This window comes from Mycobacterium sp. TY814, assembly GCF_030755175.1.
In the GTDB taxonomy this organism is placed as follows: domain Bacteria; phylum Actinomycetota; class Actinomycetes; order Mycobacteriales; family Mycobacteriaceae; genus Mycobacterium.
On the sequence record NZ_JAUFRY010000002.1, the window covers coordinates 1093663 to 1324348 of the forward strand.

General features: G+C 67.6%; 201 protein-coding genes, 1 tRNA gene, 1 other RNA gene, 5 pseudogenes and 1 riboswitch (1 of these 209 cut by a window edge). Of the genes and pseudogenes, 119 read left to right on the plus strand and 89 right to left on the minus strand.

The window, feature by feature from the left end; all coding sequences use genetic code 11:
- Positions 1-33 carry the 5' end (the start) of an HAD-IA family hydrolase gene (locus QXH22_RS18445; protein WP_371934256.1) on the minus strand. 645 nt of this gene lie to the left of the window's left edge, so only the first 33 of its 678 coding nucleotides appear in the window; it begins with the start codon at positions 31-33; the stop codon falls past the left edge of the window.
- Positions 34-166: 133 nt separating this feature from the next.
- On the opposite strand from QXH22_RS18445, the gene QXH22_RS18450 reads away from it, so the two are divergent.
- From QXH22_RS18450 to QXH22_RS18470, 5 genes are read left to right on the plus strand one after another with little or no spacing between them, the layout of a single operon-like run.
- Positions 167-1180 (plus strand): PE-PPE domain-containing protein, encoded by a 1014-nt coding sequence (locus QXH22_RS18450; protein ID WP_306276920.1) that lies wholly within the window; start codon positions 167-169, stop codon positions 1178-1180.
- Between the two features lie 54 nt (positions 1181-1234).
- Positions 1235-2305 carry an Rv2231c family pyridoxal phosphate-dependent protein CobC gene (gene cobC, locus QXH22_RS18455; protein ID WP_306239958.1) on the plus strand — a complete coding sequence of 357 codons (1071 nt, stop codon included), beginning with the start codon at positions 1235-1237 and terminating at the stop codon, positions 2303-2305.
- On the plus strand, positions 2302-3423 hold the full coding sequence (locus QXH22_RS18460) for a Nif3-like dinuclear metal center hexameric protein (RefSeq protein WP_306239960.1): 1122 nt from the start codon (positions 2302-2304) through the stop codon (positions 3421-3423). Before cobC ends, QXH22_RS18460 begins: the two co-directional genes overlap by 4 nt.
- A gap of 22 nt (positions 3424-3445) precedes the next feature.
- Positions 3446-4183 (plus strand): zinc ribbon domain-containing protein, encoded by a 738-nt coding sequence (locus QXH22_RS18465; RefSeq protein ID WP_306276571.1) that lies wholly within the window; start codon positions 3446-3448, stop codon positions 4181-4183.
- A complete protein-coding gene (locus QXH22_RS18470) occupies positions 4180-5310 on the plus strand; it encodes a bifunctional RNase H/acid phosphatase (protein ID WP_306239962.1) in 1131 nt (376 codons plus the stop codon). Before QXH22_RS18465 ends, QXH22_RS18470 begins: the two co-directional genes overlap by 4 nt.
- Here the strand turns inward: QXH22_RS18470 and QXH22_RS18475 are convergent.
- The gene (locus tag QXH22_RS18475; RefSeq protein ID WP_306239963.1) at positions 5307-5723 is read right to left on the minus strand and encodes a DUF1398 family protein; all 417 of its coding nucleotides are present in this window, start codon (positions 5721-5723) and stop codon (positions 5307-5309) included. The two genes, QXH22_RS18470 and QXH22_RS18475, sit on opposite strands and share 4 nt — an antisense overlap.
- A 66-nt stretch (positions 5724-5789) precedes the next feature.
- Between QXH22_RS18475 and QXH22_RS18480 the strand changes: the two genes are divergently transcribed.
- Positions 5790-6215: a MarR family winged helix-turn-helix transcriptional regulator gene (locus QXH22_RS18480; RefSeq protein WP_306239964.1), complete on the plus strand. Its 426-nt coding sequence runs from the start codon at positions 5790-5792 to the stop codon at positions 6213-6215.
- A gap of 4 nt (positions 6216-6219) precedes the next feature.
- Here QXH22_RS18480 and QXH22_RS18485 read toward each other — a convergent pair whose 3' ends face one another.
- A complete protein-coding gene (locus QXH22_RS18485; RefSeq protein WP_306239965.1) occupies positions 6220-6930 on the minus strand; it encodes a 2OG-Fe(II) oxygenase in 711 nt (236 codons plus the stop codon).
- A gap of 104 nt (positions 6931-7034) precedes the next feature.
- Between QXH22_RS18485 and rnpB the strand changes: the two genes are divergently transcribed.
- An RNA gene (gene rnpB, locus QXH22_RS18490) (RNase P RNA component class A) lies at positions 7035-7453 on the plus strand.
- 27 nt (positions 7454-7480) lie between these two features.
- On the opposite strand, the gene QXH22_RS18495 is transcribed toward rnpB, so the two are convergent.
- Positions 7481-9016 (minus strand): CYTH and CHAD domain-containing protein, encoded by a 1536-nt coding sequence (locus QXH22_RS18495; protein WP_306276572.1) that lies wholly within the window; start codon positions 9014-9016, stop codon positions 7481-7483.
- Between the two features lie 196 nt (positions 9017-9212).
- Between QXH22_RS18495 and QXH22_RS18500 the strand changes: the two genes are divergently transcribed.
- Complete coding sequence (locus QXH22_RS18500; protein ID WP_306239968.1) at positions 9213-9572, plus strand: heme-binding protein; 360 nt, start codon at positions 9213-9215, stop codon at positions 9570-9572.
- A 166-nt stretch (positions 9573-9738) separates the two neighbouring features.
- Here the strand turns inward: QXH22_RS18500 and panB are convergent, their stop codons facing one another.
- The gene (gene panB / locus QXH22_RS18505) at positions 9739-10587 is read right to left on the minus strand and encodes a 3-methyl-2-oxobutanoate hydroxymethyltransferase (protein WP_371934257.1); all 849 of its coding nucleotides are present in this window, start codon (positions 10585-10587) and stop codon (positions 9739-9741) included.
- Positions 10588-11419: 832 nt separating this feature from the next.
- Here panB and QXH22_RS18510 point away from each other — a divergent pair.
- The 8 genes from QXH22_RS18510 (at position 11420) to QXH22_RS18545 (ending at position 23283) form a co-directional block, all read left to right on the plus strand.
- Complete coding sequence (locus tag QXH22_RS18510) at positions 11420-13609, plus strand: PE family protein (RefSeq protein WP_306276574.1); 2190 nt, start codon at positions 11420-11422, stop codon at positions 13607-13609.
- Positions 13610-13722: 113 nt separating this feature from the next.
- Positions 13723-15282 (plus strand): alpha/beta hydrolase, encoded by a 1560-nt coding sequence (locus tag QXH22_RS18515; protein ID WP_306239973.1) that lies wholly within the window; start codon positions 13723-13725, stop codon positions 15280-15282.
- Positions 15283-15478: 196 nt separating this feature from the next.
- Positions 15479-17044, plus strand: coding sequence for an alpha/beta hydrolase (locus QXH22_RS18520; RefSeq protein ID WP_306244108.1), 1566 nt, complete (start codon positions 15479-15481; stop codon positions 17042-17044).
- 67 nt (positions 17045-17111) lie between these two features.
- Positions 17112-18452 carry a glutamine synthetase family protein gene (locus QXH22_RS18525; RefSeq protein WP_306239974.1) on the plus strand — a complete coding sequence of 447 codons (1341 nt, stop codon included), beginning with the start codon at positions 17112-17114 and terminating at the stop codon, positions 18450-18452.
- 155 nt (positions 18453-18607) lie between these two features.
- The gene (locus tag QXH22_RS18530) at positions 18608-21532 is read left to right on the plus strand and encodes a bifunctional [glutamine synthetase] adenylyltransferase/[glutamine synthetase]-adenylyl-L-tyrosine phosphorylase (protein WP_371934282.1); all 2925 of its coding nucleotides are present in this window, start codon (positions 18608-18610) and stop codon (positions 21530-21532) included.
- A complete protein-coding gene (locus QXH22_RS18535; RefSeq protein WP_306276576.1) occupies positions 21529-22182 on the plus strand; it encodes a PaaI family thioesterase in 654 nt (217 codons plus the stop codon). Before QXH22_RS18530 ends, QXH22_RS18535 begins: the two co-directional genes overlap by 4 nt.
- Positions 22179-23039 (plus strand): TIGR03619 family F420-dependent LLM class oxidoreductase, encoded by an 861-nt coding sequence (locus tag QXH22_RS18540; RefSeq protein WP_306239978.1) that lies wholly within the window; start codon positions 22179-22181, stop codon positions 23037-23039. The genes QXH22_RS18535 and QXH22_RS18540 overlap by 4 nt, the downstream gene beginning before the upstream one ends.
- A 22-nt stretch (positions 23040-23061) precedes the next feature.
- Positions 23062-23283, plus strand: a complete 222-nt coding sequence (locus QXH22_RS18545; RefSeq protein ID WP_306239979.1) for a hypothetical protein — start codon at positions 23062-23064, stop codon at positions 23281-23283.
- Between the two features lie 11 nt (positions 23284-23294).
- Here the strand turns inward: QXH22_RS18545 and QXH22_RS18550 are convergent, their stop codons facing one another.
- Positions 23295-24188 (minus strand): SAM-dependent methyltransferase, encoded by an 894-nt coding sequence (locus tag QXH22_RS18550; RefSeq protein ID WP_306276578.1) that lies wholly within the window; start codon positions 24186-24188, stop codon positions 23295-23297.
- Between the two features lie 47 nt (positions 24189-24235).
- On the opposite strand from QXH22_RS18550, the gene QXH22_RS18555 reads away from it, so the two are divergent.
- Positions 24236-25645, plus strand: coding sequence for a PLP-dependent aminotransferase family protein (locus QXH22_RS18555; protein ID WP_306276579.1), 1410 nt, complete (start codon positions 24236-24238; stop codon positions 25643-25645).
- Here QXH22_RS18555 and QXH22_RS18560 read toward each other — a convergent pair.
- Positions 25629-26123, minus strand: a complete 495-nt coding sequence (locus QXH22_RS18560; RefSeq protein WP_306276580.1) for a DUF2231 domain-containing protein — start codon at positions 26121-26123, stop codon at positions 25629-25631. The genes QXH22_RS18555 and QXH22_RS18560 overlap by 17 nt on opposite strands.
- Before the next feature lie 161 nt (positions 26124-26284).
- Here QXH22_RS18560 and QXH22_RS18565 point away from each other — a divergent pair, with 161 nt between their 5' ends.
- Positions 26285-26542 (plus strand): hypothetical protein, encoded by a 258-nt coding sequence (locus QXH22_RS18565; protein WP_306239983.1) that lies wholly within the window; start codon positions 26285-26287, stop codon positions 26540-26542.
- 31 nt (positions 26543-26573) lie between these two features.
- Here QXH22_RS18565 and QXH22_RS18570 read toward each other — a convergent pair whose 3' ends face one another.
- The 4 genes and pseudogenes from QXH22_RS18570 to glnA all read right to left on the minus strand — a co-directional run bounded on the left by QXH22_RS18570 (position 26574) and on the right by glnA (position 29978).
- Positions 26574-27119, minus strand: a complete 546-nt coding sequence (locus tag QXH22_RS18570) for a hypothetical protein (RefSeq protein ID WP_306276581.1) — start codon at positions 27117-27119, stop codon at positions 26574-26576.
- Positions 27026-27475 carry an alpha/beta hydrolase gene (locus QXH22_RS18575; protein WP_306276582.1) on the minus strand — a complete coding sequence of 150 codons (450 nt, stop codon included), beginning with the start codon at positions 27473-27475 and terminating at the stop codon, positions 27026-27028. The genes QXH22_RS18570 and QXH22_RS18575 overlap by 94 nt, the downstream gene beginning before the upstream one ends.
- Positions 27476-27769: 294 nt before the next feature.
- Positions 27770-28330: pseudogene (locus QXH22_RS18580) on the minus strand (adenylate/guanylate cyclase domain-containing protein); the annotation flags it as partial.
- A 211-nt stretch (positions 28331-28541) separates the two neighbouring features.
- Positions 28542-29978, minus strand: a complete 1437-nt coding sequence (gene glnA / locus QXH22_RS18585; protein ID WP_306276583.1) for a type I glutamate--ammonia ligase — start codon at positions 29976-29978, stop codon at positions 28542-28544.
- Between the two features lie 228 nt (positions 29979-30206).
- Between glnA and QXH22_RS18590 the strand changes: the two genes are divergently transcribed.
- Positions 30207-30629 (plus strand): RDD family protein, encoded by a 423-nt coding sequence (locus QXH22_RS18590; protein ID WP_306276921.1) that lies wholly within the window; start codon positions 30207-30209, stop codon positions 30627-30629.
- A gap of 3 nt (positions 30630-30632) precedes the next feature.
- On the opposite strand, the gene QXH22_RS18595 is transcribed toward QXH22_RS18590, so the two are convergent.
- The 4 genes from QXH22_RS18595 to lipB form a co-directional block, all read right to left on the minus strand.
- The gene (locus QXH22_RS18595; RefSeq protein ID WP_306276584.1) at positions 30633-32972 is read right to left on the minus strand and encodes a PE family protein; all 2340 of its coding nucleotides are present in this window, start codon (positions 32970-32972) and stop codon (positions 30633-30635) included.
- Between the two features lie 382 nt (positions 32973-33354).
- Entirely contained in the window at positions 33355-34107 is a 753-nt protein-coding gene (locus QXH22_RS18600) for a DUF4191 domain-containing protein (RefSeq protein WP_306276585.1), read from the minus strand.
- 26 nt (positions 34108-34133) lie between these two features.
- A complete protein-coding gene (lipA, locus tag QXH22_RS18605) occupies positions 34134-35069 on the minus strand; it encodes a lipoyl synthase (RefSeq protein WP_306276586.1) in 936 nt (311 codons plus the stop codon).
- Entirely contained in the window at positions 35066-35755 is a 690-nt protein-coding gene (gene lipB / locus QXH22_RS18610) for a lipoyl(octanoyl) transferase LipB (protein WP_306276588.1), read from the minus strand. Before lipB ends, lipA begins: the two co-directional genes overlap by 4 nt.
- 59 nt (positions 35756-35814) lie before the next feature.
- Here lipB and QXH22_RS18615 point away from each other — a divergent pair, with 59 nt between their 5' ends.
- Positions 35815-36171: a DUF1622 domain-containing protein gene (locus QXH22_RS18615; RefSeq protein ID WP_306276589.1), complete on the plus strand. Its 357-nt coding sequence runs from the start codon at positions 35815-35817 to the stop codon at positions 36169-36171.
- Positions 36172-36173: 2 nt separating this feature from the next.
- Here QXH22_RS18615 and QXH22_RS18620 read toward each other — a convergent pair whose 3' ends face one another.
- From QXH22_RS18620 to sucB, 6 genes are all read right to left on the minus strand, one after another.
- A complete protein-coding gene (locus QXH22_RS18620; RefSeq protein ID WP_306276590.1) occupies positions 36174-37838 on the minus strand; it encodes an acetolactate synthase large subunit in 1665 nt (554 codons plus the stop codon).
- On the minus strand, positions 37835-38494 hold the full coding sequence (locus QXH22_RS18625; RefSeq protein ID WP_306276591.1) for an RraA family protein: 660 nt from the start codon (positions 38492-38494) through the stop codon (positions 37835-37837). The genes QXH22_RS18620 and QXH22_RS18625 overlap by 4 nt, the downstream gene beginning before the upstream one ends.
- A 16-nt stretch (positions 38495-38510) precedes the next feature.
- Complete coding sequence (locus QXH22_RS18630; RefSeq protein ID WP_306276592.1) at positions 38511-39362, minus strand: hypothetical protein; 852 nt, start codon at positions 39360-39362, stop codon at positions 38511-38513.
- A 25-nt stretch (positions 39363-39387) separates the two neighbouring features.
- Positions 39388-40140 (minus strand): flavodoxin family protein, encoded by a 753-nt coding sequence (locus tag QXH22_RS18635; RefSeq protein WP_306239994.1) that lies wholly within the window; start codon positions 40138-40140, stop codon positions 39388-39390.
- 90 nt (positions 40141-40230) lie between these two features.
- Complete coding sequence (locus tag QXH22_RS18640) at positions 40231-41142, minus strand: TIGR01777 family oxidoreductase (protein WP_306239995.1); 912 nt, start codon at positions 41140-41142, stop codon at positions 40231-40233.
- A gap of 15 nt (positions 41143-41157) precedes the next feature.
- Entirely contained in the window at positions 41158-42987 is a 1830-nt protein-coding gene (gene sucB, locus QXH22_RS18645; RefSeq protein ID WP_306276593.1) for a 2-oxoglutarate dehydrogenase, E2 component, dihydrolipoamide succinyltransferase, read from the minus strand.
- Positions 42988-43226: 239 nt separating this feature from the next.
- On the opposite strand from sucB, the gene QXH22_RS18650 reads away from it, so the two are divergent.
- Positions 43227-45008 carry an SDR family oxidoreductase gene (locus QXH22_RS18650; RefSeq protein WP_306276595.1) on the plus strand — a complete coding sequence of 594 codons (1782 nt, stop codon included), beginning with the start codon at positions 43227-43229 and terminating at the stop codon, positions 45006-45008.
- Here the strand turns inward: QXH22_RS18650 and QXH22_RS18655 are convergent.
- The gene (locus tag QXH22_RS18655) at positions 45005-45349 is read right to left on the minus strand and encodes an aminopeptidase (RefSeq protein ID WP_306276596.1); all 345 of its coding nucleotides are present in this window, start codon (positions 45347-45349) and stop codon (positions 45005-45007) included. The two genes, QXH22_RS18650 and QXH22_RS18655, sit on opposite strands and share 4 nt — an antisense overlap.
- A gap of 152 nt (positions 45350-45501) precedes the next feature.
- Here QXH22_RS18655 and QXH22_RS18660 point away from each other — a divergent pair, with 152 nt between their 5' ends.
- Positions 45502-45966 (plus strand): SRPBCC family protein, encoded by a 465-nt coding sequence (locus tag QXH22_RS18660; RefSeq protein WP_306276597.1) that lies wholly within the window; start codon positions 45502-45504, stop codon positions 45964-45966.
- A 57-nt stretch (positions 45967-46023) separates the two neighbouring features.
- Here the strand turns inward: QXH22_RS18660 and QXH22_RS18665 are convergent, their stop codons facing one another.
- The 5 genes from QXH22_RS18665 to QXH22_RS18685 all read right to left on the minus strand — a co-directional run bounded on the left by QXH22_RS18665 (position 46024) and on the right by QXH22_RS18685 (position 56648).
- Positions 46024-47574, minus strand: a complete 1551-nt coding sequence (locus QXH22_RS18665; RefSeq protein ID WP_306276599.1) for a leucyl aminopeptidase — start codon at positions 47572-47574, stop codon at positions 46024-46026.
- A 173-nt stretch (positions 47575-47747) separates the two neighbouring features.
- Positions 47748-48857, minus strand: a complete 1110-nt coding sequence (locus QXH22_RS18670) for an adenylate/guanylate cyclase domain-containing protein (RefSeq protein WP_306276922.1) — start codon at positions 48855-48857, stop codon at positions 47748-47750.
- Between the two features lie 119 nt (positions 48858-48976).
- Entirely contained in the window at positions 48977-49225 is a 249-nt protein-coding gene (locus QXH22_RS18675) for a PE family protein (RefSeq protein ID WP_306276923.1), read from the minus strand.
- A gap of 93 nt (positions 49226-49318) precedes the next feature.
- Positions 49319-54793, minus strand: coding sequence for a PE family protein (locus tag QXH22_RS18680; protein ID WP_306276600.1), 5475 nt, complete (start codon positions 54791-54793; stop codon positions 49319-49321).
- Between the two features lie 553 nt (positions 54794-55346).
- The gene (locus QXH22_RS18685) at positions 55347-56648 is read right to left on the minus strand and encodes a PAS domain S-box protein (protein WP_306276601.1); all 1302 of its coding nucleotides are present in this window, start codon (positions 56646-56648) and stop codon (positions 55347-55349) included.
- A 260-nt stretch (positions 56649-56908) separates the two neighbouring features.
- Here QXH22_RS18685 and gcvT point away from each other — a divergent pair, with 260 nt between their 5' ends.
- Together gcvT and QXH22_RS18695 are read left to right on the plus strand one after the other, a co-directional pair.
- Positions 56909-58012: a glycine cleavage system aminomethyltransferase GcvT gene (gene gcvT / locus QXH22_RS18690; RefSeq protein WP_306240002.1), complete on the plus strand. Its 1104-nt coding sequence runs from the start codon at positions 56909-56911 to the stop codon at positions 58010-58012.
- A 54-nt stretch (positions 58013-58066) separates the two neighbouring features.
- Positions 58067-59173, plus strand: a complete 1107-nt coding sequence (locus tag QXH22_RS18695) for a branched-chain amino acid aminotransferase (RefSeq protein WP_306276602.1) — start codon at positions 58067-58069, stop codon at positions 59171-59173.
- 51 nt (positions 59174-59224) lie between these two features.
- Here the strand turns inward: QXH22_RS18695 and QXH22_RS18700 are convergent, their stop codons facing one another.
- The 4 genes from QXH22_RS18700 to QXH22_RS18715 are packed head-to-tail and all read right to left on the minus strand — an operon-like array spanning position 59225 to position 62251.
- Entirely contained in the window at positions 59225-59965 is a 741-nt protein-coding gene (locus QXH22_RS18700; protein ID WP_306276603.1) for an adenosylcobinamide-GDP ribazoletransferase, read from the minus strand.
- Positions 59962-61032, minus strand: coding sequence for a nicotinate-nucleotide--dimethylbenzimidazole phosphoribosyltransferase (cobT, locus tag QXH22_RS18705; protein ID WP_306276604.1), 1071 nt, complete (start codon positions 61030-61032; stop codon positions 59962-59964). Before cobT ends, QXH22_RS18700 begins: the two co-directional genes overlap by 4 nt.
- Positions 61029-61562 carry a bifunctional adenosylcobinamide kinase/adenosylcobinamide-phosphate guanylyltransferase gene (locus QXH22_RS18710; protein WP_306240007.1) on the minus strand — a complete coding sequence of 178 codons (534 nt, stop codon included), beginning with the start codon at positions 61560-61562 and terminating at the stop codon, positions 61029-61031. The genes cobT and QXH22_RS18710 overlap by 4 nt, the downstream gene beginning before the upstream one ends.
- 14 nt (positions 61563-61576) lie before the next feature.
- Complete coding sequence (locus QXH22_RS18715) at positions 61577-62251, minus strand: DUF3043 domain-containing protein (protein ID WP_306240008.1); 675 nt, start codon at positions 62249-62251, stop codon at positions 61577-61579.
- A gap of 158 nt (positions 62252-62409) precedes the next feature.
- Here QXH22_RS18715 and QXH22_RS18720 point away from each other — a divergent pair, with 158 nt between their 5' ends.
- A complete protein-coding gene (locus QXH22_RS18720) occupies positions 62410-63486 on the plus strand; it encodes a glycerate kinase (protein ID WP_306244114.1) in 1077 nt (358 codons plus the stop codon).
- Between the two features lie 89 nt (positions 63487-63575).
- Positions 63576-63932, plus strand: a complete 357-nt coding sequence (locus QXH22_RS18725) for an iron-sulfur cluster assembly accessory protein (RefSeq protein WP_065133487.1) — start codon at positions 63576-63578, stop codon at positions 63930-63932.
- On the opposite strand, the gene QXH22_RS18730 is transcribed toward QXH22_RS18725, so the two are convergent.
- On the minus strand, positions 63929-64600 hold the full coding sequence (locus QXH22_RS18730; protein ID WP_306276605.1) for a hypothetical protein: 672 nt from the start codon (positions 64598-64600) through the stop codon (positions 63929-63931). The genes QXH22_RS18725 and QXH22_RS18730 overlap by 4 nt on opposite strands.
- Positions 64601-64789: 189 nt before the next feature.
- Between QXH22_RS18730 and QXH22_RS18735 the strand changes: the two genes are divergently transcribed.
- A complete protein-coding gene (locus QXH22_RS18735; RefSeq protein WP_306276606.1) occupies positions 64790-65764 on the plus strand; it encodes a carbohydrate kinase family protein in 975 nt (324 codons plus the stop codon).
- Between the two features lie 22 nt (positions 65765-65786).
- On the opposite strand, the gene asnB is transcribed toward QXH22_RS18735, so the two are convergent.
- Entirely contained in the window at positions 65787-67772 is a 1986-nt protein-coding gene (gene asnB / locus QXH22_RS18740; RefSeq protein WP_306276607.1) for an asparagine synthase (glutamine-hydrolyzing), read from the minus strand.
- Between the two features lie 283 nt (positions 67773-68055).
- Between asnB and QXH22_RS18745 the strand changes: the two genes are divergently transcribed.
- From QXH22_RS18745 to QXH22_RS18760, 4 genes are all read left to right on the plus strand, one after another.
- Entirely contained in the window at positions 68056-69051 is a 996-nt protein-coding gene (locus QXH22_RS18745; RefSeq protein WP_306240014.1) for a cytochrome c oxidase subunit II, read from the plus strand.
- Positions 69052-69059: 8 nt separating this feature from the next.
- On the plus strand, positions 69060-69479 hold the full coding sequence (locus QXH22_RS18750) for a cytochrome c oxidase subunit 4 (RefSeq protein ID WP_306240015.1): 420 nt from the start codon (positions 69060-69062) through the stop codon (positions 69477-69479).
- 172 nt (positions 69480-69651) lie between these two features.
- A complete protein-coding gene (locus tag QXH22_RS18755) occupies positions 69652-70602 on the plus strand; it encodes an MmpS family transport accessory protein (protein ID WP_306240016.1) in 951 nt (316 codons plus the stop codon).
- Positions 70602-71243, plus strand: coding sequence for a DUF2561 family protein (locus QXH22_RS18760; RefSeq protein WP_306276608.1), 642 nt, complete (start codon positions 70602-70604; stop codon positions 71241-71243). Before QXH22_RS18755 ends, QXH22_RS18760 begins: the two co-directional genes overlap by 1 nt.
- A 276-nt stretch (positions 71244-71519) precedes the next feature.
- On the opposite strand, the pseudogene QXH22_RS18765 reads toward QXH22_RS18760, so the two are convergent.
- The 4 genes and pseudogenes from QXH22_RS18765 to QXH22_RS18780 all read right to left on the minus strand — a co-directional run bounded on the left by QXH22_RS18765 (position 71520) and on the right by QXH22_RS18780 (position 75929).
- Positions 71520-73215, minus strand: a pseudogene (locus tag QXH22_RS18765) (cytochrome bc complex cytochrome b subunit).
- Positions 73212-74438: a ubiquinol-cytochrome c reductase iron-sulfur subunit gene (locus tag QXH22_RS18770; RefSeq protein WP_306240019.1), complete on the minus strand. Its 1227-nt coding sequence runs from the start codon at positions 74436-74438 to the stop codon at positions 73212-73214. Before QXH22_RS18770 ends, QXH22_RS18765 begins: the two are co-directional and overlap by 4 nt.
- Entirely contained in the window at positions 74435-75277 is an 843-nt protein-coding gene (locus tag QXH22_RS18775) for a c-type cytochrome (RefSeq protein ID WP_306240020.1), read from the minus strand. Before QXH22_RS18775 ends, QXH22_RS18770 begins: the two co-directional genes overlap by 4 nt.
- A gap of 40 nt (positions 75278-75317) precedes the next feature.
- Positions 75318-75929 carry a heme-copper oxidase subunit III gene (locus tag QXH22_RS18780; RefSeq protein WP_306240021.1) on the minus strand — a complete coding sequence of 204 codons (612 nt, stop codon included), beginning with the start codon at positions 75927-75929 and terminating at the stop codon, positions 75318-75320.
- A 129-nt stretch (positions 75930-76058) separates the two neighbouring features.
- Between QXH22_RS18780 and trpD the strand changes: the two genes are divergently transcribed.
- Complete coding sequence (gene trpD / locus QXH22_RS18785; RefSeq protein WP_306276924.1) at positions 76059-77144, plus strand: anthranilate phosphoribosyltransferase; 1086 nt, start codon at positions 76059-76061, stop codon at positions 77142-77144.
- Here the strand turns inward: trpD and QXH22_RS18790 are convergent.
- Positions 77082-78968 (minus strand): annotated as a pseudogene (locus QXH22_RS18790) (DEDD exonuclease domain-containing protein); the annotation flags it as partial. The gene trpD and the pseudogene QXH22_RS18790 sit on opposite strands and share 63 nt — an antisense overlap.
- 110 nt (positions 78969-79078) lie before the next feature.
- Here QXH22_RS18790 and QXH22_RS18795 point away from each other — a divergent pair.
- The 4 genes from QXH22_RS18795 (at position 79079) to pimB (ending at position 82954) form a co-directional block, all read left to right on the plus strand.
- On the plus strand, positions 79079-79342 hold the full coding sequence (locus tag QXH22_RS18795) for a hypothetical protein (protein WP_306240022.1): 264 nt from the start codon (positions 79079-79081) through the stop codon (positions 79340-79342).
- A gap of 174 nt (positions 79343-79516) precedes the next feature.
- The gene (gene ripC, locus QXH22_RS18800; protein WP_306276609.1) at positions 79517-80671 is read left to right on the plus strand and encodes a peptidoglycan hydrolase RipC; all 1155 of its coding nucleotides are present in this window, start codon (positions 79517-79519) and stop codon (positions 80669-80671) included.
- A 134-nt stretch (positions 80672-80805) separates the two neighbouring features.
- The gene (locus QXH22_RS18805; RefSeq protein ID WP_306276610.1) at positions 80806-81528 is read left to right on the plus strand and encodes a hypothetical protein; all 723 of its coding nucleotides are present in this window, start codon (positions 80806-80808) and stop codon (positions 81526-81528) included.
- 280 nt (positions 81529-81808) lie between these two features.
- On the plus strand, positions 81809-82954 hold the full coding sequence (gene pimB / locus QXH22_RS18810) for a GDP-mannose-dependent alpha-(1-6)-phosphatidylinositol monomannoside mannosyltransferase (RefSeq protein ID WP_306240025.1): 1146 nt from the start codon (positions 81809-81811) through the stop codon (positions 82952-82954).
- 23 nt (positions 82955-82977) lie between these two features.
- Here pimB and QXH22_RS18815 read toward each other — a convergent pair whose 3' ends face one another.
- Entirely contained in the window at positions 82978-84780 is a 1803-nt protein-coding gene (locus QXH22_RS18815; RefSeq protein WP_306276611.1) for a long-chain fatty acid--CoA ligase, read from the minus strand.
- A 172-nt stretch (positions 84781-84952) separates the two neighbouring features.
- Here QXH22_RS18815 and QXH22_RS18820 point away from each other — a divergent pair, with 172 nt between their 5' ends.
- From QXH22_RS18820 to QXH22_RS18840, 5 genes are all read left to right on the plus strand, one after another.
- On the plus strand, positions 84953-85342 hold the full coding sequence (locus tag QXH22_RS18820; protein WP_306240028.1) for a polyketide cyclase / dehydrase and lipid transport: 390 nt from the start codon (positions 84953-84955) through the stop codon (positions 85340-85342).
- A 109-nt stretch (positions 85343-85451) separates the two neighbouring features.
- Positions 85452-85886, plus strand: a complete 435-nt coding sequence (locus QXH22_RS18825; RefSeq protein ID WP_306240029.1) for an SRPBCC family protein — start codon at positions 85452-85454, stop codon at positions 85884-85886.
- The gene (locus QXH22_RS18830) at positions 85883-87145 is read left to right on the plus strand and encodes an ArsA family ATPase (RefSeq protein ID WP_306244119.1); all 1263 of its coding nucleotides are present in this window, start codon (positions 85883-85885) and stop codon (positions 87143-87145) included. The genes QXH22_RS18825 and QXH22_RS18830 overlap by 4 nt, the downstream gene beginning before the upstream one ends.
- Complete coding sequence (locus QXH22_RS18835) at positions 87142-87522, plus strand: hypothetical protein (RefSeq protein WP_306276612.1); 381 nt, start codon at positions 87142-87144, stop codon at positions 87520-87522. The genes QXH22_RS18830 and QXH22_RS18835 overlap by 4 nt, the downstream gene beginning before the upstream one ends.
- Before the next feature lie 96 nt (positions 87523-87618).
- Positions 87619-88368, plus strand: a complete 750-nt coding sequence (locus QXH22_RS18840) for a 1-acyl-sn-glycerol-3-phosphate acyltransferase (protein WP_306240031.1) — start codon at positions 87619-87621, stop codon at positions 88366-88368.
- Between the two features lie 12 nt (positions 88369-88380).
- On the opposite strand, the gene QXH22_RS18845 is transcribed toward QXH22_RS18840, so the two are convergent.
- Positions 88381-89658, minus strand: a complete 1278-nt coding sequence (locus QXH22_RS18845) for a glycosyltransferase 87 family protein (RefSeq protein ID WP_306276613.1) — start codon at positions 89656-89658, stop codon at positions 88381-88383.
- A 92-nt stretch (positions 89659-89750) separates the two neighbouring features.
- On the opposite strand from QXH22_RS18845, the gene QXH22_RS18850 reads away from it, so the two are divergent.
- The 3 genes from QXH22_RS18850 (at position 89751) to QXH22_RS18860 (ending at position 92641) form a co-directional block, all read left to right on the plus strand.
- Positions 89751-90614 carry a hypothetical protein gene (locus QXH22_RS18850; RefSeq protein ID WP_306240033.1) on the plus strand — a complete coding sequence of 288 codons (864 nt, stop codon included), beginning with the start codon at positions 89751-89753 and terminating at the stop codon, positions 90612-90614.
- Between the two features lie 98 nt (positions 90615-90712).
- Entirely contained in the window at positions 90713-91219 is a 507-nt protein-coding gene (locus tag QXH22_RS18855; RefSeq protein WP_306240034.1) for a polyadenylate-specific 3'-exoribonuclease AS, read from the plus strand.
- Positions 91220-91252: 33 nt separating this feature from the next.
- Positions 91253-92641 (plus strand): class II 3-deoxy-7-phosphoheptulonate synthase, encoded by a 1389-nt coding sequence (locus QXH22_RS18860; protein ID WP_306240035.1) that lies wholly within the window; start codon positions 91253-91255, stop codon positions 92639-92641.
- Between the two features lie 11 nt (positions 92642-92652).
- Here the strand turns inward: QXH22_RS18860 and QXH22_RS18865 are convergent, their stop codons facing one another.
- On the minus strand, positions 92653-93861 hold the full coding sequence (locus QXH22_RS18865; protein ID WP_306240036.1) for a protein kinase: 1209 nt from the start codon (positions 93859-93861) through the stop codon (positions 92653-92655).
- 80 nt (positions 93862-93941) lie between these two features.
- Between QXH22_RS18865 and QXH22_RS18870 the strand changes: the two genes are divergently transcribed.
- Positions 93942-94346 (plus strand): Rv2175c family DNA-binding protein, encoded by a 405-nt coding sequence (locus QXH22_RS18870; RefSeq protein WP_306240037.1) that lies wholly within the window; start codon positions 93942-93944, stop codon positions 94344-94346.
- Between the two features lie 20 nt (positions 94347-94366).
- On the opposite strand, the gene QXH22_RS18875 is transcribed toward QXH22_RS18870, so the two are convergent.
- The gene (locus QXH22_RS18875) at positions 94367-95890 is read right to left on the minus strand and encodes an alpha-(1->6)-mannopyranosyltransferase A (protein WP_306276614.1); all 1524 of its coding nucleotides are present in this window, start codon (positions 95888-95890) and stop codon (positions 94367-94369) included.
- 3 nt (positions 95891-95893) lie between these two features.
- Positions 95894-96955, minus strand: a complete 1062-nt coding sequence (gene idsA2, locus QXH22_RS18880; protein ID WP_306276925.1) for a bifunctional (2E,6E)-farnesyl/geranyl diphosphate synthase — start codon at positions 96953-96955, stop codon at positions 95894-95896.
- Positions 96956-97157: 202 nt separating this feature from the next.
- Between idsA2 and QXH22_RS18885 the strand changes: the two genes are divergently transcribed.
- Complete coding sequence (locus tag QXH22_RS18885) at positions 97158-98051, plus strand: mycobacterial-type methylenetetrahydrofolate reductase (protein ID WP_306276615.1); 894 nt, start codon at positions 97158-97160, stop codon at positions 98049-98051.
- Between the two features lie 205 nt (positions 98052-98256).
- Here the strand turns inward: QXH22_RS18885 and QXH22_RS18890 are convergent, their stop codons facing one another.
- Together QXH22_RS18890 and QXH22_RS18895 are read right to left on the minus strand one after the other, a co-directional pair.
- The gene (locus QXH22_RS18890) at positions 98257-98943 is read right to left on the minus strand and encodes a DUF3153 domain-containing protein (protein ID WP_306244123.1); all 687 of its coding nucleotides are present in this window, start codon (positions 98941-98943) and stop codon (positions 98257-98259) included.
- A gap of 83 nt (positions 98944-99026) precedes the next feature.
- Positions 99027-99626 (minus strand): N-acetyltransferase, encoded by a 600-nt coding sequence (locus QXH22_RS18895; protein WP_306240040.1) that lies wholly within the window; start codon positions 99624-99626, stop codon positions 99027-99029.
- 282 nt (positions 99627-99908) lie between these two features.
- Here QXH22_RS18895 and QXH22_RS18900 point away from each other — a divergent pair, with 282 nt between their 5' ends.
- The 6 genes from QXH22_RS18900 to QXH22_RS18925 all read left to right on the plus strand — a co-directional run bounded on the left by QXH22_RS18900 (position 99909) and on the right by QXH22_RS18925 (position 107294).
- Complete coding sequence (locus tag QXH22_RS18900; protein WP_306240041.1) at positions 99909-100313, plus strand: DUF3040 domain-containing protein; 405 nt, start codon at positions 99909-99911, stop codon at positions 100311-100313.
- A 462-nt stretch (positions 100314-100775) separates the two neighbouring features.
- Entirely contained in the window at positions 100776-101207 is a 432-nt protein-coding gene (mraZ, locus tag QXH22_RS18905; protein ID WP_306276616.1) for a division/cell wall cluster transcriptional repressor MraZ, read from the plus strand.
- Between the two features lies 1 nt (position 101208).
- Positions 101209-102354, plus strand: coding sequence for a 16S rRNA (cytosine(1402)-N(4))-methyltransferase RsmH (gene rsmH, locus QXH22_RS18910; protein ID WP_306276926.1), 1146 nt, complete (start codon positions 101209-101211; stop codon positions 102352-102354).
- Positions 102351-103664, plus strand: a complete 1314-nt coding sequence (locus tag QXH22_RS18915; RefSeq protein WP_306240043.1) for a hypothetical protein — start codon at positions 102351-102353, stop codon at positions 103662-103664. Before rsmH ends, QXH22_RS18915 begins: the two co-directional genes overlap by 4 nt.
- Positions 103661-105682, plus strand: a complete 2022-nt coding sequence (locus QXH22_RS18920; RefSeq protein ID WP_306240044.1) for a penicillin-binding protein 2 — start codon at positions 103661-103663, stop codon at positions 105680-105682. Before QXH22_RS18915 ends, QXH22_RS18920 begins: the two co-directional genes overlap by 4 nt.
- Before the next feature lie 565 nt (positions 105683-106247).
- The gene (locus tag QXH22_RS18925; RefSeq protein ID WP_371934258.1) at positions 106248-107294 is read left to right on the plus strand and encodes an IS256 family transposase; all 1047 of its coding nucleotides are present in this window, start codon (positions 106248-106250) and stop codon (positions 107292-107294) included.
- A 240-nt stretch (positions 107295-107534) separates the two neighbouring features.
- On the opposite strand, the gene QXH22_RS18930 is transcribed toward QXH22_RS18925, so the two are convergent.
- Positions 107535-111230: a PPE family protein gene (locus tag QXH22_RS18930; protein ID WP_306276617.1), complete on the minus strand. Its 3696-nt coding sequence runs from the start codon at positions 111228-111230 to the stop codon at positions 107535-107537.
- Positions 111231-111476: 246 nt separating this feature from the next.
- On the opposite strand from QXH22_RS18930, the gene QXH22_RS18935 reads away from it, so the two are divergent.
- The 17 genes from QXH22_RS18935 to QXH22_RS19015 all read left to right on the plus strand — a co-directional run bounded on the left by QXH22_RS18935 (position 111477) and on the right by QXH22_RS19015 (position 130136).
- The gene (locus tag QXH22_RS18935) at positions 111477-111821 is read left to right on the plus strand and encodes a PE family protein (protein WP_306276927.1); all 345 of its coding nucleotides are present in this window, start codon (positions 111477-111479) and stop codon (positions 111819-111821) included.
- Between the two features lie 18 nt (positions 111822-111839).
- Positions 111840-113507, plus strand: coding sequence for a PE family protein (locus QXH22_RS18940; RefSeq protein WP_306240047.1), 1668 nt, complete (start codon positions 111840-111842; stop codon positions 113505-113507).
- A 187-nt stretch (positions 113508-113694) separates the two neighbouring features.
- Positions 113695-115260, plus strand: coding sequence for a UDP-N-acetylmuramoyl-L-alanyl-D-glutamate--2,6-diaminopimelate ligase (locus QXH22_RS18945; RefSeq protein ID WP_306276928.1), 1566 nt, complete (start codon positions 113695-113697; stop codon positions 115258-115260).
- The gene (murF, locus tag QXH22_RS18950) at positions 115257-116768 is read left to right on the plus strand and encodes a UDP-N-acetylmuramoyl-tripeptide--D-alanyl-D-alanine ligase (protein ID WP_306276618.1); all 1512 of its coding nucleotides are present in this window, start codon (positions 115257-115259) and stop codon (positions 116766-116768) included. Before QXH22_RS18945 ends, murF begins: the two co-directional genes overlap by 4 nt.
- Positions 116765-117844 (plus strand): phospho-N-acetylmuramoyl-pentapeptide-transferase, encoded by a 1080-nt coding sequence (gene mraY, locus QXH22_RS18955; RefSeq protein WP_065047798.1) that lies wholly within the window; start codon positions 116765-116767, stop codon positions 117842-117844. Before murF ends, mraY begins: the two co-directional genes overlap by 4 nt.
- Complete coding sequence (murD, locus tag QXH22_RS18960; RefSeq protein ID WP_306276619.1) at positions 117837-119294, plus strand: UDP-N-acetylmuramoyl-L-alanine--D-glutamate ligase; 1458 nt, start codon at positions 117837-117839, stop codon at positions 119292-119294. The genes mraY and murD overlap by 8 nt, the downstream gene beginning before the upstream one ends.
- 5 nt (positions 119295-119299) lie before the next feature.
- Positions 119300-120868: a putative lipid II flippase FtsW gene (gene ftsW / locus QXH22_RS18965; RefSeq protein WP_306240052.1), complete on the plus strand. Its 1569-nt coding sequence runs from the start codon at positions 119300-119302 to the stop codon at positions 120866-120868.
- Positions 120865-122043, plus strand: coding sequence for an undecaprenyldiphospho-muramoylpentapeptide beta-N-acetylglucosaminyltransferase (gene murG / locus QXH22_RS18970; RefSeq protein ID WP_371934259.1), 1179 nt, complete (start codon positions 120865-120867; stop codon positions 122041-122043). Before ftsW ends, murG begins: the two co-directional genes overlap by 4 nt.
- Positions 122040-123494 carry a UDP-N-acetylmuramate--L-alanine ligase gene (gene murC, locus QXH22_RS18975; protein ID WP_306276620.1) on the plus strand — a complete coding sequence of 485 codons (1455 nt, stop codon included), beginning with the start codon at positions 122040-122042 and terminating at the stop codon, positions 123492-123494. The genes murG and murC overlap by 4 nt, the downstream gene beginning before the upstream one ends.
- 41 nt (positions 123495-123535) lie before the next feature.
- Positions 123536-124456, plus strand: coding sequence for a cell division protein FtsQ/DivIB (locus tag QXH22_RS18980; protein ID WP_306244132.1), 921 nt, complete (start codon positions 123536-123538; stop codon positions 124454-124456).
- A gap of 277 nt (positions 124457-124733) precedes the next feature.
- The gene (ftsZ, locus tag QXH22_RS18985) at positions 124734-125873 is read left to right on the plus strand and encodes a cell division protein FtsZ (RefSeq protein ID WP_065135863.1); all 1140 of its coding nucleotides are present in this window, start codon (positions 124734-124736) and stop codon (positions 125871-125873) included.
- A 100-nt stretch (positions 125874-125973) separates the two neighbouring features.
- Entirely contained in the window at positions 125974-126690 is a 717-nt protein-coding gene (pgeF, locus tag QXH22_RS18990; protein WP_306276621.1) for a peptidoglycan editing factor PgeF, read from the plus strand.
- A complete protein-coding gene (locus QXH22_RS18995; RefSeq protein ID WP_306276929.1) occupies positions 126687-127457 on the plus strand; it encodes a YggS family pyridoxal phosphate-dependent enzyme in 771 nt (256 codons plus the stop codon). Before pgeF ends, QXH22_RS18995 begins: the two co-directional genes overlap by 4 nt.
- 64 nt (positions 127458-127521) lie before the next feature.
- On the plus strand, positions 127522-128190 hold the full coding sequence (locus tag QXH22_RS19000) for a cell division protein SepF (protein WP_306276623.1): 669 nt from the start codon (positions 127522-127524) through the stop codon (positions 128188-128190).
- Between the two features lie 170 nt (positions 128191-128360).
- Positions 128361-128651, plus strand: coding sequence for a YggT family protein (locus tag QXH22_RS19005; protein ID WP_306240057.1), 291 nt, complete (start codon positions 128361-128363; stop codon positions 128649-128651).
- A 258-nt stretch (positions 128652-128909) separates the two neighbouring features.
- On the plus strand, positions 128910-129710 hold the full coding sequence (locus QXH22_RS19010) for a DivIVA domain-containing protein (protein WP_306240058.1): 801 nt from the start codon (positions 128910-128912) through the stop codon (positions 129708-129710).
- A gap of 96 nt (positions 129711-129806) precedes the next feature.
- On the plus strand, positions 129807-130136 hold the full coding sequence (locus QXH22_RS19015; RefSeq protein WP_306276624.1) for a hypothetical protein: 330 nt from the start codon (positions 129807-129809) through the stop codon (positions 130134-130136).
- 7 nt (positions 130137-130143) lie between these two features.
- On the opposite strand, the gene QXH22_RS19020 is transcribed toward QXH22_RS19015, so the two are convergent.
- The 4 genes from QXH22_RS19020 to QXH22_RS19035 form a co-directional block, all read right to left on the minus strand.
- Entirely contained in the window at positions 130144-130806 is a 663-nt protein-coding gene (locus tag QXH22_RS19020; RefSeq protein WP_306276625.1) for a phosphoribosyltransferase, read from the minus strand.
- Positions 130807-131046: 240 nt separating this feature from the next.
- The gene (locus QXH22_RS19025) at positions 131047-132441 is read right to left on the minus strand and encodes an L-serine ammonia-lyase (RefSeq protein WP_306276626.1); all 1395 of its coding nucleotides are present in this window, start codon (positions 132439-132441) and stop codon (positions 131047-131049) included.
- A gap of 84 nt (positions 132442-132525) precedes the next feature.
- Entirely contained in the window at positions 132526-132921 is a 396-nt protein-coding gene (gene gcvH, locus QXH22_RS19030; RefSeq protein WP_306276627.1) for a glycine cleavage system protein GcvH, read from the minus strand.
- A 114-nt stretch (positions 132922-133035) separates the two neighbouring features.
- Positions 133036-133272, minus strand: coding sequence for a hypothetical protein (locus tag QXH22_RS19035; protein WP_306276628.1), 237 nt, complete (start codon positions 133270-133272; stop codon positions 133036-133038).
- Positions 133273-133418: 146 nt separating this feature from the next.
- Positions 133419-133510: riboswitch (glycine riboswitch) on the minus strand.
- Between the two features lie 158 nt (positions 133511-133668).
- Here QXH22_RS19035 and QXH22_RS19040 point away from each other — a divergent pair.
- The 4 genes from QXH22_RS19040 to QXH22_RS19055 all read left to right on the plus strand — a co-directional run bounded on the left by QXH22_RS19040 (position 133669) and on the right by QXH22_RS19055 (position 137469).
- Complete coding sequence (locus QXH22_RS19040) at positions 133669-133896, plus strand: hypothetical protein (protein ID WP_306276629.1); 228 nt, start codon at positions 133669-133671, stop codon at positions 133894-133896.
- A 403-nt stretch (positions 133897-134299) separates the two neighbouring features.
- On the plus strand, positions 134300-134497 hold the full coding sequence (locus tag QXH22_RS19045) for a hypothetical protein (protein ID WP_306276630.1): 198 nt from the start codon (positions 134300-134302) through the stop codon (positions 134495-134497).
- A gap of 111 nt (positions 134498-134608) precedes the next feature.
- Positions 134609-136387 carry an Eco57I restriction-modification methylase domain-containing protein gene (locus QXH22_RS19050; protein ID WP_306276632.1) on the plus strand — a complete coding sequence of 593 codons (1779 nt, stop codon included), beginning with the start codon at positions 134609-134611 and terminating at the stop codon, positions 136385-136387.
- Entirely contained in the window at positions 136384-137469 is a 1086-nt protein-coding gene (locus QXH22_RS19055) for a BsuBI/PstI family type II restriction endonuclease (RefSeq protein ID WP_306276633.1), read from the plus strand. Before QXH22_RS19050 ends, QXH22_RS19055 begins: the two co-directional genes overlap by 4 nt.
- 21 nt (positions 137470-137490) lie before the next feature.
- Here the strand turns inward: QXH22_RS19055 and QXH22_RS19060 are convergent, their stop codons facing one another.
- The 11 genes from QXH22_RS19060 to QXH22_RS19110 form a co-directional block, all read right to left on the minus strand.
- Positions 137491-138006, minus strand: a complete 516-nt coding sequence (locus QXH22_RS19060) for a hypothetical protein (RefSeq protein ID WP_074359974.1) — start codon at positions 138004-138006, stop codon at positions 137491-137493.
- Between the two features lie 690 nt (positions 138007-138696).
- Positions 138697-139479, minus strand: coding sequence for an aldehyde dehydrogenase (locus QXH22_RS19065; protein WP_306276634.1), 783 nt, complete (start codon positions 139477-139479; stop codon positions 138697-138699).
- 34 nt (positions 139480-139513) lie between these two features.
- Positions 139514-139807 (minus strand): RNA polymerase subunit sigma, encoded by a 294-nt coding sequence (locus QXH22_RS19070; RefSeq protein WP_306276635.1) that lies wholly within the window; start codon positions 139805-139807, stop codon positions 139514-139516.
- On the minus strand, positions 139804-140199 hold the full coding sequence (locus QXH22_RS19075) for a hypothetical protein (protein WP_306276636.1): 396 nt from the start codon (positions 140197-140199) through the stop codon (positions 139804-139806). Before QXH22_RS19075 ends, QXH22_RS19070 begins: the two co-directional genes overlap by 4 nt.
- A complete protein-coding gene (locus QXH22_RS19080) occupies positions 140196-140516 on the minus strand; it encodes a hypothetical protein (protein ID WP_306276637.1) in 321 nt (106 codons plus the stop codon). The genes QXH22_RS19075 and QXH22_RS19080 overlap by 4 nt, the downstream gene beginning before the upstream one ends.
- Positions 140513-141313 (minus strand): hypothetical protein, encoded by an 801-nt coding sequence (locus QXH22_RS19085; RefSeq protein ID WP_306276638.1) that lies wholly within the window; start codon positions 141311-141313, stop codon positions 140513-140515. The genes QXH22_RS19080 and QXH22_RS19085 overlap by 4 nt, the downstream gene beginning before the upstream one ends.
- 2 nt (positions 141314-141315) lie before the next feature.
- Entirely contained in the window at positions 141316-141555 is a 240-nt protein-coding gene (locus QXH22_RS19090; protein WP_306276639.1) for a hypothetical protein, read from the minus strand.
- Positions 141552-142229 (minus strand): hypothetical protein, encoded by a 678-nt coding sequence (locus QXH22_RS19095; RefSeq protein WP_306276641.1) that lies wholly within the window; start codon positions 142227-142229, stop codon positions 141552-141554. Before QXH22_RS19095 ends, QXH22_RS19090 begins: the two co-directional genes overlap by 4 nt.
- A complete protein-coding gene (locus QXH22_RS19100; protein WP_306276642.1) occupies positions 142226-142687 on the minus strand; it encodes a hypothetical protein in 462 nt (153 codons plus the stop codon). Before QXH22_RS19100 ends, QXH22_RS19095 begins: the two co-directional genes overlap by 4 nt.
- A gap of 54 nt (positions 142688-142741) precedes the next feature.
- The gene (locus QXH22_RS19105) at positions 142742-142957 is read right to left on the minus strand and encodes a hypothetical protein (protein ID WP_306276643.1); all 216 of its coding nucleotides are present in this window, start codon (positions 142955-142957) and stop codon (positions 142742-142744) included.
- A complete protein-coding gene (locus QXH22_RS19110; RefSeq protein ID WP_079673340.1) occupies positions 142954-143160 on the minus strand; it encodes an AlpA family transcriptional regulator in 207 nt (68 codons plus the stop codon). The genes QXH22_RS19105 and QXH22_RS19110 overlap by 4 nt, the downstream gene beginning before the upstream one ends.
- Before the next feature lie 120 nt (positions 143161-143280).
- Here QXH22_RS19110 and QXH22_RS19115 point away from each other — a divergent pair, with 120 nt between their 5' ends.
- Together QXH22_RS19115 and QXH22_RS19120 are read left to right on the plus strand one after the other, a co-directional pair.
- The gene (locus QXH22_RS19115; protein WP_306276644.1) at positions 143281-143904 is read left to right on the plus strand and encodes a hypothetical protein; all 624 of its coding nucleotides are present in this window, start codon (positions 143281-143283) and stop codon (positions 143902-143904) included.
- Positions 143891-145039, plus strand: a complete 1149-nt coding sequence (locus QXH22_RS19120; RefSeq protein ID WP_306276646.1) for a site-specific integrase — start codon at positions 143891-143893, stop codon at positions 145037-145039. The genes QXH22_RS19115 and QXH22_RS19120 overlap by 14 nt, the downstream gene beginning before the upstream one ends.
- Positions 145040-145065: 26 nt before the next feature.
- Here QXH22_RS19120 and QXH22_RS19125 read toward each other — a convergent pair.
- Positions 145066-145151: transfer RNA gene (locus tag QXH22_RS19125), tRNA-Leu, on the minus strand.
- 156 nt (positions 145152-145307) lie between these two features.
- On the opposite strand from QXH22_RS19125, the gene QXH22_RS19130 reads away from it, so the two are divergent.
- The 4 genes from QXH22_RS19130 to QXH22_RS19145 all read left to right on the plus strand — a co-directional run bounded on the left by QXH22_RS19130 (position 145308) and on the right by QXH22_RS19145 (position 148686).
- Positions 145308-146675, plus strand: a complete 1368-nt coding sequence (locus tag QXH22_RS19130; RefSeq protein ID WP_306276647.1) for a M20/M25/M40 family metallo-hydrolase — start codon at positions 145308-145310, stop codon at positions 146673-146675.
- 19 nt (positions 146676-146694) lie between these two features.
- Positions 146695-147222, plus strand: coding sequence for a YbhB/YbcL family Raf kinase inhibitor-like protein (locus tag QXH22_RS19135; protein WP_306240063.1), 528 nt, complete (start codon positions 146695-146697; stop codon positions 147220-147222).
- Between the two features lie 11 nt (positions 147223-147233).
- Positions 147234-147815: an alpha/beta fold hydrolase gene (locus tag QXH22_RS19140; RefSeq protein ID WP_306240064.1), complete on the plus strand. Its 582-nt coding sequence runs from the start codon at positions 147234-147236 to the stop codon at positions 147813-147815.
- Positions 147816-148041: 226 nt separating this feature from the next.
- A complete protein-coding gene (locus QXH22_RS19145) occupies positions 148042-148686 on the plus strand; it encodes a response regulator transcription factor (RefSeq protein WP_306276649.1) in 645 nt (214 codons plus the stop codon).
- Between the two features lie 17 nt (positions 148687-148703).
- On the opposite strand, the gene QXH22_RS19150 is transcribed toward QXH22_RS19145, so the two are convergent.
- Together QXH22_RS19150 and QXH22_RS30530 are read right to left on the minus strand one after the other, a co-directional pair.
- The gene (locus tag QXH22_RS19150; protein ID WP_306240066.1) at positions 148704-149915 is read right to left on the minus strand and encodes a sensor histidine kinase; all 1212 of its coding nucleotides are present in this window, start codon (positions 149913-149915) and stop codon (positions 148704-148706) included.
- A 99-nt stretch (positions 149916-150014) separates the two neighbouring features.
- Positions 150015-158552 (minus strand): PPE family protein, encoded by an 8538-nt coding sequence (locus tag QXH22_RS30530; RefSeq protein ID WP_371934260.1) that lies wholly within the window; start codon positions 158550-158552, stop codon positions 150015-150017.
- Positions 158553-158990: 438 nt separating this feature from the next.
- Here QXH22_RS30530 and QXH22_RS19170 point away from each other — a divergent pair, with 438 nt between their 5' ends.
- Entirely contained in the window at positions 158991-162392 is a 3402-nt protein-coding gene (locus QXH22_RS19170; protein ID WP_371934261.1) for a PE family protein, read from the plus strand.
- Here QXH22_RS19170 and QXH22_RS19175 read toward each other — a convergent pair.
- Genes QXH22_RS19175 through QXH22_RS19185 form a run of 3 tightly spaced genes read right to left on the minus strand, consistent with a single transcriptional unit; the run spans position 162389 to position 164807 of the window.
- Positions 162389-163474: a quinone-dependent dihydroorotate dehydrogenase gene (locus tag QXH22_RS19175; protein WP_306244136.1), complete on the minus strand. Its 1086-nt coding sequence runs from the start codon at positions 163472-163474 to the stop codon at positions 162389-162391. The two genes, QXH22_RS19170 and QXH22_RS19175, sit on opposite strands and share 4 nt — an antisense overlap.
- Before the next feature lie 38 nt (positions 163475-163512).
- Positions 163513-163719 carry a DUF5703 family protein gene (locus QXH22_RS19180; protein ID WP_306244137.1) on the minus strand — a complete coding sequence of 69 codons (207 nt, stop codon included), beginning with the start codon at positions 163717-163719 and terminating at the stop codon, positions 163513-163515.
- 53 nt (positions 163720-163772) lie between these two features.
- Complete coding sequence (locus QXH22_RS19185) at positions 163773-164807, minus strand: YncE family protein (RefSeq protein ID WP_371934262.1); 1035 nt, start codon at positions 164805-164807, stop codon at positions 163773-163775.
- Between the two features lie 110 nt (positions 164808-164917).
- Between QXH22_RS19185 and QXH22_RS19190 the strand changes: the two genes are divergently transcribed.
- From QXH22_RS19190 to QXH22_RS19235, 10 genes are all read left to right on the plus strand, one after another.
- Positions 164918-165220: a hypothetical protein gene (locus QXH22_RS19190; RefSeq protein ID WP_306240071.1), complete on the plus strand. Its 303-nt coding sequence runs from the start codon at positions 164918-164920 to the stop codon at positions 165218-165220.
- A gap of 70 nt (positions 165221-165290) precedes the next feature.
- Positions 165291-166121, plus strand: coding sequence for an undecaprenyl-diphosphate phosphatase (locus tag QXH22_RS19195; protein ID WP_306244139.1), 831 nt, complete (start codon positions 165291-165293; stop codon positions 166119-166121).
- Complete coding sequence (locus tag QXH22_RS19200; RefSeq protein ID WP_306240072.1) at positions 166118-166813, plus strand: histidine phosphatase family protein; 696 nt, start codon at positions 166118-166120, stop codon at positions 166811-166813. The genes QXH22_RS19195 and QXH22_RS19200 overlap by 4 nt, the downstream gene beginning before the upstream one ends.
- A gap of 77 nt (positions 166814-166890) precedes the next feature.
- Positions 166891-167478, plus strand: coding sequence for a DUF3090 domain-containing protein (locus QXH22_RS19205; protein ID WP_306240073.1), 588 nt, complete (start codon positions 166891-166893; stop codon positions 167476-167478).
- On the plus strand, positions 167462-168277 hold the full coding sequence (locus QXH22_RS19210; protein ID WP_371934263.1) for an SCO1664 family protein: 816 nt from the start codon (positions 167462-167464) through the stop codon (positions 168275-168277). The genes QXH22_RS19205 and QXH22_RS19210 overlap by 17 nt, the downstream gene beginning before the upstream one ends.
- 31 nt (positions 168278-168308) lie before the next feature.
- Positions 168309-169121: a 3'(2'),5'-bisphosphate nucleotidase CysQ gene (locus tag QXH22_RS19215; RefSeq protein WP_306276652.1), complete on the plus strand. Its 813-nt coding sequence runs from the start codon at positions 168309-168311 to the stop codon at positions 169119-169121.
- Positions 169122-169365: 244 nt separating this feature from the next.
- A complete protein-coding gene (gene mshC, locus QXH22_RS19220) occupies positions 169366-170601 on the plus strand; it encodes a cysteine--1-D-myo-inosityl 2-amino-2-deoxy-alpha-D-glucopyranoside ligase (RefSeq protein ID WP_306240075.1) in 1236 nt (411 codons plus the stop codon).
- 24 nt (positions 170602-170625) lie between these two features.
- A complete protein-coding gene (locus QXH22_RS19225; protein WP_306240077.1) occupies positions 170626-171504 on the plus strand; it encodes an SDR family oxidoreductase in 879 nt (292 codons plus the stop codon).
- A gap of 9 nt (positions 171505-171513) precedes the next feature.
- Positions 171514-172728, plus strand: coding sequence for an FAD-dependent monooxygenase (locus QXH22_RS19230; protein ID WP_306276653.1), 1215 nt, complete (start codon positions 171514-171516; stop codon positions 172726-172728).
- 71 nt (positions 172729-172799) lie between these two features.
- On the plus strand, positions 172800-172946 hold the full coding sequence (locus tag QXH22_RS19235; RefSeq protein ID WP_306276655.1) for a hypothetical protein: 147 nt from the start codon (positions 172800-172802) through the stop codon (positions 172944-172946).
- A 5-nt stretch (positions 172947-172951) separates the two neighbouring features.
- On the opposite strand, the gene QXH22_RS19240 is transcribed toward QXH22_RS19235, so the two are convergent.
- Positions 172952-173833: a PAC2 family protein gene (locus QXH22_RS19240; protein ID WP_306244143.1), complete on the minus strand. Its 882-nt coding sequence runs from the start codon at positions 173831-173833 to the stop codon at positions 172952-172954.
- A 435-nt stretch (positions 173834-174268) separates the two neighbouring features.
- On the opposite strand from QXH22_RS19240, the gene metH reads away from it, so the two are divergent.
- The 5 genes from metH (at position 174269) to QXH22_RS19265 (ending at position 181178) form a co-directional block, all read left to right on the plus strand.
- A complete protein-coding gene (gene metH, locus QXH22_RS19245; RefSeq protein WP_306276657.1) occupies positions 174269-178030 on the plus strand; it encodes a methionine synthase in 3762 nt (1253 codons plus the stop codon).
- A 51-nt stretch (positions 178031-178081) separates the two neighbouring features.
- Positions 178082-178363 carry a phosphoribosyl-ATP diphosphatase gene (locus tag QXH22_RS19250; RefSeq protein ID WP_065132862.1) on the plus strand — a complete coding sequence of 94 codons (282 nt, stop codon included), beginning with the start codon at positions 178082-178084 and terminating at the stop codon, positions 178361-178363.
- A gap of 2 nt (positions 178364-178365) precedes the next feature.
- Positions 178366-179211 carry an ATP phosphoribosyltransferase gene (gene hisG / locus QXH22_RS19255; RefSeq protein ID WP_306240082.1) on the plus strand — a complete coding sequence of 282 codons (846 nt, stop codon included), beginning with the start codon at positions 178366-178368 and terminating at the stop codon, positions 179209-179211.
- Between the two features lie 111 nt (positions 179212-179322).
- Positions 179323-179805, plus strand: coding sequence for a DUF4126 domain-containing protein (locus QXH22_RS19260; protein ID WP_306276659.1), 483 nt, complete (start codon positions 179323-179325; stop codon positions 179803-179805).
- Positions 179802-181178: an FAD-containing oxidoreductase gene (locus QXH22_RS19265; RefSeq protein WP_306276660.1), complete on the plus strand. Its 1377-nt coding sequence runs from the start codon at positions 179802-179804 to the stop codon at positions 181176-181178. The genes QXH22_RS19260 and QXH22_RS19265 overlap by 4 nt, the downstream gene beginning before the upstream one ends.
- Positions 181179-181400: 222 nt before the next feature.
- Here the strand turns inward: QXH22_RS19265 and QXH22_RS19270 are convergent, their stop codons facing one another.
- Positions 181401-182276, minus strand: a complete 876-nt coding sequence (locus tag QXH22_RS19270) for a RecB family exonuclease (protein ID WP_306276661.1) — start codon at positions 182274-182276, stop codon at positions 181401-181403.
- A gap of 84 nt (positions 182277-182360) precedes the next feature.
- Here QXH22_RS19270 and trmI point away from each other — a divergent pair, with 84 nt between their 5' ends.
- Complete coding sequence (trmI, locus tag QXH22_RS19275) at positions 182361-183203, plus strand: tRNA (adenine(58)-N(1))-methyltransferase TrmI (RefSeq protein WP_306276662.1); 843 nt, start codon at positions 182361-182363, stop codon at positions 183201-183203.
- A gap of 6 nt (positions 183204-183209) precedes the next feature.
- On the opposite strand, the gene QXH22_RS19280 is transcribed toward trmI, so the two are convergent.
- A complete protein-coding gene (locus tag QXH22_RS19280) occupies positions 183210-183503 on the minus strand; it encodes a DUF503 domain-containing protein (RefSeq protein ID WP_306240087.1) in 294 nt (97 codons plus the stop codon).
- A 4-nt stretch (positions 183504-183507) separates the two neighbouring features.
- Positions 183508-184119, minus strand: coding sequence for a hypothetical protein (locus QXH22_RS19285; RefSeq protein ID WP_306240088.1), 612 nt, complete (start codon positions 184117-184119; stop codon positions 183508-183510).
- Positions 184120-184393: 274 nt separating this feature from the next.
- On the opposite strand from QXH22_RS19285, the gene arc reads away from it, so the two are divergent.
- Together arc and QXH22_RS19295 are read left to right on the plus strand one after the other, a co-directional pair.
- Entirely contained in the window at positions 184394-186223 is a 1830-nt protein-coding gene (gene arc, locus QXH22_RS19290; protein ID WP_306240089.1) for a proteasome ATPase, read from the plus strand.
- A 44-nt stretch (positions 186224-186267) separates the two neighbouring features.
- The gene (locus QXH22_RS19295; protein WP_306240090.1) at positions 186268-188049 is read left to right on the plus strand and encodes a hypothetical protein; all 1782 of its coding nucleotides are present in this window, start codon (positions 186268-186270) and stop codon (positions 188047-188049) included.
- Here the strand turns inward: QXH22_RS19295 and QXH22_RS19300 are convergent.
- Complete coding sequence (locus QXH22_RS19300) at positions 188046-188687, minus strand: hypothetical protein (protein ID WP_306244147.1); 642 nt, start codon at positions 188685-188687, stop codon at positions 188046-188048. The genes QXH22_RS19295 and QXH22_RS19300 overlap by 4 nt on opposite strands.
- A gap of 10 nt (positions 188688-188697) precedes the next feature.
- Positions 188698-189891, minus strand: coding sequence for a hypothetical protein (locus QXH22_RS19305; protein WP_306276663.1), 1194 nt, complete (start codon positions 189889-189891; stop codon positions 188698-188700).
- Between the two features lie 116 nt (positions 189892-190007).
- Between QXH22_RS19305 and dop the strand changes: the two genes are divergently transcribed.
- The 4 genes from dop (at position 190008) to prcA (ending at position 193586) form a co-directional block, all read left to right on the plus strand.
- The gene (gene dop / locus QXH22_RS19310) at positions 190008-191504 is read left to right on the plus strand and encodes a pup deamidase/depupylase (protein WP_306240092.1); all 1497 of its coding nucleotides are present in this window, start codon (positions 190008-190010) and stop codon (positions 191502-191504) included.
- 191 nt (positions 191505-191695) lie between these two features.
- The gene (locus QXH22_RS19315; protein ID WP_065049939.1) at positions 191696-191890 is read left to right on the plus strand and encodes a ubiquitin-like protein Pup; all 195 of its coding nucleotides are present in this window, start codon (positions 191696-191698) and stop codon (positions 191888-191890) included.
- Positions 191887-192747 carry a proteasome subunit beta gene (gene prcB, locus QXH22_RS19320; RefSeq protein ID WP_306240093.1) on the plus strand — a complete coding sequence of 287 codons (861 nt, stop codon included), beginning with the start codon at positions 191887-191889 and terminating at the stop codon, positions 192745-192747. The genes QXH22_RS19315 and prcB overlap by 4 nt, the downstream gene beginning before the upstream one ends.
- Positions 192744-193586: a proteasome subunit alpha gene (gene prcA, locus QXH22_RS19325; RefSeq protein WP_306276664.1), complete on the plus strand. Its 843-nt coding sequence runs from the start codon at positions 192744-192746 to the stop codon at positions 193584-193586. Before prcB ends, prcA begins: the two co-directional genes overlap by 4 nt.
- An 8-nt stretch (positions 193587-193594) precedes the next feature.
- On the opposite strand, the gene QXH22_RS19330 is transcribed toward prcA, so the two are convergent.
- Entirely contained in the window at positions 193595-195217 is a 1623-nt protein-coding gene (locus QXH22_RS19330) for a PPE family protein (RefSeq protein ID WP_306276666.1), read from the minus strand.
- Between the two features lie 88 nt (positions 195218-195305).
- Entirely contained in the window at positions 195306-196655 is a 1350-nt protein-coding gene (locus QXH22_RS19335) for a GAF domain-containing SpoIIE family protein phosphatase (protein ID WP_306276932.1), read from the minus strand.
- 247 nt (positions 196656-196902) lie between these two features.
- On the opposite strand from QXH22_RS19335, the gene pafA reads away from it, so the two are divergent.
- The 7 genes from pafA (at position 196903) to QXH22_RS19370 (ending at position 205218) form a co-directional block, all read left to right on the plus strand.
- A complete protein-coding gene (gene pafA, locus QXH22_RS19340) occupies positions 196903-198261 on the plus strand; it encodes a Pup--protein ligase (protein ID WP_306240096.1) in 1359 nt (452 codons plus the stop codon).
- A gap of 17 nt (positions 198262-198278) precedes the next feature.
- Positions 198279-199277 carry a YafY family protein gene (locus QXH22_RS19345; protein WP_306276667.1) on the plus strand — a complete coding sequence of 333 codons (999 nt, stop codon included), beginning with the start codon at positions 198279-198281 and terminating at the stop codon, positions 199275-199277.
- Between the two features lie 58 nt (positions 199278-199335).
- A complete protein-coding gene (locus QXH22_RS19350) occupies positions 199336-200316 on the plus strand; it encodes a YafY family protein (protein ID WP_306276668.1) in 981 nt (326 codons plus the stop codon).
- 100 nt (positions 200317-200416) lie between these two features.
- Positions 200417-200680 carry a Sec-independent protein translocase subunit TatA gene (gene tatA, locus QXH22_RS19355; RefSeq protein WP_306240099.1) on the plus strand — a complete coding sequence of 88 codons (264 nt, stop codon included), beginning with the start codon at positions 200417-200419 and terminating at the stop codon, positions 200678-200680.
- A 26-nt stretch (positions 200681-200706) separates the two neighbouring features.
- Positions 200707-201666 carry a twin-arginine translocase subunit TatC gene (tatC, locus tag QXH22_RS19360; RefSeq protein ID WP_306240100.1) on the plus strand — a complete coding sequence of 320 codons (960 nt, stop codon included), beginning with the start codon at positions 200707-200709 and terminating at the stop codon, positions 201664-201666.
- The gene (locus QXH22_RS19365) at positions 201650-204409 is read left to right on the plus strand and encodes an RNA helicase (RefSeq protein WP_306276669.1); all 2760 of its coding nucleotides are present in this window, start codon (positions 201650-201652) and stop codon (positions 204407-204409) included. Before tatC ends, QXH22_RS19365 begins: the two co-directional genes overlap by 17 nt.
- 89 nt (positions 204410-204498) lie before the next feature.
- Positions 204499-205218, plus strand: coding sequence for a DUF4333 domain-containing protein (locus QXH22_RS19370; RefSeq protein ID WP_306240102.1), 720 nt, complete (start codon positions 204499-204501; stop codon positions 205216-205218).
- 1 nt (position 205219) lies between these two features.
- Here the strand turns inward: QXH22_RS19370 and QXH22_RS19375 are convergent, their stop codons facing one another.
- A complete protein-coding gene (locus QXH22_RS19375) occupies positions 205220-206170 on the minus strand; it encodes a 5'-3' exonuclease (protein WP_306276670.1) in 951 nt (316 codons plus the stop codon).
- Between the two features lie 40 nt (positions 206171-206210).
- On the opposite strand from QXH22_RS19375, the gene QXH22_RS19380 reads away from it, so the two are divergent.
- Complete coding sequence (locus QXH22_RS19380) at positions 206211-207326, plus strand: Xaa-Pro peptidase family protein (RefSeq protein WP_306276671.1); 1116 nt, start codon at positions 206211-206213, stop codon at positions 207324-207326.
- A gap of 49 nt (positions 207327-207375) precedes the next feature.
- Here QXH22_RS19380 and QXH22_RS19385 read toward each other — a convergent pair whose 3' ends face one another.
- From QXH22_RS19385 to QXH22_RS19405, 5 genes are all read right to left on the minus strand, one after another.
- A complete protein-coding gene (locus QXH22_RS19385) occupies positions 207376-208008 on the minus strand; it encodes a DUF5631 domain-containing protein (RefSeq protein WP_306276672.1) in 633 nt (210 codons plus the stop codon).
- Positions 208009-209540: 1532 nt separating this feature from the next.
- Positions 209541-209987 (minus strand): hypothetical protein, encoded by a 447-nt coding sequence (locus QXH22_RS19390; RefSeq protein WP_306276674.1) that lies wholly within the window; start codon positions 209985-209987, stop codon positions 209541-209543.
- Positions 209988-210190: 203 nt separating this feature from the next.
- Positions 210191-211135 carry a hypothetical protein gene (locus tag QXH22_RS19395; RefSeq protein ID WP_306276675.1) on the minus strand — a complete coding sequence of 315 codons (945 nt, stop codon included), beginning with the start codon at positions 211133-211135 and terminating at the stop codon, positions 210191-210193.
- 119 nt (positions 211136-211254) lie between these two features.
- Positions 211255-213648, minus strand: coding sequence for a hypothetical protein (locus tag QXH22_RS19400; protein WP_306276677.1), 2394 nt, complete (start codon positions 213646-213648; stop codon positions 211255-211257).
- Positions 213630-213944 carry a DUF2563 family protein gene (locus QXH22_RS19405; RefSeq protein WP_306240112.1) on the minus strand — a complete coding sequence of 105 codons (315 nt, stop codon included), beginning with the start codon at positions 213942-213944 and terminating at the stop codon, positions 213630-213632. Before QXH22_RS19405 ends, QXH22_RS19400 begins: the two co-directional genes overlap by 19 nt.
- Positions 213945-214193: 249 nt before the next feature.
- Here QXH22_RS19405 and QXH22_RS19410 point away from each other — a divergent pair, with 249 nt between their 5' ends.
- Entirely contained in the window at positions 214194-215654 is a 1461-nt protein-coding gene (locus tag QXH22_RS19410; protein ID WP_306240113.1) for a hypothetical protein, read from the plus strand.
- A 7-nt stretch (positions 215655-215661) separates the two neighbouring features.
- Here the strand turns inward: QXH22_RS19410 and QXH22_RS19415 are convergent, their stop codons facing one another.
- Positions 215662-216072, minus strand: a complete 411-nt coding sequence (locus QXH22_RS19415; protein ID WP_306240114.1) for a F420-dependent biliverdin reductase — start codon at positions 216070-216072, stop codon at positions 215662-215664.
- Between the two features lie 35 nt (positions 216073-216107).
- Between QXH22_RS19415 and QXH22_RS19420 the strand changes: the two genes are divergently transcribed.
- The 4 genes from QXH22_RS19420 to QXH22_RS19435 are packed head-to-tail and all read left to right on the plus strand — an operon-like array spanning position 216108 to position 219503.
- A complete protein-coding gene (locus tag QXH22_RS19420; RefSeq protein WP_306276678.1) occupies positions 216108-216857 on the plus strand; it encodes an SDR family NAD(P)-dependent oxidoreductase in 750 nt (249 codons plus the stop codon).
- Entirely contained in the window at positions 216854-218026 is a 1173-nt protein-coding gene (cbiE, locus tag QXH22_RS19425; RefSeq protein ID WP_306276679.1) for a precorrin-6y C5,15-methyltransferase (decarboxylating) subunit CbiE, read from the plus strand. The genes QXH22_RS19420 and cbiE overlap by 4 nt, the downstream gene beginning before the upstream one ends.
- On the plus strand, positions 218023-218778 hold the full coding sequence (cobM, locus tag QXH22_RS19430; protein ID WP_306276680.1) for a precorrin-4 C(11)-methyltransferase: 756 nt from the start codon (positions 218023-218025) through the stop codon (positions 218776-218778). The genes cbiE and cobM overlap by 4 nt, the downstream gene beginning before the upstream one ends.
- Positions 218778-219503 (plus strand): cobalt-precorrin-6A reductase, encoded by a 726-nt coding sequence (locus tag QXH22_RS19435; protein WP_306276681.1) that lies wholly within the window; start codon positions 218778-218780, stop codon positions 219501-219503. The genes cobM and QXH22_RS19435 overlap by 1 nt, the downstream gene beginning before the upstream one ends.
- Here QXH22_RS19435 and QXH22_RS19440 read toward each other — a convergent pair.
- A pseudogene (locus QXH22_RS19440) lies at positions 219500-219580 on the minus strand (RNA polymerase subunit sigma); the annotation flags it as partial. The gene QXH22_RS19435 and the pseudogene QXH22_RS19440 overlap by 4 nt on opposite strands.
- Before the next feature lie 163 nt (positions 219581-219743).
- On the opposite strand from QXH22_RS19440, the gene bla reads away from it, so the two are divergent.
- Positions 219744-220661 (plus strand): class A beta-lactamase, encoded by a 918-nt coding sequence (gene bla / locus QXH22_RS19445; protein WP_306276682.1) that lies wholly within the window; start codon positions 219744-219746, stop codon positions 220659-220661.
- On the opposite strand, the gene QXH22_RS19450 is transcribed toward bla, so the two are convergent.
- The 3 genes from QXH22_RS19450 to cobG are packed head-to-tail and all read right to left on the minus strand — an operon-like array spanning position 220658 to position 223848.
- Positions 220658-222124: a precorrin-2 C(20)-methyltransferase gene (locus QXH22_RS19450; RefSeq protein WP_306240122.1), complete on the minus strand. Its 1467-nt coding sequence runs from the start codon at positions 222122-222124 to the stop codon at positions 220658-220660. The genes bla and QXH22_RS19450 overlap by 4 nt on opposite strands.
- A complete protein-coding gene (locus QXH22_RS19455; protein ID WP_306240123.1) occupies positions 222121-222747 on the minus strand; it encodes a precorrin-8X methylmutase in 627 nt (208 codons plus the stop codon). Before QXH22_RS19455 ends, QXH22_RS19450 begins: the two co-directional genes overlap by 4 nt.
- Before the next feature lie 9 nt (positions 222748-222756).
- Positions 222757-223848 (minus strand): precorrin-3B synthase, encoded by a 1092-nt coding sequence (gene cobG, locus QXH22_RS19460; protein WP_306276683.1) that lies wholly within the window; start codon positions 223846-223848, stop codon positions 222757-222759.
- A gap of 96 nt (positions 223849-223944) precedes the next feature.
- Between cobG and QXH22_RS19465 the strand changes: the two genes are divergently transcribed.
- The 3 genes from QXH22_RS19465 to QXH22_RS19475 all read left to right on the plus strand — a co-directional run bounded on the left by QXH22_RS19465 (position 223945) and on the right by QXH22_RS19475 (position 227596).
- Positions 223945-224619 (plus strand): alpha/beta hydrolase, encoded by a 675-nt coding sequence (locus tag QXH22_RS19465; RefSeq protein ID WP_306240125.1) that lies wholly within the window; start codon positions 223945-223947, stop codon positions 224617-224619.
- A gap of 74 nt (positions 224620-224693) precedes the next feature.
- On the plus strand, positions 224694-226109 hold the full coding sequence (locus QXH22_RS19470) for an NAD(P)/FAD-dependent oxidoreductase (RefSeq protein WP_306276684.1): 1416 nt from the start codon (positions 224694-224696) through the stop codon (positions 226107-226109).
- 32 nt (positions 226110-226141) lie between these two features.
- Positions 226142-227596, plus strand: coding sequence for an NAD(P)/FAD-dependent oxidoreductase (locus QXH22_RS19475; protein ID WP_306276685.1), 1455 nt, complete (start codon positions 226142-226144; stop codon positions 227594-227596).
- 56 nt (positions 227597-227652) lie between these two features.
- On the opposite strand, the gene QXH22_RS19480 is transcribed toward QXH22_RS19475, so the two are convergent.
- The 3 genes and pseudogenes from QXH22_RS19480 to QXH22_RS19490 form a co-directional block, all read right to left on the minus strand.
- A complete protein-coding gene (locus tag QXH22_RS19480; RefSeq protein ID WP_306276686.1) occupies positions 227653-228546 on the minus strand; it encodes an oxygenase MpaB family protein in 894 nt (297 codons plus the stop codon).
- A complete protein-coding gene (locus QXH22_RS19485; RefSeq protein ID WP_306276687.1) occupies positions 228543-229370 on the minus strand; it encodes an SDR family oxidoreductase in 828 nt (275 codons plus the stop codon). Before QXH22_RS19485 ends, QXH22_RS19480 begins: the two co-directional genes overlap by 4 nt.
- A gap of 294 nt (positions 229371-229664) precedes the next feature.
- Positions 229665-230534: pseudogene (locus QXH22_RS19490) on the minus strand (PE family protein); the annotation flags it as partial.
- Positions 230535-230686: the final 152 nt, after the last annotated feature.

The following is a 230686-nucleotide window of genomic DNA, read 5'->3' on the forward strand; positions in this document are numbered from 1 at the left end:
CTGGCCTGCGATCGAGCGTGTCACGGTGTCCATTGTCGTTGATCGCGGGCGGGCGCCGCCCGGGAGGCGACTCGGCGCGAAAACCGGGCGCGCGGGCTGACCGTTTGTCAGAATTGTGTCGCAACACGCGGGGGCCTGATTTCGGAGGTGCCCCCAGAGCGCGGAGATCGCCTCGCTCGAAATGCGACAACTCGTGGCACTGGGCGCCGGCGCACCGAGCCCCGCCGACCTGGACTTCGTCCTGATCGGTGACCCGATGAATCCCAACGGCGGCCTGCTGCAACGCTTCGTCGGCCTCACCCTGCCGTCGCTGGGCGTGAGCATGGTCGGGGCGACCCCGGACAATGTCTACACCACCACCATCTACACCCGCGAATACGACGGTTTGGCCGACTTCCCCCGGTATCCCCTCAATATCGTCTCGGACCTCAACGCCTTCTTCGGTATCGGCGCGGTGCACTTCGGCTACCCGCACCTGACCCAGGCTCAGGTCGACACCGCCGTCACACTCGGCACGCAGGGCCCGACGATGACCACCTACAAGATGATTCCGACGCCCAACCTGCCGCTGCTGGATCCGCTGCGCGCCCTGCCTTTCATCGGCACACCGTTGGCCGACCTGTTGCAGCCTGACCTGCGGGTCATCGTCAATCTCGGTTATGGCGACCCGGCCTACGGCTGGTCCACGACCGCGGCCAACGTGCCCACACCGTTTGGTCTTTTTCCGTCGGTGAATCCGGCCACCGTGCTGAATGCTCTGGCGCTCGGTACCCAACAGGGTGTGCACGACTTCCTGGTGGATCTGTCCACCGTCTTCACAGCGCCGCCGTCTGCTCAACCCTTGTGGCCCGATCTGCTGCCCGCGCTGCTGGGTCCGGCGCCGGGTGCACTGGCGCCGACGCCGGCCAACGTCGTCAATACGGTCGCGTCGATCATCTCAACGGACTACGCCGTCCTGCTGCCGACGGCCGACATCCTCACCGCCGCCGCACTGAGCCTTCCTGTTTACGACGCCGGCCTGTTCTTCAGCGGAATCGAGCAAGGCAGCCTGATTCACGCGATCGGTGACCCGATCGCGGCCAACACGGCGATCCTGACAATGGCCGGACTGTTGGAAGTGCTCTCCGTCGCCGAAGCGGGGTATCTCAACGTCGCCGATATCCAGAGCCTGCTGCGCTGATGCCAGGCGGTACTCGGCGCTTGGGCCTTCGCTGCGCGCACTAGTGTTTCTGTGATGGCAGGTCTTGACCCCGTCGCGTCGAGTCGTGTTGCCCGCGCGCGCTATCACGGCGATCAGGACGCCATGCCCGGGATGCTGGATTTCGCCGTCAACGTCCGTCGCGCCCAGCCGCCGTCATGGCTGATGCAGGAGTTGAGTGCGCGGCTGCCAGACCTGGCCCGCTACCCGAGCGCTGACGACGTGCGCAGCGCGCAGGATGCGATGGCCGCCCGGCACCGTCGGGCCCGCGACGAAGTATTGCCGCTGGCCGGCGCAGCCGAAGGTTTCGCGTTGCTGAGCAACCTGCGCCCGCGCCGTGCGGCAATCATCGCGCCGTCCTTCACCGAGCCCGAGGCGGCGCTGAGCGCGGCCGGGATTCCAGTGCACCATGTCGTCCTGCAACCCCCGTTCACCCTCGACGCGGCCTCGCTCGCCACGAAGGTGCCCGACGACGCCGACCTGGTGGTGATCGGGAACCCCACCAACCCGACGTCCGTGCTGCACTCGCGTGACCAGCTGCTCGCGCTGCGCCGGCCCGGACGGATCGTGGTGGTCGACGAGGCGTTTGCCGACTCGATTCCCGGTGAGCCGCACTCGCTGGCCGGTGACGCCCTGCCGGACGTGCTGGTGCTGCGCAGCCTGACCAAGACATGGGGGCTGGCCGGGTTGCGGGTGGGTTATGCGCTCGGGGAGCCCGGTTTGCTGGCCCGGCTGACCGCCCAGCGTGCGCATTGGCCAGTCGGCACCCTGCAACTCGCAGCCATCGCGGCCTGCTGCACCCCCCAGGCCGTCGCCGAAGCCGCCGCCGACGCCGCCCGGTCGGTGGCCGTACGCGCGGCGATGGCGACTGGCCTGCAAGCGGCGGGACTCGAGGTGGTCGACGGCTGCGCGCCCTTCGTGTTGTTCCGTAGCCCCGATGCTGGTCAGATCAGAAATCGGTTGCGGGACAAGGGAATTGCGATAAGGCGCTGCGATACTTTCGTTGGGCTGGACGAAACTTATCTGCGGGCCGCGGTGCGTCCGGAGTGGCCGGAGCTGGTCGAGTCGATCGCTCCCGCAGCTGTGCGCAGCGGTGGCTGCCGATGAGCGTGCGACTGGCCGACCTCATCGAGGTGCTGGACGCGGCGTACCCCCCGCGTCTGGCTGAGTCGTGGGATTCGGTGGGCCTGGTGTGCGGAGACCCCGCAGACGAGGTGCAATCGGTGACCGTCGCGATCGACGCGACGGCCGAAGTGGTCGACGAGGTGCCCGACAACGGACTGCTGCTGGCCCATCACCCGCTGCTGTTGCGCGGTGTCGACACGGTTGCCGCCAGCACGCCCAAGGGCGCGCTGATCCACCGGCTGATCAGGACCGGGCGTTCGTTGTTCACCGCCCACACCAACGCGGACTCGGCCGCGCCCGGGGTGTCCGACGCGCTGGCGGACGCGCTGGGCCTGACCGTCGAGGGAATTCTCGACACCTCACCCGGCGTTTCCAATTTGGACAAATGGGTCATCTACGTCCCGGTGGACAACGCAGAAGGGGTGCGCGAAGCGGTGTTTGCCGCGGGCGCCGGACACATTGGCGATTACTCCCACTGCAGCTGGACCGTCACCGGCACCGGCCAGTTCCTGCCCCACGAGGGCGCCGCTCCGGCGATCGGCAGCGTCGGTGCCGTCGAGCACGTCGTCGAGGATCGGGTCGAGGTGATTGCGCCGGCCCGGGCACGCGGGGCAGTGCTGGCGGCAATGCGCGCCGCGCACCCCTACGAAGAGCCGGCATTCGACATCCTCGCGCTGGAGCCACCGCCGGCCGGGACCGGACTGGGCCGCATCGGCTCGCTGTCGCGGCCCGAGCCGTTGCGTGACTTCGTCACGCGCGTCAACGCCGCCCTGCCACAGACGTCGTGGGGGGTGCGCGCGGCCGGCGACCCGGATCTCCCGGTATCGCGAGTGGCGGTCTGCGGGGGCGCCGGCGATTCGTTCCTGGGTGCGGTAGCCAAGGCGGACGTGCAGGCTTACGTCACATCCGACCTACGGCACCATCCTGCCGACGAGCATCGCCGGGCCTCAGCGGTGGCCTTGATCGATGTCGCGCACTGGGCCAGTGAATTCCCGTGGTGCGCCCAGGCGGCCGAAGTGCTGCGATCCAGATTCGGATCGTTGCCGGTGCGGGTATCCACCGTCCGCACCGACCCGTGGAACGTGATAACTGAGTGCTGAGAAAGAGACGTGGAGATCAGTGATGAAGGCCGATGTAGCACAGCAGCGTTCGCTACTGGAACTGGCGAAGCTCGACGCTGAGCTGTCCCGGCTTGCGCACCGCAGCACTCATCTGGCCGAGCGCGCCGCCTATGAGCGGGTGCGCGGCGAACACACCGCGGCCAGCGACCGGCTCGGTGCCGTCCGAATCGCGTTGGAGGACTTGGACGCTCAGATAGCACGTCTCGAGGCCGAGGTCGACGCGGTACGCAAGCGGGAAGACCGGGACCGCTCGTTGCTCAGCTCGGGTGCCACCGACGCCAAGCATCAGGCCGACCTGCAGCATGAGCTGGAATCCCTGCAACGTCGTCAGGCCACCCTGGAAGACTCGCTCTTGGAGCTGATGGAGCGCCGTGAGGAGTTGCAGGCGCAGCAGGACGCCGAGACCGGGACCACCGATCTGCTGCAGTCCGAATTGGCCACCGCCCAGCAGGCTCTCGACGGCGCACTCGCCGAACTGGAAGCGACCCGCGCCGAGCACGGGTCGCGCCGAGACGCCCTGAGCGCCGGCCTGAACTCCGACCTCTCGGCGTTGTACGAGCGGTTGCGTGCCGGAGGAGGGCCGGGAGCCGGGCAGTTGCAGGGTCACCGGTGCGGCGCGTGCCGGATCGAGATCGGTCGCGGCGAGTTGGCCCGCATCACCGCGGCCGCCGAGGACGAGGTGCAGCGGTGCCCGGAGTGTGGCGCGATCTTATTGCGCATCAAGGGTTTTGAACAATGAAAGTGGTACTCGAGGCGGACGGCGGGTCGCGGGGTAATCCCGGGCCGGCCGGGTACGGAGCGGTGGTGTGGAGCGCCGATCGCCGGACCGTGCTGGCCGAGACCAAACAGGCGATCGGACGCGCCACCAACAACGTCGCTGAATACCGGGGCCTGATCGCCGGCCTGGACGACGCCCTGAACCTGGGTGCCGTCGAGGTTCAGGTGCTGATGGACTCCAAGCTGGTGGTCGAGCAGATGTCAGGGCGGTGGCGGGTCAAGCACCCGGATCTGGTGGAGTTGCACGGCCAGGCGCGCACCCTCGCGACACAGTTTCGCCGGATCAGTTTCTCCTGGGTCCCGCGCGAGCAGAACGCCTATGCAGACCGGCTCGCGAACGAGGCGATGGACGCGGCGGCGCTGACTGATCGCCGGGTGGACAAGGTGGCCGTGCCGGTCACCGAAGCGGCGCGGCAGGCCGCGGCGGAGGAGGTCCCGTCCGACGCGAACAAGGGCCCGGGTTGGACCGGCGCGCTCGGCAACCCCACCCGGTTGCTGTTGTTACGGCACGGGCAGACCGAGTTTTCGGCGCAGCGCCGCTATTCCGGGCGCGGCAATCCGCCGTTGAACGAAATCGGTTGGCGGCAAGCTGGTTTGGCCGCGCGCTACCTTACCCAGCGGCGCGGGATCGCGGCGGTGATCTCGTCGCCGTTGCAGCGGGCCTACGACACCGCGACGACGGCGGCCAGGGCGCTCGGCCTGGAAGTCACCGTCGATGAGGACCTGATCGAGACCGACTTCGGAGCGTGGGAAGGCCTCACTTTTACCGAGGCCGCCGCGCGCGACCCGGAATTGCACCGGCGATGGTTGTACGACACCGGTGCGTTGCCGCCGGGTGGTGAGAGCTTCGACGACGTGCTGCGGCGGGTCCGGCGTGGCCGCGACCGGATCATCGCCAACCACCCGGGCGCCAATGTGCTGGTGGTCTCCCACGTCACGCCGATCAAGTCGATGCTGCGCATGGCGCTGGACGCCGGGTCGGGCATCTTGTACCGGCTGCATCTGGATCTGGCCTCGTTGAGTATCGCCGAGTTCTATCCCGACGGCGCTTCGTCGGTGCGCCTGGTGAACCAGACGGGATATCTCTAACCGACCTCGACGCGCGGGTAGGACTCGACATACTGCTCGCCCGCCACGCCCGTGTAGGTACAGGTGCGCCCCAGCAAGTCGACGTCGTAGTGCACCACGCCGGCCTCCCAGCATGATTGGGCGAACTGCGGGTAGGTGCTGTCGCCGGCCTGATCGGTGCGGATCGCGGTGACCACCGCATCCCGGTTCCAGGGCGCCACGTCGGCGATGCCCGCGACGACCGGGTCTCCTTGCATCACGACCGGTCCGTCGTCGGTGAGGTAGAGGGTGGAGCCCGACGGGATCGAGTGGTGGTATCGCTTCACCCCAGCCTGGCGCAGCACCTCGGCCAGGTAGGGAAACCCGTGTGATCGCGGCCGCAGTGCCGCCGCCCGCTCGTGTGCGTTCTGAAGATTAATGATTGCGCTGCTCACGTTTCTGCTCCAATCTGGCAGTGACACCATATTGCTAAATTGACAACATATTGTCAAAGGAGTGCGATGGCCGACGATATCGCCCTGCTGGTCGCCGACATCTACGAGGCGGCGGGTGCGCTGCGCAAGTCCGGCGAGGCTGTCGCCAAAACAGCAGGCCAGACGCAGGCTCGCTGGCAGCTACTCAGCGCGATCTCCGATGATGCGACGCCGGTGCCCCGTGCCGCCCGCCGGCTCGGCGTCTCACGGCAGGGAGTGCAACGCATCGCCAACAACCTGGTCGACGACGGGCTGGCGCAGTGGGCGCCCAACCCCGACCACCGCTCGTCGCCGCTGCTGATGCTGACCCCCGACGGTCGACGGACATTGGCGGCCATCACGGACCGGTCGTGGGCGGCGCACCGGGCACTCACCTCCGACATCGCGGAAGCTGATATCGCGGTTGCCCGGAATGTGTTGCAGCGCTTGGCTGCTGCGGTCCGCCAGATCTAATGAGCTAGGTGGCGTCGTGAAAGATCAAGCCGAGTGCAAAACGTTCACCGGAACGAACCGTCGAAATGCCGTGGCGCACGGGTGCGGCCGACCAGCCGCGGCTGGAGCGCACCGGCCGGTCGCGAGTGGTGAAGACGTACCCGTGCCCCTGAGGCAACTGCGTTGCGGTGCCTCGGGATTGCGCCCGGAATCGCTGTTCGACGAGCAGGAATTCCCCACCGGTGTAATCGACAGCGGGTTCACTGAGATTGATCACCACCTGGAGTGGAAAAACCAAGTCCCCATAGAGATCTTGATGTAGTGCGTTCCAGTCGTCGGCGCCGTAGCGCAACATCAGGGCCGTCGATCGCGTCTGGCCGGCGTGGTGGCAAGCCGTCAGCCAATCGTCGAGGCTGTCCGGCCACGGGGTGGCACGGGCCAACTTGGTCCACCAGTCGCGGGCAATCGGCAACAGCCGGGGATAGAGGGCATGCTTGAGCGCTTCGATCGGTTCGGGGTACGGAGCGCTGAAGTAGCGGTACTGTCCGGCGCCGTACCGTTTCGGCGCCATGTCGATCGTCTTGCGGAACAGGCTGTCGTCGGCGTAGAGGGCACGCAGAGTGTTCGCCTCGCCGGCCGTTACCAGTCGCGGCAACAGCGCGCCGCCGTATTCGTCGAGTTCCGTTCTGATCGCGCCCCAGTCCGCGGAGTCGACACGGGTGTCCCACCGGGTCATTGGGCCGCCTCCCGTCGTCGCGTGCGTGGTCGAACCGCGCTGTCCACGATAGGAGACCGGACCTGGCCTGTGCCCTGTTCAAGGGGTACCGTGTTCGTCGCGGACGAGTTGGCTGGACGGCCGCGGCTCGAGTCGGTCCGAGAGGTGCCGATACGAGTCGAGGAAAGTCCGGACTTCACAGAGCAGGGTGATTGCTAACAGCAATCCGAGGTGACTCGCGGGACAGTGCCACAGAAAACAAACCGCCACCGCTGCGGTGGTAAGGGTGAAACGGTGCGGTAAGAGCGCACCAGCATCCCGGGTGACCGGGGTGGCTAGGCAAACCCCACCCGAAGCAAGGCCAAGAAGGCCGCACCAAAAGTGCGGCCGCGCAGACGTTCGAGGGCTGCTCGCCCGAGTCTGCGGGTAGGCCGCTCGAGGCACCCGGCAACGGTGTGTCCAGATGGATGGTCGTCGCCGTGCCGCCGTGGATTAAAGCCGCGGCGGTGGGGAACAGAATCCGGCTTACAGGCCAACTCGTCCGCCTTCTGCGCTCGATGCCGGCTGTCTCTCAATGCCGGCTCTTGCGCACCGCCTTGTCCAGCTTGTGCAGTGCCGAACCCAGCTGTTCGCGACTGACTTCGGCGATCTCGCTCTCCTGCCGGTAGAGCAGGCCGTAGGTGAAGGTGTCTTCGCCCGCGAGGTGCGCCGCGTGGGCCTGGGACAGCAGGTGTTCGCGGCTGACCACGCTGTCCTGGTGATCGCCGAGTACGGTCTGAATCGCCTTGGCTTGCTGCGCAACCTGACTCGCACCGGTGGCGGAAGCGGTGTAGCGCAGGCGCTTGGCCCGCTTGCGGATCACGTGCAGCGTCTCATCGGCGTCTTCGGCGTGTGCGGCTTCGGCGGCCTTGAAGGCTTTGGTGGCCTTGCGGACGCGCTTGTAGGCCGCATCGATGGTCACCGGACGCGGTTCCTGACCGAACGCGGTGGCCGGAGGCTCGGCCACCATCGCGTCGAGTGCGTCCAGCAGGCGGAAGTACCGCTTGGAGCGCATCGCGGCCAGCGAGCGCCGAAGACCGAGCTGGTAACGGCGCTGGGCTCCGTTGACGAGCCGCTCGGCCACCGGTCCGCGAACCAGTTCGGGCGCCAACTGACTCAGCTGGCGCTCGTAACGCTCGGCGAGTACTTCGGCGTCGCGCGCCACACCCAGGATCCCGGCCAGCTCGCGCAGTTCGTCGAGAACCCATGCGCCGTCGGCCAGTCCGAACGAGTCCTGGGAATCCTTGAGCAGGCTGCGGATCTTGCGGATGGTGACCCGCATCTGGTGGACGGAGTCGTGCGCGTCCGCGCGCACGGCACGGTCCCACTTCAGCAGCTCCTCTACCTGCTCGGCCACCGCGCGGTGCACCGGATCGGATGGGGGAGCGGGCGTCTGCTTGGCCGGACCATCCGAGTCCAGCACCCGGCTCAGCTTCGAGCCGTGTCCGGCGGGGGAGGCGCCGGCGTCCAGCAACCGATTGCTCAGCCGATTCAGCAGCTCATGGCCGGCCGAGCGCTTCTTGTCGGAGTCGGCATCGAGGACCTCGACTTCCCATTCGCGCCACTGCTGCTCGGCGGGGCCGGTGTCGGAGTCGCTGGAGGCTGACCATGCGGTGACGTGGTCGTCGGAGAACTCCGCCAGCGCGTTGCCCTTGTCGTCGTAGAGGACCTGGCTTTCGCGCCGGGTGGTGATGCGTGCGACGGGTGCGACCGGGTGGTCGCGCACGATGGCGAGCACCACGTCAAGCAACTCGGCCGGCACCGTGTCTTTGACGTCGGATGCGTCGATCGGGGCGTGCACCTCGGTGCGCGCGTCCGCTCCCGCAGGCAACTTCAGGTGCCAGCCGGCGTCGTGTCCACCGGTGCGCCGGCGCAGGGTGATGCGGTTGCGCGCCAGGTCCTGCGTCGCGGTGTCGAAATAGACCGCGTCCAGTTCATGGGTGGGGGATTTGTCCACGCGGGACACCGCTGCGATGCCCTCGAACGAGGGGGAGACCGTCGACTCGACCACGTCGAACTTTCGCTCGACCTCCAAATGTCGCGCCGTCTTTGGCGCTTTAGCAGGCATTTCTTCTCCGTGAGAACACGTTGCGGCCGAGCAGAGTGGCTTGTCGGCGCCGAACGATAGGCCCCCATAGCCTGCCACACGGAGGTTGCCGCGCCGCCTACGGCATGTTCGTATCGACGTGCCGGACGTACCACCTATCGTGTGCGATGTGGTACCGGTCGTCGGGACGCCGGTCGCGAGTGTGAAGGAGCTTTCCATGTTGATGACCCGCGTGGTCGCCGGCGGAATCGCTGCCGGCGCGGTAAGTGCCGCAATGCTTTTCGGTGCCGCAGGATCGGCAGGAGCGGACCCGGAGCCGGCGCCGCCGAACTGTACTGCGGCCGACCTCGCCGGAATATCGGCCGGTGTGGCCGCGTCCACCTCGGCCTACCTGTTCGCGCATCCGGACGTCAACGACTTCTTCACCAGTCTGAAGGGTCTCACCCGCGAAGAGATGCGCGACCGGCTGCAGCAGTACATGGATGCCAATCCGGATGTGCACGCCGACCTGCAGGGCATTCGGCAGCCGGTGACGGACTTCCGGGCCCGGTGCGGGGCGCCGGCGCCCACGTCCTAGGTACTGATGGCGGCGACCCGCGGCGCGCGGCCGGGGCCGCGCTTGCGATCGCCGCGGGATCGATGGCGGCGACCCGCGGCGCGCGGCCGGGGCCGCGCTTGCGATCGCCGCGGGATCGATGGCGGCGACCCGCGGCGCGCGGCCGGGGCCGCGCTTGCGATCGCCGCTAGAAGCAGTGCTCTTCGGCCGGGAACGCGCCGGTGGCCACTTCCTCGGCGTATTGCCTTGCGGCGCGGCCTAATTCGGCACCCACGTCGGCGAACCGCTTGACGAAGCGGGCAGGCTTGCCGCCGCTCATCCCGGCCATGTCCTGCCACACCAGAACCTGGCCGTCGCAGTTGGGCCCGGCGCCGATCCCGATCGTGGGGATGGTGAGCTTGCCGGTGATCTGAGTGGCCAGTTCGGCGGGCACCATCTCCATGACCACGGCGAATGCGCCGGCTTCGGCGACGGCGATGGCGTCGGCGATGGTCTGTTCAGCGGCGTCGCCGCGGCCCTGGACCTTAAATCCGCCGAGGGTGTTGACGCTCTGCGGGGTGAAACCGATGTGGGCCATGACCGGGATGCCGGCCGCGCTCAGGCAGGCGATCTGCTCGGCGACCCGCTCGCCTCCTTCGAGCTTGACGGCGTGGGCGCCGCCTTCCTTCATGAACCGGGTGGCGGCCGCCAGCGCGGCCGCGGGCCCCGCCTCGTAGCTGCCGAACGGCAGGTCAGCGACAACCAGCGCGTGTGGGGCACCCCGCACCACGCCGCGGACCAGTGGGATGAGTTCGTCGATCGAGATCGGCACCGTGGTGTCGTAGCCGTAAACGACGTTGGCCGCCGAGTCGCCGACCAGCAGCACCGGAATGCCTGCCTCGTCGAAAACCCGCGCGGTCGAGTAGTCGTACGCCGTCAGCATGCCCCAGCGGTGACCTTCGGCTTTCCACTTCTGCAGATGGTGGGTGCGAATCTTGGGCCGGGGCGCTTGAGGGGCTGAAGCGGGGCCGGAGCCGTAAACGTTTTCAGACATCATTGTCCTCAGGTGATGGTCGGGTCGATCCTCGTGGCCCTTGGCTGGGTCCCCGGGTTCGTCTGACGTCCCCAGTCTGCCATCTTGTCAAGATCGATGCATCGTGTGGTGCGCCACGGGTCTTGATCGCAGCCGACCGGACGCAGCCGATGGAGCCAATCCTCGGCCTCGGTTGGTCTTCGGAGGAGCGGGAATTCGGTTCGAATTGCCGGCCGTTCTCGTTGTCGACCCGTCGCAACGGGTGATATAAGAGAATCGCACCAGCAGCCCGCATGGCCGGGTGCAGAATGGAGAGTCGCTACCGCGCTGCTTTGAATACATGACGTCTGAGTATCTGCTGGTCGGTTCTCACGCCGCCGCTCAGGGGGAAACGTCTTGCTCCGGCCTGTGTCTATGTCCGGACTGGGCGTTGAAAGCGAAATTGCGCGAAGTTACCTGCCGGGAGCCTTTTCGGTACGACCGCACCAATCGGTCGCAGAGTCTGTCGCCTGGCTTGCTGCTATGTCGAGGCAAAAGCCGCCGGTCAGAATCGCATGATGGCGGGTCAACAGGGTCCTTTCGGATTGGCCACCTGCCGTTATCGATGCCAGTCGAATCTGAATATGTGGTGTACAGACTGGGCTGGGTAAATTGACCCATTGTGATGTATTCATGGGCATCAAAGCGCAGGTTGGAGTACCTATCTTCGATTCTTGAACGCAAACGAAGAGGCCGTCCGAGTTGAACAAAATAAAATGAATTTTTCTCGCATCATTTCCCAGTTCATCGAGTAAAGTGCCGACTCGATTGAGAATGTGCTCAGCTTTGAGCTGAGCCTGGCGAAGGGAAACTCCCGATGACCTCTTTCGTGTTGGCCTTACCCGCAGACATCAGCGCGGCATCTGCTGATCTGACCCGCGTCATGACGACGATCGGGCAGGCCAAAGCGGCGGCGGCCAGCTCGACAACGCAGATCGCCGCTGCCGCACAAGATGAGGTGTCGGCGGCGGTCGCGAACCTGTTCGGCGAATTCGGTCAGGAGTTCCAGGCTCTCAGTGCGCAGGCGACGTTGTTTCACGAGCGATTCGCGGCAGCGGTGAGCTCTGCGGGGCTGGCCTACGCGGGCGCCGAGGCCGCCGCGGCATCGCCGCTGCAGACGTTCGAAGACGTTATTTTGGGTGTGATCAACGCGCCGACCAACGCTTTGTTGGGGCGTCCGCTCATCGGCAAGGGCGCAAATGGTGCGCCGGGTCAGCCCGGTGGCGCCGGGGGCCTGCTGTACGGAGACGGCGGCAATGGAGGTTCCGGTGCCGCGCCGGGGCAGGCTGGCGGGGCCGGCGGGGCTGCGGGCCTGTTCGGTAACGGTGGTGCCGGTGGGGCCGGTGGTACCGGCGCCAGCGGGGGAGCAGGCGGCTCCGCGCTGCTCTTCGGCAATGGTGGTGCAGGTGGTGCCGGTGGCGTCGGGCCGGGTGGCGGCTCCGGCGGGGTCGGCGGCAGCGGGGGCGCCGGCGGGTACCTGGGCGGTTTCGGTGGAGCCGGTGGTGTCGGCGGCGCTGGCGGCGCAGGCACCGGCCCTACGGGTGCCGGGGGTACCGGCGGAGTGGGCGGCGCTGGTGGTGCCGGCCGGACACTGATCGGTTGGGGCGGCGGTGCGGGCGGCGCGGGTGGCGTAGGCGGCGGGGGCGCGTTGGGCAATGCAACGACCGGCTTGGCCGGTGGCGTCGGTGGTGCGGGGGGTCAGGGTGGCGCCGGTGGCAGTGAATTCGGATTGTTCAGCACCGCCGGCGCGGGCGGCGCGGGCGGCAACGGTGGTCTGGGCGGCGACGGCCTTGCCGGAGTCAACGGTGCCGCATTCGGAATACCGGGCGGCGTTGGTGGCAACGGCGGAGCCGGTGGTGACGCCGGCCTGGGTGGTGCGGGCGGGTCCGCCGTTCTGGGATCCGCTGGGGCGGCAGGCTTGGCGGGTGTCGGTGGGAACGGGGGTCATGGCGGCGGCGGTGGCGCCGGCGGTACGACCGCCACGGGTGTCGCGCTGGATGGCGGTAGAGGTGGTGACGGCGGTGCGGGCGGTGCGGGCCGGATCGGCGGTACCGGCGGCGACGCCGGTGACGGTGGTGCCGGGGCGGCCGGCCAGAACAGCGGTGTGAAACCTTTCGGTGGCACCGGTGGCGACGGCGGAGTCGGTGGCAAGGGGGGCAACGCATTTGCAGGCGGAACAGGCGGTACGGGCGGTCACGGCGGCGCCGGTGGCCAGGGCGGGGCCGGCGGTGACGCGAGCCCGGCCATCGTTACCACGTTCAGCGGCGACGGCGGTGATGGCGGTAACGGCGGGGCCGGAGGTGCCGGCGGCGGCACACCTAACGGCGGGACAAACGGCACTGGCGGCATCGGCGGGAGTGGCGGTAACGGCGGCAGGGGTGGCGACAATTACGACCCGACGATCTCCATCGTCGCCGGGGGCGGTGGTGGCGGAGGTGCTGGGGGCATAGGCGGTAGTGCCGGCACGGGTACCGGTGGTGGCGGCAGCAGCGGTCTGGGCGGTGGCGGCGGCACCGGCGGCACCGGCGGTTCAGCGCTTGTCAGCCTCCTCGGCAATACGAGCTTTGCCGCCGGCGGCGCCGGAGGCACCGGCGGTAGCGGAACCCTGACATCTGCCGGGACCGGTGGCGGCGGTGGCGGTGGTGGTGTGACTCAAGGCACCGGGAGTATGACGGCCGGTGGTGGCGGCGGTGGCGGCACTGGCGGCATCGCCGGCAATGGCGGAGAAGGCGGCAATGTTCAAACGGCAACCAAGACGTATGTCGGCGGCGTCGGCGGAACTGGCGGAAACGGCGTTGGTGGCGGTGGCGGGAGCGGTGCGTACTCCTCCACGTTCAACAGCAATGGTGGCCTTCCGGGCAAGGATGGATCGGTCGGCGGGGCAGGCGGCCTCCCCGCTGGCCCACCCCAAAACCCCGGCGGCAACGGCGCCACAGCCGGTAACGGAGGTAGCGGCGGCGGAACGGTTTCCGCCCTCGGGGGCAAAGGACACGATGGACGATCGTGATCAAAGTCTGTCGATTTTCCGCGGCAAACGGTGCGCCGTATCTGATGCTGCTCGGCGCCCGGTAATCGGCCGCTAACCTGCGTCTTGTGTCGGCTCTGGCAGCATATGGTGCCATGTGCCCAACTCGCCGCGACAAGTTCGCGCGCACGCTGCTGATCTGGACCGCGCTGGCCTCCGTGGTGCTGGTCCTGACGGGTTGTGTGCGCGTCGTCGCCGGCAAGGCGCACATGTCCGAGCCGCGGCTGGGCCAGCCCGTGGTGTGGACGCCGTGCCGCAGCTCGAATCCGAACGCGAAGATTCCCGGCCACGCCATGTGCGGCAAGCTCGCCGTACCCGTCGATTACGACCACCCCGACGGTGACGTGGCGTCGCTGGCGTTGATCCGGTTTCCGGCCAGCGGCGAGAAGATCGGCTCGCTGGTCATCAACCCCGGCGGTCCCGGCGAATCCGGAATCGAGGCCGCGCTGGGCGTCTTCCAGAGCCTGCCCAAGCGGGTGCACGAACGGTTCGACCTGGTCGGCTTCGACCCGCGCGGCGTGTCCAGCTCGCGCCCGGCGATCTGGTGCAACTCCGACGCCGACAACGACCGGTTGCGGGCCGAACCCCAGGTCGACTACAGCCAGGCCGGGGTGGCCCGCATGGAAAACGAGACCAAGCAGTTCGTGCAGCGCTGCGTCGACAAGATGGGCAAGAACTTTCTGGCCAATGTGGGAACCGTCAACGTCGCCAAGGACCTCGACGCCATCCGCAAGGCGCTGGGCGACGCGAAACTGAGCTACCTCGGTTACTCGTACGGGACCCGCATCGGGTCGGCCTACGCCGAGGCCTTCCCGCAGAACGTGCGGTCCATGATCCTCGACGGTGCGGTCGACCCCAACGCCGACCCGATCGAAGCAGACCTGCGGCAGGCCAAGGGATTTCAGGACGCGTTCAACGACTATGCCGCCGACTGCGCCAAAGACTCGAGCTGCCCGCTGGGCAACGACCCGAACAAGGCCGTCGAGGTCTACCACAACCTGGTCGACCCGCTGGTCGACCCGGACAACCTGGCGGTGAGCCGCCCGGCGAAGACCAAGGATCCGCGCGGACTGAGCTACAGCGATGCCATCGTCGGCACCATCATGGCGCTGTACTCGCCGAACCTGTGGCATCACCTCACCGACGGTCTTAAGGAGCTGGCCGACGAACAACGCGGCGACACGATGCTCGCGCTGGCCGACATGTACATGCGCCGCGATTCCAAGGGGCACTACAACAACTCCACCGATGCCCGCGTGGCGATCAACTGCGTTGACCAGCCACCGATCACCGATCGCGCCAAGGTCATCGACGAAGACCGCCGGTCCCGGGAGCTGGCACCGTTCATGAGCTACGGCAAGTTCACCGGCGACGCGCCGCTGGGCACCTGCGCGTTCTGGCCGGTGCCGCCGACCAGTCGGCCGCACGCCGTCTCCGCACCCGGCCTGGCTCCGACGATCGTCGTATCGACCACCCACGACCCCGCCACGCCGTACCAGGCCGGCGTCGACCTGGCCTCCCAGTTGAAGGGTTCGCTGTTGACCTACAACGGAACCCAGCACACGGTGGTGTTCCAGGGCGAGAACTGCGTCGACGACTACATCACGTCCTATCTGATCAACGGCACCACACCACCCAGTGGCGCGACCTGCTGACCTGTCCACTGTGACGTCTGCGACGACCCGTCGGCGTGTCCGGTCGCGAAATTCACAGTCAGCGCAAGGCGCTGGGAGATCGACACCCGGCCAGACGCGCCGTCCCCTGCGACACCCGGCGCGACGCGCCGTCCGTATCGATTAGTGACCAAGGCGTAATTGTTCCGCGTCCAACCGGCCTATTTGAAGTGAGACGATTTCCGCCATGTTGCGCCTGAGACTGGTGAGCTCGGCGCTGTTGTCGTCCGGACTGGTTCTTCTGCAGTCGTCGGCACTCCCGCTCGCCGCAGCGACCCCCGAACCCGACACCGGCACCGGTCAGGCCCAGGTCCCCGCGGCCGCCACGACCCCGCAACAGAGTTGGGGTCCCTGCAACGCATTCGTCGGCGACACCGCAGACATCCCCACCGCGCGCTGCACGACAGTGTCGGTTCCCGTCGATTACGACAAACCCACTGGGGCACAGGCGAAGTTGGCCGTGATCCGCGTCCCGGCGACCGGTCAGCGGATCGGCTCCCTGTTGGTCAACCCCGGCGGACCCGGAGCCTCGGCCGTCGACATGGTGGTGGGCATGGCGCCCGATCTCAAGAACTCCGAGATCAGCCAGCACTTCGACCTGGTGGGATTCGACCCACGCGGAGTGGGTCATTCGACACCGGCATTGCGCTGCCGCTCGGACGTGGAGTTCGACGCCTACCGGCGCGACCCGATGGTCGACTACAGCCCGACCGGGGTGGCCCACATCGAGCAGGTGTACCGCGAGCTGGCCCAGCACTGTGCCGAACGGATGGGACTGCCGTTCCTGGCCAACACCGGCACCGCGTCGGCCGCGCGCGACATGGACATGGTGCGGCAGGCGCTCGGCGACGAGCAGATCAACTACCTCGGCTACAGCTACGGCACTGAGCTGGGAACCGCCTATATCGAGCGGTTCGCGCCCCATGTGCGGGCCATGGTGCTCGACGGTGCCATCGACCCGACGATCAACCCCATCGACGAGACGGTCAACCAGATGGCCGGATTCCAAACGGCTTTCAACGATTACGCGGCCGACTGCGCCAAATCGACGGCCTGCCCGCTGGGCACGGATCCGGCTCAGTGGGTCACCCGCTACCACGCCCTGATCGATCCGCTGGCGACCCGGCTGGGCAAGACGTCCGATCCGCGCGGCCTGAGCTACGCAGACGCCACCACCGGCACCATCAACGCGCTCTACACGCCCCAGCACTGGAAGTACCTGACCAGCGGCCTTTTGGGACTGCAGCGCGGAACCGACGCGGGTGACCTGCTGTTGCTGGCCGACGACTACAACGGCCGTGACAAACAGGGTCACTACGACAACGGTCAGGATGCGTTCAACGCGATTCGATGTGTCGACGCGCCGACGCCGACAGATCCCGCGTCCTGGGTTTCAGCGGATCAACGCATCCGTCAGGTGGCTCCCTTCCTGAGCTATGGCCAATTCACCGGCGCCGCCCCGCGTGACATCTGCGCGCTGTGGCCGGTGCCGGCGACCTCGGCCCCGCATGCCGCGTCGCCGGCCCCGCCCGGCAAGGTCGTCGTGGTCTCCACCACCCACGATCCGGCCACTCCCTACCAGGCGGGCGTGGATCTGGCCCGGCAGCTGGGCGGCTCGCTGATCTCTTTCGACGGGACCCAGCACACCGTGGTCTTTGACGGCAACCAGTGTGTGGACAGCGTGATCGTGCGTTACTTCCTGGATTTGACGCTGCCGCCGCCGAACCTTCGCTGTCAGGCCTGAGTATCCGCAACGTGTCTGGCGTGGCATCGGTAACACGGATTTAACAGAGCGTGCCTAGTGTGCGGGTATGGATCGGCAGAAGGAATTCGTCCTGCGCACACTGGAAGAGCGCGACATCCGTTTCGTGCGGCTGTGGTTCACGGATGTGCTCGGATTCCTCAAGTCGGTCGCGATAGCGCCGGCTGAACTCGAGGGCGCATTCGAGGAAGGCATCGGCTTCGACGGGTCCTCCATCGAGGGCTTCGCACGCGTCTCGGAGTCCGACACCGTCGCGCACCCGGATCCCTCCACGTTCCAGGTGCTGCCCTGGGCCACCCGGACCGGCCACCATCACTCCGCGCGGATGTTCTGCGACATCACCATGCCCGACGGGTCGCCGTCGTGGGCCGACCCGCGCCACGTGCTGCGCCGTCAACTGCAGAAGGCCAACGACCTCGGCTTCTCCTGCTACGTGCACCCCGAAATCGAGTTCTTCTTGCTCAAGCCGGGCGCCGAGGACGGCACCGAACCCGTTCCGATCGACAACGCCGGGTATTTCGACCAGGCCGTGCACGAGTCGGCATCCAAGTTCCGTCGCCATGCGATCGAGGCGCTGGAATTCATGGGCATCTCGGTGGAGTTCAGTCACCACGAGGGCGCGCCCGGTCAGCAGGAGATCGACCTGCGGTTCGCGGACGCGCTGTCGATGGCCGACAACGTGATGACCTTCCGGTACATCATGAAAGAGGTTGCGCTGGAAGAAGGTGTGCGGGCCACGTTCATGCCCAAACCGTTCGGCCAGCACGCGGGTTCTGCGATGCACACCCACATGAGCCTTTTCGAAGGCGACGTCAACGCTTTCCACAGTGACGACGATCCGCTGCAGTTGTCGGAGGTCGGCAAGTCGTTCATCGCCGGGATCCTCGAGCACGCCTCGGAGATCAGTGCCGTGACCAACCAGTGGGTGAACTCCTACAAGCGGCTGGTGCACGGCGGCGAGGCCCCCACCGCTGCGTCTTGGGGCGCGGCCAACCGCTCGGCGTTGGTGCGGGTACCGATGTACACGCCGCACAAGACGTCCTCCCGGCGGATCGAGGTGCGCAGCCCCGACTCCGCGTGCAACCCCTACCTGGCCTTCGCGGTGCTGCTGGCCGCCGGCCTGCGCGGGGTGGAGAAGGGCTACGTGCTGGGCCCGCAGGCCGAGGACAACGTCTGGGACCTCACGCCCGAGGAACGCCGCACCATGGGCTACCGCGAGTTGCCGTCCAGCCTGGACAACGCGCTGCGCGCCATGGAGGCGTCCGAACTGGTCGCGGAGGCGTTGGGAGAGCACGTCTTTGACTTCTTCCTGCGCAACAAGCGCAGCGAATGGGAGAACTACCGCAGCCACGTCACGCCGTTCGAGCTGCGCTCCTACCTGTCGCTGTAACCCGGGCGGCAATCACGCCGGAGCGGTTGCGCTACCGTCAGTATCGTGGGCGCCACTCCTTCTCATCGCTTCGCGATGCATCGTCGTCGGCGGGAGTCGTGACCAAGCCCGCGACGCAGCGACCCAAGTTGCCCAGCGTCGGCCGGCTCGGCTTGATGGATCCGCCCGCGGGCGACCGGCTGGCGCAGCTGGGTTGGGACAAACACGACGACCAGGCGCACGTCGATCTGCTCTGGGCGCTCTCGCGTGCCCCCGATGCCGACGCCGCACTGCGCGCCCTGGTCCGGCTGTCCGAGAACCCTGACACCGGCTGGGACGAGCTGAGCACTGCGCTGCTCACCGAGCGCAGCCTGCGCGGTCGGCTGTTCGCCGTGCTGGGTTCCTCGCTGGCGCTGGGTGACCATGTCATTGCCAACCCGCATTCCTGGAAGTTGCTGCGCGGCAAGGTCAAACTGCCCAGCCGCGAGAAGCTGAACCAGACCTTCCTGCGCTGCGTCGAGGAATGCTCGGGTGCGCCGGGCACGATCGTGCACCGGCTGCGCTCGGTGTACCGCGACCAGCTGCTGGTGCTCGCGGCACTCGACCTGGCCGCGACGGTCGAGGACGAGCCGGTGCTGCCGTTCGTCACCGTCGCCGCGCAGCTGGCCGACACCGCTGACGCCGCGCTGGCCGCGGCACTGCGGGTGGCCGAAGAGTCGGTGTGCGGCGACCGCACCCCACCCCGGCTGGCCGTCATCGCGATGGGTAAATGCGGTGCGCGCGAACTGAACTACGTCAGCGACGTAGACGTGATCTTCGTCGGGGAGCGCGCGGACGCGATCACCACCAGGGTGGCCAGCGAGATGATGCGGCTCGCGTCGTCGGCGTTCTTCGAGGTGGACGCCGCGCTGCGCCCTGAGGGGCGCCACGGGGAATTGGTCCGGACGGTCGAGTCGCACATCGCCTACTACCAGCGCTGGGCGAAGACCTGGGAGTTTCAGGCGCTGATGAAGGCGCGAGCCGCGGTCGGTGACGCCGAACTCGGCCGGCGCTACCTCGAAGCGCTGACGCCGATGGTGTGGACGGCGTGCGAGCGTGAGGATTTCGTCTCCGAGGTGCAGGCCATGCGGCGCCGGGTGGAGCAACTGGTGCCCGCCGACATCCGCGGCCGCGAACTGAAGCTCGGCAGCGGTGGCCTTCGTGATGTCGAGTTCGCCGCCCAGCTGCTGCAGCTGGTACACGGACGCGGCGACGAATCACTACATGTCGCGTCCACGGTGGACGCGCTGGCCGCGCTGGGCGAGGGGGGCTACATCGGCCGCGAGGACGCGGCGAACATGATCGCCTCCTACGAGTTCCTGCGGCTGCTCGAGCATCGGCTGCAGCTGCAACGGCTCAAGCGCACCCACCTGCTGCCCGAGCCCGGAGACGAGGAGGCGGTGCGCTGGCTGGCGCGCGCCGCGCACATCCGGCCCGACGGCCGCCACGACGCGGCCGGGGTGCTGCGCGAGGAACTCAAACACCAGAACGTCCGGGTGTCCCGGCTGCACTCCAAGCTGTTCTACCAGCCGCTGCTGGAGTCGATCGGCCACGCCGGGCTGGAGATCGTCGGTGGCCGCATGACGTCCGAGGCGGCGGAGCGTCAGCTGGCCGCGCTCGGTTACGAGGGCCCGCAAATTGCCCTGAAGCACATGTCGGCGTTGGTGAATCAGAGTGGGCGGCGCGGCCGGGTGCAATCCGTGCTGCTGCCGCGCCTGCTGGACTGGCTGTCCTATGCCCCAGATCCGGACACCGGGCTGCTGGCGTATCGGCGGCTCAGCGAGGCGCTGTCCTCGCAGAGCTGGTACCTGGCGACGTTGCGCGACAAGCCGACGGTGGGCAAGCGCCTCATGCATGTGCTGGGCACCTCCGCCTACGTGCCGGATCTGCTGATGCGCGCACCTGAGGTGATCCAGAACTACGGCGACCGGCCCTCTGGCCCGATGCTGCTCGAGGCCGAACCCGCCGCGGTGGCGCGGGCGCTGGTTGCCTCTGCGGGACGCCACGCCGACCCGGCCCGGGCCATCGCCGCCGCCCGCACCCTGCGCCGTCGGGAGCTCGCGCGCGTCGGCTCGGCGGACCTGCTGGGCATGCTCGAGGTCACCGACGTGTGCGCCGCGCTCACCTCGATCTGGGTGGCCGTGCTGCAGGCCGCGCTGGATGCGACGATCCGGGCCAATTTGCCCGAGGACGGCCGCGCCCCCGCGGTGATCGCGGTGATCGGGATGGGTCGCCTCGGTGGTGCCGAGTTGGGCTACGGCTCGGATGCCGATGTCATGTTTGTCTGCGAAACGGCCAACGGCGCCGCGGATTCGCACGCGATGAAATGGGCCAACTCGATCGCCGAGCAGGTCCGAAAGCAGTTGGGCCAGCCCAGCGTCGACCCGCCGCTGGAGGTCGATGCCAACCTGCGACCGGAGGGTCGCAACGGTCCGCTGGTCCGCACGCTGGCGTCCTACGAGGCCTATTACGCGCAGTGGGCGCAGCCGTGGGAGATTCAGGCGCTGCTGCGGGCCCACGCCGTGGCCGGTGACCTGGAACTGGGTCAGCGCTTCCTGCTGATGGTCGACAAGACGCGCTACCCGCCCGACGGCGTGTCGGCCGAGGCGGTGCACGAGATCCGCCGCATCAAGGCGCGCATCGAGTCCGAGCGGTTGCCGCGCGGCGCCGATCCCAACACCCACACGAAGCTGGGGCGCGGGGGACTGGCCGACATCGAATGGACGGTGCAGTTGCTGCAGCTCCGGCATGCGCACGAGATCCAGGCTCTGCACAACACGTCCACGCTGCAGTCCCTGGATGTCATCGCCGAATACGGTCTGGTCGACCAGGAAGAGGTCGAACTGTTGCGCCAGGCGTGGCTCACGGCGACGCGGGCCCGCAATGCCCTGGTACTGGTCCGCGGCAAGCCCACCGACCAGTTGCCCGGGCCGGGGCGTCAGCTCAATGCCGTCGCCGTGGCGGCGGGCTGGCACAACGACGACGGCGGCGAATTTTTGGACAACTATCTTCGGGTGACAAGGCGGGCAAAAGCCGTGGTGCGCAAGGTGTTCGGAAGTTGACCCAGGATGCCGGAGCGCTGGGCGCCCTGTTCGAGGTGCTGAGTGCGCCCGAAGCCGACCGAGTGACCGCCCTGTACGCACCGCTGGCCGACGCTGTCCGCGACCTCCTCGACGCCACCGTTCGCACCGAGGTCGACGCCGACACCGTCGCCCAGGCCCAGGCCGCGATCGAGGCGGTCACCCGGTCGCTGCGGCAACGCACCCGGCCCGTCGGGGTGAGCTACCGCGTCGACGGCCGTCCGCTGCCGTTGGGCAACGCCGTCGTCGGCGCATGCAACCCGATCGCGCCCCCGTTGGTGGTACACCACGACGGCGGCGGACGATGCTGGGCCGACTTCATGCTCGGCCAGGCCTACGAGGGGCCGCCGAAGCTGGTGCACGGCGGAGTCAGCGCCCTGGTGCTCGACCACATGCTCGGTGAGGCGGCCAGCGAGGGCCTCTCCAAGGCACGGTTCACCGGAACGATCACCGTGAAGTATCTGCGCGGCACGCCCTTGGGTCCGCTGCGCTCCGAAGCCTGGATAGACCGCAGGGAGGGCGTCAAAGTGTTTGCGCGCGGGTTCATTTCAGATGCCGAGGGAATCACCGTCGAATCCGAAGGCGTCTTCATCGAACCGGCATGGGCGCGCGACGGCGGGAATGGACAGTGAGGTTCTACGTCAGCAGCGCCTTCCTGAACACGCCCGACATCATCGAGATCGCCAAGGCCGCAGACGAACTCGGCTACGACGGGTTGGGCATACCCGATCACGTCGTCAACCTGGAGACACTGCAGACGCCCTACCCGTACACCAAAGACGGGTCGCGTCGCTGGCAGCCCTTCACCGACTGGCCCGACCCGTGGGTGCTCGTCGGTGCCCTCGCGCAGGTCACGACGCGGCTGAAGTTCGTCACCACGGTCTACATCCCAGCCATGCGCAATCCGTATTCAGCGGCGAAAGCCATTGGCACCGCGGCACTTCTGGCGTCGGGCCGGATCGAACTCGGAATCGGGGTGGGCTGGTGCCGCGAGGAGTTCGAGCTGATGGGGGAGCAGTTCGCGGCGCGCGGCAAGCGGACCGAGGAAATGATCGACCTGATGCGCGAGCTGTGGTCGCCGGGCTGGACCGAGTTCGACGGCACGTTCTACCACGCGCCGCGCCTGGAGATGCAGCCGACGCCACCCCCGATTCCGGTCTACGTCGGCGGGCTCAGCGACATCGCGTTGCGCCGCGCCGCCCGCTACGACGGGTGGATCGGGGACCTGATCAACACCGAACGTGCAATCGAGGCGGTGGACAAGCTGCGGAAGCTGCGCGCCGAAAACGGTTTGTCGATGGAGGGTTTCACCATCCTGACCCCGCTGACCGACGCGTTCACCGTCGAGCACTACCGGCGCGCCGAGGAAGCGGGCATCACCGGCATCATCACCATGCCGTGGATGTTCTACGCCGGCCCGGAAGCGACCCTGTCCGAGAAGATCGACGGGCTGCGGCGCTTTCGCGAGGACCTCGCGCTCGACGGCTGAGGCCGCCCGCGATACTCCCAATATGGCTTTCACGGTCGTTTTCGCCAACGGAGAAGCCCGTGACTACAGTGCCTTCGACACCTTCGAGGTGACCGACGCGGGCGTGCTGGTCATCTCGATGAAGCGCGAGGACATCAGCCGGCACTTCGTGGCCCCGGGCGCCTGGCTGGAGGTCGTGGAGGTGGTGGACGGAACCCCGGTGCGGATGTCCCGCGGCATCATCGCGCATCGCCCCAAATTCTGAGGCTCCCGGCGTCACTGCCGATACGCCGTCGCGACGGCCAGCCAGTCATCGGTGGCCAGCCGGCTCCTGTTCGCCGGGTCGTAGCGCCTCAGCAGCCCGGCGACACCCACGTGTTCGGTCGATCGGAATCCGTGGCGAGCGAGGAGAGCATCGAGACCGTCTTCGGTGAAGTCGGAGCGATAGGGCTCGCCGCGCCGGGCCACCAACCGGGTGATGCGGTTGGCGCCCGGCCACGGTGTGCGAGCCGAGACGACACCGTCGCGGAGGTAGTCGACGATCAATCGACTGCCGGGCGCGCAGAGCTTCTGCAGGTCGCTCAAAGTCGCGTCGATGGCCTCGGAGGTGAGATACATGCTGACACCGAGCCAGACGATCAGACTGGGCCGGACGGGGTCGAAGCCGGCCTCCAGCAGCCGCCGGTGTAGCACGTCGTGCTCGAAATCGCAGGATACCCAGACGGTTTGGGCACATGGGGCGAGCCGCTCGACCACCGGCCGTTTATGCGCCTGGGTGGCGGGTGCGTCGACCTCGAACACCGTCACCGCGGCGTCGGCGAGCCGCAAGCAGGAGGTGTCGAAACCCGCGCCGAGCAGCACCAACTGGTCGACGCCCGCGTCGACCGCAGCGGAGCAGGCGTCGTCGGCATAGCGCACCCGCAGCGCGATGTGGGCGTGCAGGCCGCCCCATACCCGGTCGAACACCCGAAGTGCGGCATCCGCGGTAACCGGGTGCGCCAGTGCGGCCCGCAACGCCGGATGCTCGACGAAGTGGCGGGACTGTGGGTCCTCGATCAGCCGGCGACTGGGTGGGCGCATGGATTCCGCGGCGCGCTGAGCCGCGTTGACCTGCGCCGTCAGGCTTGCCGTCCGGTCGAGACGTCGACGTGTTGCGGTGGGTGCCGTCATGTCTGCGACCTTACGAAAGAACCAGTTCATCGATAAGGTCCAATTCGATGTCTATTTCATGGACCAGTGAGCCCGGAGGGCTTGATCTCCACCTGGACCTGCCACCCGGCCGGGGCCGCCGGGTGGCACTGGAAAAAGCGCTGCGACAAGCGATCCGGGACGGTCGTCTGGCTCCCGGACAGTGGTTGCCGTCCTCGCGGGCGTTGGCGACGCAACTCGAGATCGCCCGCGGAACCGTCGTGGAGGTGTACTCGCAACTCGCGGCCGAGGGATACCTGCGGACCCGGCCGGGCGCGGCAACCGAAGTGGCACAGGGTTCGTTGGCGCCGGCCCGTGCCAGCGCCCAACCTGCCGCGCCGCGTGTCGTAGCTGATTTCCGGTTGGGCCGTCCGGATCTGAGTATGTTCCCGCGCGAGGAATGGCTGCGTGCGCTGCGGCGCGCTCTGCACGTCACCGCACACGCCGAACTCGGCCCGGGTGACCCGCGCGGGTCCGCGCGTCTGCGTGCGGTGCTGGCGGACTATCTGGGCCGGGTTCGGGGCGTGCTCACCAGCAGCGAGCAGATCGTGATCTGCAGTGGATTCACGCAGGGCTTACGGCTGGTATGCGACGCGCTGGCCTGCGGTGGTGCCCGATCGGTTGCGCTGGAGAACCCCTGTCTTCCCGACCACCGCGCGATCGCCGAGTCGGCCGGACTCACGGTCCATCCCCTCGATGTCGACGAAAGTGGCGCGAACCCCGACGGATGGCCGGTATCGGCGGCAGCGGCGGTGCTCACCCCGGCCCACCAGGCTCCGCTGGGGATGACGCTCGACGCCCGCCGGCGCACCGCGTTCACCCGGATCGCCGCGGAGCGCGGCGCATATCTCATCGAAGACGACTACGACGGTGAGTTCCGGTATGACCGCCACCCCGTCGGCGCACTGCAGGGCCTTGCCCCCGAACAGGTCGTCTACGCCGGAAGCGCCAGCAAGAGCCTGGCGCCGGGGCTGCGGCTGGGCTGGCTGGTGGTGCCCGGCGGGCTGGTCGAGGCGGTGACCGAAGCCAAGCGGCGGGCCGACCGAGGCACAGATGTGTTGGCGCAGTTGGCGCTGGCGGAGCTGATCGAGTCTGGCGCGCTGGACCGCCACGTGCGGCGCATGCGTCGCCGATACCGCGATCGCCGCGACGCGCTGGTGGAATGCCTGGCCGGCTGCGCACCCGAGATGGCGGTGCAGGGCATTTCCGCCGGACTACACGCCGTGATCTCGCTGCCGGCGGATCGCGCCGAGACCGCTGCGTTGCAGCTCGCACGCGGGCGCAACGTCGCACTGACGGGTCTGGCCCCGTTCTGGCACGGCGCCGGATCGCGTAGCGCAGGAATCGTGGTCGGCTACGGCACCCCGCCCGAGCACGAATATGCCGGCGCGCTCGACCATCTCGGTCAATTGATGCGGGCCGTCACTTCTTGTTGGTGACCTGACGCAGATGCGCAATCTCGTTGCCCCACACCGAGCGGGCGCCGGTGTCACCGACCCGGTAGATCTGGATCATCGACGCGATGCCCACCACCACCGCGAGCACTGAGACGACAGCTTTGGCGACCCGCCGTGGCTCGTCGGATCGGCGTTCGACCACGTGCAGCACGGCCAGCGCGATGGCGACGACCAGTAGGGCCACGGCGAAATAGACCATCCAGCTGCCGCGCTCCGCGTGTTGCTCCAGGATCGGGTCGGGGTTGCGGCGCAGATCGTAGAGCCACTCACCGGCCTCGACGGTGATCGGCGTCAACACCATGACGACGATCGACAGCGCCACATTGAGCCATACGATCTGCCCGCGGCGCACGGCCGGCCACAACGCGCAGAGCATCTCGAGCACCGCGGTCAGTGGCACCAGCACGACCAGGAAATGAACGAGCAGCACGTGCGCCGGCAACCCGCTGAATACGGTCATGGGGACTCCTGCCGTCGGGGTGTGGGTGGGCCTCCGATCCTGTCAGCCGTCGCTGGGCGGAAACTGTGGGGGTCAGGTGGGGGACTAAGGACTCTTGGCGAGCCTGCCTAGCGCAGCTGACGATTGAATTCGTCTCTGACATGGTGGCGGGAGGATTGGCCATGAATCGCGAAGTCTGCAAATTCCTATCGGGCTTCTTCGGGGCATTGGGCTGGGCGCACGCGGGGTACGCGATGGCGACGTCGGCCGGCCTGGTCAGCGAGCCGACTTTTCTCGGCAGAAGATGGGGCGTCGGGTACATGTGGACCGAGGCCGCTGTTTACACCGCGATCGGTGCCGGGCTGGGATATCTCGGCTGGTTCGCTGCGGCTGAGGAGGCGCTGCCGCAGCCGGCCGATGAACTGACCCGCACCGCTTAGCTGTTCAGCGGGTAAAGGCGGATCACCGCATTCATCGGCTTAGTTGGCGGTGCAGGAATTCGGCTTGCGTGCAAGCGATCTCGTTGCGCAGAGGTTCCAGGTAGACGTCGAAGTGGCCGACCGGATAATGATGGATCTCCACGTTCGGCATGCGCGCCGCGAGCTTGGCCGCGAAGGTGGCTGAAGCCTGTAAATCCCGGTCTGCGAGACACATCAGAACCGGCATGTGCAGTCTTTCAGCAGTCCCGGTGCGGTAGCGAGGCAGGCCGAAGATCATGCGTGGCGCCAACGCGTTACGCCAGCCTACGGATTCGCCGCCGAGTTCGTCGAACACTGCCTTCGCGTCGGGTTCGGTGAATACCGCGACGTGACCGGGTTCGTCGACCACCGGCACCAGGTACGGTGCCCGTCCGGCCCGGTCGTGGACGATATCTCGCAGGGCCGCGGCAGTGAATTGTGCTGTGCGCCAAGTGATATCCCAGGTCAGCCGTTGACGTAAGCCACGGCCGCGATGCCAGCCGTCGATGACGGGAACCTGCGCGACCACCGCAGCGATAGCCGGGTCTTCGGAGGCCACCGTCGATACGTGGCCCCGCTGAGGGAGGTGCCCCACAGCGCGATCCGGGCCGGGTCGACGCCCGAAAGATCCCGCGCGAAGCGCACCGCTGCCCGATAGTCTTCGTGTTGTTCTGCGATGTTGATGACTTGTCGCGGCTCGCCGGCGCTGGCTCCGAAGTGCCTGTAATCGAACGCCAGGACGGCCAGCCCCGCTGCGGCGAACCGTTCGGCGTAGCGGGGGAGTCCGAGTCGCTTGGTGCCGCTACCCCCATGTCCCATCACTACGCACGGCGCCTTCTCCTCACCAGTGTCGGGCCGGTAAAGGTCAGCTGCGCAACGTATTCCGCCAGATTCGAAAAATGCATCCTCAGGCACTGGCTTGGTCCGTTCCGGCGCAACATAGTGGTCCGGTGTCAAGCGTAGGCGAGGTTATCTGAACTGCACCGCGCTCTGCAGTGTGATCTCGGAGATGTCGGAATGACTCCCTCAAACCGCTCGGGGCAGGGCACCTTCGACGGGCGGTCCGCGTTCTAGACGAAGTGTTCGAGTTCTGTTCGGGTCTGGTCGATTTGGTCGCAGGCGTACGTCACGGGGGCGTTGGTGGTCATCAGTTCGCCCGCCCGGGCGAGCGATTCGAAAGCCTGGTCGCCAAGGGTCTCGCGTAGGTGCGACCGCGGCGACGTCGGCTTCGCGCCCGATCAGACTCGTGCCGGTGGGCCGCAGATTTCCCGGACCCGTATCCAGCGCCCGCAACGGCGGAAACTCCGTCCGCAAGCCCGCAGCCCGGACCTGAAACAGGCCGACCGGCACGGGGAGATCCCGCAACCGTCGTGGTCCCAGATCGATGAGGTCCACGCCGCTCAGCAGACATGCGGTCGACTCGGCCAACAGGATCTGCCCGCCATGCCCGGCGGCCATGACCCGCGCCGCACGATTGAGCACCACCCCGAAATAATCGGCCTCGCGCAGTTCGGCTTCACCGGTGGCCAACCCCATTCGCACCGGCAGGTCCAGCTTCCGCTGTGCAGCCACCGCAGCTTCCACGGCGGAGCAGGGCGAGGCGAAGGCCGCACAGACACCGTCGCCGGTGTGCTTGAACACGAAGCCGCCGTGGGTCTGGATCGTGTGGTGCAATACCTCGTCATGAGCGCTCAGAGCGGCGCGCATCGCAGCGGCGTCAGCCTCCCACCGACGGGTGGAGCCCTCGATATCGGTGAAGAGGAACGTCACCACTCCCGAAGGAGCAGCGGCCGGCGGAGCAGGCACATCGGCAGAATCTCATAACCGCCGCGCTTGCACCATGGTGCTTGCCGGCGGCCGTTGGTCCCGGCGCACAAACGAAACCACCCGCGCGGCGATCGGCGAAGCGATCGCGGCGCGGGTGGCTCGTCGCTGTCCTGGCCTACTCAGGCTGTAGGACCGGCGTGGACTTCGACGTCACTTAGACGTCGTAGTACAGCGCAAACTCGTACGGGGTCGGCCGGATCTGCACCGGCAGGATCTCGTTCTCCCGCTTGAAGTTGATCCACGTCTCGATGAGGTCGGGCGTGAACACGCCGCCCTCGGTGAGGTACTCGTGGTCCTGCTCGAGCTTGTCGATCACCGCGGAGAGCTGAGTCGGTGCCTGCGGGATGTTCGCAGCCTCCTCCGGCGGCAGCTCATAGAGGTCCTTGTCGACCGGCGCCTGCGGCTCGATCTTGTTCTTGATGCCGTCCAGGCCGGCCATCAGCATCGCCGCGAACGCCAGGTACGGGTTACCCGAGGAGTCGGGGCAACGGAACTCGAGGCGCTTGGCCTTGGGATTGCTGCCGGTGATCGGGATACGCACGCACGCACTCCGGTTCCGCTGGCTGTACACCAGGTTGATCGGGGCCTCATAGCCCGGCACCAGACGCTTGTAGGAGTTCACCGTCGGGTTGGTGAACGCCAGCAGCGACGGGGCGTGGTGCAGCAGGCCACCGATGTAGTGGCGGGCGGTGTCCGACAGCCCGGCGTAACCGGTCTCGTCGTACATCAGGGGGCTGCCGTCCTTCCACAGCGACTGGTGGGTGTGCATGCCGGAGCCGTTGTCACCGAACAGCGGCTTGGGCATGAACGTCACCGTCTTGCCGTTGGCCCAGGCGGTGTTCTTGACGATGTACTTGTACAGCTGCATGTCGTCGGCCGCGTGCAGCAGCGTGTTGAACTTGTAGTTGATCTCGGCCTGGCCGCCGGTGCCCACCTCGTGGTGGCCCTTCTCCAGGCTGAAGCCGGCCGCGATCAGGTTCTGCAGCATCTTGCTGCGCAGGTCGACGTAGTGGTCGACGGGCGCCACCGGAAAGTAGCCACCCTTGGGGCGGACCTTGTACCCGCGGTTGGGGCTGCCGTCGGCCTCGTTGGCTGCACCGGTGTTCCACCAACCCGAGATGGCGTCCACCTCGTAGAACGAGCCGTTGGTGCGCGAGTCGAAGCTCACCGAGTCGAAGATGTAGAACTCGGCCTCGGCACCGAAGTACGCCGTGTCGGCGATACCGGTGCTGATCAGGTAGTTCTCGGCCTTGCGGGCGACGTTGCGCGGGTCGCGGGAGTACGGCTCGAGGGTGAACGGGTCGTGCACGAAGAAGTTCAGGTTCAGCGTCTTGGCCTGCGTGAACAGGTCGATCTGGGCCGTCTCCGGGTCCGGCAGCAGCAGCATGTCGGACTCGTGGATCGACTGGAAACCACGGATCGACGAGCCGTCGAAGGCCAGGCCGTCCTCGAACACGCTGTTGTCGAAGAACGAGATCGGAATGGTGAAGTGCTGCATGATGCCGGGCAGGTCGCAGAAACGGACGTCGACAAACTCGACGTTTTCGTCTTTGGCAAGTTTGAAGACGTCGTCGGGCGTCTTTTCCGTCACGTGAAGGCTCCTTTACTTGGTGATTCGCGGCCGACGCTAGGGAGCAGTTGTTGCCCGTCAGTCAACCCCGTGTTGCGCAGAGGTTACGTACCACAGCGGCCGCAACAGCGCCCGGTGACCGCCGGGCCCTATTGTGAAGGCCATGGCCCGCAAGATCGTAACTGGTCCGCCGTCGATGCTGAATGGGCGATGCCAACCACGGGCGGCCGACTTCGCCGGACACCGTCGATGACGCCGGAATCACCTGCCGGTTACCCCGGCGAAACGCTCGGCCTGCCGCGGACCGGCCCGGGTTCGGTGGCTCCCATGGGACGCCGCCTGTTGGCATTACTGGTCGACTGGTTGATCGCCGGCGGGCTGGCGCTGCTCGCGCTGACCTTTGGAGCAATTTCCGACGCGTTGTTGTCGACGGTGCAAGCGCTGGTGTGGCTGGTGATCGGCGCGGTGTCGGTGCGGCTGTTCGGATTCTCGCCGGGTCAGCTTGCGCTGCGGATTCAGGTGGCGGCAACGGACGGCCGGCTGCCGATCGGCATCGGCCGTGCGCTGGTCCGCGGATTGCTGATCTTCCTGGTGGTCCCGCCGCTGTTCACCGATTCCGACGGGCGGGGCTTGCAGGACCGGTTGACCAGGACCGCGGTGCTACGCCGCTGACGCTCACCCGTTGGCGCCGGCGCTGCCGCCCGTTCCTGGCAGCGCGCTGCCCTGGCCGCCGGCACCGCCGGTGCCGCCGCCGGCGCCCGCGTTGAGACCACCGCTGCCACCGTTGCCGCCGAAACCGATTCCGGAGGCGGCGCGACCGCCGCTGCCCCCGTTGCCGCCTTTGATGACGCCGTTGTCGCCGGCATAACCATCACCGCCGGCCCCGCCGTTGCCGAACCACATCCCGGCGTTGCCGCCGTTACCGCCGGCACCGCCGAGCTGGCCGCCCCCGCCGCCGTCGCCACCGTTGCCCCACAGCACGCCGCCGTTGCCACCGCTACCGCCGTGCGCGCCGCCGGTGAAGCCGAAGCCGCCCAGTCCGCCGTTGCCGCCGTTGCCGATAAGCCCCACCGCTCCGCCGCCGTTGCCGCCGGCCCCGCCGACCCCGGCTACGCCACCGCCGATGCCGCCGAGTCCGCCGTTGCCGCCGAAGCCGAAGAGCAGACCGCTGGTACCGCCACTGCCGCCGGCCCCGCCGCTGCCGAATACGCCGTAACCGCCGACCCCGCCGGCTCCGCCGTTGCCGACCAGCGCGACCGAGTTGCCGCCGGAGCCGCCGACCCCGCCGGTGCCACCGACGCTGGTCGCGGTGCCGCCGTTGCCGGCCAGTCCGCCGTTTCCGAACAGGCGCCCGCTGACACCGCCGCCGCCGCCAGTACCGCCCGTTCCGTTCGTGGTGGCCCCGCCGGCCCCGCCGGCCCCGCCGTCACCGATCAGTCCCAGCACGCTGCCGCCGCGACCGCCGGCGCCACCCGCTCCGCCGAGCGTGTTGTACCCGCCGGCGGCGCCCGCTCCGCCGTTGCCGAACAACAGACCACCGGTGCCACCGTTGCCGCCGGAGGCCGCTGCCTGTGTGATGGCGGTAGCGCTCTGTCCGCCGACGCCGCCGGCGCCGCCATCGCCGATCAGTCCGATCGCATTGCCGCCGTTGCCGCCGACCCCGCCGAACCCGGCGGCACCGAGGCCGCCGGCTCCGCCATTGCCGCCGAAGCCGATCACCAGGCCGCCGTTGCCGCCGCTGCCGCCGGCGCCACCGCTGCCCGCAACACCATTGCCGCCGAGACCGCCACCCCCGCCGTTGCCGATGACGGTGAGCGCGTTGCCGCCCGCGCCGCCGGACCCGCCGGTGCCTCCGGCGGCGGTCGCCATGCCGCCGTTCCCGCCGATTCCGCCGTTGCCCAGCAGATGCCCGCTGCCGCCGCCGGCACCTCCGGCCCCGGCAACGCCCGTCGTGGTGTACCCGCCGGCGCCACCGGCACCGCCGTCGCCGATCAGGCCGAGCACGTTGCCGCCGGCGCCGCCCGCGCCGCCCGGGCCCCCGAAGATGTTGTATCCGCCCGCGCCACCGGCGCCGCCGTTGCCGAACAGCCACCCGCCGGTACCGCCGTTGCCACCGGCCGGTGCCGCTACCGTTCCGTCGCCGGTTTGTCCGCCGACGCCGCCCGCGCCGCCGTTGCCGATGAGCCCGAAGACGTTGCCGCCGTTACCGCCGGCCCCACCGACCCCGCCGGCACCGACGCCGCCCGCGCCGCCGTTGCCGCCGACACCGAAGAGCAGGCCGCCGCTGCCGCCGCTGCCGCCGGCACCACCGACCGTGCCGAGTCCACCCGTTCCGCCGGCGCCGCCAGTTCCGATCAGGCCCATCGCGTTGCCACCGGCCCCACCGGCTCCGCCGGACCCGCCGAGCCCCAGTCCGCCGATACCGCCGGACCCGCCGTTGCCGTACAACCACCCACTGGTGCCTCCGGCGCCTCCGTTCGCGCCCCGTCCGCCGGCTCCGCCGGCCCCGCCGTTACCGAACAGGCCGGCGGCGCCACCGGTGCCGCCGTTTTGGCCGATCGCCCCCGAGCCACCGTTGCCGCCATTGCCGAACAGCAGGCCACCCGCTCCGCCGTTCTGTCCGGTACCGGGCAACCCGTTGGCGCCGTTACCGATCAGCGGTCGGCCGAGCAACGTCTGAGTGGGGGCGTTGATCGCCCCGAGCAGGTTCTGCTGGATCGTCTGCAACGAGGCGTTGACCGCGTCCGCACTGCCGTAGGCGATGCCGCCCGCGCTCAGGATGCGCACGAATTCCTCGTGAAATGCCGTCGCCTGGGCGCTGACGGAGCGGTACATCTCGCCGTGCCCGCTGAACAGCGCCGCGACGGCCGCCGACACTTCGTCGGCACCGGCGGCCAGCACCTCCGTCGTGGCCGTCGTTGCCGCAGCGTTGGCTTCGGTGATTGCGGACCCGATGCTTGCCAGATTCGAGGTGGCCGCCGCCACAGTCTCCGTCGAAACGATCACAAACGACACTGCTGTCCTCCCACCGTAGAGACCCGGCTACCGACGAGTCGCTTCGAATTTGCCCGAAATATCAGGCGCAAACGTACGGCGAGTTATGGCAAGATTCACACTAGTTTATCAAAACGTTATAAATAACTTATTACCTTCGACGTCAATGTGAAGCGGCTATACATAAATGGCTTTTCGCGGTATTTGTCGCGTATTTGTAAAACGGCTTTACAGCGCGAAGATATCCGGCGATGTGCAGAAAGCCCAGGCAGTCAGTGGGTAGAGCGGTGTCCGGAATCGGTGAAGGACGCGTACACAGCTATGAAAGCGGCGAAATTATAGGTCATTGTCGATTGAATTCAATTGGGCGGGCGGTCGAGGGGTTGAACCGCGCGGTGACGAATTACTTGCGGCGCACGGTGCGCTGCACGCCGCGCATTTTTCCGGAGTTCGGCAGCGGTCCTTTTGGCATCATCGCGGCGCCGGCCCGCGACCCGAGTGCGGCCAGTCGGGATTCCAATGTATCCATCTGCTTGACGGTGATATTGGCCGGAAGGCGGTTCAGGTGGCGCTCCAGCTTTGCCAGCGCAACCTCGCCGTCGCCGTTGCCCACGATGATGTCGTAGATCGGCACTTCGCCGACCACCCGCGCCGTACGCTTCTTCTCCTGTGCGAGCAATGGTTTGACGCGAGTCGCCGAGCCCTCGCCGACCAGGATGACGCCGGGCCGGCCGATCACCCGGTGCACCGCGTCGAAGTGTCCTGTCGCGGCCACTCCGGGCGTCACCCGCCACTTGCCCCGCAGGTTGTCCAGCACCCATGCGGCTGCGCCGGTCTGACCTTCGGCCTGCTTGAAAATGCTGCGCTGGGCCCGTCGGCCGAAGATGATGAACGCCACCAGTGCGCCGAGCAGCAGACCGATCGGGATCATCATGATCATGGTCAGTCCGCCGGCCCACACGCCGACGGCCACGCTGACGGCCACGATCAGCACGAACGCGCCGATCATGTACGGCAGCAGGCGCTTGTCCTGCTTGCGCTGCATGTTGAACGCCTGCCACAGCTGAGCTCGGCGTTGTTTGGAAGCAGCCTTGCGGGCGGCCGCCGCCTCGGCCTTGGCGGCCTTGTTCTCAGCAGCAGTTCGGGATTTCGCCATAGTTGTCAAGGATACGTATGCGCCGGTTATCCGGGCGCCGAGGTTCGCGACGCGCGGGCCTGCTCGTAGAGTCGGCCGGCCCGGTAGGAGGAGCGAACCAGCGGCCCGGCCAAGACCCCGGCGAAGCCCAGTCCTTCGGCGAATCGCGCGAACTCGACGAATTCATCCGGTGTCACCCAGCGTTCCACCGGATGGTGGCGCGCCGTCGGCCGCAGATACTGAGTGATGGTGACGATGTCGCAGCCGGCATTGTGCAGGTCGGCCAGCGCGGTGTGCACCTCGTCGGGAGTTTCACCCAGGCCGAGGATCAGGTTGCTCTTGGTGACCAGGCCGAAGTCACGCGCCGCGGTGAGCACGTCCAGACTGCGCCGGTAGGTGAAGGCCGGACGGATTCGCTTGAAGATGCGCGGCACCGTTTCGACGTTGTGCGCCAACACTTCCGGCCGGGATTCGAAGACCTCGGCCAGGCGGGTCGGTTCGCCGTTGAAGTCCGGAACCAGCAGTTCAACACCGGTTGACGGGTTGAGCTCCTTGATCGCCCGCACCGTTTCGGCGTACAACCAGGCGCCGCCGTCGGGCAGGTCGTCGCGGGCGACGCCGGTAATGGTGGCGTAGCGCAGGCCCATCGTCTGTACGCTTTCGGCCACCCGGCGCGGCTCGTCGCGGTCGAGGTCGGCGGGCTTGCCGGTGTCGATCTGGCAGAAATCGCAGCGGCGGGTGCACTGGTCGCCGCCGATCAGGAAGGTCGCCTCGCGGTCCTCCCAGCATTCGAAGATGTTGGGGCAGCCGGCCTCTTCGCACACGGTGTGCAGGCCCTCGCGCCGGACGAGGCTCTTGAGTTCGGTGTACTCCGGTCCCATCCGGGCCCGAGTCTTGATCCACGGCGGCTTGCGCTCGATCGGAGTCTGGGCATTGCGCACTTCCAGGCGCAGCAGTTTCCGACCCTCCGGAGCGACAGTCACATAGTCGATGCTACGCGGCCGGCCACGTGATCCCGTACCGGCAACAGACCATTCAGGGCGTCGCACACGGCATCGGCGACCGCGGCCCGGACGTCGTCGACGGCGACGCGGCGGCCGAGTTCGACGGATAACGTCGTGACTCCGGCGTCGGTGATCCCGCACGGCACGATCGTGGTGAATGACGCCAGGTCGCAGTCGCAGTTGAGCGCGAACCCGTGCAACGTCGTCGAGCGCGCCACCCGCACCCCGATCGCCGCTACCTTCCGGGCGGGCCGGCCGGCAACCCACACCCCGGAGCGTCCGTCCACCCGCCCGGTTTCCAGGCCGAGATCGCCACACACCTTGATCAGCGCCTCCTCGAGGACCCGCACGTAGTTCACCACGTCGAGGGGCTCGGCCAGTCCGATGATCGGGTAGCCCACCAACTGGCCGGGGCCGTGCCAGGTGATCTTGCCGCCGCGATCGGTGTCGACGACCGGGGTGCCATCCACCGGCCGTTCCTGCGATTCGGTGCGTCGGCCGGCGGTGTAGACCGCGGGGTGTTCGAGCAGCAGCAGTGTGTCGGAACCACCGGCGACCCGTGCGTCGGCAAGATCGCGTTGCAATTGCCAGGCGTCGCGGTAGTCGATCGGGCCGAGCTGCCGTACGTCGATCGGGGCGGGGCTGGACCGGATTGAACCCGTCACTCCAACGACGTTACGCGAAGCGCCCGCCCAGCGGCTCCACCACCGCTAATCTGCCTGCCATGGTTCTGCTGCAGATCGTGGACCACGTCGGCTCTGCCATCGACGTCGCAGGAGTGTCGGTGATCGTGATCGGTTGCGTGATCGCCTGTGGGCTCTTCCTCAAACGGTTTCCGCGCTCGCCGGATCAGGCCTACCGCGACCTCCGCAACAACCTGGGACGCTCGATTCTGATCGGCCTGGAATTTCTGGTGGCCGGTGACATCGTCAAGACGATCGTCGTCACCCCCAACACACAGCACGTCGCGGCACTGGCCGGCGTCGTGGCCATCCGGACCTTCCTGAGCCTTTCGCTGACCGTGGAGATGACCGGCAAATGGCCTTGGCGGGACAGTGATTCGGGGACGCAGGCCACCTGAGGCTAAACGACACCCGCACAGTCGACCGACCGCATCTCCTGCATCAGGGCGAGGTTCGCATGCGGGTCCACCGGGGCATCGATGATGTGCACGCCGCCGGCTGCGGCGGCCTTTTCGAGCAGGGCACGGAACTGGGCCGGGTCCTGCAGTCGGTGCCCGGTGGCGCCGTAACTGCGTGCCAGGGCGACGAAGTCGGGGTTGTCGAAATCGACGCCGTACCGCTGGTAACCGTCGGCAACCTGTTTCATCGCGATCATCCCCAGGCTCTTGTCGTTGAACACCACCACAATCAGATCCAGCCGCAGCCGCACCGCTGTCTCGAGATCCTGGATGTTCATCGCAAACCCGCCGTCGCCGGTGAGCACCACAACCTTGCGTGCGGGATGGACGAGCTTGGCCGCGATGGCGGCCGGCAGGCTGATCCCCATCGATCCAAGAGCGTGGTCGATCAACATGGTGTTGGGTTGGCGGGCATTGAAATTCCTTGTCGCCCACATCATGTGAATACCGTTGTCGAGTGACAGGATGTCGTCGTCGGCCATGAAGTCCCGCAATGTTGCGATGAGATGGCCCTGCTTGGCCGGAAACGACGTGTCGGTTGCCGAGTCTTGGATACTGCGCCGTGTCTGCTCGGCCAGTCGGAGGAAGCCGTCGTGATCCCAGTCGGGATCAGGGGCCAGCTGTGCGGTGAGCCGTTGCACGGCATCGGCCATCTCACCGACGATCTGAGCTTGGGGGAAGTAGCTGTTGTCGCCTCTGGCGGCAAAGGGATTGAGGTGGATGACGGTCTGGGTGCCGTCGGCCCGCATGAACAGAGTGGGCTTCTCCATGACGTCATGACCGATGTTGAGGATCAGATCGGCGGCCTGGATAGCGCAGTTCGGGTAATCGGCGGGCATGATCGAACACCCGACGTAGCGGGGGTGATCCTCGTTGGCGACGCCTTTGCCCATCATCGTCGCGACGAATGGGATCTGAGTCTTGTCGATCAGTTCCCGCACGGCCGCCGCGACCTCGGGGCGGTTGGCGCGGGTGCCGCCGCCGACCATGATCAGTGGCCGGCGTGCCTGGTGAATCAGTTGGGCCGCGGCGTCGATGCTCTCCTGGGTTGCAACCGGGATCTGGCTGTGCCGGCACGGGACTGACGGGCCGAGTTCGGAATCCCGGGCCACATCGTCGGGCAACTCGAGGTGCGCCGGACCCTGACGCCCTTCCAGTGCTGACATCATCGCCTGGCGCACCAGCGACCCGGCCATCGGACCGGATGGGATCTTGGCGGCGAACTTGGTGATCGGGCGCATCACATCGACCACGTCGACCAGCTGGTACTGGCCCATCCTGTTGTCGCGCACCGCCTTCTGCCCCGTGATCACCAGCATCGGCATAGCCGCCAAATAGGCGTGGGCCACCGGCGTCGTCAGGTTCATGGCACCGGCGCCCAGGGTCGACATGGCGACGGCGAGCTTGCCGGTGAGCCGCCCGTAGGCGGCCGCGGCGAAACCGGCGGCCTGTTCGTGGCGAAAGAGCACGAAAGTGATCCGGCCGTCTTTGCGGAGCGCCTCCATGAAATGCAGGTTTTCATCGCCCGGAATGCCGAAGACGTACTCGACGCCTTCGGCGGCCAGGGCGGCGACCAGCTGTTCGCTGGTGTTCGCCGGCGCGCTCACAGTTCGCCGCTGCCCTGACTGAGGACTGTCTCGGGGTCTTCGCGCTTGAGGCTTTCTTTGGCGGCGTCCATCTTGTGCATGATGTTGCGCGCCTTGGTCAGGATCGCTTCGGCCTCACCGCCCGGAATCACCACGGCCGTCGAACCTTTGGCGAAGATGACGTCGCCGGGTACGACGGTGACGCCACCGACGGCGATCGGGACGTCGGCCAGGTAGGGCTGGACTTCGTTCCCGCCGGCCCGCACCGTCTCGCCGCGGCTGTAGGTGGCGAACCGGTAGGTGTTCAGCTCTTCGTAGTCGCGGAGCTTGCCATCGGCGAGAATGCCTGCCATGCCGAGGTTTTCCACCCGGCTGAGCTTGGTGCCCCCGCCCAGCGACGTGTGTTGATAGCCGTTGGAGGCCATCACGAGCACCGCCCCAGCGGGATCATGTTCGGCGACGGCCCGGTAGATGGCCGGTCCGAGGCTGTGCCGCTCCGGATCCATCAGATCCTTCCGCACCGGCAGATAGGAAATCGTCACCGCCGGGCCGACGAGGACCCGGCTGGGATCGGGGCTGTCGAGCTCGATGATGTGAGCACGGTGCGCATGCGTCATCGTCATCGCGTCGACCACGTCGGCCACTCCGAGACCCGCAACCAATTCGGTCAACTCCATGCTTTCACCTCTCCAATCAGCGGATTTTTTCTTGGGGACCAGCTGGCAGCATCCGCAGCAGCAGACTCACCACCGGAATCATGCGGCCCATCGCATGAGGTATCAGCTGCTCCAGCGAAGCCCGCACGGCGGCCGTCGTAGCGGGCTCGGGAAGGCCGGTACGGCCCAGGGCTCCGCTGACTGTGACACCGCGGCGCCTGGCGTCGTCAACCACACAGTCGACGGCGGTGAGCAGTGACCCGCTGTCGTGCAGCGGCTGCAGGGCCGCGTAGTAGAGCACCAACATGCTGGGCCAACGGGCCAGATTTCTGGGCAGGCTGACCTGCAGGGTTTGTTCCTGCCCGCGCGCTCCGATCAGGTTGACGCTGCGCACCAATTCCGCAACATGGGTCGGCATCTGGTCGAAATTCAGTGGCGGAGGCACAGGTAGCGCCGAAGGTGCACGGGACGGTGGGCGCACCGGTGGGCACGGCGATGGTGTGGATCCGTTCAGGCGGGCCAGCACTGCGCAAAATGCCACCGTGTTCAGCGGGTTACCCCTGTCGTAGCCGGAAAGGGTTGCTCTGATCGCCATTTCTTGATCGGCGTCAATTCCGACCGCACGGAGCGCCGCGGTGGAGAACCGGGGCACCGGCGGCAGATCCGGTGCGGCGCGCAGCGCGTCGGCCTCCGAGTACACGGTGCCGTTGGCGAACAGCGGCTTCATCGTCGCCCAGGTCCACTCCAGGCCGTCTGGAATGGACGCCAGGTGACGCCACACCAGGTTGACGAAAGACATCCCCAGGGTCTTGCGGATGTCGTCGTAGAGATCGGCGACGCGCCCGGTCGCGTCGGCCTCGCTGATACTCGGGAGCGGATCACCCTGCATTGCCGCGTCGCTGCTCGACGAGTGCTCAGTCCGGCATGTTCTCGCGCAGGTAGCTGATCGCAAGCTTCATCGCGGCGGCCTTGACTTCGTTGCGCTGCATCATGATCGCGTTGTGCCGGGCGATGTTGACGGTGTACGGGTTGTCCCGCAGCAGCTTCGCGCCGAAGAGCAGGTTGAGCGCGGTCAGTTCGGCGTTGCGCCGCACATACGGCGACAGTTCGCCGCCCGCCTCGATATAGCTGGCTCCCGGCCCGGCATCGCCGACCCAGTAGAGATCGGTGTTGGGCGGCACGGTCACTCCGAAGTGCAACAGGTTTGCGAAGGTGTTCGCGACGCAGTCGTGGCTGCCGTCCTCGTTGCCGGTGACCACACAGCCCGCGACCGTTCCGTACAACGGGAACTGGCCGGTGCGCTCACACATCACCGTCTTGGTGGTGCCGTCCAGACGCTCGATCACGCGCTGCATCACCGACGACCGCACGCCCATCCAGATCGGCATGGCGGGCACAATGATGTTGCAGCGCTTGACTTTTTCCAGAATCATTGGCCATTCGTCGCCGTCGCCTTCGTCGTTTCCGATACCGGGCTTGACGTTGTAGTCCACGACGCGGACGATCTCGGTTTCGATGTCCGGTTCGTGGGCTCGTAGTCGTTCGATGAGCAGATTGCACAGCGCCTCGGTATTGGAAACCTCCGGCCCCTTCTTCAGGGTGCAGTTGAGGAAGAGTGCATACAGCGGCCCCTCCTTTTTCACGTCATGAAAAACCGAGGCAGTCACGCTTCTCCACCTGTCCGTCGTGTCGGCTAATCACGCCGGAAGCAAGATACCGCAGAAACCGCTGGTCGGGAATGGGTTCAGCGGAGGTATCTAGTCCTGTTCACGACGGGCCGTGGCGTAATCGAGTGCCTCGCCAATTGTGTTGTGGTGGAACTGAAAACCCGCTTGTTCCAAGGCTGTCGGAATGGCGCGCTGACCGGTGAGCAGACCCTCGTCGGCAAATTCTCCGAGTGCGGCGCGGACCGCGAACCCCGGCACGGCCATCGGCGTCGGGCGGTTGACCGCCCGGCCGAAGGCGGTGGTGAACTCTGCGTTGGTCACCGGCGCCGGTCCGGTCAGGTTGACCGGACCGGACAACGTTGGATTGGAGATGGCGAACAGCAGTGCCCGGACCTCGTCTTCAAGGCTGATCCACGACATGTACTGACGGCCGCTACCCAGTCGAGCGCCCAGGCCCACCGAGAACACCGGCCGCATCATCCGCAGGGCGCCGCCCGAGGGGGCCAGCACGACACCCGTCCGGGCCAGCACTACCCGGGCGCCTTCGTACTGCGCGGGCAACGTGGCCGCCTCCCAGTCGACGCACAACTGGGCGAGAAAGCCCCGCCCGGCGGCATCGTTCTCGTCGACCACGCGGTCTCTGGTGTCGCCGTAATAGCCGACCGCGCTCGCGTTGATCAGCGTGCCGACCCCTGCGTCGGCGACGGCCGCGGCCAGTACCTCTGTCGGCGCGAGCCGGCTGTCGCGCAGGCTCTGTTTGAACGCACCTGACCACCGGCGCTGGCCGACGTTGACGCCACACAGGTTAACCACCACGTCGACGTCTGCGAGCGCGTCCGGGTCGAATTCGCCGCTCTCCGGATTCCAGTGCAGCTCTTCGGAATTCGCCGGCGTACGACGGACGATGCGCAGCACGTCATGGTCGGACGCGCGCAGCGCAGCGGTCAGCGCCGAACCGATCAAGCCAGACGAACCCGCTATCGCGATTACCGCTTTGGCCACGGCTCGGGAATCCTTCTACAGCCCTAGATCGGCCTCGAAGGCTCCTTCTTCGAGCCGGTGCTTGATCGTGGTCAGGAAACGCCCGGCGTCCGCGCCGTCGATCAGCCGGTGGTCGTAGGTCAGCGGCAGGTAGCTGATCGACCGGACACCGATGGACTCGTTGCCGAATTCGTCGACGATCACCCGGGGACGTTTGACGATGGCCCCGGTGCCCAGCATGGCGGCCTGCGGCGGCACCAGAATCGGGGTGTCGAACAACGCGCCCTGGCTACCGATGTTGGTGATGGTGAAAGTGCCGCCGGACAGCTCGTCGGGCTTGAGGTTGCCCGTCCGTGCGCGGTTGGCGATGTCGGCGATGGCCCGCGCCAATCCGGCCAGCGACAGGTCGCCGGCGTTGTGGATGACGGGGGAGAGGAGGCCCTGCTCGGTGTCGACGGCGAACCCGAGGTGCTCGGCGTCGTAGTAGGTGATTTCCTTGGTTTCTTCGTTGTAGCTGGCGTTGACGTTGGGGTGGATTTTGAGGGCGTCGATGACGGCCCGCGCGATGAACGGCAGGAACGTCAGGTTCACCCCTTCGCGCTCGGCGAACGCTGCCTTGGCCCGGTTGCGCAGCGCCACGATCTTGGTCATGTCGACCTCGTGGGTCTGGGTGAGCTGCGCGGTGGCCTGCAGAGATTCGCGCGTCTTGGCGGCGGTGATCTGACGAATCCGGCTGGCCTTCTGCTTGGTTCCGCGCAAGTGGGCTAGTGACGGCGCCGACGCGGCCGCGGCAGCCGGCTTCGCCGCCGGGGCAGAGGGCTGAGCGGCGGGCTTGGCTTCTTCCTTGGGTTGCTGCTTCTTCTCCGCGGCCGCCAGCACGTCCTGCTTGCGAATCCGCCCGCCCACGCCGGTGCCGGTCACTTCGGCCAGGTCGACCTTGTGCTCGGCGGCGAGTTTGCGTACCAGCGGCGTCACATAGGGGCCGCCGTCGGACGAGGGCTCGGCTTGTGGCTCCGGCTTGGCTTCTTGCTTGGGCTCTTCTTTGGGTTCGGGCTTGGGTTCTTCCTTGGGCTCCGGCTTGGGTTCGGGTTCCTTCTTGGCTTCGGGCTCAGGCTCTGGCTCTGGCTCTGGCTCTGGCTCTGGCTCGGGCTTTGGCTCGGCCTCCGCCTTCTCCTCGCTGGGCTCGGGTTTCGGCGCGGGAGCCGAGGCCGCGCCCGAATCGGAACTACCGACCTTGGCCAGCTCGCCGCCGACCTGCACCACGTCGTCTTCCTCGGCGGTGATGCTGACCAGGACACCCGCCACCGGTGACGGGATCTCGGTGTCGACCTTGTCGGTCGACACCTCCACGAGCGGCTCGTCCACCTGGACCGAGTCGCCGACCTTCTTCAGCCATCGCGTGACCGTGCCCTCGGTCACCGACTCGCCCAGTTCGGGCATCACGACCGGCGTCGCGTCGCCGCTGCCACCGCTGGACTTCGCTGGCTCGGGCTCCGGCTCACTTTCGGGTTCGGCCTGCTCCGGTTCCTCGGATGACGAGGATTCCTGAGCCTCCTCCTTTGGTTCCTCCTGGGCGGGCTCCGAGGCGGCTTCGCCGCCTGCGTCGCCTCCGTCACCGGCGTCGTCGGCCGAGTCGCCGATGACGGCCAGGTCGCCACCGACCTCTACCGTGTCGTCTTCCTGGGCGATGATCTTGGTGAGCACGCCCGCGGCCGGCGACGGGATCTCGGTGTCAACCTTGTCGGTCGAGACCTCGACGAGCGGCTCGTCGACTTCGACCGTGTCGCCTTCCTGTTTGAGCCAGCGGGTGACCGTTCCCTCGGTGACGCTTTCACCAAGTGCCGGCATCTGGACGGAGAAGGCCATCTGAGTTGACTCCTCGAACGGTCGTCGGATCGGCGCAGGTAGACCTCTGGCTTACCACACCGTCAGAATCCGGGTGGGCAACCGTGTCGAGGTCAAAACCTATCCTTTCACTCTGCCACCAGCCACCCACATTCAGGGCGCGGCGACTTGGGGTGCGTGTCGTGACAGTCGGCCTTGCTACCGTGTGGCCACTGGTTCCCGAATCGATCCCAATTACGCGTGGCAGGTGCGGAGGTTTGATGCCGGCAACACAACATGCACCCCAACAGTTCGTCGACAGCGCGGACGGTGTCCGGATTGCGGTCTACGAAGAGGGCAATCGCGAAGGGCCAACCGTGGTGCTGGTGCACGGCTGGCCGGACTCACATGTGTTGTGGGACGGCGTCGTGCCGTTGCTGGCACAACGGTTCCGGATCCTGCGGTTCGACAACCGCGGGGTCGGCCTGTCGTCGGCGCCCAAACCGGTATCGGCTTACAGCACCGCCCGGATGGCCGACGACTTCGCCGCGGTGATCAGCGAGTTGAGCCCCGGACAGCCGGTGCACGTGCTGGCCCACGACTGGGGCTCGGTGGCGGTCTGGGACTACCTGGGCCGGCCCGGCGCAGCAGACCGGGTGGCATCCTTCACCTCGGTGTCAGGCCCGGCGCAGGACCAGCTGGTCAGCTTCATCTTCGGTGCTCTGCGCCAGCCCTGGCGGGTCCGCAAGCTCACTCAGGCGATCAGCCAGGTGCTGCGGCTGACCTACATGGCCTTCTTCTCGGTACCGGTACTGGCGCCGCTGCTGCTGCGGCTGGCGCTGTCGAGGGCGGCGGTGCGGCGCAACATCGTCGACAACATCCCCGTCGAGCAGATTCACCACTCCGAGAAGCTGCCCAGCGACGCGGCGACCTCGGTGAAAACCTATCCCGCGAACTACTGGCGTTCGTTTTCCGGCACATTCCGCCGCCAGGGCGTGCGCGTCATCGACACGCCGGTGCAGCTCATCGTCAACACCAGGGACAAGTACGTCCGGCCGCACGGATACGACGAGACCGCGCGCTGGGTGCCGCGGCTGTGGCGGCGCGACATCCGGGCGGGCCATTTCTCGCCGATGTCGCATCCGCAGGTGATGGCGGCGGCGGTGCACGACTTCGCCGATCTGATCGAGGGCAAGCAGCCCAGCCGGGCGATGCTGAGGGCGCAGGTGGGCCGCCCGCGGGGCTACTTCGGCGACACGTTGGTGTCGGTCACCGGCGCGGGAAGCGGCATCGGTCGCGAAACAGCGATCGCATTCTCGCGCGAGGGCGCCGAAGTCGTGATCAGCGATATCGACGAGGCCACCGTCAAGGAGACCGCCGCCCAGATCACCGCGCGAGGCGGTGTCGCGCACGCCTATGTGCTCGACGTCTCCGACGCCGATGCCGTCGAGTCGTTCGCCGAGCGGGTATGCGCGGAGCACGGCCTGCCCGACATCGTGGTCAACAACGCCGGCATCGGCCAGGCGGGCGGCTTCCTGGACACCCCGGCCGAGCAGTTCGACCGCGTGCTGGACGTCAACCTCGGTGGGGTGGTGAACGGTTGCCGGGCATTCGGCAAGCGCCTGGTCGAGCGTGGCACCGGTGGGCACATCGTGAACGTGTCGTCGATGGCGGCCTACGCACCCCTGCAGTCCCTCAGCGCGTACTGCACGTCGAAGGCGGCGACGTTCATGTTCTCCGACTGCCTGCGCGCCGAACTCGATGCCGCCGACGTGGGTCCGACCACGATCTGCCCCGGTGTCATCGACACAAACATCATCGCGACGACCCAATTCCACGCCGGCACACCGGACGACGAGAAGGTCGACGGTCGGCGGGGTCAGCTGGACAAGATGTTCGATCTGCGCAGCTACGGACCGGACAAGGTCGCCAACGCGATCGTGTCCGCGGTCAAGAAGAACAAGCCGATCCGGCCGGTTACCTTCGAGGCCTACGCGCTGTATGGCGTATCCCGGGTGCTGCCCCAGGCATTGCGCAGCACCGCGCGGATGAAAGTGATCTAGATGTCGACCGGCGCGCCTCTGGTGCGCCGCACGAGCAGCGCCCCCGCTACGCCGAGGATGCCGATCACCGTCAGCGGGATCGTCCACATCCGCCGGCCCGACACCGCGGACTCGCACTGAGCCACGAAGTCGGTGTGCGGGATGATCTCGTTGAGGATCGGGATATTCGCTCCATTGCGGTCATTGGCGGCCCGGGCTCCGGAGAGGTCCGTGGCGAATCCGTTCCCGCATGACACCGTTCCGCCGTTGCTGTTGGATACCTGAACCGGCACCAGCAAGCCGATCACGCCGGCCACCAAGAGCACGGCACTCACCGCGATGATCAACCGTCGTACAGTCACTTTTCGGCCTTTCCCGAGGAGTTTCCTGCTGACGGGGTAATAGCCGCACCGATTTGAGTTAAACCCGCAAAATGTTTGCCAGGACCCGGTTGCGGTACTTTCCGGCGGCCGGGGTACTCCGCGGTGGAGATTCCGACGCGGAAGGACCTGTGATGACTTTGACGAAGGAATTGACCACGATCCGAGACGTGACGGCGTCGCGGCAGGCGGTGTGGGACGTCATCGCCAACGGCTGGACGTACACCCAATGGGTGGTGGGCAACAGTCGGACTCGTGCCGTCGACGCAAACTGGCCGGAGCCCGGTTCGGCGATCAAGCACTCGGTGGGGGTGTGGCCATTGGTGATCAACGACAAGACCGAGGTCGAGAGCTGCACGCCCGGTGCGGAACTGGTGCTCAACGCCCGGTTGGGACTATTCGGCGCGGCTCGAATCACGCTGCGGCTCAGCGATGTTCCGGACGGATGCCGGATCGAGATGATCGAGGTGCCGGTCAGCGGACCGGCACGCCTGCTGCCCGACCAGATGGCGCTGGCGGCGGTGTACCCGCGCAACCGTGAGTGCCTGTGGCGCCTCGGCGCTTTGGCCGAACGTCTCAATCCCAGCCAGGTCAAGTAGCCATGGGCGTCGCCGATCCGGTAGACGAACTGACGCGGGGCCCATGGCGCTAGCCCCTTACCCGTTGCTGACGATGTCCTCGAGCACGGCGAACATCGTCCGCGTCGGAACACCGGTTGCCCCCTTGGGTGTGCATCCCCATGGGCTGCCGGTGTTGTAGGCAGGTCCGGCCACATCGATGTGCGCCCACTGCACCGACTCGGCGACGAACTCACGCAGGAACACTCCGGCCACCAACATGCCGGCGAAACGCTGTCCGCTGACGTTGGACAGGTCTGCCACTGTCGACTTCAGGTCGTCCTTGAGTTCGTCGGGAAGTGGCATCGGCCAGCCGTTTTCGCCCACCCGCTGAGAGATCCCCGCGACCCGGTCGCGGAACTCTTCGCTGCCCATCACCCCGGGGATACGGGCACCGAGGGCCACCGTCTGCGCGCCGGTGAGCGTGGATGTCTCGATCAGGTAGTCCGGTTTGTCCTCACACGCCCGCACAATGGCGTCGGCCAGGATGAGCCGGCCCTCGGCGTCGGTGTTCTGTACCTCGACGGTGATGCCGCCGTACTGGGTCAGCACGTCGCCGGGCCGTTGTGCCGTGCCGGACGGCATGTTCTCGGCCATCGGCACCGTGGCGATCACGTCGATCGGCAGTTGCAGCTGGGCGGCCAGCGCCACCGTCGCGATCACCGCGGCCGCCCCGCCCATGTCGGAGGTCATGTAGTGCATCGACGCGGCGGGTTTGATCGAGATTCCGCCGGTGTCGAAGGTGACGCCCTTGCCGACCAGGGCGACCGTCTTGGCCCGCTTCGGGTTCTTCGCCAGTCGCGACCCGCGATGGATCAGCCGCACCAGCCTGGGCGGCCGGGAAGAACCCTGACCCACCCCGATCAGGCCGCCGAAGCCCGCCTTCTTCAGCGCCTTCTCGTCGAGCACCTCTACCTCGAGGCCCGCTGATTCTCCCAAAGCCTTTGCGCGGGCAGCGAATTCGCCCGGGAAAAGGTGACTTGGCGGAGTGTTCACGAAATCGCGGGCGGTGGCCACGGCGGCGGCGACTGCCGCGCCGTGCGTGCTGCGCTTCTTGGCATCCCGGGCGGTCGATAGCACCGTGATCTTGCGTAGCCCGGCGTCTTTGGGAGCGGTCTTGGCGCTGCGGAACGCGCTGAACCGGTAGCTGCCCAGGATGAGGCCCTCGACGGCGGCCTCGCAGCTTCCGTCGCCGGGCAGCTCGGCCAGCGTGGTGATCACGGCTTCCGCGGTGCCGAGCGATCGAGCCGCGGCCCCCGCTGCCCGACGGACCAGGTCAGCCGGCCACTCGTCGCGCTTCTTGCCCAGGCCGATGGTGGCCACACTGGCCACCGGCAGCGACGGCACCACCAGTCGGTGCACCTGCTCGGACCCGCCGGTGGCGCCCAGCGCCTTCAGGCCGGCCTCGATCTCGGCCACCGCCTCGGCGGGCAACAGTGCGGTGCCGGCGGCGACGGTGGCTCCCGGCTCGTCCTTGTCGCCGGTCGAGACGACCGGTACCAGCAGGACTGAGGAACCCACACCGCGTTTAGGCAGGGATGTCGCAACGTTGACGGTGGGGGCCGCGTAGCCCGAAGCAGAGGTGGTCACCGGCTTAACTTAGTCGGGCGACGATGCCGGGCGCGTGGGCGGCCGGATAAGGAGTCCGACAAATGGAGTCGAGTCGGGCGACGATGCCGGGCGCGTGGGCGGCCGGATTAGGGGTAGCTTCCGCTTGGCAGGGGAGAGTCGGACAGTCGGGATGCGACCCGTGACGTTCGTGGCTACGCACCGCAAGGGGTACGTACGTCGCCGGCGTCCTCACCGCCGTTGGCGGCGCGTAACTCGAAAGCCGCCACCGGGACGTCAAAACCCTTCAGAGTCAACGGGCCGTGCGGTTTCGCGGGCCAATCTGGCAGCTGCTCGTGCAGCGCCGCGTCGGTCAGGATCTGGCCCGGCGCCGCCGCGGCCACCAGGCGCGCGGCCAGATTGACTGCGTTGCCGAAATAGTCGCCGTTGATCGCCAGGACCGTGCCGAAGGCAAGGCCGGCGCGGACCTGCAGGCCCTCGGCGCGTGCCTGAGGATGCTCGACGAGATCAACGGCGGCGTTGGCGAGCTGCTCCGGCGACGCGCTCACCCACATCACCTCGTCGCCGATGAACTTCACGACCCGACCGCCGTCGGCGTGGACCACGTCCGACACCGCGCCGGCGAACTCGTTGAGCAACTCCGACAACTGGGCGGGGGTGAGCGCCTGGGTGAGGGCAGTGAAACCCGACAGGTCGGCAAAACCGATGCCGCACACCACACTCGACGACGTGTCGCGGATAACGCCCTCGAAGTGGGTGCGCGCGCTGGTCAGGTGGTGGCGGTGCACGATGTCGATCAGCGCCCCGATCCGCGGAACGAACTCGGCAACCGATCGGTAGGCCTGCGCCGTAGCGAACTCGTCGTTGGTGTGCGTCATCTGGATGTCCGGGGTGCCGGCGCGGATCAGCGTGGACTCCGCCTCGGCGAGCCGGGCCATCGCGGCGCCGAGGACCCGCAGCAGGCCCAGCGCCCCGTCCTCGCCCACGACCGCCTTCAACCCCACCCAGGTCGCCAGGGCGTCAACGTCGGCCTGACTGAACACCGGCACGTCGGGGCCGGCGAAGGTCAGACCCAACAACCCCCAGGCGTGCGCGACCTGTCCGGCGGTCAATCCGAGTTGGTCGGCCGCTGCTGCCACGGTGTATATCGGGGCGCCGGACCACTGCAGCACGTCGCCAGCCAGCCCGAACAACCGGCCCCGGCGTTCGGCCTCCACCATCTCGTCGAGCGTGAATCCGAGGTCGTCGAGGTACTTGATGAGATCGGCGCGCTCCCGCGGGTTGGCGATTCCGGCGGCTTCCATCGCATCCCAATCGAACACCGCCCAAGTGTGCCAGCTGCTACGGGTTTGAGTGAGGTTGTGCGTCTCCATACGCGGGCCTCTTGGCGGGCCTTTCGATAGCCCCCTGGTTCGGCGCCTGCTTAGGCCTCTGCCGCGACGTTGGCGCTTTGTACGAATTGCTGGTGCAGGCCGCCCAGTTCGCGACTCAGTACCTGGTACTGGCTGGCGTGATCGTCGAACAACGCCGCAATCAAGGCCGAGACCTCGTCCGCGGCGGCCGGCGCCAGTGCGGTGGTAGCCGGTGCTGCCGTCATATCGGCTAGGCGGACGGCAGATCCAAGCCGCGCCAAAAGCGAAGCTGCTAGTGCCACGAGATCCGACGATGCGATGACGAACGACCTTGATGTACTTCTCTCTTGTTTTCACCACCAGCCCGAAGAGTCCGAGCAGTTGGACTCGGGGTCTTGCCTCCCGCAGCCGGCTTAGCCCGGGTTGCCGTTTTGCCCACCGTTGTTGATGCCGGTTCCGGTGCCGCCGGCGCCGCCGGTGCCGCCGGTGCCGTTGGGTTGTCCGCCGGTGCCGGTGCCTCCGGTTCCGCCGTGGCCGCCATTGCCGCCGATGCCGCCGGTCTGTCCTGGTGGTTGGGTGCCGCCGTCGCCGCCATCTCCGCCGTTGCCGCCCTTACCGCCGCCGGCGCCGGGACCTGCGCCGCTGGCGGTGCCGGCGTCGCCTCCGGTGCCGCCTTGACCGCCGGCGCCGCCGCTGCCGCCAGGCCCGTAGTTGCCGCCAAAATTCCCGGCGCCGCCATGACCGCCGTTGCCGCCGTCACCGGCCGTTCCGCCGGCCCCGGCTGCTCCGCCTGCCACCCCGGCCGCGCCCTGGCCACCGCCACCGCCGGCGCCGCCCTTTCCGCCATGACCCCCGGCGTTTGCGCCGTCGGATCCGGAGACGCCGCCCTGGCCGCCCTGACCCCCGGCCGCCCCGAAGCCACCGGCGCCGCCGGCGGCGGCTGTTCCGGCACCAGCGCCTGCTTGGCCACCGGCTCCGCCGGTGCCACCGATCCCGCCCTGGCCGCCGTCGCCGCCATTGCGTCCGCTGAAGTCGGCTTGGGGGCCGGGCGCCCCGTTGCCGCCGGAACCGGCCGCCCCGCCGCCCCCACCGGTTCCACCGGCGCCGTTGGTGCTGCCGACTCCTGCGGCGCCACCGCTGCCGCCGGTACCGCCGGCACCGCCGTCACCGCCGGAACCACCGTCGAAGCCTCCGCTGAAGAACGACCAATTCGAGGAGTCCGCGCCCGAACCGCCGGTGCCGCCCGTGCCGCCGTTGCCGCCGGCCCCGCCGCCGGCTCCTTGGCCGATGGCGCCGGTTGCCCCGCCGTTGCCGCCGGCCCCGCCCGCTCCGGCTTTGCCGCCTGCGCCGCCACCGGTACCGGTGTCGGCGGTGCCGGAGCCGCCATTGCCGCCGTTGCCGCCCTGTCCGCCGGCACCCCCGCTGCCGTTGACCCCGGTCGCGCTACCGGCGCTGCCGCCGCCGCCGCCGGCTCCACCCCGCCCCCCGGCACCTCCGGCGTGCCCGGTGGCCGCCGCTGCGTTCGCGCCGGTACCGCCCTGGCCGCCCTGGCCGCCCTGGCCGCCCTGGCCCACGCCACCGGCGGCGCCGACGCCGCTGCCCGCCGCGCCGCCGTTTCCGCCGCTACCCGCGGCGCCTCCGTCGCCGCCGCTGCCTGCGCCCAGTCCGCCGTCGGCACCACCGTGGCCGCCGTTAGCGCCCCTACCCCCGGCACCCCCGGCACCGCCGCTGCCGTTAACGCCCCCGGCGCCAGCGCTGCCGCCGGCGCCGCCGTTGCCGCCCTTGCCGCCGGCGCTGCCGCTACCGCCATCGCCTCCGACCAGCGTGGCGGTGCCGGCCACCCCGGCCTGGCCGCTCATGCCGTTGCCGCCCTTACCGCCGGCCCCGCCAGCGCCGCCGATCCCGGCGTTGCCCACCGTGGCGCCGGAGCCACCGGCACCGGCGTCACCGCCGACGCCCCCGGAGCCTCCGTCACCGCCGGCGATGCCCGCAGTGCTGCTGATGCGACCGTCAGCGCCCGCACCCCCGGCTCCACCATTGCCACCGGCGCCACCGGCGCCCTCGCTGCCCGCAGATCCTGCGCCGTCGCCGGCCGCGCCACCGGCCCCACCAGCCCCACCGGCCGCGCCGTTGCCGCCATTGCCGGCACCGGCACCGCCGTCGCTACCGCCTTGACCGCCACTGCCGCCGGCGCCACCTTGCCCGCCGGCACCACCCTTGCCGTTGACACCACCGGCGGCCGCGCTGCCACCGGCGCCGCCTTGGCCGCCATTGCCACCAGCAGTGCCGTTGCCGCCGTTGCCGGCCACCGACGTCGAGGTGCCCGGGATGCCGGTGCCGCCGGCCAGACCGGCCCCGCCTTTACCGCCCGTCCCGCCGGTGCCGCCAGTACCCGTATGCCCATCGGTTCCGCCGGTACCAACGGTGCCAGCCGCGCCGCCGAGACCCGCCGCACCGCCATTGCCTCCGCGGCCTCCGGTACCGGTCACCGCGGCATCGCCACCGACACCACCCACGCCGCCGTCACCGCCGACACCACCGCTGCCATTGACCCCGCCAGCCCCACCAGCGTCACCGCCAAGACCACCGTTCCCACCGGCACCGCCCTGGCCACCTGGATTGCCGGGACTGCCAAGAACGCCGCCGCTACCGACAGAGTCGCCCACGGCACCAGCTCCACCAGTACCACCGGCACCGCCCTTGCCGCCGCTGCCTGCGATGCCCGCGCCGCCTGCGCCGCTGCCCGCCGCGCCGCCAGTGCCGCCCTGACCGCCACCGCCGCCGGCACCGCCGGTGCCGCCTCCGGTGCCGGCGTCAGCCTTGCCGAGGGCCCCGGTGCCGCCGACGCCGCCTTGTCCGCCGTTTCCGCCGGCTCCGTTGGTGCCGCCTATGCCGCCGGAGTTGCCGCCGGTGCCGCCCGCGCCGCCGCGTCCGCCCTCTCCGGCCGCATCGCCGGTGCCCGGTGTTCCATTGCCGCCCGCGCCACCGGTGCCACCGCTACCGCCGGCGCCACCACTGCCGGCGGCGCCACCAGCGCCGACCGCGCCCACCGCACCACCGTCACCGCCGCGTCCGCCGGTACCGCCGGTGGCCCCGGTGCCGACCGAGCCCAACACGTTGTTGACGCCGTTGGAGCCGGCACCGCCCGCGCCGCCTAGGCCGCCCTTACCCCCGCTGCCACTGACCCCGCCAGGCCCACCGGCGTTGCCGCCCTGACCGCCGTCCCCGGCGTTACCACCAGCGCCTCCCTCGTTTCCGGACGAGCTGAGGGCGGTGGCTCCGTCACCACCGTTGCCGCCTGCGCCGCCCTGACCGCCGGCGCCTACCGCGCCCGCTGTTCCAGGTCCGCTGCCGGCCGCTCCGCCGACCCCGCCGGCGCCACCGCCACCGCCGGCGCCGCCGGTACCGGCGCCGAGTCCGAGGTCGGGGCCGCCTGTGCCGCCGTTGCCGCCGTTGCCGCCCTGGCCCCCGGTTCCGCCGGCGCCGTTGGTGCCGGTGGTCCCACCGGCGGCACCGCCTTGGCCTCCGGTCCCGCCACCGCCGCCCTGGCCGCCGACCCCGCCGGTGGCGCCGGCGGAACTGCCGGCGCTGCCGTTGAGCCCGGCACCGCCCGTGCCGCCAGTTCCGCCCTGGCCACCGTCGCCGGCTTTGCCCGCGATACCGGAGCCGGCGCCTGCGGCGCCGCCGGTTCCGCCCTGGCCGCCGTTACCTCCCAGACCGCCGGTGAACCCCTTGGCGCCGTTGCCGCCGATGCCGCCTTGGCCGCCGGTACCGCCGTCACCGTTTGCGCCGTTGACCCCGCCCGATGCACCCCCGCTACCGCCGGCACCACCGCGTCCGCCGACGCCGCCGGACTGACCGGAGCCCGTCACGGCGTCGCCGCCGGCACCGCCGGTGCCGCCGGAGCCACCGGTTCCACCGCTGCCGGCAATCCCGCCGGTGCCGATCACGCCTGCCGCGCCACCAGCGCCGGCCGCACCGCCGGCACCGCCGGTTCCGCCGGGGCCGACGACACCGCCGACCACGTTGAAGTCGGTGGCGCCGGCACCGCCGAGGCCACCCCGGCCACCGGTGCCGCCGTTGCCGCTGGTCCCGCCGGCACCGCCGGCATCACCACCCTGACCTCCGGCACCACCTGTCCCGCCGGCACCGCCGTCTGTGCTGCTACTGCTGATTCCGCCGGTACCCGGACCGCCGCCACTCGAACCGCCGCCACTCGAACCGCCGGCACCCGAACCGCCGCCACCCGTCCCGCCGCCACCCGTCCCGCCGCCGCCGCCTGTGCTGCCACTGCTGATTCCGGCGGCACCCGAACCGCCGGCCCCGCCCGTGCCGCCCTGACCGCCGCCGCCGACACTGCCCGCTGCACCCGGACCGCTGCCGGCGGCGCCGCCGGTGCCGCCCTTGCCGCCAGCCCCGGCGTCGCCACCTCTTCCGGCGCCAAGCCCGAGTTCAGGGATGCCCTGACCGCCGTCGCCGCCGTCGCCGCCGGTGCCGCCGCGGCCGCCCGTTCCGCCGCTGCCGTTGACGCCGCTGGCATCCCCAGCACTGCCACCCACACCGCCACGCCCGCCGGCTCCGCCGCTCAATCCGGTCCCACCGGTGGCCCCGCCGCTTTTGCCGGCGCTGCCGGCGTCGCCGGCACCGCCCACACCACCGGTTCCGCCCTGGCCACCGGTGCCCGCATGCCCGGCAAGCCCGCCGCTGCCCAGCAACCCACCGGTTCCGCCGGCCCCGCCAATCCCGGAGCTACCGCCGGCACCTCCCTCGCCGCCGGTGCCCCCGGCAAATCCGTAGCCGACACCACTAGCACCGGCACCGCCGGTACCGCCGGCCCCACCGGCCCCACCGACCCCACCGACACCACCGGACCCCAGTAAGCCACCCGCACCGAACAATCCGGCGTTGGCGCCGCCCGCCCCACCGCTACCACCGTTACCGCCGGCACCACCGATATCGCCGATTGCGCCCGCAGTCTGCCCGTCAGCACCCGCCAAACCCGCCCCGCCGGCCCCGCCGGCCCCGCCGGCGCCCCCGGTAAAGCCCACCACCGACCGGTTGTCACCCCCAGCACCGCCGTTGCCACCCAGGCCGCCGAGCACCCCCGACCCCCCAGCACCACCCGCGCCGCCCGCACCGCCGTTTCCGGCCAGCCAGCCCCCAGCACCACCCGCACCACCATTACCCCCGCCGCCAGCCCCAGCCCCGGCGCCACCGGCACCACCCGCACCACCAGAGCCCCACAACAGCGCCGACCCGCCAGCACCCCCGGCGAACCCCGCAGCCCCGACACCACCACTGCCGCCATTGCCGAACAACCAGCCGCCGTTGCCGCCCGCCCCGCCGATTGCACCGGCCCCGCCGGCACCACCGACCCCGCCGTTGCCGATCAACCCGGCAGCCCCGCCCGCGCCGCCGGCCTGACCGGCCGCCCCAGACCCACCGTTACCACCATTGCCCCATAACAACCCCCCAGCGCCGCCAGCCTGCCCAGAACCCGCGGCGCCACTGGCACCATCACCGATCAACGGCCGCCCGAGTAGAGCGTTGGTCGGTGCGTTGACCACACCCAGCACGCTCTGCTCGATGGCCTGCAACGGTGACGCGGCCGCAGCCTCTGCCCTCGCGTAGGAACTCGCGTTGGCCGCCAGGGTCTGTGTCAGCTGCTCACGAAAAGCCAGAGCCTGCGCGGCGACCTTGCCGTAGTCCACCGCATGCGCAGAGAACAGCGCCGCGATCGCCGTCGACACCTCATCGGCCGCCGCACTGATGACACCGGCGGTCGGCCCCGCCGCGACCACCTGAGCCCGCGCCAGCGCAGCCCCGATGCTCTCGACATCAGCAGCCGCCGAGCTGAGCAGTTCCGGTGAAACAAACACAAACGACATTGGAACCCCACATAGAGGAAAGAGTCTCAAACTGAGACATAAGCCGAATCGGATCAGAGCTTAAACCGAAACGATAGACAAATACGAACGTTTTCCTCGAGTCAAATATTTCTCCACAACATTCTCGTCGCTGGGACGTGACGCGGAGCGAGTAAGCCTGTGCCCGAGGGTTTTTGGATTTATTTTGAGCGGCGAGTCGATCCGACTCGCCGGCGCGGGGTGGATGACAAATCAACCTCGCTACACGCTTGTCGGGGCTTGCCAAACAGTTGAGGATATCGAAATCTATTATTCATCGATATGTGCAAAGTGCATACAATTCGGCCGGCAGTGAAGGCACTATGAACATTCGCGCGGGTCGTACCCGCACCGACGCGAGCCGGGATCGACACTGCCCGCAGGCCGGTGGAGCCGGTGATAAGCAGGATCACGGTGCACCGGCGACGCTATGGACCGCGAGGATGAAGCCCGCGCGGCGGACGGGGCGGGAGCGGTCACACCGGCACAGTCGTCAGTTCGGGTCGCAGCAGTCGAAAAGAGAACATGGCTGGCGTCAGGGCTCGCAAGCGTATCCGCCGCCGTGTTGCTTCGCCCGATAGAGGGCTTGGTCCGCACGTTGCAGAGCGTCGCTGCCCGGTTGCCCAGCAGCCATCACGCTCACGCCGATGGTGACACTTCCAGGGGAGTGGGTCCGTACCCGCTCAACCAGCGTGTGGGCTAGCTCCTGAGCCTTCTCGGCGGACGTATGCGGTAGTAGTGCGGCGAACTCATCCCCGCCAATGCGGGCAAATACATCAGACAGGCGCAGTTGGCGGCTGATGATCTGGGCCACGCTCTTGATGTAGCTGTCTCCCGCGGCATGGCCGTACTGGTCGTTGATTCGCTTGAGGCCGTCGAGGTCGATCATGAACACCGCCGCCTCGTCCTCGTGGCCATCTCGACTGAGTAGCGCTCCATAGCGGGCCAGTTCCTCGGTGAATCGCGCGCGATTGAGAACTCCGGTCAGAGGATCGCGAGTTGCCTGCTGCCTGAGCAGTTCTTCGTCGCGTTTGCGTGCGGAGATGTCCTCAACGAGGGCGATGAAGTGCAGAGGCTGACCATCCGCGTCACGCACCATCGAACCCGAGAGATGGATCCAGATGAGGTGTCCATCCTTGGCGTAATAGCGCTTGTCCATTTGATAACTGCTGATCTCACCGTGCAGGAGCCGGGTGGCTTCATGGACGTCAGAGTCGAGATCGTCGGGGAACGTGATGTCTTGGAACGTCAGCTGGGTCAGTTCCCGCTCGTCGTATCCGGTGATCCGGCACAGCTGCTGGTTGACCCACCGGAAGCTGCCGTCGAGGCCGACAACGGCAATACCAATGGGAGCGCTATCGAACACGGCCTTGAAGATGGCCTCGGTATCGCCCTGACGGGTTCGAGTCTCCGAAACCGCGGTCATGTCCCGAATGAGGGCATGCAGCCTCACGTCCGGGCCGGAACGGACCGCGGTGACGAACACTTCTACCGGTAGGTTGCTGCCGTCTTTTGCTTGCACGACGTGCGCAACGACGTTGCCGACCACCGGTGCCTGATCGGTGTGCACATAGTCCAGCAGTTCCTGCAACGCCCAATCGCTGTGCTCGCCATCGCAGACTCCCACGATCTCGGTCAGTTGCCGGCCCACCGCTTCCTCTGGCGTCCAGCCCAACATCGCGACCGCGGCGCCATTCCACTCCAGCACCCGCCCGTTCGAATCCAGGCCGACGCAGGCCTCCACCATCTGGCGCGGCAAGTGATCTGGCCTCCGCGCATCGTCGGCGTCAGACAAAGCGGTGATGGCTGGTTGATTGTTCAGAACCGGCGAGTCCATGCACTCCCTCCTGCGGCCGTCGGACTGCGAGATGGAGGATCCGGTGGGGCCTTTGCCACGGTCCTGTGAGTGAGTATGGCGCGGGAACAGCAGATCTGGCGCTGAACGAGACAAACGAAGCTTTTCGGCAATGTCCGAGGTGGCGTCGTCGTTGCGCCTCACACCTTTGCCGGCCCGCATCGTCGCACGACTGCGGCGATGGTCGTGCTCCTCAACGGGCCTTTGGCGGCCCGCATCGTCGCCCGACTAGGGTGACGGCCGTGACCGATGCGCCGGAGTTGCTCAAGGGACCGCTGGAAGACCGTCATCGCGAGCTCGGTGCGAGTTTCGCCGAGTTCGGTGGCTGGCTGATGCCGGTGTCGTACGCCGGAACCGTCGGCGAGCACAACGCCACCCGCAACGCCGTCGGTCTGTTCGATGTGAGCCACCTGGGCAAGGCGCTGGTCCGAGGCCCGGGTGCGGCGCAGTTCGTGAACTCCGCACTCACCAACGACTTGCGCCGCATCGGCCCGGGCAAGGCGCAGTACACGTTGTGCTGCAACGAATCCGGGGGTGTCATCGACGACCTGATCGCCTACTACGTCGACGACGACGAGATCTTCCTGGTGCCCAATGCCGCCAACACCGCCGCGGTGGTGGCGGCGCTGCAGGCCGCGGCACCGGCCGACCTCGCCATCACCGACCTGCACCGCGACTATGCGGTGCTCGCCGTGCAGGGGCCCCGGTCCACTGAGGTCCTTGCCGCGCTCGGGCTGCCGACCGAAATGGACTACATGGGCTACGCGGATGCGACCTATTCGAATGTGCCGGTGCGGGTTTGCCGCACGGGTTACACCGGCGAGCACGGCTACGAGCTGCTGCCGCCGTGGGATTCGGCGGGGGTCGTGTTCGACGCGCTGGTAGCGGCGGTCGCTGACGCCGGGGGTCAACCTGCGGGTCTGGGTGCGCGCGACACCCTGCGCACCGAGATGGGCTACCCGCTGCACGGACATGAACTGTCGCTGGACATCTCGCCGCTGCAGGCTCGCTGCGGCTGGGCGATCGGCTGGAAGAAGGACGCGTTCTTCGGCCGTGACGCGTTGCTCGCCGAGAAGGAAGCCGGGCCGCGCAGGCTGCTGCGCGGTCTGCGTACCACCGGCCGCGGGGTGTTGCGGCCGGGACTGACGGTGCTCGACGGCGACAAGCCCGTGGGCACCACCACGTCCGGCACTTTCTCGCCGACGCTGCAGCTGGGGATCGCGCTGGCGCTGATCGACTCCGACGCTGGAGTGCAGGACGGCCAGCAAATCACCGTCGATGTCCGGGGCCGCGCGGTCGAGTGTGAAGTGGTACGTCCGCCGTTCGTCGAGCTGAAAACGCGGTAGGCCGCCGATGCGCGTGGCAAAAACCCGTTCGCGCACGGTTATAGAATCACCCCCATGACCAGCGGCCCCCTCGAGTTCACGGTTTCGCGCGCGGCAAATCCCGCCACCGAGGCCGAGCGGGTAGCGATCCTCGCAGACCCCGGCTTCGGCAAATTCCACACCGACCACATGGTCTCGATCGACTATGTCGAGGGACGGGGATGGCACAACGCCCGCGTCCTCGGATACGGCCCGATTGAGCTGGATCCGTCAGCCATCGTGCTGCACTACGCGCAGGAGGTTTTCGAAGGCCTGAAGGCGTACCGGTGGGCCGACGGTTCCGTCGTCGCGTTCCGGGCCGACGCCAACGCCGCCCGAATGCGTGCGTCGGCGCGCCGGCTCGCGATGCCGGAGCTGCCCGACGAGCTGTTCCTCGAGTCGTTGCGCCAGCTGATCGCCGTCGACAACCAGTGGGTGCCCAAGGCCGGCGGCGAAGAGGCGCTCTACCTACGGCCCTTCATGATCGCCACCGAGCCCGGCCTGGGCGTGCGGCCGGCGAAAGAATACCGGTACCTGTTGATCGGATCACCGGCCGGCGCGTACTTCAAGGGTGGCATCAGTCCCGTCACCGTCTGGGTGTCGACCGAGTACGTGCGCGCCAGCCCGGGCGGCACCGGTGCGGCCAAGTTCGGCGGGAACTACGCCGCGTCGCTGCTGGCCCAGGCGCAAGCCGCCGAGCACGGCTGCGATCAGGTGGTGTGGCTGGACGGCGTGGAACGGCGCTATGTCGAAGAGATGGGCGGGATGAACCTGTTCTTCGTGCTCGGCAGCGGCGGCTCCGCACGGTTGGTCACTCCCGAGTTGTCCGGTTCGCTGCTGCCCGGGATCACCCGAGACTCGTTGTTGCAGTTGGCGCTTGATGCCGGCTTCACCGTCGAAGAGCGCAAGATCGATATCGAGGAGTGGGAGAAGAAGGCGGCCTCCGGCGAGATCACCGAGGTATTCGCCTGCGGCACCGCGGCTGTTATCACCCCGGTCTCGCGGGTGAAGTACGGCGACGGCGAGTTCACCATCGCCGATGGCGAATCCGGCGAGGTCACGATGGCGTTGCGGGACACCTTGACGGGGATCCAGCGCGGCACGTTCGCCGACACCCACGGCTGGATGTCGCGACTGGGCTAGTCGGCCTCGCTCGGCGCCGTGAACGGCACGCTCGGCGCCGTGACGGCGCCGTTAGAAGCGCACCAGCCCGGCCAGCGTCACCGCGCACACCGTCGTCGTCAGCTCGATCGCGGCCCCCAGCACGTCGCCGGTGATGCCGCCGAACCGGCGCACGCAGTGCCTGACCAGAACCGCCCCGCAACACACGGCAACGACCACCGCTACCGGCCCCTGCCACGGCCGCGGACCTGCCACCACCGAGCCGGCAAGCAACGCGACCAGCCATGCCACCACCACCCACCCCGGTTGGCTTTCCGCGACCTGAACGCCCAGTGTGCTGCCCTCGGCCGCCGGAACCGACCGGTGACCGGCGAGTACCGCGCTCACCCGGCCGGCGCACACCGCCAGAACGATCGCCGGTGCACTCAGCGCCGTGAAGGCGGCACTTTGCAGGGCGATCACCAGGACGACGGCCGCGACCCCGAACGGTCCGGACGTGCCGTCGCGCATCACCGACAAGGCCCGCTGCGGGGGTCCGTAGCAGCCCAGCCCGTCCGTCGTGTCCGCCACGCCGTCGATGTGCAGACCGCGGGTGGCCAGCAGCAACGACGCCACGGCGAGTAACCCCGGAAGTGTGCTGGAATGCCCGAACGCTGCCGCGGCGCCCCACGCCACCGCCGCGGCCAGCGCGCCGAGTGCGGCGCCCACCACCGGCAGTGCCGTCAGTGCGCCGCGACCCATCGGGCCGGTTGCCGATCCCGGAACTGGCAGCACCGTGCCGAACGCGAAAGCGGTTGCCAGCGAACGGATCACGCGGGGTCCGGCGGAGTGATCGCGCCCGACACTCCGGCCTCGGTGAACGTCGACATCGCGGACAAGGTGGCCACTGCCGCCCGGAGCACCGGCAACGCCACCGCAGCACCGGTGCCCTCGCCCAGGCGCATCCGCAGGTCGACGATGGGCTCCAATTCGAGAGCCGCCAACGCCAGCGTGTGACCGGGCTCGGTGGAGTGGTGACCGGCCTGCCACCACTGCCGGGCGCCCGGTGCCAACCGTTCGGCGACCAGCGCCGCGGCCGTCACCGCCATGCCGTCGAGCAGCACCGGGGTGCGCCGGATCGCCGCCTGCGCGCAGAAGCCGGCCATCGCCGCGAAGTCCGCGCCACCGCAGCAGCGCAGTAGGGCCACCGGGTCGTCGGCGATCGACCTGGCCCGGAAGAGGGCATCGCGGACCGCTGCCGTTTTGCGCGACCAGGCGGCATCGTCGATCCCGGACCCGAAACCGATCACCGCCACCGGTTCGGTGTTCGTCAGTGCCGCCACCAGAACCGCGGCCGGGGTGGTGTTGCCGATGCCCATGTCGCCGGCGATGAGCAGATCGGCGCCGGCGTCCACCTCGTCGTCGGCGATCTGTTGACCCGCCACGATGGCCCGCGCCGTCTCTTCGTCGGACAGCGCGTCTTCGACGGCGATGTCGCCGCTGCCGCGACGGATCTTGTCGCTGAACTTGTCCGACTCCCCGATCAGATGCTCATCGACGTCGACGGCCAGATCGACGACCCGCACCGTCACGCCGGCGATGTCGGCCAGCGCGTTGATCGCCGCTCCGCCGGCGGCGATGTTCGCGACCATCTGCGCGGTCACCTCGGCCGGGTAAGCCGACACGCCGGACCGGGTGACGCCGTGGTCGCCGGCGAAGACCACCACCCGCGCCCGGTCGAATTGCCTTGGCGGGCATTGGGATTGGCACGCGGCGACCCAGACCGACAGGTCTTCCAGCCGGCCCAGCGCGCCCCGCGGCTTGGTGAGAGTGTCCTGCCGGGCACGGGCGGCGGTCGCGGCGTCGGCGTCGGGCGGCGACACCGGTGCGAACCCGATCATGTCGGCGTCTTGATCGTCAGCGGCTGTCCGGCGACCACCAGCACCACCCGGTCGCACAGCGCTGCGACCCGTTGGTTGAGACTGCCCAACTCATCGGCGAAGCGCCGTCCCGATGCGCTAGCGGGCACGACGGTCAGCCCTACCTCCGGACTGACCAGCACCAGCGTCGACTCGAAGGCGCCGACCGCGCGCAGTAGTTGCTCGACCGGTTCGTCCACCGAGCCGCCGTCCCACCCCTGGTGGTCGTCCAGGGTGCCGGTGAGCCAGGTGCCCAGATCGTCGACCAGGGTCGGAACCGCGGGCGGCTGCTGCAGAACGCGGGTGACGTCGCCGGTTTCCTCTGTCGTCCAGTGTCCGGGGCGGCGGGCGCGATGCTTGGCGATGCGCGCCAGCCAGTCCGGGTCGACCCGGACCGACGCGCCGGCGGCCAGATAGCGGACCGGCTGATCCGGGGCCAGCGCGTTCGCGATCGCGTCTTCCGCCCACCGGGACTTGCCCGACCTGATGCCGCCGAGTACCAGCGTGCGCACGTCAGGTCAGCTGGTCATTCGACATGGGCACCGCGTTCGACCTGCGGCCTGGGAGCGCGCATCCGACGCATCTGCGAGGCGCGACCCGCGGCGTAAATGCCCAATTTCCAATGACTTTCGGTGTTCTTGGGGAACTTCGCGTCTACCAGCCTGCCCACCTTGCGGCTCAGGATGATCCCGTCGATCGTCATCAGTGCCATCAACAACAGCATGATCGGGGACATGTAGTACTGCAGCTGTGGCAACGCGAACATGAACGCCAGCAGTGCCAGGGCCGACGGCATGAACAAGCCGAGCACATTGCGCCGCGCGTCCACCACATCGCGGACATAGCGCCGCACCGGCCCCTGGTCGCGCGGCAGCAGGTAGCCCTCCTCGCCGGCCATCATCCGATCCCGGCGCTCGGACATCTTGGCCCGGCTGGCCAGGCGATCGGCACGGCGCTCTTCGCGGCTGAGCTTCGGTCCGGACATGGACTTGCGGCGGGCCCGCGCCTCGGACGCCGTCATCGGCGCCGGTGCCACCGGGCCCTTCCTGCCCCGAGCCTGGTTGCGCTTGGGTGTGGGACGACCTTTGGGGCCGGTTCGCGCCCCGCGAGCCACCGTCTCCGCTGTCACAGAACCCTGCTCCGGCGCGGCCGAAGCGTCGTCGTCCTCGTCATGATCCTTGTTGCGGCCCAGCAGCTTCACAGTCGTCAGGTTACTTCGCCGATGTGAGCCTGCTTAATTGCGGCTGTATTGCGTACGGTGAACTGCGTGTACACCTACGCTGGCCTGTGATGAACGGGGCGCAGGCGGGGGGTGGGAATGCCGGTGGCTTCGGGCCCGGCAGGCTACAGCTGCCCGCGATGCGGGTGCTGGTCGCTCCGGACTGCTATGGCGACAGCCTGTCCGCGGTAGAGGCCGCCGCCGCGATCGCCACGGGCTGGACCCGTTCCCGCCCCGGTGACTCCTTCATCGTCGCGCCGCAATCCGACGGCGGCCCCGGGTTCGTCGAGGTGTTGGCCAGCCGGATCGGCGGGTTACGACGGCTGCGCGTGTCCGGGCCGCTGGACGCCGAGGTCAACGCCCGCTGGGTGTTCGACGAGCGGTCCCGCACGGCCTATCTGGAATGCGCCCAGGCCTGCGGTCTGGCCTTGCTGGACGGGCCGCCGACGCCGGAGACCGCGCTGGCCGCCCACAGCAGGGGAGTGGGCCAGCTCATCGCCGCAGCGCTCAAGGCGGGCGCGGTGCGGATCGTGGTCGGGTTGGGCGGCAGCGCCTGTACCGACGGGGGCCAGGGGATGGTCGACGAGCTGGGCGGCCTGGACACCGCCCGCCAATGGTTGTCCGGTATCGACGTGATTGCCGCCTCAGACGTGGAATATCCGCTGCTGGGTCCGTGGGGCGCGGCCCGGGTGTTCGCGCCGCAGAAGGGTGCCGACGCCGCGACGGTCGCCAAGCTGGAAAGCCGGCTGGAGGCATGGGCACTGGTGCTGGACACCGTCGCGGGCCGGGACGTGAGCGCGGAGCCGGGTGCGGGTGCCGCCGGCGGGCTCGGGGCCGGGCTGCTCGCGCTGGGCGGCCGGTGTGAATCGGGCGCGGCGATCTTCGCCGAACTGACCAATTTCGCCGATGACCTCGACGATGCGGACATGATCGTCACCGGTGAGGGCCATTTCGACGAGCAGTCGCTGCACGGAAAGGTGGTCGGCGAGATCGCGGCCGCCGCCCGTCCCCTCGGCATCCCGGTGATCGTGCTGGCCGGTCAGGTGTCGGTGGACAAGTCGACCACCCGCGTATCGGGCATCATGTCCGCGCTGGCCATGAGCGAATACGCCGGTTCGGTGCGGCTGGCGCTGGCTGACGCCGCCAATCAGCTGATGGGGCTGGCCTCGGAGACGGCCGCGCGACTCGGGAATAGCGGCCCGCCGGGGTACCGTTGACGTAGTGGGTTCTCGTGAGCAGGCCCCAGACTCATACCTGGCTTAAAGCTGGATAGGCCCCACCCGACGATGAGCATGTAGGAGAAGCAATGACGGTGCAGAACGAGCCGACCGCCGCGACCCACGGCGTGATCCTGACCGAGGCCGCTGCTGCGAAGGCGAAGTCCCTGCTGGACCAGGAGGGACGTGACGACCTGGCGCTGCGCATCGCGGTGCAGCCGGGCGGATGCGCCGGCCTGAGGTACAACCTGTTCTTCGACGACCGCACCCTCGACGGCGACCTGACCGTGGAATTCGGCGGCGTGACGCTGACGGTGGACCGGATGAGCGCCCCGTACGTCGAAGGCGCATCGATCGACTTCGTCGACACCATCGAGAAGCAGGGCTTCACGATCGACAACCCCAACGCCACCGGTTCGTGCGCGTGTGGGGACTCGTTCAACTAATACTGACCGGCGGTGCGCAGCACATAGGAACACACCAGGATCTGTCCACGCTGGAATAACAGCTGGGCGATGCCCTGGACCGGCCCGCGTGACGGTCCGCCGGCGGCGGGCGTCACCTGCATGCTGAACAGCACCTGAGCCTGGTACTGCGACAGGTAGACGATCTTGTCGATCGCCGTCACCTCGACCTCGGAGAACTGCTTCCGGAACGCATCGCTGCTGAGTTTGGCCAGAGCCTGGTCGGAGCGCTTGTCCTTGACGGCTTCGTACAGGCCGCACAGCGTGTTGCGTTCGATCGCGTCGATGTCCTTGTGCGCCAGAGCGTTGAGATAGCTCTGGATCGCGGTCTTGGCCGAGGCTTCCGACACCGCACTGCCGGCGTTGGCGCCGTTGGTGCGCACCCCGTACACGATCGCGGTAGTCAGTCCGGCCACCAGCGCGACCGCCAGCAACAACCCGATGAGCAGCCGTTTGGGCCGTCGCTTCTGATACGGCGGCGGACCGGCATAACCGGCCGGGGGACCCCCTGCATTGCCGGGCCCGAACTGCGGTTCGTTGTGCGGAAATTCCACGGTGCCGGACGGGTTTGGTCCGGTCTCGGGATATGGCTGCGGCTGTTGCGCTCCGTCGGCACCCACAGCGGGGTTCGGTGGGTGCGGACCGGCCATCGTTGTTCTCCTACGCTGGGGGACGAGGCGACAAGCGGGTTGCCGTCCGAATGTCCAGCCGCGGCAACCGAGTGAGTCTCTAGGCAGGCTAGCGCAAGGGCTGCGGGCCGCCTCGGACGTCGGCAGCGTTCGTCGCCGCATGACGTTCGTGAGAGGCTAGACGACTGACTAACGAAGGGTGGATTTTTCGTGACCATCGCGGTGACCGGTTCGATTGCGACAGACCATTTGATGCGCTTCCCCGGCAAGTTTTCCGAGCAGCTGCTGCCCGAGCACCTGCACAAGGTGTCGCTGAGCTTCCTGGTCGACGACCTGGTGGTGCACCGCGGCGGAGTGGCCGGCAACATGGCGTTCGCCATCGGTGTGCTCGGTGGTGACGTCGCGCTGATCGGCGCCGCCGGTGGCGACTTCGCCGACTACCGGGACTGGCTGAAGTCCCACGGCGTCAACTGCGACCACGTCCTGCTCTCGGAGACCGCGCACACGGCGCGCTTCACCTGCACCACCGACGTCGACATGGCTCAGATCGCGTCGTTCTACCCCGGCGCCATGTCCGAGGCGCGTGACATCAAGCTGGCCGACGTGGTTTCGGCGATCGGTACGCCGGAGCTGGTGATCGTCGGGGCTAACGACCCCGAGGCGATGTTCCTGCACACCGAGGAGTGCCGCAAACTCGGGCTGGCCTTCGCCGCCGACCCCTCCCAGCAGCTGGCCCGCCTGTCGGGTGAGGAGATCAAGCAGCTCATCGATGGCGCCGCCATCCTGTTCACCAATGACTACGAATGGGACCTGCTGCTGTCCAAGACCGGCTGGACGGAGGCCGACGTGATGGCCCAGGTGGATCTGCGGGTTACCACACTCGGCGCTGACGGTGTCGACATCTTCGAGCGTGACGGCGCCAAGGTGCACGTCGGCGTGGTGCCGGAAACCAGCCAGACCGACCCCACCGGCGTCGGCGACGCATTCCGCGCCGGCTTCCTGACCGGACGCAGCGCGGGCCTGAGCCTGGAGCGCTCGGCTCAGCTCGGGTCGCTGGTCGCGGTGCTGGTGCTGGAGTCCACCGGGACCCAGAACTGGGAGTGGGACCGTGCGAGCGCGACCGCCCGGCTGGCCGGCGCCTACGGTGACGACGCGGCGGCCGAGATCTCCGCGGTGCTCGCCTGAGCCCGGGGGCTTGGGCGCGGCCTTACAGCTCGACGGGATAGACAGGCTCGCTGATCTGCGGCACCACGCTGTGCTCGATGAAGATCGCGTGCCACAGCATGAAGATCAGCATCGTCCACAGCCGGCGGCTGTGATCGCTGCTGCCCACCCGGTGTTCGTCGAGCATCCGGCGGACCGCGGCCAGGTCCACCAGGTGGCCGGCCTGCGACGTGTCGACCATCTCGTAGGCCCACTCCAGCAGCTCGCCGGCGCGCAGCCAATGCCTGATCGGAACCGGGAACCCGAGTTTGGGCCGGTTGAGCACATGTGCGGGCACGATGGGCGCCAGCGCGCGCCGCAGCGCGTACTTGGTGGTGGTGCGGGTGATCTTGGCCTGGTACGGCAGTCGCGAGGCCACAGCGAACACCTCGGGGTCCAGGAACGGCACCCGCAGCTCCAATGAGTTCGCCATGGTCATCTTGTCGGCCTTGACCAGGATGTCGCCGCGCAGCCAGGTGAACAGGTCGATGTGCTGCATCCGCGCGACCGGGTCCCAACCCGCCGACTCGGCATACACCGGGGCCGTGACGTCGGTGTGGGTCCAGTCCTCCCGGAAGCGGGGCAGCACATCGCGTAGCTGCGCGTCGGAGAAACTGCGGGCATTGCCGTAGTAGCGCTCTTCGAGCGTCAGCGATCCCCGGTGCAGCAGGCTCTTGCCGCGCATTCCTTCCGGCAGCGGCTTGGACACCCTGCCCATCGACCGTCGCAGCGGCCGGGGCAGGTAGTCGAAGGGTTTGAGCGAGAGCGGCTCCCGGTAGATCGTGTAGCCGCCGAACAGTTCGTCGGCGCCTTCACCCGACAGCACCACTTTGACGTGCTTGCGCGCCTCGCGGGCGACGAAGAACAACGGCACCAGCGCGGGGTCGGCGACCGGCTCGTCGAGGTACCACACGATCTCGGGCAGCGCGCCCACGAACTCCTCGGCACTGACCACCTTGGCGATGTGCCGCGCTCCGATTGCCTCGGCCGATGCCACCGCGACGTCGAGCTCAGAGAAGCCCTCACGCTCGAATCCGGTGGTGAAGGTGATGAGCCGGGGGTTGTGCCGGATCGCGAGCGCCGCGATGGCCGTGGAGTCGATGCCGCCGGACAGAAACGACCCGACGGTGACATCGGCACGCATGTGCTTGGCCACCGAATCCTCGAGAACCGCGGTGATCTCGTCGTAGCGGGCCTGTTCGGTGCCCGAGGTGATCGGGACCGCGGTGAACCGTGGCACGAAGTAGCGGGTGACCACCGGGGCCGAACCCGGACGGATCCGGGCGTAACAGCCCGATTCGAGCCGACGTACGCCACGGTGCAGGGTTTCGGGTTCGGGCACGTACTGCAGGACGGTGTAGTGCTGCACCGCGCGTTCGTCGATCCCGGAGTCCCCGGCGTCGAAGCCGACCAGGTCGGCCAGGTCGAGCAGGCACTTCTTTTCGCTTGCCACCGCGGTGCCCCCGGCGCCGGTCGCCATGAACAGCGGCTTGATGCCGAACGGATCGCGGGCGCAGAACAACTCCCGGGTGACGGTGTCCCACAGGGCGAACGCGAACATCCCGCGCAACCGGTTAAGCACGGCGGTGCCCCAGTGATGGAAACCGGCGACAATGGCCTCCCCGTCGCCGTCGGTGGCGAAGACCACGCCGTGCTGCGTGCGCAATTCCTCGCGCAACTCCAGGTAGTTGTAGATCTCGCCGTTGAACACCAGGACGTAGCGCTCGGGGGACTCCGGTGGTCCCCAGCGCAGCGGCTGGTGCGAATGGGCGATGTCGATGATGGACAGCCGGTTGAACCCGAACACCACCGAACCGTCCGCGTCAGGGTCGGCCCAGGTGCCCGGTTCGTCGGGTCCACGATGGCGCATCAGGTGCGATGCGCGGGCGATCGCACCATCAGCCTCGGCGGCATGAGCTGCGGCAGCATCGGCTCCGGCGGGGCCGTCCTGACCCGGGGGAGCAGCGACGAAGGCCAACAATCCACACACGGCGCCCCAGTATGCCGCAGTCCCCGGCACCTTGTCGGGTCGCCGTGCGTGCCGCGCCCGGCGGGTCGTGGTGACCAGGCAGTCGCCCGGGGGAGCGGCGTGGTCTACGCTGCGTAGTATTCGACATCCGAGTTAGCCGAACGCAGTCGGCACAGCTTGCGATACAGGAGGCGTCAACGTGACACGTCGCGGGCAAGACAGTTCGCAGAGCTTGTCGCAGAGCAGGTCTGGGCATCGTTCCGGAAAGGCGCGGGGCCTGTCCCGTCGTCTCCGCCCGATCGCGATGGTCGTGACGCTGGGCGTGCTGGCCGTCACCCTCAGCGGATGCTCGTGGGAGGACGCGCTGGCACTGGGCTGGCCGAAGGGCATCACCCACGAAGGCCACCTCAACCGGCAGTTGTGGATCGGCGCGGTCATCGCCTCGCTGGTCGTCGGCGTCATCGTGTGGGCCCTGATCTTCTGGGCCTGCACCTTCCACCGGAAGAAGAAGGGCGACGACGAGTTCCCGCGGCAGTTCGGCTACAACATGCCGCTCGAGCTGGTGCTGACCGTCACTCCGTTCCTGATCATCTCGGTGCTGTTCTACTTCACGGTCGTGGTGCAGGAGAAGATGACGCACCTGGCCAAGGATCCCGAAGTTGTCATCGACATCACGTCGTTCCAGTGGAACTGGAAGTTCGGCTACCAGCGGGTGGCCTTCAAGGACAACACGTTCAACTACGAGGGCGCCGACGAGGCCAAGAAGAAGGCGATGACCTCCAAGCCGGAGGGCAAGGACCGCCACGGTGAGGAACTCGTCGGACCCGTCCGCGGACTCAACACCGAGGACCGGACCTACCTCAACTTCGACAAGGTCGAGATTCTGGGCACCAGCACCGAGATCCCGGTCCTGGTGTTGCCCGCTCACAAGCGCATCGAGTTCCAGATGGCCTCGGCCGACGTGATCCACGACTGGTGGGTGCCGGAGTTCCTGTTCAAGCGTGACGTGATACCGAACCCCGAGGCGAACCACTCGGAGAACCGCTTCCAGGTCGAAGAGATCACCCAGACCGGCGCATTCGTCGGCCACTGCGCCGAGCTGTGCGGCACCTACCACGCGATGATGAACTTCGAAGTGCGGGTCGTGGAGCCCAACGACTTCGTGGCCTTCCTGCAACAGCGCATCGCCGGCAAGACCAATGCCGAAGCGCTGCAGGCGATCAACCAGCCCCCGCTGGCGGTCACCACCCATCCGTTCGACACCCGCCGCGGCGAATTGGCCCCGAGCCCAAGAGGTTAGGACAACTCATGCACATCGAAGCCAGGTTGTTCGAGTTCATCGCCGCGTTCTTCGTCTTGGTGACCGTGTTGTACGCGGTGCTCACCGCGATCTTCGCGAACGGCGGTGTCGAGTGGGCCGGCACCACGGCCCTGGCGCTGACCGGGGGATTGGCGCTGATCGTGGCCACCTTCTTCCGGTTCGTGGCACGCCGTCTCGACACCCGGCCCGAGGACTACGAAGGCGCCGAAATCAGCGACGGGGCAGGCGAATTGGGGTTCTTCAGCCCGCACAGCTGGTGGCCCATCATGGTCGCGCTGTCCGGCTCGGTGGCCGCAGTCGGTATCGCTCTGTGGCTGCCGTGGCTGATCGTCGCGGGCGTCGTTTTCATCTTGTCGTCGGCGGCCGGGCTGGTCTTCGAGTACTACGTGGGACCCGAAAAACACTGATTCCATCCGCAAAGGTCACAATCTGGTCACCAGTTGACCGGTGGGTAGTTTGGCGTGCGACCTGTGCACCGGCCCGTTCGGTAGGGTTTGCCGGGGCACGATTTCACGGAGTGCACCGACGCAGCCGCGGAGCCCCGCGCGCTGGCTGGGCAGTTGGACAGGGTAGGCAGACATGAGCGGGCCGAATCCGCCGGGACGGGATCCTGACGAACCCGACGTTGCCGGCGAGCCTGCCGAACCCGACGTTCCTGGCGAGTCAGCCGACGCGGATGCCGATGTCGATGCGTTCGGCCATGGCGACGTACTGGGGCCGCTCGACGGCGGGGAGGTGGAGCCCGCAGGGGAGACCGATGCCTACTCCCGGGCCTACTCAGCGCCCGAGTCCGAATTGTTCAGCAGCTCTTACATGCCCGGCGACCTGGCGTTGTACGACTACGACAGCTACGACGAGGCCGACCGGGACGACGATCGATCCCCGCGCTGGCCGTGGGTGGTCGGGGTGGCGGCGATTCTGGCGGCAATATCGCTGGTGGTCGCGGTGTCGCTGTTGGTGACCCGCACCGGCACCAGCCAATTGGCCAACCCGGCGACCACCACCTCCTCGGCGCCCCCGGTGCAGGACCAGATCACCACCACCAAGCCGCCGCCCTCGTCCGAGCCTCCACCGCCCCCGTCCTCTGAGCCCCCACCGCCACCGCCACCGCCGGAAACCCCCACTGCAACGGAGACGCAGACAGTAACCGTGACGCCCCCGCCGCCACCACCACCGCCGCCGTCAACCACCGCCGCGCCGCCGCCCGCGAGCAGCACCACTGCGGCGGCCCCGCCCCCGGCGACCACGACGCCGGCGGGTCCGCGGCAGGTCACCTACTCGGTGACCGGCACCAAAGCCCCCGGTGACATCATCTCCGTCACCTATGTCGACGCCTCAGGGCGGCGGCGGACGCAGCACAACGTGTATATCCCGTGGTCGATGACTGTGACTCCGATCTCGCAGTCGGACGTGGGTTCGGTGGAGGCGTCCAGCCTCTTCCGCGTCAGCAGACTCAACTGCTCGATCATCACCAGTGACGGAACGGTGTTGTCCTCCAACACCAACGACTCACCGCAGACGAGCTGCTGATGGTCGGCAGGTATTCGGCGTACCGGCGGGGGCCGGACCCGGTCGTCAATCCCAGCATCATCGACCGCGTCATGATCGGCGCTTGCGCCGCGATCTGGCTGGTGCTGGTAGGCGTCAGCGTCGCGGCCGCCGTTGCTTTGGCGGACCTGGGCCGGGGTTTTCATAAAATGGCGCGCACCCCACACACCACCTGGGTGCTGTATGCCGTGATCGTCGTCTCGGCCCTGATCATCGCCGGTGCGATCCCGGTGTTGTTGCGGGCCCGCCGGATGACGCAGGCCGAACCGGTGGTGCGCTCCCGTGCCCTGCAGGGCGGTGCCATCAGATCGTCCAAACAGGCGGGACGTTCAGGGGCTCGCATCCCGATCGAGCCGGCGCGCCGTGAGCCCGTCAAAGCCTATGGCGCCGTTGACCATTGGTCCGGCGAGGTGGTGGACCGCATCTGGCTCCGCGGCACGCTGGCGCTGACCACCGCGATCGGGACATCGCTGGTTGCCGTCGCTGTGGCGACCTATCTGATGGCTGCCGGGCATGACGGCGCAGCCTGGGTCTGCTACGGATTCGCGGGCGTGATCGCGGCGGGTCTGCCGGCGATCGAGATCCTCTACGTGCGCCAACTCCGTCGCCAGGTCGCGCACTGAGTTTCGCTCCTCGTTTCTGTCCGTCTGTTCTATCGGTTCTGTTAGTCGGTTCTGTCGGCCTTTGGTGCGTCCTCGATGCGCCGGCGCCGACCACCGTTGTTCGAGTGTGCATCGACTGCTTTGGGTGTGCACTGAAGGCGGGATTGTCACACCGGAAGGCCGCGCTACGCGCACACCGGAAGCGCCGAATGCCCAGAGAGACAAGAACAGAGAGATAAAAGCGAGCCGCCGCCCCCGGTAGTCGGGGACGGCGGCTCATTGCCTTGCTGGGGGCCCTTAGTGGTGGCCTCCATTGGTGGAACCGTTGGAACCGTTGGAGGCGCCGTTAGAGCCGTTGGAGGACCCGTTCGGGCCTTCCTGGTGCTCGCGCAGCGCGGTGAGGGCACGGACCTCGGCGGTGTGGCCCGCCTCGCGCAGTGCTGCATCCTCCGAGGCCGGGTCCGCGAACAGGAAGCTGCCGCTACCCGGTGAGCCGGCCGAGCCCAACTTGTTCATCTTCTTGGGCAGGGCGGCGCCCTGGTATTCCAGCGGAAGCGGGTGGCCGTGGTCGTCGACCGGACCCAGCGGCTGGTGCAGCTCGATGTAGGCACCGTGCGGCAGGCGCTTGATGATGCCCGTCTCGACACCGTGCTCGAGCACCGAACGGTCGCTGCGCTGCAGCCCCACCGCCCACCGGTAGGCGATGAAGTAGACCAGCGGCGGCAGGATCACCATGCCGATGCGGCCGATCCACGTCGTCGCATTCAGCGAGATGTGGAACTTGAACGCGATGATGTCGTTCATCGCGCACAGCGTCAGCACCATGTAGAAGGCGATCGCCATGGAGCCGATTGCGGTGCGCACCGGTGCGTCCCGCGGCCGCACCAGCAGGTTGTGGTGTGCGTAGTCCTTGGTGAACCGCTTCTCTAGGAACGGGTAGATGACCAGCAGGCCGAACACCAGGCCCATGATGATCGCGACCCACACGACAGCCGGGATGGTGTGGTGCCAGAAGTAGAACTCCCATGGCGGCCAGATACGGGCCAGGCCTTCCGTCCACATCATGTAGAAGTCCGGCTGCGAGCCTGCGGAGACCTGAGATGGCTTGTACGGGCCCAGATTCCAGATGGGGTTGATCTGCAGCAGCCCGCCCATCAGGCCCAGCACGCCGACGATGCAGGCGAAGAACGCGCCGGACTTCACCGCGAAGGTCGGCATCACGCGCACGCCGACCACGTTGTGCTCGGTGCGGCCCGGTCCGGGGAACTGGGTGTGCTTCTGGAACCACACCAACGCCATGTGTGCGCCGATCAGAGCCAGGATGATGCCCGGGATCAGCAGAATGTGCAGCGCGTAGAGTCGCGGGATCAGGATGGTGCCCGGGAAGTCGCCGCCGAACAGCGCCCAGTGCAGCCAGGTTGCCGATGATCGGCATGCCCAGCGTGATCGAGGACAGCGCCGCGCGCAGGCCGATGCCGGAGAGCAGGTCGTCAGGCAGGGAGTAGCCGAAGTAGCCCTCGAACATCGACAGGATCAGCAGCAGCGACCCGATCACCCAGTTGGCCTCGCGGGGCCGCCGGAACGCGCCAGTGAAGAAGATGCGTGCCAGGTGCACCATGATCGACGCCGAGAACATCAGCGCCGCCCAGTGGTGGATCTGCCGGACGAACAGACCGCCCCGGACTTCGAAGGAGATGTTCAGCGCCGTCTCGTAGGCCCGCGACATCTCGACGCCGCGCAGCGGCTGGTACACGCCGTTGTAGGTGACTTCGGCCATCGACGGGTCGAAGAACAACGTCAGGTACACGCCGGTGATCAGCAGCACGATGAAGCTGTACAGCGCGATCTCACCCAGCAGGAACGACCAGTGGGTTGGGAACACCTTGTTCAGCTGACGGCGCACCGCCGCAGACGGGTGGTAACGGGAGTCGATGTCGTTGCCCTGGCGGGCCAGGACGTCGCCGATTTTCGGGGGACTCAATTTTGGACTCATGTTGTTGTGCGCTCCCAGAATGCCGGTCCCACGGGTTCGATGAAGTCACCGTTGGCGACGAAATACCCGTCGGAGTCGATTGTGATGGGCAGCTGAGCCAACGCACGGGCCGCCGGGCCGAAGATCGGCTTGGCGAAGTGCAATGCGTCGAACTGCGACTGGTGACACGGGCACAGAATTCGGTAGGACTGCTGCTCGTACAGCGATGCAGGGCAGCCCAGGTGCGAGCACACCTTGGTGTAGGCGAAGAACTCACCGAAGTTGAAGCTCTCCTGCCCCTGACGCTTGACCACGCGGTCGACGTCGGTGGGCTTGATGCGGATGAGCATGACGGGATTGCGGACGCCCAGCGAGATCGCGGATAACTTCTCGTGTGACTCGACAGTGGTGCCGTCGCCGTCGGACTCCCGCCACGGGAAGACCGTCTCCATGCCGCCGGCGTCCATGTCCTCGGGGCGCATCTTCACGTAGGGAGGTCCGTCGTGGGCGCCGGTGGCACGAGCGAGGTAGATCGTCTCGCCCTTGTAGCGGGGAGTCCACCCCGACGTCCACAGCACCGCCTTCATGCCCTCAGCGGTGGGAACGACCGGCTTCCACGGGTTCTTGATCAGGCCACCGGCAAACGCGACCAGGGTGCCCAGGCCGAACGCGCCCAGGCCGATTCCCAGGGACGCGCCGATCAGCTTGCGGCGTCCGACCGTGGAACCCTCGTAGGCGTCGGTCAGGTTGGCCACCACGGTCTTGCGGTCGATCTCACGGGAGGCGCCGTCGTGGCGGTCCTGGATCGTGATCTCTTCGGGGATAAAGCGTTTCTGCAGCAGCACCGCGCCGATGGCGATCGAGAGGATCGACATCCCGAACGTGAAGCCGTACAGCGGCGTGGCCAGCGAGTACAGGAAGTTGCCCGAACTGCCGGTGGGCTTGTACTCCCACGGCCAGAACAGGAAGACCAGCAGCAGAGCCAACCCGAACACGCCGCCCAGCAACAGCCAGGTGGCGACTCCGCGCGCGGCGCGCTTCTCGGCCTTGGTGCCCTCGACCGGCCAGCGAGGCTCCTTGTAGACGATCTGGACGCCGTCCATCTCGCTGCCGAGCGCCAGCAGTTCGTCGTTGGACATGCGGGCCAGCGCTGCGTCGTCGGGCTCCGTGCGGCCCGCGTGTGTGCTGGTGTCGGTGTCCGAACCGGTCTTCGCTGTCTGTGTCACCTCAGACTCGTCGCTCATGAGCGCGCCCCAATCCACAGTGCCAGCCCGATGGCGGAGACCATGCCGATGATCCATGCCGCCATGCCCTCGGGCGCAGGTCCGAATCCACCCAGTCCGTAGCCGCCCGGAGAGCGTTCCTCGGCGGCGGTCCGCACGTAGGCGATGATGTCCTTCTTCGACTCGAAGGACAGCTGGCGGTCGGAGAACTTCGGCATGTTCTGCGGACCGGTCAGCATCGCCGTGAGAATCTGCTGCTCGTTGGCCTCACCCAGGTCGGGCGCGTACTTGCCTGACGACAGCGCCCCGCCCTTACCGGTGAAGTTGTGGCACGAGGCGCAGTTCAGCCGGAACAGGTCGCCGCCGCGGCCCAGGTCGGTGCCGCGCAGCGACTGCATGGCAAGGCTTCCGTCGGGGTTGCGCACCACGGTGGGGCCGCCTCCATTGGCCTGCACGTAGGCGCCGAGGGCGTCGATCTGCGCCTCGTCGTAAATCGGTTCCTTGCGTGGTGCCTGGGCCTCGCCGCGCATGGCGGGCATCCGGCCGCTAGACACCTGGAAGTACACGGCCGCCTCGCCGACGCCGATCAGGCTGGGCCCGTGGTCGGGCACACCCTGCAGGTTGGCACCGTGGCAGGACACGCACGAGGTGTCAAAGAGCTGCTTGCCGGTCCGCAGCAAGGCCGAACCCGACTCGTCGGCGACCGCGACCTGCGGCGTCGGTGTCAGGACGGCTGCCAATCCACCGGCGATGGTGAGCGCAATCAGCAGCAACAGCCCGCCGGTGAGCCGACGGTGCAGACGCCGCCGGGACCGGCCGCTGAGGCCGGTGCCGGACCGGGTGAACCGCATTTTCTTCAACCGAGCACTCCTGTTCATTGGTGTATTCGGAGCCGCGGGCTCATCGGATGAAATAGATCACGGCGAACAACGCGATCCACACGATGTCGACGAAGTGCCAGTAGTACGAGACGACGATGCTGGCGGTGGCCTGTGCCGGGGTGAACTTGCTCATCGTGGTGCGGATCAGCAGGAAGATGAAGGCAATCAGACCGCCGGTGACGTGCAGGCCGTGGAATCCGGTGGCGAGATAGAACACGCTGCCGTAGGCGCTGCTGGGGATGGTCGTCCCGTGCGTCACCAGGTGGACGTACTCGTACGCCTGGCCGCAGATGAAGAACAGCCCCATCAGGAAGGTGATCACATACCAGCGGCGCAGGCCGAAAACGTCGCCGCGTTCGGCCGCGAACACGCCCATCTGGCAGGTGAACGACGACGCGATCAGCACCAGCGTCACCGGTACGGCCTGATACAGATTCAGCTCGGTCGGCGGCGGCGGCCAGTTCCCGCCGGCCTGCGCTCGCGCCGTGAAGTAGAACGCGAACAGGCCAGCAAAGAACATTAGTTCGCTGGAAAGCCACACTATGGTGCCAACACTGACCATGTTGGGCCGGTTCAGCGAATGGACTCGCGACGTAATCGCAGTACCCGAGGTCCCTACAGCACTCGTCACATCCGCAAGTATGACGCTTTGTAGTTGTCGAAGACTACCCGGGTCACAAATTTCTGAGATTTCGTGTCGCGCGGGCGGTCTGGCGGTCCCGGGGCGCCCTGTTGGGAGCGGTGGAATTCTCGTGGGACCATCGGCGACGTGGCTGCGTCGTCTGAGGCTTGTTCGTCCGCCGCGCCGTCGTGGCCGCGGGTGCTCGGGCGCCTGACGGACCGGCAGAACCTGCTGCGGGGTCAGGCCGGTTGGGCGATGGATCAGATCATGAGTGGCGCCGCCCAGCCGGCACAGATCGCGGCGTTCGCCGTGGCGATGAAGATGAAGGGCCCCACGTCCGATGAGGTCAGCGAACTGGCCGGTGTGATGCTCGACCATGCCCGTCCCATGCCGGCCGGAGCCATCCCTGACGACGCGGTCGACGTCGTCGGTACCGGCGGCGACGGCGTGAATACGGTCAATCTGTCCACCATGGCGTCGATCGTGGTGGCGGCGGCCGGTGTGCCGGTGGTCAAGCACGGCAACCGGGCGGCATCATCGTTGTCGGGCGGCGCCGACACGCTCGAGGCGCTCGGGGTCCGCATCGATTTGGGGCCCGAAGAGGTCGCGCGCAGCCTCGCCGAATTGGGTATCGGGTTTTGCTTCGCGCCGCAGTTCCATCCGTCCTACCGGCATACGTCCACGGTGCGCCGGGAGATCGGGGTGCCCACGGTGTTCAATCTGCTTGGGCCGCTGACGAATCCGGCGAAACCGCGGGCCGGCTTGATCGGTTGCGCGTTCGCGGAGCTCGCCGAGGTCATGGCCGGGGTGTTTGCTGCTCGCCGGTCCAGCGTGTTGGTGGTGCACGGCGACGACGGCCTCGACGAACTCACCACCACGACGACGAGCACCATCTGGCGGGTCCAGGCCGGCACCGTGGACAAGCTCAAATTCGACCCCGCGGGCTTCGGGTTCGCCCGTGCCGAGCTCGAGGAGTTGCGCGGCGGCGACGCTCAGGCCAATGCCGCCGAAGTGCGCGCCGTGCTGGCCGGCGCCCGGGGGCCGGTGCGCGACGCGGTGGTGCTCAACGCCGCGGGTGCACTTGTCGCGCATGCGGGGCTATCCAGCCGCGCTGAATGGTTGCCTGCGTGGGAGGACGGGCTGGGCCGGGCCGCGGCCGCGATCGACAGCGGGGCGGCCGAAGAGCTGCTCGCGCGATGGGTGCGGTTCAGCCAGCAGCTCTGAGTCGGCTTGCGCTCCGCGACGACGCCCGTCGGGGCCGAAGGGCGGCTCCATCGAACCCGGTGCCTGGCGATCCGCCAGCCGCGCCGAGCGCGCGGTGGCGGCCCAGGCGGACCATGCGCCCGCCGCGCCCAGCGGCGAGGCCCAACCCGCGTCGCCGGCGCCGGTCACCCGCACAAGGCGCACCCCCGGAGCCGCCAACCACCGCGCGATGAGCGCCGTCTCCTCGACCAGCGCGCCGCCCAGCGGGGTCTGTGTCGGCAGGATCGTCTGAGCGCCGGCCCGAATGGCGTCCACCACCGGCATCGGCGGAACTCCTCTCGCGGCGCTGCCCGCGGCCGCGAGTTGGCCGTGACGGACCACGGCGAACTGATAGCCGCCCGCGCCGTCGGGCGCCGCGGCAATCAACTCGGGCAGCGCCGCCAGCGCCCGCAGGCGCTGCCCGCGCCACAACGCCTCGACGGCGGTGGCGATGTGGTCGCGCAGCCGGGCCGCGCTCTCATAGTGGTGACGCCTGGCCAGCACCGCCACCTGGTCGACGGCAGCGGACAGCGCAGAGTTGTCCGATCCGTCGATCAACGCCTGGGCGCGCCGCGTCGCCTCGGAGTACTGCTCGGCCGCGACGTCGCGGGCGGCAGGGCAGGGTGCGAGCTCGACCTCCGGACACACCGGACCGTGCAGCGCGGCACGTCCCAGCCGTTTCGTGCACGTGCGCACGCCGGTGAACCTGGCCAGCAGCGCGGCGGTGTCCGCCGCGTCGGTGCGCGACCGGAACGGCCCGATCGCGCGCTCGTGGCGCGGATTGCGGATGACCGAGAAGCGGGGGAACGCCTCGTCCGTGAGCACCACCCACCACCAGCGGTGCGGGAACTTCGAGCGACGGTTGTACGGCGGGGCATGGGCTGCCAGCAGGCGTAGTTCACGCACGCCCGCTTCCAGCGCGTGGGCGCATTCCACATGGTCCACCCCGCCGGCGAGGGCGACCATCTCCTTCATCCGCCCACGCGGGTCGCTGCCGTTGAAGTACTGACTGACCCGGCGCCGCAGGTCGACTGCCGTACCGACATAGAGCACCTCGCCGGCCGGGCCGCGGAACAGGTAGACGCCCGGCCGGCGCGGCAGGCCGTCGGCGAGGACACGCTTGCGGCGCTGGGCGGCAGTGACATCCGGCAGGTACGAGCGCAGGTCGGCGTAGGTGTGGATGCCCTGATTACCCACTCGCTCGATGAGGGCGTGCAGCACGTCGACGGTGGCCCGCGCGTCGTCGAGGGCACGGTGGGTGGGCTGGGTCGCCACCGCGAAGATGCGCGCCAGCTCGGCTAATCGCACGCTGGGAGCCTCTTCCCGGCTCAGCACCCGGCGCGCCAGCCGGACCGTGCACAGGACCTTGGGTCGCGGCCAGCGCAGCTCGCATCGCTCGGTCGCGGCACGCAGGAAGCCGACGTCGAAACCGGCATTGTGGGCCACCAGCACCGAGTCGCCGGCGAACTCGAGGAACATCGGCAGGACGGTCTCGATGGTGGGGGCGTCACACACCATTGCCGTGGTGATGCCGGTCAGGCGGACGATTTGTGGGGGGATGCTGCGCTGCGGGTCCACCAGGGTGGCGAATTCACCCAGGACCGCGCCACCACACACCTTGACCGCGCCGATCTCGGTGATCGCATCAGGGGTGGCACCGTCCCGGCCGTTGGCGCGTCCGCCCGTGGTTTCGAGGTCGACGACGACGAACGTGGTCTCGCGCAGCGGCATTTCGTCGGGGGTGACCAGCCCGGTGAAGCTGAGTTGAGTTCCGCCGGTCGCACCCATGGCGGTGACGTTAGGCATCCCCACCGACACCCGCTGATTCCCACGCCGGGCGATGTTGTCGGTGCCCGCCGTTACGGTGCGGTGCAGTTGGAATGAGGAGCTTAAGCACTAGCGAGAGGACCGCCCAGATGGCACACAGCAGCGGGACCGAATGGACCGGTGGCGCCGCGGCCAGGCCGGGGGAGCCGGTGGTCATCGATTGTGACGACTGTGCGGTGCGAGGCCCCGGATGTCGTGAGTGTGTGGTGAGCGTTCTGCTCGGGGTACCTGAAACCCTTTCGTACGACGAACAAGTCGCGCTAGAGACGCTGGCCGAGGCCGGGTTGGCGCCGCGGTTGCGCTTGGTTCCGATCCGCCGCGACCGCGCTGTGTCGCCTAAAGGAGTGGCGTGACCGATCGTGTAGGGTCGGCGACGACCAGAAACCCTGTCTCACATAGAAATGACATAAATCTTCCCAATTTCTTAACTCCCCCCTTTGGACAAACGTCGATATCGTTTCGTAACCTGTTTGAGACCTAAACCAGCTCGGCGAATTTACGCCGATGGCAGTTTAAGGAAGCAAATCTTGAGGCTCGACTGTAGGCATTCGATCGCGCGTGTAATCAAGCGGTTCGCCATCGGTTCGTTCGCGAGCTTCATCGTGTTCTCGGGCATCACGGCCGCCGGCGCGCTGGCCGATCCCGCCGATGACGCGTTGGCGAAACTCAACGAGCTGTCCCGTCAGGCTGAGCAGACCACCGAGGCTATGCACAGCGCTCAGCTCGATCTGAACGAAAAGCTCGCCGCCCAGCAGGCAGCGGAGCGCAAGCTGACCGACGACCAGGCCAAGTTGGAAGCCGCGAGAGCGCGCCTGGCCAACTTCCAGGGAGCCGTCAACAAGGCGGCCGCCGCCACGTACATGGGTGGCCGCACCGACGGTCTGGACGCCATCCTGACCGCCGGGTCGCCGCAGTCGCTGATCGACGGCCTGACCATCCAGCGCGTGATGGCGGGTCAAATGTCTTCGCAGATGGCCAGTTTCAAGGCCGCCGGCGAAGAGGCCGTGAAAGCGGAGCAGGCGTCCGCCAAGTCCGCTGCCGACGCGAAGGCCGCGGCAGAGCAGGCCGCGGCGGTGCGGGCGAACTTGCAGCACAAGCAGAGTCAGCTGCAGGTGCAGATTGCTGTCGTCAAATCGCAGTACCAGGCGTTGACCCCGGACCAGCGCACTGCGCTGGCCAACCCCGGGCCGGCCCCCGATCGAGTGCCGGACCGCGGGCCCGGTGCGCCCGCTCCCGACGCCCTGCCGCCGGGCGCGCCGCCCGAAGGCGTCCCCGGTGAGACACCCGCTCCGGGTGGGGCGTCCAACGTGCCCTTCACGGGTGGCGGTGGCAGCGGAGACCGTGCCGTGGTCGTGCAGGCAGCGTTGACTCAGATCGGCAGCCCCTACGTGTGGGGTGGTGCGGCTCCTGGCGGATTCGACTGCTCGGGCCTGGTGATGTGGGCGTTCCAGCAGGCGGGCATCTCGCTGCCGCACTCCAGTCAGGCCCTGGCGCACGGTGGTCAGCCGGTGTCGCTGTCTGACCTGCAGCCCGGCGACGTGCTGACCTTCTACTCCGACGCCTCACACGCCGGCATCTACGTGGGTGACGGCATGATGGTCCACTCGTCCACCTTTGGCCAGCCGGTTCGGGTGGTGCCGATGGACTCCTCCGGCCCCATCTACGACGCACGCCGCTACTGACGGTCCCACCCGGGCGGCGTTGGCTCCAACTGCTCCTGGCGAGTGTCTTCACCGCCGAGCTGATCGCTGCGGTCCTACTGCCGGCACGCCAGAGTCCACCGGCGCGTGCGGTTGCGCACCCGACACCCGCCCCGATGACATCACTGGTCCGCGATCGCGTGGTGCGACTGGTCAGCCCGGGTGACGTGGAGTCCGACCGGCTGCTGTCCCGCGTCGCAGCCGATCTCGGCGGTGCCGTCGATGCGGTCGTCGGGTTCTGGGGGCCGGACTGGACCCGCGACATCGTGGTGGTGGCCACTGGGGCAGACGAGCGGTTTCAGCAGGCCGCAGGCGGCGGGCCGGCCTCGCAGTGGGCAGATATCGCAGCGGTGACGGTTGTCGACCAGGTGAACCCGGTGGCCCGGACAATGGTCGGCGCCCGGATCCTGCTGGCTCCCGGTGCGTCGCAGATGAGTGCCGGAGCGCTCCGAATAGTGCTGAGCCACGAACTTTTTCACTACGCGGCCCGAGTGGACACGGCTCTGGACGCACCACGTTGGCTCACCGAGGGCGTGGCCGATTACGTTGCCCGGCCGCAGACGCCGCCTCCCGCTGAGGCCGCGGCCACGATGCCGGCATTGCCGACGGACGACGACCTGGACATCCCCGGGCCGCAACGCTCGCTGGCCTACGACCGGGCATGGTGGTTCACTCGGTTCGTCGCCGATACGTACGGTCCGGCGAAGCTGCGCGAACTCTACGTGGACGCGTGTGGTGTGGGGCATTCCGACCTGGCTGGTGCCGTCCATCGGGCGCTGGGCATCGACGTCGCCGGTCTGCTGCCGGGCTGGCAGCGGTGGATGAGCAACCACGCCTGACGCGCCGCTACCCGCGGCGCGCCTCGTCGCCCGCTGGGTCTGTTGACGCGGCTCCTCACCGCGCCGCTACCCGCGGCGCGCCTTGTCACCCGCTGGGTCTGTTGACGCGGCTCCTGACGCGCCGCTACCCGCGGCGCGCCTCGTCGCCCGCTGGGTCTGTTGACGCGGCTCCTCACCGCGCCGCTACCCGCGGCGCGCCTCGTCGCCCGCTGGGTCTGTTGACGCGGCTCCTGACGCGCCGCTACCCGCGGCGCGCCTCGTCGCCCGCTAACCTCACCGTGTGAGCCGGGTCCTGCTGGTAACCAACGACTTTCCTCCGCGGCGCGGAGGCATCCAGTCCTACCTCGGCGAGTTTGTCGACCGGCTGGTCGACTCCGGATCGCACAGCATCACGGTATACGCACCAAAGTGGAAGGGCGCCGAGGCTTTTGACGATGCCGCGGCCTCAGCCGGCTACCACGTGGTGCGCCATCCCACCACGCTGATGCTGCCGGTCCCGACCGTCGATACCCGGATGCGCCGGTTGATCGCGGAGAATCACATCGACACCGTCTGGTTCGGCGCGGCCGCCCCACTGGCCTTGCTGGCTCCCCGCGCCCGGCAGGCCGGCGCCACACGAGTGCTGGCCAGCACCCACGGCCACGAAGTCGGGTGGTCGATGCTGCCGGTCGCACGGTCGGTGCTACGCAGCATCGGCGATCACACCGACGTCGTCACCTTCGTCAGCCGCTACACCCGGTCGAGGTTCGCGCCGGCGTTCGGGCCCAAAGCCGCCCTGGAATACCTGCCCCCTGGCGTGGACAGCGACCGCTTCCGCCCTGATCCGGCCGCCCGCGCCGAACTGCGTCAGCGCTACCGCCTCGGCGAGCGGCCCACGGTGGTCTGTCTCTCCCGTCTGGTACCCCGCAAAGGCCAGGACATGCTGATCAAAGCCCTGCCGGCGATTCGCCGGCGCGTTGACGGCGCAGCGCTGGTCATCGTCGGCGGCGGCCCCTACCTCGAGACGTTGCGCACCCTGGCGCGCGACTGCGAGGTCGAAGACCACGTCACCTTCACCGGCGGCGTACCCGGTGACGAACTACCCGCCCACCACGCCATGGCCGACGTCTTCGCCATGCCGTGCCGCACTCGTGGCGCCGGCATGGACGTCGAGGGTCTGGGCATCGTCTTCCTGGAAGCCTCGGCGACGGGAGTCCCGGTGGTGGCCGGTGATTCGGGTGGGGCTCCGGAAGCCGTGCAGCACAACAAAACCGGGCTGGTGATCGACGGCCACTCCCTCGACGAGATCGGCGAGGCCGTCACCGAACTGCTGACCGATCGCGATCGCGCGGCCGCGATGGGCGCCGCCGGCCGCGAGTGGGTGCGAACGCAGTGGCGCTGGGACACGCTGGCCACCCGGCTGGAGACGCTGCTGGAGGGTGGCTAACCGGAGGCCGGCGTGACGACAGGTCAGTCCTTCGAGTAGATGGCCTCGATGTCGGAGGCGAACTTCTCGGCGACCACGTTGCGCTTGACCTTCATCGTCGGCGTCAGTTCACCGGTGTCCTCGGTGAAGTCGACGGGCAGGATGCGGAACTTGCGGATCGACTCGGCGTGGGAGACCTGCTGATTGGCCTGCTTGACCGCCGCATCCACCTCGGCGACCAGATCCGGGTCGGTGGCCAGATCGCCGACGCTCGCCGCCGCGGCCTTGTGGTGATGGTGCTTCCAGCCTTCGAACGCCTCGGGGTCGATGGTGATCAGCGCGCCGATGAACGGTTTGGCATCCCCGACGACCATCGCCTGGCTGATCAGCGGGTGGGCCCGCAGCTGATCTTCGAGCACCGCCGGGGCGACGTTCTTGCCACCGGCGGTGACGATCAGCTCCTTTTTGCGGCCGGTGATACTGACGAATCCGTCTTCGTCGACGGCGCCGAGATCGCCGGTGCGGAACCAGCCGTCGGTGAACGCTTCGGCGGTGGCCTGCTCGTTGCGCCAGTAGCCGGTGAACACCACGCCGCCGCGCACCAGCAGTTCCTTGTCTTCGGCGATGCGCAGGCTGTTCCCCGGCACCAGTTTGCCCACGGTGCCGATCTTGAGGGCGTTGATCTGGTTCACGGTGATCGCCGCACTGGTCTCGGTGAGCCCATACCCCTCGTAGATCGTCACCCCCACGCCGCGGTAGAAGTGTCCCAGCCGCGCGCCCAGCGGTGCCCCACCGGAGACCGCGGAGTGGCATTCACCGCCCAGCGCCGCGCGCAATTTTCCGTAGACCAGCCGGTCGAACAGTGCGTGCTTGGCGCGCAACACTATTCCGGGCTTGCCGCTGTCCTGCGCGCGGCTCCAGTCAACCGCCGTCTGCGCGGCTGCCTTGAAGATCGGGCCTTTGCCGTCATTGGCGGCGTTCTGCTCGGCGGTGTTGTAGACCTTCTCAAACACTCGCGGAACAGACACCACCACCGTCGGCTTGAACTCGGCCAGCAACGGCAGCAGGTTCTTGATGTCGCTGGTGAATCCGACCGTCACTTTGCTGGTGAAGGCCGCCAAGGTCAGCGCCCGGGCCAGCACGTGGGCCAGCGGCAGGAAAACCAGCAGTCGTTGGCCCTCGCACAACAGCGTCGGCAGACACTCACCGGTGCCGCGGATCTCGTGGAGCAGATTCGAATGGGTCAACTGGCAGCCCTTGGGACGTCCCGTGGTGCCCGAGGTGTAGATGAGCGTCGCCGGGTCGTCGGCCTGCAGAGCCTGCTGCCGCGCTGTCAGTTCGGCCGCGTCGACCGTGGCGCCAGCCTCCACCAACTGGTCCAGCGCCTTGGGGCCCGAACCGTTGATGTGCAGCACCCGGCGCAAGGCCGGCAGTTCGCCGGTGAGCTCGGTGACGATCGCCGCGTGCGCATCAGTCTCGGCGAACGCCAGCACCGCTTCGGAGTCCTGCAGCACCCAGCGCACCTGCTCGGCCGACGACGTCTCGTAGATCGGCACGGTCACCGCACCCACCGACAGAATCGCCAGATCCAGGATCGCCCATTCGTAGCAGGTGGCGGAGAAAATCGAGACGCGGTCGCCGGCTTCCACGCCCATCGAGATCAAACCCAGTGCCGCCGAACGGATTTGTTCAGCGGCCTCGGCGCAGGTGACGTCCGTCCAGGCCCCGTCCACCTGGCGCCGGTAGATCACGTAGTCGGGATCGTTGCGCTCGTGCTCGTACACCACGGCCGCGACGTTGTCGTGGTCGTAGACGGAAAAGCGGGCGGGGACACTGTACTGACGCACTCTCATTACCTCGCTTGACCTCGGGGGGCGCTGGTCGCCGGCGACTTGCTGATGCCCAGCCTATCGGGGACATTCGCGCAGGATGGCGACGGCCGGTAGGCGTTCGGAGCGATTGCCGGAAGGTCCCGGGGCTGCGCCGGTCCCGCTCGGGCGGGTATGTGAAGCTGAGGCGATGAACAGCATCCAGATCGCCGACGAAACGTACGTCGCCGCAGCCGGCGCACTGGTCGGGGCCGCGATTGCGGATCGGTCCAAGTGGAGCCGGTGGTGGCCCGACCTGAAGCTGCAGGTCACCGAGGACCGCGCCGAGAAGGGCATCCGGTGGGCGGTGAGCGGCCCGCTCACCGGCACGATGGAAGTCTGGCTGGAGCCGTCGATGGACGGGGTGATACTGCATTACTTCCTGCATGCGGAACCGACCGGCGTATCTCCGTCGGAGCTGGCCAAGCTCAATCTGGCCAAGATGACCCATCGCAGACGCGTGGCGGGCAAGAACATGGCGTTCGAGGTGAAAACGACCCTGGAACAGTCACGTCCCGTGGGGAGTTCTCCGGTAGTTTAACCGGGTCAGATCGGCATCAAGATTGCCGAGAGAGAGTACCGTTTCTGCCGGGAGATTCGGGGGCACTCCCGCAATTGACCGGGGCCGACCGGGAAAGGGAAGCAGCCAAGTGGCGGACAAGACCAACCAGACGATCTACATCGACGCGGACCCAGCCGAGGTGATGAAGGCGATCGCCGAAATCGAGTCCTACCCGGACTGGATCAACGAATATAAGGAAGTCGAAGTCCTCGAGGCCACCGACGACGGCTACCCCAAGAAGGCCCGCATGTTGATGGACGCGGGGATCTTCAAAGACACCCTGATCATGAACTACCAGTGGCCCGACGACCGTAAGTCGCTGAGCTGGACCCTGGAATCCAGCTCGTTGCTGAAGTCACTTGAAGGCTCCTACATCCTGAATCCCAAGGGTTCCGGCACCGACGTCACGTACGAACTGGCGGTAGACCTCGCAGTTCCAATGATCGGGATGCTCAAGCGCAAGGCCGAACGCAGGCTGATCGACGGCGCATTGAAGGATCTGAAGAAAAGAGTCGAGGGCTGAGTGATTCCGTCCCGCCTACTCCGGCCCGGATCAGCCTGTTCGTCGGTAAGGGCGGGGTAGGGAAGTCCACCCTGGCGTCCGCGACCGCGGTTGGTGATGCCAGCGGTGGACTGCGCGTGCTATTGGTGTCCACCGACCAGGCCCATTCCCTGGGCGACGTTCTGGGCATTCCGGTTCCGCCGACCGGTCAAGGCGAACCCGTCCGGGTGCACGCCGACGACTCCGACGCCGGCGGTGGCCTCATCGACGCCCTGGCGCTGGACACCTTGGCCCTGCTCGAGGACCGCTGGCGCGAAGTAGTAGGCGCGCTGGACGCGCGGTTCTCCGAGTCTGAACTGAATCGCATTGCACCCGAGGAACTTTCGGCGTTGCCCGGCATTCAGGAGGTCCTCGGGCTGCACGCCGTTGGTGAGCTTGCGATGTCGGGCCGATGGGATCGCATCATCGTCGACTGTGCCTCGACAGCGGACGCGTTGCGGATGTTGACCCTGCCGGCCACTTTCGGGCTGTATGTGGAACGCGCCTGGCCGCGGCACCGGCGGCTCAGTTTCGGCGCCGACGACCCCCGCTCGGCCGCGTTGGTGAATCTGCTGGAACGCACCAGCGCCGGGGTGGAACGGCTCAGCACCCTGCTCACCGACGGCGACCTGGTCAGGGCTCATCTGGTGCTCACCCCGGAACGGGTGGTGGCCGCCGAAGCGGCGCGCACGCTCGGGTCGTTGGCGCTGATGGGAGTGCGTGTCGAGGAGCTGCTGGTCAACCAGGTCCTGGTGCGAGATGAAACCTACGAGTACAGCAGCCTGCCCGACCATCCGGCGTTCTACTGGTATGCCGAACGGATCGCCGAGCAACGCGCGGTGCTGGAAGAACTCGACGCCACGATCGGCGATGTCGCACTGGTGCTGGTGCCGCACCAGGCGGGGGAGCCGATCGGGCCGAAGGCACTGGGCGGGCTGCTCGACAGCGCACGCCGGCGCCGCGGTGCGGACCCGCCCGGGCCGCTGCATCCGGTCGTCGACCTGGAATCCGGAACCGGTCTGGAATCGGTGTACCGGATGCGGTTGTCGTTGCCCCAACTTGACGCCCGATCGCTGGCCCTGGGCAGGTCCGATGACGACCTGATCATCAGCGCCGGCGGTGTGCGCCGCCGGGTTCGGTTAGCCTCTGTGCTGCGCAGGTGTACGGTGCTGGACGCGCATCTGCGGGGCACCGAATTGACCGTTCGTTTTCAACCCGATCCGGAGGTATGGCCGAAGTGAGTGGGGCTCATACCGACCTCGGTCCCGAGCTGCGCAAGCTTGCCCAGGCGATCCTGGACGGGATCGATCCGGCCGTGCGCGCGGCGGCCGCCCTGACCTCGGGCGGCGCCCCCGGCAAGTGTCAGCAGGTGTGGTGCCCGGTGTGTGCGCTGGCCGCGGCGGTCAGCGGCGAGCAGCACCCGTTGGTGACGGTCATCGCCGATCACAGTGTCGCCCTGCTGGAAGTGATCCAGGCCATTGTCGACGACATCGACCGCTCGGCGGTACCGGCACAGGCCGAGGCACCCGAAGCCGGGTCGGCCGCCGAGCGCCCGACCAACGGCGAGGGCACCAAGAAGACGGGCTACCAGCCGATCCCGGTTACGCTTCAGGAGTGAGCGGGCACCCGGCCCGGGCTCGCGAGGTGGTCGCAACCACCGCGGGTGAGTACAGTTGGCCCAGACACCAACGGGTGTGGGCGAGAGGGAGGGCCAATGTGGTACTACCTGTTTAAGTACGTCCTCCTGGGTCCGTTGCTGTCCTTGATCGGCCGCCCGAAAGTGGAAGGGCTGCACCACGTTCCGAGCTCCGGTCCGGCGATTCTGGCGAGCAACCACTTGGCGGTGATGGACAGTTTCTTCCTGCCACTGGTCGTGCGGCGCCGGATCACCTTCCTGGCCAAGTCCGAGTACTTCACCGGCACCGGGATCAAAGGTTGGTTCAACCGCTGGTTCTACACCGCCGTCGGCCAGGTGCCGATCGACCGAACCGACTCCGAAGCCGCACAGGCCGCTCTGCAGACCGCCGAGCAGGTGCTGGGTCAGGGCAAATTACTCGGCATGTATCCCGAAGGCACCCGCTCGCCGGACGGACGGCTCTACAAGGGCAAGACAGGCCTGGCGCGACTCGCCCTGCAGACGGGCGTTCCGGTGATCCCGGTGGCGATGATCGGCACTGATGTGGTGAACCCACCCGGCACGACACGACTGCGGTTCGGCCGGGTCACGGTCCGCTTCGGCAAGCCGATGGACTTCTCCCGCTTCGACGGCCTGGCCGGGAACCACTTCATCGAACGCGCCGTCATCGATGAGGTCATGTACGAGCTGATGGGCTTATCCGGCCAGGAATACGTCGACATCTACGCCGCCAGCGTCAAGGACGGCACCGCCGCGGACGGCGACACCGAGGCTGCCAAACCGGAGTCGTCGGTTGCGTCGCGGATTCCCGAGACCGCGGTCGGCTGAAGGACTGAAGCGCTAAGCCGCCGCAACCGGGGTTCGGTCCCGGGGCGCCGAGCGCGTGGGCGCAATGGCCGCGGTGACCGTGAGGCCGGCGACGACGATGACGGCCAGGGCCCACCAGACGTAGGACATCCCCACTAGCTGGCGCCACCAGTTGGCCGTCGTCTCGTGGTGCTTGGGCAGCAGGTCGATTGGCGACCAGTGCATCAATGCCAGCCCCGCGACGGTGACGACGCCCAGCGCGATGTTGCGGCGACGCCAGGCCAGGACCCCGGTCACCAGTACCGCGGGCAGCATCCAGACCCAGTGATGCGACCACGACACCGGGGAAACCACCAGCCCGAACAGCGCGACGCAGATGACGGCCAGCGTCGGTTCGCCGGCTTTGAGCACGCGGCGCATCGCCCAGACCGTCGCAGCCAGCACCAGCAGGCAGGCCAGCACCCAGAGCGGAAAACGCTCGTGTTGATCGAGCCCCAGCCGGGCCAGCGAGCCCGCGATGTTCTGGTCGGTGTTCAGCGCCGCCTCGCCGATGCGGTCGGTGTGCTGCAGCGTTTCCGTCCAGTACTCGCACGAGTCTCGCCAGGCGAGCGCGAAGCCCAGCACCGTCGCGCCCGCGAACGTCGCCAGCGACGTCAGCGCGGCCCGGTTGTCCCGCCGCAGCAGGAAATACAGCAGGAACACCGCCGGGGTCAGCTTGAGCGCGATACCCAAACCGAGCAGCAGGCCGCGTGGCCAGGGGGTCCGGCGGGGGAAGCAGTCGGCGATCACCAATGTCATCAGCACGGCGTTGATCTGGCCGAAGGCGAAATTCGATGCGATCGGTTCCAGCCAGATCGACGCCGGAGCGACGATCACGACCGCCAGCCAGGCGCGGCGCAGCCATGCGGGCCCGGGCAGGAGGGCCGATTCGGCCCACACGTCGAGGCGGGTCAGCACGATCGTGGTCGACACCAACAGCACCACCAGCGTCAGCGCGGTGATCACCACGCTGGCGACGGGCATCCCCATCCAGGCGAACGGGCTGAACGCGATGGCGGCCAGCGGGGGATAGGTGAACGGGAGGTCCACGATGGGTGTGTGGAACATCACGTTGCCGTGGTAGAGCGGCCGGCCGTCCAGCCAGGCCTGGCCGCCCATCTGATACACGTCGATATCGATGCGGTAAGGAATGTGGCCGAATAACTGCCAGCACGTGTACGTCAATGCAAGGCCGGCAAGCAGCCAGAGCAGGCACCATAGCGAAACCCGCCCGAGTCGACTGCCCACCCCGGGCGACCGCCATTTACTCATGTCGAAGACAGCCTAACGGGTATTTCGGCTTGTCTGGCCCGTGCAGCGCGGCTTGCCGGAACCACGCTCGGGTCCGGCGTAGCTTTTTTGAGGTGCACCACTGGCTGCAGCACGACATCATCGACCGCGGTCGGCTCCCGCTCCTGTGTTGTCTGGTCGCCTTCATTCTCACCTTCTTCGTCACGCGGTCCTGCGTCCGCTTCATCCGCCATCGGGCCGACCGCGACCGGCCGGCCCGATGGTGGCAGCCGCGCAATATCCATGTCGGAACCGTGCACATCCACCACGTGGCGTTCGGTGTGGTGCTGGTCATGCTGTCCGGCCTCACCCTGGTGACGCTGGCGGTCAATGGCCAAGAACCCCAACTGACCCTGGCGGCAATACTTTTCGGTGTGGGCGCGGCGCTGGTGCTGGACGAGTACGCGCTGATCCTGCACCTGTCCGATGTGTACTGGGAAGAAGACGGCCGCAGCTCGGTGGATGCCGTGTTCGCCGCGGTCGCGGTGGCCGGGCTGTTGATGCTGGGTTTGCATCCGCTGATGTTCGTGCTGCCCATCCGCTACGACGGCGACTGGCTGACACTGCAGAGCACGCTTGCCGCGGCGCTGGTGTTCACCCTGCCGCTGGCGGTGATCGTGCTCCTCAAGGGCAAGGTGTGGACCGGGCTACTCGGCATGTTCATTGTGGTGTTGCTCATCATCGGGGCGGTCCGGCTGTCGCGCCCGCACGCCCCGTGGGCGCGGTGGCGCTACACCGCCCGGCCGGCGAAGATGCGGCGCGCGCTGCAGCGCGAACGCCGGTGGCGACGGCCGGTGGTGCAGGCGAAGCTCTGGCTACAGGGCGCGATCGCCGGAACTCCGCGGCTGCCCGACGAGCGCACCGTCGACGCGCAACTGGACCTCGAGGTGCACCCCGCACCGCCGCCCGACACCGGGCCCATCCTGATCGGTGGGTAACTGCCGCAACCGCGAGCAGACGCGAACTCGCACTGCGGCGCGCCGCAGCGTGCGAGTTCGCGTCTGCTCGCGCAGCTGAGGCGAACTAAGCTGCGGCGGTGCGGTACTTCTACGACACCGAGTTCATTGAGGACGGCCGCACCATCGAGCTGATCTCGATAGGGGTGGTCGCCGAAGACGGCCGGGAGTATTACGCCGTTTCCTCGGAATTCGATCCCGGACGAGCGGGCACCTGGGTGCGGTCCCACGTGCTGCCGAAGCTTCCGTCACCGTCGTCCCAGCTGTGGCGCTCGCGCCGGCGGATCCGCGCTGACCTGGAGCAATTCCTGGGTGTCAACGGCTCTGAGCCCATCGAACTGTGGGCCTGGCTGGGGGCCTACGACCACGTGGTCCTGTGTCAGCTGTGGGGCACGATGCCCAATCTGCCCAGGGCGATCCCGCGGTTCACCCGGGAGCTGCGCCAACTGTGGGAGGACCGGGGATCCCCGCGGCTGCCGCCCAGATCTGCGGACGCACACGACGCGCTGGTCGACGCGCGGGATCAGCTGCGCCGCTTCCAGATTATCGCCGCCAGCGACGATGTGGGCCAGCGGCGTTCGCCCTGATCAGCCACGAACGGCCACAGCTACCATGGACCGATGAACTGGACCGTCGACATTCCGATCGACCAGCTGCCGCCGCTGCCTCCGCTGCCTGCCGACCTGCGGGCGCAGCTGGACGCGGCGCTGGCCAAGCCGGCCGCCCAGCAGCCGAGTTGGGACCCCGATCAAGCGGCGGCGATGCGCAAGGTGCTGGAAAGCGTGCCGCCGGTGACGGTGCCGTCGGAGATCGTCCGGCTGCAGGAACAGCTCGCGCAGGTGGCCCGGGGAGAGGCATTTCTGCTGCAGGGCGGTGACTGCGCGGAGACGTTCACCGACAACACCGAACCCCACATCCGCGGCAACATCCGGACGCTGCTGCAGATGGCCGTGGTGCTCACCTACGGCGCCAGCATGCCGGTGGTCAAGGTGGCCCGTATCGCCGGCCAGTACGCCAAGCCACGGTCGGCCGACATCGACGCGCTAGGCCTGAAGTCCTACCGCGGCGACATGATCAACGGCTTCGCTCCCGACGCCGCGGTTCGTGCGCACGACCCGTCACGACTGGTGCGGGCCTACGCCAACGCCAGCGCCGCCATGAACCTGGTGCGGGCGCTGACCTCGTCGGGTTTCTCCTCACTGCACCTGGCGCACGACTGGAACCGCGAGTTCGTGCGCACGTCACCGGCCGGTGCGCGGTACGAGGCGCTGGCCTCCGAAATAGACCGTGCGCTGCGCTTCATGAGCGCCTGCGGGGTGGCCGACCGCAACCTGCAGACCGCCGAGATCTACGCCAGCCACGAGGCGCTGGTGCTCGACTACGAGCGCTCCATGCTGCGGCTTTCAGACGTGCAGGACGGCGAACCGCAGCTCTACGACCTCTCGGCACACACCGTGTGGATCGGCGAGCGGACCCGCCAGCTCGACGGCGCTCACCTGGCGTTCGCCGAGGTGATCGCCAACCCGATCGGCGTCAAGATCGGACCGACCATGACCCCCGAGCTGGCCGTCGAATACGTCGAGCGCCTGGACCCGCACAACAAGCCGGGCCGGCTGACCCTGGTGAGCCGGCTGGGGAACAACAAGGTGCGCGACGTGCTGCCGCCGATCATCGAGAAGGTCCAGGCCACCGGCCACCAGGTGATCTGGCAGTGCGACCCCATGCACGGCAACACCCACGAGTCCTCGACGGGCTACAAGACCCGCCACTTCGACCGCATTGTCGACGAGGTGCAGGGCTTCTTCGAGGTGCACCGCGCGCTGGGCACCCACCCGGGCGGCATCCACGTCGAGATCACCGGCGAGAACGTCACGGAATGCCTTGGTGGGGCACAGGACATCTCGGACAACGATCTGGCGGGGCGTTACGAGACCGCGTGCGACCCGCGGCTGAACACCCAGCAGTCACTGGAGCTGGCCTTCCTGGTCGCGGAGATGCTGCGCGACTAGCCCGACCAGAACTAGAGCAGCGTGCTCAGGTGGACGCCGATCGTCCAGGCGGCGGTCGCCACCAATCCGGTCAGCGTCAACACCACGGCCACCCAGATCAGCACCATGCGGCGGCCGTGCTGGCGCGCCCAGACGAATTCGTCCATCGGGATGCCGGCGAATTCCCCTGCGTCAGGACCAAATTCGGCCTCGTCCAGCTCGTCGAAGTCGTAGTCGTCGGGCAGCGCCGGGGCAGCGGGAGCGGCCTCCCCGGGTTCTCGGGTGAACTGACGGGTCGGGTGGGGAGCCGGAGACGGGGCCGGGCGCTGCGTCATGCGGCTGTGCTCCAGCGCGCGGTGCTGTGCTGAGTTGCGGGGCGCTGGAACCCGGAAGTCGGGCAACCCCAGCTCCTCGACGATCGATTCCAGATCGGCCGCCATCTCGATCGCGTCGGCGTACCGCTGCGCCGGGTCACGAGCGGTCGCGCAGGCCACGAATTCGTCGAATTGTCTTGGCACGCCATCAATTACCGCGCTCGGTGGCGGTACATCGTTGTCCAGGCGCTGATAGGCGACCGACAGCGCGGTATCGCCGCTGAATGGTGTCTGCCCGGTCAGCAGTTCGTAGGTGAGAATCCCGGCTGAGTAGACGTCGCTACGTGGACCGGCGTTGCCGTCGCGGACCTGCTCGGGCGACAGGTAGGCCGCGGTGCCCAGAATGACGCTGCTGGATGTGATTCCGGCGGCCGCCACGGCGCGCACCAGGCCGAAGTCGGCGATCTTGACCTCGCAGTCATCGGAGATCAGCACGTTCTCCGGCTTGACGTCGCGGTGGACCAGCCCGGCCCGGTGCGCGGCGGCCAGCCCGCCCAGTACCGGGCGCAGCACCGCCGCGACCGCGTGCGGCGGCATCGGACCCCGCTCGGTCAACAGCTCGCGCAGGGTGCCGCCCTCCACCAGCTCCATCACCAGAAACGGGTGCCGGCCGTCCTGTCCCTGGTCGTAGACCGCGACCAGGCCCGGGTTCTTCAGCCGCGCGACGGTGCGCGCCTCGAGCTGGAAGCGGTGCAGGAACTGCTGATCACCGGCGTAACGGGAGTCCATCACTTTCAGTGCCACAGGGCGGTCAAGGCGCGTGTCCAATCCCCGATAGACCGTCGAGGTGCCACCGCTGCCGATCTTCGCCTGCACCAGATACCGGCCATCCAGTAAGGCGTTGTCCAACGGGTCCCCTCCAACCACGTGGGCCATCGTAGGTGGACGGCGCAATTCGACAGCACAACGCGCACACTTGACCGCCCGGCAAGTTCTAGACTGACGTCGTGGGCAGTATCCCGGCCGGCGATGATGTTCTGGATCCCGACGAGCCAACCTACGACCTGTCCCGGGTCGCCGAACTGCTCGGCATACCGGTGAGCAAGGTCCTGCAGCAACTGCGCGAAGGCCACCTGGTCGCAGTTCGGCGGGCCGGCGGCGTGGTGGTTCCGCAGGTGTTCTTCACCAATACCGGGCAGGTGGTCAAGAGCCTGCCGGGCTTGTTGACGATCCTGCATGACGGCGGCTATCACGACACCGAGATCGTGCGGTGGCTGTTCACCCCAGATCCGTCGTTGACCGTCACCCGTGACGGCTCGCGCGACGCGCTGAATAACGCCCGCCCGGTTGACGCGCTGCATGCCCACCAGGCCCGCGAGGTGGTACGGCGCGCCCAGGCGATGGCGTACTGATCAGGGCGCACCGATCCTGATCAGGGGGTGCTGACCGGGACCTGTTCCTGGCTCGGCTCCGGCTCGCGGTACAGCGAGTACCAGGCCAGCACCGCGAACGCGGTCGCGAGCCCCACGTGCAGCCAGGAGTACATCCCGTGGGACCCGTCCGGCTTGAAGATCACCATGATCCACGTCGAGAATCCCGCGATCGCCGCCATCGCCCGACGCGACTGGGCCAGTGGGGCCACCACCGCCAGCGGCCAGGAGTAGTACCACGGCAACGCCGCAGGCACGAACAACACGACTACCAGCATCACGCCGAAGATGCCCAGCAGCGCGTCCCGGTCGTCGCGGCGGAAGCGCCACCAGAGCAACGGCAGCGACACCAGGATGACCAGGATCCCGATCAGCCGGGCGATCCGCAGCAGGGTGTAGAACTGCACGGCGAAGAAGCCGCTGCTGAAGGCGTGGATGAGGTTCGCCGCGGCCGTCGGGATGGTCAGCCAGTTGATGATTTTCACCGAGCCGGCCAGCGCGGTCAGCCAGCCGAGTCCCACCCCGGCCACCAGCGACAGCACCGCGAACCCGACGATACAGATCGCCAGCGAGGCCAGCACCGCTGTCAGGAACGCCCGCACGGGCCGCCAGCCGCGATCCTCACGCAGGTGGCGCATCCATACCCAGCACAGGAACGGCAGCGCCAGCCCCGCGGTGGCTTTCACCGCAATCGCGATGGTGAGCAGCGTGATCCCCGCGACATGGTGGCGTTGCAGAGTCAGCGCGATGCCGGCGGCCATCAGACCGACCATCAACATCTCGTTGTGCACCCCGCCCATCAGATGGATGAGCACCAGCGGGTTGAGCACGCAGATCCACAGTGCTTTGGCGCCGTCGGTACCCACGTGATGCGCCAGTCGGGGAGCGGCCCAGATCAACAGCGCCAACCCGGGCAGCATGCACAGCCGCAGCAGCATCGTGCCGGCCACGACGTTGTTGCCGACGATGATCGTGACCAGTTTGGCTATCAGGATGAAGGCCGGCCCGTAGGGCGCGGTGGTGATGGTCCAGATGGGGGAGACGTCGTCCAGCAGCGAATTGTTGTTGCCCACCGGGCCGACCGCATACGGGTCCAGGCCGTCCCGCAGCAGTGCGCCCTGCGCCAGGTAGGAGTAGGTGTCGCGACTGAACACCGGCACCGACAGCAGCAGGGGCAATAGCCAGAACGCGGTGGTGGCCCGCATGGTGAATTCGGTGGTCGCACCGGCCAGGCACCGCCGGCCCAGCCGCAGCCAGGCGATCAGCATCAGGCCGACCCCGATCCACAGCAGGATGGAGGACAACACCAGGCCGTGCCCAAAACGCATCCAGGACAGGTGAATCGACTCCAGCAAGGGATCGTGCTGACGAGTGCTGCCGGCGCCCAGGCCGCCGGTGGTGATGAGCACCGACCCCAGAAAACCCAGTCGGGCCGGCGCGCCCTCGGCGGCGGTTGCGAACACGCGCAGCCGGGAGAGGCGTTGCGGATAGGTCTGTTTCGCCGTGGCTGAGGTCGGGGCTGCCATGGGTCAGGCGGTCCGCTCGGTGGCCAGGCGGGCCAGTTCGGACAGTCCGGCCTTGGCGGTCGCGCTGATCGGCGCCGCCGCCAGCGTCGCCAACGCCCGCTGGGTGAGATCGGTGATCCTGTTCTCCGCGGCGGCCAGAGCGCCCAGATCCTCGATGACCGTGCGCAGTTCGCGCACCTGGGCATCGGTCAGTTCGGTACCCACCGAGGTGCGCAACAGGTTGGCCGCCACCGGGTCTGACTCGTCGGCCAGTTGAGTGGCCTCGGCTAGCAGCACGGTGCGCTTGCCGGAGCGCAGGTCGTCGCCGGACGGCTTGCCCGTCACCGCGGGGTCGCCGAACACGCCCAGCACGTCGTCGCGGAGCTGGAATGCCACCCCGAGGTCGGTGCCGAATTGCTGGAAGGCCGCCATCACGTCGGGCCGGTCGGCCGCGGCGGCAGCTCCCAGTTGCAGGGGTCGCGACACCGTGTAGGAGGCGGTCTTGTAGGTGGCGACGGTCATTGCCGCCGCGACCGACTCGGCGGCCGACGCCGGGGTCGAAGCCTCGGCGACGATGTCGAGGAACTGGCCGCCGAGCACCTCGGTCCGGATATCGGACCAGACGCGCTCGACCCGTTGCCGGGCCGGCGGGCACAGACTCGCCCGCACAATCACGTCGTTCGCCCAGGCGTGCGCGATGTCGCCGAGCAGGATGGCCGCCGACACACCGAACTGCTCTGGGGCGCCGCGCCACTCGCGGTCGCGATGCAGGGCCGCGAAATGCATGTGAGCGGTCGGCTTGCCGCGTCGCGTCGCGGAGGCGTCGATGACGTCGTCGTGGATCAGCGCGAAGGCGTGCAGCAGCTCCAGTGCGGCGAACAGCAGGAGCGCGTCCTCGTCGGGCTCCTCGTTGCTCACCGCGTCCCAGCCCCAGTAGGCGAAGACCGGTCGCATCCGCTTGCCGCCGCTGAGCACGAAGTCCTCGAGCCAGGCGGTCAATGCCTCATAATCGGCGCCGAGAAAGGCGGATTCGACGCGGCGTTCGTGCACGTACCGGCGCAGCTGATCGGTGATGGCTCCGGCCACCTGGACGGCCGCCGATGCTTCCAGGCTCACCGGAGGTGCCCCTTTCTGCTCGGCGTGCTTCTGGCCCGACAGTGTATGCCGCCCGCCAGTCGGTGGCCCGTCGGCAGCCCCCAGCGCTGCGGTCGCCGCACCGGCCGCCCCTATGCTGTCGTGGTGGCCCGACACGGGGGGTCGGAGTTCTCACACAAGGAAGAGGAGCCGAGTGACGCTCAACACCATCGCGCTGGAGCTGGTGCCGCCGAACGTGGACGGGGGTCAGGAGAAGGCGGCAGAAGACGCGCAGAAAGTGGTGCGGTACTCGGCTGAATCGGGGCTCGACGGCCGCATCCGGCACGTCATGATCCCCGGCATGATCGCCGAGGACGACGATCGTCCGGTGCCGATGAAGCCCAAGCTGGACGTCCTGGACTTCTGGTCGATCATCAGGCCGCAGCTACCCGGCATGCGGGGACTGTGCACCCAGGTCACCGCGTTCATGGACGAGGCATCCCTCGGCCGGCGCCTTCACGAGCTGACCGACGCCGGCATGGAGGGCGTGGTGTTCGTCGGGGTGCCGCGCACGATGAACGACGGTGAGGGCTCCGGTGTCGCACCGACCGACGCGCTGTCGATCTACCGCGACGCGGTGGCCAACCGCGGGGTGATCGTGATCCCCACCCGGGAAGGCGAGCACGGCCGGTTCAACTTCAAATGCAACCAGGGCGCCACCTACGGCATGACCCAGCTGCTGTATTCCGACGCGATCGTCGATTTTCTGGCCGAGTTCGCCAAGGAGACCGATCACCGGCCGGAGATTTTGTTGTCCTTCGGTTTCGTGCCCAAGATGGAGAGCCGCGTCGGCCTGATCAACTGGCTGATTCAGGACCCCGGAAACGAAGCGGTGGCCGGAGAGCAGGAGTTCGTCAAGCAGTTGGCCGGCAGCGAACCCGAGCAGAAGCGCCGGATGCTGGTGGACCTGTACAAACGGGTGGTCGACGGGGTGGCCGAACTCGGTTTTCCGCTCAGCATCCACTTCGAGGCCACCTACGGCGTTTCCGGTCCCGCGTTCGAGACGTTCGCCGAAATGCTCTCCTACTGGGCGCCCGACCGGGCTTAGCCAATGTCGCGACCCGCAGCGACCGGCTACGCCGCTCTTGCGATCGATTAACCGATTGTCGCGACCCGCAGCGACCGGCTACGCCGCTCTTGCGATCGATTAACCGATTGTCGCGACCCGCAGCGACCGGCTACGCCGCTCTTGCGATCGATTAACCGATTGTCGCGACCCGCAGCGACCGGCTACGCCGCTCTTGCGATCGCGATTAACCGGACGTCGTCTTGTCGCCCGAAGCCGTGAAACGCGGTGATCGGTCCCGGCTGACCCAGGCCAGCAACGCCACCACACCGGCGGCGGCGAACGACGCGATGCCCAGCCAGATCCCCGCCCCCGTGAACGAACGGGTGTTGGGGTCGGTGTAGCGGGCCTGCGCGGTCATCGTGCTGACCACGCCCGGTTTGAGCTTCCACTGGACCACTTCGGGCTCGATCCGGTCGCCGTTCGTCGAGGTCACCGTGCCGGGAAAGGCGACGGTCAGCTCCACGTCGGCATCCGGATCGGTCAGCGAGGTCAGGTCGGCCCGGCCCTCCAGGATCACCAGGTTCCCGTTGCGGCGAAGTGACAGGTTGACACCCGCGGCGTCGGGATTCATATGGGCCAGTTGTGGCAACTCGGCGAAGGTCAGGTCGGAGAAGACGGCCTGGGAACCCACATAGCCGTCGCTGTCGTAGTTGGACACGGCGACCTTCTGGCTGAAGGGCAGGTTGGTGTCGAGCTGCGGCCCGGTGTCCTTGTTGTTCTTGGGTTTTGCCGCGGCGATGATCTCTCCGGACACCTTGTCGTCGGGCGAGATCGTCAGTGACGCGCGCACGCGCAGGCAGCCGGTGGCCAGCGGCACCAGCATCAGCAGCATCAGAATGGCCAGCACGCGGCGCCGCCGTGCAGTGAACAATCCGCGGGCTGGAAGCGGGGGTGAGCTGGCTCGCACCAGGTCATCGTGCCAGACCCGGTGCAACGCCCGGGCGAGCCGTCCGGTTAGAGCGGCAGTGCGCGGCCCAGAATCGCGAAGGCCCGCGGATCGCCGGTGAAGTAGTAGCTGCGGATGACGTCGGTGAAACCGAGCCGCCGGTACAGTCGCCAGGCCCGGTTGGCCTCGCCGTTGTTCTCCGGAGTGGAGAGCAGGACGTTGTTCTCGTCACGCCCGGCAAGCAGACGGCGGGCCAGCGCCTCGCCGAGGCCCCGCCCCTGGGCGCGCGGGTGGATGTGCAACTCGGTCAGCTCGAAATAGCTGTTCATCAGCCGGTCAATGGCGTGCGGTGGAAAGCCGCTGCGCTGCAGCCCCAGGACGACCTGCTGTTGCCACCACTGGCCGGGTGCGCCGGGGTAGCCGTAGGCGATGCCGACGAGCGGCGCGGAGCGCAGCTCGGCCTCCGAGCCGGGGCCGGCGGCGTCATCGGCGACTTCGACGGCGGCGACCGCCTTCCAGCCGCGCCGCCGGGTGTGCTCCAGCCACATGCCGGCGCGCTGATTCTCCGTGCCCCTCGGGTAACGCATGGCGTCGACATAGACCCGCAAAGCGTCGCCGAGGCGCCGCTCCATTTCTTTGGCCGGCAAATCGATGAGGAATGTCGCCAACTTGCGGTGTCCTTTTCATCGTCTGCGGATGAGCTCCGGGTGGTTCCAGTATCGGACGCTGCGTTCAGGAAGCCACGACTGGGCGCAGGACGCCTGTGTGACGGGTTGCACCATCATCTGATTGCGGCCGATCACGTCGCACTCTCGCTGCCGGGATAGAATCGCCTGCGAACCAGTGGTACGGCGCAGATTGACCTCGTATCATTGTGGTTAATTGCCCTAACAAGGGCAGGGCGCGTGCTACCGGTGGTTACGTGACAGTGTGTCGGCAAGGAGGGACGAATGCCACTCTCCGATCATGAGCAGCGAATGCTCGATCAGATCGAGAGCGCTCTCTATGCCGAGGATCCCAAGTTCGCGTCCAGTGTGCGCGGCGGCGGTTTCCGGGCGCCGACCGCGCGTCGTCGCCTGCAGGGCACGGCGTTGTTCGCCGTCGGTCTGGGCATGCTGGTTTCCGGCGTGGCATTCAAAGCCACGATGATCGGAAGTTTCCCGATTCTGAGCGTGCTCGGTTTCGTCGTGATGTTCGGCGGCGTCGTGTACGCGGTCACCGGCAAGCGGCTGTCCGGCAGGCCGGACCACGGCGGCCCGGCTGCCGGCTCATCGCGGCAGCGTCGCTCCAAGGGTGCGGGCGGCTCCTTCACCAGTCGCATGGAGGACCGCTTCCGTCGGCGCTTCGACGAGTAGGTCGACCGCAATAGCTTCATGACGGGGTAGCCCCACCGGGCTGCCCCGTTTTTGTATGCGCGCTGGTATGCGCGCGCCCCCTGGCCGTGGGGGAGTGAACGCGCCTGCACCGGGGTTGGGCGGACCGTCTGTGCGAGGTCCATGCAACCGTCGCAGACCGGGCCGCCGCGACACGCCATCCACGCCGCCTGAAGCCATCTCGTGCCCCACTTGTAGCGCAGTTGTGTCCAATCCGCCCCACTGCGCCCCACCACCACCCCGATTCGCCAAAAATGGCCTGCGACATGGAATTTCGCCTATATCACCCGGTGGCCGACGGGCCTCAACATGGCAGGCGGGTGAGCATGGTGTGGGAAAACGCCACTCCGTGACGCGCGCAGGGGGCATTTATGGGGCGAAGTGGGGGGTTGTGGGGTATGGTGGCCGAAGTGTTTGGGTGAGAAGCAAGTTGGAGGTGCCGCAGTGTTTCTCGGCACCTACACGCCCAAGCTCGACGACAAGGGGCGGCTCACGCTGCCGGCCAAGTTTCGCGACGCACTGGCGGGAGGGTTGATGGTCACCAAGAGCCAAGACCACAGCCTCGCTGTGTACCCGCGGGCGGAGTTCGAACTGCTGGCACGGCGGGCGAGCAAGGCGCCGCGCAGCAACCCGGAGGCGCGGGCATTCCTGCGCAACCTCGCCGCCGGCACCGACGAGCAGCATCCCGACGCGCAAGGGCGGATCACGCTGTCGGCCGACCACCGCCGCTATGCGGGTCTGTCCAAGGATTGCGTGGTGATCGGCGCGGTCGATTACCTCGAGATCTGGGATGCGCAGGCCTGGAACAACTATCAGCAAATTCATGAAGAGAACTTCTCCGCGGCCAGCGATGAAGCACTCGGCGACATCTTCTGAGGTGCATGCCTGTGCACCGTGGTCTCTGCCCGAACCGACCCTGGCGTACTTCCCCAACGCCAGGTGCGTCTCGGACAGGGGCCTCGGTGCGCCGGCGCCACGGCGTGTAGGCCTGACCCGGGGAGGTGTCGCAGTGGGTGACTCCAGTTCCGGCGCAGGAGATTTCGGGCATGTCCCGGTCATGGCCCAGCGTTGCGTCGAGCTGCTCGCTCCGGCGCTGACCCGCCATCACTCCGACGGATCGGAGGCCGTGCTCGTCGACGCCACGCTCGGCGCGGGCGGACACGCGGAGCGCTTTCTCACCGACCTGCCGGGCCTGCGGCTGATCGGACTCGACCGCGACCCGAACGCCTTGGACATCGCCCGCGAACGGCTGGCGCCGTTTGGCGATCGGGTCACCCTGGTGCACACGCGGTACGACGGCATCGCCGCCGCGCTCGACGAATGCGGTTACGGCACAGTGGAATCGGTCGACGGAATCCTGTTCGACCTCGGAGTGTCGTCGATGCAACTCGACCGCGCCGAGCGCGGCTTCGCTTACGCCAAAGACGCGCCACTGGACATGCGGATGGACCCGTCCTCGCCGCTGACGGCGGCAGACATCGTCAACACCTACAGCGAGGCGGAGCTGGCCGACATTCTGCACCGCTACGGCGAGGAGCGGTTCGCGCGGCGCATCGCCGCGCAGATCGTCCGCCGCCGCGCCCGCAACCCGTTCACCTCCACCGCCGAGCTGGTGGCCCTGCTCTACGAAGCGATCCCGGCGCCGGCCCGGCGCACCGGTGGGCACCCGGCCAAGCGAACGTTCCAAGCGCTTCGTGTAGCCGTCAACGACGAACTGGAGTCGCTGCGCACGGCCCTCCCCGCCGCGCTGGACGCCCTCGTCGTAGCCGGTCGCATCGTGGTGATGGCCTACCAGTCCCTGGAGGACCGGATCGTCAAGCGTCTGTTCGCCGACGCGACCGCATCCCGCACGCCGCCGGGCCTGCCGGTCGAACTTCCCGGCCACGGACCGCTGTTCCGGTCGTTGACTCACGGAGCGGAAAAAGCCGACGCGGCCGAGGTGGACCGCAACCCGCGCAGTGCCCCGGTGCGAGTGCGGGCCCTGCAACGAATCGAGCACGCGAGGGGGAACGCACAGGCATGAGCACAAAGCGTGAGGCGACGAAACGCCGCGAGAGCGAGCGTCGCGGCCGGCGCGGCGGTGCCGCTCGTCCGGGCACGGTGGACTCATCTGCGCGCCGGGGTCGCGGACGCTCCGGAAAACCGCAGGCACCCAGTCGTGAGGCGCGCGTGCCGCGTTCGGGTCCGCAGACCAGCCCGATGGCCCGGCCCGTCGACCGGCCGGCCCGCCCGAAGAACACCAGTCAGGCCAAGGCGCGCGCGAAGGCCCGGAAAGCCAAGGCCCCCAAAGTTATCCGGCCCAAGCTTACGGAGCGGCTGGCAACCAGGCTGAGCGAGATCGACCTCCGGCCGCACACGCTGTTGAGCCGGGTGCCGTTTGTCGTGCTGGTCATCGGTGCGCTCGGCGTCGGTTTGGGTTTGACGCTGTGGTTGTCCACCGATGCCGCCGAGCGTTCCTACAAGCTGAGCGACGCACGCGAGCGGACCCGCATGCTGCAACAGCAGAAAGAGGCGCTCGAACGCGATGTGCGGGAGGCGGAGTCGGCGCCAGCCCTGGCGGAGGCCGCCCGCAAGCAGGGCATGATCCCCACCCGGGACACCGCCCACCTGGTCCAGGCTCCCGACGGCAACTGGGTGGTGGTTGGGACGCCCAAGCCGGCCGACGGGGTTCAGCCGCCCCCGCTGAACGCCAAACTGCCCGACGACGGGCCACCGGCGCCGCCGAAGCCGGCGGTGACCCCGCCGGAGGTGGCGGTGCGGGTGCTGCCGGCTCCCGGCGACCCTGCGCAGCCTGGTCGGCCCGGCCCGGAGGTGTTGTTGCGGGGGCCCGACGGTTCGTCGACATTGCCAGGTCAGGTACCCGCCGTGCCGGGTCAGCTGCCCACGATGCCGGGTCAGCTGCCGACGCCCGCCGGTCAGGTCCCTGCGGTGCCGGGTCAGCTGCCGACGCCTGCCGGTCAGGTCCCGACGGTGCCGGGTCAGGTCCCGACGCCCGCCGGTCAGGTCCCGACGGTGCCGGGTCAGCTGCCGATGGTGCCGGGGCAGGTGCCGACGGTGCCGGGTCAGCTCCCCACCATGCCGGGCCAGGCCGCGACCGTGCCCGGTCAGGTGCCGACCGCGCCCGGCCAGCTGGACGTGCATGGGCCGCTGTTGTCCTTCCCCGATCAGGTGCCGGCGCAGCTACCTCCGCCCCTGCCACCGGCGGCGGTGCCCAATCCCTTACGCAATGCACCCCCGGCTCCGGGCGTATCGCCGCCCCCGCCCGCTAACACCGAGCAATCCGTTCCCGTCGCGCCGCCCGCGGCGCCCGCGGTCCCGGGAACACCGAGATGAGTCGCGGCGAGCCGAGGCGCGATCGCGGTCCCCGTCGGCCGCGTGAAGACCAGGGGCCGGCCAAGCGCCGCAGCAACCGTTCGGCCACCGAGGTTCCGGGATCCAAGCGAATCCGGAAACCTAAGGAGACCAACAAGTCCCGTGCCACCGCGCGACCGGAGACGGGACACCCGGCGACACAGCGGCGCACCCGGCAGGCGGTGGAAGTAGCCAGCCGCGGTGCGTCGTTCGTCTTCCGGCACCGGGCGGGTAATGCGGTCATCCTCGTGCTGATGCTGGTGGCCGTGACGCAGCTGTTTTACCTCCAGGTGTCCAACGCCGCCCAACTCAACGCACAGGCGGCCGGCCAGCTCAAGGTCACCGACGTCGAACGTGCCATTCGCGGCGCCATCATCGACCGCCACAACGACCGCCTCGCGTTCACCATCGAGGCGCGCGCACTGACCTTCCAGCCCAAGCGGATTCGCCAGCAGCTCGAGGACGCCAGGAAGAAGATCCCGAGCGCTCCCGACCCGGACCAGCGGCTCAAGGACATGGCCAAGGATGTCGCGGGCAAGCTGAACAACAAGCCCGACGCCGCCACCCTGCTCAAGAAGCTGCAGAGCAACGAATCGTTCGTATACCTGGCCCGTAATGTCGAACCGGCTGTCGCCCATGCAATTTCGGCGAAATACCCCGAGGTCGGCTCCGAACGTCAGGACCTGCGGCAGTACCCTGGCGGTTCACTGGCGGCCAACATCGTCGGCGGCATCGACTGGGACGGCCACGGGTTGCTGGGCCTCGAAGATTCCCTGGACGCCATGCTGGCCGGCACCGACGGTTCGGTCACCTACGACCGCGGCTCGGACGGCGTCGTGATACCCGGCAGCTACCGCAACCGGCACAAGGCCGTGCATGGTTCCACGATTCAGCTCACCCTCGACGACGACATCCAGTTCTACGTCCAGCAGCAGGTGCAGCAGGCCAAGAACGTGTCGGGAGCTCACACCGTTTCAGCGGTGGTGCTCGACGCCAAGACCGGCGAAGTGCTGGCCATGGCCAACGACAACACCTTCGACCCGTCGCAGGACATCGGGCGGCAAGGCGACCGGCAACTGGGCAACCTGCCGGTGTCCTCACCGTTCGAGCCGGGATCGGTCAACAAGATCATCACCGCGTCGTCGGTCATCGAATACAACCTGTCCAACCCTGACGAGGTGTTGCAGGTACCCGGCACCATCTCGATGGGCGGTGTCACCGTGCACGACGCGTGGGAGCACGGCGTGATGCCGTACACCACCACCGGGGTGTTCGGGAAGTCCTCGAATGTCGGCACCCTGATGCTGGCGCAGCGAGTGGGCCCGGAGCGCTTCTACGACATGGTCCGCAAGTTCGGGCTGGGCCAGCGCACCGGCGTCGGCCTGCCCGGTGAAAGCGCCGGCCTGGTGCCGCCGATCGACCAGTGGTCGGGCAGCACCTTCTCCAACCTCCCTATCGGACAGGGCGTTTCGATGACGCTGCTGCAGATGGCGGGCATGTACCAGGCCATCGCCAATGACGGGGTGCGGATTCCGCCGCGAATCCTCAAGGCCACCATCGCCGCCGACGGTTCGCGCACCGAGGAGCCGCGTCCGGAAGGCGTCCGGGTGGTGTCGGCGCAGACCGCCCAGACGGTGCGTCAGATGCTGCGTGCGGTCGTGCAGCAGGATCCGATGGGTTACCAGCAGGGCACCGGTCCCGCGGCCGCCGTGCCGGGTTACCAGATGGCCGGCAAAACCGGTACCGCGCAACAGATCAACCCCGGCTGTGGCTGCTACTTCGACGACGTCTACTGGATCACCTTCGCCGGCATGGCCACCGTCGACAATCCGCGCTATGTCATCGGCATCATGATGGACAACCCGCAACGCAACGCCGACGGCACTCCGGGTCACTCGGCGGCGCCGCTGTTCCACAACATCGCGGGCTGGCTGATGCAGCGCGAGAACGTGCCGCTGTCACCGGATCCGGGACCGCCGCTGACGCTGCAGGCGATGTAAGGCGTCTGCCCTTTCGCCATCGACAGGTGGATGAGGCGGGAGCCGGCCCACAACCGGCGGCGCCCGCCCGCACCGATTATTGCGCGATGCAGTGCGTGATGCTTCCAGCCGCGCGGCGTGCATCAGCCGAAACCCGGACCTGCGCGCGGCCACTGGGCACCGCGTAGCTCGCCCAGAGAAAATCTACGCCGCCGTCGCGGGCAATCTACGCGGTATGGCCGATGCGCTCAGCTCCGCAAGGTCACATACTCAATTCAGCGTTGATTGACACGAATACTACGGTCGGCGGTCCCCGAAGCGGGCGCCTTCCCGGTACTCACGGTTTGCGCGCGTCCTGCGCCAAGCCAGATTGACACGCGCGTCGGGCCGGCGCGGGGCCCACGAGCGTTCAGACATGCGGCGCAGCCGCTGCCACCCCGGTGCATGGTCACAGCGAAGTGGCTGTGCGCCGCGGGTCCCTTTGTGAATCACCAAGCGAGCTTTGCTCATTCGCCGTGCATTCGTGCGTCAGAGCGGATGACCCATTGGTCCGACGACAGCGAGCCGAGCCGAGGAGGTCTAGTCGATGAAAAGCCGCCGCCCGATCGACGGCATGCAGTTGGTGACCGACCAGGTCGCCTCGGCAAGCCCTGGGTTGATACGTGAGCTGCTGTCGACGTTCATTCACACCTTGCTGAGCGCGGACGCCGACGCGGTGTGCAGCGCCGACTACCGTCAACGCAGTCGAGGCCGGGCCAATAGCCGCAACGGCTATCGGCGCCGCAATCTGGCAACTCGCGCCGGCAAGATCGAGCTCGCCATCCCCAAATTGCGCTTCGGCAGCTACTTTCCGTATTGGCTCCTGGGGCCGCGCGAGCGCGCTGAGGGCGTGCTCACCAATATGGCGATCACCTGTTATCTGTTGGGCGTGTCCAGGCATCGGGTGGCGACGCTGGTCGAATCGCTCGGCATCACCGGCCTGTCTGCATCGCAGGTATCGGCAATGGCCGATCGACTGGAGCAGTCCGTGGACGCCCTTCGCAACAAGGCCCTGGACGGCGGCCCGCACCGGTTTGTCGCCGTCGATGCCTTGACGCTGAGCGTGCAGCGGCACGGCCGAATCTGCCACGTGCAGTTGCTGATCGCCACCGGTCTGAATGCGAACGGCTGCAGCGAGATCCTCGGGGCTTACATGTGCTCCGCCGACGACACCGAACGCTGGCTGACTTTCTTTCGGAACCTCTGTGCCCGCGGCTTGTCCGGAGTCGCTCTGGTTACCGGTCACTACGATGCCGACCTGATCACCGCGATCGAGGCCATGCTGCCGGGAGCGACCTGGCAGCGCTGCACTACGCACTACATCACCGAGCTGATGGCGGTCACTCCTACCAGCTGCTGGTCAAAGGTCCGCAAGCTGGTGAAGTCGATCCTCGACCAGCCGGACGCCGACTCCGTTGCGGCCCAATATGATCGAGTCTTCGAGATCTTGAGCGAGGCGCTGCCCGAAGCGGCCAGGCACTTCGAGGCGGCCCGTGACGAGCTGCTGGGCTACACCGCATTTCCCGATCAGCTCTGGCGTCAAATCTGGCTGAACAACCCTTGCGCTTTGCGGCGCTGCAACACCCATTTGTGACGCCGCGGGCACGCCCTTGACCCTGGTCGGGAACCTGCGCGGCCGGAGAACTACCGAACTGGCGCGGTGCCGTCCCGGCTAGAGGCGGATGGTGCAGATGTGCATGCGCGGTGCCGCCCCCGCGCACGCGTCACAGCGGTCGCACCTGTGTCGGGAAACGGTGACGAGTTCGCTGCTCGCCGTTGTGCGACAACAGTATTGAGCAGCACTACCGATCTTGCGCAACGGGTGCGCCGCAGATCAGTTCTGCAGTACCACGCCGGACAGCCGGGACCCGATGCTGGCGAAGCCGGCGACAACGCTGTCGAGGTTGAAGGACAGCAGGCCGGTGTTCGCGATACCGGATATTCCGCTGCCCAGGTTGGAGAAGCCGGAGACGTTGCCGCCGTAGTTCTGGTAACCCGACCCGAAGAGGAGGCCGCCCAACGGGTTTGTGTTGGACCATCCCGAGAGGGCCGAGCCGTTGTTGCCGAACCCTGAGTTTCCTCCTGCGCCGGCGTTGAAGAAGCCCGAGGAGGGCGTACTCGTCGAGTTGAAGTAGCCGGGACCCGGTGGGATGTCGAAAGCCGTGATGGTGGTGGAGGGCAGGGTGATGCTCGGAACGGTCAGGGGTGGAGTGGTGAATGCGCCCACGCCGATGGGCGGAATGGTCAGCGGGGGGGTCGTGATCGGCGGAATCGAAATCTGCGGCAGCGCAAAGCCTCCCACTCCGATCGGCGGGATGGTGAGGGCTGGGGTGGTGATGGCCGGGGTGGTGATCTCGGGCAGCAGGAATCTTCCGACACCGATCGGGGGGATGGTGAGGGCTGGGGTGCTGATGGCCGGGGTGGTGATCTCGGGCAGCAGGAATCCTCCGACACCGATCGGCGGAATGGTGAGTTCCGGGGTTGCGATAGCTGGGGTGGTGATCTGCGGGAGGAAGAACCGGTTGACGCCGATCGGCGGAATGGTGAGTTCCGGGGTTGCGATGGCTGGGGTGGTGATCTGCGGGAGGAAGAACCGGTCGATGCCGATCGCCGGAATGGTGAGTTCCGGGGTTGCGATGGCTGGGGTGGTGATCTGCGGGAGGAAGAACCGGTCGATGCCGATCGGCGGAATGGTGAGTTCCGGGGTTGCGATGGCTGGGGTGGTGATTTCCGGGAGGAAGAACCGGTCGATGCCGATCGGTGGGATGGTCAGTGCTGGGGTTGCGATGGCGGGGGTGGTGATTTTCGGGAGGAAGAACCGGTCGATGCCGATCGACGGGATGGTCAGCTCCGGCGTTTCGATGGCGGGGGTGGTGATTTCCGGGAGGAAGAACCGCTCGACGCCGATTGCGGGGATGGTCAGCGCTGGCGTTTTGAATTCGGGTATCTCGATCTGCGGCAGCGTAAAACCTGCAACCTGGGTCGCGGGGATCGTGAATGATGGGAGATCGAATTCGTCTATCAGCAAGCTCGGTATGATGTAGCTTCCGCCACTGGGATTGCTGATGGTGACGAAGGGTAGTTCGAATTCCGAAATTATCGGGCCAGGAATAGTGAACGTTCCGATTGATCCTTGAATGGGTATGCCGAAGTAGAATGGTGACAACGAAATGGGCGGTACGTAAAAGTTGAGGTCGCCGATTGCGCCACCGTTAACGTCAATTGTCAGGATGAGAGCCCCGTTGTCATTAGGTCCTTGAGTGCCGCCTGGGAAAAACACGCTCGGCGTGTTAAAGGTAGGGAGTCTCCACCCCGGAAGTGTCACCGACGGTAGCGAAAACTCGCTAACGGACACTAGTGGCGTGGTGATCGGCGGAATGACAATTTCGGGCAGGCCAATGGCTGGTACACGTATCACGGGCGTCTGTATTTCGGGCAAGCTGAAGGCGCCGACGGTGATATCTGCAGGTGTTTCCCAGGCCGGAATGGTCACCGGCGGGATGGTGAGTTCGGGGAGGGCGAAGCCGTCGACGGCGATGTTGCCGAGGGTGACGGGTGGGATGAGCAGGGGCGGGATGGTGAGTTCGGGTAGGGCGAAGCCGTCGACGGCGATGTTGCCGAGGGTGACGGGTGGGATGAGCAGGGAGGGGATGGTGAGTTCGGGTAGGGCGAAGCCGTCGACGGCGATGTTGCCGAGGGTGACGGGTGGGATGAGCAGGGAGGGGATGGTGAGTTCGGGTAGGGCGAAGCCGTCGACGGCGATGTTGCCGAGGGTGACGGGTGGGATGAGCAGGGAGGGGATGGTGAGTTCGGGTAGGGCGAAGCCGTCGACGGCGATGTTGCCGAGGGTGACGGGTGGGATGAGCAGGGAGGGGATGGTGAGTTCGGGGAGGGCGAAGCCGTCGACGGCGATGTTGCCGAGGGTGACCGGTGGGATGGTCAGCGACGGGATGGTGAGTTCGGGGAGGGCGAAGCCGTCGACGGCGATGTTGCCGAGGCTGACCGGTGGGATGGTCAGCGACGGAACAGTGAGCTCCGGGAGTCCGAATGCGCCGACGTAGATGTCGTCCGGCGTCTGGAATGCCGGTATCGACAGGGAGGGCAGCGTTATCGCCGGCAAATTGAAACCGGGGACCGCGATGGCTGGGATGCCGATTGGCGGCAGAGTTATATCGGGTGTCGTGATGACAAAATGGAGTCTGCCCTGGTTCTGCCCGGCGTAGAACGCGCCGTTGTTCATGTCGCCGGTATTGAAAGCCCCGGTGTTGATGCTGCCCGCATTCGCGAAACCAGTGTTGGAGCTGCCGGTGTTGAAGCTGCCCGTGTTGGACACGCCGGGGTTGAAGTCGCCTGTGTTGTAGTTCCCGGCGTTGAGGTTGCCCGTGTTTGCGTTGCCCGCGTTCAGAATGCCGGTATTGAAGGCACCGGCATTGAAGATGCCGGTGCTCGCGGTCCCGGTGTTGAAGAGCCCGGCGTTGTAGCTGCCGGAGTTGCCGATGCCGAAGTTGCCGGTGCCGGAGTTGAAGAACCCCACATTCCCGGTACCCGAATTGAACAGCCCGAGGTTACCTGCTCCGGAATTAAGCAGACCGGTGCTGAACTGTACGATGTTCGAATTCTCCAGGCGGACGTAGGTGTCGCCGAAGCCGATGAGATTGTTGCCGGTCAACCCAAGGCCGACGTTGTTGTTTCCGGTGTTCGCCAGACCGATGTTGAAGGCGCCGGCGTTTCCGAAGCCGAAGTTGCCGCCGCCGATATTTCCGAGGCCGACGTTGCCCGCACCAAGATTTCCGAAGCCGGCATTGGAAATGCCATAGTTTCCAGAACCGACGTTGAGATCGCCGAGATTTCCGCCACCGAAGTTCCCGACGCCGACGTTTGCGTTGCCGAAGTTGCCGATGCCGACGTTGGCCAGGCCCAGACTGAGCCCGAGCGCGCGCACTGAGGAAGTTGCGGCCGCCAGGCCAGGTGTTGTCGGGCTGAACCCCGCCGCTTCGATCCCCGCCAGATCCTGCAGCGGCTGCACGAACGGCGGCAGAGCGGAGACAATCGCCGAAGCCTCTGCGTGGTAGGCGGACATCGTGGACACAGCTTCGGTCCACATTTGTTCGTAGTGCGCCTCGGCAGCGGCAATGGCCGGGCTGTTCTGCCCGAAAATGTTCGATATCACCAGCGACACGAACTGAGAACGGTTGGCCGCGACCAGTTCCGGCAGCACCATCGTGGTGCGGGCCGACTCGAAAACCGCCGCTGCGGCGCGCGCCTGGGCGGCCGCCTGATCGGCCTGAGCCGCCATCGTGGACAGCCAGCGTGCAAAGGGAGCAGCCGCGGCGCTCATCGCCGTCGCCGACGGTCCCTGCCACACCTCGTGGGTAAGCCCTGCGGTGATCGATCCGAAAGAAGCTGCTGCCGAGCTCAATTCAGCCGCCAGACCATCCCACGCGGTCGCCGCCGCAGCCATCGGCGCAGATCCTGCGCCGGCGAAAAGGCGCGCCGCATTGATCTCGGGTGGCAGCACAAAGAAGTTCACCGTCTCACACCTTCCCGCGCCCGGGCCCGTCGTCGCTGGGGCGCACAGGTGGGGAAGCTACGTAAGGACAACAAGTCTCGTCCACGAAAGTGGTGTATGGCGCAGCGGAAAGCGCCGTCCCCTCAGATGCCGGCGTGCAGCGCCTGTGCGCCGGGCAATCCCGTTATCGGCAGGGGCATTTCATTGCGCGTTCAGCACATGCCGAGCGTGGATCACGCGGCCCGCAGGAGCCTTCGCCGATTGGAAGTGCTGGGGACGGCGACGCCACAATTGGCGCGGCTTGGTACCGCGCTGCACAGCGCCAATGCCGCTGCCTCGGCCTCGACCACCGAGATCCCGTCGGCCGGGGCCGACGAGATATCGGCGGCGGTCAGCTGGCACCGCGGGCGCAGCTCACTTGCCGACCGCTTCGCCGTGGGCGCACTGCTTTCTCGACGGCCCAGTCGCGATGAGGAGAATCTGTGCCGCAGCGCGGGTAGAACTTGCATTGAAAATGTTGAGATATTCGCGGAATATTCGCCCCATTGCGCCGTGACCGTTGCATACTGGCTCGTCATTCGTGGCCAGATGAAAGCATTCGGGCTGGCCTAACGCGCTAGGAGGGCTTTGATGTCTTTTGTAGTGGCTGTTCCGGAACTGCTGGGCACGGCGGCGCAGCATGTGGCGGGTATCGGCACGGCATTAGGCACCGCGAACGCAGCGGCGTCGGCGTCCACCACAGGGGTGTTGTCGGCCGGCGCGGACGAGATCTCCGCTGCGATCAGCGCGTTGTTCAGTAATCACGCTCTGCAGTACCAGTCATTGAGTGCGCAAGCGGCAGAGTTCCATCAGAATTTCCTGGCGACCCTGAACGCGGCCGGTAGTGCTTACTCGGCAGCGGAAGCGGCGAATGCTTCGCCCTTGCAAGCGGCGGCAAATAGCATCCTCGACGTGGTGAATGCGCCCACGCAGGCGCTCCTGGGGCGTCCGCTGATCGGCAACGGAGCTAATGGAACAGCTGCCAGCCCCAATGGCGGCGCGGGCGGAATCCTGATCGGCAACGGGGGCGATGGCTACGGCTATAACGAAGTCGGTTTCTTCACTCCGACGAACGGCGGCAATGGTGGCGCCGCGGGCCTGATCGGCAACGGCGGCGCGGGCGGCGCCGGCAAAGCCGGCGGGAACGGGGGCGCCGGGGGAAGCGGGGGGTGGCTGATCGGTAACGGCGGTGCCGGCGGTGCCGGAGGAACCGGCCTCACCGCTAGCGGCGGCGCGGGCGGCGCCGGCGGCAGCGCCTCACTCATCGGCTGGGGTGGCCACGGCGGTGCTGGTGGCGACTCCAACTTCACTTTTGGCGGGGTTGGTGGCAGTGGTGGTGCCGGTGGACGACTCGTGGCGATCGGGGGTGACGGGGGAGCGGGCGGTTACGGCTTCACCGGCGGGGGCGCCGGTGGTGCAGGCGGTGCCGGCAGCGGTGTGCTTATCGGTAGCGGCGGCGCGGGTGGCGCCGGTGGGACGGGCTTTGCCGGTCTGGGCGGTGGTGCCGGAGGTGCCGGCGGCGCTGCGGGCGGCAATTTCTTCAGTCTCGGCGGGGCTGGGGGCGCCGGCGGTGCGGTTATTGACACCACCACCGGCGTTGGTGGGGCCGGGGGTGCGGGTGGTATCGCGGGGGGATTGTTCGGGTACGCACAGGGAGGTGCCGGAGGTTTGGGTGGCTTCGCCCAGGCCGGCGGGGGTGCGGGCGGTCTCGGTGGTACAGCGGCGGCGGTCTTCGGCGTGGGTGCCGGCGGCAGTGGCGGCATGGGCGGCGCCGCCGGCAACGTCGGGGCAATCAGCGGTGCAGGAGGTGGGGGCGGCATCGGCGCCGCGGTGTTCGGCGCCGGTTTCGGCGGCGTTGGTGGTGCCGGTGGGACGAGCCTGGGTGGGCCCGGCGGCGCCGGCGGCACCGGCGGCCAGGGCGTCTTAGTCGCCGGCCTGGGCGTCGGCGGTGCAGGCGGTAACGGTGGCGCCAGCATTACTGCAGCTAGCGGCGATGGCGGAGACGGCGGCAGCGCCGGCGGCCTGCTGACCCTCGGTATCGGCGGCAACGGAGGCAACGCCGGACCCAGCAACAACAACGTTCCGACTGCCGCCGGCGGCGATGGCGGCGATATCGGGGCGTCCACCAACGGCTCCTTCGTTCGGACGTTCTTCGGCTTCGGCGGTAACGGCGGCAATGGCTTCAACGGTGGACCCGCCGGCACCGGCGGCACCGGCGGCCTGCTGCTCGGTGCGAACGGAGACAACGGCGTGTCATAACCGGGGTGGGCGGATCTGCCCGCGCGGATTGAGTCCGGCGACATCGCCGGCGCAGATGGCGCTGCGCTAGCAGCCGCCCCCGCGGGGCGGTACCGATCGGTGACCGCCGCCGCCGTGTGCGGGCGCGGCTCTGCGTGGCGACCGGTTGCCTCTGGGTAGGGTGTCAAGGCCGAGCGATCTCTGGAACATCCGCGGCCGGACGGAGGTGGTGCCCGTGGCGGAGTCGACGCCCACCGGGCTACGCCCCCGCACCGTCGTCGGCGTACCGCTGGCCACGCTGGCCGCGCAGATCGGAGCGGCACCCCCTACCGGCGCCGACGTGCTGGTGACCGGCGTGACGCTACGCGCTCAGGACGTCCAGCCGGGGGACCTGTTCGCCGCGCTGCCCGGTGCGACCACACACGGCGCCCGGCATGCCGGTGACGCCCTCGAGCGCGGCGCGGTGGCAGTGCTCACCGACGCCGACGGGGTGGCGGCAATGGGCGCTCACGCGGCGGCCGTGCCGGTTGTGGTGCACCCCGCACCGCGCAGCGTGCTCGGCGGACTGGCGGCGAGCGTGTACGAGCGGCCCTCCGACCGGGTCACCGTCGTCGGCATCACCGGCACATCGGGCAAGACCACCACGACGTACCTAGTGGAAGCGGGATTGCGGGCCGGCGGCCGCGTCGCCGGTCTGGTCGGCACCATCGGCATCCGCATCGACGGCGTCGACATCCCCAGTGCGCTCACCACCCCCGAGGCTCCGGCACTGCAGGCGCTGTTCGCCGCGATGGCCGAGCAGGGTGTCGACACCGTCGTGATGGAAGTGTCCAGTCACGCGCTGGCCCTGGGCCGCGTCGACGGCACCGAGTTCGCCGTCAGCGGCTTCACCAACCTGTCGCGCGACCACCTGGATTTCCACCCCACCATGGCCGACTACTTCGAGGCCAAAGCGCTGTTGTTCGACCCCGCCTCGGCGTTGCACGCCCGCACCGCCGTGGTGTGTGTTGACGACGAGGCCGGCCGCGCGATGGCGGCCCGGGCCGCTGAGCCGGTCACCGTCAGCGTCACCGGCCAACCCGCCCAGTGGCGCGCCGTCGACGTCGAGACCACCGGACCGGCGAGCCAGGAATTCACCGCCATCGATCCCACCGGCGCCGAACACCGCATCGGCATCAGCCTGCCAGGCCACTACAACATCGCCAATTGCCTTGTTGCGCTGGCGATTCTGGATGCAGTCGGGGTTTCGCCGGCGCAGGCGGCGCCGGGTCTGCGGCATACCCGGGTACCGGGGCGCCTTGAACAGATAGACCATGGCCAGGATTTCCTCGCGCTGGTCGACTATGCGCACAAACCTGGCGCGCTGCGCGCGGTGCTCAGCACCCTGGCCCAGCCCGGCCGCCGCCTGGCGGTGGTGTTCGGCGCCGGCGGCGACCGTGACCCGGGCAAGCGCGCGCCGATGGGCGCGGTGGCCGCCGAACTCGCCGACCTCGTCGTCGTCACCGACGACAACCCGCGCAGCGAGAATCCCGCCACTATCCGAAGTGAAATCCTCTCCGGCGCAAAAGAAGCCGGCACAACAGCCGAACTGGTCGAGATCGCCGACCGGCGCGAGGCGATCCGGCACGCGGTCGCCTGGGCGGGTCAAGGCGACGTGGTGCTCATCGCCGGCAAAGGCCATGAGACCGGTCAGCGCAGCGCCGACGAGGTGCGGCCATTCGACGACCGGTTCGAACTCGCGGCCGCCCTCGACGCCGTGAAAGGCCGAGCGTGATCGACCTGACCGTGGCCCAGATCGCCGACATCGTCGGCGGCACGTTGGCCGACATCACCCCGGAGCGTGCCGCGGCCACCCGCGTCACCGGAACGGTGGAATTCGACTCACGCGCCGTCGGCTCGGGCGGACTGTTTCTCGCCCTGCCCGGCGCGCGCGCCGACGGGCACGACCACGCCGTATCGGCCGTGGCCGCCGGCGCGGTGGCGGTGCTCGCCGCCCGGCCGGTGGGGGTGCCGGCGATCGTGGTGCAGCCGCAGGCGGCGGCCGACGACCGCGCCTCGGTGCTCGAGCACGACGCAGATGGCTCGGGCGCCGCGGTGCTGGCCGCGCTGGGCAAACTGGCCAAGGCGGTGGCCGCCGACCTGGTGGCCGGTGGGCTGAGGATCATCGGGATCACCGGCTCGTCGGGCAAGACGTCCACCAAGGACCTGGTGGCCGCCGTGCTGCGGCCGCTGGGTGAGGTGGTCGCGCCGCCCGGGTCGTTCAACAACGAGCTGGGTCACCCCTGGACCGTGCTGCGGGCCACCCGGGACACCGACTTTTTGATCCTGGAGATGTCGGCGCGCCACCCCGGCAACATCGCCGCGCTGGCCGATATCGCGACCCCGTCTATCGGCGTGGTGCTCAACGTCGGTACCGCGCACCTGGGTGAGTTCGGCTCCCGCGAGATCATTGCCCAAACTAAATCCGAACTGCCACAATCTGTTTCGCCGTCCGGCGTGGTCATCTTGAACGCCGACGACCCGATGGTGGCCGCGATGGCCGACGTGACCGCTGCCCGGGTGGTCCGGGTGAGCCGCAATTCCGGGCCCAATACCGGGCACGTGTGGGCCGGGCCGGTGTCGCTCGACGAGTTGGCCAGGCCGCAGTTCACCCTGCACGCGGGGGCCGAAGAAGCCGACGTTCGCCTCGGCGTCTTCGGCGACCATCAGGTCAGCAACGCGCTGTGCGCGGCCGCCGTCGCGCTGGAGTGTGGCGGGACCGTCGAACAGATCGCGGCAGCGCTCGCGGCGGCGGGTCCGGTGTCGCGCCACCGCATGCACGTGACCACCCGTGCGGACGGCGTCACCGTGATCGACGATGCCTACAACGCCAACCCCGACTCGATGCGGGCCGGTCTGCAGGCTCTTGCCTGGATCGCGCACGGCGAGGATCATCCGCGGCGCAGCTGGGCGGTGCTGGGTGAGATGGCCGAACTCGGCGAGGATGCAATAACCGAGCACGACCGCATCGGCCGGCTCGCGGTGCGATTAGATGTGTCTCGACTCGTTGTCGTGGGAACCGGGAGGTCGATGAGCGCCATGCACCAGGGTGCGGTGATGGAGGGCTCGTGGGGGGAGGAGGTCGTCAACGTGGACGACGCGGCCGCCGCCCTGTCCCTGTTGCGCGCTGAGCTGCGACCCGGAGATGTGGTTCTGGTGAAGGCATCCAACTCGGCCGGATTGGGAGCGCTGGCCGACGCGCTGGTCGACGACACAGCCGGCAAGGGAGCGACGCGCCCGTGAGGCAGATTCTGATCGCCGTAGCCATCGCGGTGACCGTGTCCATCCTGCTGACTCCGGCGCTGATCCGGCTGTTCACCCGGCAGGGGTTCGGTCACCAGATCCGCGAGGACGGCCCGCCCAGCCACCACACCAAGCGGGGTACGCCCTCGATGGGTGGGGTGGCGATCCTGGCCGGCATCTGGGCCGGCTACCTGGGCACCCACCTGTTCGGGCTGGCGTTCGACGGCGAAGGGATCTCGGCGTCGGGTCTGTGCGTGCTCGGACTGGCCACCGCCCTGGGCGGAGTCGGGTTCATCGACGACCTGATCAAGATCCGCCGGTCGCGCAACCTGGGCCTGAACAAAACGGCCAAGACGGTCGGGCAGATCACCGCCGCGGTGCTGTTCGCCGTGCTGGTGCTGCAGTTCCGCAACAACGCCGGCCTGACACCGGGCAGTGCGGACCTGTCCTACGTGCGCGAGATCGCCACGGTCACCTTCGCCCCGGGGTTGTTCGTGCTGTTCTGCGTGGTGGTGGTCAGCGCCTGGTCGAACGCGGTGAACTTCACCGACGGGCTGGACGGCCTGGCCGCCGGTTGCATGGCGATGGTGACCGGTGCCTACGTCCTGATCACCTTCTGGCAGTACCGCAACGCGTGCGTCACCGCGCCCGGCCTGGGTTGTTACAACGTGCGCGACCCGCTGGACCTGGCGCTGATCGCCGCCGCCACCGCCGGCGCCTGCATCGGGTTCCTGTGGTGGAACGCCGCGCCGGCCAAGATCTTCATGGGTGACACCGGCTCGCTGGCTCTGGGCGGCATCATCGCTGGACTGTCGGTGACCAGCCGCACCGAGATCCTGGCCGTAGTGCTGGGGGCGCTGTTCGTCGCCGAGGTCACCTCGGTGGTGCTGCAGATCCTGGCCTTCCGCACCACCGGGCGCCGGGTTTTCCGGATGGCCCCCTTCCATCACCATTTCGAGCTGGGGGGCTGGGCGGAAACCACGGTGATCATCCGGTTCTGGCTGCTCACCGCGATCAGCTGCGGCCTGGGCGTCGCCCTGTTCTACGGCGAGTGGCTGTCCACGATCGGTGCCTGACATAGACCCGTTGGCGCCGGGTGCGCCCGTCCTGATCGCCGGCGCCCGGGTGACCGGCCGCGCGGTGCTGGCGGCGCTCACCCGGTTCGGGGCCGTGCCGACGCTGTGCGACGACGACCCCGCGATGCTGGCCCCGCACGCCGCGGCCGGCGTCGCGACCGCCGACCCGGCGACTGCCATTGCGCAGATCGACCGGTACGCGCTGGTGATTACCAGTCCCGGATTCCAGCCGGACACCCCCGTGCTGGCCGCCGCCGCCGCGGCCGGGGTGCCGATCTGGGGCGATGTGGAGCTGGCCTGGAGGCTCGATGCAGCCGGTCATTTCGGGCCGCCGCGCCGGTGGCTGGTGGTGACCGGTACCAACGGCAAGACCACCACCACGTCGATGCTGCACGACATGCTGATCGCCGGGGGACTGCGCAGCAAGCTGTGCGGGAACATCGGCGACCCGGTGCTCGATGTGCTGGACCAGCCGGCCGACGTGTTGGCGGTGGAGCTGTCCAGCTTCCAGCTGTACTGGGCCCCGTCGCTGCGGCCGGAGGCGGGCGTGGTGCTCAACATCGCCGAGGATCACCTGGACTGGCATCACACCATGGCCGCCTACACCGCCGCCAAAGCCCGGGTGCTCACCGGTCGGGTCGCTGTCGTCGGCCTGGACGACAGCCGGGCGGCGGCGCTGCGGGACACCGCCCCGGCGGCCGTTCGAGTGGGCTTCCGGCTCGGTGAACCCGCCCCGGGGGAGCTCGGCGTGCGTGACGGGCAGCTGGTCGACCGGGCGTTCGCCGAGGACCTGCCGCTGCTGCCGGTCACGTCGATTCCGGTGCCGGGCCCGGTCGGGGTGCTCAACACGCTGGCTGCCGCGGCGCTGGCGCGGGCGGTCGATGTGGCGCCCGAGGCGATCGCCACGGCCATCGCCTCGTTCCGGCTCGGCCGGCACCGCTGCGAGGAGGTGACCGTCGCGGACGGCATCACCTACGTCGACGACTCCAAGGCCACCAACCCGCACGCCGCCCAGGCCTCGGTGCTGGCCTACCCCCGGGTCGTCTGGTTGGCCGGCGGCCTGCTCAAGGGCGCATCCCTGGATGCGGAGGTCGCCCGCATCGCGTCGCACCTGGTCGGAGCGGTCCTTTTCGGGCGGGATCGCGCCGAGGTTGCCGAGGCGTTATCACGACACGCCCCCGATGTCCCCGTCGTACAGGTTGTTACAGGCGAGGATGTTGAGATGCATGCGACTGGTGTGGTTTCTGTTGCTGATGTGACACAAGTGAATAACGAGGGTGGGACCATCGGGGACCATGTGATGGTCGCGGCCGTTGCCGCGGCCCGTGAGATGGCCCAACCGGGAGACACGGTGCTGCTCGCACCGGCCGGCGCATCGTTCGACCAGTTCACCGGGTATGGCGCACGGGGTGACGCCTTCGCGGCCGCCGTACGCGCCGCGGTCCGGTAGGCGGTGTGGGTATCGCAGTGACCCGGCTGTTCCGCCGGGATAAGGGGGAGACGTCCGCCGCAACCGAGGTGGCGGACGAGGCAGAGCAGGCAGAGCCTGCTGCCGCGGGGGAGAAAAACACCGCGCCGAAAGCCGATCCGAGCGGGCCGCGCACCGCGTTCGGTGCCTGGCTGGGCCGCCCCATGACCTCGTTTCACCTGATCATCGCCGTCACCGCACTGCTGACGTCGCTGGGCCTGATCATGGTGCTGTCGGCGTCGGGCGTGCACTCCTACGACAACGACGGGTCCGCCTGGATCATCTTCGGCAAGCAGGTGCTCTGGACGATCGTCGGGCTCTTCGCCTGCTACGCCGGGTTGCGGATGTCGGTGCGCTTCATCCGGCGCGTCGCGTTCACCAGCTACGCGGTCACCATCATCTTGCTGGTCCTGGTGCTCATCCCGGGCATCGGTAACCTGGCCAACGGCTCCCGCAAGTGGTTCGTCATCGCCGGTTTCTCCATGCAGCCCTCCGAACTGACCAAGATCGCGTTCGCGATCTGGGGCGCGCACCTGCTGGCCGCCCGGCGCCTGGAGCGGGCGTCGCTGCGCGAGATGCTGGTCCCCTTGGTCCCGGCCGCGCTGATCGCCCTGGGGCTGATTGTCGCCCAGCCTGACCTCGGTCAGACCGTGTCGCTGGGCATCATTCTGCTGGGCCTACTGTGGTACGCCGGACTGCCGTTGCGGGTGTTCGTCAGCTCGCTGGGCGCGGTGTTCGCCGCCGGCGCGGTGCTGGCCATGTCCGCCGGCTACCGCTCCGACCGGGTGCGATCCTGGCTGGACCCGGAAGACGACCCGATGGACACCGGTTACCAGGCGCGCCAGGCCAAGTACGCCCTCGCGCACGGCGGCATCTTCGGCGATGGCCTGGGGCAGGGTGTGGCCAAGTGGAACTATCTGCCCAACGCGCACAACGACTTCATCTTCGCGATCATCGGCGAGGAGCTGGGCCTGATCGGGGCGGTGGGCCTGCTGGGGCTGTTCGGGCTGTTCGCCTACACCGGCATGCGCATCGCGCGCCGCTCCGCAGACCCGTTCCTGCGACTGCTCACGGCGACCACCACGTTGTGGGTGCTGGGCCAGGCGTTCATCAACATCGGGTATGTGATCGGCCTGCTGCCCGTCACCGGCCTGCAGCTGCCGCTCATCTCGGCCGGTGGAACGTCAACCGCTGCAACACTGTTCATGATCGGCATCATGGCCAACGCGGCCCGGCACGAACCCGAAGCCGTCGCGGCGCTGCGTGCCGGGCGAGACGACAAGGTAAACCGGCTGCTTCGGCTGCCGGTGCCGGAGCCGTACGTGCCCAGCCGGATCGAGTCCTTCCGTGATCGCAAGCGCCCGTCGCCCGCGCCGCCCAAAGCGCCGCGGCCCCGGCGGGCCGCCGGGCCACCGCCGAAGGCGCAGCCGCGCACCAGTCGGCGGTCTGCGGGAAGCGGCCACGGGCGGGAAAGGCATCATAGATCTGGCCAGCAGTACGCCGGCCGGCGCCAAACAGGGCGCGTAGGTGCATTGGAAGGTCAGCGTTACGGGTGAACGACAAGGTCACGGAGTCGGCCGGCGGGTCAGGGGACAGTCCCCTGCCCGCCGGTGGTGCGTTCTCGGTCGTGCTGGCCGGCGGTGGTACCGCCGGCCATGTGGAGCCCGCGATGGCAGTGGCCGACGCGCTGACCGCCCTGGACCCCCGGATCAGGATCACCGCGCTAGGCACGGCCCGCGGGTTGGAGACCCGGCTGGTGCCTGAGCGCGGCTACCGACTGGAGCTGATCACCCCGGTGCCGCTGCCGCGCAAACCCAGCGGTGACCTGGCGCGGCTGCCACCACGGGTCTGGCGCGCCGTACGGGAGACCCGCGCGGTGCTCGACAGTGTCGCCGCCGACGTCGTCATCGGTTTCGGCGGCTACGTGGCGTTGCCGGCCTATCTGGCTTCTCGCGGCAGGCCGGGACGCCGCCGCATCCCCGTGGTGATTCACGAGGCCAACGCCCGGGCGGGCCTGGCCAACCGGGTGGGCGCGAGGACCGCCGACCGGATTCTGTCCGCGGTGCCCGATTCGGGGCTGCGGCGCGCCGAGGTGGTCGGAGTGCCAGTGCGGGCGGCGATCACCACGCTGGACCGCACGGGCCTGCGTGCGCAGGCGCGGGCCCACTTCGGCTTCGCCGACGACGCGCGCGTGCTGCTGGTGTTCGGTGGCTCCCAGGGTGCGGTGTCGCTGAACCGGGCCGTCTCCGCGGCGGCCGCCGACCTGGCCGCCGCCGGGGTGTCTGTGCTGCATGCGCACGGACCCAAGAACACGCTCGAACTCCGCACACCCGAGCCCGGCGATCCGCCGTATGTGGCGGTGCCCTATCTGGACCGGATGGACCTGGCCTACTCCGCCGCCGACATGGTGATCTGCCGGTCCGGCGCAATGACGGTGGCCGAGGTCTCGGCCGTCGGCCTGCCCGCCATCTATGTGCCACTGCCGATCGGCAACGGTGAGCAGCGGCTCAACGCGCTGCCGGTGGTCAATGCCGGGGGCGGCATGATCGTCGCCGACGCGGCGCTGACCCCGGAGCTGGTGGCGCGTGAGGTGTCCGGCCTGCTCAACGATGCACCCCGGCTGGCGGCGATGACGGCGGCGGCGACCCTGGTCGGGCACCGCGACGCCGCGCAGCAGGTGGCCCGGGCGGCGCTGGACGTTGCCGGGCGGATCCCGGGAGCGCGCCGATGAGCGCCGAACAGCTGCCGCCGGAACTGCAGCGTGTGCACATGGTCGGCATCGGCGGCGCCGGCATGTCGGGCATCGCCCGCATTCTGCTGGATCGCGGCGGGATGGTGTCGGGCTCGGACGCCAAGGAGTCGCGCGGCGTGCATGCGCTGCGGGCGCGCGGCGCGCTGATCCGCATCGGTCATGACGCGTCGTCGCTGGATCTGCTGCCCGGCGGCGTCACCGCGGTCATCACCACGCACGCCGCCATCCCCAAAACCAACCCGGAGCTGGTCGAGGCCCGGCGCCGCGGCATTCCGGTGGTGCTGCGGCCCGTGGTGCTGGCCAAGCTGATGGCCGGGCGCACCACCTTGATGGTCACCGGCACGCACGGTAAGACCACGACGACGTCGATGCTGATCGTCGCCCTGCAGCACTGTGGTCGCGACCCGTCGTTCGCGGTCGGGGGTGAGCTCGGCGAGGCCGGCACCAATGCCCATCACGGCAGCGGCGATATCTTTGTCGCCGAAGCCGACGAGAGCGACGGCACGCTGCTGGAATACACGCCCAACGTCGCGGTGGTCACCAATATCGAGTCCGACCACCTCGATTTCTACGGCAGCACCGAGGCGTACGTCGGGGTGTTCGACTCCTTCGTGGAGCGGCTCGCGCCCGGTGGCGCACTGGTGGTGTGCACCGACGACCCGGGTGCGGCGGCGCTGGCCCGGCGCACAGCGGAGCTGGGAATTCGGGTGCTCTGCTACGGGTCGGGGGACGGGCCGCTCGCGGCGCGCCTGTTGTCGTGGGAACAACGCGGCACCGAGGCGGTCGCCCACATCCAATTGGCGGACGAGCCGCACCAGCGGGTGATGCGGCTGTCGGTGCCGGGACGGCACATGGCGCTCAACGCCTTGGCGGCGCTGCTGGCCGCGATCGAGATCGGCGCGCCCGTCGACGAGGTGCTCGACGGTCTGGCCGCCTTCGAAGGAGTGCGGCGACGCTTCGAACTCGTCGGCACCGCTCATTCGGTGCGGGTATTCGACGACTACGCCCATCACCCCACCGAGGTCGCCGCCACGCTGGCGGCGGTCCGCTCCGTGGTCCAGCAGAGTGGCAGCGGTCGTTCGCTCGTCGTCTTCCAGCCCCATTTGTATTCCCGGACAAAAGCTTTCGCGCAGGAATTCGGGCACGCTCTGGACGGTGCCGACCAGGTCTTCGTACTCGACGTCTACGGTGCGCGCGAACAGCCACTGGCCGGCATCAGCGGCGCCACCGTCGCCGAACATGTCAGCGCGCCCGTGCGCTACCTGCCTGACTTCTCCGCGGTGGCCGAGGAATTGGCCGGGGCCGCCGAACCGGGCGATGTCATCGTCACGATGGGCGCGGGCGACGTGACGCTGCTCGGACCCGAAATCGTCACCGCACTGCGGATGCGGGCCAACCGCGGTGCACCCGGTCGGGAAGCACCCCAGTGAGCGAACCGGACCCCGACGCACCCGGGGCTCGGCCCACCGACCTGGCCGGCGATGCTCCCGAGGACTCTGTCACCGGCGAGGCGGCGACGGAGCCGATCTCCACCGAGGGCGGCGCCCCGCCCGAATCTGAGGAAGAGGCAGAGGATTTCGAGGGCCCGCGGCGGCGAGCCCGGCGGGAACGCGCCGAACGCCGCGCTGCCCAGGCCCGGGCAACCGCCATCGAGGAGGCCCGCCGCGAGGCCAAGCGGCGCGCGAAGGGGGCGATGCTGCCGGAGCCCAAACCGGTTGCCCGCGGGGTGGTTCGGGGCCTGAAGATGCTGCTCGCAACGGTGCTGCTGGTGGTGGTCGGGGTCGGACTCGGCCTGATCCTCTACTTCACGCCCGCGATGTCGGCCCGCAACATCGTGGTCACCGGTACCGGCGTCGTCACCCGCGAGGAAGTGCTCGACGCCGCGCAGGTGCGGGTCGGGACTCCACTGCTGCAGATCAACACCAACCAGGTCGCCGACCGGGTCGCCGCGATCCGGCGGGTGGCCAGCGCGCGGGTGCAGCGGCAGTACCCGTCGGCGCTGCGCATCACCATCGTCGAGCGAATCCCGGTGGTGGTGAAGGATTTTCCGGACGGACCCCATCTTTTCGACCGCGACGGCGTCGACTTCGCCACCGATCCGCCGCCGCCGGCGATCCCGTACATCGACGTGGAGAACCCAGGGCCCACCGATCCGGCCACGCTGGCCGCGCTGAAGGTGCTGAGCACGCTGCGTCCCGAGGTCGCCGGTGAGGTGGGCCGTATCGCGGCGCCCTCGGTGTCGTCGATCACGTTGACGCTGACCGACGGCCGGGTGGTGATCTGGGGGACCACCGATCGTGCAGCGGAAAAGGCCGAGAAGCTGGCGGCGCTGCTGACGCAGCCCGGGCGCACCTACGACGTGTCCAGCCCAGACCTGCCGACCGTCAAGTAGCCGCCAGCGACCGAGCAGCGCGAGCAGACGCGAACTCGCATTCAGAAGCGCTCAGCCATGCGATTTTCCGTCTGCTCGCGCAAAGAAAAAATCCGTGGCGCGCGTCGGCGCGCCTGCAGGGCTAGTGCCCGTCGTACCCATACGGTTCTGGTTACGCGGAACTACTTGACATAACTCTAACTCTATGGTTGAGGTTGAGGGTTTGCAAGGAGACACACCGCAGGCACACCACGCATTACCAGGGGAACTGAAAGCCCATCAGGGAGGAAGACGAATGATGACCCCCCCACACAACTACCTGGCCGTCATCAAGGTCGTGGGCATCGGTGGTGGCGGCGTCAACGCCGTCAACCGAATGATCGAGCAAGGCCTCAAAGGTGTGGAGTTCATCGCCATCAACACCGACGCGCAGGCGTTGCTGATGAGTGATGCCGACGTCAAGCTCGACGTCGGTCGCGACTCGACACGAGGCCTGGGCGCCGGCGCCGACCCGGAGGTCGGCAAGAAGGCCGCCGAGGACGCCAAGGAGGAGATCGAGGAGCTGCTGCGCGGCGCCGACATGGTGTTCGTCACCGCCGGGGAGGGCGGTGGCACCGGCACCGGTGGCGCGCCCGTGGTCGCCAGCATCGCGCGCAAACTCGGCGCACTGACCGTCGGCGTCGTCACCCGGCCCTTCTCGTTCGAAGGCAAGCGGCGCAGCAACCAGGCCGAGAACGGCATCTCCGCGCTGCGGGAGAGCTGCGACACCCTGATCGTGATCCCCAACGACCGGCTGCTGCAGATGGGTGACGCCGCGGTGTCGTTGATGGACGCATTCCGCAGCGCCGACGAGGTGCTGCTCAACGGTGTCCAGGGCATCACCGATCTGATCACCACCCCGGGTCTGATCAACGTCGACTTCGCCGACGTCAAGGGCATCATGTCCGGCGCCGGCACCGCGCTGATGGGCATCGGCTCGGCCCGCGGCGAGGGACGCTCGCTCAAAGCGGCCGAGATCGCCATCAACTCACCGCTGCTGGAAGCATCGATGGAAGGCGCTCAGGGCGTGCTGATGTCGATCGCCGGCGGCAGCGACCTGGGCCTGTTCGAGATCAACGAGGCCGCCTCGCTGGTGCAGGACGCCGCCCATCAGGACGCCAACATCATCTTCGGCACCGTGATCGACGACTCGCTCGGTGATGAGGTGCGCGTCACTGTGATCGCCGCAGGCTTCGACGCCGGCCCCGGCCGGAAAGCCGTCAGCGGCAACGAAACCGGTGGCGCCCACCGCATCGAGACTGCCAAGGCCGGCAAGCTCACCTCGACGCTGTTCGAACCGGTCGATGCCGTCAGCGTCCCGCTGCACACCAACGGGGCGACCCTGAGCATCGGCGGCGACGACGACGACGTCGATGTGCCGCCCTTCATGCGCCGCTGAGGTCTCGATTTGCTTGCCAGTGCGCGACAAACCGGCGTCGAAACATCATGGCCCGACGTCGATGCGGTCTGACAGGCAACGGAATCCAGATACTGGGGACGTGAGCGTTCGTATCCGCCGGGTGACCACCACTCGGGCGGGCGGCGTGTCCAAGCCGCCGTTCGACACCTTCAACCTGGGCGACCATGTCGGGGACGATCCGGCTGCCGTGCGGGCCAACCGGTCGCGCCTGGCCAAAGCCGTCGGCCTGCCCGGCGACCGGGTGTTGTGGATGAACCAGGTGCACGGCACCCACGTCGAGGTGGTCGACGGCCCGCAGTCCTCGGCGCTGCCCGACACCGATGGAATGGTCACGGCGACAACGCGATTGGCGTTGGCTGTGGTGACAGCCGATTGTGTGCCGGTGTTGCTCGCCGACGCGCGGGCCGGTGTCGTCGGCGCGGTGCACGCCGGGCGGGTGGGCGCTCAGCACGGCGTGGTGGCCCGCACGGTCGAGGCGATGCTCGAATTGGGGGCGCAGATCGGCGACATTTCGGCGCTGTTGGGCCCCGCGGTCAGCGGTCGCAACTACGAGGTGCCCGAGGCCATGGCCGCAGAGGTCGAAGCCGCGTTACCCGGCAGTCGCACCACGACGCCCGCGGGCACTGCGGGCCTGGATCTGCGCGTCGGCATCGCCGGCCAGCTTCGTCGAATGGGCGTGACGTCCATCGAGGTCGACCCGCGCTGCACCGCAGCCGACCGGGCGCTGTTCAGTCACCGGCGCGATGCGCCGACCGGACGGCTGGCGTCGCTGGTATGGATGGAACCGTCGGCATGACGGTCGAGGACGCCGCTCAGGGCGAACGCCAGTCGGAATTGACCCGATCGCTCGCCGCAGTGCGATCGCGGCTGGCTGCGGCGGCCGAAGCGGCCGGCCGCAATGTCGGCGAGATCGAACTGCTGCCAATCACCAAGTTCTTCCCGGCCAGCGATGTCGCGATCCTGGCCCGGCTCGGAGTGCGGGCCGTGGGCGAGTCGCGGGAACAGGAGGCGTCGGCGAAGGTGGCCGAGGTGGCGCGGTTGCTGGGTGCATCAGGGGAATCCCGGCAGATGCAGTGGCACATGGTCGGGCAGATTCAGCGCAAGAAAGCCAAGGCGCTGGCCCGGTGGGCGCATACCGCCCACTCGGTCGACAGCCAGCAGCTGGTGGCCGCCCTGGACCGTGCGGTGGCCGGCGCTCTGGCCGAGCAGCGCCGCAGCAAGCCGCTGCGGGTCTACGTTCAGGTCAGTCTCGACGGTGACGCCTCGCGCGGCGGTATCGACATTTCCGAGCCCGGCGCGGTGGATCGGGTCTGCGAGGAAGTGGAGCAGGCGCAGGCCCTCGAACTAGTCGGTCTGATGGGTGTTCCGCCGCTGGACTGGGACCCCGAACAGGCCTTTGACCGGCTGCAATCCGAGCACTGCCGGGTGCGCAGCGCCTTCCCCAACGCGACGGGGTTGTCGGCCGGCATGTCAGCAGACCTCGAGATCGCCGTCAAACATGGATCGACGTGTGTGCGTGTCGGTACCGCGCTTATGGGCGAACGGCGGTTACGGTCACCGTGAATAGTCACTCGAGTCACACCTTCATCACAAACAACAAATATCCCAGGCTAGAAGGGGTCGCACGATGAGCACTCTGCACAAGGTCAAGGCCTACTTCGGTATGGCTCCGATGGAGGATTACGACGACGAGTATTACGACGACCGCACGCCGTCCCGGGGTTATTCGCGGCCCCGATTTGAGGACGACTACGGCCGTTATGAGGGGCGCGATCGCGAATACGACGAGCCTCGCCGGGACCCGCGCGGCGACCTGCGGGCCGAGATGCCCGCGGACTACCCGCCGCCCAGCAGCTACCGCGGCGGCTACCCGGACGAGACTCGCTTCCAGCCCCGCGAGTTCGACCGGCCCGACATGGCCCGGCCCCGGCTGGGGTCGTGGCTGCGCGGTTCGACCCGCGGCGCCCTGGCGATGGACCCGCGCCGCATGGCGATGATGTTCGAGGACGGCCACCCGCTGTCGAAGATCACCACGCTGCGGCCCAAGGACTACAGCGAGGCACGCACCATCGGCGAGCGCTTCCGCGACGGCACCCCGGTCATCATGGACCTGGTGTCCATGGACAACGCCGACGCCAAGAGGTTGGTCGACTTCGCCGCCGGCCTGGCCTTCGCACTGCGCGGTTCGTTCGACAAGGTGGCGACCAAGGTGTTCCTGCTGTCGCCGGCGGATGTCGACGTGTCGCCGGAGGAGCGTCGCCGCATCGCCGAAACCGGTTTCTACGCTTACCAATAGGCGAAAACTACGCCGCACAGCCCGGTTGGCCACACGATGGCTGACCGGGCTGTGCGCATGCCTGCGGTCCCTTGCGATGTGTGCGCCGCGGTCGGGTCGGTAGGCTTGCTGGTGCCGCTGCGGCGGCGACGGACATTCCTCTCATCGTCATCGTTAAGGTCGGGCTCCCGTTGGTGCTGTTCTTTCAGATCCTTGGTTTCGCGCTGTTCACCTTCTGGCTGCTGCTCATCGCGCGGGTCGTGATCGAGTGGATCCGCTCGTTCAGCCGGGACTGGCGGCCGACGGGTGCGACGGTGGTGATCCTGGAGATCATCATGTCGATCACCGATCCGCCGGTGAAGTTGCTGCGCCGACTGATCCCGCAGATCACCATCGGCGCGGTTCGTTTGGACCTGTCCATCCTGGTGTTGTTGCTCGTGGCATTCATCGGGATGCAGTTGGCGTTCAGCGCTGCGGCGTAGCGTCCTTCTGCCACGGACGGAATGTAGCTAGGAGACGGTTCGGCCACGATTCGGCGACAAGTGGGATGCGCGTGATTTTTCTCTTCTAAGAAATGTGATTTATTTGCCTTAGAGATTGAAATTGCTCCTTATTTATTAGTCCAATCGGCAACCGCCGAGTCTGGTGTGACAGGATGGGCGGCAGTTGCCAGACGGCTACCGCACCGTTTTAGACTCTCCAGATCGCTTGACCGTCCAGGAACTTTGAGGGGACAAAGAATGCCGCTTACACCTGCCGACGTCCACAATGTGGCGTTCAGTAAGCCGCCCATCGGCAAACGCGGGTACAACGAAGATGAGGTTGACGCCTTCCTCGACCTGGTGGAAAACGAGCTGACCCGGCTGATCGAGGAGAACTCCGATCTGCGTCAGCGCATCGCCGAGTTGGACCAGGAATTGGCCGCCGGCGGTGGTGGTGGCGCTGCCGCGCCGACCGTTGCCCAGCCCGTTCCGACGTTCGAGCCCGAGCCTGAGCCGGTGAAGCCCGCGCCGGTGGCGGCTCCGGCCGCGGCGCCGTCGTCCAGCAACGAGGAACAGGCCATGAAGGCCGCGCGGGTGCTCAGCCTGGCGCAGGACACCGCTGACCGGTTGACCAGCACGGCCAAGGCGGAATCGGACAAGATGCTGTCCGACGCCCGCGCCAACGCCGACCAGATTCTCAGTGAGGCTCGCCATACCGCCGAGACCACGGTCGCCGAGGCTCGCCAGCGGGCCGACGCGATGCTGGCCGACGCCACGTCGCGGTCGGAGACGCAGCTGCGTCAGGCGCAGGAAAAGGCCGACGCCCTGCAGGCTGACGCCGAGCGCAAGCACTCCGAGATCATGGGGACCATCAACCAGCAGCGCACGGTGCTGGAAGGCCGTCTCGAGCAGCTGCGGACGTTTGAACGCGAGTACCGCACCCGCCTCAAGACTTATCTGGAATCCCAGCTCGAAGAGCTCGGCCAGCGTGGGTCGGCGGCCCCGGTCGATTCCAGCGCCGATTCGGGCGGGTTCGACCAGTTCAATCGCGGCAACTGACGCACTGCGGGGGGCTGGACGCGCGCGGGCTGCGGCTCTGGGGCTGTCGGCCCTGGTAGGTTTGGCAGTCGCACCGCGCCGGCCGGAGGATGACCAATGCTGATCATTGCGCTCGTATTAGCCCTAATCGGGCTTGTCGCCTTGGTGTTTGCCGTGGTGACCAGCAACGAGCTGGTGGCGTGGGTGTGTATCGGCGCCAGCGTCCTGGGCGTCATTCTGCTGATCGTCGACGCGGTGCGGGAACGCCAGCAGCGCGAGGCGGGTAAGCAGGACGAGAAGGACGTTGAGGACGAGGACGACGGCGAACCCCTCGACGCCGTCGATTACCCCGACGAGGCTGACACTCCTGACGGATCAGCCGGCGACACCGCCGAGGACGACGAGCCCGCCGAGGAGCCGACGGCCGACGAGAGTTCGAAGAAGTAGCTCTTTTTCACTGCCGCGGCACATCGCGGGCCGGTGTGGCCAGCAGTGCCCGCACCTCGTCGTCGGTGATCTGATGGAAATCGGCGTAGAGCTGTCCGACGGCGTCGAAGTCGACCGGCATCGTTGCGAACACCACGTCGTTGGCTTCGGCGGCGAGTTGGCGGCGGGCTGAGCGGGGGCCCACTGGCACCGCGACCACCACCGACCGAGCTCCCGCCGCCCGCACCGCCCGCACCGCTGCCAGCATGCTCGCTCCGGTGGCGATGCCGTCGTCGACCAGCACCACGGTGCGACCGCGCGGGTCGGCTTCGGCCCGGTCGCCGCGGTAGGCGTGTTCGCGGCGGCGCAGCTCCGCCGTCTCGCTCTCGATGACCGAGCGCACCTCGTCCTCACTGATGTGCAGGCTGGACACCACGTCGTCGTTCATCACCACCCGGCCGCCGCTGGCCAGCGCGCCCATCGCGAGTTCGGGCCAGCGCGGAACGCCGAGCTTTCGAACCACAGACACGTCCAGCTCGGCGCCCAGCGCCGCGGCGACCTCCCACGCGACGGGTATGCCGCCGCGAGCGAGGCCGAGCACGAGTAGATCGGGTTTGCCGCGATAGGAGTCCAGCTCGGCCGCCAGTACGCGACCCGCTTCGCGGCGGTCGCGGTACCTGCGAGCCGGCATTCGCCGGAGAAAGCCCCTGGATGGGATCCTCGATGGGGTCATGTCACACTCCCGACTGCGCGCCTCGTTTAGCCTACGACGCCGAGTCTGAGTGCAGAACTCTGCAATCAGCTGCGCGCGCTGACTGCAGTCGTCTCGCGGGCCTCGCCGCTCCCACCCGCCGAGCTTCGGTCCGAGCCCCCTAGAAGGTGAACCCCGTCGATTGCCTCGTCGCTCAGGGAGCCATTTCCCTTGTCCAGTTCAGCATTCGATGTAGTTGACCGAGACGTTCACAGCCAGTCCGCCGGTGGCGGTCTCCTTGTATTTGTGACTCATGTCCAGACCCGTAGTGCGCATGGTGTCGATGACCTCGTCGAGGCTGACCAGATGCGTACCGTCGCCGCGCAGTGCCATCCGCGCGGCGTTGATGGCCTTACCGGCCGAGATGGCGTTGCGCTCGATGCAGGGCACCTGGACCAGTCCGGCGATGGGGTCGCAGGTCAGGCCAAGGCTGTGCTCCATCGCAATCTCCGCGGCATTCTCAACCTGTTGCGTTGTGCCGCCAAGGATTTCGGCCAGTCCGCCGGCGGCCATGGACGCGGCCGAGCCGACCTCGCCCTGGCAGCCCACCTCGGCGCCCGAGATCGACGCACGCTCCTTGTACAGCGACCCGATGGCTCCGGCGGTAAGCAGGAACCGGATCGCCGTGTCATCGGGGTCGGCCTTGCCGGCTGCGGTGTAGTGCACGGCGTAGTGCAGGACGGCGGGGATGATGCCGGCAGCGCCGTTGGTGGGGGCGGTGACGACCCGGCCCCCTGAGGCGTTCTCCTCGTTGACCGCCAACGCGACCAGATTGACCCAGTCCTCAGCGAATTGGGCGGCGCGGTTCGGATCCTCGGCGTCGAGACGTCGGTACCAGTCATGGGCGCGCCGCCGCACGTTCAGTCCGCCCGGCAGGATGCCGGTGCGACTGACGCCGTTGCGTTCACATTCGACCATCACGTCGCGGATGTGCAGCAGGCGTTGGCGCACCTCCGTCTCACTGCGGGTACCGGTCTCGTGGGCGAGCATGACCTCGCTGATCGACATGTTCTCGGTCTCGGTGAGTTTCAGTAGTTCCTCGGCGGAGGAGAACGTCAGCGCGGCGGGCGGCTCGCCTGCGCTGCCCGCCGGCGTGGCGGCCGCCTCGGTCCCGGTGAGCACGAAGCCCCCGCCGATCGAGAAGTAGGTCTCGGCGAAGATGGTGTTGCCGTCACCGTCGACCGCGTCCAGGCGCATGCCGTTGGGATGCGTCGGCAGCACTGTGAGCGGATGGAGCACCATGTCCTCTTCGCGCAGTGCGATCGGGACGCTCCCGCCGAGCAGAACTGCAGCGCCAGAACGGAACTCGGCAAGCCGTGCTTCCTTGACCTCGGTCCGAACGGTTTCCGGGAGGTGACCGTCCAGACCCAGCAGGATGGCCGGCTGAGTGCCGTGTCCGGCGCCGGTGGCCGCCAGTGACCCGTACAGGTTGACGCGGACACCGGCCACCCGGGCCAGCCGATCGGAGCCGCGCAACTCTTCGGCAAATCGCGCCGCGGCCCGCATCGGCCCGACCGTGTGCGAACTGGACGGTCCGATGCCCACCGTGAACAGATCGAACACGCTGATGGTCACCGGTCTAGGCCCTTGATTTTGAGTAGATCGGGAAGTGACGTGCCAGCTGCGCGATCCGCGCGGGCAGGCCGCTCAGGTCGGCGTTCAAGCGCTGACTCCGTTTTTCTCCGCGTACTCCGCAGCGGTCAGCAGCTCGCCGGCCGCGTCGGGCTGGACGGCGAACAACCAGCCGGCACCGTACGGTTCGGCGGTGATCACGGCGGGGTCGTCGGCGGCGGCCCGGTTCACCTCGACGACGGTGCCGCTGACGGGTGGGTAAAGCTCGGAGACGGTTTTGGTCGACTCGACCTCCCCGCACGCCTCGCCGACCGTGACAGCGGCGCCCACCTCGGGGAGGTCGACGAAAACCAGGTCACCGAGGGAGTTGGTGGCCACCGACGTGATGCCGATTCGCACGGGTGTGTCCGGTAGGCCGGCGCCGGGGGCGATCATCACCCACTCATGATCGTCGGTGTAACTGCGGTCATTCGGGATGGACACGTGCCTGACTCCTTGCAGTGGTTTCGCGGTTCAGCCGCGCCGGTAGAACGGGAAGGGGGACGTGAGACGTCGCCGTCGGACAACGCCTGTAGCGCAGCGCGCTCTACGAAGTCCTTATTCAATCGGACTGCCGTGCCCGGCCGGGCCTCGTAGGGGCAGGACCATCGGCGCGGTACTGCGGATCTGCGCAGGAACGGCCGAGTCGATCAGGTCGTCGAGGCGGTCGAAGCCCACGGTCTCGAGCATGCAGGCGACGGCGGTGGGGCCGGGGCGGATATGGCGGGTGCAGAAAACGTCCGCGTTGCGCTGCGACGAGACGTCAGGTAACACGCCAGGTGCCTCCAGGTTCACGAAGTCCGGATTTCTCCGAACTGGAATGGACACCTCCCCGCTCTGTCCTGTGAACCTGAGAGTTTGGAAGCATCGGGCCCGCGGGCCGGATGCGCTCTACACCTTCGGTAAGTCCCGGCTGGGCCGGGGCTGTTCTCCAGAGTTGCCTCGGCGCTACGGTACTGGGGCCTGAGAGATTCCCGGGGAGGAACTTGCTCCTACGGCGCCTCCGTGGCGGAGGTTCTCCCGCTGCGCTTCAACGGCGTCTTGAGTTGTGATGGTGGACGCTACCTTCCGAACCGGCCGTTGTCATCCTGAGAACTTCGTCGGGGGTGTCGCGGCCGCCCGGAATGTAGGGCTCGGCGGCCCCCCGGGGGTGTTCAATCTCTTGGACATCTAGGCGCCTCGACCTCCAAGATGCCCAGCGGTGTGCCGATGTGCTGGGCGGTGCTTGGGTTCTTCGCGTTCGTCATCTGGGCGTTCACCCAGAAGGCCGACACCCTTCACGCGCTGCAATGCACGCCGGTGTGGTTCGTCGTCTTGGCAATCGTCTGGTCGGTGGTCCGCAAGCGGCCGCACCATCTGCAGAAGGAAACCGTCTTCGAGGCTGAACTGGAGTCGGACGAGCCGATGGCATCCGCGTGATCTGACCGCGTGCGGGTTAGCGGGTCCGGACCAGACCCAGTCACTACCAGCCTGCTCGTCCGGGGAATCTGTAACCCATGACGCGACTCTTCACACTGGTGTCCGAGGGGGGACCTGAACCCCCGCAGACCTCCCAGGTCAGGGGCGCGAAGAGGGCTCTAGCTGCGGAAATACATGACTGCGGTTCACGCCAGATATCCCGCTTTCAACAGATTTTGTGTCCAAAGCGTGTCCACGCCGGCCGTTGTTCCAGCCGTGCTGGAAGAACGTCGCGCTCGAACTGAGGCGGCGCCGCCGGACGCGCGTTCTCGCTCGCGCGCCGGCCGGCCCGCCGTCGTGGTCCCGGTCCTCGCGCTCGGCGTGGGTCCGACGTTCTGGGCGTGCGCGGCTGCATCCTTGGCGGGTGTCGAAGCGAGCCGAGTACATGTTCGCGCTCTACTCGGGCTCGGTCGCCGATCCCGGCGATCCCAACCCGTACGCCGGCAGCGAGTCGCTGGTGCTGCCGAAGCTGTGGATGCGCGGCTACATGCGGATGCTGCGCGTGAGGATCGAGACGGGGCCGGCGATGGCGCGATATAGCGGAGCCGGCCAAGACGACTGACGTGGCAATTCCCGCGCGAGTCCACAAATGTCGCGGGTGCGTCGGTGTGTGGCGAGCACGTCTGACAGACCTGTTTGCGAAGATGTTGCGCATGACTGGCGGGGGAATCAGGTGACGGCGCTCCCGGAGCCCGTGCCGGCGCGGTCGACGCGTCTCAACCGCGCTGCGGCGAGTCCTGATCTTCCGCGCGCGCTCACGCCGGCGGCAGCGTCGGTGCTGGCCGGCGTCCCGGAATGGTGGGCTGCTCGCGCTCGCGCGGCCGGCCTGTCCGGGCAGTGGCTCGAAGTCGACTGGGCGATCGCCGGCGCCGCGATGCCGGACTGGATCGGCGCGACGTCGCAGCTGGACTTGGCCGGCACCGCGGCCGAGGAACTGGGCATGCTGCCGTTGAACCTGGCCGGCACGACGGCCGGCGCGACGGCCGAGGAACTGGGCATGCTTTACGTGTCCCAGCTGGACCCGCGGGAGCGCGCGCAGCACGGCCGGCACTACACGTCGAAGGTGCTCGCAGAGAACCTGTGGGCGATGACGAAGCGGGCCCTCGGGTGGAAGCGCCCGCAAGCGCTCAGCGGGCTTGTGCGTGACCCGGCGTGCGGCGCCGGCGCGCTGCTGCTGCCGATCCTGCGCGAGCACCTGGGCGCCGCCGCGCGCGTGGACGCGCAACTCGCGCTCGCCGGCCTGCCGAACGTGATCGCCGGCACCGACACCGACGAGAACGCCGTCTGGCTCGCAAACGTGCTGCTTGCCTCGGAGATGCTGCCGATCCTGGCCCGCACGCCGCGAGCGCGCCGGCGCCCGCTGCCCGCCCTGGCCGCGGTCGGTGACGGGCTCGCGCCGGCCGACGTTCCGACGCTCGCAACCGTGATGAATCCGCCGTACGGCCGCGTCCGGCTCGGGCCCGAAGAGCGGGAGCGGTTCGCCGCGTCGCTCTACGGGCACGCGAACCTGTACGGCCTGTTCATGGCGACCGGGATCGACGCGATCGCCGGCGACGGTGTTCTGTCCGCGCTCGTCCCGACGTCGTTCCTGGCCGGCCGATACTTCGAGAACCTGCGCCGGGTGCTCGGCGAACAGGCGCCGCTTCGCGAGATCGCGTTCGTCGCTGACCGCAGCGGATCGTTCGGTGGTGTCCTGCAAGAGACGTGCCTCGCGACGTTCAGCAGCAAGCGGGTCCGCCGAGTCACCATCTCGACGATCGGGCCGCAGACCAGCGAGGTCGCCACGGTGCGATCCCCGCGCGGTGTCCTGCCGTGGCTGCTGCCCCGCCACTCCGACGACGCGCCGACCGCGGCGGCGGCGATCGGCATGCGGACGAACCTCCGGTCGGTCGGCTGGCGAGTGTCGACGGGCCCGCTGGTGTGGAACCGGCGCAAGGCGGACCTCGGGCCGCGCGCGGGCGCCGGCCGGGTGCCGGTGCTGTGGGCAGCTGACATCGACGGCGGCAAGGTCCATCGCGACGCAGCGCGGGACTCGACGCGGTACCTGACGCTGCGCGGCAGCGATGAAGACGTGATGGTGCTGACCGAGCCGGCCGTGCTGGTGCAGCGCACGACGGCGCCCGAGCAGACGCGCCGGCTGGTGACCGCTCACCTGACCGCGGACGTGCTCGCCGAGTGGGGCGGTCGTGTCGTCGTCGAGAACCACGTGAACGTCATCCGCGCTGCCCGCGGCCAGTCGCAGGCGGTTCCCGCCGAACTGCTCGCCCGCCTGCTCGCGACCGTCACGACGGACCGTGTTCTTCGGTGCCTGTCCGGCAGCGTCGCAGTGAGCGCGTACGAGCTGGAAGCCCTGCCGCTGCCCGACCCCGACGTCGTGACCGGATGGGCAGACCTTGGCGACGCTGAGTTCGACGCCGCGGTCGCTCGCGCGTATCGGCCGGTGACGTCGTGACGACGCTACGCCCGGTCCTCGATCGCGAATCAGTGCGCGAACGGCTGGTGAAGGTCTTCCCTCCCGAAGCGTTCGATGCGGTGCTGTCGAGTCCGCTCGCCGCTGCCGGCGTCGCCGCGATGATCTACGTCGGCTCGGTCGTCGCCGACGAGGGCGACCCGGAACCGGAGAACGTGTGGAGCAGGCCCTCGACGGTCCTGTGGATGTCCGACACGATCTACGCGCACGCCAGCGACGACGAGCGCCTGGCCTACGCCGGCGGCGCGGCGGTCAGCAAGAAGCGGATCGAGCAGCTGGCCCAAGAGTGGGGCGACGGTCACCATCCCTGGTACGCGGACAACTCGCGCGAGACGCTGCGCGATGAAATCTGGCCGAAGTGGCGCGAGAACGCCGCGGCGCGGGTGCGAACGGGCATTGCGACGAGCAGTTCCTTGCCCCGCTGGGCGCTGGCCGCATCGTTCGCGGACCTCTTCGATCCCGCGCTCGACGGCGACGCGCTCGACGCCGCGATCGCCGACTGGCAAGACGCACACCTCAACCCCGGCGCGAAACTGAAATTGCACCACGCAGCCCAGCTGGCGAAGGCTGAGCACGAAGTCACCGTGCAGCTTCCGGGCTACGGAACTCGGGTGCTCGACCCTGGCGTGTCGTCGATGATCCTCAAGGGCGTGATCGAGCAGTGGGCGCCCGCGCGGCTCGCGCAGCCGGTCGTGCTCGCCATCAGCCAGTCCGGCGACAAGCTGTACGTCGTCGATCAGGCCGTGTTGGCTCAGATCGGCATCTCGATCAACGTCTCGTCCGTGCTGCCCGACGCGATCGTGGTCGACGTCGGCGTGACGCCGGCGACGTTCTGGATCATCGAAGCAGTCGCGACGGACGGCGAGATCAACGAGACGCGTAAGGAGAATCTGATCGCGTGGGCCGTCGAGCAGTACATCGCGCCCGAGCAGCTGCAATTCCTGTCCGCGTTCGCGAGCCGCAACGCACCAACGATCCGCCGGCGCCTGAAAGACATTGCGAGCGGGACGTATTGCTGGTTCCTCGATGAGCCCGGTAACGAACTCTCCTGGCGTGAGATTTGATGCCGGACGCTTCGTGACCCGTCAGCGCTTCGGATGCGAATTCGGGCGGGCGTCGATCCACTCAAGGTAGGCCGGGATCACATCATCGGGGTTGTCGCCGACGGGCTTGACGAGCCGGCGCAGCATGCGGGCGTCGTTGGTCGAGACCCTCAGCGCCGGCCGACGCATGAACCACGACCACGCGCGCTTGTTCGGGAACGCGTCCAATTCCTCCACAAGCGGCGGCAACTCGACTCCGACACGGAACGGTGCCAGCGTCTCGATGTCGAGATCGAAGCCGCGATCGAAGGTCCGGCCGGCGAGTTTCAGCGGCTTCTCCAACCGAGCCACGGCGGACCCGGTGCGAGCGATTCCGACTATCCGACTGCGGTCACGAGACGGATTCCCAAAGCAATTGCGCGTGGTCACGAAAAACAATTCGTCACCTTCGTCGATATCGGCCGCGCGACTTCGCGCGGGGAGCGCCATCTTTCGCTCCCGCAATATCCACGCGAGCCCGCGGGAGTCACCGATTATCAGCAGGAACGACGATGCCACTCCGAGAGAGTAGCGATCGGATGCCGAGCGGGCCGGACGGCGCCGGTTTGCTCGACTCTCTGGTCCAGTAGTCGCTTCCGCTGTCGCTCAGTCGCTCGACCCGTTCGGCGTCGCGGCGATCGTGTCCCGCGTGCCGCGGCCGTACTTCGAGCGCAAGCCGGTACCAGTGCGCTCGCGGTACGCAGCCCGGTAGGCCCGAGCCTCAGCCGCAGCCCAAGCGCGGCACCTGTCGCAGCGACAGCGCTCCCGCTCGTATCCGGTCCGGGTGCCGTGATTCCACGGCGCCGCGTCGGCCTTCACGCACGCGCCGCAGCGGCGCCGATCCGGCGGCGCACTGTCGCGGTACGTCGGCAGCAGCCGGCCACACCGGATGCAAGGAACGTCAGCCCGACGGGGCACGGCTTGCTTCTTTCCAGCGGTCTTTTTTTGTTGGAAATCCAGGGGAGGGCAGCCCGCCTATGCCGTGAGGGGCGCTGCGGTACCCCCCGATGGGCACCCCGCCCTAGGTGCCTGTGCACCGCATGGCGGGCGGGTGTCGGCGGTGTCGCGCGTCATGGTGTCGGCGCTGCGTACGTCGTGCTCGTTCACGGCCTGGTCCTCGTCGTCGTGGTGGTGGGCCCGACGGCCGGCGCGGTAGGAAGGAACCGGGGGCTTCCGTCCCGCGCCGGCCGTCAGGTGATCGTGGTTGCGCTACCGGCGGTTGAAGCCGGCGGCGTTCGCGCGTGCAGCGTGGTTCCGGGCTTCGGCTTGGGCGTCCGCCTTCATCTGCGCGGCGCGTTCCTTGAACTCGTCGAGGTTGGCGAGTCGCAGGGGTAGTCCGCAGCGCGCGAGAATCCACGCGCCGACCTCACGGGCGCGCTCGTCTCGCGCCATCTCGTACGCGGGTGCCAGGTCGGCGAGACGCGCCGGCGTGAGGACGGTCGCCGAGTCGGCGCTGTTCCTGACGCCAGCGACGGCAGCCAGCGCGTAGAAGCCGTTCGCGGCTGCGGTCCACGCCTTCACGGCGACCTGCGCGTTGTGCAGGTGGGACATGATGGCGCCGCCTCGGGCGACGGCGCCGGCGGCGTCGTTGAGGTTGACGCCGGCGTCCGCGGCGGCGGCGAGCTTCGCCGAGTGCTCGTCGAGCGCGTCGGCCCACCCGTCGAGAATGTCGCCGGCGTGGTCGCTGAGTGCGGCCAATTTCAGCTGCTCGGTGCGGCTGCGTGCGGCGGCGAGGATGTTCCCGTCGGTGAGTTGCGCATTGAGCGCCATCGCCCGAATTACCGGGTCCGAGAGGTAGTCGCGGCCCTCCTGGATGGCGTCGAGGACGGCGCGGTGCAGGGATTCTCTCCGGCAGACGGTTTGGCTGGCCGCTGCACTAAACGCTTCCGCCTCGGCGAACTGTTCGACGTATGCGGCGGGCAGCGCGACATGCAGCGTGTCAGCGGCGTTGGTGACGGCTAGGGCCCTGGTGTGAGCCGAAATTTGGAGCATGATGGTGTCCTTTCGGAGTGAGTGCGGGTGGCGGTCAGGGTGTCGTGCGGGAGACGTTTCGGCCGTTCGAGAGGCCGGCGAAGCCGTCGTTCTCGTCGTCGAGGGTGGCGAACAGATCGCGCGCCCATTGCCGCTGTTCGTCGGTGTACTCGCTGGCGTCCTGGTCGTCGTCGTCCTGGTCGCCGGCGTCGTTCGATCCGGTGAACAGGTTTTGCGCGAACCGCTTGTCGGCGTCGCGCGTGTCGGGGTCTTGAAGGCGTCCGCGAAGCTGCCGTAGCTCGTCGTCGGTCAACGAGGCGATCACGCGGGCTCGTTCCTGTCGGTTCATGGCCTTCCTTCGATGTGTTGGCGTAGGGCCGTCTCTTCGACGAACCAGCTGCCGGCGACCTTGCGGCCTCCGAGTTGGGGGGCGAGCCGGCGCGCCTGCCTGTCCGAGATGTGCAGCAGGGCAGCTGCTTCGGCGAGCGGCACGGTCGGTTGTTCGTCCACCGGCACAGGATCGCTGACGGCGCCAGCGCGGACGTCCGCGTGACCGTCTGCGGCCATCGCGGCGCGAAGTTCGCAGGCCAGAGCCTCGTACGGTTGCGTCGAGAACGGCAGGCCGGCGGTCATCTTGCGGTGCCGGACGGCGATCGCGGCGCATTCGAGCACCAGCCGCAGCGCGGACCCGGAGAGGACCACGACGGGACCGACGCGCGTCAGGCCGGACTCGTCGCTCATGGTTCCGTCTCGCTGGTGGTGCGCTTGGCCGGCGTCCCGGAGGACGTGATCACCAGGCCGGCGACGACGCCGCGTGGGCGCCGTGTGGCCGGCAGAGCCCCGAGCCACGCTCGGCACGACGCCAGTGCTGGGCACCTGTCGTTGCAGAGCCGCAGAGCCTCACAGCGGGCGTTCTCGAGTTCGGGGCTGCCGGCCTGTCGGCCCTCGATGCGTCCGCCGATGGTCCGCTCGTAGAGGTCCGCTCTGCCCTTGCAGGGGGCGCCGGGAAGCGCGGGTATGCCGGCGAGCAGCGGACGCAGGGTGTTCCAGTTGGTCATGCGACGGGCTTCCGGGTGTTGGGCCGGCCGGCGTCGAGCGTGTCGCCGCCGGGGTGGTGATCGTCGTGATCTGGATCGTCGCGATCTGCATCGGCGGGATCGTGATCGTCGCGATCGCCGCGACCTGGATCGTCCCGATCCGCATGGCGTCGCTGGCCGGCTTCGAGCGCCGTCGCGGCGTCGAGCAGCGCCGCGGCGACTCGGCGGGTGTCTTCGGCGGTCATCGCGTCGAGGTCGGGACCGTTGAGTTCAATACGCCATTCGCGAAGCGCGCCGCTTTCGGTCTGCTCGACATACAGCTCGACGGTGGGGCGGATGCCGCCTGGCCCGTCGCCGGCCGCGTCCCAGCTGCCCATCGTGAGGTAGCGCGTGTACATGCCCAGGTCGCGGTCCCAGTCCCATTCGGTTGGGTCACCGATGGCCCCTGGCGGTGCAGGGATCAGTGCGAGCCGTGCGTCGTCGGCGGCTTGGGCGGCGAGAGCGGCGTTGTCGTCGGCCAGCGTCCAGTACGGGCGCATGGTCGCCAGATCGAACGCGTCACACGCGCCGTCCTCGTCGATGGCGCACCCGGTGTCGGCGGGGCAGCGGCACACCCAGAAGGTGTCCCAGAGGCGGCAGTGCTCGGCGAGTCCCTGCGCGATCAGCTTGTCGGCTAAGGCAAGGGCACCGGGTTCGTCGAGGGGGGCATCGGTGCCGGCGAAGACGAAGCCGGGTCCGGCGCCGGCGCCGTCCGCGAAGACATGCCAGTGCGCAGGCTGGATGGTCGCGCGCTGGTCGGTGAACGGTTCGGTCTTCATGGTCACTCCTGGTCGTCGGGTTGGTAGATCGGTTCGGAAAACGAGCGGGCCGGGTGAGCCGGCGCGGCCTGGTGCTCGACGTCGGGCGGGCTCGGCGGACACCGACGGACACACGGCACCCGTCGCCGGCGCGGGCCGCGGCGGTCGTCGTCAATGAGGCAGAACTCGCCCGGTTCTGCGCCGCACGTTGGACACGCCGCGTCGATGGCGCCGCGGTACGCCGCTGGGATCGGCCGGATCACGCGGACTCCTTGGCAGCGACCCCGGCGTCCCGGCAGCGTTCGCAGTCGGCGGGCGCGACCTTGTGGTGGCCGTGGGCCCGACAGCGCGGCCCGAAGGGTCCGCGAATCCACGACGGCGGTTTGCGGTTCGCCGGTTGCCGATCCGCCGATTCCGTCGTCTTGTCCGTCGACTGGCCGCGCAGCCCTGGTGACGTACCCGGCTGAGGCGACAACCCATTGGTATTACTGGATTGGTGTTCTGGATTGGTGGGCTGCACGGTGGTGCGGGTTGAAAGCTCGTTTCGTGCGGGTAGAAACGCCGATTCGTGCGGGTTGAAATCTGTGTTTGTCGGAGTGTCAACCCGCACGGTGGCGCGGGTTGAATCGGTTTCAACCTGCACGGTGGCGCGGGTTGAAAGTAGGCAATAGCACGCTGCGAGTCCCGCTTTTGGGTTTGCTCGGGAGGTCTGATCAATGAGCTTGAGTTGCCTTCCGAGAGCCAGTGCCTCCTCAACGATTCGCGTCTTGAGGCCGCACATTTCGGTCAGATTCTTGACACCCGGTCGAGCGTTCGTCCCGGCCGGATAGTCGGCGTACGTTTCCAGCGCCAGGAGGACGAGCTTCACAGCTGGCGACAGGTCGGGGTGGCCGAATACATCGGTGCGCCAAACCCGTCGTTGCGCGGGCGTCATCATGGCGCGTCCGCATCGTTGCCCGCGACGTTGGCCTGCTGCTGTGGTGTCCAGCGCCGGTCGGGGTGGCATCCGAAGCAGCCCCAAGCGCCGGCTTGGTGGTGCATGATCTGCCCGCAGCCGTCACACCGGGGCTTGCGGTGGACCTCGCAGACATCGCCTTGGCAGGCGACCTTCATTCGGCATGGCCGGCCCGCCGTGGTCGGCGCTCCGCAGCGGGGGTCACCGTAGACGCGTCGGCGCCAAACCGCTGGCAGTGAGCCGACTTGTTCGTGCGCCTGGTCGCCGTTCCCGCACCGGGGGTGTTCGGCGCGCAACTCGGCGTCGTCGACTATCCACAAGGTGTCGCGGCCGTCGTGGGTGACTGCGACCGCGAGCGAATGGCCGGGTGCCCCGACGTCGCAGAGGCAGGCCGATCGTTCCCAGTCGACCAGGGCGAACCTGTCGAACTCGCCTGCCATCACGCACCCTTCGCTTCATCGTTCGTAGAAATCTGATCCCGGTGGCCGCGGCGCCTACGGGACCGCGGCGACCTGTTGAATGACGGCCCGGTATTCGCGCTTGGCTCGGCCCATGTGGTCCGTCACCACGACGGTGATCACGTCGCCGGTCACGGTGACGCGCGCGGTCGAATCCCAGTCGTCGGCCTGCTTGATCGGGAACACTTCGCTCGCTCCCGCGAGGCGTGCCGCGATCACGTTCGCTTCGGTGACAAGCGGTGTCGGAGTCACGCTCCGACACCGGTCTGAGTGGTGCTGTTCGCGTCGAGATAGGCGTTCACGTCCGACCAGCGGTACAGCACCCTCCGGGCGCCAACGCGGGTGAACTTCGGGCCAGTCCCGCGGTAACGGAGTTGGGCCAGCGCCTCTTCCGACATGTACAGGGCCGCGGCAACCTGCTTCGGAGTGGCGGTATCGGGTGGCAATTCTGACATCAGGTCTCCTCAAGCCTCGGAATTACAAGCACGGGATTCAGTCTGCGCATGGGGAATGGCTGCTGTCAAGCCTTGTTAAATCGAGTACAGTCTTGTGCCGTGACTGATGCAGACGAAGCGGTGCCGCTCCGCAACGTGATCGGCGAGAACGCGCGGCGATTGCGCGGCGACGCCACGGCTGATGACGTCGCGAAGGCTGCACGCCGGTACGGGCTGAATTGGGGGACCGGCCGAATATCCGACCTAGAGCACGGCCGAGTGTCGCCGACGCTTCCGACACTGGCGGCGCTGGCCCTGGCGCTCGGCGACGTCCGCGACGCAAGAGTCACACTCGCCGAACTCATTGCTAGCGATCAAAACATCGCTCTCACAACGGCTTTGAACCTCACCAGCGATCAGCTTAGGCGGTTCCTCGCCGGCGGCGACATGTTCGAGTTCGCGCTCGCCAGTCCGCGAGACTGGATCGCGGAACTACGCGACCAGTGGCCGGCTCGGCTGCACGAAGTACCCGCCGGCGCACTCATGCGACTGCTCGGCGACTTCGGGGAACCGGAAGAGAGGCTCGCGCGCGACCTCGGGCTGAATCGCGAACGGCTCGCTGCCGAGATGGCGGCGCTGTGGGGGCGCTCGTATCACGCTGAGCGCGATCGGCGCGCAGGTGTCGACGCGAACGCGCAGAAGAAGGGCCGGGTGGCCCGCGCACTCAAAGCCGAACTGAGGACGGTGCTCGATGGCGACGATTAAGCGCTACCCGACGGCCGCGGGCGAACGGTGGGAAGTCCGGTACCGGCAGCCGAACGGCGCCACCAGCCGCAAGCGAGGATTCACGACAAAGCGTGACGCGTCGGCGTGGGCGTCGAAGGTGGAGACGACGAAGGCCGAAGGCGCCTACGTGTCGCCGGCGCGCGGCCGGGTGACGGTCGGCGACCTGTCGGTCGGATGGCTGGCACGACAGGAACAGACGCTCTCGCCGTCGTACTACCGGACCATCGCGTACGCCTACGGCAAACACATCGAACCGAAGTGGGCCGGCGTCCCGGTCGGCAAGGTCGACACCCTGGACGTGAAGGCGTGGGCCGCGGCCATGACCCGCGACGGGTCCAGCGCGACCGTCGTCAACCGCGCGGTCGGCATCCTGGCCGGCATCCTCGACGACGCGATCGAGCACCGCGCGCTCGCGTTCAATCCGGCCCGCCGGTTCAAGCGCGGCGAGAAGCCGACGAAGGCGCCGAAGCGCCACGTCTACCTCACCGAGACGGACGTGTGCCGGCTGGCCGAGGAGTCCGGCCGCTACGCCGATCTGGTGCTGACGCTGGCGTTCACCGGCCTACGGTGGGGTGAGGCGATCGCGCTTACTGTCGCCGACGTCGAGTTCCTGAAACGCCGAATATCGGTGCACCGCAACGCTGTTCAGGTCGGACAAGAGTTCGAGGTCGGGCAGACGAAGGGCAAGGAGAACCGGATGGTGCCGGTAGCGGCGTCGGTTTTGTCCCGGCTGGCGGTCCGGTGCGAGGATCGCGGCGCCGACGATCTGCTGTTCCCTGCTCGCGGCGGCGGCTACTTGAAGCGGCCGAGCTACGACTCGACGGGATGGTTCAACCGGGCGGTCGAGCGCGCCGAAGTGCAGACGATCACACCGCACGATCTGCGGCATACGTGTGCGAGCCTGGCCGTCAGTTCCGGCGCCAACGTGCTGGCGGTGTCGCGGATGCTCGGTCACAAAGACCCGAGCGTCACGCTGCGCATCTACGCCGATCTGTTCGACAGCGACCTCGACGCCGTGGCCGTCAATCTGGACGCAAGAATCTCGGGGAGTGTCCAAACCGTGTCCAAGGAGCCCGTCGACCGTCGCCGGCCGCGGCGCATAACCGCCGTCTAGCTGCGGCGATGCGTACTGCTGTGTTGTGTCCGAGGGGGGACTTGAACCCCCACGCCCATTAGTAGGGCACTAGCACCTCAAGCTAGCGCGTCTGCCATTCCGCCACTCGGACCCGACCAACCGCATGAGTTGGCAGCTAAGGCTATCGGATGGATTCGCGTCGGCCCAATCGGCCTCGGGTCGCACCATTCAGCCCCGCGACTGTCAGCGCAACGCAGCCGTGGGGGACAGATCGCCACCACTGCGAACCGTGGTAGGAAAGGTGACTGTGACCGGTGCAACGGCGGCTGAGCCGAACGACCCGACGGGCCCTGTCGATCCGGCAGACGAGGTGGCCGAAACCGTCAGCCAACTGATCCGCTTTGACACGAGCAATACCGGCGAGCTAGAGACGACCAAGGGCGAGGCCGAGTGCGCACTATGGATCGCCGAGCAGCTCGCCGAGGTCGGTTACGAGACCGAGTATGTCGAGTCCGGCGCTCCCGGCCGGGGCAACGTCTTCGCCCGCCTCCCCGGCGCAGACCGTACCCGCGGCGCCCTGATGATCCACGGGCATCTCGACGTGGTCCCGGCAGAACCCGCCGACTGGAGCGTGCACCCGTTTTCCGGTGCGATCGAGGACGGTTACGTCTGGGGCCGCGGCGCCGTCGACATGAAAGACATGGTCGGCATGACCTTGGTGCTGGCCCGGCATTTCCGCCGAGCCGGCATCGTGCCGCCGCGGGACCTGGTGTTCGCGTTCGTCGCCGACGAGGAACACGGCGGCAAATACGGGGCGCAGTGGCTCGTCGACAACCGGCCGGATCTGTTCGACGGCGTCACCGAGGCGATCGGTGAGGTCGGTGGCTTCTCGTTGACGGTGCCACGCCACGATGGCGGAGAGCGCCGCCTGTATCTGATCGAGACTGCCGAGAAGGGCATCCAGTGGATGCGGCTGACCGCGCGGGGGCGCGCCGGACACGGGTCGATGGTGCACGACAACAATGCGGTCACCGCCGTCGCCGAGGCCGTGGCCCGTCTGGGCCGTCACCAGTTCCCGCTCGTGGTCACCGACACCGTCGCCCAGTTCCTGGCCGCCGTCAGCGAGGAGACCGGTCTGGCCTTCGACGTCGACTCACCCGACCTCGACGGGATGATCGACAAACTGGGCCCGATGGCCAGGATGCTCAAGGCAGTGCTGCACGACACCGCGAACCCGACGATGCTCAAGGCAGGCTACAAGGCCAATGTGGTGCCGGCGACCGCGGAAGCGGTGATCGACTGCCGGGTGCTGCCCGGCCGCCTGGCGGCCTTCGAAGCCGAGGTGGACGCGCTGCTCGGACCCGACGTGAGCCGGGAGTGGATCCGGAGCCTGAGCTCGTACGAGACCACTTTCGACGGTGATCTGGTGGACGCGATGAACGCTGCCGTGCTGGCCCTCGACCCGGGTGCCCGCACGGTGCCCTACATGCTGTCCGGCGGCACGGACGCGAAATCGTTCATGCGGCTGGGGATTCGTTGCTTCGGCTTCAGTCCGCTGCGGCTGCCGCCGGACCTGGACTTCACGTCGCTGTTCCACGGCGTGGACGAGCGGGTACCCATCGACGCGCTGAAATTCGGCACCCAGGTGCTGGCGCACTTTCTCACCCACTGCTGATGACACGAGAGGACTGACCATGACAGTGCCGAACCCTTACGACGCGCTGCCGGAGCTGCCGTCGTTCACCCTGACCTCGGAGTCGATCACCGACGGGCAGCCGCTGTCCAACCCGCAGGTCAGCGGCATCATGGGTGCCGGGGGTGAGGATGTCAGCCCGCAGCTGAGCTGGTCGGGCTTCCCGGCCGAGACGCGCAGCTTCGCAGTCACCGTCTATGACCCCGACGCCCCGACGGCGTCCGGGTTCTGGCACTGGGCGGTGGCCAACCTGCCCGCTGACGTCACCGAGTTGCCCGCCGGTGTCGGCGACGGCGGCGAATTGCCTGGTGGCGCCCTGACATTGGCCAACGATGCCGGTCAGCGTCGTTACATCGGCGCCGCACCGCCTCCCGGGCACGGTCCGCACCGCTACTACGTCGCCGTGCACGCCGTCGATGTCGACAAACTCGATCTGCCGGAGGACGCAACCCCGGCTTACCTGGGCTTCAACCTCTTTCAGCATGCGATCGCCCGCGCCGTCATCCACGCGACGTACGAGCAGACATAAGCAACCAACCCGTGCGCGGGTGCGTCCTGGTTCTACCGGGCGGCAGAGTGCGCAGCGAGGAGCCGTCGCGCTGGTGGCAGCCCGCCAACCTCCGGATGGTGTTCCTTGCTCGTGCTCTGCGGCGCCGGCTGGACTCGGACATCGTCGTGCGACGTGTGCAGTACCGGTTGCGTGGCTGGAACAGCCCGCAGCGGGATCCGGTGCACGACGCCGCCGAGGTGTTGCGCAGCTGCCGACTGCAATGGGCGCCGGAAAAGCTTGTGCTGGTTGGTCATTCGATGGGTGGGCGGGTCGCCGCGCAATTGGCGGCCGGGGGTGGCATTGACGCCGTGGTGGCGCTCGCGCCGTGGTGGGCCGGGGACAAGGGTGACCTGATACCGCCCGGCACGCGCCTGCTGGTCGTGCACGGCACCGCCGACACGCGGACCGATCCGGGGATCTCGTGCGTGCAGACGCAGCGCGCCAGCCGGCGGGGGCTGGATGCGCGATGGGTGGGAATCACCGGTGCGGGCCACGCCATGGTCCGGAATTGGCGTGAATGGCATAGTCACACAACTGATTTCGTTGCCCAATGCCTGGCGGGACAACGTTGAGGCCGGCGCGGCGGCCCGCGGGCCCACCCGGTCGCGGAACCCGGTCGCCCCAGCGGCCGTCCGTCGCGTAGTCCGGATTACGCCGCGCCTGCTCCGGCGCGGTCTGCGCGCCACGCAGACCTTGGGCGGCAAATCAGCGCGGCAAAGGGTCCGGGAGGCAACAATGAGAGGCGCCCCGCCTGGTGCCGGGGCCCGGACGACTTGGCCGAGAGCGCATGGAGAGCCGATGACCACCACCGACCGCGTCACCGTCGTCGTAGCCGACGATCACCCGGTAATGCGACAAGGGGTCGTGCGGGCCCTCAAGGCCAGCGGCCGGGTCGATGTCGTCGCGCAGGTCGCCGACGGGCGCGCGGCATTGGACGCCATCAGGAAATTTCAGCCCACGGTCGCACTGCTGGACTACAAGATGCCCGGCCTGGACGGCGTCGAGGTCACCCATGCCGTCGTCCGCGACGGTGTGCCCACCAGCGTGGTACTGCTGACTGCTTTCGATGACAGTCCGGTTGTGTTCAAGGCCCTGGCCGAGGGCGCCTCCGGCTTTCTGACGAAAGAATCCGACGCCGACGAGATCGTCAACGCCGTGCTCCGGTGCGCCGAGGGAGAGTCGTATCTGCCGGCCGGAGTGGCCGGCGGTCTGGCCGGTGAGGTCAGGCGGCGCGGCAGGGGAGCGACGACCTCGCTGACCGAGCGCGAGACCCAGGTGATCACCATGATGGCCGAAGGGATGTCGGTGCCGCAGATCGCCGCGCGACTTCACCTGGCGCGCAGCACGATCAAGACGCATGTGCAAACCCTCTATGAAAAACTCGGTGTCTCCGATCGGGGAGCGGCCGTCGCCGAGGCGATGCGGCGACGTCTGCTGGAATAGCGGTCAACCCGGGCGGGTCACGCGTATGCCCGCTCCGACACGACACAGGTGCGCAACGGCAGCTCCACCCGGACGTGCGCCCCGCCGGGTTCATCGATGACTGTCAGTGCGCCGCCGGCGGCCTGCACGCGCGCCCGGTGCGAGGCAAGACCGATGTGCCCCTCGGCGAAACGGCGGGCGGCGATGTCGGCGGCGATCCCCACCCCGTCGTCCACCACGTCGACGCGCGCAACGCCGTGGTGCACGGCCAGTGTCACCGTCGCCGAACTGGCCTGCGAATGGCGGGCCACATTGGAGACCAATTCGCGGATGACCCCGAACAGGATCGGATCGATCGGATTCGGGTCGGGGTAGTCGATGTCGGTCGATATCGCGATGCCGGAGCGCTCTGCGGTGACTGATACCAGTTTGTCCACCGCCGCGGCCAGGCCCACTTGCTCGAGCAGGGCCGGGTGCAGTTCGAACGTGGCTTCGCGGAGCAGTTGTGAGGCTTCCCGCAGACTGGTCAGGGCCTGTTCAAGCGGGGCGTCCGGGGAAACTTTGAGGAAGCTGGCGAGATCCCGGCGGGCCGCCAAGACGTCCTGCAGCGGTCCGTCGTGGATGAACTCTGATATCTGCCGGCGCTCGTCCTGCGAGGCGGTCATCGTCTGAGCCAGCAGCTCCTCGCGCGAGGTCGTGAGTCTGGCCATCTCGTCGACATTGCGTAACCGGAAGATGACCATCAAAAACGCTGTGGTGCAGACGAATCCGTACATCAACACGATCAGCGCCACTTCCCAGGCGCCGACCCGCGGCATGATGACCGGATCCTGTAGCAGTGACGCGGTGAACACCGCGAGGCTGGTGGCCAACACCGCTCCCGCTCGCCGCAGCGACAACTCGACCGCCACCATGCGTGGCAACAGCGCCATCACCAGGAGCGGGATGTAGCCGCCGGGTGACAGAAGCTTGAAACCGAACACGGTGGCGACGTCGGCCAGACCGAGGGTCATCAGCGCCGTGTCATCCTCGAAATGATGCGGCCCCAGAAAGGCGATGAGCAACGCGGCGACTGTCACCACGGCGTAGATGCCCAGTAACACAGCTTTCGCCGGCAGCCGGGCCGGATCGTCGGCGATCAGCATCGCGACGATCATGATGGCGAGAACGCCGACGCGAAGCAGTGATCCGCCCTGCAGTGAGCGCAACCGCTGCCGTCGCAGGACCTGTTCGATGTCTGGGCTGTTCATGAGTCACCTAACGTTGCCGCGCGCGTTGCTTCTGCGAATGTACAACGGCGTAGCCCCATTTCAGTTGAGTCAGAACACCGAATCGATCAGGCGCGCGCGTCACGGCCACGCGAAGTTGTTGAAGAATCCGGACAGGTCGGTGCCGACGTTTCCGACGCCGGAGAGGGTGGTGCCGACATTGGCCAGACCCGATTCCAGCTGACCGGTGTTCAGATAGCCCGAGTTGCCCGGCCCTCCGTCGTTGAGCAGGCCCGAGGTGTTCGCGAAGTCGTTGAATAGGCCGGACACCCCGGTGTCGCCGGCATTGAAGAAGCCCGATGCGCCCCCGCCGCCGGAGTTGAAGAACCCGGACGACGGCTCGGTCGACGAGTTGAAGAATCCCGGATTCTGCTGGTGCTCGAAGCCGAAGGTGTATGGGCCCACGGTCCCGCTGCCGGGGAAATCGACTGTCTGACCGAATGATTCGTCGATGACCGTCTCCGACAGCAAAGTGGTGGGACTGATCGTCCAGCCGCCGATGCTGTCGTTGTAGAGCGTCGTCGTCACCGTGCTACACCGGTAGTACGGGTACTCGTACCACGGATAGCAGATCGTCTGCTGCAGTTGGACTTTGATCGGGATATCGGAAATGTTGAACTCGTCCAGGGTGATCGCGTTGATGTGGCCGGTGACCGGGATCTCGATGGGCGCGTTCACGTCGTAGTGCCAAGGGATCTCGGGAACGGTCGAGGAGTACCCCACGGAGACCAGGCCCTGGTAGTCGCCCCGCCACAACAGGCCGTTGCTGTAACTGCCGGTGATGAAGGCGCCGGTGTCGACGTTGCCGGCGTTGGCCAGGCCGGTATTGGAGTTGCCGGTGTTGAGCAGTCCGGTGTTGACGCTGCCCGGGTTGAACAGGCCAGTGTTGTAACTGCCGGGGTTCAAGCTGCCGGTATTGGTGGAACCGGCGTTGTAGCTGCCGGTGTTGTAATCGCCGACGTTGGCGACGCCGGTATTGGCGGTACCGGCGTTAAACAGTCCGGTGTTGTAGTCCCCCGAGTTGGCGATGCCCCAGTTTCCGTCGCCGGAGTTGAAGAAGCCGACGTTGCCGGTGCCCGAATTGAACAGGCCGACGTTGGCGCCGCCGGAGTTCAGCGGACCGAACCCGACCTGGCCGGTGCCGGTCAGCCCGAAGCCGATGTTGCCCTGGCCGGTGTTGCCGAATCCGATGTTCGCATCGCCGATGTTGCCGCTGCCCACGTTGTGGCTGCCGAGGTTGCCGCTGCCCAGATTGTGGGCGCCGAGATTGCCGTTGCCGGCGTTGAAGTCGCCGACATTACCGCTGCCCAGGTTGTAGTCACCGACATCGGCCAGACCCAGATTGAGCTGACCGACATTGGCGAGCCCCAGGTTCAGCACCGTCCCGCTGGGTCCGTCACGGAACAGGCCGGCCAGGTCGGTACCGACATTGGCGAAACCGGAGACGCTGGTCGGCGCCGCGGTGTTGAAGACCCCCGAGACGGTGTTGCCGAAGTTCAGCAGACCCGATTGCAGCGCGCCGGCGTTGCGGTAGCCCGAGACGCCGCCAAAGGAGAGGTTGCGGAAGCCGGAGCCGTCGACGCCGGCGTTGCCGAAGCCCGAGGCAGATCCGTTGCCGGAGTTGAAGAATCCGGACGACGGGGTGATGGTCGAGTTGCCGAAGCCGGGCGCCGCCGGAGCGTTGATGAGCGGGATGCTGACAGGCCCCACCCCGCCCGACGCGTCGATACCTATCACCGTCGATTCGTCGGGGTTGCCGATATTGATCGCCACCGCGGGTTGGTCTCCGAAGCTGATCAGAATCGGGTCGCCCGTCTCGGCTCCGTAGACGCTGACGGGGCCGATGTAACCGACAACCTCTCCGCCGAGACCGTCGTCCAGCCCGCTGAACGAGATCTTGGGAATGGTGACCGGGTTGATCTGGACGTCGCCGACGCTGACGGTGATCGGGATGTTGAGCGGGATGTCGACGGTGAGGTACGCCGGAATTTCCGGCGCGGTGATCGCGTAGTAGGCGCCGAGCTGGCCTTGGTTGTCGCCGCGCCAGAAGAAGCCGTTGTTCATGCTGCCGGTGTTGTAGGCGCCGGTGTTGGTGTCGCCGCTGTTGGCGAGGCCGGTGTTGTAGTTGCCGGGGTTGGCGGGTCCGGTGTTGGTGTTGCCGGGGTTGAAGCTGCCGGTGTTGGTGTTGCCGGTGTTGGCCAGGCCGGTGTTGTAGTTGCCGGTGTTGGCTCGGCCGGTGTTGGCGGTGCCGGTGTTGAACAGGCCGGTGTTGGTGTGGCCGGGGTTGGCGAGGCCGGTGTTGAAGTCGCCGGTGTTGGCGATGCCCCAGTTGCCGTCGCCGGAGTTGAAGAAGCCGATGTTGTTGGTGCCGGTGTTGAACAGGCCGATGTTGCCGTCGCCGGAGTTCAGGGGGCCCAGGCCGAGTTGGTTGGTGCCGGTGAGTCCGAGGCCGATGTTGTTCTGGCCGGTGTTGCCGAGGCCGATGTTGTTCTGGCCGGTGTTGCCGAAGCCGAGGTTGCCGGTTCCGATGTTGCCGCTGCCGAGGTTGTGGTTGCCGAGATTGCCGCTGCCCCAGTTGGTGTCGCCGATGTTGCCGTTGCCGAGGTTGTGGTTGCCGCTGTTGCCGAAGCCCAGGTTCCAGACGCCGGTGTTGGCCAGGCCCGCGTTGAGTACACGCCCGGCGGTGCCGGCGCTGCTGTTGTAGACGCCCGAGACGGTGGTGCCGTAGTTGGCCAGACCCGATTGCAGCGCCCCGGCATTGCGGTAGCCCGAGACGGTTCCGGAGGACAGGTTGCGAAAGCCCGAGACGTCGGCGCCGCCGTTGCCGAAGCCGGACGCGGCGCCGGTGCCGGAGTTGAAGAATCCCGACGACGGGGCGGTGGTCGAATTGCCGAACCCGGGAGCGGCGGGGATGTCGAGGAAGGTGATGTCGATCGGTCCGATGCCGCTGTTGATGGCGATCGGAATCGAGGTGCCGGGCCCCCCGATCAAGGCATTGACAGCGGGCACGACTCCGGTGATCGCCGGGATGGAGATGGTGCCGAAGGTGACGCTGAGGTACGACGATCCCAGCAGACTCACCGTGATCGGTTTGATGGTGAACGAATTGACGACGATGTTGGCGATATCGACAGTGATGGGGATATTCACCGGGATGTCGAAGTCGAGGTCCACCGGCGAGAACTCGGGGATGTGGATTCCGGCGTGCAAGCCGTACAGCCCTTGGTAATCGCCCCGCCAGAAAAAGCCGTTGCTGTAGGTGCCGGCATTGAACGCCCCGGTGTTGACATCGCCGGTGTTGAGCAGGCCGGTGTTGTAATCCCCGGGGTTGACGAAACCGGTGTTGTAATCACCGGAGTTGAAGCCGCCGGTGTTGGTGCTGCCGAGGTTGTAGCTGCCCGTGTTGTAGCTGCCCGGGTTGGCCAGCCCGGTGTTGGCGACGCCTGCGTTGAAGGCGCCCGTGCTGTAGCCGCCCGAGTTGCCGACGCCGGTGTTGGCATCGCCCGGATTCCACAGTCCCGTGCTGTAGTTGCCCGCGTTCTCGATCCCGGTGTTGCCGACCCCGGCATTGCCGATACCGTGGTTTGCGTTGCCGGAGTTGCCAATTCCGATATTGCCGGTGCCGGAATTGAGCAGGCCGATGTTGCCGGTGCCGGAGTTGAACAACCCGAGATTGCCACTGCCGGAGTTCAGGGCCCCGAATCCGACCTGGCCGTTGCCGGTGAGCCCGATGCCGATGTTGCCCTCGCCGGTGTTGGCGAAGCCGATGTTGGCGTTGCCGGTGTTTCCGAACCCGAGGTTGTGTTCGCCCGCGTTGGCGAATCCGCGGTTGTGATCTCCGATGGTTCCGAAACCGAGGTTGTGATCGCCCACGTTGCCGGAGCCGACATTGTGCGCGCCGTGGTTTCCGAAGCCCAGATTGACGTTGCCGATATTCGCGCTGCCGACGTTGGTGTCGCCGATGTTTCCGCTGCCGAGATTGGCGTGGCCGACGTTCCCACTGCCCAGGTTGAGGCTGCCGTCGTTGGCGAAGCCGAGGTTCGATACCGCGAAATCGGCGAACAGGCCCGACAGGTCGCTGCCTCTGTTGGCCACCCCCGAAATGTCGGCTGCGGCGCTCAGGTCGAGCGTGCTGGCGTTGAGCACGCCCGACATGGTGTTGCCGAGGTTCGCCATACCGGAGATCAGGCTGCCGAGGTTCTTGGCGCCGGAGATTCCGGTGCCGCCGACGTTGAAGAACCCGGAGGTGTTCGCCCCGACGTTGGCCAGCCCCGAAGAACTGCCGGCACCGGTGTTGAAGAAGCCGGAGGACGGGACGCTGGTGGAGTTGCCGAAGCCCGGGGCGGCAGGAATGTCGATGACTGGGATGGCGACGGGGCCGATGTCGCCGGTGCCGGTCAGGCTGATGGCAGTGGTCGGCCCGCCGAGCGTGGTCTCGATGGCCGGTAGGGAGATCGCGATGTTGCCCAGCGTGATCGGGCCGACGCTGATGGCCTGCGTCTCGCCGGTGCTCAGGATGTTGATGTCGGCGGTGTACTTGGGGATGGTGAAGCCCTGGACGGTCAGGGTGCCCAGGGTTGCGCTGATCGGGATGTCGATCGGGACGGTGATGCCGGCATCAACCGGGATGGCGGCATCCGGGATGGAGATGGTGTAGCTGTAGCCGATCAGGCCCTGGTAATCGCCTCGCCACAACAGGCCGTTGCTGAAGTTCCCGGCGATGAACGCCCCGGTGTTCACATCGCCCGAATTGGCCAGGCCGGTGTTGTAGTGGCCGGTATTGGCCAAACCCGTGTTGTACCAACCCGGGTTGAATCCCAGGGTGTTGAAGCTGCCGGCGTCGAAGCTGCCAGAGTTGTAATCGCCCGCGTTGACGAAGCCGGTGTTGACCGCGCCGGAATTGAGGCCGCCGGTGTTGAGGGTGCCGGAGTTGAGCAGGCCCGTATTCAGGTGACCGCTGTTTCCGAGTCCCCAGTTCGCCGTGCCCGAGTTGCCGATGCCGACGTTGCCGGTACCGGAGTTGAACAATCCGGTATTGCCGGTGCCGGAGTTGAACAGCCCGATGTTCGCGCTCCCGGAATTGATTGCCCCAAAGCCGATTTCGCCGTTGCCGGTGAGGCCGATGCCGATGTTGTTGTTGCCGGAATTGCCGAAGCCGATGTTGGAGTCGCCGGTGTTGGCGATACCGCTGTTGGCATTGCCGGCATTGGCGAACCCGTGGTTGTAATCACCGATGTTGGCCCGGCCGATGTTGTGGACCCCCAGATTTGCAGACCCGAGATTGTGTGCGCCGAGGTTGCCGAAACCTCCGTTGTAGGAGCCGATTTGCCCGCCGCCGAGGTTGTAGTCACCGACATTGCCGGCGCCGAGGTTGTAGTCGCCGACGTTGCCGAGGCCCGCGTTCAACGCGCCGACATTGGCCAGACCGAGGTTGTAGGTCGTCATCCCCGTCACGCCGTCGCGGTACAGGCCGGCGAGGTTGGTGCCGAGGTTGGCGAAGCCCGAGACGTCAGCCTGTACGCCCAGGCCGGTGTTGAACAAGCCCGAGACGGTGTCGCCGAGATTCGTCATGCCCGACAACGACGCCCCCACATTGCGGAAGCCCGAGACAGTCCCCGTCGAGAGATTGCGGAAGCCGGAGCTATCGGCGCCGACGTTGGCGAAGCCGGACGCGGAGCCGGTACCGGAGTTGAAAAAGCCCGATGACGGAGTGGTCGTGGAATTCCCGAATCCCGCAGCGTTGCCGAAGTCGAGCAGGGTCAGGTCGGCAGGCCCGAGGCTGGCGAAGGCGGGGATGACGATCGCGGTGGAGCCGTCCGGGTTGCCGATCTGGATAACCGGCGTGGGACCTGATGCGTACACGGGCGGGATGGTGAGCGAGTTGACGGTGCCCTCCAAGACCGGGATGGGCCCGAGCGCGACAGTGGTGCCGAAGGGGATGTCCTTGATCGTGACGCCGTGGTACACGGTGGTCGTGAAGCTGCCGCTGACGGGGATGTCCACGGGGATGGTCCGGGTCAGATTCAATGCGATCTCCGGAACATGGATCGCGTAGTAGGCGCCGATCTGGCCTTGGTTGTCGCCGCGCCAGAGCAGGCCGTTGTTCATGGTGCCGGTGTTGTAGGCGCCGGTGTTGGTGTCGCCGCTGTTGGCGAGGCCGGTGTTGTAGTTGCCGGGGTTGGCGGGTCCGGTGTTGGTGTTGCCGGGGTTGAAGCTGCCGGTGTTGGTGTTGCCGGTGTTGGCCAGGCCGGTGTTGTAGTTGCCGGTGTTGGCTAGGCCGGTGTTGGCGGTGCCGGTGTTGAACAGGCCGGTGTTGGTGTGGCCGGGGTTGGCGAGGCCGGTGTTGAAGTCGCCGGTGTTGGCGATGCCCCAGTTGCCGTCGCCGGAGTTGAAGAAGCCGATGTTGTTGGTGCCGGTGTTGAACAGGCCGATGTTGTTGGTGCCGGAGTTCAGGGGGCCCAGGCCGAGTTGGTTGGTGCCGGTGAGTCCGAGGCCGATGTTGCCCTGGCCGGTGTTGCCGAGGCCGATGTTGTTCTGGCCGGTGTTGCCGAAGCCGAGGTTGCCGGTTCCGATGTTGCCGCTGCCGAGGTTGTGGTTGCCGAGATTGCCGCTGCCCCAGTTGGTGTCGCCGATGTTGCCGTTGCCGAGGTTGTGGTTGCCGGTGTTGCCGAAGCCCAGGTTCCAGACGCCGGCATTCGCCAGACCGGCGTTGAACGCGGTCCCGGTCGCGCTGTCGCGCAGCACGCCGGCCAGGTCCGCGCCCGAGTTGGCGAAACCGGAGAGGTAGGCGGGAGCGGCGGTGTTGACATAACCGGAGACTGCGGTGCCGTAGTTGGCCAAACCTGACTGCAGCGCACCGACATTCCGCAAGCCCGAGACGGTTCCGGAGGACAGGTTGCGAAAGCCCGAGACGTCGGCGCCGCCGTTGCCGAAGCCGGACGCGGCGCCGGTGCCGGAGTTGAAGAATCCCGACGACGGGGCGGTGGTCGAATTGCCGAACCCGGGAGCGGCGGGGATATCCAGGATCTGGATGGTTCCGCCCTGCAGGGCTCCGACCAGCGTGGCGTCGATCGACGTCGTCGGGCTGCCGATAACCACCGTCACCGTCGGGGCGGTGAGCGTCGACGGCGAGATGTAGAGCGGTCCGATATAGAAGGCGCCGTTCAGGAAATAGGTCTTGGGATAGTCGTAGCCCGGGATGTCCCAGTCCTGACCACCGACCACCAGCGTCTGATTGACCGGGTTGTTCGATGCGATGTCGACGGGAATGGTCGGGATATCAATCGCGATGTGGGCGCTGATCTGGCCCTGGTTGTCGCCGGTGACAAAAAGTCCGTTGCTGCAGTTGCCCCGGATGAACGCGCCGGTGTTGACGTTTCCGGTGTTGTAGTAGCCGGTGTTGTAGTTGCCGGAATTCAGGCCTCCGGTATTGAAACTGCCGGTGTTGTAGCTGCCGGTGTTGGCGCTACCGACGTTGAAGAAACCCGTGTTGTAGCCGCCGGTGTTGCTCGCGCCGGTGTTCGTGCTGCCGGCGTTGAGGAATCCGGTGTTGTAGCTGCCGGTGTTGGCGATGCCGGTGTTGGTGCCGCCTGCATTCCCGATGCCCCAGTTTCCGGTGCCCGAGTTGCCGATGCCGACGTTGCCGGTGCCGGAGTTCAGCAGGCCGATGTTGCCGGTGCCGGAGTTGAGGAGGCCGACATTGGCGATACCCGAATTCAGTGCGCCGAAGCCGATTTCACCGTTGCCGCTGAGACCGATGCCGATGTTGTTGCTGCCGGTGTTGGCGATGCCGGTATTGGCGTTGCCGGCGTTGGCGAGGCCGACGTTGGCATTACCGGCATTCCAGAAGCCGCGGTTGTCGCTGCCGAGGTTCCCGGGCCCGATGTTGCGATTGCCGAGGTTTCCGAAGCCGATGTTGCCGTCGCCGTGGTTGCCGAAGCCACGGTTGCCGCCGCCGATGTTTGCGCTGCCGATGTTGGCGTTGCCGACGTTCGCGGATCCGATGTTGAAGTCTCCGAGATTCGCGCGTCCGATGTTGCCGGAGCCGAGATTCGCGAAGCCCAGATTCGCAAAGGGTGGGTTGGCCGCCGCGGCACTTGCGGAACCGTTGGGGGAGAGGGGGGTCAGCGCTGAGGCGATGGTCGAAGCCTCTGCGTGGTAGGACAAGAGCGCGGATACGTCCTGCGCCCACATCTGCTCGTACTCGGCCTCAACAGCGGCGATCGCCGGTGCGTTCAGCCCGAGCAGGTTCGCGGTCACGAGGCGAATGAGTGCGCCGCGGTTCGTCGCGATGATCTGCGGGTGTACGGTTGCCGCTCGCGCGGCCTCGAAAGCGCTTGCGGCCAAACGGGCTTGGGTGGCCGCCTGCTCAGCGTCGACGGCTGCCCCAGTCAGCCACCCCGCGTAGGGTGCGGTCGCGTCCAGCATCGCCGCCGATGCCGTGCCTTGCCAGGACGACCCGGTCAGCCCGGTGGTCAGCCTGGTGAAAGCGGCTGCACACGAGCCCAATTCAGCGGCCAGACTTCGCCACCCCGCGGCAGCCGCGAGGAGGGGGCTGGGCCCAGGACCGGCAAACAACCGTCCGGAATTGAGCTCCGGCGGAAACCTCGCGAAATCCATCACATCTCTCCCTAGGCCGCAACAGATGGTCGGCGCCGCAGTGCGGGGGCGGTGAATCCCTGCGGGCAGGTGATCCCGCTCTGCCATCGCTTAGCTGCGGCGAGCGGAGATCACCGTCATTCGAAGGCAACTTTGCGGAATGCGCAAACGGCTGATTCTGCGATGGCCGGCGCTGGGCTGTGCGGTCGGCGAACGTGTTTCGGCAATCGGAAGAGATACCAAAACTGTTGCAGCACAGCGTTAGTCAGTTCTCGGCAGATCTTCTCGTTGTCACTGAGCGAGGTCGAATGCCGGGAAATCCTCCCCCAATAGGGGGAGAAAATTTCATCCATCGATTCCGCCCGCTGCCCGAGGCCCCGGCGCTCACATCCGCGCGACAGTCGTAGCTGGAGCAGTGGCCGGGCCACGCAATGCACTCATGCGAAGGGGTTCCAAGAGATGTTATTTATGTGGGCTGGTCCGGAGGCATTGTCGGCTGCAGCGGCTGACATCGCTGATATCGATGCTTCTCTGCGCTGGGCGAACGCCTCTGCTGCTGCCTCGACCACGTCCGTGCTGGCGGCGGCTGCCGATGAGGTCTCGGCCGCGGTGGCCGCGCTTTTCTCCGGACATGGCCGGGACTATCAGCTGCTCAGCGCTCAATTGACGGCCTACCACGACCAATTCGTGCGGACGCTGGATTACAGCGCCTACACATACGCCGCGGCGGAAGCCGGCAACGCGTCGCCGCTCCAAACCGTGCTCAACGTGATCAACGCGCCCACCGAGGCGCTGGTGGGGCGGCCGTTGATCGGTGACGGCGCCAGCGGCGCCAGCGGGGCGATGGGCCAGCCCGGCCAGGACGGCGGAATCTTGCTGGGCAACGGAGGCAACGGGGGCAGCAGCAGCGACGCGGGTGCTCCCGGTGGGGCCGGCGGTTCGGCCGGGCTGATCGGCAATGGCGGAAGCGGTGGTACCGGGGGCGCCGGCGCGGTCGGCGGTAGAGGCGGCAACGGCGGCTGGCTGCTCGGGTCTGGCGGTGCCGGCGGAACCGGCGGTGCCGGCGGGTACGGGGGCCAGGGCGGTTCAGCCCTACTGCTCGGCAATGGCGGACAAGGCGGCACCGGAGGTGCGGATCCCCTCGGCAGCGGTGGCCACGGTGGTAGCGGCGGCAGGGCCGGGACGTTCTTCGGTACCGGGGGTGCCGGCGGTGCCGGTGGTGTTGGCGCGATAGGGGGTGTCGGAGGAGACGGCGGCACGGCCGCGTTGGTCGGCGCCGGCGGTGCCGGCGGCACCGGTGGTGCCGGAGCTGCGGGCGTGCCCGGCATGAACGGCGGGACGGGTGGCACCGGAGGTGCGGGCGGTACCGGCGGGGTGCTCGGTTTCGGCGGCCACGGCGGGGCCGGTGGTGACGGCGGAGCCGGTGGTGTGGGCTCTGCCGGTCAGCAGGGCAGCGCCGGCGCTACCGGCGGCGCTGCGGGTGCCGGGGGAGCCGGCGGCCAGGCGTTGATCGGCATCGGCGGCCAGGGCGGAACCGGCGGGACCGGTGGCATGGGTGGGGCCGGTGGCGCTGCGGTGGGTGCTGGGGCGCAGGCCGGGCAGGGCGGCAGCGGAGGTACCGGAGGTACGGCCGGTGCGGGGGGTGCAGGACTCGTTGCGGCCGGTGGTGCTGGCCGGGGTGGCGTCGGCGGTACCGGAGGTGCCGGTGGTGTAGGCAGCAGCGGCGCAACCGGTTTAAGCAGCGCGACCGCTCCCACCGACGGTATGCAAGGCGGCCTGGGCGGCGCCGGCGGCCAGGGTGGTGCCGGCGGTGCCGGGATCAACGGTGTGGGCGGCGGTCAGGGTGGCCAGGGCGGGGCCGGCGGCCAGGGTGGTAGCGGCGGTGATGGCGGGGCCAATACCGGAACCAAAGCCGGGATGGGTGCTGCGGGAGGACAGGGCGGTACCGGTGGCGCCGCCGGAGTGGGCGGTTCCGGAACAGACGGCGGAGCGGACGGATTGAGCGGTGCCGGTGGCAAGGGTGGCACCGGGGGTACCGGTGGAGCGGGCGGTGGCGCACAGTCCGGTACCGCGGGTTCCACGCCGACGGCCGGCGCGCACGGTGGTCAGGGCGGCGCCGGCGGGCAGGGCGGCGACGGTGGTGCCGGGATCGGCGGCGTCGGCGGTGGCCAGGGTGGTCAGGGCGGCATCGGAGGCCCGGGTGGCGCCGGAGGTGACGGCGGGGCCAACACCGGTACCAACGGCGGCATCGGTGCCGCAGGAGGACAGGGCGGTACCGGCGGCACTGCCGGCGCGGCCGGTCGTGGAGTCGACGGCGGCGCGGGCGGTGTGGTCGGTACGGGCGGCAAGGGCGGGGTAGGGGGCGTCGGCGGCATCGGCGGCACCGGTCAGGCCGGGGACCCGGGCACTGCGCCCGCGTCCGGTGCGCAGGGTGGTCAAGGGGGCGCCGGCGGGCAAGGCGGTGACGGTGGTGCGGGGATCGGCGGCGTCGGCGGTGGCCAGGGCGGTCAGGGAGGCATCGGAGGCCAGGGCGGCATCGGCGGTACCGGCGGCAGCAACACTGGCACCGGAGTCACTGCGACCGGGGGCGCCGGCGGCAAAGGCGGAACCGGAGGTACCGCCGGTGCCGCCGGTCAAGGAATCGACGGCGGAGCGCAAGGCACGACCGGCAATGGCGGCAAGGGCGGACTCGGCGGCACGGGCGGAACCGGCGGCGTGGGCCAAGCCGGCATCTCGAGCTCCACGCCAAGCGCCGGTGGGCAGGGCGGCGCCGGCGGCGCTGGTGGCCAGGGCGGTGACGGCGGTGCGGGTTTCAACGGCATCGGCGGTGGCCAGGGCGGAAGAGGCGGCCAGGGCGGCCAGGGCGGCATCGGTGGCGCCGGCGGCAGCAACACCGGCACCGGGGTCAACGCCAACGGAGCCAGCGGCGGCAAAGGCGGCACCGGCAGCCTCGCCGGCGCCGCCGGGGTCGGAACCGATGGCGGCGCTGCCGGGGGCAGTGGCAGCGGAGGCAAGGGGGGTACGGGTGGCACCGGAGGCGCCGGCGGTACCGGTCAATCCGGCGTCTCGGGCGCCGCGCCTACCACCGGTGGGCAGGGCGGCGTCGGCGGCGCCGGAGGCCAGGGTGGCGACGGTGGGGCGGGCATCGGCGGGGTCGGTGGCGGGCAGGGCGGATCCGGGGGTACCGGTGGCCACGGCGGCTCAGGAGGTCTGGGCGGCAGCAGCACCATCAACAGCTCTGCTAACGGTGCTGTCGGCGGAAAAGGCGGTGCCGGCGGTGTCGCCGGTGCGGGCGGAACGGGCGGAGCCGCGGGCGGCAGCGGCGGTGTCGGCGGTCAGGGTGGGACCGGCGGCACCGGTGGAAACGGTGGCAGCGGCAGTGTCAGCGGGAGCGGGGCCAGCGGCGGAGCCGGCGGCGCTGCCGGTGCCGGCGGAGTGGGCGGGGCAGGCGCAGGCGCAGGCGCTGCCGGAAACGGCGGCATCGGCGGAACCGGTGGTGACGGCGGCAACGGCGGCAACGGCGGCGCAGGCGACGGCACCAAGAACAGCAGGGGCGCCGGAGGCCGGGGCGGCGATGCGGCCGTCGGTGGCACCGGGGGAGCCGGCGCCAACGCGGCGATAGGGACCGGCGGAACGGGTGGCACCGGAGGCAGCGGCGGCACGGGTGGCACCGGAGGCAGCGGCCAAGGTCTCGGCAGCGTCGGGACCAGCGGCAACGGCGGCAGCCCGGGAGGTCCGGCCGTCGGTAACACCGGTGGCAAGGGCGGCTCGGGCGGCAGTGCCGGCACGGGTGGGGCGGGTGCCCCGTCGGGTGCGGCGGGCCCGGGGGCCGGCGGCGGTGGCGGTGTCCCCGCCGGTTAACCCGCCGGTTTCTCCCGTCCAGCCACCGCCGACCCCACGGCATCGCTCAGCGACGCGTATCCGCCGTCGTGCAGCCGGCGGGCAATACCGTCGTGAATCTCTTTGGCCCACAGGCCCCCGCCGTAGATGAACCCGGTATAGCCCTGCAGTAGCGAGGCGCCTGCGGTGATGCGCTCCCAAGCGTCGTCGGCGGTCTCGATGCCGCCCACGCTGATCAGCACCAGTCGGTCGCCGACCCGGTCGTAGAGCCGGCGCAGAATCTCCACGGCCCGGCGCGCCACCGGTGGCCCGGAGATGCCGCCGGCACCCAGTGCGGCCACGTCGGGTGTGCGCAGGCCGTCGCGTGAAATCGTGGTGTTGGTGGCCACGATGCCGGCCAGTCCGAGCTCGACGGCCAAGTCAGCGATGTCGTCGACGTCTGAGTCGGACAGATCCGGAGCGATCTTGACCAGCACCGGGGTGTTCGACGCTTCGGCCAGGACGGCGGACAGGATGGGACGCAGCGACTCGACGGCCTGCAGGTCGCGCAGCCCGGGAGTGTTCGGTGAGCTGACGTTGACCACAAGGTAGGACGCCAGCGGCGCCAATAGCCTTGCACTCCAACGGTAATCGTTGACGGCATCTTCGGGTCGGGTCTTCTTGGTCTTGCCGATGTTGACGCCCAGGGGCACATCGGGAACGTGCTGGGCAAGCCGTGCCGCCAGCGCGCCGGCGCCGTGGTTGTTGAAACCCATGCGGTTGAGCAGCGCCCGGTCCTCCGCCAGCCGGAACAACCGCGGCGCCGGATTGCCCGGCTGCGCGTATGCGGTGACGGTACCGATCTCGGCGTACCCGAAACCCATTGCGCCCCAGGCGGATAGCCCTGTTCCGTCTTTATCGAATCCGGCGGCCAGCCCGAGCGGCCCGGGGAAGCGCACCCCGAACACCGTGCTGGCCAGCACCGGGTCGGTCGGGCCGAGCCAGTGGCTCATCCGGCGGCGCACCGCAGCCGCGGCGGTGACACCGCGCAATCCCGCGAATACCAGGGTGTGGACGCGTTCGGCGGGCACCTGGAAGAGCAGGCTTCGCAGCAGGCCGTACATCCGGTGTGAGTGCGATGGTGCCGACGTCACGATTCCAGTCACGATTCCGGCTGCTCAGACAACCGGTTTTGCATGCGAGCCTTCTTGCGCCGCAACAATACTCGCCTACTTCCGTCGGTGTAGAGCCGCACCCTGGTCAATTCCCAGCCGCGGTACTCGGCCTCGATGGACAGCCGGGTGGACGCACTGAGCCGGGTCACGTCCGGGGGGAGCCGCAACGGCACCCACTCGTACTCCTCGGACATGTCGGCCTCCCACCCGGCAGGCAACCGGCTCCACCGCGGCGCGGGTCCCGGGTTCACGGCGCGCCCCCAGCATGTTCGATGATCTGCACCCCCGCGCCCGAGCCCGACACCACGTACAAGGTGTCCGACGCCTCGTCGAAGGCCAGCGAGTTCGGTTGCTGCACGGTTGGGTAACGCACCTTTTCCACGGGTATTCCGGTGCTCAGATCGTAACCAATGACGGTGTTGGATGCCGTTTGGGACACCCAGGCCAGTTGGCGGGACCCGGCCAAGCCGTAGGGCGACTGCCGTACCGGGAAGGCCTGGCGCAGGATCAACGGATCGATCCCGTAGACCAGCAGTTGCCCGCCGCGGGTGTCGGCCACCAGCACCCTGCCCTGCGAGTCGGCGGCCAGCGTGGTGGCGCCCTCGCCGGCCCGCAGAGACTGCGCGGCACGGCCGTCGGGGCCGATCGTCGTCACCGACGTCTGGCCACGATCCAGCACCACCGTCGTGTTTGCTTGCGCGACAAGGGCATCCACCCGCGCAAAGATCTTGTTCCGATTGGCCACCGACCCGCCGGCGCCCAGGGAGTACACCGCACCGTCGGCGCTACCCAGCACCAGCCTGCCGTCGGCGCGGCGCGCGATGGCGGTGAATTCCTGGCCGCCGGCGACGGTCGTTCTGACGCCCTGCCCGGTGGCCAGGGCCACCGTGACATAGCCGTCACGTCCCGCCAGATAGACCGTGCCGTGTCCGTCGCCGGTCATGGCGGTGGCGGGCCCGGGCAGCGTGATCACGCGCGCAGCGCCCCGCGGTCCGAGCACGGCGATGCTGCCCGGTCCGCCGGGGTCATCGCCGGGGGATAAAACCACCAACTGCCGCGAGTCGCCGTCGAAGAAGGCGCTTTGTGGACGGCCGCCCAGAGACTGCACCACCCCCGCGGGGTTCGAGGCGGGTGGGGAGACGGCCGGCTGCGCGGGTTCGATGGTGGGTGGCGTGTAGCTGAGCGGGTTCGACGAGCACCCCGAACCGACCCAACCCGTTACGAGCAAACTCGCCAAAATAACAACGCGCTGTTTAAAGAGCGCTCTTCGCGTTGTCAGCAATCCAGATCTCCCGTATCTACAAGACGCATATAAAATTCTAAGGAACGTTATCGCGCTCAATTTCGCCATCTGTGACGTGTAAATCGGTGTAGCGGAGGTATTCTCAGCCCATGACCGTCACCGATGACCGGCATACCGCAGACCAGGAGTTTGCTGTCGAGGACATGACGCCTGGCATTTTCGCCAGCGGGTACGGGCAAGTCGGAGATGGGCGCAGTTTTTCCTTTCATATCGAACACCGGTCTCTCGTCGTAGAAATTTACCGGCCGCACCTGGTGGCACCGGTTCCGCAGGCCGAAGACGTCGTCGCGCGCGCCGTGCGCAGTGTGCTCGATATCGACCTGACCGACGAGCGCAGCTTAGCCGCCGCAGTGCGCGATGCGGTGGCCCGCGCGGTGCCTGTCTCGCGTTAGCCCGGCCGCGGCGCGGCCGCGCTTCTTCACCGCACCAGGTACGGTCGTCGTCGTGTCTGCGGTAGCGCCGATGTCCTGGGGGCAAGTCATCGTCTTGTCGGTGGTGCAGGGTCTGACCGAGTTTTTGCCCGTCTCCTCCTCCGGGCACCTGAACATCGTGTCGCGAATCTTCTTCAGCGGCGACGCCGGCGCATCCTTCACCGCGGTGAGCCAGCTGGGCACCGAAGCCGCGGTGCTGGTCTACTTCGCCCGCGACATCGGGCGCATCCTGCGCGCCTGGTTCAACGGACTGTTCGTCAAGTCGCAGCGCAACGCCGACTACCGGCTCGGCTGGTACGTCATTATCGGCACCATCCCGATCTGCGTGCTCGGGCTGCTCTTCAAGGAAGTCATCCGCTCCGAGGTGCGCAACCTGTGGGTGGTGGCCACGGCGATGGTGGTGTTCTCGGCGGTGATCGCACTCGCCGAATACCTCGGACGCCGCAACCGCGACATCGAGCAGCTGAACTGGCGCGACGCGATCGTCGTCGGAAGCGCCCAGTGTCTGGCGCTGGTGCCGGGGGTGTCACGCTCGGGCTCGACGATCAGCGCGGGGCTGTTTCTCGGGATGGAGCGCGAACTGGCCGCTCGCTTCGGCTTCCTGCTGGCCATCCCGGCGGTGTTCGCCTCGGGGTTGTTCTCCCTGCCCGACGCGTTTCGGCCCGTCACCGAGGGAATGAGCGCTACCGGGGCACAGCTGCTGGTGTCTATCTTGATCGCGTTCGTGATCGGCTTGGCGGCGGTGACCTGGTTCCTGCGTTTTCTGGTGCGCCACAACATGTTCTGGTTCGTCGGATATCGCGTGGTCGTCGGTAGCGCGGTGCTGATTTTGCTGGCGACGGGGACGGTCGCGGCGACATGACGGTCCTGTTGTTGCGTCACGGCCGGTCAACGTCCAACACCGCGGGTGTGTTGGCGGGCCGGTCAGAGGGTGTGGACCTCGACGACAAGGGCCGCGAGCAGGCGGCCGGCCTGATCGACCGGATCGGTGACCTGCCCATCCGGGCGGTGGTGTCCTCGCCCTTGTTGCGCTGCCGCCGCACCGTCGAACCGCTGGCCCGGGCGCTGTGCATCGAGCCGGTGATCGAAGACCAGCTCGCCGAAGTCGACTACGGCGAGTGGACCGGCCGCAAGCTGAGCGAGTTGGTCAGCGAGCCCCTCTGGCGGGTGGTTCAGGCCCATCCCAGTGCCGCGGTGTTCCCCGGCGGTGAGGGACTGGCGCAGGTGCAGGCTCGCGCGGTCGCGGTCGTTCGCGAGCATGATCGCCGGCTCAGCGAGGAGCACGGCGGCGACGTGCTGTGGGTGGCCTGCACCCACGGAGACGTCATCAAGTCATTGATCGCCGATGCCTACGGCATGCACTTGGACAGCTTCCAGCGGGTCAACGCCGACCCTGCGTCGGTGAGTGTGATCCGCTACACCCCGCTGCGTCCATTTGTGCTGCATGTCAACCACACTGGCGCGCGGTTGTCGGCCGGCCTGCGCGCCGCGCCGGCGCCGGAAGCGAAGGAAGAGCCCTCCGGCGACGCGGTTGTCGGCGGCTCCACGAACTAGGCGACACGCCCGGCGGTGTCCGGCACTGCCGGACGAAGCGCACGGTGCCAGCGTCTGCACGGTATTTTGGAGGTGCCATGGCCCGCGCAATTCACGTATTCCGTACACCCGACCGTTTCGTGGCCGGGACCGTCGGGCAGCCCGGGAACCGCACGTTCTACATCCAGGCGGTGCATGACGCCCGGGTCGTCTCGGTGGTCCTGGAGAAGCAGCAGGTTGCGGTCCTGGCCGAACGCATCGGCGCGCTGCTGCTCGAAGTCAACCGTCGTTTCGGCACTCCGGTACCTCCCGAGCCGACCGAGGTGGAAGATCTCAACCCGCTGATCATGCCGGTCGACGCCGAATTCCGGGTCGGCACAATGGGGCTCGGCTGGGACTCCGAAGCGCAGACCGTTGTCGTGGAACTGCTCGCCGTCACCGATGCGGAATTCGACGCCTCCGTGGTGCTCGACGACACCGACGAGGGCCCCGACGCGGTGCGGGTGTTCCTGACGCCGGAGTCGGCGCGGCAGTTCGCCACCCGGTCCAACCGGGTCATCTCGGCCGGCCGGCCGCCGTGCCCGTTGTGCGAGGAACCGCTGGACCCCGAGGGTCACATCTGCGCGCGCACCAACGGCTACCGGCGCGAGGCGCTCTTCGGGTCCAGTGATGACGCCGAGGAATGACCATCATGAGGTGCTGCGCGACGGCGAGCTGACTGTCCTGGGACGGATCCGGTCGGCGAGCAACGCCACCTTCCTGTGCGAGGCGTCGCTCGATTCTCGATGCGTGCACTGCGTCTACAAACCCGTCTCCGGCGAGCAGCCGTTGTGGGATTTTCCCGACGGGACGCTGGCCGGCCGCGAGCTGGCCGCCTACCTGGTGTCGACGCAGCTGGGCTGGAACATCGTGCCCCACACCATCATTCGCGACGGCCCGGCCGGTCCGGGAATGCTGCAGCTGTGGGTGCAGCAACCGGGCGACGCCGCCGACTCCGACCCGCGGCCGGGTCCCGACCTGGTCGATCTGTTCCCCACCGGCAAACCGCAACCCGGCTACCTCCCGGTACTGCGCGCCTACGACTACGCCGGCGACGAGGTGGTGCTGATGCACGCCGATGACGATCGGCTGCGCCGGATGGCGGTGTTCGACATCCTCGTCAACAACGCCGACCGCAAAGGCGGCCACATCCTCTACGGCGTCGACGGCAATGTCTACGGCGTCGATCATGGAGTGAGCCTGCACGTCCAGGACAAGCTTCGCACCGTGCTGTGGGGTTGGGCCGGCAAGCCGATCGACGATTCCACGATGGGGCCGGTGGCCGAGTTGGCCGACGCGCTGTGCGGCCCGCTGGCCGCCGAACTCAGGGGCCTGATCACCAGCGCTGAAATCGCGGCGCTGATCCGTCGCACCCAGGTGTTACTCGAGGATCCGGTGATGCCCGGACCCAACCGCAGTCGCCCTATTCCCTGGCCGGCGTTCTGAGCGGGTGCCCGCCGTCGGCGATACTGGGGCGGTGAACCCGGGCGCGCGTGACCAGAGCGATGCCGCGCTGGCCGCTGACCTCGCCGCCGAGGCGGGGGAGCTGCTGCTCAAGGTGCGTGACGAGGTCGGGTTCGACTATCCGTGGGAATTGGGTGACGCCGGCGACCGGCTGGCGAATTCGCTGATCCTGCGCCGGCTGAGGGCCGAACGTCCCGGAGATGCCGTGCTCAGTGAGGAAGCTCACGACGATCTGGTTCGGCTGAAGTCCGACCGGGTGTGGATCGTCGACCCGCTGGACGGCACCCGTGAGTTCTCCACCCGCGGGCGCGACGACTGGGCGGTGCACATCGCGCTGTGGCAGCGTTCGTCCGGGGGATCCGCGACCGGTTCCGCGAACGGAGTACGGCAGATCACCGACGCGGCGGTGTCACTGCCGGCCCGCGGCAACATCGTCTACCGCAGCGACACCGTCACCGCGAACGCCGCGCCCGTCGGCATTCCTGACGTCATCAGGATCGCGGTCAGCGCCACCCGGCCGCCGGCCATCCTTTACCGCATCCGGCAGATCCTGGACATCGAACTGGTGCCTATCGGTTCGGCGGGCGCGAAGGCCATGGCGATCATCGACGGGGTTGCCGACGCCTACCTGCACGCCGGCGGTCAGTGGGAGTGGGATTCGGCCGCTCCGGCCGGCGTCATCCAAGCCGCCGGAACGCACGTGTCGCGCCTGGACGGGTCGCCGATGATGTACAACCAGCTCGATCCCTACCTGCCCGACTTCGTGATGTGCCGCGCCGAGTTGGCGCCGATCCTGCTCGAGGCCATCCGCCAGTCGTGGTGGTAACCGGGTGTGCGGCCACGGTGCATTTCCTGCCCAATCGCATCGGTGCCCGCACAGTAGAAACGGTGGGCGCACACCCGCTCAGCGCCCCGCTGTGCGGGGCGCATCGTCACCGGGCCTAGACCGATTGCCCGGCTTCTCAGCGCCCCGCTGTGCGGGGCGCATCGTCACCGGGCCTAGACCGATTGCCCGGCTTCTCAGCGCCCCGCTGTGCGGGGCGCATCGTCACCGGGCCTAAAGTCGACGCATGCGGTCGTGGTCTCCTCCGCCGGTCCCGGCGTTGCCCGGACGCGGTCCCGAACTGAGGCTCTACGACACCGCTGACCGGCAGATCCGCCCCGTTTCGGCCGGCGGCACGGCCACCATGTACGTCTGCGGCATCACGCCCTATGACGCGACGCATCTCGGCCACGCCGCCACCTACCTGACGTTCGACCTGATTCACCGTTTGTGGCTCGACCTCGGCCACGAGGTTCGGTACGTGCAGAACGTCACCGACGTGGACGACCCGCTCTTCGAGCGCGCCGAGCGCGACGGTGTCGACTGGCGCGAGCTCGCCGACCAGGAGGTCGCGTTGTTCCGCGAGGACATGACGGCGCTGCGGGTGCTGCCGCCGCAGGAGTACGTCGGGGCGACCGAGGCGATCCCCGAGATGGTCGAGCTCGTCGAGAAGATGGTCGCCTCGGGGGCCGCGTACGTCATCGAAGGCGAGTACCCGGACGTCTATTACCGGGCCGACGCCACACTGCAGTTCGGCTACGAATCGGGTTACGACCGGGAAACCATGCTGAACCTGTTCGAACAGCGTGGCGGTGATCCGCACCGGCCCGGCAAGACCGACGGACTCGACGCGCTGCTGTGGCGGGTGAACCGGCCGGGGGAGCCCAGCTGGCCGTCCCCGTTCGGCCCGGGCCGGCCGGGCTGGCACGTCGAATGCGCCGCCATCGCTATGAGCCGGATCGGCAGCGAAATCGATATCCAGGGCGGCGGCAGCGACCTGATCTTCCCGCACCACGAGTTCACTGCCGCCCACGCCGAATGTGTCAGCGGCGAACGCCGATTCGCCCGCCATTACGTGCACGCCGGCATGATCGGCTGGGACGGCCATAAGATGTCCAAGAGCCGGGGCAACTTGGTCCTGGTGTCGCAACTGCGCGCCCAGGGTGTCGACCCGTCGGCGGTCCGACTGGGCCTGCTCGCCGGGCACTACCGCGCCGACCGCTCCTGGAGCCTGCAGGTGCTCGAAGAGGCGCGCACCCGCCTGCACCGCTGGCGCACTGCCACCTCGCTGCCGGCCGCTCCCGACGCCGTCGACGTCCTGGGCCGCGTCCGCCGCTATCTGGCCGATGACCTGGACACGCCGAAAGCACTTGCGGCACTGGATGGTTGGGTGACAGACGCGCTGGAGTACGGCGGCCACGACGAGTCGGCCCCCGCGCTGGTGGCCGCCACGGTCGACGCCCTGCTGGGAGTCGGCCTTTAAGGCTGCGGTGGTACCTTTTGCGCCATGACATCGGTGCAGGACAAGGTCATTTTCATCACTGGCGCCGGGCGCGGAATCGGTGCCGAGGTCGCCCGCCGGCTGCATAACAAGGGCGCCAAGCTCGTCTTGACCGACCTGGGCGAAGCCGAGCTCAAATCGATCGCCGCCGAACTCGGCGGCGACGGCCGGGTGCTGACAGTCGTCGCCGACGTGCGCGACCTGGCGGCCATGCAGGCCGCCGCCGACCAGGCCGTGCAGAAGTTCGGCGGCATCGACGTCGTGGTGGCCAACGCCGGGATCGCCAGCTACGGCTCGGTGCTCACCGTCGACCCGGAGGCTGCAAAGCGGGTGATCGACGTGAACCTGATGGGCGTGTTCTACACGGTGCGCGCCACGCTGCCGTCGATCATCGACAGGCGCGGCTACGTGCTGATCGTCTCGTCGCTGGCCGCCTACGCCGCGGCTCCGGGAATGGTGCCCTACGACATGTCGAAGGCCGGCGTCGAACATCTGGCCCACGCGCTGCGACTGGAGGTCGCGCATCTGGGCGTGACGGTCGGGTCGGCTCACATGTCGTGGATCGATACCGCGCTGGTCCGCGACACCAAGGGCGACCTGCCGGCGTTCAGCGAGCTGTTGTCCAAGCTGCCTCCGCCGCTGAACAGGACCACTTCGGTCAACAAGTGCGCCGCGGCCTTCGTCAAGGGCATCGAGGGCCGCAAGACTCGGGTGTATTGCCCCGGTTGGGTGGCGGCGATGCGCTGGCTCAAGCCGGTGCTGTCGACGCGCATCGGCGAATCCGCGATCCTCAAGACCGCGGCCGAAGTGATGCCGAAGATGGACGCTCAGGTCCTCGCGCTGGGCCGATCCACCAGCGCATACACCCACGAGCTGGAGAAGTAGCAGCCCAGCGTGAAAGTAGTCATCTGCGGCGCGGGCATCGCCGGGCTGGCCGCCGCAGAGCGCCTGGCCTCCCTCGGTAACGACGTGGTGGTGCTCGAACGCGCCGCCGGGCCCCGCGAACAGGGCTACATGATCGACTTCTTCGGCGCCGGCTACGACGCAGCCGAGGCGATCGGCGTGCTGCCGGCGATCCGGGCGGTCGGCTACAACTTCGACGAAGCCGGCCTGTTCGACCAGCAGGGGCGCCGCCGCGCCGCTGTCTCCTACGTCAAGATCGACCGGGCGTTGCGCGGCCGCCTGTGCAGCGTGATGCGCCCCGACCTGGAAAAGGTCCTGCGGGACAATCTGCCCGACACCGTCGAATTGCGCTACGGAGCCGACGTCACCGGCATCGAGGATCGCGAGGACGGCGTGACGGTCACGCTGGCCGGCGGGGACACACTCGACGCCGACCTGCTCGTCGGAGCCGACGGAATTCACTCGACCGTGCGCGCGCTGGTGTTCGGCGAGGAAGCGCAGTATCTGAGGTACCTCGGATTCCACACCGCCGCTTTCCTTTTCGACGCCGCCGCGATCCGTGAGGCGGCCGGCGACGACGTCGCCCTCACCGACACCATCGACCGGCAGATCGGCTTCTACGGGCTACGAAACGGCAAGGTGGCCGTGTTCGCGGTGCACCGCGCCGCGGAGCGACGACTGCCCGACGACGCCCGCGCCGCGATACGGGAAAGCTACGCCGACATGGGCTGGCTGGTGCCTGACGCACTGCAGCGGTGCCCCCCGTCGGAGCAGATCTACTACGACGAGGTCGCCCAGGTGGTCATGCCGCGCTGGCACAAGAACCGCGTGGTGCTGATCGGCGACGCCTGCGCGGCGGTCTCGTTGGTGGCCGGTCAGGGCGCCTCACTGGCCGTCGGCGCCGCCTATGTGCTGGCCGAGCAGCTTCGCCGGACGTCGACGGTGGAACGGGCGCTGGACTTTTATGAGCAGCTGTGGCGCCCGGAGATCGAGGAGAAGCAGAAAGCGGGACGGGACGCGGCCAACCGGTTCCTGCCCAGCTCGCCGTTTCAGCTGTGGACCCGGCGCACCGCGCTGCGGCTGGCCTGGCTCCCGTCCGTCAGCCGGCGTATCACCGCGGCGCTGGTCGGCCCGCCCTCTCCGGTGGTCGCGATGCTGCGCACCGGCTCGGAGTCCGACGAAGGTGGGGAAAGCGCAGCGGACTAAATCGGTGCGCGGCTAGCATGCACCTTTCCAGGCCTCACATAGTGCGTGTCCCGCAACGAAAGGTGCCGACGATGAATCGTGTGAAGGGCGTGCGGACACGGCGGCTGCTGGGTGCGGTGTTCGCCGTGATGATTGCGTCATTGACGGTGGGTTGCACGGAGCACGCTCCGACCCCGCCGGGGTTCTTCACAATCAGGAATGTGCCGCCGGCTGGTTGACCGCTCTACAGCCCGAAGCCCGGCCGGCGTCGCCGCAGATAGCGTTCAAACTCGGCGGCCAGCGCGTCGCCGTCGATCTTGCCGAGCGCCTCGTTGACGTCCACCGCGGCGTCGCCGTGCTGCTCGAGCGACTGCACGTACTCGGCCAGCTCCTCGTCGTCGGCGGCCATTTCGGTGATTTCCTGCTCCCACGCCTCGGCCTGGGTCGGCAGGTCGCCGAGTGGCACTTCGACATCGAGCACTTCCTCCACCCGCCGCAGCAGCGCTACCGTCGCCTTCGGGTTGGGCGGATGCGACACATAGTGCGGAACCGCCGCCCAGAACGTGACCGCGGGAATTCCGGCGGCCACGCAGGCGTACTGGAAAACCCCGGCGATGCCCGTCGGGCCCTCGTACCGCGTTTCTTCCAGGCCGAACAGCCGCGCCGACTCCGACGAGTAGGCCGCACCGGAGACCGGCACCGGCCGGGTGTGCGGCGTATCGGCCAGCAGCGCCCCGAGAATGACGACGGTGTCGACATTGAGCTTGTCGATGACTGCCAGCAGCTCATCGCAGAACGTGCGCCAGCGCATGTTCGGCTCGACCCCGTGCATCAAGACGACGTCGCGGTCGCTGTCTGGCGGCCGGCAGTGCGAGATGCGCATCGCCGGCCACTCCAGCTCCCTGGTGACGCCGTCGACCTGGCGGATGACCGGGCGATTGACCTGGTAGTCGTAGTACGCCTCGTCGTCGATCTCGACAATCGGCAGCGCATCCCAGATGGCGGCCAGGTGCGTCACCGCGTCACTGGCCGCGTCGCCGGCGTCGTTCCAGCCCTCGAAAGCCGCCACCACCACGGTGTTGTGCAGCTGGGGGAGCGTGTCGTCACCCGGCCCAGGATCCGGCAAAGTCACCCAGTCAGCCTACGGCGTGACCAAGCGGCGCCGGTGCGGGCGTGGCCGTGCCGCAGCCCCCGTCCTCGCCGAGAATGCCGCAGCGGTCGCGCTTCGGGCCTCGACCGCGACCGTGGTGGCAATCTCGGCGAAAACGCGGAGAACTCCGATCCATAGGTCGTCTATCCTTATCAGGAGACTGCGGACGAGGCGAAATACGCCCGGGTGCAGTCTGGTTAACCTAGGTAACCAGGACATTGCCGACAAGATCCGCGAGCTGACGCTCAACGGCGCCGCGACCGGCACACGGATCGGGTCGAGCTGGGCGTCCAGACGTCGTACTACGACGTAGACTTCTCTCGTCGAGAGGCGTTGCAACGGATCCGGGTCCGCACAGGCCGGTTTCCGCCACGCTCGGCGGAGTCAAGGACGCCTTCCGCTAAGGAAGGAATGTACGTGAACGCCTCTGAGTCGATCGCCGCGACAGAATTCGCACCCAACGTCCGCCCCGACTGCACCGAAGCGCTGACGGCAGCGCTGCGCGAGCGGATTGTGGTGATCGACGGTGCGATGGGCACGGCGATCCAGCGGGACCGGCCCGACGAGGCCGGCTACCGCGGCGAGCGCTTCAAGGACTGGCCCAGTGATCTCGTCGGTAACAACGACCTGCTGAATCTGACCCAGCCGCACATCATCGAGGGAATCCACCGGGAGTACCTGGAGGCGGGCGCCGACATCCTGGAGACCAACACGTTCAACGCGAACGCGGTCTCACTCGCCGACTACAACATGCAGGAATTGGCCTACGAGCTGAACTACACCGGCGCTGCGCTGGCCCGTCAGGCGGCCGACGAGTTCAGCACCCCCGAGAAGCCCCGCTACGTGGCCGGCGCCCTCGGGCCGACGACGCGGACCGCGTCGATCTCCCCGGACGTCAACGACCCCGGGGCGCGCAACGTCTCCTACGACCAGCTGGTCGCCGCCTACCTCGAAGCCGCCAACGGACTGGTCGACGGTGGGGCCGACATCATCATCATCGAGACGATCTTCGACTCGCTGAACGCCAAGGCGGCAGTGTTCGCCGTCGAGACCCTGTTCGAGGACCGCGGGCGTCGCTGGCCGCTCATCATCTCGGGCACCATCACCGACGCTTCCGGCCGCACGCTGTCCGGCCAGGTCACCGAGGCGTTCTGGAACTCGATCAGGCACGCGAAGCCGATCGCGGTCGGCCTCAACTGCGCGCTGGGTGCGCCGGAGATGCGGCCCTACATCGCCGAGGTGGCACGCATCGCGGACACCTTCGTCTCCTGCTACCCGAACGCCGGCCTGCCCAACGCCTTCGGTGAGTACGACGAGTCCCCGGAGCGTCAGGCCGGCTACATCGCCGATTTCGCCGGCGCCGGCCTGGTCAACCTGGTCGGTGGCTGCTGCGGAACGACGCCGGCGCACATCGCCGAGATCGCCAAGGTCGTCAAGGGCAAGCCGCCGCGTGAGGTGCCGGAGATCCCGGTGGCCACCCGGCTGTCGGGCCTGGAGCCGCTCAACATCACCGACGGCTCCCTGTTCGTGAACATCGGTGAGCGCACCAACATCACCGGTTCCGCCCGGTTCCGCAACCTGATCAAGGCCGAGGACTACGACACCGCCCTGTCGGTCGCCCTGCAGCAGGTCGAGGTCGGTGCGCAGGTCATCGACATCAACATGGACGAGGGCATGATCGACGGCGTCGCCGCGATGGACCGCTTCACGAAGCTGATCGCGGCCGAGCCCGACATCAGCCGCGTCCCGGTGATGATCGACTCCTCCAAATGGGAGGTCATCGAGGCGGGCCTGAAGAACGTGCAGGGCAAGCCCATCGTCAACTCGATCTCCATGAAGGAGGGCGAGGAGAAGTTCATCCGCGAGGCGCAGCTGTGTCGTAAGTACGGTGCCGCCGTCGTCGTGATGGCCTTCGACGAGAAGGGGCAGGCCGACAATTTGGAGCGCCGCAAGGAGATCTGCGGGCGCGCCTACCGGATCCTCACCGAAGAGGTCGGCTTCCCGCCCGAGGACATCATCTTCGACCCGAACTGCTTCGCGCTGGCGACCGGCATCGAGGAGCACGCGACCTACGGGATCGACTTCATCGAGGCCTGCGCCTGGATCAAGGAGAACCTTCCCGGGGTGCACATCTCCGGCGGTATCTCGAACGTGTCGTTCTCGTTCCGGGGCAACAACCCCGTTCGTGAGGCGATCCACGCGGTGTTCCTGTTTCACGCCATCAAGGCCGGCCTGGACATGGGCATCGTCAACGCCGGTGCGCTGGTGCCCTACGACTCGATCGACCCCGAGCTGCGTGACCGCATCGAGGACGTCGTCCTGAACCGTCGCGAAGACGCGGCCGAACGGCTGCTGGAAATCGCCGAACGGTTCAACAGCACGGAGAAATCCGAGGACCCGGCCGCTGCCGAGTGGCGCAGCCTGCCCGTGCGCGAGCGGATCACCCACGCGTTGGTCAAGGGCATCGACGCCCACGTCGACGAGGACACCGAGGAGCTGCGGGCCGAGATCGCCGCCGCGGGCGGCCGCCCGATCGAGGTGATCGAGGGCCCGCTGATGGACGGCATGAACGTCGTCGGTGACCTCTTCGGCTCCGGCAAGATGTTTCTGCCCCAGGTGGTGAAGTCGGCCCGGGTGATGAAGAAGGCTGTCGCCTATCTGCTGCCCTACATCGAGGCAGAGAAGGAAGAATCCAACGTCTCTTCCAAGGACACCAACGGCACGATCGTGATGGCGACGGTGAAGGGCGACGTGCACGACATCGGCAAGAACATCGTCGGGGTTGTCCTGCAGTGCAACAACTACGAAGTGATCGACCTCGGCGTGATGGTGCCCGCGAGCAAGATCCTGGACGCGGCTAAGGAGCACAACGCCGACATCATCGGGCTGTCCGGCCTGATCACCCCGTCTTTGGACGAGATGGTCAACTTCGCGGTCGAAATGGAGCGCGAAGGGCTGGAGATCCCGCTGCTGATCGGCGGCGCGACCACCTCGCGCGCCCACACGGCCGTGAAGGTGGCGCCGCGGCGCAAAGGTCCGGTGGTGTGGGTGAAGGACGCGTCCCGCTCGGTGCCCGTCGCGGCCGCGCTGCTGGATGACAAGCAGCGCCCGGCTCTGTTGGAGGCCACCGAAAAGGACTACGCGTCCCTTCGCGAACGGCACGCCCAGAAGAACGAGCGGCCGATGATGACGCTGGAGAAGGCGCGCGCGAACCGCACGCCGATCGAATGGGACGGCTACACGCCGCCGGTGCCCGCCCAGGGCCTGGGCGTGCGGGAGTTTAACGACTATGACCTCGCAGAGCTGCGCGAGTACATCGACTGGCAGCCCTTCTTCAACGCCTGGGAGATGAAGGGCCGCTTCCCGGACATCCTCAACAACCCGGCCACCGGCGAGGCCGCCCGCAAGCTCTACGACGACGCCCAGGAGATGCTCGACACCCTGATCAAGGAGAAGTGGCTGACTGCCAACGGCGTAATCGGGTTCTTCCCGGCCAACGCCGTCGGGGACGACATCGAGGTCTACACCGACGACACCCGCACCGAGGTGCTGACCAGGTTGCACAATCTGCGTCAGCAGGGCGAGCACCGCGAAGGCATCCCGAACCGGTCGCTGGGCGACTACGTCGCCCCCAAAGATACGGGTCTGGCCGACTACGTCGGGGCCTTCGCCGTCACCGCGGGGCTGGGCAGCCAGGACAAGATCGTGGAGTTCAAGGCCGCCCTTGACGACTACAGCGCGATCCTGCTGGAGTCGATCGCCGACCGGCTGGCAGAGGCGTTCGCCGAACGGATGCACCAACGGGTCCGCAAGGAGTTCTGGGGATTCCAGCCGGACGAGCAGCTGGACAACGAGGCCCTCATCGGTGAGAAATACCGGGGAATCCGCCCCGCCCCCGGCTACCCGGCCTGCCCGGAGCACACCGAGAAGGTGACGCTCTGGAAGTTGATGGACGTCCGGGAGCGCACCGGAATCGAGCTGACCGAGTCGATGGCGATGTGGCCGGGTGCTGCCGTCAGCGGCTGGTACTTCTCGCACCCGCAGTCGCAGTACTTCGTGGTCGGCCGGCTGGCCCAGGATCAGGTCGCCGACTACGCGAAGCGCAAGGGATGGACCCTGCAGGAAGCCGAGCGCTGGCTCGCCCCCAACCTCGGCTACAACCCGGAGGACTGAGGCTGTCGGCGTGACCCTGCTGCACCACCCCGACGCCAGGTACGTCAACGTCTGAAACAATCGCTGGTCGTGAAGACCTTCGAGGAGCTGTTCGCCCAGCTCGGTGAACGTGCCCGGACCCGACCGGCCGGTAGCGCCACCGTGGCCGCTCTGGACGCCGGAGTACACACATTGGGCAAGAAGATCCTGGAAGAGGCCGGCGAGGTGTGGTTGGCCGCCGAACACGAACCCGACGAGGCGCTGGCCGAGGAGATCAGCCAATTGCTGTATTGGACGCAGGTGTTGATGATCTCTCGCGGCCTGTCCCTCGACGACGTCTACCGGAAGCTGTGAGCATGTTGCGAGTCGCGGTGCCCAACAAGGGGGCGCTGAGCGAGCCGGCCAGCGAGATCCTCTCCGAAGCCGGCTACCGCCGCCGCACCGATCCCAAAGACCTCACCGTCATCGACCCGCTCAACAGCGTCGAGTTCTTTTTCCTTCGCCCCAAAGACATCGCCATCTATGTCGGTTCCGGCGAACTCGACTTTGGGATCACCGGTCGGGATCTTGCGCTGGATTCGGACGCGCCGGTGCGCGAACGACTGGCGCTGGGCTTCGGATCCTCCAAGTTCCGTTACGCGGGCCCCGCCGGGCGGGAGTGGACGGTGACCGACCTGGCGGGCAAGCGGATCGCCACCGCGTACCCGAATTTGGTGCGAAAAGATCTGTCCGCCAAGGGAATCGACGCTACGGTGATCAGGCTCGACGGCGCGGTGGAGATTTCGGTGCAGCTCGGCGTGGCCGACGCCATCGCCGACGTGGTCGGATCGGGCCGCACCCTGAGCCTGCACAACCTGGTGGCTTTCGGTGAGCCGCTGTGTGATTCAGAGGCGGTGTTGATCGAACGGGCCCAGGACCACTCCAGCGCGGCCCGTGATCAATTGGTGGCCCGGGTTCAGGGCGTTGTTTTCGGCCAGCAGTACCTGATGCTCGATTACGACTGCCCGCGTTCGGCGTTGGAGCAGGCCACGTCGATCACACCAGGACTCGAGTCGCCGACCATCGCTCCACTCGCCGATCCGGACTGGGTCGCGGTACGCGCGCTGGTGCCACGCCGGGGTGTCAACGCAATCATGGACGAGCTCGCCGCGATCGGAGCGAAAGCGATTCTGGCATCCGACATCAGATTCTGCCGATTCTGACCCCTCGCCAGAGCCGTTGCTGTGTTAGCGTCCCCGCTGGGACCGCCGCGTTAATCGGGGGCTTTCCCGTTATCGTCGCCAGGCTGTACGTCTGTCCCAGGAGGGATCGCTGTGACGCAGGTTCTCGTTCTTCTTCTCGCGGTGTTGATCGGTGTCGTCGCCGGATTGCGGTCGTTGACGGCACCCGCCGCGGTCTCGTGGGCAGTCTTCCTGAGCTGGCTCAATCTGCACGGAACATGGGCGTCGTGGGTGGGCAACCTGGTGACGGTGGTGATCCTGAGCCTGCTCGCGGTCGCCGAACTGGTGAACGACAAGCTGCCCAAGACCCCACCGCGCACCGCGCCACCGGTGTTCGCCGTTCGCCTCATCATGGGTGGTTTCGCCGCTGCGGTCATCGGCACGGCCTGGGGGCACAAGTGGGCCGCGCTGGGCGCCGGCATCGTCGGCGCAGTACTGGGCACGGTCGGCGGGTACCAGGCGCGCCGCGCACTGGTAGCCAAGAACGGCGGCCATGACCTGCCGATAGCGCTGCTGGAAGACGCCGTCGCCGTGCTCGGTGCGTTCGCCATTGTCGCCGCGGCCGCCGCACTGTGACGGAGGCGCAGCAGTTCGACGCTATCGTCGTCGGAGCGGGTCAGGCGGGACCGCCGCTTGCCGGGCGGCTCAGCGCGGCAGGGCAGCGGGTCGCTGTCATCGAGCGCCAGCACGTCGGCGGAACGTGCGTGAATTACGGATGTATCCCCACCAAGACTCTGGTTGCCAGTGCTCACGCCGCACATCTGGCTCGCCGGGGTGCCGACTACGGCGTCGGAACGGGGCCCGTCACCGTCGACATGGCCAGGGTCAAGGCCCGCAAAGACGAGATCATGCTCAAAGACCGCCACGGTGTCCAGAAATGGCTGGACGGCATGGACGGCACCACGTTCATTCGCGGACACGCCCGCTTCGAGGACCCACACACCATCAGGGTGGGTGATCAGCTGCTGCGGGGCGAGCGAATCTTCCTCAATGTCGGTGGCCGCGCGGTGATCCCGAATATCCCGGGACTCGCCGACGTCGACTACCTGACCAACGTGACCATCATGGATCTCGACACGGTGCCCGAGCACCTGGTCGTGGTGGGCGGCAGCTACATCGCGCTGGAATTCGCGCAGATGTACCGACGGTTCGGTGCCCCGGTCACCGTCATCGAGCGTGGGCCGCGGCTGGCTTCACGCGAGGACGAAGACGTCTCGGCCACCATCCGCGAGATTCTGGAGGGCGAGGGCATCGACGTCGTCACCGGTGCGGATGATGTGCGACTTGCCAAGACGGACAAGGGTTTTGAATTGACTCCCCATGCCGGAGCAGATCCCGTCGCGGGCAGTCATCTGCTGCTTGCGGTGGGGCGTCAGCCCAACACCGACGACCTGGGCCTGGAGGCGGCCGGTGTACAGACCGACGCCAGGGGTTACATCGTGGTCGACGATCAGCTCAAGACCAGCGTCGACCACATCTGGGCGTTGGGCGACTGCAACGGCAAGGGCGCCTTCACCCACACCTCCTACAACGACTTCGAAATCGTCGCCGCCAACCTGCTCGATGACGATCCGCGCCGGGTCAGCGACCGCATCACCACCTACGCGCTGTACATCGACCCGCCGCTGGGACGGGCCGGCATGACCGTCGAGCAGGCCCGCGCCGCCGGCCGCAAGGTGCTGGTCGGCAAGAGGCCGATGACCCGGGTCGGCCGAGCGGTCGAAAAGGGTGAAACGCAAGGGTTTATGAAGGTCGTCGTCGACGCCGAGACCGATGAGATCCTGGGCGCCGCCATCTTCGGCGTCGGTGGCGACGAGGCCGTGCACTGCGTCCTGGACGTGATGTCGGCCAAGGCGCCCTACACGACGCTCTCGCGCACCATGCACATCCACCCGACGGTCAGTGAGCTCATTCCCACGGTGCTGCAGGAGATGTCACCGCTCGACTAGCGCGCGTAGTGCTGCGCCGAGCTGCCATCGCTTGACGGATATCGCCTCGCTAAGTTCGAAGTGCTTTGTCCGGCAATAGAATTAGCTAGTAGGCGAAGCGACGTGCCCGGCCGTGCCCCCTTGAGGCACGGGCGATCACCCGCAAGCAGCAGGCGGACGGATGCCAAACTCGACCAGGCCGGGAGCACACGGTCAGAGATCAGAACCTGGCCAGGGACCGCTTCACGCCGCCGGCTCGGTCGGCTGTGAGGCCGTCTGGCGCGCGAACCCTGGCCAGCCAGGGTAGGGCGGTGGCGTCCCGCCGAACGCGGGGCAGTGCGCCTGATGGGGGCACCAGTCACACAACCGCGACGGGCTGGGCCGGAAATCGCCGGTCTGTCCGGCGGCCCGGATGGCTCGCCAGATCGCCATCAGCGTCTTCTCGAAGCGCAACAACTCGTCGTGGTCCGGCGCGTAGTCGAGCACCTGACCGTCGGCCAGATAGATCAGTCGCAACCGGGCCGGCAGGACGCCGCGTGAACGGAGCAACGCCACGGCGTAGAACTTCATCTGGAACATCGCCTTGAACTCGGCCCTGGAATCGAACCCACCCCGCGCGACCGGTGGCGCTTTGCCGGTCTTGTAGTCCACGACCCGCAGTTCCCCGGTGCCTGCGACATCGATGCGATCGATGTAGCCACGCAGTAGCGTGCCGTCGGCCAGTTCGACCTCCACGCGCTGCTCACAACACTGCGGCTCGAACCGCGTCGGGTCTTCTAGCCGGTAGTAACCCGACAGCAGGGCGCGCGCTTCGCCGAGCAACTCCGCGCGTAACTCGGGATCCAGCTCATCGGCCAGCGTCGGCTCGCCGACTATCACCCGGTCCCACGCGGCCTCCAACAGCGAGTAGGCGGTGTCCGGCACCCGCTGCGGTGCGGGCAGCCCATACAGCTGCTCGAGAGCGGCGTGCACCACCGAGCCGCGCAGTTGCGCTGTCGAGGGCGCCTCCGGCAACCGGTCGATCGCACGGAACCGGTACAGCAGCGGGCACTGCTTGAAGTCGGCGGCCCGCGACGGCGACAGCGCCGGCGGGGGGCGTGACTCCGGCTGGTCCGTCATATTCGCAGCCTAGGACTGGGGCGTGACAAATCATGGTCAACCCCGACCACGAGCTACGGCGCGTCGGCTGGCACGCTATACGCCGTGTCAGCAACCGGTCCGTTCACCGTGGGCGAGCGCGTCCAGCTCACCGACGCCAAGGGCCGTCATTACACGATCACCCTGACGCCGGGTGCCGAGTTCCACACGCATCGCGGCCGGATCGCGCACGACGCCCTGATCGGTCTCGAGCAGGGCAGCGTCGTCAAATCCAGCAACGGCGCCCTGTTCCTGGTGCTGCGGCCACTCCTGGTCGACTACGTCATGTCGATGCCGCGCGGACCGCAGGTGATCTATCCCAAGGACGCGGCGCAGATCATCCATGAGGGAGACATCTTCCCGGGCGCGCGGGTGCTTGAGGCCGGCGCCGGATCCGGTGCGCTGACTCTCTCGCTGCTGCGGGCGGTCGGGCCGCAGGGGCAGGTCGTCTCGTACGAAGCGCGTGCGGATCACGCGGAGCACGCCCGCCGCAACGTCTCGGCTTTCTACGGCCAGGCCCCGGAGAACTGGCAGCTGATCATCAGCGACCTTGCCGACGCCGAGTTGCCCGACGGTTCGTTTGACCGGGCGGTGCTGGACATGCTGGCGCCCTGGGATGTGCTCGACGCGGTGTCGAGACTGGTGGTCGCCGGTGGCGTCCTGCTGATCTACGTCGCAACCGTCACGCAGTTGTCGAAAGTGGTCGAAGCGGTGCGGGCACAGCAGTGCTGGACCGAACCGCGGTCCTGGGAGACGATGCAGCGTGGCTGGAACGTCGTCGGCCTGGCCGTGCGCCCCCAGCACACCATGCGCGGGCATACCGCTTTCCTCGTCGCCACCCGGCGGCTGGCGCCGGGCGCGGTGGCGCCTGCGCCGCTCGGCCGCAAGCGTGAGGGCAGGGACGGCTAAGGCTGGCTAATCGTCGCTGCGGTTGAGCCCGCGCCGCACCGACAGCAACTCAAACTCCGGATGCGCAGCGACGAGGCGTTCGGCCGCATCGAGGACATCCACGGCATGGGCCCGGTCTCGCGACACCATGGCCACGCCGATCCCGGCCCGCCGATGCAGATCGTGCGAATCGGTCTCAGCCGCCGAAACGCTGAACTTGCGCTGCAACTCGGCCACCACCGGGCGGATCACCGAACGCTTCTGTTTGAGCGAGCGCACATCGCCCAGCAGCACGTCGAATTCGAGCCAACCGATCCACATCGAGTCAGGGCGTCGGCGACGGCGTCGGCGAGGGTCCGGCCGCCGGGGTGGGGGCGGGGCTCGGCGACGGGCTTGGTGAAGCCGGCGAGGGCGCCGCTGTCGAGTTTCGCGAGTTCTGCAGAGCCAGCAGCATCTCCGCGGTCTTGCGGGACAGCTGCCAACCTCCCTGGGCGGGCGTGAACTCCATTGGGAAGGTGAATTCCCGACGCTCTGGATTGGCCGTGTTGACGACGACGGTGGCCAGCACGCAACCCGCGTCCGTGGCCGACCACGCGACGTTGTTCGCCGTGAACGTCATCGGCAAGTAGCCGCCGTCGCGCGCGGCGTTGGTGAACCTGTCCAGCGCCGTGGCCGCCTCCGGGGTCGACCCCTGCACGAGGTTGAGTTTGTTGCTGCCCGGCACGGCCGGGTCAGCGAGGCGGGCCAGCACATCGGTGAGAGCTTCGGGCGGTGGCAGGGGAGCGCTAGGAGGAGCCACGGATGTGATGGACGTGGGCGGTGGTCCAGGTGTCTGCGCCGAGTCCAACTGTCTCGCGGTGTTGTGCGAACAACCCGTCATCGTGATCACCACCGCAGTGGCGGCGGTGCCCAGTGTTACGCAGACGTTGCCGGACATCCGGGACAGCCTCAATTACAGGCGACGAAGCCGATTGCGTTGCACGTCACATCGCAGACCGCGGAAGGCGCGAATGGAGCGGTCAGAACGCCTGTGGCTAGGGATTTCGCGGTCACGGAAGTCCTTTCGCTCGGCCCGAATAGAAGGCGAGATTACCAGCGTGACCCAACTTGTAACTTTCAAACGGCATTTGACTGCCCACATCGATCGTGGTTGACCGGTAGCGTTGAGGGTATCCGCCACACCTATTCCTGGTGCGGGAAAGGAGCGCAACATGGGTGACTCAGAGCGTTCTGAAGCATTCAAGACATCTCGCGATATCCCCCTGTCCAGCGACGATGCTGCCGAACTCGAACAGCTGCGGCGTGAGGCCGCGGCTCTGCGCGAGCAACTCGACAACGCGGTTGCCCACCAGAGCCCGGCGCGTTCGGCGCGCGACGTGCATCAGCTCGAGGCCCGAATCGACTCCCTTGCGGCCCGCAATTCCAAATTAATGGAAACTCTTAAAGAGGCCCGTCAGCAGTTGCTGGCATTGCGGGAAGAAGTCGACCGGCTGGGGCAACCACCGAGCGGCTATGGCGTCCTGCTGGGCACCCATGACGACGAGACCGTCGACGTGTTCACCTCCGGCCGCAAGATGCGCCTGACATGCTCGCCCAACATCGACACCTCCGTGCTGAAGAAGGGCCAGACGGTCCGGCTCAACGAGGCGCTGACGGTGGTCGAGGCCGGAACGTACGAGTCGGTCGGCGAGATCTCGACGTTGCGCGAGGTGCTGGGCGACGGTCACCGTGCCCTCGTGGTCGGCCACGCCGACGAGGAGCGCATCGTGTGGCTGGCCGAGCCGCTTGTTGCCGAGGATCTGCCGGAAGGCCACCCCGACGCGCTCAACGACGACACCCGGCCCCGCCGGTTGCGTCCGGGGGACTCGCTGCTGGTGGACACCAAGGCCGGGTACGCCTTCGAGCGCATTCCCAAGGCCGAGGTCGAGGACCTGGTGCTCGAAGAGGTGCCCGACGTCAGCTACGAGGACATCGGTGGCCTGACGCGTCAGATCGAACAGATCCGCGACGCCGTCGAACTGCCGTTTCTGCACAAGGAGCTGTATCGCGAGTACGCGTTGCGTCCGCCCAAAGGCGTGCTGCTCTACGGTCCGCCCGGTTGCGGTAAGACGCTGATCGCCAAGGCCGTCGCCAACTCGCTGGCCAAAAAGATGGCCGATCTTCGCGGCGACGACGCCCGCGAGGCGAAGTCGTACTTCCTCAACATCAAGGGTCCCGAGCTGCTCAACAAGTTCGTCGGAGAGACCGAACGCCACATCCGGCTGATCTTCCAGCGGGCCCGCGAGAAGGCCTCCGAGGGCACCCCGGTGATCGTGTTCTTCGACGAGATGGACTCGATCTTCCGCACCCGCGGCACCGGTGTCTCGTCGGACGTCGAGACCACGGTGGTGCCTCAGCTGCTTTCGGAGATCGACGGCGTCGAAGGCTTGGAGAACGTCATCGTGATCGGCGCCTCCAACCGCGAGGACATGATCGACCCGGCCATCCTGCGGCCCGGCCGTCTTGACGTGAAGATCAAGATCGAGCGTCCGGATGCCGAAGCCGCACAGGACATCTTCTCGAAGTACCTGGTCGAGACCCTTCCGGTGCACGCTGACGATCTCGCCGAGTTCAACGGCGACCGCAGTGCCTGCATCAGGGCGATGATCGAGAAGGTCGTCGAGCGGATGTACGCCGAGATCGACGACAACCGGTTCCTGGAAGTCACCTACGCCAACGGTGACAAGGAAGTCATGTACTTCAAAGACTTCAACTCCGGGGCGATGATCCAGAACGTGGTCGACCGCGCGAAGAAGAACGCGATCAAGTCGGTGTTGGAGACGGGCCAGCCGGGTCTGCGCATCCAGCACCTGCTCGACTCGATCGTCGACGAGTTCGCCGAGAACGAGGACCTGCCCAACACCACCAACCCCGATGACTGGGCGCGGATCTCGGGCAAGAAGGGTGAGCGGATCGTGTACATCCGCACCCTGGTCACCGGCAAGTCGTCGAGCGCGTCGCGGGCCATCGACACCGAGTCGAACCTGGGTCAGTACCTGTAGATAACGGCGGACGCTTGTCCGCCAGGCCAATTAGAGTCGCGCGGGTGCGATTGCGCTTTGGTCCTGGTGAAGAGGACGCCTACGCCGATACCCGCGGGGTGCTTCTGGAAGAGCTCAACGGGTGGCTGGACCTCCCGGAGATCGAGCGTTCCGGAACGGTCGTCAACGTAGGGTTCGTGCTGGATTGGCGGTACCGCGACTCCGACGGCGTGCTGGACGACTTCGCGCCGAGCGACATCGCCGACCTGATGTTGAAGTGGTGCCCACCGCGGCTGGCGGGCCGGGCTGAGGTCGTTCCCTTTCTGTGCGACGCCGTCCAGATCTACCTCGAGTTCATGGCGGCCACCGGACGGCTGGTCGGCGGCCGCAAGCGCGCCACCCGGCTGATCGGGCTGGTCGACGATCTGATGCCGGCCCTGCTGGCGGAGGTACAGGACCCGTCGAGCGTCGAGGAGTATTCCGAACAACCGCAGCGCACTTACGAGTTGCCGTTCGTATACCTGCGGCCACCAGCAGCCGAGGTCGAAGCTGCTGCGGCTGCCGCGCCGTTGCTGGCGAAGTTCAGGACGCTGTGCGCGTACCTGGGTCCAGACGGGAAGCAACTGACCGAGAACGGCAACCTGAAGCTGGCAGATGGCCGGGCGCTGGTGGACCTGCTGGAAACCGGCGACATGATGGAGATGCAGCTCGGCGGCACCACGATCAGTGCGAAATCTACGAGGTCGTTGCGCCGGCTGGATTTCATCGTCACCTTTGCCAGGCACGCCGGCGCGGTCCGGGCGCTTAAAGGTCGCCTGGTTCCGGTGAAGGCGTGGGCAGCGCGCCCGGCCGTGCAGCAGGCAGAGGCACTTTTCGCGGCGCTCGTGCAGCGGGGCCCGCTGGAAGTCGAAATCTCCGATTCCTGGCTGTACTCGCTTGAACTGCGCCAACTACTCGACGATGGAATCGTGCACTGGCTGGCGCCACTGCTCGCACCGGGCGCCGTCGAGTCCTTCGACGCCATGGTGGAGTGGGCGCAGTCGGCGGCGACCACGAAACACGAACTGCTCGATCCTGACGATGAATGGAACTACGAGTCCATCGAGGCGGATATGAGCCGCATCTTCGAGGTGCTCGAGCAAGCCGGTGTGGTCCTTTGGACCGATCGGCAGGAAGTGCCCGAGCCATTCGGTCCCACTGTCTGGACCGGCGGCACGGTGGCGCTTACGGCGTTCGGCCGCCATGTCCTGCCGGACTATCTCGGTGACGCGGGATACGTGCTAAGGCGCGCCGAAGATGTCGTCCACGCTGACGCCCCCGCTCTGATCGACGCGCTGTTTTCAGCCGGCGACACGGACCGGGAGGCGCTGATCGCGGCTTGGCAGGCGGAGCGGCCGACCACGGAGCGGGTGCAGATGCTCACCGAAGCAATCGTGGCGGCTTCCAACGGAGCGAGTCGCGGAATGGCGCTCTCGGTGCTGGACCATTTCGACATCGACGTGGCGGAGCCGTTCGTCCGTCAATTGCTGGACACACCGGTCGCCGGCCATGCGGCACTGTGGCTTATGTCGCAGGGGCGGGCCGATGCGGAGACGGTTGGCAGTTTCATCGACATGACGGTCATCGTGGATGTGCTCGCGGCCGGCGTGGACGACCCGAAAGAGCTGTGCGAATTCTTCGGCAGCTTCCCTGAACCGTTCGGGCTGCTCGATGACATGTGGCGCCATCCCGCACCTGAAACCGCAGTCGTACTTGACGCGCTCGGACACCACCTACAACACAAAGCGCTGGCCAAAGCCGCGCGAAAGGCGGCGGTCAAACACCGCAGCTGGATGGCGAACCGCTAACTCACCAGCGAATAGCTGTTGGTCAGGTCGTCCTGGATCACCTGCGCGGCCTGCGTGGTGGTGTCCACCCGCAGTGTCTCGGGGAGCACCCGCGCATGAAAGGTCCAGCCCGCAGGCAGGTTGAGCCGATCGCCTAGCTTGGGCAGATCGGCGCGTGAAAGCTTGGGGTCGACGACCTGACTCCAGGTCTGCATGACCCATTGTCGGCCGTGCGGATCCTGCAGTTCGTAGACCTCTTGGCCGGCGTCGAAGACGAAAACGGTGTTCCGGCTGACCTGATTCACGGTGTACGGATTCGGGTTCATCGACGCGAGCAGCACCGTGGCCTGCAGGATCATGTCGATGCCGCCGAAGTTCTTGATGATCTGCGGGCCCTGCTGAGTCTTTTCGATGCTGTTCATCAGCCAATAGCGTGGGCCGTTGAGAAGTGCTGTGGCGGCGCCGTTTTCGGTCGCGATGGCATGGGCGTCCAACGCCGTCCACAGGTCGGCGGGACAGTCGTTGAGGGGGAAGCTGTTATAGACGGTGGCCTGAGGGCCTGCCTCGCCGGGCGTTACGAGAAGCACTTCGCCGTAACGTTTCCCGGAAAGGTCGCCCGAATCTTGGTGGGCTGCTGAGGGCGATTGAGGGGCTGACACCAGGGTGAACCTAATCACCCAGGTCAGCGCCGTCAACACTGGTCACCGGCGCGTTCGCCATCCGATTGCGATAGCGGTTCCGCGCGGTCAGGGTGGCATGCAGATCACCAATCAGCGGGTCGACGAAATTCGACCGGTAATCGTCGTCGCCGGCTGCCCGGGCGCTGATGTACATGAACGTCAACGCGCCCAGGAACAGGCACAGGTGCACCAGTGAGTCGGGCACCGGGACCGTCAGACCCAGCACGGTTGTGTCGTTATCGGTCGTGCGGGCCCACTCCTTGAGCAGGGCGGGCGTGAGCACAATCAGGCCGAGGGTCACGTAAATGCTCGCCGTCAGCGCGGCGACCACCGCGATCTGCGCCAGTTGCGAGGCGGCCAGCACGAAGATCACGTTGACGCGCTCGGCGCGGGTCAGCTTGGGACTGTTCGCTGGATCAGACATCGCCTCGAACGGCGTACCGGCCAGGCGTTCGGAGTCCTGGGGCACCACCGCCGGTGAGCGCAACATCGGCCTGACCCGCTCGGCCGTCGCAGAGACCACGAACGCCGCGGCGATTCCGACCAGGAAAAGAATTGCCACAGCTAGCCGATCGCCGCTGATCATCGCCGACATCAACCAGACGTTGCCGTTGAAGAACACCAGTGTCGTCAGCAGCACCACCGGTAGTGCCCGCACCGCTAGTGCTCCGATCGAGGTGAGGTGCGACAGCGTCATGCGTGCCGCCCACCCGACGACCGACCCGACTCCGCAGCCGGTCAGCACCATCAACACCACCGCGGTCACGACGGCTTCGGGAAGGTGCGACGGGTCCGTTTCCACGACGATGACGATCCCCACAACGGTGATTGCCGCGGTGGATGCCAGGGCGCGGTACCGACGGTCGGAGATGCGGGACACCCACCATCCGGCCAGCGCCATCGCCAAGGGTGCAAGGCCGATAAGCCCGAGCAGCGACCACTCCCTGGCCGACGGATTGTCGTCGATGACGACTTCTTTCTGGCCGTCGGTAAGGAACAGGATCGGCACGGTCCAGCAGTGCATGGTCGCATAGGCCGCCAACATCGGAGCCGATCGCGACCACAGCCGCCGCCACCTCCCGCGAGTCGTCAATACCGAGGGCAGGCCGCGTTCCAGAAACCAGCTTTCAGCCTCGTCGGTCACCGACGCCCGGCGTACCGGCGAGCGCACAAAAGGGCTCATGGCGGCTCACATTAATGGCGGACGGCCGCGGCGGGCGCACGTGACGAGAGGCGGAATTCCGGCGTCAGCCACCCGCTCCTGATCGGGGGTCACAGCGGGACCGTAGTCTTTAACTCATGCAACGGATTATCGGGACGGAGGTCGAGTACGGCATCTCCTCGCCGTCGGACCCGACCGCCAACCCGATCCTCACTTCGACACAGGCGGTACTGGCCTACGCCGCCGCCGCCGGCATCCAGCGCGCCAAGCGAACCCGCTGGGACTACGAGGTCGAGTCGCCACTGCGCGACGCCCGCGGCTTCGACCTGAGCCGCTCGGCCGGTCCGCCGCCGGTGGTCGACGCCGACGAGGTCGGCGCCGCCAACATGATCCTGACCAACGGTGCGCGGCTCTACGTCGACCACGCCCACCCGGAGTACTCGGCGCCCGAGTGCACCGACCCGATGGACGCGGTGATCTGGGACAAGGCCGGTGAGCGCGTGATGGAGGCCGCTGCCCGCCATGTCGCGAGCGTCCCCGGAGCGGCCAAGCTGCAGCTCTACAAGAACAACGTCGACGGCAAGGGCGCGTCCTACGGGTCGCACGAGAACTACCTGATGTCGCGGCAGACGCCGTTCTCGTCGATCATCGCCGGGCTCACCCCGTTCCTGGTGTCGCGGCAGGTGGTGACCGGATCCGGTCGGGTGGGTATCGGTGCCTCGGGGGACGAGGCCGGTTTCCAGCTGTCGCAACGTTCGGACTACATCGAGGTCGAGGTCGGACTGGAGACCACCCTCAAGCGGGGCATCATCAACACCCGCGACGAGCCGCACGCCGACGCCGACAGGTACCGCCGGCTGCATGTCATCATCGGCGACGCCAACCTGGCCGAGACGTCGACCTACCTCAAGCTGGGCACCACGGCGCTGGTCCTCGACCTGATCGAGGAAGGCGTCGATCTGAGCGATCTGGCGCTGGCGCGCCCGGTACACGCCGTCCACGCGATCAGCCGCGACCCGTCCCTGCGTCAAACCGTCGCACTGGTCGACGGCCGGGAACTGACCGGCCTTGCGCTGCAGCGGATCTATCTGGACCGAGTGGCCAAGTTGGTCGACAGCCGCGACCCGGACCCAAGGGCCTCGCATGTGGTGGAGACCTGGGCCGAGGCGCTCGACCTGCTCGAGCGCGACCCGATGGAGTGTGCCGAGTTACTGGACTGGCCGGCCAAGCTGCGGTTGCTCGAAGGCTTCCGGCAGCGGGAGAACCTGAACTGGTCGGCGCCGCGCCTGCACCTGGTGGACCTGCAGTACTCGGACGTGCGACTCGACAAGGGCCTGTACAACCGTCTCGTGGCGCGCGGCTCGATGAAGCGGCTTGTCACCGAGCAACAGGTACTGGCGGCGGTGGACAATCCGCCGACGGACACCCGCGCGTACTTCCGCGGCGAATGTCTGCGCCGGTTCGGGGCCGACATCGCCGCGGCGAGCTGGGACTCGGTGATTTTCGATCTGGGCGGCGATTCGCTCGTCCGGATCCCGACGCTGGAGCCGCTGCGGGGCAGCAAGGCGCACGTCGGCGCGCTGCTCGATTCGGTGGACAGCGCCGTCGAACTGGTAGAACAGCTCACGAGTTAGTGCGACGACCGTGGGGATCGGTGCGGCCCCAGGTGGGGGTGCCCCCAGGCGCGTGGCGTCGAGGGGCGGCGTCGGGCAGTGATGCTTAGGTGGTGGTTAGACCGACGAATTGTCGGTGGGCAACGGTAGGGTAGAGAAAAGCCTGCGGGCGTGTGACGGCGCCAGCGGCTCATGACAAGCAGGAGGCGGCGATGGCGCAGGAGCAGACTAAACGCGGCGGTGGTGGCGGCGACGACGATGACGTCACCGGCGCGGCGGCCGCAGGTCAGGAGCGTCGCGAGAAGCTGACCGAGGACACCGACGATCTGCTCGACGAGATCGACGACGTGCTCGAAGAGAACGCCGAGGACTTCGTGCGCGCTTACGTCCAAAAGGGCGGACAGTGACCTGGCCGTTGCCCGATCGCCTGTCCATCAATTCAGCACAACCCGGATCCGTAGACCTGTCGTCCTTCGCGGATTTCCTGCGTCGCCAGGCGCCTGACCTGCTTCCCGCAAGTCTCAGCAGCGCCACCGTGGGTGACCAGCTGCCGCACGGCACCACCATCGTCGCGCTCAAGTACCCCGGCGGTGTCCTGATCGCCGGCGACCGCCGCTCGACACAGGGCAACATGATCGCGGGCCGCGATGTCCGCAAGGTCTACATCACCGACGACTACACCGCCACCGGCATCGCCGGAACGGCAGCCATCGCGGTCGAGTTCGCGCGACTCTACGCGGTCGAACTCGAGCACTACGAAAAGCTGGAAGGTGTCCCACTGACCTTCGCCGGCAAGGTGAACCGGCTGGCCATCATGGTCCGTGGCAACCTGCCGGCCGCAATGCAGGGGCTGGTCGCGCTGCCGTTGCTGGTGGGCTACGACATTCACGCCGCTGATGCCGAGTCGGCCGGACGCATCGTCTCCTTCGACGCCGCGGGCGGCTGGAACATCGAGGAAGAGGGATACCAGTCAGTGGGCTCGGGGTCGATCTTCGCGAAGTCGTCGATCAAGAAGCTGTATTCGCAAGTCTCGGATGCGGATTCGGCTCTGAAGGTGGCCGTGGAGGCGTTGTACGACGCCGCCGACGACGACTCGGCGACCGGCGGACCGGACCTGGTCCGCGGCATCTACCCGACCGCGGTCACGATCGACGCGGACGGAGCGATGGAGATACCGGAGCGGCGCATCGCGGAACTGGCCCGAGGAGTCATCGAAACTCGTTCGCGCGCCGACACTTTCGGCCCCGACGGTGGTGAGAAGTGAGCTTCCCGTATTTCATCTCGCCTGAACAGGCGATGCGCGAGCGCAGTGAGCTCGCACGTAAGGGCATCGCCCGCGGTCGCAGCGTCGTGGTGTTGGCGTACTCCGACGGCGTGCTGTTCGTCGCGGAAAACCCGTCGCGGTCGCTGCAGAAGATCAGCGAACTCTACGACCGGGTGGGGTTCGCCGCCGCCGGCAAGTTCAACGAATTCGACAACCTGCGGCGCGGCGGAATCCAATTCGCCGACACGCGGGGCTATGCCTACGACCGCCGCGACGTCACCGGCCGCCAGCTGGCCAACGTCTACGCTCAGACCTTGGGCAGCATCTTCACCGAACAGGCCAAGCCCTACGAGGTCGAGTTGTGTGTCGCGGAGGTGGCCCACTACGGCGAGACGAAAGCGCCCGAGCTGTACCGGATCACCTATGACGGGTCGATCGCCGATGAGCCGCATTACGTGGTGATGGGTGGCACCACCGAACCGATCATCAACGCGCTCAAGGAGTCCTACGCCGAAAACGCCGACCTCGCCTCTGCACTCAAAGTGGCGGTCAACGCGTTGCGGGCCAACAGCGGCGACAACGCCACCAATGGCCAGCCCGCGCTCGGTGTTGCCAGCCTGGAAGTTGCGATCCTGGACGCCAACCGGCCGCGACGGGCATTCCGCCGGATCAACCGCGCGACCCTGGAATCACTACTGCAGGAGTCGGATTCCGCCGAGGCCAAGGACGAGGCCAAGGACGAGGCCACGGACGAGGCTACCCGCGAGGCCGCCGGAGGTGCCGAACAGCCGGAGAGCCCGGAGAAACAGGCAGAACCCGAGGGCGACTCCTCGTCGTAGTCGCCGCCTCACCGCCAGGTGTTGGGCAGCATCGGCAGGGTAGGGCCGTCGTCGAACTGGCCATCGTGCAGCCTCGTCAGTCCGGCGGCCTGGGTCACGGTGTGCTGGCTGAGCGTCCCGGCCAGTCCGAGCCGTTGCGCACCTCGGTCTGACGCCGTGGAGTCTGGTGTGCCGAGCGGTTCGTCCCAGTCCGGCTCGACGTCGCCGTCCATGTCCAGGTACTCGTCGCCGGGCTGACGCTGGATGGTGCGGGACCGCTGCCTAGCCCGTGCCTTTCGGCGCTCGGCCGCCCGCGACTGCGCTGCCGCCGGCGCGCGATCGGGTTCGGCGGCCTTTTTCCTGACGCTGGCGCTGGCGCCGGCCGCCATGCCTGAACCGAATCCGATACCGGGCGGGCCCACCGCGTAGGGCGGTGCAAACCCGGCGGCTGGTCCGGGTGATGTGGTCGGCAGCGAAGAGATCGGAGCGGGCGCGCTCGTGGGAGCGGGGGCGGGTGCCGGAGTGGACGTCGGGGCTGTAGCGACTCCTGTCGGCGCAGAACTCGATCCCGCGAGGTGCCACGAGCTGGGCTCGTCCGCTCCGGTCAGCGGCTCGGGCGCGGCCATCGGTTGGGGCGGCGCGGCCAGCCCTGCCAGGCCGGCTAATCCACCGGCCGACGCGGCCGGAACCACCACCGCGCCGCCGGCCGCGGCCAGCAGCAGCGGGGACTGGGTGATGGCGGTGCCCAACTGGGCGATATGAGTCGGCCAATCGAAGATCGCCAGGGCCAGCATGTACTGCACAGCCTGTGCCGGGTTCTGCGACATCTGCATGGAGTCCCCGATCAGTTCGAGGCCCCGGGCGAGGTACCACATCGGCTGGGTGGCATCCGCGTAGTACTCGTAGTCAAGACCGTTGAGCATTCCGGCGGCGGGGTCCCAGTACACACCGAAGTTTTCCAGGACGTCGGCGATGAAGGTCGTCACGACGTTGGATACCAACGGATTACGGATCAGTGGGTTGATTCCGAATTCGTTCAGAATCGGTTCCAGCGCCTTGAGAGCGATTCGCACCGGGTCGAGGGATGCAGCGGGTTGAGCTTGCGCCGGCGCGGCAGAGCGGACGATTTGCGGCGCCGGAACCGGTGATGGCGCCGACGCGACCGCTGCTGTCGCACTCGTCTCGTAGACGCTCATCGTGGTGGCGGCCTGAATCCACATCCGGACATAGTCGGCCTCATTCAGCGCGATCGGAATGGCATTGATTCCGAAGAAGTTCGTCGTCACCAGGGCTGCGTGGAGGGCGTGGTTGGCAGCCAGTTCCGACAGGGTCGGCATGGCGGCCAGAGCGGCGGAGTAGGCCGCCTCGGCAATCTCGTGCCGGCAGGCCGCCGCGGCGCTGTCGGCGCTGGCCTGCAGCAACCATGCTGCGAAGGGCTGGTGGGCGGCCGTCCACGAGGAAGCCCCCGCCCCCTCCCACGCTTGCTGCGTCGCGGCGGTCAGCGTGCTGATCTCGTCGGCCGCGACGGCGTATTCAACGCTGAGGGCACGCCAGGCTGCTGCCGCCGCTGCCAGCGGACCCGGACCCGGCCCCTGGCTCAACAGCGCGGAGTGCACCTCCGGCGGTAGTGCCATCCACACAGCCGCCGTCATCCAGTCAGCCCTCCGAAGACTTCACCTGAAAGTTTCGGACAGCCTAACTTTTCGATTAGGTAGATCGATAACGGGGATGGAAGCGTTGTCAGCGAGCTCTGATCGCGAGCAGCGCGATGTCGTCCTCCGGTCCGAGTTTGGGGATGAGGGTGGCCAGTTCGTCGATCAGGCCCCTGACTTCCGGCCCCGCGTGTTCGGCGGCGAAGGCGGCCAGGCTGTCTTCGTTGAACGGGTTGGCACCGCGACGGGCTTCGACGATGCCGTCGGTGTAGAACAACAGCGTCTGACCTGGACGCAGTGTGACGTCGCAGGAGTGGAATGTGGCGTCTGCCCGCAACCCGACCAGTGTTCCTTCGTCGGAGCGGACCTGCGTTGCCGTCCGGTTGGCGGGATCGAGCAGCAACGCCGGGGGGTGACCGCCGGTGGCGATGGTGATGGCAAAGCCCTCGCCGCCCGGGAGCCGCTTCAGGGTCCCGAACAGCACAGTGCAGAAGCGCCGGGTGTCCAGCTCGCGCAACAAGACCGCGTTGAGTTCGGCCAGCCCTTCGGTGGGGTCGCTGTAATGCAACGCAGCAGACCGCAACGTGTACCGGATGAGCGAGGTGACCACGGCGGCATCCACCCCATGCCCCTCGACGTCGCCGATGAAAAACGCCCACCGGTCGTCAGCCAGGGCGAACACGTCGTAGAAGTCACCGCCGATCCGGCGCGCGGAGGCGGGATGGTAGTGAGCCGCCAAAGATGCGCCCTCGATCGTTGGCAGCATCGGGGGCAGCAAGGTTCGCTGCAGGACCGCGGCGTATTCCTCGGTCAGGTCGCGGTCGTACTCCGCGATATTGCGGTCCCGGATCGCGACGTCACGATCCAGGCGTGCGTCATCACGCTCGCGTTGCGCTTCGTCGAGGTCACGGCGCGCCGTATCACGCGCCTGCTGCGCGTGGTAGCGCTCGAAGCGAGCATCGTCGCGCGCGTATTCGGCGGCACTGCGTAGGCCGCGTTCCACGCCCAGCGCATCCAACGAGGCCAGCCGCAAATCCAGCTGCTCCATCACGATCGCGGCGAGGTCTTGCAGCACCGACACTTGCGTCTCTGACAGGGTCCGCACCTCGGTGTCCATCACGGCCACCGCACCCAGGCTGTATCCGTCAGGGGTCACGACCGGGGCGCATGCGTAGAAACGGATCTGGTGAGCGTGCACCAACCGGTTGCCGGCGGTCCGGTGATCGGTGAGCGCGTCCTGCACCACGTACGGCGTCGTGCCCATCACGGCCGAGGCACACAAACCCTCATCCCGCGGGATCTGGTCCGGGGCGGGCAGGCCGTACGCGGCCATCAGGTAGATGTCGTCCTCGCCGACCATCGACACCGTCGCCATGGGCATACCGAGAGACCGAGCGGCTAACCCCGGAATTCGCTGGACTACCCGGTCGGGGGGCATGCCGAGCACGTGGTAGCGGCGAAGCGCTTGCACGCGAGCTCTGTCTGCGTCACTGCCCGGAAGCAGATTTTCTGAAATGGTTCGTCACATTCCGCGCGGGAGGATTATCTGACACCCCGACGCCCGAAGGGGGCACGCGCCATCATATCCAATCCCCATGGTGGATTCGCGGGCCAACCGCAGCGATGTGGTAACGAGGGCGTGGCTTGCGCGCCGCGACATTTCGACAACAAGTACCCTCGATTACGTGCAGCGACGAATTATGGGCATCGAGACAGAGTTCGGTGTCACCTGCACCTTTCACGGGCATCGCCGACTGTCTCCGGACGAGGTGGCCCGCTACCTTTTCCGGCGGGTGGTGTCGTGGGGTCGCAGCTCGAATGTTTTCCTGCGAAATGGCGCGCGCTTGTATCTCGACGTGGGCAGCCACCCCGAGTACGCGACCGCGGAATGCGACAGCCTGGTCCAGTTGGTCACCCATGACCGGGCCGGTGAATGGGTGCTCGAAGATCTGCTCATCGATGCCGAGCAGCGGCTTGCCGACGAGGGCATCGGCGGCGACATCTACCTGTTCAAGAACAACACCGACTCGGCGGGCAACTCCTACGGCTGCCACGAGAATTATCTGATCGTTCGGGCCGGCGAGTTCTCCCGGATCTCCGATGTCCTGTTGCCGTTCCTGGTCACCCGTCAGCTGATCTGCGGGGCCGGCAAGGTTTTGCAGACGCCGAAGGCCGCCACCTTCTGCCTGTCGCAGCGCGCCGAGCACATCTGGGAGGGCGTCTCGAGCGCGACCACTCGCAGCCGGCCGATCATCAACACCCGCGACGAGCCGCACGCCGACGCCGAGAAGTACCGGCGGCTGCACGTCATCGTCGGCGATTCCAACATGTGCGAAACCACCACCATGCTCAAGGTGGGCACCGCCGCACTGGTGCTGGAAATGATCGAGGCCGGAGTCGCGTTCCGGGACTTCTCACTGGACAACCCCATCCGCGCCATCCGCGAGGTCAGCCACGACACCACCGGTCGCCGGCCGGTCCGGCTGGCCGGCGGACGTCAGGCCAGTGCCCTGGACATTCAGCGCGAGTACTACAGCCGTGCCGTCGAGCATCTGCAGACCCGGGAACCCAACGCGCAGATCGAGCAGGTGGTCGACCTGTGGGGCCGCCAGCTCGACGCCGTCGAGAGCCAGGACTTCGCGAAGGTCGACACCGAGATCGACTGGGTGATCAAGCGCAAGCTCTTCCAGCGCTACCAGGACCGCTACAACATGGAGCTGTCCGACGCCAAGATCGCCCAGCTGGACCTTGCCTATCACGACATCAAGCGCGGCCGCGGCGTCTTCGACCTGCTGCAGCGCAAGGGCCTGGCGGCCCGGGTGACCACCGACGAGGAAATCGCCGACGCCGTCGACCACCCGCCGCAGACCACCCGTGCCCGGCTGCGCGGTGAGTTCATCAGTGCCGCGCAGGCCGCCGGCCGCGACTTCACCGTTGACTGGGTGCACCTCAAGCTCAACGACCAGGCTCAGCGCACGGTGCTGTGCAAGGATCCGTTCCGCGCCGTCGACGAGCGGGTCAAGCGACTGATCGCGAGCATGTAACCCTTAATCTGGACCGGATGCCCATCAACAAAGTTGAGCGACTGGTCAATCTGGTCATCGCGCTGTTGTCCACCCGTGGCTACATCACGGCCGACAAAATCAGGTCCAGCGTCGCCGGGTACGCCGACAGCCCCTCCGCAGAAGCGTTTTCCCGCATGTTCGAACGCGACAAGAACGAACTGCGCGACCTCGGCATACCCCTGGAAGTGGGCAAGGTCTCCAACCTCAACCCCACCGAGGGCTACCGGATCAACCGCGACGCCTACGCGCTGCCGCCCGTCGACCTGACCCGGGAAGAGGCCGCCGCGGTCGCGGTCGCCACCCAGCTGTGGAAGTCACCCGAGTTGATCACCGCAACCCAGGGCGCGCTGCTCAAGCTGCGCGCGGCCGGTGTCGACGTCGATCCCGTGGACACCGGGGCTTCGGTATCCATCGCATCTCCGGCCGGCGTCCCGGGGCTGCGAGAGTCCGAAGAGGTTCTCGGAATCCTGTTGAAAGCCATCAATTCCCGGCAGGCGGTCCAATTCCCGCACCGGTCGTCGCGTTCGGCGCCGTACACCACCCGCACCGTCGAACCCTGGGGCGTGATCACCGACAAGGGCCGCTGGTATCTGGTCGGTTATGACCGCGACCGTGACGCCACCCGCACCTTCCGGCTCTCGCGCATCGGCGCCGATGTCACCGCGATCGGTGAGCCGGGCGCGATCACCGTGCCGGACGGCGTCGACCTGCATCAGATCGTCGCCGACGCGGTCGCCGAAGGGCCGACCGGAGCGCTGGCCACGGTCTGGGTTGCCGACGGACGTGCCACAGCGCTGCGCCGCGCCGGACGCTCCGTCGGACCCCGCGAATTGGCCGGGCGCCACGGCGAGGTGCTGGAACTGGACATCGGGTTCAACGACCGGCTTGCCCGGGAGATCGCCGCCTACGGGGCCGACGCGATCGTGCTCGAGCCGGCGTCGTTGCGCGAGGATGTGTTGTCCAGGCTGCGGGCAGCCGCCGGGGAGGGCCGATGAACTGCGCCGGCGACGATGCAGTGGGGGTACCGCCCAGTTGCGGAGGAGGGTGTCGTCGATGACCCCCGTATCCGACCGGCTGGTCCGGTTGCTCAACATGGTGCCGTACCTGCAGGCCAACCCCCGCATCACCAAGACCGAAGCGGCAGCCGAGCTCGGCGTCTCCGAAGACCAGCTGCAAAAGGACCTCGAGCAGCTGTGGATGTGCGGCCTGCCCGGCTACGACCCTGGTGATCTCATCGATTTCGAGTTCTCGGGTGACACGGTCAAGGTGACGTTCTCCGCCGGCATCGACCGGCCGCTCAAGCTGACCTCGCCGGAGGCGACCGGACTGCTGGTAGCGCTGCGTGCGCTGGCCGACATTCCCGGTGTGGTCGATCCCGAAGCGGCGCGCAGCGCGATCGCCAAGATCGCCGCGGCGGCCGGGGCCGCCGGGCACGACGACGCCGCGGCCGCCATCGACGAACCGGCGCCGATGGAGAGTCGCGCCGCCGCGACGGTGCGTGCCGCGGTGCGCGACAAGCGAGCGTTGACCATCGACTACTACGCCGCCTCGCACGACTCGCTCACCTCCCGCGTCGTCGACCCCATCCGCGTCCTGCTGGTTGGCGACCACAGCTACCTCGAAGCCTGGTCACGCGAGGCCGAAGGGGTCCGGCTGTTCCGGTTCGACCGGATCGTCGACGCCACGGCGCTCGCCGAACCCGCCGCACCCCCGGAACCGGTGTTGCAGTCGCCACCCGACACGTCGCTGTTCGACGGTGACCCGGCCCTGCCGTCGGCGACGCTGCGGCTGGACCCGTCAGCGTCCTGGATGTTCGAGTACTACCCGCTGCGGGACCCGCAAGAACTGCCGGACGGCTGCTGCGATGTCACCATGACCTATGCCTCCGAAGACTGGATGACCAGGCTGATTCTGGGTCTCGGGTCGGCCGTGCGGGTACTGGCGCCGGAGTCGCTCGCCCAGCGGGTGCGCGCGGCCGCCGTCGCGGGCGTCGAGGCGTATCAAGCCGTGCAAAGTACCTCTGAGCAGGCATGACGTACTAAAGCGAGCGGCGCGCGGCGGTGCAAGGGTTCGCTTGTCCCGGCCAGGCACCTGTGCTGCGGTAGCATCGGGTGAACGTCTGGAGGTAATCAAAGTGGGCAGTCTTCAACCGTGGCACTGGCTGATCCTCGCTGTCGTGGTGATCGTCCTGTTCGGTGCCAAGCGGCTTCCCGATGCGGCGCGCTCATTGGGCAAGTCGCTGCGCATTTTCAAGTCCGAGGTCCGTGAGCTGCAGAGCGAGAACAAGACCGACTCGTCTATCGAGACTCCTGCGGCGGCTCCCACACCGGTGCAGTCGCAGCGTGTCGAACCGCCAGCCGCCGCCGAGCAGGGTCACACCGAAGCACGGCCGGCGTAGTCCGTCCTCACTTCTGACCAAATGTCGTGAAAGGTCCCAGGGTTTCAGCGCGCGCTTTTGGTCCTCTCAAACGCCTCAACCCGCGTAACCGGCGTAGCCGGGTCAACCCGGACGGGACGATGTCGCTGGTCGACCATCTGACCGAGCTGCGTACCCGGCTGTTAATTTCGATGGCCGCGATCGTGGTCACTACGGCGTTCGGCTTCATCTGGTACTCGCACCCGATCTTCGGGATGGAGAGCCTCGGCGAGTGGCTGCGCCACCCTTATTGCGCGTTGCCCCAGTCCGCGCGGGCCAGCATCAGCGCAGACGGGCAATGCCGGCTGCTGGCCACCGCGCCGTTCGACCAGTTCATGCTGCGGCTCAAAGTCGGGATGACGGCCGGGGTCGTCCTGGCCTGTCCGGTGTGGTTTTACGAGCTGTGGGCGTTCATCACGCCCGGGCTGTACAAGAAGGAGCGCCGCTTCGCCGTGGCCTTCGTGATTCCGGCTGCGGTGCTCTTCGTCGCCGGAGCCGTCCTGGCCTACCTGGTGCTGGCCAAAGCGCTGGGGTTCCTGCTGACGGTCGGCAGCGACGTGCAGGTGACCGCGCTGTCGGGTGACCGCTACTTCGGCTTCCTGATCAATCTGCTGGTCGTCTTCGGGGTCAGCTTCGAATTTCCGTTGCTGATCGTGATGCTCAACGTCACCGGCATGCTGACCTACGAGCGGCTCAAGTCGTGGCGTCGTGGGCTGATCTTCGCGATGTTCCTGTTCGCCGCGGTGTTTACTCCGGGATCCGACCCGTTCTCGATGACCGCGCTCGGTCTGGCGCTCACGGTGCTGCTCGAATTCGCCATCCAGATTGCGCGGATCCATGACAAGCGAAAGGCCAAGCGCGAAGCCGCCGCCGCTGCGATCCCCGATGACCAGGCGTCCGTCATCGAACCACCCTCGCCGATACCGGCGCCGTCGGTGATCGGCGGAACACATGACGACGTCACCTGAGCCGTCCGTCCCGGAGGGCCTGCCGGAGCTGACCCGGTTCGCGGCCGAGCTGGCCTTTCCCCTCGATGACTTTCAGCGCCGGGCTTGTGCCGCCCTCGAAGGCGGTCACGGGGTGCTGGTCTGCGCGCCCACCGGCGCCGGCAAGACGGTTGTCGGCGAATTCGCCGTACACCTGGCGCTCGCCGGCGGGGGCAAGTGCTTCTACACCACGCCGCTGAAGGCGCTGAGCAATCAGAAGCACACGGACCTGACGGCGCGCTACGGCAAGGACAAGATCGGGCTGCTCACCGGCGACCTCTCGGTCAACGCCGACGCCCCGGTGGTGGTGATGACCACCGAAGTGCTGCGGAACATGCTCTACGCGGATTCGGCTGCGCTGCAGGGTCTTTCGCACGTGGTAATGGACGAGGTGCATTTCCTGGCCGACCGGATGCGCGGTCCGGTCTGGGAGGAAGTGATCCTGCATCTGCCCGACGAGGTGCGGCTGGTCAGCCTGTCTGCGACGGTGAGTAATGCCGAGGAATTCGGCGGATGGATCCAGACGGTGCGCGGCGACACCACCGTCGTGGTCGACGAGCACCGGCCGGTGCCGTTGTGGCAACACGTTCTGGTCGGCAAGCGAATGTTCGACCTCTTCGACTATCGCGCCGAGGGTTCGAGCAAGGACAAACCGCACGTCAACCCCGAACTGCTGCGCCACATCGCACACCGCCGCGAAGCCGACCGCATGTCGGACTGGCAGCCGCGCCGGCGCAATGCCGGACGGCCCGCCCGGCCGCGCTTCTACCGCCCACCCGCCAGGCCCGACGTCATCGCATCGCTGGACTCGGCCGGGCTGCTGCCGGCCATCACCTTCGTGTTCTCCCGTGCCGGCTGCGATGCCGCCGTGCAGCAGTGCCTGCGCTCGCCGCTGAAGCTGACCACCGAGGAGGAACGTGCGCAGATCGCCGAGGTCATCGAGCACCGCTGCGGCGACCTGGCAGACGACGACCTGGCCGTGCTGGGTTACTACGAGTGGCGCGAAGGACTGCTGCGGGGCCTGGCCGCCCATCACGCCGGCATGCTGCCGGCCTTTCGGCACACCGTCGAGGAACTATTCACCGCCGGCCTGATCCGGGCCGTCTTCGCCACCGAAACGCTGGCCCTGGGCATCAACATGCCGGCCCGCACCGTGGTGCTGGAAAAGCTGGTGAAGTTCAACGGCGAGCAGCACGTGCCGCTGACGCCGGGGGAGTACACCCAGCTGACGGGGCGAGCAGGCCGGCGCGGCATCGACATCGAGGGCCATGCGGTGGTGCTCTGGCACCCGGATGTGGAGCCTTCGGAGGTGGCAGGCCTGGCATCCACCCGCACCTTCCCGCTGCGCAGCTCGTTCGCGCCGTCGTACAACATGACGATCAACCTGGTGCATCAGCTGGGGCCGGAGCAGGCGCACCGCTTGCTGGAGCAGTCGTTCGCGCAGTACCAGGCGGACCGGTCGGTCGTGGGCCTGGTGCGTGGCATCGAGCGGGGCGAGACGATGCTCGCCGAGATCGCCGCCGAGCTGGGCGGGCCCGAGGCGCCGATCCTCGAATACGCACGGATGCGTGCGCGGATCAGCGAACTCGAGCGGTCCCAGGCACGAGCGTCGAGGCTGCACCGCCGGCAGGCCGCCAGCGATGCCCTCGCCGCCCTGAAACGCGGCGACATCATCAACATCAACCACGGCCGGCGCGGTGGGCTGGCCGTGGTCCTGGAATCCGCCCGCGACCGCGACGACCCGCGACCCCTGGTGCTGACCGAACATCGGTGGGCAGGCCGGATCTCGTCCGCGGACTATTCGGGCGCGACCCCGCCGGTCGGGTCGATGACGCTGCCCAAGCGGGTCGAACACCGCCAGCCGCGGGTACGACGCGATCTTGCCTCCGCTCTACGCTCAGCCGCCGAAGGCCTGACGGTCCCTTCGGGCCGCGGTGACAAGGCGGACACGCACTACGACCCGGACTTGGCGTCACTGCGCGAGCAGTTGCGCCGGCACCCGGCCCACAACTCGCCCGGTCTGGAGGAGCAGGTAAGGCAGGCCGAGCGCTATCTGCGCATCGAACGCGACAACGCGCAGCTGCAACGGAAGGTGGCCGCGGCCACCAATTCCCTGGCCCGCACCTTCGACCGGATCGTCGGCCTGCTCACCGAGCGTGAGTTCATCCAGGGGCCGCCGACGGACCCGCACGTCACCGACGACGGCCGATTGCTGGCGCGGATCTACAGCGAGAGTGACCTTTTGGTGGCCGAGTGCCTGCGCACCGGCGCTTGGGCCGGGCTGAAGCCGCCGGAGTTGGCGGCCGTGGTCTCGACCGTGCTCTACGAGGCCCGCGGCGGTGACGGCCCCGGCGCCCCGTTCGGCACCGACGTGCCGACACCGCGGCTGCGGCAGGCGCTCGGGCAGACCGCGCGGCTGTCCACGGCGTTGCGCGCCGACGAGCAGACGCACCGCATCGGGCAGACCCGCGAACCCGACGACGGGTTCGTCCACGTGATCTATCGCTGGGCGCGTACCGGTGATCTGGCCGCAACCCTGGCGGCGGCCGATGCCTACGGTTCCGGATCTCCATTGTCAGCAGGCGATTTCGTGCGCTGGTGTCGCCAGGTGCTCGACCTGCTGGACCAGGTCCGCAATGCGGCACCCGACCCCGACGTGCGGTCCACAGCCAAGCGCGCTATCAATGACATTCGGCGCGGCGTCGTCGCAGTTGACGCCGGGTAGGCTAGGCCGGAGCTACGGTTACATCCGGAATGCGTACAGAGGCCACCGGGGGCGACGGTGGCGAGGACACATCAGACTGAGGAGTAACGATGAGTGGACCGCAGGGGCCAAACCAGTCATGGCAGCCGCCCGGGGGTTCCTCGGACCCGACCGTGGCGGGATCGCCATGGCAACAGCAAGGCGGCAATCAGGACGCGACATGGCACGCCCAGTCGTACCCCGCCGCGGAGTATCCCGGCTACCAGCAGCCGGCTGACCCCGCTTATCCCCAGCAGTCGCCCGGGTACGGTTCGGACTTCGGATCACAAGCCACTCAGTACGGTGCCACCCCGCAGTACGGTCAGCCGCCCCAGTACGGACAGCCACAGCAGTACGGTCAGCCCCAGTATGGGCAGCCGCCCCAGTACGGGCAGCCGGGCCAGCCGGGTCAGTACCCGCAGCAGCCGTACAGCCAGACCCCGCAGGGTCCGAAGCGTTCCAAGGCATTTCTCGGCGCTGTCATCGGTGGCATCGCGCTGCTGTTCGTGATCGTCATCCTGGTGCTCGGTTTCGTGGTTCCCGGGTTCTTCGTCACCACCAAGCTGAACGTGAACAAGGCGAACACCGACGTGCAGTCGATCCTCACCGACGAGACCAACGGTTACGGCGCAAAAAACGTCAAGGACGTCAAGTGCAACGGCGGCTCCGACCCGGTCGTCAAGAAGGGCAGCACCTTCGACTGCACCGTGAGCATCGACGGCGCGAACAAGCACGTCACGGTCACATTCCAGGATGACAAGGGCACCTACGAGGTCGGTCGGCCCCAGTAAGTCACAGGGCGTCGAGCGCTTTCTGCAGCCGAGAGATCGAGGATCCGACGCCGTAGCGGGTGGCCAGTTCGGCGGTGCGTTCGGGATGGGCCGCGTGCAGCGGCAATTCGTCGGTGGGCGTGGACAGCGTAACGGGTGCGTCGGTCGCCACCCGCACCACCGTGCCAGCCGCCTCGATGTAGTCCGTCGAGGAATTGATTTTCGCCCGTAATCCCTTGGCCATCTTCGACTTTGGATCCTCGGCGGCAGCGACGATCTGCTCCAGTGAGCCGTGCTGGGCGAGTAGTGTCGCCGCCGTCTTCTCGCCGACCCCCGGCACGCCTGGCAGCCCGTCGGACGGATCGCCGCGCAGCAGAGCGAGTTCGGCGTATGCCGGGCCGGCCCGATCGATCGGAACCCCGTACTGCTCGGCTACCTGGGCGGGTCCGAACAGCGTCGCCTTCGACAGACCCCGGCCCAGATAGAGCACGCGGACGGGGACGGGTTCGTCGGCGACCACCTGCAGCAGGTCGCGATCGCCGCTGACGACGACCACCGGGTCGTTGCGTTCCTGTGCGGCCAGGGTTCCCAAGACATCGTCGGCCTCGAAACCGGGCGCACCGGCCGTCGGGATGCCGAAGGCATCCAGCAACTCCATGATCATGTCGACCTGGGGGGTGAGCTCGTCGGGTACTTCCTCGATGTCGGGTTCACCGGCAGGTCCCTCGGCGGCCACGCGGTGCGCCTTGTAGGACGGGATCAGGTCGACCCGGAACTGCGGGCGCCAGTCCAAATCCAGGCACACCGCCAGCCTGCTGGGCTTGTGCTGGGTGATGACCACCGCCATCGAATCGATGAATCCGCGAACGGCGTTCACCGGCCTGCCGTCGGGGGCCTTGATCGAGGACGGCACCCCGAAGTACGAGCGAAACCACATGCTGGCGCCGTCCAACAGCAACAGGGGTGCGGGCATGCTGATCATCCTGCCAGGCCGTCCGGTTAGCCTGGCTGCCATGGACACTGACCGATTCGAGGCCGCGGTGTATGCCCGACGGCTGAGGGCCGCCGCGGGATTGGCCGAGCGGGCCGGCTTGGCTGGTCTGGTCATCACGCCCGGATATGACCTGCGATATCTGCTCGGGTCGCGAGCGGAGACGTTCGAGCGGTTGACCGCTTTGGTGGTGCCTGCCGTTGGTTCGCCGACGGTGGTGCTGCCCCGGCTGGAACTGGCTTCGTTGAAGCAGTCTGCGGCTTCGGAATTGAGCGTCAGCGTGCGGGACTGGGTGGATGGGGAAAACCCGTACGCGATGGTGGCCGCCGCGTTGGGAAGCGGTGCTTTCGCCGTCAGCGATTCCATGCCGGCTCTGCACCTGTTGCCGTTGGCTACTGAGCTGGGTGTGACGCCGGTGCTCGCCACTGACGTGTTGCGCGAGCTGCGGATGGTCAAGGAGCCGTTGGAGATCGAGGCGTTGCGCGCGGCCGGCGAGGCCATCGACCGGGTGCATGCACAAGTGCCGTCGTTCCTGGTGCCGGGGCGGACCGAGGCCGAGGTGGCCGCAGATATCTCGAGAGCGATTGTGGCCGAAGGGCATTCCGAGGTGGCATTCGTGATTGTCGGGTCGGGTCCGCACGGGGCTGACCCGCACCACGGGTATTCGGACCGGGAGCTCGCGGAGGGCGACATCGTCGTCGTCGACATCGGCGGTTTGTACAGTCCCGGGTACCACTCGGACTCGACCCGTACCTACAGTATTGGCGAGCCGAGTCCTGAAGTTGCCCAACACTATTCGGTGTTGCAGCGAGCTCAGCGCGCCGCGTGCGATGCGGTCCGGCCGGGCGTGACGGCGTCGCAGGTGGACGCCGCGGCCCGTGATGTGCTGGCCGAGGCCGGCCTTGCGGAATATTTCGTGCATCGCACCGGGCACGGCATCGGGTTGTGCGTGCATGAGGAGCCCTACATCGTTGCGGGCAATGATCTGCCGCTGGTGGAAGGCATGGCGTTCTCGGTCGAACCGGGCATCTACTTCCCGGGGCGCTGGGGTGCCCGCATCGAAGACATCGTGGTAGTCACGTCGGACGGTGCTTTGTCGGTCAACAACCGGCCGCATGAGCTTGTCGTCGTGTCGTAAGCCCTGGTTGGGCAACGGGATTCAGGGCTTGCGGCTTGCGGATGCGCCGTCAGTGCGCCTTCGCTGCCAGAAACCAGGCGAGATGGTAGTTGGCTGTCGCCTTATCTCCGGCAACCAGAGCATCGATTGCGGCAAGCAGCTGCCAGTTGCCCACCTCGTGGCCGTTGACTCCGTCGGGGTAGCTGTCCAGTACCCGCTTGCTGGTCATCGCGAGATGCTCGCGCAGCAGGTTGATCTCGGAATCCAACACGCCGGTGCCGGCGGAGGCCGCCTTCGCCAGGGTATGGGCAAGCCGGGGTAGGCCGTCACGCCATTGGGTCGCCTGGCTGAGCTCCCATCCGAGATCGTTGACGTCCGGGGCGGTGCGGGGTCGCGACGAAGTCGGGGTCTCGTTATCGGCATGGGGCAGATGATGGATCGGGGTGTAGCTGGCGGTGACGGTAGCGCCGCCCAGTAGTGCTTCCAGGTTGCCGCGGCGCCGGGCCGGCGCCAGCAGGGTCACCGCGGACGGCAGTTCGATGCCCGGCGGGATCCAGCCGCTAGCCAGATCAGTGACGAGGAACGTGGTGTTATCGGCGTGGTCACCGGCAGCCCAGGCCAGCCGGGGTTGCTGACGCGCGACCGCGTTGACCAGGCGCTGCAACCGTTTTCGCGCTGTGTCCTCGGCCGAGATGGTACCCATTGTGGCCCCGGCGGCAGTCGCGGCGACGGCCTGGGTTCCCAATGCTGATGGAGGTGGCGGTGTGGGGGATGGGCTGGTCTGGCGCACGACGGCCGGCTGGTTCGCGGGCGATTGAGCTGCTGACGGCGTCACCGGCGCGGAGGTCGGGTTGGCCGACGGCGGTAACGGGGTGCCCGGTGCTGCTGGCGGGCTGGTCGCAGTCGAGACCGGAGGCCGTATGTCGGAGCCGTAGCTAGGCAGGGGGCCCACGGCTTGCGGCGTTACGGGTGGCGAAACCGGCTGGGGCGCAGCGACTATCGGTGTGGGAGTAGCTGGTGCCGCGTCCATCGCCGGTGCGTGGCGGACCGGCGGTGGGGAGTCGACGACCGGGACGTGCACCTGCGGGCTGGGAGCTGCTGATGGGATCGTCTGCGCGGCATGGGAAATCTGCGGTTCTGTCGACGTCACGGGGATCGAGGGCGCTACGTGCGCGGCTGCGGACAGCGGGGCTCCCGATTCCATGCCCTTGTTGAAGCTTTGAGCGAGTTCGGTGGGGGAGAGGGTTGGGGTGGGGGGAAGCGCTGCGATCGAAGGTTCGGGCATAGCGCTACGGGCGCCGGTTACTGATGGCAATGGCGAGTTCATCGGACTCAGCCTCGGGGCGGCGGGTCCTGGTGTCGCAGGCGCTGGCGTGGACGGCAGTGTTGGAGATGGGTTCACGACTGACGTTCGATGAACGTAACCGGTCGGCGCCTGGCCGGTTTGAAAGACTTCGGTGGGCGCGCATGGCGCTGTTGTGTGACTACCACCGGCAAATGGTGGTTTAGACGCTGGCAGCGTCCCGACGGATTGAATTTCAGGCTGCTGAACGGCTTGAGTTTCGGTATGAGGCATAGACCCTGGCAACTTTCCCGTCGTTAAGACCTCGGGTGGAACGGTGTTGCCAAGCATTTCTTGAACCCGGTTAGTTAACTCTGCCTGGTCGCTGGGACGCCGGAACATTCGGCTCAAATCTGCCCCTTGGGCTTGGGCGAACGGCCGCGCTTGTATGCCAGCACCTTCCGCGTCGAGGATGCGCTGCATCGCGTCGATCACATTGCTGCCATACTTGGCTGCGACAACACAAGCGAGCGTTTGATAGTGAAGGATCAAACTCGCAATTTCTGCAGCCTTCACTGCCGCGGGAGATTTCGAATTCTCTATATCCTCTATCTCTTGGTTGCCCTCTCCGGCCAGAGCGGTGAGCTCGTGCTGAAGGCTTAGCATGCTCTCGCAGGCCGTGTCATATGCGCTCTGCTTAACCGAGTTTTTTTCAGCAACCGCGCGAGAGTGTCGCTCGCCAATGCGAAAAACGTTGCGCAAATCCTCAATTGTGCGACCAAATTGTTCGGATAGCACGCCCGTCTCCGCATCGCGCAGCGCTTCGGCAAAATCACTAAAAGCCGTTTTGGTTGCTGCCCTGCTGGTTCTGCCACGCGAAAGTATCGTCATGTCCTGGTCACTAGGCCATTGATTACCGATGAGGAGCTGTGTCCACTTTCCAGGGGGAAATGTCATTGACAGTTCTCACGCACTTTCCCGCCAGCGGTTTCTATGGCTTGTCGCGATGTGGCAATGGTCGCGTCGGTCGCTTCGGCCAAGTAGTCGAGGGCAAGCTGTTGATATGCGTCGGCCAGTGCCCGAGTGGCGTCAGCGAGGTCGGTTGCCGAAGCGGGTTCCCGCTGCAGCGTTTTCAGCAAATATTGGCCACCATCGAAAAGTGCAATTCTTGCATTCGCCGCCAGGCCTAGCTGTGTCGTCGGGTCGTTGTCTCCCGACCGTCCCGTGTTGGCTAGCACTCCACGGTGCACCAGCTCATAAGCAGCGCAAACCTTCGCCTTCGCATCCGCCACCTGCTGGCTCGAATACGTCGGCGCCGCAAGCGGCTCGTTCTTCGGCAGCGGCCGGAACCAGGCACCGATGGCGATGCCGACCGCGACCAGGGCAATTCCGATCGACACAAACGCGAGCCACCGAGACGGTCGACTCGCCGCAGGCGCCCACGGCGGCGGAAGTTGCGAGGGAGGCATATTCGACACGCGTGGATCGTATCGTTCCTGCGGAAATTCGCCAGTCAGACTTTGCTGAAAAGTATCAGCTAGCGGGACTGTCAGCGATTACTAGCGAAAAGGCAAGCGAGATGGATTTGCTTCGAGCTCAGTCCTCAGCGTTCCTCGTCGTCCCGCTTGACCTCCGGTAGAGCAATCCGCCGCGTCGCCACCGGCTTGCCGTCCACATGCTTGGTCACCGCCGGCATGGGAGGCGCAGTGATGCGGCCCTGCACCGGCGCGCCATTCTTGACCGTCGGCCCCACGATGCGCTTGGTTTCAGGCTTGTTTTCGCCGCTCGCGCCGGCGGCCCCATGCATCCCACTGGGCGGCATCATCGGCATCGCACCCATCGCCCCGCGCTGCGCCGGCGCCGACTCTGGAGTGGCAGTCGGCGCCGGTGCCACGGCCTGCGACGACGCGGGCACAGTACCGGCGGACGGGGTCGGCGGCGGTCCCAGCATCGCGGTCGGCGTGGTGCCCTCAACACCCCCGCCGCCGCTTCCGCCGCCACCGCCAGCACCGCTCAGTTCGCCGGCTTCACTGCCCAGACCCCTTTCGGCGCCTGCCAGCTCTTCAGGCTCGGCTTCGGCCGCGCCCGCGCCTTGCTGCATCATCCCCATCCCGGCCTGCATGGCCTGCTGTCCGGCCTGGGCCAGCTGTTGCGGAATCTGACTCAGCGGCTGCAACAGACCGCCGAGAGCTCCCGCGATACCGCCCGCGATCCCCGACGCCATTTGCGGCATCTGCTGCAGCATTTGGCCCATCTCGCCGGATCCCCCGACACCCGCCAGCTGCGCTGCGGCCTGCTGCTCGTTGGCGGGAAACTTTGCCAGTGCATCGGAGGTCTTGGCCTCACGCTCGTCGTGTCCGGCCAGCGCTTCGCCGTAGTCGGCCGAATCACCGGCATTGGCCGCCGCGCCGAGCGCGCGCAGCAGCTGGCTGATGCTGGAAGCTCCCGTCGCCAACTGGTCGGGGGTGATCATCGGCGGCGGCGGTATCCCGAGCAGCTGCGACAGCTGATCGAGAATGATTCTCAGTTGGTCGTCCCCACCGCTCATGGTGTCCTTCCGATTCTCGATGTCGCTGGGTCACGCGCAGGCAGGGATGTGCGCCTTCGGTATCGGGCGATGCTAGCGCCGATCGCCCGCCGGCGGTATTCGGCTTTGCTGGGAGGCGGCTACTTCTTCTGCGGGTCGTGATCCTGGATGACGGCGTCGTAGCGATTGACCATGTACAAATCCGGGACGAAGGGCTGTTCAAGACCATTGGCCTGGCTCTGTCGCAGGAGACCGGCCAGCAACTGATTGAGCGTTTCGTCGTAGTGGCCAAGGTCTACCTCGATGTGCTGGCGCGCCAGCTCGTCAGGGCTTCCGATCCGGCCTTCAATGAGGTACTGCGGCGGCACGCCCTCGACAGAACGGCCGGAAGCGATGACGGCATTGAGGATTTCGCGATCGGCCTGCCCGATGGACATATGGGGTAGCTGATGGTCGGTCACCGCACTACTCGTCGGGGGCAGTCCGACGTAGTCGTTTTCCAGTGCCGTGCTTAGTATTCCGACCGCGACGCCGGCGGCCGGACCGACTACCGGAACACGGTCAACCCCAGCTCCGAGCACCTTGGCGCCCAGTTCGTAAGCGAGCTTCCTCTGGTTGTACTCGGCGGTCGCGGCCGCTTCGGCGCTCAGGTGACGGTTCTCCGTATCCGCCTGCAGAGCGCTGTGAATCCCGGAATCGACCAACCCACGCAACGTCATCGCATCGTGCAGGTGGGCGTTGTAGGCGCCCGTGCCGGGTTCGCCGTTCACCACCTGTCGGGCGTAGGCACCTTCGGCGATCAGGGCCTCACGGTCGGCTGCGCCGTTGAAGTACTCGGATGCCTTTTCGTCGGTGCTGAGCACCGCGAAGATTCCCTTGGCGATGGGCATCACGCCGCTTTCACGGTTGCCGTCCTGCATCACGCCGAACTCGGCCAATCCGCCTGTGCCCGAGATGTTTTGGACGTAGGGAGCCAGCCCGTGCGCCAAGCCCCGGACCAAGTCCGGATTCACTTCGCCGACAGTGTGATTGCCCGGCAGGTGCAACAATCCCGGTTCACTTGCCCCGATGTACGCGGCGTACGCTCTAGCGGTCTCGCCGGCGATCCCGGCCTCGGTGCCATGAGCGGCGTGTTCGGTCCAATCGAAGAGCGACGCTGCGGCTTTGCCGTGGTCGCTCCAGAAATGGCGAGTGACGTTGTCCATGAATGCGACGTGCGCGGGACCGGTCAACACGTCATGCACGACCTGGTGGTCTGGCGATACGGCGGCGAGGATGTCGGCGACGATCGGATCAAACACCATTGCGCCCTGACGCATTTGGGGAGGCGGCGAAGACATGCCAAAGGTTGCATCCATCATCGCCGATGCCCTGGCGAGCATCCGTCGGTCTAGTTCGGTGTTGGTCTGGAACGAGGATCTTCCGTGTTTGACGACGTCCGCCACAGTCTTCGAGGGGTCGCCGCCGGCAAGCATTTGTCCCACCACGAGGTCGTAGTACTGCGACCACGGCGCTTCCAGCGCCTGCCGGACACAGTCGGGCAGTTGCGTGAAGCCGCCCCTGACGATGTCTGTCCCCTGCAGCGCATCGGGTTTGAGGTCGGTCCGGGGGAACGTGAGGGCGGGGTTGCTCATCAGCTGCCATGAATTGGCGATCATCTCTTGTTGGTCGCCCAGTCGCTGCACGGCGGTCTGCACAGCTTCGATGGACATCCCGTGTTGCTGCGCTTGAAGCTGACTCACGACGGATGCCTGCTCCGGAGACAGCGGCACCTTTCCGGCCAACTGGTCAGCGGTGATCGAGCCCAAGATCGCATTCACCCGCGACGCGGCCGCCTGATCACCGGCGAGTGCCGCGTGGACGTCCCGTTCTGCTTGCGCGGGTGATTGAACGGGCTTGGCCTCCCCGCCGTCCAATGCTGAGACGGCCCCGTCGTAACCACCTCGTTCGCGCATCCGAGTCTTCAATCTTCGCAACAGGTCTGCGTACATCTCCCGGATTTGCTCAACGTTTCGCACCGCCCCCGCGGTGTCGTCAATCGCGCGCTGCTCGAGTTCGACGATGATGCCGTCGAGGGCGATTTCGTGCGACAAGGGCAGGTGGTCGGAGTTCACCAACGCATGGGCTTCGCTCAGCTCGCGGTCGAGGGCCTCCAGTCGGCCTTCCAGCGCCCGGATCCGGCCCGCGGATGCGCGCTGCGCTTCAGCCAGGATCGCCGCAATCCGTTCCAGATCAATCGCGATCTCCGGCAGCTGCTCGGCCTGCACGCCGAGTGAACCCGTTGCGCGCTGAACCTCGGCCGCATCGTTGATCGGGTGGTCGCCGTTCTCGCGGTTCCACGCCGCCTCGAACCGGTCACGGGCCTGACGGAACGCCGACTCAGCCTCGTTCGTCAGGCGGCCGGCGTCGTGAAAAGCAGTTGCCAGGAACGAGATCTGCGCCGGACGACCGCGCTGCAGGCTGGTGTTCACAGCCCAGGGGTCGCCCCCCGCCGCGGCGATCAGGTGCTCGACGCTTATGTAGCGGAGTCGCACCACACCGCCTGCACGCTCGCCGCGTTGCTCGCGTCCATCTCAGTGAACCCCGCTGCGGCACGGCATGCGCGACCACCAACGCCGACAAGGACAGTCCGATGCTGGCGCAAAAGCGCCATGTGGTGGGCCTGCATCGAGCCCACGGCTTCGTGAAAAGTCTCGGCAGCGGCGAAATCACCGAAGATCCCGGGCTCTAGCGCGGCACGCGAAAGATGTTGAGCCGCTTCCTGTGCATGGTCACCTGCGCGGCCGGAAGCAGCACCGCCCGAACGCAGCACGGCAACGTCGACGAACACCCTTGCTCCTTTCCGGTCGTCGGATCGTGGCGAGGCTAACCCGGTGCCAAACTGCCCGCAATTCACTGCTGGGGTCAGCCGCGCCGTCCAATCGCAGGAGGGTGAATTCCAGGCCCCAGCGCTAGAGGCTGAAGTTGCATATGAGAACTATGAGTCAAAAGAGACCAATGTTAACGAAGTGATTTCAACACACCCACAGTTCGACAACATTTCTCCTCCCTATAGCCAAGCCGTGACAATCTTTCGCGCATGTCAAGCGCCCCATGCGCCCGGTGGCTGCAATCCGCTGTCGTGGTCTGTGCGTTCATGCTGGCCCTCGCCTCGGCCCCGCCGGTGACCGCCGACGTCAATGAGGTGCCGACTCCGCCATCCCCGACGGCGCCCTGTAATGCCATCAGCCCCTTCGCTTTTCCCTGCGTGGGTACAGGAAAGTTCGCCGACGCGGTGGCTGCCGAATGCCGGCGCATCGGGGTAACCGACAACCTGTGCCTCGTTCCGCTCGCCTCCAAGGTGACCCAAGCGGCCACCGTCGCCTACCTGAATTCCTGGGTGCATCGCACCGCGCAGTTCCAGTACGCGCTCGGCAACCCGGTCCCGTTCAAGGACGCGCAGTGGATTGGCACCCACAACTCGTTCAACAGTCTGGTAAGCCAATTCACCCCGTCCCACGCCGACTCCAATCAGCAGCTGTCGATGCCACAGCAATTCGACATCGACGCCCGCAGCATCGAACTGGACCTGCACTACATCCCGCAGATTGACCAGCTGGGCAATCGCGCCGTCACGGTGTGCCACGGCCGGGGGCCCGACCAGGCGAATCTGGGTTGCACGACCGAACCGGTACTCACCAAAGTGCTTCCGGCGATTACTGATTGGCTGAACACGAATCCGAACGAGGTCGTCCTCATCCTGATCGAGGACCAGTTGAAAGACGCCAAGGCTTATGCCTCGGCACTGGACTCCCTGGAGCGACAGTTACGCCGCCCCAATGGCACCAGCCTCATCTACCATCCCGCGCCGGCCGACATCACGGCGAATGGTTGTGCCGACTTCCCGCGGACCATCTCGCGTGATGACGTGCGCACTGCGGGCGCACAGGTCGTACTCGTCGGAGACTGTGTGCCGAGCTGGGGAACCACGGTGTTCAACTGGGACGGCCAGGAAGTGCAGAGCGGCTCGACGTTCGACTATCAGCCCTACCCGAAATGCGACGCCACGTATGGCCCCGCCATCTACGCCTCGAAAATCGTTCGCTACTACGAAGACTCGACCTTCATCTCGGCCCTGATCAACCCGAGCCGACCACCAACCAACCCCGCGGCCCTCACCCCTCCGAAAGCGCAGTCGATGACGAACTGCGGGGTCAACCTGTTCGGCTTCGACCAACTGCTACCCGAAGACGGGCGTATTCAGGGCACTCTGTGGAGCTGGGCACCCGACGAACCCCGCGTGAGCGTCGGCACCTGCACCCTGCAGAGCACCGACAGTCGTTGGGTGGCGGCGCCGTGTGCGGCCGCGCATCCCGCGGCCTGCCAGAACGCCTCCGGCACCTGGTTCGTGACGGCTCCGGTCACTTTCGCCAACGCTCCGGCGGCCTGTGCGGCGGCAGGCTTCACTTTCCAACTGCCCCGGACCGGGGTCCAGAATTCCCGTCTGCATGCCGTTGCCGGGCCGGCCGGGGGCGCCTGGGTGAACTACACCATCACCTGAGTCGGGATTAGTCGCCGCGGTCGAGCAGATCCGACGAACCCAGAACCCGTTCTATCTGAACCTCGATCACCACGCGTCGAGGATTCGCCCGCGGTGTCCGATAGCGCTGGGCATACCGCAGTTCCGCGTCACGGACGGCCTCAAGCTCCTTGTTCACCACCGCCCGGCCCTCCAACGAGAGCCAGCGGGCCCCGTCCACCTGGCTCAGCACCGCCACCCCGGCCCGCTCGGCGTTGAGTGCCTTCTGGGAACCGCCGGTGGTGATTACCCGGGCGATGTGAGTCTTGGGGTCGAAGGTGAAGCCCACCGCGACGACGTGCGGTGAATTGTCGGTGCGCAGCGTGGTCAGCATGGCCAGATGGCGTTCGGAGAGGAACGCCATCGCATCGTCGGTGAGACGGGTCGTTGTCTTGGCCATCGCCCTTCACGCTAGCGCAGGCAATAATCACAGCCGTGGACGACACCCGCGAAGGTCCGCTGGTAATTTTCGGCGGCCGCAGCGAGATCGGTATTGAACTCGCGCGGCGCCTGGCACCGGCGAGCACTGTGGTGCTGGCGGCGCGCAACGCTGACCAACTCGAGCACCAGAAAGCCGCCCTGCTCGCCGCCGGCGCCGAAGCCGTGCACACCCGGGAATTCAACGCCGACGACGTGTCCTCCCACGGTCCTCTGGTCGACGCCATCATCGCCGAACACGGTCCCATCGGCACCGCGGTCCTGGCCTTCGGCATCCTCGGCGACCAGACCCGCGCCGAACGCGATGCCGCCCATGCCGTCGCCATCGTCCACACCGACTACGTCGCTCAGGTCAGTCTGCTCACCCATCTGGCCTCAGCCATGCGCGCCGCTCGCCGAGGATCGCTGGTGGTGTTCTCCTCGGTGGCCGGGGTCCGGGTGCGCCGCGCCAACTACGTTTACGGATCGGCCAAGGCCGGCTTGGACGGCTTCGCCAGCGGACTGGCCGACGCGCTGCACGGCAGTGGCGTTCATTTGCTGATCGCGCGCCCGGGATTTGTGATCGGCCGGATGACCGACGGCATGGCGCCCGCGCCGCTGTCCAGTACCCCCGACCAAGTCGCCGCCGCCACAGCGCGAGCACTGGCGAAAGGCCGACGCAGTGTCTGGATACCGTGGGCGCTGCGGCCAATGTTTTTCACGCTGCGGCTACTTCCGCAGCCGATATGGCGCAGGATGCCGCGATGATCGTCGTAGTCGGCATCGGTGCGGACGGAATCCCGGGTCTGTCCGCCGCCTCCAGATCCGAATTGCACCGCGCCACCGTTATTTACGGATCCCGGCGACAGCTCGACCTCCTCGATGACACCATCGCAGCGCCGCGACGGGAGTGGCCGTCGCCGATGTTGCCCGCGCTGGAGGCGCTTGCGGTGGACGGGCCGGACATCCACATCGTCGCCAGCGGCGACCCGCTGCTGCACGGGATCGGCGGCACATTGATCCGCCTGTTCGGCGCGGCCAAGGTACGGGTTCTGCCGCACGTGTCGTCGGTCACCTTGGCGTGTGCCCGGATGGGCTGGAACGTCCACGAGACCGAGCTGATCAGTCTGGTCACCGCTGACCCGCACACCGCGATCCGCCGCGGTGGACAGGCGATTGTGTTGTCGCGCAACCGAAACACACCCAAGACGCTGGCCGCGGCGCTGGACGCTTACGGGCACGGTGAGTCGGAATTCACCGTCCTCGAACTGCTCGGCGGACCGGGGGAGCGCCGACGCGACGGTGCCGCCCGGGACTGGGCACACAGCACGACCGAGGACGTCGACGACCTCAATGTGATCGCCATCCGCTACCTGCCCGACCATCGGGTGGCCTCGCTGCCCGACGACGCTTTCATGCACGACGGACAGATCACCAAGTACGGGATCCGGGCGGTGACGCTCGCAGTCCTGAATCCGCGCCCCGGTGAAAGACTCTGGGATGTGGGGGCGGGATCGGGCAGCATCGCCATCGAATGGTGCCGCAGCGCGCCCGGTTGCACCGCGGTGGCGTTCGAACTCGACGAACGGCGCCGCCTCAACATCGGTTTCAATGCCGCCGCCAGCGGTGTCAGCGTCGAGGTGCGCGGCGCCGCACCCGACCAGTTCGCCGGGGCGCCGCGCCCGTCGGTGATCTTCATCGGCGGCGGCCTGACCCACCCGGGACTGCTCGACGCCTGCTTGGAACACTTACCCGCGGGTGGGCGCCTGGTGGCGAATGCGGTCACCGTAGAGTCCGAAGCCATTCTCGCACAAGAATTTTCCCGACATGGCGGTGAGCTGCGGCGGTTCCAGCACTACCAGGGTGAAGCGCTCGGCGGCTTCACCGGCTGGCGCCCACAACACCCCGTCACTCAGTGGTCGAGGACCAAGCAGTGACGGTTTACTTCATCGGGGCCGGCCCAGGGGCCGCCGATCTGATCACCGTTCGCGGCCAACGACTTCTGCAAACTTGCCCGGTGTGCCTCTACGCGGGCTCCATCATGCCCGACGACCTTCTCGCGCACTGCCCGCCGGACGCCAGGATCGTCGACACCGGCCCCTTGACCCTGGACCAGATCATCGCCGAGCTTGCCGAAGCCGACGCCGCCGGACATGACGTGGCGCGGCTGCACTCCGGTGACCCCTCGCTTTACAGCGCACTCGCCGAACAGTGCCGACGACTCGACGCGGGAGGCATCGACTACGAGATCGTGCCGGGCGTGCCTGCTTTCGCCGCCGCGGCCGCCGCGCTCAAGCGGGAACTCACCGTGCCGGGCATCGCGCAGACCGTCACGCTGACCAGGGTGTCGACCCTGTCGACCGCTATGCCGCCCGGCGAAGACCTCACCACTCTCGCCCGATCCGGTGCCACCCTCGTCCTGCACCTGGCCGCGGCGCAGATCGACAACATCGTTCCCCAGCTGCTCGCCGGCGGATATCGGTCCGAAACGCCAACAGCGGTAGTCGCATTCGCGAGTTGGCCGAAAGAGATTGTGTTGCGCGGCACGCTGGCCGACATCGCCGAGCGGATGCACGAGGCTGACGTCACCAAGACGGCGGTCATCGTGGTGGGCGACGTCCTGGGCGCCGAAGGTTTCACCGACAGTTATCTGTATTCCGTCGCGCGGCGCAGCAGAGGCGCGCACTGATGCGGGTGCTGCTGCTCGGCGGTACGGCTGAGGGTCGGGCATTGGCGAAAGAGCTGCACCCACAGGTTGATATCGTCAGCTCCCTGGCCGGCCGGGTGCCCGATCCCGCGCTGCCGGTGGGTCCGGTACGCATCGGCGGGTTCGGTGGTGTCGAAGGTTTGCGCCGGTGGTTGCGGGACGAACGCATCGACGCCGTCGTCGATGCCACGCATCCGTTCGCGGCCACCATGACCGCGCATGCCGCGCAAGCCTGTGCCGAGCTGCGGATGCCGCATCTGGTGCTAGCTCGCCCAGCGTGGGATCCCGATCTGGCCACGGTTGTCGCGACAGACGATGAGGCAGCGAATGAAGTTGCCCAGCAGCAGTATTCGCGAGTTTTCCTGACAACCGGACGGTCCGGCGTCGCGGCGTTCGCCGCCAGCGATGCGTGGTTCCTGATCCGCGCCGTCACCCCGCCCGCGGACGCGGTGATGCCCCGGCGTCATCACCTGCTGCTGTCGCGCGGCCCCTACCACTACGACGAGGAACTGAAGCTGCTCGCCGAACACCGCATCGACGTGTTGGTCACCAAGAACAGCGGCGGCGAGATGACCCGGGGCAAGGTGGATGCTGCTGCGGCACTTCATATTCCGGTGGTGATGGTGTCACGGCCGCCGCTGCCCGAGGGGGTCGCGACGGTCGGTACCGTCGCCGCAGCCGCCCAGTGGGTCGCGCACCTGCGTTAACCGGTCACGTCGTCGCGTTCGGCGTCGGCCAGCAGCGCGTCATGGGCCCGTGCGACGCGGGAGCGAATGGTGCCCACCGCCTGTTTCCGGCGGCGGCCGCCATGGCCAGGGAGGTGACGGCCTCGTCGTCACTTGCCGCGGTGATGGGGCACAACCCTCCCGGTGCCCGAACGGGCGATGCGCGCGTCAGACCCGAAGGCGCTCATGCCGGGCCCATGACGCGGATGCGATACTGCGGCCATGCAGGGACGGCGGGGCACACGATTAGGCCGCCGCGAATTTCTGGGTGCCGCCGCCGTGTTGCCGCTGGCGGCGTGTGCGCAGGGCGCGGGCCGCACCGGATCGGCAACGACGTCGACGCCGGCGCCGGACCTGTCCCGTCAGTTCGCCGACATCGAGCGGCGATACGGGGGACGACTGGGCGTCTACGTGCCTGAGAGCGGCACGACGGCAGCGATCGCCTACCGCGCCGACGAGCGGTTCGCCTTGCGCTCCACGTTCAAGGCGCCGTTGGTAGCAGCGGTGTTGCATCAGTATCCGCTTGCTCACCTCGACTCGATGGTCAGCTTCACCAAGGCCGACATCAACTCGATCTCACCGGTGACCGAGCAGCACGTCGACACCGGAATGACCGTGGGGCAGCTGTGTGACGCCGCCATTCGATACAGCGACGGCACCGCCGCCAACCTGCTGCTCACCCAGGTCGGCGGGCCCGCGGGTTTCACGGACTACCTCCGCAGCCTGGGAGACGACACCAGCCGGCTGGACCAGGCGGAGCCGGAGCTCAACCGCGACCCGCCGAACGACGCGCGGGACACGACCACGCCGCATGCGATCGCTCTCGTCTTCCAGAAGCTTGTGCTCGGTGATGCGCTGCCGCCTGACAAGCGGACGATGCTCACCGACTGGATGGCCCGCAACACCACCGGCGGCAAGCGGATCCGCGCCGCGTTCGCCGCCGACTGGAAGGTGATCGACAAGACCGGGTCGGGCGACTACGGGCGGGCCAACGATGTCGCCGTCGTCTGGTCACCCAAAGGCGCAGCGCATGTCATCGCCATCTACACCGACATCGCCGGCGGCGGATATGACGCGCAGCCCAATGAGGCATTCGTGGCCGACGCCGCGCGCGTGGTGGCCGGCGCTCTCGGACATTAACCCGGATAACGCCGTGGCGTGAACACCCGATCGCCGGAATCGCTTGCATGCCATTGAGTTTGGGACGAACCGACAATCAGCAGGCAGCGCATGTCGACGTCGGCGGGATTCAGGTCGGCCAGCCGCACCACGCGCACCTCCTCATCCGGGCCGGACACGTTCCGGCCGATCACCACCGGCGTTCCCGGTTCGCGATGGGCCAACAACAGATCCCGCATCGCCCCCACCTGCCAGGTCCGCGACTTTGAAGCCGGGTTGTAGATGGCCAGCACCAGATCGGCGGCCGCCGCGGCCGACACGCGGGCGGCGATGACGTCCCACGGCTTGAGCCGATCCGACAGCGAGATCACCGCATAGTCATGGCCCAGCGGCGCGCCCACCCGGCTGGCCACCGCTTGTGCCGCGGTCATCGCCGGGATCACCCGAACCTGCACATCCGGCCACTGCTTGGCCTCCTCGAGGACCGCGGTCGCCATCGCAAAAACGCCCGGGTCGCCGGACGACACCACGGCCACCGCGTGCCCCTGTTCGGCCAGCGAGCAGGCCAGCCGGGCGCGGGCCGGTTCGTCGGTGTTGTCGCTGGCGTGGCGGCGCTGTCCGTCGCGCAGTGGGACCCGGTCCAGATATCCGGCGTAGCCGATCAGATCGGTTGCCCGGGCCAGTTCGCGGCGGCTCTGCGGCGTCATCCACTCGGTGCCGCCCGGTCCCAGGCCCACCACGGCGACGGTGCCCGCGGCCGCCGGCCGGCGTCGCCCGCCCGGCAGCATGGCCAGCGAAAAGTACGGCACGCCGGTCTCGTCGACGTCAGCGGCGGGCATCACGCGTTGCCCGGGTGTGCTGGCCCGTTCCACATAGAACGTGTCGTCGAGCACCCCGGAAGCCGAAAGCGCTTCGCGCACATTGCGATAGGAACGACCAAGTTTGAGTATCACCGCCGCGTCGGCATCGGCGAGCCGGCGGGTAAGTTCGGCCACCGGCAGCGTGCCGGGCAACACCGAAAGCACTTCGTCGCCGGCCACCAGCGGCGTGGCGACAGCGGCCGAGGCGGCGCTCACCGACGTCACGCCCGGCACGATGACGGCGTTGAACCGCTCGGTCAGCCGGGTGTGCAGGTGCATGTAGGAGCTGTAGAACAGCGGATCGCCTTCGGCCAGCAGCGCCACGTTGCGCCCGGCTGTCAGATGCGCGGCGATCCGTTCGGTGGCGGCGACGTAGAAGTCCTCCAACGCGCCCGCATAGCCCCCGGGATGGTCGGTCGTCTCGGTGGTCACCGGATACACCAGGTGTTCCTCGATCTGCCCGGGCCGCAGATACGGTTCGGCGATGCCGCGCGCGATGCTGCGACCATGGCGGGCGCTGTGATAGGCCACCACGTCGGCTTCGCCGATCAGCCGGGCCGCCTTGACCGTCACCAGCTCCGGATCACCGGGGCCCAGCCCGACACCCCATAACGTGCCCGTCATTCGCGGTCGGTCGCAATCGCGTTGACGGCCGCCGCGGCCATGGCGCTGCCGCCGCGCCGGCCCTGGACCAACAGATAGGACATGCCACGTGGGCGCTCGATGAGCTCCTGCTTGGACTGGGCGGAGCCGACGAAACCGACCGGTCCGCCGAGCACCGCCGCCGGTGGCGCAACTCCCTCGTCAACCAGTTCCAGCAGGCGGAACAACGCGGTCGGCGCGTTACCGATAGCGACGACGGCGCCGGCCAACTCGTCGGCCCACAGGTCGACGGCGGCGGCCGAACGGGTGGTCCCGTGCTCCGCGGCCCAACCCGCTGCGCGTGGATCGGCGACCAACGACACCACCTCGTTGCCGATCGGCAGCCGCGACTTGGTGATCCCGGCGGCCACCATCGACGAGTCGCACAGCACCGGCGCGCCGTCGCAGAGTGCGGCCCGGGCCCGGGTGACGACGTCGTCGGTGAAGGCGACGTGCTCAGCGACGTCGACCTGGCCGCAGGTGTGGATCAGGCGGACCACCACGCGTTCGACGTCGGCAGGAAATCGGCTGAGGTCGGCCTCTGCGCGGATCGTCGCGAATGACTGCCGGTAGATCTCCGCAGCATCGCGGGTGTAGTCGAGCACTCGCTCACCTTAAGACCTCAGCAGCCGGTACCCCGTGCCGGTGGCGACCAACACCTCCCCGTCCACCGGGCTGCCACATGCCCGTTCGCAGCCGACGAAGTGGCGGTGCACCGGATAGCCGGCGTCCAGCGCTTGCGCGGCATCGGCCCGTACGTCGGCGGCGGAGTGCGCACAGCCGGGGCTGCCGGTGCACGCACTGATGCTCAGCCACGGGGAATTCTCGTCGAATATCAGACCCAGTGGCGCCAAGACGCGCAGCGCGGTGTCCGCCACCTGCTCGGTCAGGTCGCACACCAGCACCGACCGCCACGGCGTGATCACGATCGGCGCCTCGATGGCGGCCAGGAATTCGGCGACGCGAGCGGGCAGGACTCCCAGCGGCACGGCGGCTCCCAGCGCCACCCGGCCGTCGTCCTGAGGTATCCAGCCCACCGGCGCCTTGCCGGGCGAGGGGAGGGTTGGGCCCAACTGCACGCCTGGGCACAGCTCACTGAGGTTATCCAGTTCGGTTACTCGCCAGGCTTTTTCGCGAATCTCGACAAACCGGAGTGCGATATCGATGAGGCTCTGGCAGACGTCGGTGACCCGTATCCCGGTATCGCGGCCGGCCAGCAGCAGCCGGGGTCCTTCGGCGAACACGTGCACCCCGGCATCGGCGTGCAGGCCCGACACGTCACCGCGGCCGTCGTCGAGGCTGAACCAGAACCGGCCGCCCAACTCGGCCAGCCGAGGTTCGGCGCGGATCGCCGCGTCCAGTTCACCGACCCAGGGCCAGACGTCGACGTTGCCCCCCGACCGGCCGGACAGCGGCGACGCCACGATGTTGCGTACGCGTTCGTGGGTGGCCGACGGAAGGAGCCCGCTCGCGGCGACGGCCTCGGCAACCTTGCCGACGTCGGTCACCGCCCGTAATTGCACGTTGCCGCGGCCGGTCAGTTCCAGGGTCGACCCGGCGTATTCGGCGGAGACGGCCGCCAATGTCGCCAGTTGGGCGGCGGTGAGCGTGCCGCCCGGCAGGCGAACCCGTATCAGAGCGCCGTCTGCGGCCTGGTGTACCTGCAACGCGCCCGGGCAGGCGTCGGAGTCGCGGATTCTGGCCACCTGCCCAGGTTAGACAACCGAAAGGGTGTCCCGAAGTCCGAGCAAATGCGTGTGCGCATGGTTTTGCCGGCCCATCGCGCGGGCACACCCGTGCCTGTGCGGACGGTCGAATACGCCCCGGGACGCTTGGCCGATGTCTTCGGCGATGCCGGCCAACCCACCGTCTTGCTGTGGCATGGCATGCAGAGCGACGCCCGCGCCGCCGTCCGGCCGCTGGCGGAACTGCTGGCCGGTCACGGTGTCACCGTCATCGCACCGGACTGGAACTCGCACGCCGACGATGGTGGGCGCGCAGACCTGTTGCGATCGGTCGCTTTCACGCGCGAACGCGCGGCGGGGCCAATTGTGCTCGTCGGGTGGTCCCTGGGTGGTGCCGCGGCGGCCGGCCTGACCGTGGATGCGCCGCGCAATGATGTGCAGATCTCGCACACGGTGTGTCTGGCCGGAGCATTCATGGCCGACGACCCGATATCCGGGGAAGCGGTCACTGACCTGCTGTCCACCGCCCAAGCGGGTACGCCGTTCACCTTGTTGCACGGTATGGCAGACGACGTCGTACCGATCAGCGCGAGCGAGAAGTTCGCTGAGGCTTTGCAGCACGCCGGTTGGCCGGTGGACTTGATCGCGCTGGCGGCCGATCACGGGTCGATCGCCGGAGCCGACTACGACGTGGCCGCGGATCGTTACGTGCCGGGAGAAAGCGACGCGGCGCGACAGGTGGCGCAGGAGGTCGCCGGCCGCATCGCAATGCTCGCCGGCTCAGCAAATTAAGTACTCGACTACTCAAGGTGCCCACGCGGCAGCGCAGCACACTTCGTTGCAGTCCATCGACGAAGGAGCGTGCAATGGTGCGACGTGGTGGTGATGCGGTGGTGTTGGGCGCCAGCATGGGTGGCCTGCTGGCAGCCCGGGTCTTGGCCGACTACTACGACAGGGTCACGATCGTCGAACGTGATGTCCTGCCCGAGGATCCGGTCAACCGGCGCGGTGTCCCACAGGGCCGGCTCATCCACACCTGTCTGGCGCGGCTCACGCTGGTGCTCGAGGAACTCTTCCCCGGCATCGGGGACGAATTGATCGCCCACGGCGTCACAACCTGGGACGACGGGGATTTCGCCAAGCTGGATTGTTCCTTCGGTGGGCATTCACTGGTGCGTTCCGGCAAGTCGGCGCACGCGCCCCAGATCGTGTCGCCGAGCCGCCCGGTGCTGGAATGGTCTGTGCGCCAGAGAATTCGAGCAATCCCGAAGGTCACGTTGTGTGAGAATCACGATGTCGTGGGCCTGGCGGCGACACCGGACCGTCGGCGGGTGAACGGTGCCCGGGTGATCGATCGCTCGACCGGCCACGAGAGGACGTTGTCTGCCGATCTTGTCGTCGACGCCACGGGCCGCGGATCCCGCACACCGGTGTACCTGGAGCAACTCGGTTACGGACGGCCACCCGAGGACGAGGTGAAGGTGCAACTCGCCTACGCCAGTCAACTCGTCCGCATACCGCCCGGCCTCATCACCGAACACATGATCGCGCACTTCCCGCGTCCTGGCCGGCCGCGGATGTTCGCCATGATCGGCTACGAGAACAACTACTGGATGATCGCTGCCGGTACCATGGCCGGACTCGAGCCGCCGCGCGATTACGCCGAAATACTCTCCTACGCAGCAGAATTCGCACCTGCCGCCGCGGCAAAGGTGGCCGCCGCCGAGCTGATCGGCGACGTTATCCACCATCGCGTGCCCTCGAACCGCTGGCGTCGCTACGACAAGATGCGGCGCATACCAGAGGGCCTGCTCGTGGCCGGAGATGCGGTATGCAGCTTCAACCCGATCTACGGGCAGGGCATGACGGTCGCGGCCGTCGAAGCCACGGTGCTGCGAGACTGCTTGCGGCGCGGTGGCAGTGGCCTGGCTCGCCGGTTCAATCGTATTGCCGCCAAGAAGGTGCGAGTGGCCTGGCAGACCGCTGTCGCCTCGGATCTGGCGCTGCCCGAGGTGTCGGGTCCGCGACCACTAAGGATCCGCGTCAGCAACGCGTGCCTCGAGCCGGTAATGACCGCAGCCGAATCCGACCCCGTCGTCGCCGCGCAGTTCATGCGGATCACGGCGATGGTCGACCCGCCCGCTCAATTGCTGCGGCCGGCATTTCTACTGCGGGTCGCGCGGGCACACCACCGCCGGACGGGCAGCAATGTTGTCCACGAGGGGTCCGGCGGAGATGTGGTCACCCGCGAATCTCTGGGTACGCCGGTCCGATCGGCGTAACGTGCACGTCAGCGAAACACCGGGAGGCGGCAATGGCGCGTGCACTGAAAGTCGCGATTATCGGGGCCGGGATGTCCGGCATCTGCATGGCAGCCAAACTGCAGGATGCGGACATCGACTCGTTCACCATCTTCGAGAAGGCCCACGACGTGGGTGGTACTTGGCGCGACAACACCTATCCCGGCCTCACCTGTGACGTGCCGTCGCGTTACTACTCATACTCCTTCCGGCCCAACCCGAACTGGTCGCACTGGCTGCCGCCCGGGTGGGAGATCCAGAACTACTTCCAGCAGGTGGCCGACGAGCGTGGCATCCGTCCGCACATCCGGTTCGGCACCACCATCACCCGCGCCGAGTATGACAACGGAAAGTGGCAACTCACCACCTCCGACGGCGAGACCCACTCGTTCGATGTGCTGGTGACCGCGACGGGGGTGCTGCGGGTGCCGCGTTATCCGGACATCCCCGGGCGCGACACGTTCGCTGGGCCGGCGTTCCATTCGTCGCGCTGGGATCATGCGGTGTCGTTGCCGGACAAGCGGATCGGCTTGATCGGCACCGGATCCACCGGTGTGCAGATCACCGCCGAACTCGGCGGCAACGTGCGTCAGCTCAAGGTCTTCCAGCGCACCGCGCAGTGGATCTACCCATTGCCCAACCCGCGCTATTCCAAGCTGACCCAAGCGGCGCTGTCGCGCTTCACGGCCCTGAACAGATTGCCTTACCTGTTCTGGGGATGGTTCTTCCGTTTGGTATTCGGCCGCGCCCCGATTCGGCCGGGCTGGCAGCGTCGGCTGGCTCAGGCCGAGTGTCGTTGGAACCTGCGGCTTTCGGTGCGCGACCCCGAGTTGCGGGCCAAGCTCACCCCCACTTACCAGCCGATGTGCAAGCGGCAGGTGATGGCCGGGCGCTTCTACAGATCCGTGCAGAAGCCCGGGGTGGACATCATCACCGACCCCATCGACCACATCGAGGCGCGCGGGATCGTGACCGCGGACGGCACGCTGCACGAACTGGATCTGCTCGTGTTCGCCACCGGATTCGACGCCCGGGCCTACGTGCGTCCGATGGAAATCGTCGGGGAGGGCGGCCTCACCCTGGACGAGGCCTGGGCCGGCGGACCGATGGCCTACCGCTCCATCGCGGTGCCGGGATTCCCCAATCTGTTCATGATGATCGGGCCGCACTCGCCGATCGGCAATCAGTCGTTGATCCCGATCGCCGAAGACCAGGCCAACTATGTGATGTGGTGGATTGAACAGCTGCGCGCCGGGCACGTAGTTGCCGCCGCACCCACCGAGGCGGCCACCAAGCAGTACAACGAGGACATGAAAGCCGCCATGCCGCAGACGATCTGGGTCAGCGGCTGCAACAGCTGGTACCTCGGCAAGGATGGCCTGCCGGAACTGTTCCCGTGGACGCCGGAGACGCACCACGAGCTGCTGCGCCAACCGGAGCTCACCGACTTCGACGTGCGGACCGCCTGACCCCGGCAACATCGCGTTGCGGCCGTGGCCGGGACTGGACTGCGACGCACACGGTCTCAGACGCGGCGTGGAACGCTGCCCAGTTCGCGCAGCCAGCCTTTACGTGCGGTGTCGTGCCACTTCAAGGCCGCGGGTATGGCACGCCACCCCTTTTTGATCGTCGCGCGCAACGCGCGGTAACTGGTCTCGTCGACGCCGGTCCAGCCGATCCCGAACCGCTCCCGCACGATGGGCGGTAGGCCGCCGAAGATCACCAGACGCATCGGCGGGGCCAGCGCGGTGCGCACGGGCATGGTGGGCAGTAGGGCGTCCATGATCGGTTTGAGCAGGGGAGTGCTCGGATAATCCGGTGACGCGCTCATGTCGGGGATCGCCGTGCGCTGGATGAACTCGATCAGAAAGTCTGAAGCCGCGTTCGGCTGCAGCACTTCGGTGCAGTATCGCTCGTATTCGCGGTTGAACTCGGCGAGCGTCGACGGCAGCACCGAATCTGACATGCCGTAGCGGCGAAACCATTCGCAACCCTCGAGGTAGAGCTGCTCACGCTCGGTATCGCTGAGCCGGTGCACATCCCAATGCTCGGCGAGTCGATGCACCATCACCTGGAAGGTGGCGTGCGCCCACCAATACGTTTCTGGCTTCAGGGCGTGGTAACGCTGCCCGTCAGGCAGGTTCCCTTTGATGTCGCGATGAAAGTCGCGCACCTTGAGTCCGGTCTCGTCCGCTTCAGGGCCGTCATAGATGGTGCCGAGAATACCTGGGAGCGAACGGAATACCCGATCCACGGGATCGCTGAAGAAGTTCGAGTGGTCGATGAGGCCCTGCCCGATGGCGGGATGCATCGTCTGCATCAGGCCGGCCGTACCGCCTTCGAAGGCGATCCGCATGTCGCCGGCCCAGCGCCACAACAGCGACTTCGGGCCCAGGTCGATGCGGGTGCCCTGGCTCACGACAGACCGGTCCGCCGCGTGTAGACGTCGTGCTGCTCGCGTTTGAGGTCGCTGGTGAACACGCGGCCCGTACCCAGTGCCCGCCCGAGCGCCTCGGCCAGGCCCACCGGCATCAGGCGCTGCGCCCACACCGTTGCCCCCAGCGAACGGGGTATGGCCACCCGAGGTTCCGGCTTTCCGATCACCTCGACGACCGCGCGCGCAACGTCTTCGGGCTCGGCGTTCTTGAAGCCCTTCGCATGCCCGACGCCGGCAACCATGTCGGTGTTGGTCAGAGTCGGCATGATCACCGTGAAGTGCACGCCACTGCCCCGATTCTCCATCCGGACGGCGTCGGTGTAGCCGAGCACGGCATGCTTTGTGGCGCAATAGGTTGCGATGCCCTCGGTGGGTAGCACGCTGCCCAGCGACCCGATGTTGATGACGTGGCCGCGGCGCCGGGGCAGCATTCGCTGCGCCGCCAGTTTGGTGCCCAGGATGACACCGTGCACGTTGACGTCGAAAAGGCGCCGGGTGGCTTCGTCGTCCTCCTCGACCGCGCTGCCCACTGAGATCAGGCCGGCGTTGTTCACCACCACGTCGAGCGGTCCGAGTTGGTCTTCCACCGTGTCGAGGAACTCGGTGAACGACGGCCGGTCGGTGACGTCCAATTTCCGAGCGAGCGGCAGCCCGAGTCGGTCACCCGCCGATTTCGCGCCGGCCTCGTCGACGTCGCCGATGGCGACTTTGGCGCCCGAGCTGTGCAGGGCGGTCGCGATGGCCAGGCCGATTCCGCGAGCGCCTCCGGTGATAGCGACGACTTTGCCGGCAACCGAGGATGTCATCGCCTCACGCTACCCACCGGGGCATTACAGCAACCCACTGGCGCCTGCGTTACCGGCCTGGCCGGACGGCCCGTTGACGCTGGAAGCCACCGTCAGGGAGCCGGCGGCCAAGCCGACCGGAACGGACACCGTAACCGTGCTCACGGTGCCCACTGCCATCGGCGGAATGGTGGCAGGTGTGAATGAAATACCAACCGTCGCAAAAAGCGTGATCTTGGCCGCGTCGGTGAGGTCATTGGTAATGGGGATGGTGAAGGTGGACAGGCCACCACCCGGGATCTTGACGAGGGCCGTTCCCGGACTGCCGGCCCCGCCCTGGCCCGCAGCCCCGCCCGGGCCGGACAGCCACCCGCCACGACCGCCGTCGCCGCCGTCGCCGCCGCTGAGCGCGAGGTTCGAAAGCTTGATGGGGGTGGCGGGGCCCGGTGAGGTGTAGGGCCCGCTGCTGCCGCCTTGTCCGCCCGCTCCGCCGGCGCCCCACAACCCGGCGGCGCCGCCGGCACCCCCGGCGCCACCGTTGACGCCGTGGGTACTGGAGCCGAATGCCGGGGCGGCGGCACCACCGGCCCCGCCCGCCCCGCCGTTGCCGGACAGATAACCGCCGGCACCGCCCGCGCCGCCGCGCGCGCCCGCACCACCGGCCCCGCCGGCGCCGCCGTTGCCGATCAACCCTGCCGCCCCGCCGGCGCCGCCGGCCACCCCGGCCGTGGTCGTTGAATAGCCGTTGCCGCCGTTGCCGTACAACAACCCACCCGCTCCGCCGTTCGGGTTGGCTGCCGTCCCGTCGGCGCCGTTGCCGATCAGCGGACGTCCCAACAGGGCGTTGGTGGGCGCATTGACCACGCCCAGCACGTTGTCGATCACCGTCTGCAGCGGCGAAGCGTTGGCCGCCTCGGCGGCCGCGTACGAGCCAGCCGCGGCGCTCAACGCCTGGACAAACTGCTCATGGAACGCCGCCGCGTGGCGGCTCAGCGCCTGGTGTGCCAGGGCGTGGTCGGCGAACACCGATGTGATGGCCGCGGAGATTTCGTCCGCGGCCGCGGGCAGTAGGCCGGCGGTAGGCGCCACCGTCGCGGCATTGGCGGTGATGAGCGCCGATCCGATTCCGGCGAGATCCGTCGCCTTGGAAGTCAGCAATTCCGGGACCGCCCATAGTTGCGACATCGCCATCCTCCTTCACGTCGTCATTGACGCATCGGTGATTCGGATGAATGTGGAGACTACGCCGGCTCCGCCCCGCTGTCCCGGTGTTGGAGACAAAATGTCGCCGGTCCTGAGCCGGCCCGCCGGCGGGATCGGCAGTAATCGCTTGTTCT

Bases quoted from the DNA above. Each gene is read 5' to 3' on its own strand.
- metH (WP_306276657.1), top strand. From the start codon at position 174,269: ATGTACGTGAACGCCTCTGAGTCGATCGCCGCGACAGAATTCGCACCC.
- QXH22_RS19020 (WP_306276625.1), bottom strand. From the start codon at position 130,806: ATGCCGGCTCGCAGGTACCGCGACCGCCGCGAAGCGGGTCGCGTACTG.
- QXH22_RS18670 (WP_306276922.1), bottom strand. From the start codon at position 48,857: ATGGAAGCCGCCGGAATCGCCAACCCGCGGGAGCGCGCCGATCTCATC.
- QXH22_RS18680 (WP_306276600.1), bottom strand. From the start codon at position 54,793: ATGTCGTTTGTGTTTGTTTCACCGGAACTGCTCAGCTCGGCGGCTGCT.
- QXH22_RS18770 (WP_306240019.1), bottom strand. From the start codon at position 74,438: ATGAGCGACGAGTCTGAGGTGACACAGACAGCGAAGACCGGTTCGGAC.
- QXH22_RS19145 (WP_306276649.1), top strand. From the start codon at position 148,042: ATGACCACCACCGACCGCGTCACCGTCGTCGTAGCCGACGATCACCCG.
- QXH22_RS19200 (WP_306240072.1), top strand. From the start codon at position 166,118: ATGACGGTCCTGTTGTTGCGTCACGGCCGGTCAACGTCCAACACCGCG.
- QXH22_RS18525 (WP_306239974.1), top strand. From the start codon at position 17,112: ATGGATCGGCAGAAGGAATTCGTCCTGCGCACACTGGAAGAGCGCGAC.
- QXH22_RS19485 (WP_306276687.1), bottom strand. From the start codon at position 229,370: ATGACATCCTCGGTTGCCGGCAAAGTCGTCGCTATCACCGGAGGCGCT.
- QXH22_RS18600 (WP_306276585.1), bottom strand. From the start codon at position 34,107: ATGGCGAAATCCCGAACTGCTGCTGAGAACAAGGCCGCCAAGGCCGAG.
- QXH22_RS18795 (WP_306240022.1), top strand. From the start codon at position 79,079: ATGGCACACAGCAGCGGGACCGAATGGACCGGTGGCGCCGCGGCCAGG.
- QXH22_RS18555 (WP_306276579.1), top strand. From the start codon at position 24,236: ATGTCTATTTCATGGACCAGTGAGCCCGGAGGGCTTGATCTCCACCTG.
- QXH22_RS18805 (WP_306276610.1), top strand. From the start codon at position 80,806: ATGACATCACTGGTCCGCGATCGCGTGGTGCGACTGGTCAGCCCGGGT.
- QXH22_RS19235 (WP_306276655.1), top strand. From the start codon at position 172,800: ATGAATCGTGTGAAGGGCGTGCGGACACGGCGGCTGCTGGGTGCGGTG.
- QXH22_RS19075 (WP_306276636.1), bottom strand. From the start codon at position 140,199: ATGAGCGACGAGTCCGGCCTGACGCGCGTCGGTCCCGTCGTGGTCCTC.
- QXH22_RS19000 (WP_306276623.1), top strand. From the start codon at position 127,522: ATGAGCACTCTGCACAAGGTCAAGGCCTACTTCGGTATGGCTCCGATG.
- QXH22_RS19070 (WP_306276635.1), bottom strand. From the start codon at position 139,807: ATGAACCGACAGGAACGAGCCCGCGTGATCGCCTCGTTGACCGACGAC.
- QXH22_RS19065 (WP_306276634.1), bottom strand. From the start codon at position 139,479: ATGCTCCAAATTTCGGCTCACACCAGGGCCCTAGCCGTCACCAACGCC.
- sucB (WP_306276593.1), bottom strand. From the start codon at position 42,987: ATGGCCTTCTCCGTCCAGATGCCGGCACTTGGTGAAAGCGTCACCGAG.
- QXH22_RS19010 (WP_306240058.1), top strand. From the start codon at position 128,910: ATGCCGCTTACACCTGCCGACGTCCACAATGTGGCGTTCAGTAAGCCG.
- cobT (WP_306276604.1), bottom strand. From the start codon at position 61,032: ATGATCGGGTTCGCACCGGTGTCGCCGCCCGACGCCGACGCCGCGACC.
- QXH22_RS18530 (WP_371934282.1), top strand. From the start codon at position 18,608: ATGGATCCGCCCGCGGGCGACCGGCTGGCGCAGCTGGGTTGGGACAAA.
- QXH22_RS19330 (WP_306276666.1), bottom strand. From the start codon at position 195,217: ATGACGGCGGCTGTGTGGATGGCACTACCGCCGGAGGTGCACTCCGCG.
- QXH22_RS18875 (WP_306276614.1), bottom strand. From the start codon at position 95,890: ATGGCAGCCCCGACCTCAGCCACGGCGAAACAGACCTATCCGCAACGC.
- QXH22_RS18755 (WP_306240016.1), top strand. From the start codon at position 69,652: ATGAGCGGGCCGAATCCGCCGGGACGGGATCCTGACGAACCCGACGTT.
- QXH22_RS18940 (WP_306240047.1), top strand. From the start codon at position 111,840: ATGTCTTTTGTAGTGGCTGTTCCGGAACTGCTGGGCACGGCGGCGCAG.
- QXH22_RS18545 (WP_306239979.1), top strand. From the start codon at position 23,062: ATGGCTTTCACGGTCGTTTTCGCCAACGGAGAAGCCCGTGACTACAGT.
- QXH22_RS18750 (WP_306240015.1), top strand. From the start codon at position 69,060: ATGCACATCGAAGCCAGGTTGTTCGAGTTCATCGCCGCGTTCTTCGTC.
- QXH22_RS18465 (WP_306276571.1), top strand. From the start codon at position 3,446: ATGAAGGCCGATGTAGCACAGCAGCGTTCGCTACTGGAACTGGCGAAG.
- QXH22_RS19350 (WP_306276668.1), top strand. From the start codon at position 199,336: ATGACCCCCGTATCCGACCGGCTGGTCCGGTTGCTCAACATGGTGCCG.
- QXH22_RS19170 (WP_371934261.1), top strand. From the start codon at position 158,991: ATGTTATTTATGTGGGCTGGTCCGGAGGCATTGTCGGCTGCAGCGGCT.
- dop (WP_306240092.1), top strand. From the start codon at position 190,008: ATGCAACGGATTATCGGGACGGAGGTCGAGTACGGCATCTCCTCGCCG.
- QXH22_RS18565 (WP_306239983.1), top strand. From the start codon at position 26,285: ATGAATCGCGAAGTCTGCAAATTCCTATCGGGCTTCTTCGGGGCATTG.
- QXH22_RS19040 (WP_306276629.1), top strand. From the start codon at position 133,669: ATGCCCAGCGGTGTGCCGATGTGCTGGGCGGTGCTTGGGTTCTTCGCG.
- QXH22_RS19135 (WP_306240063.1), top strand. From the start codon at position 146,695: ATGACAGTGCCGAACCCTTACGACGCGCTGCCGGAGCTGCCGTCGTTC.
- QXH22_RS19195 (WP_306244139.1), top strand. From the start codon at position 165,291: ATGTCCTGGGGGCAAGTCATCGTCTTGTCGGTGGTGCAGGGTCTGACC.
- ftsZ (WP_065135863.1), top strand. From the start codon at position 124,734: ATGACCCCCCCACACAACTACCTGGCCGTCATCAAGGTCGTGGGCATC.
- QXH22_RS19120 (WP_306276646.1), top strand. From the start codon at position 143,891: ATGGCGACGATTAAGCGCTACCCGACGGCCGCGGGCGAACGGTGGGAA.
- QXH22_RS19450 (WP_306240122.1), bottom strand. From the start codon at position 222,124: ATGACGGGCACGTTATGGGGTGTCGGGCTGGGCCCCGGTGATCCGGAG.
- QXH22_RS19375 (WP_306276670.1), bottom strand. From the start codon at position 206,170: ATGCCCGCACCCCTGTTGCTGTTGGACGGCGCCAGCATGTGGTTTCGC.
- QXH22_RS18510 (WP_306276574.1), top strand. From the start codon at position 11,420: ATGACCTCTTTCGTGTTGGCCTTACCCGCAGACATCAGCGCGGCATCT.
- QXH22_RS19100 (WP_306276642.1), bottom strand. From the start codon at position 142,687: ATGGCAGGCGAGTTCGACAGGTTCGCCCTGGTCGACTGGGAACGATCG.
- cobC (WP_306239958.1), top strand. From the start codon at position 1,235: ATGGCAGGTCTTGACCCCGTCGCGTCGAGTCGTGTTGCCCGCGCGCGC.
- QXH22_RS18650 (WP_306276595.1), top strand. From the start codon at position 43,227: ATGCCGGCAACACAACATGCACCCCAACAGTTCGTCGACAGCGCGGAC.
- QXH22_RS18500 (WP_306239968.1), top strand. From the start codon at position 9,213: ATGTTGATGACCCGCGTGGTCGCCGGCGGAATCGCTGCCGGCGCGGTA.
- bla (WP_306276682.1), top strand. From the start codon at position 219,744: ATGCAGGGACGGCGGGGCACACGATTAGGCCGCCGCGAATTTCTGGGT.
- QXH22_RS18470 (WP_306239962.1), top strand. From the start codon at position 4,180: ATGAAAGTGGTACTCGAGGCGGACGGCGGGTCGCGGGGTAATCCCGGG.
- QXH22_RS19345 (WP_306276667.1), top strand. From the start codon at position 198,279: ATGCCCATCAACAAAGTTGAGCGACTGGTCAATCTGGTCATCGCGCTG.
- QXH22_RS18685 (WP_306276601.1), bottom strand. From the start codon at position 56,648: ATGGACTCGCCGGTTCTGAACAATCAACCAGCCATCACCGCTTTGTCT.
- QXH22_RS19370 (WP_306240102.1), top strand. From the start codon at position 204,499: ATGAGTGGACCGCAGGGGCCAAACCAGTCATGGCAGCCGCCCGGGGGT.
- QXH22_RS19270 (WP_306276661.1), bottom strand. From the start codon at position 182,276: ATGACGGACCAGCCGGAGTCACGCCCCCCGCCGGCGCTGTCGCCGTCG.
- QXH22_RS19410 (WP_306240113.1), top strand. From the start codon at position 214,194: ATGTCAAGCGCCCCATGCGCCCGGTGGCTGCAATCCGCTGTCGTGGTC.
- QXH22_RS18515 (WP_306239973.1), top strand. From the start codon at position 13,723: ATGTGCCCAACTCGCCGCGACAAGTTCGCGCGCACGCTGCTGATCTGG.
- panB (WP_371934257.1), bottom strand. From the start codon at position 10,587: ATGATGTCTGAAAACGTTTACGGCTCCGGCCCCGCTTCAGCCCCTCAA.
- QXH22_RS19285 (WP_306240088.1), bottom strand. From the start codon at position 184,119: ATGTCCGGCAACGTCTGCGTAACACTGGGCACCGCCGCCACTGCGGTG.
- QXH22_RS18840 (WP_306240031.1), top strand. From the start codon at position 87,619: ATGTGGTACTACCTGTTTAAGTACGTCCTCCTGGGTCCGTTGCTGTCC.
- QXH22_RS18925 (WP_371934258.1), top strand. From the start codon at position 106,248: ATGAAAAGCCGCCGCCCGATCGACGGCATGCAGTTGGTGACCGACCAG.
- QXH22_RS18695 (WP_306276602.1), top strand. From the start codon at position 58,067: ATGACCAGCGGCCCCCTCGAGTTCACGGTTTCGCGCGCGGCAAATCCC.
- QXH22_RS18495 (WP_306276572.1), bottom strand. From the start codon at position 9,016: ATGCCTGCTAAAGCGCCAAAGACGGCGCGACATTTGGAGGTCGAGCGA.
- QXH22_RS19190 (WP_306240071.1), top strand. From the start codon at position 164,918: ATGACCGTCACCGATGACCGGCATACCGCAGACCAGGAGTTTGCTGTC.
- QXH22_RS18480 (WP_306239964.1), top strand. From the start codon at position 5,790: ATGGCCGACGATATCGCCCTGCTGGTCGCCGACATCTACGAGGCGGCG.
- QXH22_RS19395 (WP_306276675.1), bottom strand. From the start codon at position 211,135: ATGAGCGGTGGGGACGACCAACTGAGAATCATTCTCGATCAGCTGTCG.
- QXH22_RS18745 (WP_306240014.1), top strand. From the start codon at position 68,056: ATGGTCGTGACGCTGGGCGTGCTGGCCGTCACCCTCAGCGGATGCTCG.
- QXH22_RS18915 (WP_306240043.1), top strand. From the start codon at position 102,351: ATGAGCACAAAGCGTGAGGCGACGAAACGCCGCGAGAGCGAGCGTCGC.
- cbiE (WP_306276679.1), top strand. From the start codon at position 216,854: ATGATCGTCGTAGTCGGCATCGGTGCGGACGGAATCCCGGGTCTGTCC.
- QXH22_RS19175 (WP_306244136.1), bottom strand. From the start codon at position 163,474: ATGTACGGCCTGCTGCGAAGCCTGCTCTTCCAGGTGCCCGCCGAACGC.
- hisG (WP_306240082.1), top strand. From the start codon at position 178,366: ATGTTGCGAGTCGCGGTGCCCAACAAGGGGGCGCTGAGCGAGCCGGCC.
- QXH22_RS18920 (WP_306240044.1), top strand. From the start codon at position 103,661: ATGAGTCGCGGCGAGCCGAGGCGCGATCGCGGTCCCCGTCGGCCGCGT.
- QXH22_RS18845 (WP_306276613.1), bottom strand. From the start codon at position 89,658: ATGAGTAAATGGCGGTCGCCCGGGGTGGGCAGTCGACTCGGGCGGGTT.
- QXH22_RS18590 (WP_306276921.1), top strand. From the start codon at position 30,207: ATGACGCCGGAATCACCTGCCGGTTACCCCGGCGAAACGCTCGGCCTG.
- QXH22_RS18820 (WP_306240028.1), top strand. From the start codon at position 84,953: ATGAACAGCATCCAGATCGCCGACGAAACGTACGTCGCCGCAGCCGGC.
- QXH22_RS19110 (WP_079673340.1), bottom strand. From the start codon at position 143,160: ATGTCAGAATTGCCACCCGATACCGCCACTCCGAAGCAGGTTGCCGCG.
- QXH22_RS30530 (WP_371934260.1), bottom strand. From the start codon at position 158,552: ATGGATTTCGCGAGGTTTCCGCCGGAGCTCAATTCCGGACGGTTGTTT.
- QXH22_RS19315 (WP_065049939.1), top strand. From the start codon at position 191,696: ATGGCGCAGGAGCAGACTAAACGCGGCGGTGGTGGCGGCGACGACGAT.
- QXH22_RS19335 (WP_306276932.1), bottom strand. From the start codon at position 196,655: ATGCCCCCCGACCGGGTAGTCCAGCGAATTCCGGGGTTAGCCGCTCGG.
- mshC (WP_306240075.1), top strand. From the start codon at position 169,366: ATGCGGTCGTGGTCTCCTCCGCCGGTCCCGGCGTTGCCCGGACGCGGT.
- QXH22_RS19305 (WP_306276663.1), bottom strand. From the start codon at position 189,891: ATGAGCCCTTTTGTGCGCTCGCCGGTACGCCGGGCGTCGGTGACCGAC.
- QXH22_RS19415 (WP_306240114.1), bottom strand. From the start codon at position 216,072: ATGGCCAAGACAACGACCCGTCTCACCGACGATGCGATGGCGTTCCTC.
- QXH22_RS19210 (WP_371934263.1), top strand. From the start codon at position 167,462: ATGACGCCGAGGAATGACCATCATGAGGTGCTGCGCGACGGCGAGCTG.
- QXH22_RS19385 (WP_306276672.1), bottom strand. From the start codon at position 208,008: ATGGGTACCATCTCGGCCGAGGACACAGCGCGAAAACGGTTGCAGCGC.
- QXH22_RS18485 (WP_306239965.1), bottom strand. From the start codon at position 6,930: ATGACCCGGTGGGACACCCGTGTCGACTCCGCGGACTGGGGCGCGATC.
- QXH22_RS19085 (WP_306276638.1), bottom strand. From the start codon at position 141,313: ATGAAGACCGAACCGTTCACCGACCAGCGCGCGACCATCCAGCCTGCG.
- QXH22_RS19015 (WP_306276624.1), top strand. From the start codon at position 129,807: ATGCTGATCATTGCGCTCGTATTAGCCCTAATCGGGCTTGTCGCCTTG.
- QXH22_RS18630 (WP_306276592.1), bottom strand. From the start codon at position 39,362: ATGCAGGGTGATCCGCTCCCGAGTATCAGCGAGGCCGACGCGACCGGG.
- QXH22_RS19380 (WP_306276671.1), top strand. From the start codon at position 206,211: ATGGACACTGACCGATTCGAGGCCGCGGTGTATGCCCGACGGCTGAGG.
- QXH22_RS19475 (WP_306276685.1), top strand. From the start codon at position 226,142: ATGGCGCGTGCACTGAAAGTCGCGATTATCGGGGCCGGGATGTCCGGC.
- murC (WP_306276620.1), top strand. From the start codon at position 122,040: ATGAGCGCCGAACAGCTGCCGCCGGAACTGCAGCGTGTGCACATGGTC.
- QXH22_RS19470 (WP_306276684.1), top strand. From the start codon at position 224,694: ATGGTGCGACGTGGTGGTGATGCGGTGGTGTTGGGCGCCAGCATGGGT.
- QXH22_RS18730 (WP_306276605.1), bottom strand. From the start codon at position 64,600: ATGGCCGGTCCGCACCCACCGAACCCCGCTGTGGGTGCCGACGGAGCG.
- QXH22_RS19095 (WP_306276641.1), bottom strand. From the start codon at position 142,229: ATGATGACGCCCGCGCAACGACGGGTTTGGCGCACCGATGTATTCGGC.
- QXH22_RS18900 (WP_306240041.1), top strand. From the start codon at position 99,909: ATGCCACTCTCCGATCATGAGCAGCGAATGCTCGATCAGATCGAGAGC.
- QXH22_RS18550 (WP_306276578.1), bottom strand. From the start codon at position 24,188: ATGACGGCACCCACCGCAACACGTCGACGTCTCGACCGGACGGCAAGC.
- arc (WP_306240089.1), top strand. From the start codon at position 184,394: ATGGGTGACTCAGAGCGTTCTGAAGCATTCAAGACATCTCGCGATATC.
- QXH22_RS18725 (WP_065133487.1), top strand. From the start codon at position 63,576: ATGACGGTGCAGAACGAGCCGACCGCCGCGACCCACGGCGTGATCCTG.
- QXH22_RS19365 (WP_306276669.1), top strand. From the start codon at position 201,650: ATGACGACGTCACCTGAGCCGTCCGTCCCGGAGGGCCTGCCGGAGCTG.
- QXH22_RS18660 (WP_306276597.1), top strand. From the start codon at position 45,502: ATGACTTTGACGAAGGAATTGACCACGATCCGAGACGTGACGGCGTCG.
- QXH22_RS18460 (WP_306239960.1), top strand. From the start codon at position 2,302: ATGAGCGTGCGACTGGCCGACCTCATCGAGGTGCTGGACGCGGCGTAC.
- QXH22_RS18615 (WP_306276589.1), top strand. From the start codon at position 35,815: ATGGTTCTGCTGCAGATCGTGGACCACGTCGGCTCTGCCATCGACGTC.
- QXH22_RS18995 (WP_306276929.1), top strand. From the start codon at position 126,687: ATGACGGTCGAGGACGCCGCTCAGGGCGAACGCCAGTCGGAATTGACC.
- QXH22_RS18720 (WP_306244114.1), top strand. From the start codon at position 62,410: ATGCGGGTGCTGGTCGCTCCGGACTGCTATGGCGACAGCCTGTCCGCG.
- QXH22_RS19080 (WP_306276637.1), bottom strand. From the start codon at position 140,516: ATGACCAACTGGAACACCCTGCGTCCGCTGCTCGCCGGCATACCCGCG.
- QXH22_RS18760 (WP_306276608.1), top strand. From the start codon at position 70,602: ATGGTCGGCAGGTATTCGGCGTACCGGCGGGGGCCGGACCCGGTCGTC.
- QXH22_RS19180 (WP_306244137.1), bottom strand. From the start codon at position 163,719: ATGTCCGAGGAGTACGAGTGGGTGCCGTTGCGGCTCCCCCCGGACGTG.
- QXH22_RS19205 (WP_306240073.1), top strand. From the start codon at position 166,891: ATGGCCCGCGCAATTCACGTATTCCGTACACCCGACCGTTTCGTGGCC.
- QXH22_RS19435 (WP_306276681.1), top strand. From the start codon at position 218,778: ATGCGGGTGCTGCTGCTCGGCGGTACGGCTGAGGGTCGGGCATTGGCG.
- QXH22_RS19280 (WP_306240087.1), bottom strand. From the start codon at position 183,503: ATGTGGATCGGTTGGCTCGAATTCGACGTGCTGCTGGGCGATGTGCGC.
- QXH22_RS18860 (WP_306240035.1), top strand. From the start codon at position 91,253: ATGAACTGGACCGTCGACATTCCGATCGACCAGCTGCCGCCGCTGCCT.
- QXH22_RS18625 (WP_306276591.1), bottom strand. From the start codon at position 38,494: ATGGAGTTGACCGAATTGGTTGCGGGTCTCGGAGTGGCCGACGTGGTC.
- QXH22_RS19150 (WP_306240066.1), bottom strand. From the start codon at position 149,915: ATGAACAGCCCAGACATCGAACAGGTCCTGCGACGGCAGCGGTTGCGC.
- QXH22_RS19225 (WP_306240077.1), top strand. From the start codon at position 170,626: ATGACATCGGTGCAGGACAAGGTCATTTTCATCACTGGCGCCGGGCGC.
- QXH22_RS18560 (WP_306276580.1), bottom strand. From the start codon at position 26,123: ATGACCGTATTCAGCGGGTTGCCGGCGCACGTGCTGCTCGTTCATTTC.